Origin of the sequence: Robertkochia marina (assembly GCF_004799345.1) — a bacterium.
In the GTDB taxonomy this organism is placed as follows: Bacteria; Bacteroidota; Bacteroidia; order Flavobacteriales; family Flavobacteriaceae; genus Robertkochia; species Robertkochia marina.
The window spans coordinates 57,672-288,357 of record NZ_SSMC01000003.1 but is presented as its reverse complement, the minus strand read 5'-3'; the positions used below and the strand labels follow the sequence as shown (position 1 = coordinate 288,357).

The window sequence follows — 230,686 nt, the reverse complement described above, 5'->3', positions numbered from 1 at the left end:
CATCGGAGCTTGAAACATCAGAAGGCATCAACCATCTGGAGTTAAGGATCATCAATGATCAGCCGTATTACTGGGTAAACAAAAGCATGTTGTACAATGCTCATTCCGGGGTGGCCAAAGAGACTATAACAGAAGAAGAAGCCATGAGTATCGCCCGGGATCATATGCAGGACCATTTAGAGGTTGCCTCAGTGGAGGCCATTGAAAAGGCAGGCAAACACCATGAATACAGAGAGAAAATGCTTCCTGCCTATGTGATCTCCTACAAGGGAGACGAAGCCCTAAAGGCCTATATATCCATGCAAGATGGTAAATTCCAAACCGTAAGGCATCGTGACTGGCGCATTTTCGATTTTCTTTGGATGACACACACAATGGATTACGAAGGAAGAGATGATTTTAACACCACCGTATTAAGAGCTTTTTCCCTGCTTGGGCTCATTACTGTATTGAGTGGCTTTGTATTGTGGTATATCTCATCTCCTACCGTTAGAAAATTACAAAAACGCATAAAAGCTAAAACAGTATCATGAAAAAAACAGCGATCTATATCGGTACACTGGCCATCGGACTCTTCCTTGGCTGGTTGATCTTTGGCGGTAACAGTACGGCTGATCCTGAACACGATCACACCACTGAGACAGCTGCACAGATGTACACCTGCTCCATGCATCCACAGATCATGCAACCCGAACCTGGCGATTGCCCGATTTGCGGAATGGATCTGATCCCGGCCGACGCCGGAGCCGATGGTCTGGCAGTAAACCAGTTTCGAATGAGCGAACAGGCCGTTGCCCTTGCCAACATCAACACGACAGTAGTTGGCAATAATTCCGGTAGCACTGCAAGTCTGAGGCTTTCAGGAAAAATTGAAGCGAACGAAAAAAACACCCTGGTTCAGGCCGCGTATTTTGGAGGCCGTATTGAAAGCCTGAATATTAATACGACAGGTGAACAGGTTCGTAAGGGACAGCTTCTGGCAACTATGTATTCTCCTGAATTGGTAGCCGCACAACAAGAGCTTTTGACTGCATCAAACCTCAAGGAAAAACAACCCGGTTTGTACAAAGCTGTCAGAAACAAACTCAAACTTTGGAAACTCTCAGAGAAGCAGATCTCTGAGATCGAAACCCGTGGAGAAGTTCAGGAATTCTTTCCGGTCTATGCTACTATATCGGGTACGGTTACAGAAAAACTGATCAATGAAGGTGATTATGTAAAGCAAGGCCAGGCCCTTTACCGTATTGCCAATCTCAACAGTGTCTGGGCGGTCCTGGATGCCTACGAAAATCAGCTTTCCATGCTGGATGAAGGGCAAGCCCTTACCATCAAAGCTAACGCCTATCCCGGGCGTACCTTTGAGAGCACTATCGAATTTATTGATCCAACCCTAAACAATGCTAACAGAACTACCAGGGTACGGGCCGAGCTAAAGAACAACGAAGGTCTGTTAAAGCCAGGCATGTTCATCAAGGCGGATGCACAAATTGAACAACAAGAGGAGACCAATCGGCTCTTGATCCCCCAATCAGCCGTGATGTGGACAGGAACCCGTTCAGTGGTGTATGTTCAGCCTGATACCCAGGAGGCCGTTTTTGAGTTGAGAGAGGTAGAACTAGGCGGAGAGATGAACGATCAATACGAAGTATTGGCCGGCCTGCAGAATGGAGAGCGTATTGTTACTCAGGGCACCTTTACCATCGATGCAGCCGCTCAATTACAGGGAAAACCCTCTATGATGAACAGGGAAGAAAAAGAGGAAGACAACTCGAATGAAGAACTTTCTCTTCCTAAAAGCTTTCAGAAGAGTCTTTGGCCTCTGCTTTCGGCTTATATGACTATGAATGAATCTTTCGTAAAAACTGATCCTTCGGGAGCTAAACAACAAGCCCGGAAAATGCTTGATATATATGAAACTATGGACGTTTCTTCCCTGGGTGCTTCAGAAAAGGATTTATTCGAGAAGGCCGGACAAATGATCACGGCCATTGCTAATAATGAAGAGATCGAAGCCCAAAGATCGCACCTGGTAATACTATCAGATGCGCTTGTAGTTTTGGCAAAAAACATGGAGGAACTTCCCGAAACCCTGTATGTACAGAACTGCCCAATGGCCAATCAAAACAAAGGAGCCGACTGGTTGAGTACCAACGAGAAAATTCTCAATCCGTATTACGGTGATGCCATGCTTAGTTGCGGTAGCACCCTTGATACACTTAGGTAAGGAAATATTGAAAAAGGATAAATCAGAAAAAGATGGGCTTCATGCTCATCTTTTTTTATTTGTTCTTTCCCAGCTTATGATAAAGCCGGATCACAAAGATGAGCCAAAGGAGAAAAATACCTCCTACGATAAGTGAATAGATTAAGATCAGATCTGACATCAGTCTTTGCTTTTAAAGTAATTCATAAATCCGAGTATGGTAGGTGCCCATAAGCCGATAAAAATCCCGGAAAGCTTATGCCCCATTAAAAATACGGTCTCGGAGATCACAATGGTTATCAAAACAACCAGTATCATGATAACATTCCAGGGTCCGATACGCTTAATAAAATCTTTGATCATTAAATAGTAAAGGCTTGATTTAGCGGTGAGAAGTTAAGATTTTTTTAACAATCAGACCAATTCACTGAAAGAAATTCGAAGAAAAACAGGCCTGAAAATAAAAAAGCTTCCCGAAGGAAGCTTTTTGATCGTTCAATACTACTAACTCTAGATGATTCCAACGATATTGAAAACGGTCGAAATGAACGTCCAGGATAACATTGAAATCAAAACGAAGATGATAAACTTCAACGCGTAGATTAGTAAAGTCGATTGTTGTTTACGTAAAGATTGCCCCATAATGTTGATATTTAAGAAAAGAGTTGATACAATTTTTCCATGTGTATTCTTGATATTGATTTGGGGCCTTACAAAAATACGTTGTTAATATAAGGCAAAATGACGAATTATCCAAATTCGATAACAGGAAAAAATTACAAGATGAATGACCATTTACCTATAAATGCACGTATTTACTGTCATTTTGAACAGATTTTTTTATGGCTTCAACGATAACAATATCTTTTAATCCTTCTTCTCCGGGTACCATTTCGGGTAAATTTTGAAGAATTGCTTTTGTATCATCTTGCATCTGCAGCACCTGCTGTTTCTTATTTATAGGATGTAATATTTTTCCGTCGCTGGTTTTTCCTCCCACTCCCGAATAAGTTTGTATGGGTTGTAAGAAGTAATAATCGTTCTTGCAATCCTTGAGCAATGTGCATTACCCCCCCCTTTACGAGATTTCTGAAATTAAATTCCTTATGTAGAGGGATGTCGATGAACAATTTCAATGAAAAAGCTTTTCATGAATGAACTATTGTTCATTTTGCCTTGATGCAACGGCGAAGCCCTCATGAGCACCTCTAAAACAATAAATAGGCGAATAAAACGAACCGTAATACTTAACTTTATTTCCCGGCGCGCCTTCTGGCTCCCCTGGCTGCCGTCAGGCAGGTTCGCTAAAAACAGCCACAGGCTGTTTTCTTAACGCTCGGCCCTGCTGCATGCTCCGCACTTCCGCTTGGTTTACATCCAACCCACCATCTGGCCGCTCACTATGCAAGGCTTTTAACCTTGCATAACCGTTCGGTCCTGCTGCAAATATTCGCTCTCTCCAAACCAGCATCTCAAATTGGATTAACTGAGTTATATTCTTTCTAAGAATTTAAAAGCCGTCCTCAGGTTCTGGCAGGCCAGGATCCGCTTGATGAAGTTGATGTTAAAAGCCAGGTGCTGTCTGAGCTACGCTGAAGGCGTGGTGCGCCTGCCTGCGGTAGGCAGGTTCAGCTGGCTTAGGTAGGACTGCGCGTAAAAAAAAGGTCTTGCAGACCTTTTTAGCGATAGAGCCAGCCGGCGCATGGGCTTTCTATCTATTATTCTAATTTTATTACAATGTTACTTTTTTACTCACCCTCTATTTATTGTTTTAGAGGTGTCCGTGAGCCCTGCGGGGTTGGGCAATGCAAAAAAGTAAGGGCTAATCATTCATGAACAGTCAAGTATAAAATCCCACAGCGATAAACCTGAAACGGGCTGTGACAATCTCCAAATAAAGAAAAAGCCTGTCAGCCAATTGCAAATTATGGAATATGGGAATTTTAAACTGAAAATATAAACTTTTTAAATCGCACTTATAATATCATGCTTGGTGATGATCCTATAGGAGCCGTCTTCCAGGTCAACTAAAACTGCCTTATTTTCCCGGTTGATCATTCGAGACACCTCATCAAGAGAGGTCCCTTTTTTAACTATAGGAAAAGGAGACTGCATGATCTCTCTGACTGCAAGATGCGCCAGGTCTTTATTATCTATGTAGGCCTTGAAAAGGGTTGACTCATCCAGCGATCCCGCAAAGCCCTCGGTATCTACAACGGGAAGCTGTGAGATATCATATTGCTTCATACGTTCAATGGCATGGGCCACCAGTTCTTCGGTACGCACCGTAATAAGGTCCTTCTCTGCATGGGCAACCAGGTCGCTCGCCGTTTTGATATCCTGTTCGAGGAATCCCCTGTCGCGCATCCAGTCATCGTTAAACATCTTCCCGACATAACGTGTGCCGGAATCATGAAACAGGACCACAACCACCTCTCCCGGCTTAAAATGTTCTTTTAACTGCAGGAGCCCCTTCACAGCAGCCCCGGCAGAATTTCCGCAAAACACCCCTTCTTCCCGGGCAAGTTTACGGGTGTATATGGCCGCGTCTTTATCGGTTACCTTGGTAAATCCGTCAATGATCTTAAAATCAACATTTTCAGGAAGTATGTCCTCCCCTATACCTTCTGTTATATAAGGATAGATCTCATTTTCATCAAATTCGCCGGTTTCGTGATATTTTTTAAAAACTGATCCGTAGGTATCAATACCCCATATTTTTACATTCGGGTTCTTTTCTTTCAGAAATTTACCCACCCCTGAAATGGTACCACCGGTACCGACGCCCACCACAAAATGATCTACCTTGCCTTCGGTCTGCTCCCAGATCTCGGGTCCGGTCTGCTCATAATGTGCCAGGGTATTCGATAAATTATCGTATTGGTTCACATACCATGAATTGGGGATCTCTGTAGACAAACGTTTAGATACTGAATAATAAGAACGGGGATCATCAGGCTCAACATTGGTCGGACATACCACCACCTCTGCTCCTACTGCCCTCAGAATATCGATCTTTTCCTGAGACTGCTTGTCGCTGATCACACAGATCAATTTATAACCCTTCACAATGGCTGCCAATGCCAACCCCATACCGGTATTTCCACTGGTACCTTCTATAATGGTACCTCCCGGTTTAAGCCGGCCATCGGCCTCTGCATCTTCCACCATCTTAACTGCCATCCGGTCTTTTACAGAATTTCCCGGATTAAAGGTTTCTACCTTGGCAAGCACCAGCGCATCAATATCGCGGGTTATGGTATTAAGCTTCACCAGGGGCGTATTCCCAATGGTTTGCAAAATGTTTTCAGCGTAATTCATAAGGGCATTCTTTGTGTCTAAGTTAGGTATTTAAGCAGGCTTACACAACCCAAAAGAACCTACTCAAAACGGATCGAACGCGCAGGAGATATCCTGGTGATGATATAGGAAGGAATTAACAACATCAATAAACACAGGAGCAAAGTACCTGCATTCAGGGTAAGTATGTGCCAAATATTCAAATAAACAGGGGCTGTTGATACATAATAGGTTTCAGGATCAAGTGGAATGATTCCCAGGTATTTTTGGGCCAGTAAAATTCCGAGGCCTATTGTATTACCCCAGAAAAGCCCCACCCCGATAAGGTAGGCCGCGTTATACAAAAAGATCTTCCGGATACTCCAGTTTGAGCAGCCCTGGGCCTTGAGTATTCCGATCATGGGAGTGCGTTCAAGTATAAGTACTAAAAGAGCGGTGATCATATTAATACCCCCTACGATGATCATGATACCAATAATGATGGCAATATTGAAGTCGAATAAGGAAAGCCATTCAAAAATGGCGTAATACTTAGAAGCAATGGTCTGAGAATCGAGGGTAGACAGTGTACTGCCATAAATTTCCCGTCCTTTTTCTTCCAGCTGATCAAAATCTTCCAGGAACACCTCAAAGCCACCTACCTGATCGTCTTCCCACTTGTTCATACGCTGAATATGACGCAGATCGGCAAACATATAGTTGGTGTCGAATTCCATAAACCCACTATCATAAATACCTACCACTTTGAATTTTACCTGGTTTGGAATTTCACTGGTTTTATCCTTCAGGAAATAAGCCCAGAATTCATCCCCAACTTTAAAGTTCAGGCGGTTGGCCAGGTAGCGAGAGATAAGGGCTTCTTCATTTCTTTTTCCGCTGTAATCGGGTAATCGCCCCTCTACCAGGTAATCGGTAAAAGGCTGCCAATTGTAATCGTTTCCAACGCCTTTAGCAATGATCCCTTCAAAGGTTTCAGCAGTTCGAATGATACCTCCTTTGGCGGCTACTGCCTGCACATGGGCAATGCCATCAACGGTTTTAAACTCCGGATAGAATTCCTGGTTGGTTGACACGGGGTTTACAGAAACATCAGACTGGTTGTTATCGTAATTAAAGATCTGCACATGCCCATTGAAGGCTGCGACCTTTTCGCGGATCTTCCGCTGCAGTCCGATGCCGGTAGCCACAGCGATCATCATCATGACCAGGCCAATAGCAATAGCAGCTATGGCAATTTTTATAATTGGGGCCGATATGCTACTTTTATGCTCCTTACCCTTTACCAGGCGTTTGGCTATAAAATATTCTAAATTCAAACTATGATCCGCTTATTAAGCCTCAAAAATACATTTTTATTATTTCTTTTTTCATTAGGGGCATGCAGCCTTTTTAAAGGAGAATCTCAAACCGCAGAAATGGCGCTCAATATCCCTCAGGCATCAGCACCTGTGCCCGCCGCCCAGGATCTCGCGGCCTATTTGCCCCGTCTTAAAGGTAAAACCATTGCGGTAGTAGCCAATCAAACCTCTGTTCTGGGTAATGATAATGGAACCTATACCCACCTCGTAGATACCCTTCTTGATCACGGCATCAGCATTTCAAAAGTATTTGCACCCGAGCATGGATTTCGCGGACAGGCAGACGCCGGAGAGACCGTAAAAGACGGTGTTGACAAACAAACCGGACTATCTGTGATCTCTCTTTACGGCAAAAACAAAAAACCCTCTGCAGACCAACTGGAAGAGCTTGACCTGGTGGTATTCGATATTCAGGATGTGGGGGTGCGTTTTTATACCTATATATCCACCCTGCACTACGTGATGGAAGCCTGTGCTGAAAAAGGTATTCCGGTTATGGTACTCGACAGGCCGAACCCTAATGGTTCTTATATAGACGGCCCTACGCTGGAGTCAGAACATCAAAGTTTTCTGGGCATGCACCCCATACCTTTGGTTCACGGGATGACCATAGCCGAATACGCTCAGATGATCAACGGTGAGGGATGGCTTTCTGATAATCTTACCTGCGAATTAGAGATCGTTCAAATGAAGGGTTACCAAAGAGAAATGACTTATTCACTTCCTATTCGTCCTTCTCCTAATCTGCCTAATGATCAATCGATAGTCCTGTACCCCAGCCTGGGACTTTTTGAAGGTACCCATATCAATGCAGGACGAGGCACCGAATTCCAGTTTCAGCGATTTGGCGCTCCGTTTCTGGATCAGAACCACTTCGGATTCTCTTATACACCTCAGCCAAATTTTGGAGCTAAAGACCCTAAACACAACGGAGCTCTGTGTTACGGTAAAGACCTTTCGTCAGAACCCGCCCCCGGGAAGGTTGATCTTCAGTGGATCATCGAGGCTTATCAAAACACTGCCGATAAAACAAAATTCTTCAAAGACCGATCATTTACCCTGCATGCAGGCACCGAAAAGGTTCGTGAACAGATCGAAAAAGGCATGACCGCCAGTGAGATTCGTGCCACCTGGAAGGATGACCTGGAACGCTTTAAAGAGATGAGAAAGGCCTACCTGATCTATCCCTGAGATTCTTTAAGGCCGGTCCCTTCAAACTTAGCTCCTTCAGGTGCCCTGTAGCCCTCAAATGGCAGTTTCAACAGTTTGTTGATCTTGGCATTGGAGTCGACATCAGGATAGGTATCCACGCCATAGACCAGGTCTTCATTACGCATTTTAGCAAAGGTACCAAACAACCGATCCCAGACAGAAAAGATGTTCCCATAATTGGTATCCGTATAGGGTAACACATAATGGTGGTGCACCTTATGCATATCAGGGGAAACAATGATCCAGCTGATGATATCGTCCAGTTTTTTCGGCAACTCTATATTGGCGTGATTAAATTGAGAGAATACCACACTCAGGGATTGGTATAACATGATGATGGCAACGGGAGCACCAAGAATAAAGGTAGCCAGGGTGGTAAAAATAAAACGGATAACACTCTCTCCCGGATGGTGTCTGTTAGCGGTGGTGGTATCTACGTGGTTATCGGTATGATGGATGAGGTGAAACATCCAAAGTGGCCTGATCTTGTGTTGCACCCAATGTGCGAGCCAGGCTCCAATGAGATCCATCAATAATACTCCCAAAACCACAGTGACCCATAAAGGCGCATCAAGCCATTGCAACACCCCAAAACCATTGGCCACGGTCCAGTCGCTCGTTTTTAACAGGATAAAGGCCAGAACGAAATTGATAACGATGGTGGTGAGGGTAAAAAATAAATTGGGCCAGGCGTGCCTGAACTTCCTGTAATCGAATTTGAACAATGGGGTTGCATATTCAAGCAGCCAAAAAAAGGTGATCCCCGAAACCAGGATAAGGCTTCTGTGTGATGAGGGGATGGTTTCGAAGTAGTTGATAATGGTTTCCATGGCCGTAAGATATAAACTTCGGCCTATTTAGGCAATCGCTTTTTCATTTCCTCTACTATGCGAAAGGCGGCAGGACAGATGGCTGTATTTTTCAGGGTAAGGTTCGTGATCTGGTGAAAGTTTTTCCGATCGGTATGTGGGTACTCCCTGCAGGCTTTGGGCCGCACCTCATAGATCAGACAATAATTATCGCTATCGAGAAAAGTACAGGGAACCTGTTGGAGCACATGATCCTTATCCTCATCAACCCTCAGGTATTTTTCAACGAACTGTTGGGGTTTCATTTTCAAAAATTTAGCAATACGCTCAATATCGGCATTGGTAAACAGGGGGCCTGTGGTTTTACAGCAATTGGCACAGTCCAGGCAATCGGTGCGTTCAAACTCTTCGTCGTGCAATTCCTGCATCAGCCTGTCAAGGTGTTTTGGGGGCCTTTTCTTTAGGCGTGCAAAGAACTTTTTGTTCTCTTTATTCTTATCTTTGGCCAACTGCGGCAACGACTTCAACAATTCATCCATAGTGCAAAGGTAATCACAAATATCAGCTCAATGAAAGACCTGCTGGGAAAGGCCATCTACGACGAATTTATGGGAAACCGGGAGCATACCGTTTTTACCGAAACGAGCATTTCTGAACCCGAGGAATTCCCGGTAGATTATATGCTGAGAGGGTATGAAGCCATGCCTCCTTTAGAGCAAAAGGCGCTAGACCTGAGTAAGGGTCATGTATTGGATGTGGGGTGTGGAGCCGGAAGCCATGCCTTATACCTGCAGGAAAGAGGACTGGAAGTAACGGCCATCGATATATCGCCCTGGTCAGTTCGCACCGCCAAAATGCGCGGAGTAAAAACGGCCGAGGTTACCGACCTCTACCACTGGCAGGAAGAAAAATACGATACCATACTCTTGCTTATGAACGGTTCAGGAATCCTTGGCAAACTCTACAATGTTGCCGACGGACTCACCTACCTGAAAGACCTGCTTGCTGAGGGCGGGCAGATCCTGCTCGATTCATCAGACCTGATCTATATGTACGATGAAGACGATGATGGCGGCAAATGGGTGCCCGGTGATCGATATTATGGGGAACTTATGTTTACCGTACACTACGGCGATGAAAAAGAAAGTTTTCCGTGGCTATACCTTGACTACGACAGACTGGAAGAGATCGCCCATTCGGTAGGGTTGCACTGCGAAATGGTGCTGGAGGGCGAGCATTATGATTATCTGGCACGGATTACCCTAAGGTGAGTTTGCAGATAGCAGTTTGCAGTTTGCAGTTGTCATCGCGAGGCAGCCCTCGGCTGACGTGGCGATCTGTTAGTTTTTCAACAGATTTTTTGTCAGGCTTAGGACAGAATTGATAATAGCTAGAGTTTACAGGCTTTTACTTCGTAACCCCGTAACCTCGTAACTTCACAACTCCCGACTCCCGACTCTCTACTCTCTAAGGAATATTCAAATACTTATGCGTCTGCAGTGAGACCTTCCATTTCGGGTGTTTCATGACATAGTCAACGATCTCCGGGATCATTTTCTCCCGTTTACTCCACTCGGGCTGAAGGTAGAGAATACAATTTTCATTGACCTTGGCAGCCTGTTCTTCGGCAAAGGTAAAATCGTGACGGTTATAGATGATCACCTTGAGCTCATGGGCCTTTTGGTAGACCTCCTCTTTGGGCAATTTCATCTTTTTAGGCGACAGGCAGATCCAATCCCACGTACCGGTGAGCGGATAGGCGCCGGAGGTTTCGATATGGATCTTGAGGCCTTTGGCTTTTAGTTTTTGGGTAAGCGGGTTCATATCCCATGTAAGGGGTTCGCCCCCTGTGATCACAATGGTATCGGAGTAACGTGCGGCATTGTCAACGATGTGGTCTACGTGGGTGGGTGGGTGGGTCGCTGCATTCCAGCTTTCTTTCACATCACACCAGTGACAGCCCACATCACAGCCTCCTACCCGAATAAAATAGGCAGCGGTGCCCTTGTGATAGCCCTCTCCCTGAATGGTATAAAACTCCTCCATCAGGGGCAGCATCTCTCCCTTATCTACTAATGCCAGTACCTCGCTTTTTTCCATGGGGGCAAAGATACAACTTAGGAAGGAGTTTACAGTTTGCAGTTTGCAGTTTTCAGTTACGGGTTACGTGGGTACGAAGCGATCAGGGTCACCGCGTCTTCGCGAATTTCCTGAATTTTGATTTCTTGTGTAGTGGTATGACGAATCACACGGCTTTTATTGTAAAATACAACGACCCCATCCGGTTTTGCCCTGCAAAACCATCTTCCCCTCTCAGGGAGGGCCGAGCGTTAAGAAATGGTTCAGTGAACCATTTTAGTGAAGGAGCCGGATAGCGCAGTGGATTCGCTGTCGGAGGTACAGCCGGAAGGGGTGTGCCAATTCCTTATCGGCCGTTTCTAATAAGACATTCCTTCACCGGCAAACCACTAAAATCACCTCGTAACTCCGTACCTCCGTACCATCGTCAATTCTTAAAAAATCCTGTAATTTAGTAGAAACATCCATCTACATGCAAAACGCTGAGAATTTCAGAGCCGCTATAGAAACCGGCTACACCAGTAAAGGGGAAGCCCTCGAAATGGGCGCTGCCATGCTCAATGGAGAAACCTTGACGAACACCCTGGTCAAGATCCCCTTAAAAACCATGAATCGTCACGGACTGATCGCCGGGGCAACGGGAACAGGTAAAACTAAATCATTACAGGTCATGGCAGAGCAATTGTCTGCCAAAGGCATTCCCGTTTTACTTATGGACCTGAAAGGTGACCTCAGCGGCCTTGCAAAACCCGGAACACCACATCCGAAGATCGATGAACGCATGAATGCCATCGGACTTGGTTACGAGCCTAAGGGGTTTCCCATTGAAGTCATGACCTTGTCTCAACAGGGAGGTGTCAGGCTGAGGGCCACGGTCTCTGAATTCGGACCTGTCCTCCTCTCTCGTATTCTCGATCTTTCAGAAACCCAACAGGGTATCATGGCAGTGATCTTCAAATATTGTGACGACAATGAACTTCCATTGCTGGACCTGAAAGACCTGAAAAAGATCCTTCGATTTGCCACCGAGGAAGGGAAGGAAGAATTTCAAAATGCCTATGGTCGTATCTCCACCTCCTCAACCGGTGCCATCCTGAGAAAGATCGTAGAACTTGAGCAGCAGGGTGCCGATCTTTTCTTCGGAGAACGCTCTTTTGATACCGACGACCTGATGCGCCTTGACGACAACGGATATGGGTACATCAATGTGATCCGCCTGACCGATATTCAGGATAAACCTAAACTGTTCTCCACCTTCATGCTCAGCCTCCTGGCAGAGATCTACAGCCGTTTCCCTGAGATCGGCGACCAGGACCGTCCGGAGCTGGTGATCTTTATTGACGAGGCTCATTTGATATTCGATCAGGCCTCTGATGCCCTGTTAGAACAGATCAACAGCATCATCAAACTCATCCGCTCTAAAGGGGTAGGAATATTTTTTATCACCCAAACCCCCACCGATGTCCCGGAAGAAGTACTTTCCCAGTTAGGACTCAAGATACAGCATGCCCTGAGGGCATTTACTGCCAAAGACCGGAAAGCCATTAAAATGACCGCAGAGAATTATCCGTTAACCGACTATTACAATACTGCGGAAGTGCTAACCAGCCTTGGGATCGGAGAAGCCCTGGTAACCGCCCTTGACGAAAAAGGAAGACCCACTCCCCTGGCCGCCACCTTAATGAGGGCACCCATGAGCAGGATGGATATTCTCACTGAAGATGAATTACATAACCTCATCTCCTCCTCCACTCTTAAAAGTAAATACGAGGAAGTTATCGACCGGGAAAGTGCCTATGAACTTCTGAATGAAAAGATTAAAAAAGCTCAGGAAGAAGAACTCCGGGAGCAGGCCCGCACCGATAGACAGCGCACCACATCTCGCAGCAGCACCCGCATGAATCCGGTGATCAAAGTGTTAACCAGTGCCACCTTTATTAGAGGGGTTATGGGAATTTTAAATAAAGCTATGAGAAAACGATGAAAAAATACACTGTACAAACAGCCCCCTTCAGGGTACCCACCACCGACGGGAAACTGATCGAAGAACACCACGGGGTTGTCGCCACAAACAATGCACAACTCAGTCTTGCCCATATGGTTGCACCTCCCCATTGGAGTGAACCCCAACAGACCCCGGAATTTGATGAATACACCTATATCATCAGGGGTAAAAAACAATTTGTCATTGACGGAGAAAAGGTGATCCTCGAAGCCGGACAATCTATCCATATTCAAAGAGGCGTACGCGTTCAATATTCCAACCCTTTTCCTGAAGAATGCGAATACATTGCGGTTTGTACCCCTGCTTTTACCCTTGACAAAGCGAACCGGGAGGAAGGTTGAGATTTGAGTTTGAGGTTTGAGTTTCAGGGACGAGTTTGGGTTTTAGGGTGAAGATTGAGTCTAATCGTCTTTGCAAGTCTACCTGTCGGTAGACAGGACCGCTGAAATTTGATTTCTTGTGGAGGGGGATGACGAGGGTCACCTCGAGTGATCCTGCAGAGCAGGATCGTATCGAGAGGCTGGTGATCCTAAAATGTTCTCGATACACCACGCTTTTAGCGTGGCACCTGTCTGCCGATGTCAGGCCTGTTTGCCGACAGGCTTTATGAAATAAAGCAGGGCAATCTCCCGTAACAGGAACGAGTTGGAGAGACGAGTTTGAGAGCTTAGTGACTTAGGTGCCTAATAACCACCGCTCACGGCTAATTTCAAACCGAAAACCGCAACTACTTGATTTACAATTATTTTTACTATTTTTAATCTGCGTACAGAAATTTCTGTACCAAATATCATTGTTCCCTTCCCGCCATCTTCCAGCCTTCTATCCTTTGGATCTATTAATCCTTATTAAATACATACTACAATGAGAAAGTATATTGCAGAATTCATTGGCACTTTCTGGCTGGTTTTTGGAGGGTGCGGAAGCGCCATTCTGGCGGCAGGAATTCCTGAACTGGGCATCGGATTTGCCGGGGTTTCCCTGGCCTTCGGACTCACAGTACTCACCATGGTCTATGCCATTGGCCCTATTTCCGGATGTCATTTAAACCCGGCAGTTTCTATCGGACTTTGGATGGGAGGCCGCTTCAAGGCCAAAGAACTATTACCCTACATCATTGCCCAGGTTGCCGGCGGTATCTTTGCTGCGACACTATTATATGTGATCGCTTCCGGAAAGGCCGGATTCGAAACAGGCACCTTTGCCGCCAACGGTTACGGCGAACTGTCGCCTGACGGGTATGGCATGATGTCGGCCCTCGTCATTGAGATCGTTCTCACCTTTATGTTCCTTATGGTAATACTCGGGGCCACCCATAAAAAAGCCCCTCAGGGATTTGCCGGAATTGCCATCGGACTGGCTTTGACACTGATCCACCTTATCAGTATTCCGGTTACCAACACCTCGGTGAATCCTGCCAGAAGTACCAGTCAGGCCCTGTTTGCAGAAGGTGTGGCACTTGAGCAGCTGTGGCTGTTTTGGGTAGCCCCGATCGTAGGAGCTCTCATTGCAGGATTAGTGTTTAAATTCCTGGAACAATCAGAAAGCAACCTGGAGTTGGAACTGGTTAAGGATAATCTTACCGAGCCGGAAGTAAAATCAGCATAAATTCATATTTTTAAGAACTTAGACCTTAAAAAGTTATTGTACATGACCCCAAACGCTGAAGCTGTAAAAGCACTTGATGTGATCATTATCGGCGCCGGTCTCTCCGGAATCGGTGCCGCCTATCACTTACAGGATAAATGTCCCGATAAAAATTATGCCATTTTTGAAGCCCGTGAACAGATGGGTGGTACCTGGGATCTTTTTAAATACCCGGGAATCCGCTCCGATTCTGATATGTATACCCTGGGCTTCTCTTTTAACCCCTGGGAAGATCCTCAAGCCATAGCAGATGGCCCCTCTATCCTGAAATACATAAAAAGCACTGCTGCTAAGTTTGGGATCGATAAGCATATACGCTATGACCATAAGGTCATAAAAGCATATTGGCAGGAGGACTCAGCTACCTGGGAGATCACTGTACTTCACAACGATCAATCGCAAACCACCTACACCACACGATTTCTTTTTATTTGCAGCGGATATTACGACTACGATCAGGGCTACGACCCCTTAAAAGAAAAAGCGTCGGTATTCAACGGCCCTGTCATCCATCCCCAGCATTGGCCTGAAGGTCTTGATTATACAGACAAAAAGATCGTGGTGATCGGAAGCGGAGCCACAGCCGTTACCCTGGTACCGGAACTGGCAAAAAAAGCTTCCCATGTATATATGCTTCAGCGATCGCCCACCTACATTCTGAACCTTCCGCGAGAAGACAAGATCGCTAACCGCCTTAAAAAGATCTTTCCTAAAAGTTGGGCGCACTCCATGGCCCGGTGGAAAAACATACTTTTCAGCCTAGGCCTTTACCAGGCATCAAGGAAATGGCCGGGGAAGATTAAAAATTTCATAGCCTCCCAGGTTAAAGAACAATTAGGCGAAGGGGTCAATATGAAGCATTTCGCTCCAAGATACAACCCCTGGGACCAACGACTTTGTCTTGTACCCGATAACGATCTTTTCAAAGCCCTTAAAAAAGGAGAGGCCTCCATGGTAACAGATACTATTGCAGAGTTTCTGCCTCAGGGGATAAAACTCAATTCCGGAGAAGTCCTGGATGCCGATATCATTATTACCGCCACAGGACTGAAGATCAAATTAATGGGAGGCATGGAACTGCAAAAGAACGGAAACCCTGTTGACACTTCACAACTTCATGTTTACCGGGGAGTTATGTTTAGTGATATTCCGAATATGGCTATTGCCGTAGGGTACACCAATGCTTCCTGGACCCTGAAATGCGATCTCAACGGACAGTATGTTGCACGACTGCTGGGTTATATGGACTCCCATGGGTATACAACCTGCACCCCTCGTTTCGATCACCAAAAGTACGATTCAGAACCTTTACTGGATTTTGATGCCGGCTATATTAAACGGGCATTAGATGTTTTACCCAAACAAGGTTCAGAACACCCCTGGAAGATTTATCAGAATTATTTAAAAGACATGTGGACTCTGAAATACAGCAAGTTATCTGACAACAGTCTTGAATTCAAATAATAGGTCATATCGTTATTTTTTTAGAAAAAATACTATATTTGGCTAAACCTAAATCTTAAGATCATGCTTTATCGTGACCTTTTTCGCCTTATCCTGAAATTACTAGGGCTTTATGCCCTGATCATCAGCTTGTTCACTTTTCTTCCAAAAGCATTCAGCATTTCTGAACTGGAATTATCATCCTTTATATGGATCTTTGTCGTGTCGGTGATCATGTTAGGTTTTTTCATTTTTATTGTTTTTAAAAGTGATATGATCATTGACCTGTTGGAACTCGACCAGGGATTTGAAGAGAAGAAGGTGAGTTTTGGCAATGTAGATAAGATCACCCTCATCAAGCTGGGAATTATCCTGGCCGGTGGTTTTCTGATCATCGAAAAACTCCCTGAATTTATTTACCAGACATTTCATATCATGAAAGAGCAGCCAGAACCTTCTGCCTGGCAAAAATTCGTGGAACGCAATCAGCCCGCTATTAAGCCCGGAGTTACCCTGGCCATCTCAGGCTTACAGCTTATCACTGGTGCCCTGCTATTGATCTTCAGAAACAAACTGAGCCTGCTGCTTAACAGTTCCAGATTCTAACTTTTACTGCTGCACGATCCTCCACTGAAAATCATATATCCAAGCAATGCCGGCAGATATACCGGTAATGTACAGATCCTGGAATTTACTCATAAGGTGGTCTGATGCATTCGAGGTTTATTAGCTATTTCGTTTTGATTCTTCGGTTAAATCTTGACCTTGTACAATGGAATTCATACTTTCATTTCCTGATAGATCTTGAATCATTTAAATGAGTTCCAAAACCGAACATCCATCCAAAAAAGGAGAAATAGAAATTATCGCCCCCGCGCGAACCTGTTTATTCGGCGATCACCAGGATTACCTCGGGTTGCCAGTTATTGCTTGTGCTATAGATCGTCATATTCGGTTAACAGCCACACCTATTGAAGAAGAATTGCTTCGAATTTTTCTTCCCGATATTGGTGAAAGCACAGAAATACCTTTAAACGCGAATTTCAAAAATGGGGTTCAGGGCAACCACCTTCTTTCTGCATTCAAGGTGATCAAAGATGAGGGGGCTAATCCTGAGCAGGGTTATGAAATTACTATAAATGGCAACGTCGCCATCAATGCGGGTATTTCCAGTTCTTCAGCCGTGATGGTGGCCTGGATAGCCTTCCTGAGAACGGTTTATCTGCCACAGCTTCCCTTTAATAAAGAACATATTGCCCAACTGGCCTACAAGGCAGAGGTCATCGAACAAAACAGTCCGGGAGGTAAAATGGACCAATACAGTATTTCCCTCGGACAGATCATGTACCTGGAAACCGATGATAAGAATCATCACGAACTCTTTAACCGGGACATGCCGGGACTTATCGTATCTGAATCGGGTATACCGAAATCTACCCTGGGAGTTCTTGGGGATCTGAGAGGAAAGGCATGGCAGGCCATTAATGAGGTCACGCATCACCTACCTGGGTTTCAGATCGCGAAAACCATTGGAGAAGATCCGCAAAAATACCTGCCCTTTGTTTCTCCTGAGCTCAAGAACGTTTTTACAGCCGCTATGGAGAATTACAGGATCACAAAAGCCGCCTTGCGGGAGATGAAAACACCTGAACCGAACCTTTCCCGGATTGGTGAGCTAATGAATGAACATCACGAGGTACTCCGTGATCTCCTGAAGATCACCGTGCCAAAAATCGATCATATGATCAATGCGGCCCAGGCCCATGGTGCACTGGGGGCAAAGATCGTTGGTTCAGGAATGGGCGGCAGTATTGTTGTTCTGGCCAGGGAAGAAGACCGGGACCAAATCATCGATGCCCTGAAAAATTCGGGAGCCCGGGATGCCTACCCCGTTAAAGTAGATCCCGGAGTTCGTATCACACAAAACACCCTATCCTAATGAATACTACCAATACCCTGGTGATCCTTGCCGGAGGACTTTCTTCCCGAATGAAGAAAGCAATTCAGGAGAAAGATCACGGACTCAGTACGGAGGAGATCGAAGCGGCTAACAGCCGAAGTAAAGGATTAATCCCCCTGGGAAAGGGAAAACGACCCCTGCTGGATTACCTGCTCTACAATGCCAGAGAGGCCGGATTTAAAAGGGTGGTGATCATTACGGGAGAAAATAGTGAAGCCTTTAAAAGCCAATACGGCAATAAACAGGAAGAAAATAGCTTCCACGGGTTATCCATATCCTTTGCCACCCAACGCATTCCTGAAGGAAGGGAAAAACCTCTGGGAACGGCCGATGCCTTGTTGCAGGCTATGCAACAACAAGACTGGCTTCAGAAAACCTCATTTGTAGTGTGCAACAGCGACAACCTCTATTCGGTAAAAGCCTTATTACTATTGCGGGAATCGAAGGCTGCCAATGCCTTGATCAGCTATGACAGAGATCGCCTCCTGTTTTCAACAGAGCGTATTAACCGATTCGCTTTGATGAAATTCGATGAGCATGAACTTCTGCTCGACATCATTGAAAAACCTACCCCGGAAGAATCACTGGGGTATGCCGACAGTACAGGTAAACTTCGGGTAAGTATGAACATCTTTCTATTTTACGGCCCTATGATCTACCCGAATCTTCAAGTCTGTCCCCTTCATCCGGTGCGGCTCGAGAAAGAGATCCCGGCAGCCCTGTTGCTGATGATCAAAGCGAATCCGGGAACGGTAAAAGGAATTCCCCTGGCCGAACATGTACCTGATCTCACCTCTAAGGAGGACATCCGGATATTAAGATCATATCTCGACGATCACTTTCCATCAGCTTTGTGGGAATCGAGCGAACCATGAGAACCCTGAACTCCGTTTGTAGTTCACCATACCACCCTCAGCTACGCAACAATGTTGTACTGCAAAAAAATTTCTGATAAACCCTTAAAATTCTATTTTTGAGGATCGCGTGCTGAAATGTAACCTTCAAACACGGGATCAACCTAAAACCTTAACCATGATCGACCTCACTACCCTGGACTACCTGTTCATTTTTTCATTTTTTTCCCTGACCCTTGGTATCGGGTTCTATGTTTCCAGAAAATCCGGTAAAAGTTCTGCCGAATATTTTCTTTCAGGACGTACCATGCCCTGGTGGTTATTGGGAGTTTCTATGGTAGCAACCACCTTTTCTACCGACACCCCAAACCTGGTTACCGATATAGTTCGAACCGGTGGAGTTAGTGGTAACTGGGTCTGGTGGGCATTTCTCATTACAGGCCTGCTCACGGTATTTATCTACGCTAAATTATGGAGACGATCAGGGGTGAATACAGATATCGAATTCTATGAGCTTCGCTATAGTGGTAAACCTGCTAAGTTCTTAAGGGCTTTCAGGGCTGTATACCTGGGAGTTATATTCAATGTACTGGCCATGTCGGCCGTGAGTTTGGCTGCTATCAAGATCGGGCAGATCATGCTGGGCCTTACGGCGCTGGAAACTATTGGTATTGCCGGTCTGGTAACAGTGATCTTCAGTACTGTGGGTGGATTTAAGGGGGTGGTATACACTGACTTCATTCTGTTCTTCGTGGCCATGGCCGGAGGTATTGGTGCCGCCTGGTATTGTGTCAACCTTCCTGAAGTAGGTGGTATTCAGGCCTTGATGGTTCATGAAAATGTTGCTGATAAACTAAACATCCTCCCTGACCTTGACAATAAGGAAACCCTGATCACCCTGCTCATCATTCCACTTGCAGTACAATGGTGGAGCGCCTGGTATCCGGGTAGTGAACCCGGTGGTGGCGGGTATATTGCCCAACGTATGCTGGCGGCCAAAAATGAGAATCACGCTATAGGTGCTACTTTCTTTTTTAATATTCTGCATTATGCGCTGAGACCCTGGCCATGGATCCTGGTGGCCTTGGCATCCCTGGTGGTCTACCCAGATATCGCCAGTATAAAGGAGGCCTTCCCGGGGGTTACCCAGGATAAACTTGGGCATGACCTGGCCTATTCGGCCATGCTGACCAAATTACCTAACGGTTTGCTGGGCGTTGTATTAACCTCCCTGGTGGCCGCCTATATGTCTACCATCTCAACCCACCTCAACTGGGGTTCTTCCTATGTGGTAAATGATGTATACCTGCAACATATAAATCCGAAAGCCTCCCAGCGGGAGCTGGTCAATATTGGCAGAATTTCTACTGTTTTGCTAATGGTCATCTCAGCCGGTCTGGCGCTGGTACTCAATAATGCCTTGCAACTCTTTAATATCATCCTGATGTTCGGGGCGGGTACCGGGCTCATCTTTATCCTCCGCTGGTTCTGGTGGCGCATCAATGCGTGGAGTGAGATCTCTGCTATGTTCGCCTCCGGAATCATATCCATCCTTATCAATTTTACTCCTATAGGGGAAACCCTATTCGGCGGAGCCCAAACAGAAGGCCTCATGCCCGGGTGGATGACCTACCCCTTTATTGTAGGCATCACCATGGCCGTCTGGTTATTGGTAACCTACCTCACCAGACCTGAATCAAACACTACCCTGGAGAATTTTTACCGAAAGATCCAACCCGGAGGACCCGGATGGCATCAGGTCATCAAAAATTATAAGGGTACCGAAGGTCTTGTTTCAGAAAGCAATGAGGCCTGGAATGTTCCTGCTGGGATAGCTGCCACCCTTGTTGGGTGTGTCGTGATCTACAGTTCATTATTCGCCACAGGATACTGGATCTATGGAGAACACAACAAAGCCATTACCCTTACCCTAACTGCGGTTGTTGCCGGAATAGTTCTGAGTCGACTTTGGCGAAAGATCAAAGCCGTTATCTTTTAAAACCAAACCTACCAAAAATGAAAACCAGAAGATCGTTTATAAAAAAATCTGCCGCAGCAGGAACCGGACTATTATTCATGCCGGATCTTGCTTTTGGAGAAAACCTGAAAGAATCAAAATTAAAGGTGGGGCTTATCGGGGTAGGGCTCCGGGGTACCAACCACCTCAACAATCTATTGCTGAGAAAGGATGTAGAGATCACTGCCCTCTGCGATATTGACCCTGCCAGAATTGATCTGGGAGTTAAAGCGATAACAGAAGCCGGGTTTAAAGCTCCGAGTACCTTCGGGAAAGACCCTTATGATTACCGCAACCTCTTGGCCATGAAAGAGGTGGATGCCGTAATTATCAGTACCCCCTGGCTCTGGCATGTAAGAATGTCTGTAGATGCCATGAAAGCCGGAAAATTTACCGGGGTTGAAGTTTCTGCAGCCAACACCCTGGAAGAATGCTGGGACCTGGTAAACACCCATGAAGAAACAGGATCGCACTTGATGATCCTGGAAAATGTGAATTATCGAAGAGATGTTCTGGCGGTATTGAACATGGTGAAAAAGGGACTTTTTGGCGAAATGGTCCATTTTCGTTGTGGTTACCAACACGACCTACGACATGTGAAGTTTAACGATGGTAAACAGCCCTATGGTGGTGGGGTTGAATTTGGAGATAAAGGAACCTCTGAAGCGAAATGGAGAACACAACATTCTTTAAAAAGAAACGCCGATGTATATCCAACTCACGGACTCGGTCCGGTGGCTACCATGGCCGATATTAACCGAGGGAACCGATTCGTTTCGTTAACCTCTCACGCTACAAAAGCCATTGGTTTAAATAATTATATTGTTAATCATCCACAAGGAGGAAAAGAACACCCCAATGCCAAATTAAAATGGAAACAGGGCGATGTGATCACTACCACCATAGACACGGCAAAAGGAGAAACCATTATCATTACCCACGACTGTAACCTGCCCCGCCCCTACTCCCTCGGTTTCAGGGTGCAGGGATTAAACGGACTTACTGAATTTGACTACTACCAAAAACGCATCTATATAGAAGGATTAAGTCCTGAACATCAGTGGGAAGAGATGAATACCTATCTTGAAAAATATGACCATCCGCTCTGGCAGCGTTTCGGTGATTACGCCCAGGGCTCAGGCCATGGGGGAATGGATTTCTTTGTGTTAAATGCCTTTGTTGAATCTGCCAAAGCTAATATTGCCCCGCCGATGGATGCGTACGATGCAGCTGCCTGGAGTGCAGTTACTCCTCTTTCAGAAACATCTATCGCCAATAACGGAGAGCCTCAGAATTTCCCTGATTTTACCAGGGGAGATTGGATCAATCGCCAACCTTACAACTGGAATAAAGACACCTTTTAACAGCTGATCAATACTTGCTTAAACAACTGCTTACCAGGCTATTAATGCATGTTCAAATTCTTCAGGTTCTATTATTTAAGTAACTTTATCCTATAGAAACTTAAATAAAAAAGATCATGAAGAAGGTATTCAATGTGTGTATCGCCATAGGTATTTTAGTGCTAATAAGTTGTAATTCCTCAAGTGCTTACAAGGAAGAAATGACCTCCCTAAATGAGTCCTGGAAGGGCGCCACGGAAGAGGTTACCGCTTTTTCACAGGAAGCGGAAAAGGATCTGAATTCCTGGAAAGAGATGTATGATGGTATGTATGGAGATTCAGGCTCTGGCATGGAGGGGATATCAGAAGAAAAAAAGAAAACCCTTGACAGTCTTGATGCCGTATGTCGCAGACATGGTGACAAATACCGGCTTATTAACCAGGAGTTGTCTGAACTTAAAACTTCATGGGAACAAAACAGCCAGGTACTTTCGCAACTAAATGAAGCCCTTGAAAATAATGGTCTCACCGAAGAGCAGGCCAAAATCATCCCCCAACTAAACAGCCAGGTTACCACCGCAAAAGAGCAGGTGACTATCTGGAAATCACAGTTGGAAGCTGTTAAAGGTGAATGTGAGGCTACCTGCCAGGAATTTGCCAACAGGGTAAAAGAGGAATAAAGGTTATCTGCCAGCCATTAAAAAGGGCACCTGTTTCAAAGTGCCCCAAGATTAACTAACGCAATTAATTAACTAAAAAGATCGATATGTGATTGATTTCTGGCTATAATTATAGTAAATATTCTACAATAAATCAATAAATACTATAAATTTTAGTGCTGATCTATATGAAAAATCAATTAACACGCTTATTTTATGAAACTTAAGTTACAGACATCCGTCCCTATTACTCTTAACTTAGTTCACTAAAATCACCGAATCGAGAAAAATAAAAACGAAAAGAGAATTATGAAGATCAAGCAGTTTGAAGACAAGCCCCTGGCTCACTATTCCTATGCCATTGTTAGTGGCAATGACATTGCTCTTGTAGACCCGGCCAGGGATCCTATGCCTTACTATGCTTTTGCTGAAAAGAATAATGCCAGAATAACGGCTATTTTTGAAACCCACCCTCACGCAGATTTTGTGAGTAGTCATTTACAGATACACAAAGAAACCGGAGCCACTATTTATACCAGCTCGCTGGTTGGGGCCGATTACCCCCATAAGGCTTTCGACCACGGTGATAGCTTCACCATGGGAAATGTTGAATTCAAAGCCCTTCACACTCCAGGGCACTCACCAGACGGGATCACTATTGTAGCCCACGAGGGTGATGATTATGCCATGTTTACCGGTGATACTTTATTCATCGGAGATGTTGGCCGCCCTGACCTGAGGGAAAAGGCAGGTAATATGAAGGCAAAACGGGAGGAGCTGGCAAAAATGATGTTCAACACCATCCAGACCAAGTTCAACGACCTGCCGGATGAAACCGTGGTATATCCTGCCCATGGAGCAGGATCCTTGTGCGGTAAAAACCTCAGCGATGCAGCAAGCAGTACCCTGGGCAATGAGCGAAAGGGCAATTGGGCTTTCCGCACCAAAACCGAAGATGAGTTTGTGAGTGAGATCCTAAAAGATCAGCCTTTTATTCCGGCTTATTTTGGTTTCGATGTGGGTATTAATAAAGGAGGAGCAGATAATTTTGAAAGCAGTATTACCGGCATTCCTTTTTACTATAACCGGTTACCTGAAATGAACAATACCCTGATCGTGGATACCCGACCGGAGGAAGTATTTAAAAAGGGTCATTTTAAAGGCAGTATAAACATCCAGGCCACCAATGAGGATGATAAAATAGAAACCTGGTTAGGCTCCATAGTCCAACCAGAAGAGCCCTTTATCCTGGTAGCGCCCTCTGCAGAACAAAGGGATAAAGTACTTAGAAGAATTGCCAAGATCGGGTATGAGAAACAGATCAAAGCAGTGTTGGCTTTAACAGATGCGGAAGGCATGTACAGTACAGCGCCAATGCCTCTCGATAAATTCAAATCGTCTCCTGAAGCCTTTACCATTGTTGATATTCGTAATCCCGGGGAGGTTTCCTCCACTCCGATCTTTGAGAATTCACTGAACATCCCTCTTAATGAGCTTCGCGACAGATACCGGGAAATTCCCGAAGACAAGCCCCTGGTAGTGCACTGCGCCGGAGGGTATCGCAGCGCAGCCGGAAGCAGTATTCTGGAAGAGCTCAAAGATCAGACAGTATATGATCTTAGTGAGGCGGTTAAGGAGTTTAAATAAAGTTACGAGCCTGCCTGCCGCAGGCAGGGGTACGTGGGTACGAAAGGATTATAAATTATAGATGGTGAATGGTAAACACCTGGTATTGAGGCCTTAATCAGGCGTCCATTGATGTCGGAGTAAGGTAGGATTGATCTTGATCATGGCCCAGGCCCAGTAATTGTTATTATCATTGGTGGTTCCTCCCTTTATCAGACTCATACTGTCAGAGGCAAACATATGCGAATACCCGACATTCAGGGTAGCGAACTTAAAAAAGTTCAGCGTATACACTGCATCGATCTCAGTGCCCAGGTAAGCATCAGCACCTCCCGTGAGTTCAGCATTAGCCCCAAAATAATGGGCCTTAACAAGCAGGTTGGCCCGCTCCCCGGTAGGGATAACCACTCTTGCAAAAACGTCATTAAGCCCTACATTATTGGCGTGGTTACCAACATAGAAATAATCCATAAATCCGTTAAACTTATGGTTAGTACCGTATAGCGGGAAGAAAGATTTATTCTTTGATTCCCCCTCCTGGTCGGTACCGCTCAAGATCTCGAAACCTGCTCCGTAAAGAACTGATCCCGGTTTATAGGATCCCTGGAACCCAATGTCATAAGCACTTAGATCAACACCGGCCTCAGCCTCTCCAGACTGGTAATACGCAAATCCTTCCATGATCCAATTCCCGGGTTTACTGTTCACAAAGGCACCGGTGGTCTGCCTGTAGAACACCCCTTCCGCAATATCATTATCGGGACCGGTAAGGCTTTGAAATCCGTTGTTCAGGAAAAGAAAGCTTCCGGTGGTGTTTTCCCAGGTTTTGGTCATATGCAGAAACTGCATCGATTTATAGGAAAAGAACCCGATGATCGGGAAGTCGGTATCAAATACCCTTTCGCCCTGTTGGTTAAAGGTTACTGCCACATCAGCCTTAAAGCCATCTTTTTGATATCTTGCCAGAGCGGCATCGTGAAAACGCCCCTGCATGGCCCAGTCGAGTCCCCCGAGGATACGCTGATCATCATAAGAAATTACCTGTCGGCCCAGTTTCAGGCTCCAGTTCGGATTAAATTTTATCCGCGCCCAGGCCTGGAACAACATAAGGGAGTTATTCTCGTCCTGAGGCAGAATCTGTCGGGTATCTCCCCAGGTACTGATATCCTGGATGGCGAACTTAAGATCTACATGTTCAGAAATAAAATCAAGATTTAAACGGGCCCGTTGGCGCACGAATGCCGCAGGATCGGCACCATCTGGAAAAAGGTTGTTAAACCCATGACGAAACTCAAATCGATCCCTGAAATCAATGTCTGCTTTGAATTCCTGGGAAAAAAGTGAAGTTGAAAAACATACGAGCACAAGGCCCAGGACAAGGGTTATTGGGTATCTCATTTTAGTATAAGTATTGGATAGGTGGACTAAAATTATGAAAAATCTGAACAATCCCACCCTCCCCTCTCCTCAAAAATTTAAACTTTTCTTAACAAAAATTACCATTCAAAGTGTTCAAGAGGGTATAATTCATTAATTTTATCTAAACATTTTACACCCGTGGGATTTTTTAAGAACATCTTGCCCCCTAAAACCTCCAGATGGCGTACCACAGCCGTATTTCTGATTGCTGTGATGCTGGGCTTTTCCTTTTTCACAGCAAGGGAAGCTGAGGTGCTGTCTTATTTATCTGACGACCCTCAGGCCTGTGTGAACTGCCATGTAATGACCCCGGTTTACAATAGCTGGATGCACAGTTCTCACCGGGAATGGGCCAGTTGTAATGATTGTCACGTACCCCACAACAATGTGTTTAACCAATACTATTTTAAAGCTAAAGACGGCCTTTACCACGCCTCTATATTTACCCTGAGAAAAGAACCTGAGGTGATCTTTATGAGGGATGAATCGGCCGCTGTGGTACAGGATAATTGTTTGCGATGCCATGTTCAACAAGTCACCCAAACCAAATACACCGGCTGGCTGGATTCTCACGCCAGCAACCGAACCGACAGGACCTGCTGGAGCTGCCATAGGGAAGTACCCCACGGGCGTGTACACGGACAATCGACTATCAGAACCAATATAGCCCCCTTACCTACCGACCCGACCATGGAGGTGGTTCCTGCCTGGTTAAAAAATGAATTATCGAATACAAAAAGTGTAAGCCATGAAAAATAAGGTGCTTTTTCTCATAACAATAGTCGTGGTTTTTCTCCTGGGGCTGCTGGCCTCTAGCATCATCAATCGTAAAAACGAAGCCAAGTTCAAGTATGCTCCACAGGTGAACATCGACCAAAACGAACCCCGCAATGCCGTTTGGGGCAAAAACTTTCCTGCAGAATACCAGTCGTACCTGCAAACCTCAGATACGGGATTTGCCTCTTACCAGGGTGGCTCAAAAATGCGGGATATGCTGGAAGAAGATCCCAACCTGGTCATCTTATGGGCGGGTTACGGATTCGCCAAGGATTACAACCAGGGTCGTGGGCACTATTATTCGGTGGAAGACATACACAACACCCTGAGAACCGGAGGGCCAACCGGTCCCGGAGACGGTCCGATGCCGGCAACCTGCTGGACCTGTAAGAGTCCCGATGTCCCCAGATTGATGAATGAGATCGGAGTAGCCGAATTTTATTCGGGAAAATGGGCCGATAAAGGTGCTGAAGTAGTCAACCCTATAGGTTGTGCCGATTGTCACAATGCTGAAACCATGAAATTACAGATCTCCCGGCCCGCCCTGATCGAGGCTTTTGAAGCCATGGGTGAAGATATCAGTAAGGTCACCCACCAGGAAATGCGCTCCCTGGTTTGCGCACAGTGTCATGTAGAGTACTATTTCAATAAAAATTTACCCGGAAAAGAAGGTACTCCCTACCTGGTATTCCCCTGGAAAGACGGAATGAAGGTGGAGGATATGGAAAAGTATTATGACGAATTAGGGTTTTCAGATTGGACCCATGCCCTGAGCAAGGCTCCCATGCTGAAAGCACAGCATCCGGGTTATGAAACCTACCTCACCGGAATCCATGCCGACCGTGGAGTGAGCTGTGCAGATTGCCATATGCCTTATGCCAGTGAGGGCGGACAAAAATATACAGACCACCATATTCAATCGCCTTTAAACAATATCAATAACGCCTGCCAGGTGTGTCACCGTGTTAATGCTGAACAGCTGCGCGCCAATGTTTACGATCGTCAGCGCAAGGCAACCGAGAACCGTCTCAAACTGGAAGAACAATTGGTTAGAGCGCATCTAGAAGCCAAAAAATGCTGGGATCTCGGAGCCACCGAGGAGCAAATGCAACCCATATTAACCGACATTCGCCACGCCCAATGGCGATGGGATTATGCAGCTGCCGCACACGGAGCCTCCTTCCACTCTCCGGTAGAAACGGCCAGGGTAATTGGTGGCGGAATGGCCAAGGCCCAGGATGCCAGGGTAAAACTTGCCCGCCTGCTTTCACAGCTTGGCTTTAATGAGGAAGTTCCTTTCCCGGATATTGCTACGAAAGAAAAAGCCCAGGAATTCCTGGGGATGGATATGGATAAAATGAAAGCCGAAAAAGAGGCTTTTAAAGAAAACCTCCTGCCCAAATGGCTGGAAGAGGCTAAGGCCCGTGAAGCCAAAATGAGCTCAGATAAGGTGGCCGAGGCCTCCAATTGATATCCTTCCTGCTACCTGTAAAATTTAACTAAACAATTCATCTCTTGTATAGAGGTATACTTATGCGCACCCTTTTTAAAGTTTTTTCTTCACCTTCACTAGCCCTGTTATTACTTGTAATATTTGCGGTTGCCATGGCTACGGCAACTTTTATCGAAAATGATTTCGGCACCCCGGTAGCCTGGGAACTCATCTATGACAGCTGGTGGTTTGAGGTGGTCATGGCCGGTCTCGCTATAAGTTTTCTGGCCAATATTTTTAAGTACCGTTTGTATAAAAAGGAGAAATGGGCCATCCTGTTATTTCACCTGTCCTTTTTGGTCATCCTGCTAGGAGCGGCCATTACCCGATATACGGCTGAGGCCGGAGTAATGCGTATCAGGGAAGGACAACAATCCTCAACGGTCATTTCAAGTGACAACTACCTCAGATTGCATCTGACCAGGGGAAAAGAACATCACGATTTTGATCGTAAAACCAATCTCAGTGCCCTGACCGGCTTACCCACAACCATTCCCCTGGATCTTTCGGGAACAGAGATGGACCTTATCATCAAAGAATTTATTCCCGATGCAGAATTACGAGTAGAAGAGGGAGAGAACGAAGGGCAACCAATGATAGAACTGGTGGTGAGCCGCGGACAAGGTCGGGAAACCATCTTACTTAAAAAAGGAGAAATACAGGCCCTGACTCCCCAGCTCAAACTGGGGTACGAAGCCTCCGGGGATGACCTTGTTAATTTCAGGGTAATTAATGGTGAGGTAAGGATTCAGAGTCCGATAGCCCTTGACTATTTTAAAATGTCCGATCAGACAGCCGGAAAGATCTCTAAAGATTCTTTACAATCCATTGCGCTAAGAACCTTGTTGAGAAAAGGCGATCTGTCTTTTGTTCCGCTCCGGGTTTATGAAAACGCAACGATGAGCTTTGTCAGTACTTCAAAAAACGAGGGAGATAATGAAGATAATAAAGACGATATCGTTCGATGTGAGTTACAACTGAATGGGGAAACCCAGGAGATCAACCTCCTCTACCGAAGTGGCTTCCTCCCCATCTCCCACCGCATTGCCCTCGGTGGGTATTCGGGCACGATCAGCTTCGGAGCCAGGTCTATTGACCTTCCATTCGCTATTTTTCTTGAAGATTTCCAACTGGAACGCTATCCCGGTTCTACGAGTCCTTCATCCTATGCCAGTGAGGTGCAGGTCGTAGACGGAGATACACGTTCGCCTTATCGCATTCATATGAACCACGTGCTCGATCATAAGGGGTACCGCTTTTACCAGGCCAGTTATGATACCGATGAACTGGGCACGGTACTTTCGGTAAACCGGGATCGTCCGGGCACCTATATAAGTTACCTGGGCTACCTCCTCATGGGGCTGGGGATGTTTTTCACCCTCTTTGGCAAACAGTCCCATTTTAGAATTGTCAATCGAAAGTTAAAACGTATCAAACAACAGAAGCAACTTGCCTCCCTTACGCTGCTATTGGCAACGACCCTGGTAACGGCCCAACCTCCTGTAGAAATTACACCCGTACTACCTGACCATCAGGCAGCACAATTTGGAAGGATCCTGGTGCAGGATCTTGATGGAAGGATCAAACCCATCAATTCCCTCGCTTCCGAATTCCTGAGAAAGATCTCCAGGAAAACCTATTTGGAAATGCCTGCCGATCTAGGCATGGCCAAACTCACGCCGGAACAGGTTTTTCTTTCCATGTATATGGCCCCGGAGATCTGGCGTAACATCCCCCTCATTAAGATCGATACCGAAAAACTGCCTCCTGATCTCAGGCCCCAAACCCTGTCAGGATCAGAAAAATTCAGTTTTAATGCCTTCCTGGACCCTCAAGGAAATTACTTGTTGGCAGAGGCCGTTGAAGAAGCCAACCTTAAGAAACCCGCCGAACGCAATGAAACCGATAAGGAAGTGATCAAGGTAGATGAGCGCTTTAATATTGTATTTGGAATTTTTCAGGGCGATTACCTTCGGATCTTCCCTAAGGCCAACGACCCTGAAAATACCTGGTTTGCCCCCACCCACGATTTTAATGACTTTGCAGCAGAAGACGCACGGTTCGCCAAAAATATCCTTCCGCTGTATTTTGATGATGTCATGCGCAAGAACTGGGAAGAAGCTAATGGTAAACTGGAATATATAAGGACCTACCAGGAAGTGCTGGCAGCTGAGATCATTCCGGGAGAAAAAAAGATCAACGCAGAACTTCTATACAATGAATTGAACATTAATTTCTGGATGTTCCAATTACTATTTACCACCGGAGCCATTCTCTTGGTCATCGCCGTTGCCCGAATATTTACAGCTTCTAAATGGTTGGATTACCTTTGGAATATCACCCTGGTTGTCACCCTGATCGGATTTCTTGTTTTTACAGGTAACCTTATCCTCAGGTGGTATGTAGGAGGGCATGCCCCGTGGAGCAATGGTTATGAAATGCTGGTATTTGTTTCATGGGTACTCTTACTATGCGGTTTTCTGACTTTCAGAAAATCAGATTTTGCCCTTCCTCTGGCCTCCCTATTTTCAGGAGCTCTGTTATTTGTTAGTTATCTCGACTGGCTCAACCCGGAGATTACCAACCTCATGCCGGTCTTAAAATCGTATTGGTTAAAGGTACATGTAGCCACCATTGTGAGTAGCTATGCACCTTTGGCACTTTCTGCCATCCTTGGGCTCATGGTTATGATACTGATGATCATTCGCAATACAGCCATTGCCGGAAAGATCGACCTTCGGATCAAAGAACTTACCTATATCAACGAGATCTCCATGACTATTGGCGTTTTTGTGTTGGCTGTGGGCACCTTTCTTGGCGGGGTATGGGCCAATGAGTCCTGGGGACGTTACTGGGCATGGGACCCAAAAGAAACCTGGGCGCTTATTAGTATTATAGTATATGCGGTGGTGCTTCACCTCAGATTGATCCCTAAATTCAATAATCCATTTGTATTAAACGTAAGCAGTATGTTCGCTTTTTGGTCGATCATTATGACTTCCTTTGGAGTCAATTACTATCTCTCCGGTCTGCACAGCTATGCCGCCGGAGATCCGGTACCCATTCCTTTCTTTGTTTATGTGCTCTTTGCTACCATGGTAGTCTTGAGCTTCCTTGCCTGGTTTCGGTTTGGGCGTAAGGTAAAGGTGAGATTGTGAGCCTGCGTGCCGTAGACATGTTTCAGGTACGAGTTTCAGTTTGAGGTACGAGTTTCAGTTTGAGGGACGAGTTTCAGTTTCAGGGACGAGCCTGCCTGCCGCAGGCAGGTTTGAGTTCGAGGCAAGAGTTTGTTATCCTTAGCTCCTTAGCTCCTTAGCTCCTTAGCTCCTTAGCTCCTTAGCTCAATCTAAAAACTATAATTCAAGACCAAATTAAAATTCCACATATCCGCCTTGTTAAAAATATAGTTCGGGTTGTCGGGATAGTCCCCATTGGCCACCTTATAGGTCACCAGAAGTTCCGGTCGGAAGCCTTTTAGTCCTTTAATATTGAAGAACAGATCGGCGTTAAAATGGGCATAGCTCGGAAACGCATATTTGTTTAGTGCCAGGTCAAATGGGTCATCTTTCCAATGTTGGCCCACACTCCAAAATGATTGAATGCTTGTTCCAATAGATGGGATTTCAACCCTTGTATTATAATAGGCTACCAGGGCGTGATTTCCGGCCGTACCCTCGCTCCGCTCCCGTTTTTGGAAGCTAAACAGGAACTCCCGTCCCCATTCCCTGGGAAACAAGAACCGCCCTGCACGGGTAATTCGATTATACGCCAGGGAAACAGAAGAAGAGCCTTTGAGATTATAAATAACCCTTGCACCGAATACATCGGCAAATTTATCCCTGAAATAACTCAGAGAATCAATACCATTCCCCCCGTTATTAAGCCGGTTTTGATGCAGCCACTCTGCCTCTGCAGTCCATCGTTCACTAATTTGATACCTCGGCTTTACATAAAAACTATTAAAGACATTGTCTACGTAATAATCAGAAACCTGTAACCACAACCGTTCTGAAACCGGAATCGCTATGTCGGCGATCCCTATAAAATCAGAACGCACATTCTCTCCGTATTGAGAAGGCTGTCCGGCGATATCCCTGCCCACAGGGTAAAGTCCGATACTCTCCCCTATGTTAAAGAATTTACTGGTAGATCGGGGAGCAATACGGTCCAATACTCCCAATTGGTAAGTAGCACCTTTTTTGCCCCTGTAAGTATACCAGGCACCCTGGACCAGGGTAGGAATCATACGCCCATCCTGTGGATTGAGAAACGACGTCTTTAACTTCATACGCCCCACCTTAATTTCATGGGTATTCCATTGATAACCGAGGTAGAGTTCTCCCAGCAGGCCGGTCCATACCTCTTCAATATCTTCCAGGTTAAAGAGCCCTTCCTCGTATCTGCTTGCTCTTCCGGTTATAGCATCGGGGTCGGTAAGATCCTGAATCCCTGTATTCACTGTAGTGTAAAGGGCACCGCCCAGGTAAAACCCTGAATGCCATCGGTGTTCATACTTAATAAAACCTCCTGTGCCCAGGGCATTAAAATCTTTCAACTCCCCCTTATTCAGGGTCGCCATATAGAACGTCCGCCATTGTCCGCTTAGATCTCCTGCTGACCCTTTCTTAGGTGTTTCCTGAGACCAGGTGAGTACTGAAGTGAGGACAAGGCAGAAAACCAGGACTTTCTTCAACATCATTTTGTCTTCTTTATGCCGTATTCTTTCTGATAGTATTCAATAATGGGCTGAAAAGGACCGTATTTATGCTGTTCCGGACTAAAATCATCGGTCCAGGGTCCGTAAGGTGTAGATACCGGTTTGAGTTTCTTATCTGGGAAATCAGCCGCCAGTTCCGATTTTTCAGGTCTGGAAAAGCTATTGATATAACCAGCCACATGATAGGCTTCCTCATCGGTGAGTTTCGGATTGTCTTTGGTAGCCTCCAGGTAAGGCATGTTAGATCTAATAAATTCAGCTGCGGTGATCACCCGGTGCATTCCTGCACCATTGTTGTAGGTATCTGTACCCCACAGCGGCGGATAAACATAGCCCGGGCCATTGGGTTGAGGAGCACCCTGTCCGTCTTCTCCATGACAGATCACACAGTGTTGCGTATAAACAGCCTTTCCTTTTTCAAGGTCAACAGCCACCTCAGGGAGCTGTATCCCGGGGTATCCTTTAAATTCGGTGATCTTTTCTTCCGGCATCCCTTCTCCCAGCCAGGTCATATAGGCTACCATGGCCTTCATTTCCCGGGTGTCTTCTCCCAGTTTGCGGCCGTTCATACTTCGCTCCATACACCCGTTAATACGTTCTTCTATGGTGCCTACCTTATTTTCCCTTCCCCGAAACTGAGGGTAACGGTCGGTAACTCCAACCCACGATCCGGAACCGGCTTGGGTTCCAGCTTTTAAATGACAATTCGAGCACGCCAGGTTGTTTCCTGCATGTCGCATGGAGGGATCTTCTGCTGCCGGACCTATCCATTTGGAAGTCTCCGTTAAAATAAGGTAGCCATATTTTACCTCAGCATCCATAACGCCCGCTGCAAACTCCTCTTCAGGGATCTTCAGCTCCCAGGTAGTGGGTTGAGATCGGAGGAAATCAAGCAGGGTGGTATTGTAACTATAAATGAAAATGAATACCGACAGCGCCATGACCACACCCATCAGCAAGCTCAATTGCCTTCTCAGTTTTCGCAGATTTTCACCCAATTCATTCATAGTGGTCGCCTCAATCGGTTTATTTATAATTAGTAATAAGGCAAATTTAAATGTTACCTCTCACCGAGATTGTAATAAAAGTTACAAAGCCCCGGTACGAACCCGAGACCAATTGTCAATTTAGTAAATAATTGATTTGCATATACGTTGGAGTTTGGAAAGAGAAGTAACAGGTAACAGGTAACAGGTAACAGGTGACAAGTGACAAGAGACAAAGTATTTGTGATCAGTCAGTGACTCTTACAAAACCAATCTTTTATCTTGGTTCTTGGTTTTTGCTACCGGCAACTGCAAACTGCTAACTGCTAACTGTAGTATACGCCCCCGAAGAATAGGTCAGCTCATAACTATGGGTATAGATCTCAAAGACGATCCCGAAGGGGTCTTCCACATACACCATCTGATACGGTTTTTCACCCGGGTAGTAACTGCGAATAGGCATCCGCTGTTTCCCGCCTGCATCAACGATCTTTTTGGTGAGCCCTTCTATATCCGGGTCCTGCACGCAGAAATGAAAGAGTCCGTTGCGCATGGGTTGAAAATCAGGAGCTTCCTGCTTTTTCAAATGAAAGGAGAACAATTCGATCCCAATGCCGTCGGAGGTAGCCATATGTGCGATCATAAATTCCTGCCACCCTTCCCCAAACACATCGATACACATCTGCCCCACAGGGGTTTCCTTTTCTTCGGTAACCAGGGTGGGTGGCATGATCACATACCACCCCATGACCTCATGATAAAATTTTACGGCTTTTTCAATATCAGGAACATTAAGGCCTATATGCGAGAAACTTCTTGGGTATGACATAATTTCGAATTAAGTAATTTTATTTTCGAAATTACACTCTAAATAACTGATTAACAACGATTTAATCAGTTAATATTATCTTGGAGCAAAACCCTCCTCCATCAAGTTCCGGAGATAAACATAGAGGGTGAGTTACGAGGTACGCGGTACAGGTTACAAATGACTTCATCCCCCCTTGGTGAGATCGCTACGGTTTACTATGTAAACCTCGCGAAGACGAACCATTCATAATCCATTATCTATAATCGTCTTGCCTTCGTACCTACGTACCCTCGTACCTTCGTACCTTCTTTGGGGAGATCGCCACAACCTTCGGTTTAACCACCCCACTCCTTCGGAGTACCCCTCCTTAGAAAGGAGGGGATTAGTTCAAACACATGGTTAAACCTGTCGTGGAAGTCTTGTCGTATGTCTTCTAAAAGTATTACTCCTCCACTTCAAGGAGGAATCTTAATTTCCCCATATCCCTACTTCCCTACTTCCCTACTTCCCTATATCACCATTTCCCAAACCGATACTCCAGTGAAATATTCCAAACCAGGTTATCTTCAGGGTTGATCACGGTGTTCAGGGTTTGATTGAAAATGGCTCCGATAGCCAATGGAAAATCCTTTTTATAAAATCTTAAAAATGCTGCTGCATAGGTTCCATCTTCGTCATCCAGTCGCAGGTAATAGAACTGGGGAGAAACGTTTAAATAATAATCTCCAAATACATTGATATTCCTAAAGGAGCTATTGGCAGCAACATAATGGGTGTTTTTCTGGCTGTCATCTAAACCATAGGCATACAGGTAATACATGCCCATACTAACATTCTTCGTTATCGCATAGGATGGAGCTAATTCAGCTGCCAGAAACCTCCTGGTTTCTATAACCTCCTTTTGAATGCCGTTCGAGACCGCATCAATGGTCCTGAAATTCAGTGCAGGGTGCACGCCAACGCGAAGGGAAAACTTCTCGGTGGTAATAGCCCGGTACCGAAACCAGAAAAGAAAAGTCCAGGGTTTGCCCTCCAGGGTAAATCGCATATCCGGCTCAAAACTTAACTTCCCCTTTCCCATATAGAGGTATAAAATGGAGGCCGGTTTATTAACCGAAAATGTGGGCACAAGAGAAATACCGTTGTTGGTTACATGCAGCTCTCCCCGGAAATAATCCAGCATTTTAATTTTATCTTCCTGTGCCCGGGCCGTCAGGGTTATTGAAAGAAAAATTAAGAGCAGGCCAACAGCCTTTTTGCTATTAATTATTCTTTCTACTCTCGAAGTCTTTATCTTCATTTTATCTCCAATCGTTTTTAAACGAAGCGTACTCTCTTCAAGTTAATCATTATCTTACAAAGATACCGGATGATGAATTAACTCCCGGCAGTCAACCGGTCCTCTTTTCCAGGCTTTTTCTTAATGGAAAAACAACAGGTTGAATGACCATAATTTCGGATTCGACCCTTACACCCAAAACACTGATACTAATCATTTTACAACTCGTTATTATGGCGGAATTTTACGTATTCCTTACGCCGGACTTATGCATGTAATGGCTTATACAGAGAACCTAAAACCATAAGTCATGAAAACCAAAAATCACTGTACAAACACTCCGATGGGATACCCGTGGGTGTTGATTTTACTGTTGGCTGTATTTTTTTACCCAACGGGCTATGCACAAGTCGTTTCTCCCGTTCAGGGGGGGGCATTATGCTCCCGTAATGACGAATGTACGGGATATGGCCACCCCACCACCCGGACTATTTGTGTTATGGTACAATGCCTTTGCCTCCAGCAATAAATACATCGACCGAAACGGAAATGGTTTTAACCGTATTAACCTGGAAAACATAAATCCGCGGCTTCCTCCCATTGAAGTTTCCACCAATCTGGATGCCTTTGCGAGTATACCTACCGTATTCTGGGCCTCCAACTTCAAAGTATTAGGAGCCCGCTACATGGCAGGTATTTCTGCGAATTATATTTCGGCTGATGTTTCCGTGATAACCGAGCGAAATGGTGCCATCTTAGACACCACCTTCACCAGACGGGCCAACGAAAAGGTATCCGGAATAAGCGATCTGTTCGTAGCCCCCATCGGACTATCATGGGGATTGGACAATGCTGATGTTACCTTTTTGTATGGTTTCTACGCCCCCACCGGGAAATATGAAACCGGGGGCAATGATAATGTTGGGCTGGGGTTCTGGACCCACCAGTTCCAGGGCTATGGATATTTCTATCCGGTAGAAGACAAGTCAAGAGCCCTCATGCTGGGGCTTACCTATGAGACCAACAGCAAGATCGAAGATGCCGATGTACGTCCCGGAGACCGGTTTTCTCTCGAATACGGAATCAGTCAATACTTTACCGAAAGACTGGAAGTATCCATTCAGGGTGGACACAATTGGCAAATCGGAGACGATAATGGAGAGGATATTTACTGGGATGCCACCTTCCATGACCGTAAAAGCAGCCTGGGATTTGGCCTGAGCTACTGGATCTGGAAAGACCACCTGCAAATGAACTTTAAATATGCATTTGATTATGGTATAAGACAACGGTATAAAAACAACCTGTATTTTTTAAATCTGGTTTTTGTTCCCGATATCTTAACCGGAAATCAAGTACAAAATTAAAGATCTTTTTAAATAAGTCTCCTGAGGATTTCATTTGAATTCTAATCGATAACTTTATGATGAATTAATAGTACCATCATTATGAAGATCGTCAGCTGGAACGTGAACGGCATCCGCGCCGTGGTTAAAAAAGATTTTTTTGACACTGTAAAAGACCTCAACCCTGATGTGCTTTGCATTCAGGAAACCAAGGCCCAGGTAGATGAGACCGAACAAGCGCTGAGCGATATTTCAGATGACTTCAACATTGCAGCCAACGCGGCAGAACAAAAAGGGTATTCCGGGACGGCCATTTTAAGTAAAAATGATTTTTTGAGTACCTCTACCGGTGTTGGCAAGGAGGAGCATGATAGTGAGGGGCGGGTGATCTGCAGCGAATTTGAAGACTTCTACCTGGTGAATGTCTACGTACCTAATTCCGGACAAAAACTGGTCCGCCTGGATTACCGGGAGACTTGGGATAACGATTTTCTGAACTATCTAAAAAGCCTGGAAAAGAAAAAACCGGTGATCGTTTGTGGTGATATGAACGTGGCCCACAAGGCTATCGACCTGAAGAATGACAAATCGAATTACAACAAGACTGCAGGCTATACTCAAAAGGAGATCGATGGGATGACCCGATTCCTGGAAAACGGTTTTGTAGATACCTTTCGTCATTTTCACCCTGAGGAGGTGGCCTACACCTACTGGAGTTACCGCTTTAGCGCCCGCAAGAAGAATATTGGATGGCGACTCGATTACTTCCTGATCAGCGAATCCTTGGTCGACAAGGTGGAAAAGATAGAGATCCTGTCTGATATCATGGGGTCGGATCACTGTCCGGTGGCGTTGACCCTTACGGTATGAAAAATAATTTCTCAGAGAAAAAGTATAGCCAGCTCCTCCATATTGCTGAATTAGAGAATATTAAATATATTTAATAGTAAATAATCTATTCTCTATGTCCTTCTGCCTTTTTAAACTGCGGCCCTCCACCACATATCTCACCTTTTTTTTGGTAGCATCATTTTTTATTCCTGTTGAATCCCGAGGTCAGGAATTCGAATGGAATCAAAATTTTGACGCGAAAATTGACAGCGTTGTAGAACAAATCATGAAAGATTTTCATCACCCGGGTGTGGCTTTGGCTTTAATCCAAAATGGTGAGGTACTAAAGGAATCTTATTACGGCCTTGCGAGTATCGAATTTAAGGTGCCGGTAACCGATTCTACGGTATTTTGGCTGGGATCCATTTCAAAACACTACGACTGTGTGGCTATCTTAAAATTACAGGAGCAAGGAAAGCTCCACATCAAGGATAGCATTTATAAATACTTACCAGACATTCCTGTAGACTGGAGAGGCATTACTATTGAACATTTAATGACGCATACCTCAGGACTTCCTTTTGACGGTCAAGATTCATCAAGAGGATCTAATTCAGTGAAAGATAATATGGTTTATACCTCGGAGATCATGTACGAAGGGTTAAAAAAGGACTCCTTACGTTTTAAGCCGGGTACCAATTTTTTATATAGTGGCGCAGGCTATTCACTGCTTTCATTGATCATGGAGAAACAAAGTGGAATGCCATATGCTGAGTTTATGGAGAAGGAAATATTTCATTCACTCGGAATGGAAAACACCTATATCATGGATGTGACCGGTATACGACCTAACCAGGCAACAGGTTACCGTTGGCATCAGGGAAGACTTCAACTGGACAGAAACGACTTTCGGCTCATAGATAAAGAGCTGGGAGCTGGAGGAGGCGTATATACAACATTGAAGGATATGATTACATGGAACGCCATGCTGAACAGCGATCAATTCCTGAGTAGAGAAAGTATTGATTCTATGTTTACTACCTATGTATTAAATGATGGAACGCCCATTTTTTACGGTTATGGTTTCTTTATCTCGGCCAATTTAAATAACCGGATTGTATCCCATACCGGTATTGCTGGTACTGAATATTTAAAAAATTCAGGAACCCAAATTGATATGATCATACTGACCAATCTCGGGCAGCCTGTGGACACTCCTTTTCGTTATCAAATCTCGAAAGCATTAAATATACTTCCCTATCTATCGGTACATGAATTTGCTTCAGCATTCAAGATGGAAATCGGCAATCCTGATACGTATTCTTTAGAACAACTTTTAGGCCAATATGAAGGAGACCCGGAGTTGTATCCTATTCATGCAACCATCAGCAAAGCTGATAACCAATTTGTTATTTTATACAGTGAAAGTAAAACTCCTGATGGTGATGAAATCCCCATTTCCCTTTACCCCCTTAAAAACCATGGGGTACTTGAGTTTGAGCATTTCCACCATTATCCGGCCACCCATTTTGTGATGTATAAGCCCGTATTTTCCGGTGATGATCATAGCAAGGTAATGGCCCTGGAAGTGTATTACCAGGGTAAACTTGAAGGGGTACTTAAAAAACTAAATTAATCATACACTTCATAGGGTCCTGACCACTGTCCGGTAGCGTTGACGTTGGATTTTAATTAATTTGCTGTAGAGTAAATTAACCACTCTGCCTCATGGCATCGCCATCCCTCGCGCCGGCTGGCCCCTTCACTAAAAACAGCCACTGGCTGTTTTTTTTAAACGCTCGGTCCTCCCTCCCAGGGGAAGGGTAGTTTCTTTGTATTAGTGAATTCTCGTCGGAATACTTCTGTCTGAAATTCTGCCAATAGTAGAATCTTCGCCTTCTCCCCTTTGCTCCTTAGCTCTTTTGCCCCTTTGCAAAAAATCATCACCCTCCCGGCAGGTAAGACACTTAACTCCCTGAAAATTTGTAACTTCATGATAACCTTATCACTTCACTTGCCGCCGGATGCTATAAAACTAATTATAGATACAATAACCAACCAGCATCATGAAAGCTTCTTCTTCTAAGAAAGGACAGATCACTCGTAAAACATTTATTCAGCAGGCAGGACTCAGTATGGCGGGTCTTTTTTTTCTGGAACCCTTAAAAGCCGGTGAATTCATTACCACAAAATCCCAGGATCCAAAACGCGTTGTGATCATCGGGGCAGGTCTCGCCGGCTTGTCGGCTGCCATGGAACTCACCAAGGGTGGTCACCAGGTAACCATCCTGGAAGCCCGGGAGCGGCCGGGGGGAAGGGTTTCTACCGTACGCGATCCCTTTCCGGAAGGTATTTACGCCGAAGATGGAGCCGTGGCCTTTTCAGAGTCCTATACCCTGGCTAATTCCTATATCGAAAAATACGGATTGAAAAAGATACCCTGGACCTTCCCGGAAACTCCCATCACCTATGTCCTCAATGGAGAAACCCTGCAGGTGGCGCCTGGAGAAAAGGTAAAATGGCCTTTTGACCTCACCCCTGAAGAACAGGAACTGGGCCCCATGGGCATGGTGAATAAATACATCATACAAACCCTGCCTTCAGAGATCACAAACCCTGAAAACTGGAACGAAGAGCCCTTACTGGCCCTCGATCAAAAATCAATGACCGAATACTTAAAAGAGCAAGGGGCCAGTGATGGCGCCATCGAGTTGTTCAAAAACACCCAATGGTTTGCCGCCCTTCCCGGAGAAACCTCTTCCCTGACCATGGCCGTATCTGATTTCGGACTCTTTATGAGTGGCTCCTCCTTTTTTGTGCTGGCAGGAGGCAATGACACCCTGCCGAGAGCCATGGCTTCAGAACTGAAAGATGTCATCAATTATGGGTACGTGGTAAACAGTGTTGAAACCAGGTCAGAACAGGTCATTGTAACCTGTGAAAACGGCACCACCCATGCCGCCGATCATGTGATCTGCGCCCTGCCCCATAAGGTAGCGCGTACCATTAATTTTACACCCGACCTGCCGGTAGAAAAAACAGAAGCTATGGAACATGTACCGGCGCTAAGTTTAACCAGGGCCTACTTTGAGGTAGACAGTCCGTACTGGAATGAGCGTCAGGTCTCCGGCCTTGCCTATACCGACCTGATGACCGGGCAGGTGGTACCTCACCTGAATATGGAGGCTCCGGGTGGCTCAGCCATTCTTGAATGCTATGTGTTCGGTAAAAAAGCGAGAGACCTGGATGCTATGTCTGAAACTGAGGTTGCGGCGGTACTGGGGAGAGATATGGAAAAAGTACACCCCGGGTTTGCCGACCATTATAACAGTAATATCTATGTCAAATCCTGGAAAAACGATCCCTATGCCCTGGGTGGCCCCAGTTGGCCCGCAGCCGGCGATGTGACCAACTACCTCGAAAACCTGCAGGAACCTGCAGGCAAGATCCATTTTGCGGGAGAATATACCACCATACTCAGAAGTACCATGGAAGGAGCACTGCGATCGGGGGTCAGGGCAGCTAAAGAAATACACAATGCATAAACCTATGGAAGATCAGCACAAAACCACCTTTCAATTTATAAGCGAACCCACCGATGTGAATTTCGGCGGTAAGGTACATGGTGGAGTGGTCATGAAATGGATCGATCAAACCGCCTATACCTGTGCACGCACCTGGGCAGAGACCTATTGTGTTACCGTTTACGTGGGAGGTATTCGATTCTACAAACCCATAAATATAGGAGATGTTATCAAGATCGACGCCTATGTGATCTATACAGGAAAGACAAGTATTCACATTGCAGTGGATGTGTATTCAAAGAATTTTGAGAAGGAAGGTTTTGAAAAAAAGACCCACTGCGTGATCGTTTTTGTCTCTGTTGATGAACACGGGAAACCCGTGCCGGTAAAACCCTGGAAACCGGATACTGAAAAAGAAAAGCAACTGGCTGTTTATGCAGAAAAGCTCAAAGCTTTACGGCAGCAGATCAGTGAAGAAATGGAGCCCTTTTTTAAAACCTGAAGCTCGTTTTTTTGCAGTTATTAAAACGGGAAGGTAATTCCGCAGTGCTCCCTTATTTTATCCAGAAGCCTGATCAATTGAAGAGAATCCTGTTGCGACCACAATTCACTTTCCAAAACACCTCTGCGAATACCTTGGTGCACCTCCTCTATCTCGTGATAATAACCTTTCCCGGTTACCGGCAGGTCTGTCTTTTCCTCTTCTTCTTCTTTTACGATGGTAAATCCGGAAGCTTCATGCCATCTCGGGTGAATATAGATCTCTCCCTTCTCTCCGGAGATCCTGGCTTCCATTTTTGCTGTATTTGCCAGCGAGCTGTGCAATACGGCTTGTGCATTCGGATAGTTAAATAGCATGGAAGTCTGCACCTCTGCCCCGGTATGAAAGAATTTTGACCGGGCATCGATCTCATCGGGTGCCCCCAACAGCAGGTAAGCCAGAAAAACAGGATAAATTCCAATATCCAGCAATGACCCACCGCCCAGTTCAGGATTCAGAAGTCTCCCCTCTACGTCCCTGTCCAGGGCGTAAAAACAGAAGTCGGCATGAATATAACGAAGTCGACCAAGGGCTCCTTCATCAATGAGGTCCTTTATTTTTCTGATGGAAGGATTAAACCGTGACCATAGCGCCTCCATAAAAAACACCCTGTTCTCCCGGGAAGCCCTGATCATTTCCTGAACCTCCTGAGCATTCATGCCCGCGGGTTTTTCACATAAAACGTGCTTGCCGTGATCCATAGCCAAAATAGCAGTAGCAGCATGTTGGGTATGCACATTGGCTATGTAAATAACATCAACCTCATCACAGGCAAAAAGGGCTTCATAGGAATCAAAGACATGCCTTACCTGAAACTCATCTGAAAAATCCCTGCCTCGTTCTTCGGAATTAGAAGCCACCGCAACGAGTTCAGCATCATCATGCAGGGCCAGGTCTTCAGCAAACTTCCGGGCGATCTTGCCCAAGCCCACAATACCCCATCTGATCTTTTCTGAATACTTTTCCATATATAAATTTTTACCTGAAGGTAGCGTTATTAAAAAGGATACCCATTGCATTCATAACATTTCCCTCCTGTTATAACTACACCTTGCAGGGAACAAAGGGCTCTGTGATATATTTATTTCAGTACATCCGCAATGGAAGGATCTTTATCAAAAACACTTTTCGCATACGGACAAAGCGGTAAGATCTTGAAGGATTCCTTCCGGGCCTTCTCTACCATGGCATCTAACATCTTTCTTCCTACCCCGTTATTGCGGTAGTCATCTCCCACCTCCGTATGATCAATAATGATCATCCCGGGAAATGATTTCACAAAGGTCATACGTCCTGCTTCTAAATCACCATCCATAGCAATGGCGGCACCTTTTTTGTCGTTTTCTTCGATTACTATGTTCATAAAAAGACATAAAAAATCCCGGACTCTGAAAGCCGGGATATGTTATCATTAATTAAGGCTCATGGGCACTTCCATTAACAGGATCTCAGCATCTTCAGAGGCTTCGATCTGTAATGATTCCAGGTCCCATACTCCAAATCCGTCTCTCTTCTCAAGCTCCTGTCCGTTGATGCTCACTGCTCCTTCCAGCAGAAAGACATATACTCCATTAGCCTCCGGGTTCTTTAACCGGTATTCTACCGTATTCCCCTTATCTAAAGAAGACATATGGAACCATGCGTTCTGATGGATCCAAACACCTTCGTCATCAGCATTAGGCGATAGTACCTGCTGAAGTTTATTCTTACGGTCCTCCACATTCATGGTGATCTGGTCATACCTCGGAGTCACATCCTTTTTGTTAGGAAACACCCAGATCTGCAGGAATTTAACCTCTTTGTCCTTGTTCTTATTGTATTCTGAATGCTGTACCCCTGTACCGGCACTCATCACCTGGATATCTCCCTGGCGAATCACCTCGGTATTCCCCATACTGTCTTTATGTTCAAGATCGCCTTCTAAAGGAATGGAAATAATTTCCATGTTCTGATGCGGATGGGTACCAAAGCCCATTCCGGGGGCCACCTGGTCATCATTTAATACCCTTAATACCCCAAAGTTCATGCGTTGCGGATCGTGATAACCCGCAAAACTGAATGTATGCTTAGAATGCAGCCACCCATGGTTGGCATCTCCTCTGGTATCGGATTTATGAAGAACACTTCTCATAATAATCTTCCTTTTTTTGAATTAGTTGAATTGAATAATTTTCTATGATTTGAAAGATATAGTCGTAAAAATACCGAATTCCTTTCGATAACAACAGCAGCCTCTAAAAGAGTGGTTTCAAATAGAAATGGAGGATGTAGTATTAAGAATAAAACATTACCTTGAAGCGGTAATCGAATCTCCAAACTATGCCGGAAGAAAATAAAAAGATCGGCCTGGTCTTATCAGGTGGTGGTGTTAAGGGCATGGCCCATATCGGTGTCATCAAAGCCCTGAATGAACACGATATCTACCCACATTACATATCAGGAGTCAGTGCAGGAGCTCTGGTAGGTGCCCTGCTTGCAAATAATTACAAGCCGGATGATATGCTGGCCTTTTTCAAAGAGACCCCTCTTTTTAAATATAATTTTGTAACCATCAACAAGCCGGGACTGTTTGACACCGAAAAATACATGCTGGCCCTGGAGAAATTTTTCCCGGAAAACCGTTTTGAAGCCTTACATCTCCCATTGTATGTAACCGCAACGAATCTTCAGAAAGGAAAACCGGTGTATTTTCAAACCGGGGAGCTGCTTCACCCCTTACTGGCATCGGCCGCCCTGCCTCCTGTTTTCAGCCCGGTGGAGATCAAAGGCGAATTGTATTCTGACGGGGGCGTCATGAACAACTTCCCGTTGGAACCCCTTCAGGGACAAGCTGATTACATCATTGGCAGCTATACCTCTTCTATGCAGGAAGTATCAAAAAAAGAGATCGGTAATTCCCTGCAGATCTCTCAACGGGCCAACCTGCTGATGCTCCATGCCAGTGCCCTGAACAAACTCCATATTCCTGACCTCCTGTTCAGGCCCGAAGGCCTTGGTCTTATAGGCGTTCTCGACAAAAGGGGAATCGATAAGGCTTTTGAGCTGGGGTATGAGCATGCGAGTAAAGTTTTGGACCAGGTTGTCTTTGCGAGTCAGGCCTAAGGCCGGGCGAAGCAATCTTTTCAATAGAGGTACGAGGGTACGAAGGGGTTGATTATGGATTATAGATTGTAGATGGTAAATTATAGAATTTGGAATTTGATATTTGAATCCTTCGTCTTCACGAGGTTTTTGAAATACGGCTTTCTTGTGGATTAGGATGACGGATAACGTTTGGTTAATTTTCAAACACGACTTCAAGCACATAGTTTACCATATAAAGGAATTTACCCCCTTCTTTCTAAGGAGGGGTGGCCAAAGGCCGGGGTGGTTAGCAAGTTAATTAACGTCTGAATTTATAATCCGTCAGCGGTAGGCTTTTGAAATCCAGATTTCTTGTGGAGGGTGATGACTAACATCACCTCGAGTTTATCTGCCGAAGGCATGGTAATCCCGCAAAGCGGAAACGTACCGAGAAGTTTCTGATGCTTGACTCCGCCAGATATAGTTTACTTATCACCCACCTACCCACCTAACCGCCTACCTGCTTACCTGCTTACCTGCTTACCTGCTTACCCGTCACTTTAAATAATCAATATCCGATCATTATGTTGTTGATTTTGAATGATTTATGAAATAAAAAGAATATGAAACTGATTAATTTTGCAACTCTAACCAATAATTTATATTTCTAATGAAAACACTACAATTTATTTTGAGTGCCCTTACCTTGGTTTGCCTGCTTTCATGTACAAATGATCTATCTGAAAGTATTTTGGAAGAAAATACCATAAACATTGAATCCAAAAACTCGAGTATGGATTTACTGGGATCAAACCCCGGTATGGCTTACGAAATTTCTCGGTTACGAAAAAGCATGGGTGGCATCAACACCATTAGTGATGCCTTCAATGCCGGTTATCAAAACCTGGTAACTTCTGATTTTAATCCTAGTGGGTATTTTAATGGTATGGGGTATCACTTATTGAATCCCGCTTTTGTTGATGGCACATTTGATGCCGCCAACCCCGAAGCATTAATGATATTCTGTGACGGAAAGGGAAATTATGAAGTTGTTGGCGTGGAATACATTGTTGTGGGAATATCACCGCTTGATTGTCCTGATGGTGAGGATTGTGCGCCGGAAGGATTTCCCGGAGCATCTGATGTTTGGTCGTGGAACGAAGTTTTCAATGTTTGGACACTTCATGCATGGGTAAAATGGAATAATCCTGATGGATTTTTTAATGCCATGAACCCGGAAATTGGACCTGAAGAAAGTTGTGGTATCCCTCCACTTTTAGCTGAAATAAACTCTCTAAATAAATCTTTAGAAGGAATAATCACCAAAGAAGATGCTGAAGAGGCAGGATGGAATATCCCTTTAACCCCTTATATACCAGGCATGGGGTATCATTTAGGAAATGGTGCTTATTTAGGTGATGGCGAGTTTAACGTCAACGAACCTGAAGCTCTCTTACTGGCTTGTAACGAGGAGGGAGATTATGTTGTTGTTGGAGCCGAATATATTGTTGATATGGCCAATATGGAAAAACCGAACAAGCCACCTCAAGGGTATACAGGAGATGCAGACCATTGGGAAATCGTCGGTGGAAATCTTTGGACACTTCACGCTTGGATCAGAATACCAAACTCTGAAGGATTTTTTAATCCAACAAATTCTCAAATACCTAATACTGATCCATGTGGTGGGATATAATCCACCCAATTCGGATTATTAATAAAAATAAATAATCACTTATCGGAGTTAATAGCAAGGAGGCAGTTTGCCTCCTTGTCGTTACCTAAGCCCTCCACGTATATCACTTACTGGTCCCCTCACCGATTATGTACGAATTTTCCTCGATTATTTGACCCATAATATTCGTAATCAATCACTTGATGCTTTTTTTTACTACCTTTAAAACACTATACAACAACCTTAATACCAGCTACTTACGTACATACCAATTAAACATAAAAGGGTGAACATCAGGTATCGCGTATACGATTTCTTGCTGAGCGATCCGCGTAAGCAGCAATGCCATGAGGTATTGATGGCTCGCAATTCCTATTACCAGGCTTTAGATCGGGTGGAGCAGAAAGAATTTGTACTGCGCACACTGATCTTTTTACGTTCGGTGAACATTCATTCAGAACACGGGTTTTTTGTGAGCCGGGAAATGGAGATCCTGCTGGGCAGTGCCTTTGTTCAGATTACCCTGGGGCTGAAACGCGATGTGTTAACTTATTTTAAGCGAATATTCATATTCTCTAAACCCTATTCTTATAAAAACATGAATACCCTTTTTAATGGAGATGTCAACCCAATAACGGGAAGTATTAACCTAAGCTGGCCGGCTATAGAACAAGGGTTTATTGTACCTACGGAAGGGGTGAACCTGGCCATTCATGAATTTGGGCATTGCCTTATTCTTGAAAACAACTATTGCAATTTCTTAAGACACATCCTGCATCCGAAACAGCTTAAATCATGGGAGCGGCTTGCTCTGAAGCAGTTGGTAAGGATTCGACAAGGAAGATCTACGCTTTTCAGAAGGTATGCAGGTACCAATCTTATGGAATTATTTGCAGTTGCCCTGGAAAACTTTTTCGAAAAGCCCTATGCCTTGTACGCTGAGAACCCTGAGATGTATAAAAATATGTGCATGCTCTTAAAACAAGATCCCAGAGATCCGGCAAAACCCACTCAATTTCATCATTTTATGTAAACAAAAAAAGGGTGCAACCTGAAGTCACACCCCTTAACATATCCGAAGAATTGCTTAAGATAGCAGTAGTATTTTCTTTATCAGTACCACCACAGCTTCCCCGACAGATTTGGCACGAACATCTTCAGTGCTCTTTACCATGATCGTTTTACCTATCCAGGCATCTACTCCTGATGCTGCTGAAGGCCAGGCGTAGCTGTAAGCAGGGTAATAGTACATTCTTTTCAGGTATTTCAGGTCTTCTTTCATCTCCCTCACTGAAACCAATGATTCCGGATCGATCTGATGTTCTCTGCTCATACAGAGGTATGTAAGGGTCTCAGCCATTCTTCTTAATCGTTCTTCAGGCTTAAACTCGCCCCATTTACATAACAAATTTCCCTTTGTACTTTTGGGCATATTGTTAAAGTAGATACGATCTAATATACGTTGTCTGCGTTGAGAGGAAAGTCCGTTCTTCCCGGTATGATAGCCCATTTCTGCCAGAAGAGACATGGTGCATTTATCGGTGACTTCGGTAAGTCCGAAAGCATTAAGTTTCTTTAACCGAATCTTATAGCTGTCGATCTCCTTGCTTCGTTCTGTCTTTGCTCTTGAAAAGCCCGTTTTAAAAGTCATTGGTTTTACATTAACCCCAAGTTCTCCATAAAGGGTCTTGAACAAGGTTCGACTTTCGGACTGTAAGACTTCAGGGTTTAGGCGATCGCGGAGGGTAAGACTAAGCGGGGAAGGCGTTTGTAATCTTTCCATAATGATCCAGGTATTAATTTACAAGAGGATCTGTTCTTTAGAAAGAGTCGAGGCGAAGAATAATTACCTGATTTACAGGTCGATAAACATATTTATAAATGCCATAACAGCGGTGATAAATTCGTTATACATCAGATTTTTCTGATAAAACGAGTCAATCAGGCAGATGCATCCAAGAGGTAAGTCCTTAACTCACAATTATTTATACTTGACGTATGTCGTCTGAGTTCATCGCAAACCCCGAATAATATATACAAGCTAAGTTTCCCGGGCACTTGCCCCTTTGTTATGGCGCAGATACTTTACCCGGGGAGTTAGTTTCCATGCAGTAGTATTAATCGTTACGTTTTAGTGGAGGATTTACCCAGGTACCATTCAAGGCCTCTTCTTTAGGCCCGTATAAGCGTAACACACAATAGAATGGTCCGTCGGGCGCCGGCAGCCAATTAGGTTCCAATGCCTTCCCTGGTGGTTCCTTTTGGATGTAAAGCGTAAGAGAACCATCGTCTCCGTATACATATTGATCTTTATTGTTAGAATTCAACAAGTACCTGTCGAGATCGTTCTCGATGAACAATTGCGTTTTGCCATCATACATACTCAATGACCAGAAGGCGTTCACCGGAGGCATGGAGTCCTTATGAAAGGTGAGGGTATAGTTATGTTCTTTCGCATTAAAAGGAGTTCCGGGTACTTCCATCAGGTAGGTGGGATAAATGGCTTCTTTTCCGGAATTCCCGTACAACCCCAAATGGGCTGCGGTGGCCCTCAGCATATAATAATTCTTCATTCCAAATGATTCTGTTGCAGTTTCAGCCAAAAAATCGCGAGTCCCGAAAATTTTAGAACTCATTAATGGATCTGTGTTATTCTCGGTTATAAAAGTTTCCATTTCTTTAAAAGCCTCACTAACTCCCTTTTCTATGGCTGCTTGCACCTCAGGCTCAAAATTGTCCATGTTAAATTCCCCTTCTGTTCCTAAATCGAGTTTGGCCAACTTGTCACGCAGGGCCTGTTCTTCCGGAACAGGGTTGGTGAAGTTCAACATATAATCCAGGTAGCTAAAAGCTTTTGGGGTGAATTGAGCTCCCTCTTCCCAAGTGGGGAAATCAGTCAGAGATTTAACCGCAACGGGATCTTCTCCGAGAAAACTACTCAACGTTTGTAATTCGTATCCATCCATCAGGTTTTTGACGTTTGGCAAGTCATCGTTATTCATGAGCTGGGTGCGTATCACCGAGAAAAACATATCCGTTTCACATTTGATCACCTCATTGATCCCCTCCGGAGTCTCTCCGCTCCAATCTGATGGAGCTATCAGGTAATTTCCCCCTTCATTACCCGTGGTCAGGCTGCCCAGGTAGGCAAAGTTATGTGTGTAAAGGTCGATGAGCTGAAAATGAAAAAAACGGTCCGGTTCCATGGCAGGGATGGAGATCACCAGGGGCTCGCTGCGCATATCAGCCCACAACATACAGTAAGGGGTATCTGAGTTGGGGGTTACTATGGCCTTATCTTCCGGCCCCAGCAATCGGGCGTCACATTGCATCTCATTAAAGTTTCCCTTGTATTCGGGTGAATTCTCATTGAGCACATACATATTCATGGTCTTGTAATTCACCACCATGGGAAAGCCGTAGATATAGGCCTCTTTGGCAATGGCTTTGGCTTCTTCAGGGGTTAGTGTCTCTTGTTGCTTGCATCCGCTGAATACAATTGCTAAAAGTAAGAGAATAAAAAAGGGCTGTCTAAGGTTATGAATGGTTCTCATAAGGTTGTTGTTATGAAATGTCACAAATCGTCATTTCTGTTATTCATTTGTTGTGCTTAGTAATAGGAGTAATCAGGGAAGGGAAGGGAAGGGAAGGGAATCAAAACAGAAAATTATAAAAGAGACCCTGAATAAACAATGACCGACATCATCTAACTCAAGGCATAAAAACCTCAATTACAAATGTTTAAACAAAAAATCTATTTAGAACCGTTGGAATAGATGTTGTTTTTTCAGATCAAGAATCTGAAGACGTATTGATAAAGAGTTCATTCAGACCTGATAATGATACAGAACGATCATAACAGAAAGAAGAAAGAAACTAAAGGCCGGAAAGGAACGCATGACAGGGTCTCCTACCTTGAAATGCATGGTTATCGCGCCCAGCATAAGAAAAGCCATACCCAGGGCAGCGGGAATTGCGAGATCAGGCATCCATATAGAGACCAATAACAAAATGGCCAACAGTACTTTCAATGCTCCCACAATGACCATTGTGGTAACAGATAACCCATAGACCTCAAACTCATCTCTCATAGAGACAGCATCACCACCCCTCCAGGGAGTTTCCTTTCCAAAACGAAAGAACCAGACATTGATAATACTGATAAACAATAACACCTTAACTGCGATAATAAGATAATTCATGATCATACATTTTTGTTCAAACTAAGAACCATTATCAAAGTCAGGTACTTCATTCGTCCGGGCGTAGGGAAAGGTGGCCAGCTTTCTTAACTCATAATAGCTGTTTAAGCCCGAGATGCCGATCGATCGGGACTGCTCCAGGTCAATGTCACCATCAACACGGGCCTCCTCCGGTAAAACCAGCACTTTTACCTCCCCTATGATCAGTCGTGTTTTGTTTTGAGGTATCTCTATCTGCTGTAAAAACTGCATTCCCATTTTAAACGTACTTTCTTTTACAAAAGGTGCATCAAAATTTTCGAGAAACTCTGCCGTTAATCCACAGCGATCGAATTCTGAGATACTCTCATCGAACTTGGCCGACGTATAATGTGCGTTTTCTACAAAGGTTGGGTGAATATGATTAATGGTATAATACCCGGTTTCAAGAATGTTCTGATAGGTATGCCTGGGCACCTCTTCAACAGGTCGCATGATCATTCCCAGCAAGGCAGGATCACTCCCCAAATGTACCACCGAACTGAATACAGAGAGGTTGGTCTGCCCCTTGCTGTTCATGCTGCCAACAAGATTCCCGGGTTTGATTCCGGTTACAGCATTGATAAGTTTTAAACGTACTCTCCTGTCAAGATTTTTAATATCGCTATCTGTATAAAAAAAATTGCTCATAAAACGTATTGCAAGAGAATTACCTGGACACGAAATTAACAATGTTTAATATTTTAATAAAATTATTAAACAAAAATGTTTGTTAAGTTATTTTACCATGATACCCTTGGTTTGGCCTTTCCAATTCGATACGCTCCAAAATGATTAAAATTTGTGAACAACTATTAGGCTTCACCACTTTCTTGAAAATTTATAAGTCCTATTTTAGGCCTCCCAAAAAAACAAAAAGATATGAGCGTAACCTGGTTTGAATGCAAAGTAAAATATCGTAAAACCCATGAAACGGGCGAACAGAAAGTAGTATCAGAAACTTATCTATTAGATGCTGTTTCCTATACAGAGGCTGAACAGCGAATGAATGAAGAGATGACCACCCTGACCAGTGAAGAATTTCAGATCATGAATATTAAGGTGGCAAATTTCGCAGAAGTACACCCTTTTGAAAATTCTGATCGTTGGTTCAAATCGAAGGTAGCTCTTGTGGCCGTTGATGAAGAAAGCGGAAAGGAGCGAAAAACCAATGTATATATGTTGATCCAGGCCAATGACCTGAAAGAGGCTTACGACAACACGATCACGGCTATGAAAGGCACCATGGGCGATTATACCATTCCCGCCATATCAGAGTCGCCCATCCTCGATGTATTTCCCTATTTTTCCGGAGAAGAAGGTGAAGAAATCCCTGAGCGATTTAAGTCGATCGAAGTTGAAGAAGAAGAAGAAGTTGTAGAGGAAGAACCTGCAGCTTTAATGGAGGAGTAACAACGAGTCCAACCAAGGCCCCGAATGTCACTCCTTACTAGTAACCTGTTACTTGTTACCTGTTACCTGTTACTTACCATAAAATCTTCCCGTAAGATCTTATTGAGATAATACACAACCTCCCTGGCATTTTCTTTACTGAAGATCATGGGAGGTTTTATTTTGATCACATTATTATCGGCTCCATCGGTACTCATCAGAATCTTATGATCTTTCATACGGTTTACCAGGTAAGCTGCTTTTTCAGGCTCCGGATTTCGCTTGTCATCTGCCAGTTCTATCCCGAGAAAAAGACCCTGTCCTCTTACTTCTCCTATTACCGGAAAATCCTTCTGCAGTTTTTCTAATTCTGATTTTAAATAACCACCCATTTTCCTGGCGTGATCCTGAAGCTGGTCCCTTTTTACAATCTCCAGTATCTTGTTAGCGATGACGCATGATACCGGGTTACCGCCAAAGGTGTTAAAATACTCCATGCCATTCGCAAATCTTTCCGCGACTTCTTCGGTACAGGCTACCGCTGCCACAGGGTGTCCGTTCCCTAATGGTTTCCCTATCGTAACAATATCGGGTACAACCCCATGTAACTGGAACCCCCAGAAATGATCTCCTACCCTTCCGCACCCGGTTTGCACCTCATCAGAAATACATAATCCGCCTTTTTCTCTTACCAGGGTATAGACTTCCCCCAGAAAACCCTCGGGCAACTCCACCTGTCCGCCACAACTAATAATAGGCTCGAGGATAAGTCCGCCCAATTTTCTTCCTGCTTTTTCCAGGCGGTCCATGATTTTAGCCACCTCCTCAACATAGTTTGCTGCACTATGCTTACCCCGGTGTATTCCTCTATAGCTGTCAGGAAGGGGAAACACATGTGTATGAGCAGGGGCTCCCTTCCCTCCTTTTCCGTCAAACTTATATGATGATATTTCGATGCAGCGTGCAGTATGCCCGTGATATCCGATCTCGGACACCAACATATCTTTTGATCCGGTTACCGCTTCCACCATCCTAAGGGCCAGGTCATTCGCTTCGCTTCCTGAATTCACAAAATGCAATACAGATAACTCCGCCGGTAAGGTCTCCAGGATAGAGGCTGCCAGGTTATTGATATGTTCGTTTAGGTAACGTGTATTGGTGTTTAGAACGGCCATTTGGTCTTGGCCGGCCTGAACGACCTCGGGGTGTTCGTGCCCCAGATGGGCCACATTATTTACCGTATCGAGATATTGATTTCCTTCCTTATCCATGAGGTAAATGCCATTGCCCCGAACGATCTCCAGGGGCTCCCGGTATTGCAGACTCATACTTTTACCAAGATGGGTTTTTCTATAGGCCAGGGTTTGCTCCTTAACCCTGTCTTTATTTTTCTGCAAAGCCTTTTCCTTAAAGAGTAAGTTCGGATCCGGACATATACTGCCCCAAACCTTCTGTTGTTCAGGGTAGGTTACTCCGGGAAAATCGATCTCATAATCTAACATCGAAAGCATGATCTGAAAATGCAGGTGGGGCGCCCAATTCCCGTTTTCAGGGTAAGGCCCCAGGTACCCTATCAGCTCGCCTTTACTGATATATTGTCCCATTATTACCCGGTCAATACTCGCCATTGACAGATGCCCATAAAGGGTGTAGAACACAAGGTCATCTTCCTGATGCCTTAAAATGATTAGTCCGCCATATTCTTTATCCCCGGCATCGTTGTAAGCAGTTATCACTTCCCCATCAAAAAGAGCATGTACGGGTGTTTGCGCAGGTAACCAGAAATCAACCCCCAGGTGCACGGTTCGGTATTCCCTGCCTTTATTGCCCCACTTCACATATTCATCAGTAGTATACACAGGTCGGGGCTCCAGGTAACCTCCCGCAAGAATGGCCTCGGGATCTTTCTTTTGATCCTGCTGGATCTGGTAGTCAAAGTATTCCGGGTTGTTATAGTTCTTTTTCAACCCCAGCCAGGTTCCTGATATACTGAGATCGAGATGAGATATCCCGCTTTTGCCACTTAGAGGAAATATCTGCTGTACGGTAAATTCCTTATTTGCTGCCCACTCCTTAAAGGCTGTCTCATCAGGATGAGGGGTGTATCCACAGGTTGAACGGAAGGTGTAATGAGCAAGATCTGCAGACACATTTCTCCATTTTTTCAAGAGTGTCCAAAGTGGTTTTTCGCTAATGGTCAGGTAGGCATTATCAGGTTCAGCCACCTTGTTTAGTGCCGATTTGGTCAGGGATATGACCATTCGCATCCCGATAGCCATGTAAAGGTGCTTCAGCTCTTCTTGCTGAAGGGAAAAAGCTTCATGATATCCTTTAATAACCGGTATAGCCGCACTTAACGGATCATTACAATCCATGATGGCATATACACAGCAAACAGCCAGGTCGTTAATGACCTGGGTATAAATAGCATCGCCAAAGTCAATGATCGCAATAACATGAGGTTGCAGCAGATCCTGAGACACGATAATGTTATTATCGTTCACATCATTATGCACCACGGCTTTTCGCAGGGAAGTATATTGGGCTTCCTGCCCTTTGAACAACTCCTGGAAATAATTAAGAAGTTCTTTTTGTTCTGCATTAAATACTTCCCGGTGGTTCATGGTCCATCCGGCTTGAGCAATATCCCATTCAAAGGTTCTTTCCGCCATCGGATGCCTGAAGTCTTGTAAGCCAGCAGTGAGATCTCCCGCAACCCTGCCCAGGCTTAACCTGAGTTCATCAGTAACAGGGTTCACTTCGCTCCAAAGGCGCCCCGGGATCCAGGTCATCAACCGGAAGAGGCGCTCATTACCTTGAGCGTCGGTAAAGTATCCCGATTTATTATTTTCCAGGGTCGCAATGACCTCAGGTGTTTTAAGCTCTTTATTTGCCAGATGATCATGAAGGTCCAGCTGAAACTTATGGACATCAGGAGAGATCCCTGCCGGGGAGATCTTAAATATATAGGCAGGCTGTTGGCCGATGAGCACCATATAGTTATGATCTACCTCTCCGTCAAGAGGTTTAATGTTTCCATGAATGCCATAGTGTTGACTAAGAAGTTGAGTTACTAGTTGATCCTTGAGATGGTTTTTCATTGCGATGGCCGGGTGTGTTCACTTTTTTGACAGGTAAAGATCATACCTGTCCTATTTATTTTCTGAAGGTTTGAATTTAAGCAGTTCTTTGTAAACCTCATTATCAATTTGGCGGATAATGATCTTTCTTTTTCGAACATTAAGACCTATAAAGAACAGGAATATTGCATCATAGGTCCAGGTTACATGAATTTGCTCCAGTATGGGCACTGCAACCCCGAATCGCAGGATGAGCAAAAGCAGGGTAACCGCTATATTCCATCGGCTGGATCGCAACCTTATGGCATTGCTTTGTACCTCTACCGAATAGATATAATTATAAATGGTACTAACCAGGGTTCCGGCAAAAAAGAACAGGATATAGTAAAATGGGGTAGCATGCTGATACGAATTGTAGATCACTATGCCTCCCAAAACCAGGATAAGAAGCCTTGAGATCCTGTTAACACGTTTAAGTTTTTTGTCTTCAATAGATTTGAGGAACTGTTTCTTTTGGCCTTTTTTCATAACAGCTGTATTATCGAACTATAAAGATAGGGAACAGTCTGGTTTTCACGACCGCCTTATGAAGTGGAGTATTTTACTTTTTACCACCTACCTATTTACCTACCTACCTACCTGTTTACCTGCTTACCTGACTACCTGCCTCAGAACCACCCCGTCAGCGCCAAAGCGCTGCCACCCCTGCTTCCTAAGGAGGGGGTAAATTTGAATACGTGGCTGATCCTGAGGTAGAAGTCTTTTATAAAAACCTCCTAAAATTTGTTCCTCAAACCTATATCCCCATATCCCCAAATCCCTACATCCCTACATCGCCAAAATGCCAGCGCGCCATCTGGCCCCGTCGCTAAAAATGTCCACTTGCCATCGCACCGCCCGGCCCCTCACTATGAAAGGTTCACCGAACCTTTCATTTCCGTTCGGTCCTTTTAACGCTCGGTCCCCCCACATCCCTATATCCCTCACAAAAAAATCTTTTCACTACATTTAAAACCGAAATATTGATCAAACCCCAAAACCACACCACCTGCTATGCTAAAAAGAGCCCTTAACCGTTGGGATATACTAATTCTTGTTATCAACTGTATCATAGGCTCAGGTATCTTTGGCCTTCCTTCAAGGATCTACAGCCGCATTGGTATTTACAGTATCCCGGCTTTTTTGGCCTGTGCCGCCCTGATGCTGGTCATCATTCTGAATTTCTCTGAAGTAGGCAGTCGGTTTCGAAAAACCGGGGGGCCTTACCTTTATCTCAAGGAAGCTTATGGGGATTTTGTTGGATTTCTGGCGGGATGGATCCTGATCATTTCCAGGGTGGCTTCCTTTGCTGCCCTTGTAAATCTTATGGTAGATTATCTGGGCTACTTTTCTCCCGTTTTCAGCCAACATATGTATCGCCCCCTGACCCTTATCCTGATCACGCTATTGTTTTTCTGGGCGAATGCTGTGGGGGTTCGTAACAGTGCCAACCTCAATAACCTGTTGGGGGTATTAAAGATCTTACCCTTATTGTTCTTTGTGGGTATCGGACTTTTCTTTATCGACCCCCAGCTATTAACCTTACCTGAAGAAACTCCGGAACCGGAGGTTTTTAATTCGGTACTTATGATCCTGGTATTTGCGTTTACCGGTTTTGAAGGAGGGGTGATCAATACGGGGGAGATGAAAAATCCGCAAAAAGACATTCCATTTGCTTTAATAACAGCCACGATCACAGTAAGTGTGTTCTACATGCTCATCCAGTTCGTATCTATAGGTGCCTACCCGGGGTTAGCTTCCTCAGAAAGGCCTTTGTCTGATGCTGCACATTATATGTTAGGCGGTTGGGCCGGAATACTGATCACCATTGGGGCCCTGATCTCTATAGGAGGCACATTGAATGCTAATGTACTCAGTGGTTCACGGCTGCCCTTCGCCCTTAGCGAAAATGAACAGTTCCCTGAATTTTTCAGTCGTACCACACGAAGATCCAAGATCCCTATGTGGAGTCTTGTAATTTATACTATAGTGACCCTGTTAGTATCCCTGAGCGGCACCTTTATTTATGCCCTGGCCATAAATGTGATCAGCAAACTTCTCATATTTGCCCTGATCTCTGCAGCTGTGATAAGATTCAGGAAAAAAGACCAAAGTCCGGAAGCCATTTTTCAGATCAGGTATCCAAAACTTTCAGCCTTACTTGGTATCGTGCTCTGTATCATATTACTTATCGGAGCAGAACGCTCTAACCTTATCCATGTAGCCATTGCCATAGCCTCTGGTATATTGTTCTATCTGTTGTACAGAAGGTTCAGAAAACCAAAGAGCAAGTCTCCTGTAAAAGTTGAGTCCACCGCCGAAGATCAAGTGGAAGTATGATCAAGTCACGGCTTTCTCAGCAGTAATGCTTAGACTGTAATCTACATCCTTTTATCGGTTAACACGACAGAGACAATTCAGAGTTTAAAATTATTATCTAACTTTAGGTATACCTTATCTATCCCAATACTTTTCAACGCTTTGTATTCCCGTCCCTTTCTAACCATTTGAGAAGCTTACCTTCTTCTGAATGGCACAGGGGTTTTCTCTATGCCATCATTAGCGGGTTAAAACATCAAATAAATGAAAGGTTTCAAACCAATCGTAATTATCCTTTTTTTAATATCGGGGGTCACCTGTCAGAAGTTACAGGGCCAGGCTGCCATTGTAGCCATGCTTTTCGGTGATCAGGTAGCATCTGAAGAGTTCAATCTCGGTTTCGAACTGGGAATGAATTGGTCTGACTATTCCAATATTGAAGGGGTCAGAGGAAAACATGCCATTCGCATTGGCATGTCAGGGAATATTAAACTCTCTGAATCCTTTTATTTGAGTCCGGCCATATACTTTCTATCCCAGCGATCATTCCATTTTAAAAACCTGTCTTTAGACACCGGGAATCCACTTTTTGATAATGAATTTCAAAATACGGGAGGTCGCGGTCAACTGCGTTATGTCGACCTTCCTGTTATGACCTGGTTTGCTTTGGATAAATGGCGAATAGGACTGGGGCCTCAGGTTTCTTTTTTAACCAGTTCCAACTTAACCTTCGAAGGCCCAGAAGGTAATTTTGAAAGAGATATTGAAGAAAATACCAATGCTATTGACTACGGAATCATGACAGGGCTCTCTTATGAACTGGGAAAAGCCAGGAAGGGTAAGGGCATCTTTTTACAGTTGAGATATTACCAGGGATTTAGCGATATTTTTGAAGACAGTCTTCTTGCTCCTGAGAATAAGCAACACTTTTTTGCTGTACATGTTTCTTTACCATTTATCACCGAAGAACTGGCACAAAAGAACCTGGAGCAATAACCATAAAGCAGCTTAAATAATATTCGGTATACCATGGAGCATTCTAAAATAGTACTGATAACCGGAGGGAGTCGCGGACTCGGCAAAAACATGGCCCTTGGGGTTGCCGGCAAAGGTTTAAACGTGGTAATCACCTACCACAGCAATAAGGAGAAGGCAGCGGAGGTAGTAAAAGCTATAGAAAGTACCGGGCAAAAAGCCCTGGCACTGCAACTGGATGTGAGCAACCCTGACAATTTTCCGGCATTCTACGAATTACTCCGGGACGAAATGAAAACCACATTCGAAACGGACAAATTTGATTACCTCATCAACAATGCCGGTACGGGAGTCTTTAAAAATGTTGCTGAGACCACCGGTGAAGAGATCGACAGCATGTATAATATTCATTATAAAGGTCCTTTCCTACTCACCCATTACGGGTTGAAGCATATGAATGACGGAGGTGGCATTATCAATATTTCCAGTGGATTGACGCGTTTTTCCATTCCCGGGTACGGGGCCTATGCTGCCATGAAAGGGGCGCTTGAAACGCTAACCACCTACATGGCGAAGGAGCTCGGTGAGCGTCAAATCCGGGCCAACGTCATTGCTCCGGGCGCTGTAGAGACCGACTTTGGTGGGGGCGCTGTACGAGACAATAAAGAACTGAATGATTTTATTGCATCCACCACTCCCTTAGGGCGCGTAGGCCTGCCGGATGATATTGGTGGGGTGGCGGCCTTTTTATGTACTGATGAAGCCAAATGGATCAATGCCCAGCGTATCGAGGTTTCAGGAGGGATGATGATCTAGGATGATGAATGGTGAATGGTGAATGGTGAATGGTGAATGGTGAATGGTGAAACTCTAAATTGGTTAAGATGCTGAATACCTGAATATCCTGTTTCACTAACTTCTAAAATGTTCCGGCAATTCCAAATTGCTATTTGATTTGAATTGCTTGCCAGAGAATTTCCTTCTTTTTCTGCGCAATTAACTTTCAAAAATATATTATACTTTCCTTGTGCTAATGTTGACATACCATCAATAATAATACTGTCTTCATGAATTTGATTTTCATCAACTTTAAATTCTTTGGATACAGCTATTATATTCTTTTGGCCAAAAATAGAATCCGATGCAATTAAACACGTGCAGCGTGTTGCTATCATATTCCCCTCATTTTTAACAGAAAATTGAATTTTTATTGGTTCTTTAACTAAATAGTGGTCATATTCTGTTGTAAATTCTACAACTTTCAATGCTACCTGCTTTGGATTAAAGAAAGAAGAGTTTGTTATTAAGTATCCCGAAATTGCCACTATTACGCCTCCAAGGATAGTCAGCAGCCATTTTTTTGAATCTGAATTCATAAAAATTTTTGGAATTAAAAATATTCAACACTACAAGAGTTCTATTGGAATCCCCTTCTATTTATCCTTCTTTTCAACAATCTGATCGAAAGCCAATCCACTATAACCTTCTCCTCTTCCCACTTCCTTTTTATATCCTATCCAGTTAAATACTTTTCCATTCGTCCAACGGGTTCTTTGGAAAGACTTGATAATTCTAATTCCGGCCCTCGGCACTTCTTCCTCGTGAATAAAGTAGGCTTCTCTTGAATCACCATCCAGGCCATTTCTGAGCAAAGAGGTTCTAGGTTCTATTTTTTTAGGAGGGATAGAAGTATTCATTCCTTCAAGTATTCTTGGCATTGCCGCCCGTTGCAACTGAATCTCACGTTTATCATTATCCTTATGCACAGGTATAAAAGGTATCCATTGCTCTGGTACAGAATTCACTATCTGGTACCTGATCTTGGCTTCATTCTCCGATAGACCCGTATTGATATCAATAGAATCTTCGGATACAAATTGTTGTAACTTTGCGCGCAGTTCTAATGCTGCTTCTTTGCCTCGTTTACTTTTACCGGTGGCCAGAGGTATTTTTGTTTCTATTCCCCAAACCATATTAGAAACTTCATCTCTCATCAGAAACACCTCTTCCAGAGGTCTCCCTTCCAAAGATTTTGAGGCAGCAGGAAGTAAAACCAAACTGAGATCTGAAGGAACATTCATAGAACCTCTTGTATTCAAATGGAACATACTCCAACGCTGCCAATCCTCATCTCGACCACTACCCGCTGCATTGATCCAAACATTTTCACCAAAGACATTAGTTACCATTAGTCCAGCAACATTAGCGATGCTACCCACAGGTAGTGTATAAGGTAATAGAAACCAGTCATTGGCATAATTCAACGCAAAATCCAAAACCATTAATTGGTTTATGTCTGTTGTATTTGGCTTTATGGCTCCCAGATTAGTCCTCCAGTCTTCCATAGCCCAATACCTACTATTAGGCATTCCTGCAAAAGTTACGGGTGCTGGTATGAAGGAAAGAGTGAAACTATTTTCAGGTGATAGTACAGTTCTTTCTTCCTCTATATCCTGAAGCCTCGTTAGGCTCTCATGTACATCCAGGTTATACCAATCCAAATGTCCATGATAATATTCATCAGCCATTAACACTTTTTCACCATCCCCTTCAGGTGCAGAACATTCGAATTGATATTCCAAATAAGAGGGTCTCCAGGAAGAATTATTTTTATTGGTAGGCTGATAGAAAAGCTTTTGGAACCAATCTACAAATTTATCACCTAAAACATCCAATTCATCCTTTGTCTGATTATCAAGGACGGTAGTTTCTCCTTCAATTCCATCATAAGCATGGTGAAGAGAGTTTTCATATAAGTATTTATACAAACGGTATCCATCCATACAATTCCGCAATTTACCCTCAGCTCTGAACTCTGTGGATGGGTCTTCAAGGTTTGATTCCTTCTTAACATTACCAACAGCTGAGAGTGATTGCCAAACCTCAATATGTGCACATTTCCTCGCGTGCGACTCATTTTCTGGCTTTGGGATAACAAAACCATATTTTTTTAAGTATTCATTCTTGAGATTGAGGTTTTCTTTTTTAAGTAATTTGAGCCATTGTCTGCCCATAAGCAATCTCAAATCCAGAGATATTTCTTCTGATCCTTGTTCGAAAGGAATCTCTTGGGTTTCCACCTGAACTTCCAAGGGAACTTGCTTACTGTATGTCAGCGATTGATCACCTGACTTGAATTTATTGAGTTCTGTAGTCTTCATATGAACCTTTGCCAATATTACAGACCCCGCATCCTCTCCTTGAAATTCTCCTGTTTGCCATTGTTTGGAAAGAGCCCATAAAGCGTCTCGGAATTCACCTCTTAAAGCACGCTCAAAATTCTGAGTCCTGGGTCTTCCCTCCACCCGATTCCACATCGTAATGTTTGGCTGGAATTTTGAGGTTCTTTCAATTTTTGTCCCATCAGGCCGAAATAATTGTTTAGGCATCTTCTTCTGTTTTAAATATTAATCCATTATTCACTGCATAATTCATGGCAATAGTAACGAATGGTACAGATGTTACGGCTGCCACGGTTGCTGGTAGAAATTGTGAATAAGCAGTATTATCGATATGTTTAGGTTCTATTGCGCGCAGTTTTGCCAGATCCAACGTGTCGTGCAAGGCATCAACTACTTCAGACCATTCCCAAGCATCCTTGAAGGATGCAGGTGTAACTAATAACATACTTTGAGGAGCTTCTGTATTAGGCTGATCATATTGGAAACTCAATCCTGTAGTCTCCTTTTCTGATGGTATGACTTCGGTCCACTCATCGACAAAAATTCCACATTGTGATTTGGTTTCATTAAAATCAGATAACACAGCAGTGTAAAGCAACTTATCACTTTCAATTTCATAGGAATCCGGAAAGGAAAGACCTAACCAAATATCGTTTTCCCTAAAAGGCAATTGAATTGGACTAAGACCTACTGAGACATCTTTGAAACCTTCTGAGTAAACCATAAGGCTTTCTAAAGCACTAACCTTTTCTCGAACTCTTGCATTGCCATATAACCAATCGTCTAAAGGAAAATCAACATCTAATTCATCCCGTTGATAATCCAATATTTGCTCCCTGGCCTCAAAAGCTTTTTTAAGTTCTTTACCCTGTTGTGGTATTAATTTAAATTCAGGGAATATCTTAAATTCGTCACCCAATAATTCCTGCATAGCCTCACTTACAAGTTTAAGCTTCTTTTTAGAGTCCACCTGGGTAACGTAATCTGAGAGTAACCTTTCAGCTTTCTCTCCCCTCTTCTTCAGTAACTCATTTAATTGAAGAAATTGCGAAACCAGATCTTCTCCGAACACCACAATTTGTCTCTCATCCTCTTCAAAATCTGGGAGAATAAGATCAAACTGAGACAACGCTGCTCCGGTTACGCTATCTACTCCGGTTTTCATCTTGTTAACATTATCCATTAAAGTTTTTATTGATTGGAAATTTGAATCAAGCCACGAGTTGATTTCTACGAGTTTATCATCAAAAGCTTGCTTTTTAGGAATTAATTTAGACCGGAAAGATGAATGATTACTTGGAGGGTTTGGTGACGATAAAAGATAGGAAGTGGAAATCAGGCGTTCAGCTCTCTGCAAAATTTCCATCTTTTGTTCATCTGAAAATCCGGGTTTTAAATATTCTACGTTGACAAGATGATTATACTCTTCAGTTCTTCCAACCCATCGATCTCGATATTCTAGAATTTTCTGATATATATTCGAGTATATTGTAGCCTTTCGCTGATAAATGGTTCCAAACCCGGATTGTAAGAATCCAAATTCACTATAGGTAGATAAAAGCTGAAGCATTTCCGATATAAAATGGTCAATTTCATCTATTATTGCGACCTTCGAAGAAATGGTAATTTCAAAATCTTCAGGATCAAAATGGTTTAAAAAAGAGCTTTCTAAAAGTTTAAGCCCATCTGCTAAATTCGTAGCATCCTTAAACCCAACTTTAAACTTACCCAGAACACTTTCCAACCTCTCAACCCGCACTTTACAATTTAAATCAGTATCGCTTCCGGCTTCTCCAGACAACATCATATCGCTTGGTTTAAGCGGTCTCGACTCTAATATTAGAGTTCTGAGATTTTTTATGAGCGGCATAATCTCAAAAAAAGTAATCTTATCAGCTACCGGTGCGGTATAATTAATCTTTATTTCCGCATCGGGACGAAGATTATGATTTTCATGAATATATCTGATGATATATTCGTCTAAAACATCAAGGCTTTTGTTCTTACCCACGTTGATCATATACACCAAATCTATATGAGAAATTTTCAACTGATTAGCGTCTACAATTTCTTTTGTGAAGCTTATTTCAGCATCGTTGTAGGTCGGTAAACCAAAAAACACCTCGCAGCAAATATCCTCAAGGTCTGGCATAATCATTTCCAGCCATTCATTTAAGGCAGGTTCTCCAACCAACCTAGCGCGTTTAATTTCAGGGTCCGATATTATTAACCCAGATTTCAAATGAATTCCAATTCTATTGGTTAAACCAATGCCGCTTCGAGGGGTTTGTATTACCTCCGGATCTGGAGGGAAACCACCTTTACTAAATGCATCCATTGTACCTGCCGCTCTGTCATAATTTGACTGTACCACCTGATGGACTCCTTCGGCAATGGCAAGATCTGCCACAGCATCATTGATATTGCGTAATCGATTCACTTCTTCATTTACAATCTTTCTGTGACTCTCAAATTCGGGGGCGGTAGCATATTGCATTGTGAGTCCAAACGGATAAGTAGTATTCCCTGTTTCGTTAACATGTTTCAAAAGCTTATACCCATCCACCACATTTCTTGCCTCTACTTGAGTAATTGAATCCAAGTCTTCCTCAGACTCCGAGGTTTCTGCAATATGATTAGCACTTAATGAAAAATGCTTACGCAATTCATAGATAAAAATATCAACATCAGCTTCCTGATATCTGTCATGCAGCCCTCTCTCGAGTTGATAACCTAATAAAGCTCCCAGGCTTTGACCTTGTTGAATACCTTGAATCAGAGATAAGGCCATTCGGACCCTCTCCGAGGAAAGATTCACTTTGTAAATTTCGGGGTCCTCTGGTGTAGCTTCTGATATATATGCATTTCTTAAGACTGCGGCTGTTATTGCCTGATTTACGGATGGTGCATGTACATAACCTGCGTTACTACTATCTGAAACTATTTGTAATTTATCTTCAGGATTAAAAACTGATGCTAATTCTGATTCCAATTGTAAGGGTTTAAGATCTTCCTTATCAGGCTTGAGATCTTCAACCCAACCATAAGCCCCTAAAAACAATCCCTGTTTAGGTTCAGAAACATCAGAATCAGAGTTTTTCCTCATCAGTTCCAATTGTAAGTTTACAAAACCAAGAATCCAGGCATCCAAGCGATACGTGCAGCTGTCCAGATGTTCTACGAACGCTCTTTCCAATCTTGCAGTAGGTATATCTTTTAAGGTCTTAAGAGAATTGAGCATGGCGTCAAAATTCCCCAAGGGATTACCTGATTTAAGCTGTTCGATGATATGGTCCGCAACCGAAACTCCGGCATTCGTTATACCGAGATCAGTTTGCTCCAAAAACTCAAGTTTACTTTCAAATCCTTTCTCCCCTTCTTTTATTCCAATAAAATCCTCGTCAATCTTGGCTTTTCTCAATGCCGATGGCTCGATGATTCCTGAATTTTGGAAATGATTAAGAGAGGTATTAGAATACTCAATCATAAGGGAGTGTTTCAGCATTTGAAAAAGCAATGCTTTAGGACGCTCCTTTAACCCCAAATCCCTCTTTAGTGCATTGAAATCTTCGGAGGCATTTTCAATCAACCACTCAATGTAATTCATTCCCTCCGGATTAGTACTATCGGCATCGGTATATGATCGGATTTTGCGCTCCTCCGACAATGGAAGATCATCTATCATATCACCTTTTAAAAGATTACTGCTGGTCAAAAAGAATTTCTCCAAAATTGGTACCGGATCATCCTTTTCAGTAGCCTGGTACCCTAGATCATCTAAGAGGTCAGTACCTCGTTTCTTGTAACCAGCAATAATTAAAGCGCTGATCAACTGACCCAAGCCACTCATATTGAGCTGATTAAACACCTTAGAAAAACTTTCAGCATAGCGCTGATGAAATTCCACCGAAGTAGCATGTAGTCCAAGGACATCAAGTAATATTTGATGTGGGTCTCCTTTTTTGCCCACATAAGCTACATCAGCAAGAAGAGGTTTGAAATCATCGTATATCTCTGTGGTGAGTTTATATAAATCTTTTAGTATAGCCGTGGAATTCCCAAATCTACTTAAGAAAAGTTTATTTTTCTCTCCTTCACTAAATAACCATTGAGCATCAGTTACTTTGGAGGTGGGTAGAATACCATAAGGTTGATCTGCGATCCGAATGGCAGGAATCCTTCCTCTTCCACTCACAAAGTTTGTAAAAAAAGACCTTGTAGTTCGCTGTTGTTCATTTGTAAAAACTGGCGTTAAAAGACTCTCCATAAAATAACCCATGGTAGCATTCCAGAGTGCCGTATTCATAGCTTTCGCTTCTATCTGGTCTGTTAAATAAAAATTTTTTGTCAGAGAAAGCGCCGAATTGGATGGGTCAATACCAAGAAATTGGGCTAAGTATTGACCGTCTTCTTTGCCTTCTGATAAAGAAGTCCCTTCTGGAATATCACTCGAAAAATACCTTTCAAAACTTGCATCATGTTCCTCTTGTTCTGAATATTCTGAACCCTCCTCTTCTGTGTTATTCGTAGGTGCTCCCTGAGGAACTATTGAAAACCCGCTGGCTCCAAAATGGTGATGCTTAAAGAGTTCTTCAACGGCTTCCTTCGAGGTGATTTCATCATTGGCTACTTTTGCTCCTAACACTAATAACCTGTCAAATCCTTGATCATATTCCTCATGAGATAAGTTTACTTTGAAGCCCATCCCAATTCTTACGGCCTCCTCAAAATCGAACAACCATTTTGTTTCGGACCTTTCACTTAAATAAGTAACATACCGGGCTGCTTTGACTTCATCCCTCAGATCATCAAACATCCGGTTGAGCGCGAGAGTTGCTTCATCACCCGATAAACGCAAAAAATCATCAATGTATTCTTCCTGAGTTAATTCCGATTTTCTTTCTTCACTTAGCTCATCGTAATAAGCTCTAAGTTTAGCTTCCTTTTGTTCTTCGTTACCTTGTGAATTATATTCCTCAATAAAATCAGATTTAAGTAAAGTCTGAATATCAGCAGATGGGTTTGGCCCCATAATTAAGGGATCCGGAATAGTATTACCTAATTCCTTGAATACCTCTATGGGTCGACCATCCTTCTCCCCTTTAAATCCAAGTAGTACCAACTTCTCAGGTAGGGTGGTGATCTTTGCAGCTTGAGACCATGAAGAAATTCTTGAGCTTGTCCCCGCTGATTCAGAAAAACGCACAAAATGAACCTCCACATGAGGAGTATTTTCACTCAGTACTGCTGTGTTTTCTAAATTAAATGGTTTGAATTTTTCGATAAGATCTAACCCTCTCTCTTCGTCACCAATTACGCTGAGGAATTCATTTAATGCTGCCCGATGATTTTCTTCATCTTTTCCGGCTAACCACACCGCATGCCAATAATTTTTGAGAGGAATAACATCAGGTTCTAAAGGCATTTCTTCAACACCTATACAAAGGAAAATATCGCTCCTTTTAATACGTACCGGTAAATCTGTTAAGTTTTCAGGAACGTATTTTTCTGTAATCCAGTAGGCTCTTCCGGGTTGAAAATTTCCCGCCAGGATACGCCATGCTGCTTTTCGTTTTTCTACTATCAATTCCTCCAATTCTGGTGAATTTGAAGCACCAGTACTCCAATAACTTAACCAGTAGTCTTTTGCTTTTCTTATTTCAGATTCTGTGAGCGTATCTTCAAATGTATCGATAGAACATTCATCAGGAAAAACCCGAACCCATAACTGATGATTTATGCCGGAATTTGAGGTAAGTTTTTTATAACGAGTTTCTAACCTTAGAGGTAAGAGTAATATAGGATATTCGTCTGATAATCTCGAAATTTGGGTCGTAGGATCCGTAAACTGTTCGAAATTGGTGAGCAGTCTATTTTCATCAACTATTAAATCTGTGAGTGCCGATTCATACCTATCTATCTGAGTTCGTAAGGCTCTTTCTTGTTTGATGATTTTATGCAGCCTTTCACTATCACTTTCAGTTCTATGAAGATTCTTTTTTTGCCGGTCTAGTTTTTTTAAATTTTCTCTAGCCAAAAAGGCGTTATTCTCAATCTCTTTACGCCCATCCTTGATGGCCTTGAGTTTTTTTCTTAATTCATTAAAATTTGCCATATCTAGAGATTTAGCTGATGTTTGGGGTATCGGGTAACATTTCGCAGCCATGCACGCCTACAAGGACAGGTACTTGATAAAGTATGTATGCTAATTCTGCAGCATTTATTTCATGAGACCAGACTATCGTCTTATCTTCATTTTGTTGATCCTGCTTTTCAATAGCTGCAACACCTAAATCCTTATTTGCTGTGATCCGGATTGGATCTTCCGAGATCCGTATATGTTCCCCGGGTGATACAGTTGGCTGCAGATCATTCCAACTCATATCATTCCATATATCAATTTTATTTTCCTCAACATTTCCTCCTGCGCCAATATCAAGACCAAAACGAGGTTCGCCGGGACGCTCCTTGATGATAAAAAACCAACCCGGATCATCCCAGTTAATCGTTGCAGCGCAATTTGAATTTACGGCCACACTTTCCTTCCCGGTCCCCCCTTTTGCTTCACATACAGTAAGATCGAATCCGAAGAAGTAAATATCGGGATCTACTTTCGCTTCGTAAAGAGGTGATTTTATAAGGTTTTTAGGTGGATTATCCTCCATACCTTCTGGTATCGGGGCCAACATACGTTCCTTCGTGGGATCAATAATCTGATCATCATTTAATACAGGGTTACCTTCTTCATCTCTCCAAACTGCCTTATGAGCATAAATAACCGCCGTTGGATACTTTTTGAGCAATTCTCCCCTAATCACTAAAACCACCTCCTCTTCTGTATCACCAGGTAATTCCCTGTTATCATGATCTCCGAGATTTGAGTATTTAGACCAGTAATGCAAAGGTTTTATGTCTTTGAGCTCCTCTTTTAAAATATGCTGATGTGCTACCGTTAATAATTTCTTGTCATTTGGAACTTCGTTATCTAGTAAAAGGTCATAGTACTCTTGTAATTCCGGCATCTTACGCTCTCCAAGTATTTTCTCATATCTGGCCTTTAACGAAGCCTCAGTTATTGTTTGGTCATCAAGAAATCCGCTCACTTCCCAAAACTGTCTGAAGTAACTGCCACGCTGATCAGTGGGATACTCTCTCCATAAAAGTTCTCTAGCGAATTCATGATTTAGGCCAACCATGTATGCTTCAATAAATTTTTGATTTGTTTCAAGAATTGAAATACTGTTTTGTTCTATAAAATTAATATTGGGTAGAAATAATTCTGCAGAATGATCAATAAGCGGTTTATACATTGGAAGATCGAATTTGGGGTAAGCCATCGCTTCAACGAACTCTTCTTTTTGTTGATTTTTTATAAAAGGTGGAATTATTACCCCGTTAAACAGCCATCTTGAAACACTTACATTTGGATCTAATTTTTCAAAAACCGCATTGTTCACGCTCTTAATATTCAGAGGTTTTCTTTTATCTACCTTTCCCAGTTGTTTACTTTCCTGAATTGTCGTGTTATTAACGCTTAAAGCATTTTTAAATCGGATTGCTTCCTCACTATCCGAGTCACCTACAGATGGTTCAAAGTTTTCATCAGGTCTGGAAATTCGGAAATCCGGACTTTTAGGTAATTCATCAATTACTTCAGAAGTTTTACTTTCTTCGGAAAGCAACTCCAGGTATTTAACCCGATTTGCCCATTGATCGAGTAACCTATAGGCATATAATATGCCGGCAACAACCAATCCTCCGATTGCAGTAATTACAGTTGAAAAGGAAAGAAATATTAAAAGTACGACCAGAACCAGGGCTACAAGCAATAACATCCATTTTATCCAAGAGTGATTTTTAAGTAGATCAAGTAGAAAATCCGGAGCATTCTTCGGTTTTAATTCCTCAACCAATTTTTCTGTTGTCTGAATACCTCTGGGAACTTCTTTCGGTGGTGCTGCACTAACTTTACCAGAGTTTATCCTTTCAATGAGGTTGTCCCGGTTTTGAGATTGGGTAAAACCAATTCTTTTGGAGAATTTACCTCTTGGCCTCAAATACTGTCTCATTTGGATTGAGGTAGCTGCTGATGTGAGAGGACTTATGCGTTTTTGGTGATAAACAGTGAATCCCTCCGAAATTACCCGATGGTGGACTGGAGAGGAAAAGTTCAACCATTTTCCAGGTCTTTTTTCCTGTATTGGTTTTAAATGGAGGTTATACCAAATTTGTGCAGTTGACGCAGCAAATTGACTTTCTCTAATTTTTTTATTAGCCTTAACCACGTCTCCAATTTGTTCCCAGGCACCCTTCATATATTCTTCCTGATTCTCCTGCACGACTTTTGTTCCAAAACCTGCAGCCACCCTCCATCGCGGGTCAAGATTCAATTCATGCACCCAATTATTATTTGGGGCTTTATCAGTATTATCACGTTCTTTTAATAATCTCCGGTTTAAGGCGTGCCATCTCCCATACAAAGGGGCAGTTATTAAGGGGTCAGGATTATTCTTAATGTCATATTCCTGGTCAAGATCAATAGCTTCTACCTCTTGATCTATCTCAGCATTTTCATGGACAGTTTTTACTACATTTTCCTCGTAATTATCAGACAGGTTTATAAAATTCGCTATGTTCTTTTGGAAGCTATGGGGGTAAATCGAAGGATCTTTGGGGTCGGCCCAGTTTTCATATTTGTTTACTTCACTTAGTTCCTCTCTTGTGTAGTACGTGTCGGGCACTTTAAGAGCCCCGCCCAACTTTAAAATACCGTGTAATTTTTGCTCTTCTAATGCATCGGATTCATCTCTGATCCCCTTTAAATTTGCACCTGGACGCTGTACATCCATATCACGCAGACCTACTCTGCTGTCTACAGGTTTAGGTTCTAAAAGGCGTACCAAATACTCAAAATCTCCTACGGTTCCAGTTCTAAAATACCAACGATGATAATAGGGTAATTGAAGTTCAGACAAACTTTCTGTATCCCAAGCCAAAGTATCATGGGCAATCACGTCGGGATTTTCTCCTAAACCTGCAAGGCGCCCACTCTCAAAAACAGGAACAAGAAAGGCATGATAAGCCTCTTTATCTTCTAATCTTCTAGGACAGACAATTCTGGAATAGGCCAGATCAGGATCTTCTTTTAATAGGTTCTCTAACCTTGAAGAAATAACCTCATCCTCATTCGAGGTGAATTTATCATCTATAAGATTCCTGTTTACATGCACATGAGCCCATGCCCAAGACTGTTGGGAATTTGGCAATACGGCATCTTCATTTAATACTATGTAAGGTGAAGGCCTGTCCTTATTATTCTTTCCATCGCTAAACTCGCCTTCCTTAAGTACTACCAATGCCAACCAGGGAAGCAATCGATGATTACCTGGGTTCGACATGGGAGAATAACGCCAGGGCAGGTCTTCCTCGTAAAAATCAATATAGGGTAGATAATTAGGTTCAAAATTTGTTATTCCGTTTCTTGGCTCTACCTTGATAATTGCCTTGCTGTCTATGCCAGTTATGTCTCCGGGTCCATAAATTTGAATTTCTTTAGAAATGGTTCGGGTTATATTTCCACTACCATTGATTTGTTCGCCATGTATTTCAAGATTCACAGGGATAGTCGCTCTACTGCCTGATTGACCAGTGATTTGATTGGCTATGCCATCCCGTAACCAGGGAAGAAAAGTATATGTTGCTATTTCACTCATGCGGCATCATTTATTTCTGTGTTGGGAACTACATGTATTTCCGAAGCAAGGTTTGGATTGTGCTTGGTTTGTCTGTTTAGATAATCCCTTGCACTGGCCCAACTGCTAAAATTTGTCATAGGCAATCCGGCCTCATCTTTTATAGGTTTATTGTCCGCTATATTGGCCACACTAAAGCCTTGTGGCTGTACTTTAATCCCAACTGGGCTTGGATTAATATTGGTTTTATAACTTTTGGAGAGGGTGGATTTACTCACAGAATTATTTTTAAGAAAATGTCCGAAAAGGGCATTTTCAAGGATTGCGTAAATTCCAAGAATATTATCGAAGAATGGTATACTATAACGCTTGTAGTTGTTATCTAAGATAACTGTCTCATACCGAATGACCCGCTTCACCGCCATACTTGTCTTCTGCTGACTCCCTTTGGTTTGGAGCGTTTTTCCACCGTCATACCATTCAAAGCCCGGGCTCGATAATCGTTCTGCTTTATCTATTTCCAAGAATTCTCCAGGAGCGAATTGCTCCTTGAAATTCTCGGTCGTTAAATTGCCGCCTCCATTTACTGAAGCAGTAATAAAGATCCTGTTGACATCCCCAGGCTTTTGATTTCCCAGCTTGTCCAAGTCCATATTAAGTGGCAACTTGCGTTGACTGATCTTTAATTTACCCATAGGGTGGAGTACTAGTGGGCTTAGCTCTGTCTCTGCAGTTTCTTCTGATGGTGGCTGTTCTTCGCCTAGCTTCCTTAGAGCAACTAGCATACTTCGACCTTCAGGCATTAACGCCTCCCAGTTTGTAATGGCTTCGTACTCTTTTTCAATCAGAGGCAAAATCTCAATGGGCGGAAGTTCTGTCTGCCGCTCCTCGCCCCAGGTCTCATCGATATTAATTTTGATAGTTGGACCAAGCCACGTAATTTTCCATTTGGCCTGTCCCTGAATGTGCCACTTGGAAGGTCCTTCCAGCATACCACTAATTGAGATGCTGAACAGACCAAACCCAAATACCTTTACAGATAAGCCGACAGAAAACTCGAATATGAAATAAAAAGGATCAAATTGGAATAGCGCATCAAAACTTAGGTGTCCTTCCACATTCACCGCACTAAAGCCAAAAAACAATTCAGCCCTGGCTCCGAATTGAGCCGTATTCGAAGTAACTGCGAAGTACCCCTCGATACGTACCCGAGCCATGGATTCATTTAATATATTCACAGCTACTCTGGGTGGACTCGGAAATGGTAAAGGCGGTGGAGTGTATCTCGGATGGAAGCCACCTATACTTACAACAAAATTTGACTCCTCACCCCAGTTCACCAATAGCCCCATACCCCCTTCAATGGTGATAAAAAGTATTCTTGAATCGAATAGTTCTGCGTAGAACCACAATAACTTATTCGATGGCTCGATCCTTCCGATGAAGTTCACCTGGAGTCTTAAAACATCGGCTTCTTCATCTGGCAACACCACCTTCAGTACTCCAAGTATGGTAATATATACATCCGGAAATTCGATAATCACTCCAAGAGAAAGACTTAGCAGAGTGGGTGTACCATACCCGATCCTGGCCATTGGGCCAACTAAAAAGGCATCAGCAGTGGTAGGGAAAAATGTTCTTAAATCACTGATGATTCTTGGGGCATTAGCCACAACATCTTCAGGAAACATTATGCGGTCGGCAGCTCCGGTTCGAATCCCTTCTTTTAATGGATCTATATTTACCGAACGATTTAAACCTAAAATTCCACCTACACCTAATAAGGTAAAACCAAATCCTAATTGAATCCCTGTCCCGAATTCTACCGTGATGATGATGATCATTGAGAATCCCTTGGAACCATCAGGCATTTTGGTAGTAATTAACCCAATAGCTTTCAGAGCTATCCATTCACTAAATACCAATTCAAGCGCACCGCCATATTCCTCACGATCGTAATCAAAGAAAAGATATCCTCCTCCTTTTACAGCTCCGGCATCGATTGAAAGTCCAACGCCATTTGGAGGTTTGAATCCTATATCTAAATTTAGTGGTCCCAAGTTACCACCACCCAATTCTGGAAATGAGAAAGTAGCAAGAATTCCTATATTTTCAACAATTACCCGAATAGGGCCAATATTGGCATTAATATTTGCGCCTATGTTTATCGGAAGTCTCCCATCTTTTGGTAAAACTCCAATAACCAGGCTCTGAATCACTAATGGACCAAATTCAATATGTGATGGTATAATAATCTCTAGTCCCCCACTCCCTCTAAAATAAACTCCGCGTTTAGTAGAATAACCCAATGATAAATCTAGACTAGCTGAAATTCCGTCTTCTGGCAGTATTTTTTGTAAAAATCCATCCCCATCATCACCTGATATGATCAATTCTAAATCATCTAGGTTTAGTTCAGTGTAAAGATCAAGTTCATCCGATGCGTCTACAATTATACCTCCTTTCCCAGATAGACTCTTCATTTGCAATCTTGATCCCTCATCCTCTCCCAAAAGTATAATTGGTTGAGCACTATCTTTGGCAATTTTAAGGGATAGCTCTATAGAGCCTTTAGCCGTTTGAGCTACATCCACATCATTAAACCCCTTTATGAGTTCAAGACCTGTATCTGGCCTTAATTTAAGACCTATTCCACCTGTTATTATTAGATCAGTTGTGAAATCAAAAATTATATAATCGTTCACCCTAAAATCTCTTTCTAGCTCACCATTTACATAAGGTATTAGGATAAAACCAGGCAGCTTACCTCCAGAATTAGGTAATTCCATTATAACGACACCAGCATTTGCCAAACCATTTGAAGAACTAGAATCAAAGAATGGGATATTAATTCCATATAGAACAATCCCTTCTTGATCATCTCCGATCAATGACATTGCAGTGAAATCATCAATTTCTTCAAGAAAAGCACTTATTCCAATTGCTCTAAAGTAGGATAATAGCGTCTCTAGAATCTCAAGTGATTTTAAATCATTTTGCCCCCAGTTGTAAACATTTTTAAAAACTACCAGAGGGTCTTCAATAACCTTCTCAATATTTCCCCATTTGAATGAAATTCGTTTATGTGCTGGATGTAGCTCAGATGCATTAACGAATTCTGTATTCAAAATCCCAAGAGCCTTTAATGCAAAACCGATTGATGGACGAACAGTAATTAAATAATTGGCGAGAAGGTAATCGATAAGCTGTTTTGGAAAAATTTCTGCAAAATTCGCTGCCGTAAGATTTGCATCATAAGTACTTGATTCAAGTCCTTGAATAGATTCATTTAATCTTTTAATTGCTTTAAGACCCTCTTGATAATCATTCTCGGTAGCTATCTTTTCATGAACCTTATCTATTATCGAGATCAATGTAGATATGGATCCCCCTAAATTTGCTATAGGCTCAGGAACATTGTCCACTTGCCACCCCAACTGACGCATAAAACTTTTAAAATCATCCAAAGACCTTAGTGCTTCATTCAAAGGGAGGAAAGTGCTTCCTAATTCCCTTATTAAAATGTTTAAAGTTCCATTTTCAGACATGGTTACATAGGATAATATAAGTTAATAAGCGGTAATTTCTCTGGGTTTACACTATTCACTATCACGTACTTGTCAACAAATGAAAACTCAATATCCTTTTGTAGAGGAATAAATATTGGCACATAATGTAAAACAGGGAGGGTGCCAATAAGCGTTATTAAAGATCCCATCGTCCTCATCCTTCCTGTACCGCTAGGCCGATAAACCCTACAATTATAAGTACCTCCTCCTTCGTAAAGTCCAATCGTTTCAGTTCTAAATCTTGGATAATTGAAGTTACTTATCCCAGAATCTGGAACACCATTGGCTCTATCACATCTCGCACAATTTTTTTTCCTTGCGAAAGGAAGACCTGTACTGTTGAGATGTGTGATAATTGCAGGATCAATAACGCTAAGTATATTACCCGTTAAATCCTTTAATGGAATAAATAATTGACTCTTGGCTGGTAATTGTGAAACATTTGATGGTTGACCTCCCTTTAAAATCACATCTTCACCTGAAACACTATCAATGGTTAACGGACCTAACTGGAAGTAGGTAGAGGAATTATTATGTTGATTAATATCTTTGTGCCTTAAAAATACTTCTGTGCCAGCAGGCAGCACTCCCCAAGAATTAGCAGTTGAAGAATCTCTTAATTTAACTTTTACTCCATCAACACCAATTTTTTGAATTTGGTTTTTAATTACAGAAAGCTTTTCAATTCGAGGCCAATTCCATGGAATTTTGGTTCCTACAATTTTAATTCCCGTGCTATCCTGAACTTTGCCAAAATGTGTTAAATTTATAAATCGGTCAATCTTTTTTGTCTGTGAAATGTTTGCGATATCAATTCCATGATGACTTGGATCGTCATATCCTTCATATTCATCCCCTAAATCAAATGAATGTGCGAACTCATGAGCGATGGTTGAAGAAATCGCACCAATAAATGTTTGTTTATCATTAATGGATGGTACATGATCGATTAAATTTCCATTAAAATTTATAATATAACGTTTGGATTTTCCTATAGAGGTTGCAATTCTTCCATAATTAGTCCCCCCTCTAATATCATCATTTACTAAAATACAGACCAAACTTTCATCATTTCCACCAGAAAGCCAAGTAGAATGAATATCAAAATTTGGATCTCCAGCAGCTAATCCTGGGACTCGTAGCGATTTAATATATTCGTTAAGTGGCCTAAAATAGTTCCAATCACTAAATAATCTACGTCGATCTGGTGATGTCCTTCGAACAGGCCCGGGTATGTACCAATTTTTAACTGAAAGACTTGTGTCTCTGCTATGATTTCTTTCTCCCCATCTAACTCCCATTTTGAATCCCAACAAAGAATCCTTTGCTTGCATATATCCAATTATACGCTGTGAGTTCCACTGTCTGAAAACGTTGTTAGTCAATAAGTCTTCATCAAAACCTGGAATAGACTTCCATGCCAATTTAGCTTCATTAATTGAATTTGGACTTGCTGAATCAGGTAGCCCAACAAATTGTACAAGCTGTTGAAAATTATAGTTTGGATTAGGTGTGCAAGAACCAGTAAAGGATGGCACAGGAAATCCTTTTGATTGAACTGGCATTGATGGTGTAACTCCAGATTCAGAAGATGATTCAAATGCCACCCATACATTAAAATCATCTCTCAATACATTGTATGGCACCTGATTTGGAGAATTAAAAAGATTATCTACTACACCAGTTACAACATGATCAAAAAGACTCCTATCCGCAATTGTTGAAAATCCTTCTCCCAAAAAGAGAATGTTCATTTTATCTTTAAAATCCCCTGATCCATATACCCTATCCAAAATTGGCCTTTCCTTTTGAAATGCGTCACTTACACGAGCTATTATAGTACTACTTGCCGCTCCAAAAGACACAGTAATATTTGCAGAATCACCGGTTGAACCCTCTCCTTTTATTCTTCCTTCTCCATCAACAGAAATTTTTGTACTATCATTTGAACTCCAATTTAAAAAAGGGTGCGATGAGATATCTCCGAAGGAATTGTCAGTAAATTTGGCATAAACAGTTAACACATAATTATCCGCTCCTGAACGTATTGTTGCCTGATTATTTCCTATCCAAATTTCATTAATATTTTCTTTAACCATTACCCGAACCAAACCATCGGTAATATTTACCCCATCTGTATGTCGAACTCTTCCAATGGTCTCCCCTACTGCAATAGCCGTAACCTTTCCATTAACAATAGTAGCAATAGAGCTATTAAAATCATGATATTCAGTACCATCTGCTGAAGTGTTTAAAATTGTACTAGGATTATTATAATCCCGGACACTCAACTGCATTGTTTGACCTACAAGTAAAAAAATACTTGAAGTAGGGTATATCTGAATCCATGATGCCATATCGTCCTAAGAAATTTCAATCCATTTAAAGAATACTTATTAAAAGCATTCTTAAAAATGTAAATACATATACTTTTAGAAATTGATTTAAGACGTAATTTTTCGATCTCAGGCCTTATGAGCCGCGGCACTCCATTTAAAATCCACTGAAAATCAATTAGTTGTTTCACCTTAATTTACAAACAAATTAGAAACAAATTATATGTTATAGGAATTTCTCGATAAACGACGAGTTTCCATTTAACCATTGAGACATTGCTTTGTAGTATGAAATTCTAATGCCTAGCCGTAATCACATTTACTTTTCAATTAGTGCAAAGGTTTACATAGCTTATTAAAATCTTTCGTAAATAATTCGTAAAGAAATCAAACTTATTGGAACTCCTCTACATCAAAAATCATGTTAATGCCGCATTGTAAACGTAATAACATGAGTCCTAACACTGGGCTGCAATCCTAATAAATAACCTTTTTTACCGCTTAATATTCCGCTTCATTTTTTAATAAGAATTTCATGTTTTGATCGCAATTACATCTGAAAAAATTATTTTTACCAAAATCGACAATCTTACCAACCTTAAAAAAATTATCCCATGGAATTCAGTCAAGAAGAATTTGAACAATATGTTAAAAATAATTATCCAGTATTATTTGAAGGAGACCTGAGTGGTGTAGAAAACCTACCGGGAAATTGCAATTTTTGTAATCGAGAGGTTTTTTTAAAACTTTATGGAAAAAGGTATCATAATCCTTATAGTTCAGCCTTCCCTTTGTTTGAAATTTTTCATTTGGAGTGTCCCTCTTGCAGAAGGAAATCCTTCATCCATGCGATTGCAATTTATACCACTATTGAAGACGAAAATGAGGATGAACGTGATATAGTGCAACATTACCGGCTATTTAATCTGCCCGAAAAAGAATATCAAAATGAACTAAAAGACATTCCTGAAGAGTATGAATTACTCAGAAATTGTGCAAGGGAAGCTATGTTTTGTATGGCCCACTCAAAATATACTAGTGCAACTATCATGTTTAGAAGAGCGATTCAAATAATGGCCGCTAATATTCTTGGTGCACCTAAGGGCACCTTAGCCCGGCAATTGAATTGGCTTAAGAGTAACGAAAATCGATTAAAAATTGATTTAACGGAGGTGTTTCATGAGAACTCCCACATCATTAAGGAAATCGGAAATCAAGGAGCGCATCCAGAGGATGAAATAAGTCTACAAGATTTCACTAAGGAAGAAATGGATTTACTACATGATTTATTCCAATCAACTATATCAGAAGTCTTCATAAAGCCTGCCCTATTAAAATCAATTCAAGACGAATTAAAGCAACGAAGAAGAATAAAATAGTATTCAATTAATAATTTTTAGCGACCAACATAATTTACAAATTCAAATAAATGATCACAGGAGAATTAAAATCACAAGTTGACAAAATATGGGAATCCTTCTGGACGGGAGGGATTTCCAATCCGCTTACCGTTATTGAGCAGTTTACCTACCTGCTCTTTATCCGCCGGCTGGATGAGATCCAGACCCTGGAGGAGAAGAAAGCGGCCATGATCAAAAAACCTGTAGACCGTGTCATTTATGCCGAAGATCAACAGGATCTGCGTTGGAGCTCCTTTAAAAACAAAGACCCGGAGGTGATGTTCGAATTGTTTACCAAATCTTCTGAGGGCAGGCTCACCGCATTTGAGCACATGAAACAAGTAGGAGCCGAAAATGGCATCTTTGCCAAATACATGAGCGGGGCCACCTTTATGATCCCTACTCCCCGACTCCTGGACCAGGTGGTACAGCTTATCGACAAGATCAAAATGGACGACCGCGATACCAAGGGAGATACCTATGAGTACTTGCTGTCTAAGATCGCGACATCGGGTACCAACGGACAGTTCCGTACGCCCCGACATATTATCAAGATGATGGTAGAGATGGTACAGCCCAAAAAGGAAGACACCATCTGTGATCCATCAGCCGGTTCTGCCGGATTTCTTGTAGCCTCCGGAGAATATGTACATGAACATCATAAAGAATGGTTCAACGATAAAACCTTCCGGGAGCATTACAACAGTGATATGTTCACCGGGATCGAATTTGACAGCACCATGCTGCGTATCGGGGCCATGAACCTGCAACTGCACGGGATAGAAAATCCGACCCTGATCGGGAAGGATGCCCTGAGTGAGGGAAATGCCGATCTACGGGATCAGTTCTCTTTGATCCTGGCGAATCCGCCCTTTAAGGGAAGCCTAGACTACGATGGAGTGGAAAGCTCCATTCTGAAGACTGTGAAGTCTAAAAAGACCGAGCTTTTGTTTTTAGGATTGATGTTGCGGATGCTGAAAACCGGGGGACGTTGTGCTGTAATTGTACCCGACGGGGTATTATTTGGTAGTTCTAAGGCCCATAAGCAGATTCGCAGTGAGATCATCGAAAATCATAAACTTGATGCGGTAATTTCCATGCCTAGCGGGGTGTTTAAACCCTACGCCGGGGTAAGTACGGCCGCGCTATTCTTTACCAAAACCGGAACGGGAGGCACGGACAAGGTATGGTTCTATGATATGGAAGCCGATGGCTTTAGTCTGGACGACAAGCGGGCGCCGGTAAAGGAAAGTGATATTCCCGATATCATCTCCCGTTTCCACAACCTAGAAGGAGAAGCCGAGCGCAAGCGCACGAAAAAAAGCTTTATGGTGCCTTTAAAGGAGATTGAGGCCAACGACTGGGACCTGTCGATTAACCGGTATAAAGAAATTGTGTATAAAGAAGTGGAGTATGAATCTCCAGAGGAGATTATTAAAGCCATTGAAAAGCTGGATCAAGAAAGAAACGAGGCATTACTTAATCTTAAAAATCTAATTGTATGACATGGGATAAAGTAATCTCTAGCGAAGTATTGGATATCAGAGATGGAACACACGACAGTCCTAAATATAAAGCCGATGGATATCCTCTAATTACCTCAAAGAATTTAAAATTTGGAAAGATTGATTTAAATGATATTAATCTAATTTCTGAAGAAGATTACAAATCTATAAACAGAAGGTCTAAGGTAGATAAAGGAGATATACTTTATTCAATGATTGGTTCCATAGGAAATTATGCTTTGATAGAAGATTCTCCTAATTTCGCTATCAAAAATGTAGCTCTTTTTAAATTTAAAGATGATCGGTTATTCAATAGATATTTTCTTCATTTATTAAATTCTCCTATAATAAACAGGCAAATAGAAAAATCTATGCTTGGGGGAACACAAAAATTTGTGTCTCTAAAAATTCTGAGAAACTTAACAATTCCTCTCCCCCCGATCGAGCAGCAAAAAAAGATCGCGGCGATTTTAGATGCGGCCGATGCCTACCGCCAAAAAACCAAAGGACTGATCGAAAAATATGACGCCCTCGCCCAAAGCCTGTTTCTGGAGCTATTTGGGGACCCGGCAACAAATCCGAAAGGGTGGGATAAAATTAAACTAGGACAACTTCATAAAATAAGTTCAGGCGGAACACCAAGTAGAAAAAAGCCTGAGTTTTATCAAAACGGTAAAATAGCCTGGGTTAAAACAGGAGAACTGAAAGCAATGTATGCCTTAAATCCTTCGGAATACATTACACAAGAGGCACTGGATAATTCAAGTGCTAAATTATTCCCTATTAACACTCTATTGATTGCCATGTATGGTGCTACAATCGGTGCATGTAGTATTCTTAAATTTGAAGCTGCTACTAATCAAGCTTGTGCTGCATTACTTCCAACTGAAAAAATAAATGTAGTATTTGAATATTTCTATTTCAAACTATATAAACAGGAATTAATAAAGATGGGAGTTGGAGGAGCCCAACCGAACATATCAGCTGGGATTTTGAAAAATATACTAATCTACTATCCACCAATTGACCTACAAAATCAGTTTGCGGAATATATTAAGGCAATAGAAAATCAAAAAAACATAGCTAAGAAAGAATATGAAAAATCTGAAGACCTCTTCAACAGCCTCCTTCAAAAGGCGTTTAAGGGAGAGCTAGTCTAAATCTTCACCCATGGAAAGATCAGGCCCTGAAATATCCAAATCTGACCTGCAACGCATCGCAGATGCCAGGAGCTCCCTGGAGAACCCTGGGTGGATGATCAAAGCTGTGAATTCCATCGGGATACCCATAGAATCCCTTGGGAAAAGAGTGCCTACGTTCATGCAAACCAAAATACAGGTGGCTATCGAAAAAACGCTTCAGGGTATTATCAAAGCTAATTTGCTCACCATTCAGAAAGGCAAGGTGTTCTCCAAACCTAAGAACAGTTTCTATAAGGGGGTCGTGGGGGTTTCCGGAGCAGCCAGTGGCTTCCTGGGCTCCACCACCGGTATCGGTACCGCCGCCTTTATAACCGAACTGGGATTGTCGACCCAATTAATGATGCGATCCATCATGGATATCGCCCGAAGTCATGGCGAAGACCTTTACGATCACAAAACCCAACTCGCCTGTATGGAGGTCTTTGCCCTTGGAGGCACCTCCAAAGACGATGACGGAGCGGAAACCAGCTACTACGCCACGCGCTATGCCCTGACCGCCGCTTTAGGCCAGATCAACAAAACTACCCTGAACAAAACCCTTGGCCTTGCTATGGGGTATGCCAACACCATAGGGATCGAAGCCCTTAGCAGGTTTGTGGCCATGATCGCCGGCCGGTTCAGTACCGTGGCCTCCGAAAAGTTTATTGCCCAATCGATTCCCATTTTGGGCGCTGCCGGCGGTAGCGGACTCAATGTGCTGTTTATTCATCATTTTCAAAAAATGGGCGATGCCCATTTTACCCTCCGGAATATGGAACGCAAATACGGAGAGGAGGCCGTGAAAGCCGCGTATTACAAATCCTGACTAAAACCACCCCAATCAACAGAACACCAACCACCAAATGAACATCAAACTCACCAATACCGAATTCAACTTTTCATATTTCAATAACGTCCTCACTACCGAACCTGCTGGTGCTCTGGATTTGAATCAGCTTATCGAAATCATCCAACACGGCTACCTGAAGGACGAGATCACCGAACTCCGACAGGCCACCGACAAGGAGGTTCGCGGCAACATCAAAAGATCGCGGATCCCTGCTGTGACCCTTTCCGGAATTTTTACTGAACGGAACAGCAGGGGGCTTCAGCAGCACAGCGGATTGATGCAGATCGACATCGACTCCTTAACTGACTACCAGAAGGTATTCGATCAGCTTAAGCAGGACCCATACACCTATGTTTGCTTTCGCAGTCCGTCAGGATCAGGGATCAAGGTAATCGTGAAGACCCTTAAGTCGGAAGACACCCATGTTGCCCAATTCAATGCCTTAGAGCAGTATTACCTCAACACCTATAACATCATTATAGATAAGGCTTGTAAAGACGTTTCACGGCTTATGCTGCTTTCCTGGGATCCAGACATGTATTGCCATCCGAAGGCTGAGGTTTTCAAGAAGGAGCACACGCCTCAAAAACCTAAACCGGTTCACAAAAAAATTCTCAACAAACAGATCATTCCTGTTGCTCATGGAGATGCCACAGAGATCATCGAACACATTACCGCTGCCGTGGAAGAACATCAAATCGACATCACACAGTTTTATGGCGATTGGATTCGTATGGGTTATGCGCTTGCCACGGAATTGGGAGAAGAAGGCCGTTCCCATTTCCACAGGATTTCATCTTTCCACCCGGAATATAAGGCGGATGTATGCGACCGGAAATTCGACTACTTCATCAGCAATAATAATGGCAGTGCCCGAATAGGCTCTTTGATTTATCAGGCCAAAGAATATGGATTAGACCTGCAACTTCCCGGAAGGATTCATCTTCCAAAGGAAAAGGAAACGGTGATGGCAGAACCGGACCCGGTATATGTTGAGAAACCCATCCTCGAGCAACTCCACGAGAAACGCGCCAAAATAGCTAAATCAAAAAAGTGCCCACCACACCTCATAGTCAACAACGAAACCCTGATCGAAATGGCAGATAAGCTCCCCACCACCCAGGAGGAGTTTATCGCTATCAAGGGCATAGGTTTACAGAAAACTGAGCAATATGCGCCCGATTTCCTGCCAGTGATAAGAAAACACAAAGGAATAAAAGGGCGTTTGGAATTAAAGTTTACCCAGAAATTCAAAGAGCAACAGTCGGATGCCCATAAACTGAACACCCGGGAGAAGGAATGTTATGAAGCCTTAAGGGCGCTTCGCCGGGAGTTAAGCAAGGAAGCCAAACTGTCACCCGGCTATGTGTTCAGTAACAATACCCTGATGGAGCTCATTCAGCGCAAACCAAAAACAAAAGAAGAGCTTCTCGTCATCAAGGGAATCGGTAAGCGCAAAGTAGATTGGTTTGGTCAGGATATTATTAATATTTTAGATGAAGAATACGTTGAGTAATTTCCTACTATGACAAGCAATTTTGAATTCCTTAAGGCAGAATGGCCTTCGCTGTACGATAAACTGAAGAAGGCGGAGTCTCGCGTAAACAGCGAACCCGATTCTACAGCCCGCTATTGCCGTATTACCCTTGAGGAATGTATTTATCTGCTTTACGAGGAACATTATCTTGAACTGCCTTACAACACCGAGCTGTTCAATCTGGTGAATCAGGAGGAGATCAAAAGAATCATTCCGCATCAGCAACAGGAAGGACTTTACTACATCCGTAAAATCGGAAATAAGGCCTCTCATTACGGAAAACCCGTAAGCAGTGAAGATGCCCTTATCGGTTTGCGTTATACTTACGACTTTGTAAAATGGATCGCGAGGGATTACAGCGAAAGTTTACCTGATTTACCGGGGAAATTCCAGGAACAATGGATACCCAAAGTTGGCGCCGAAAAACGGCAGCTGGCCGTTATTCAACAAGAGAAGGAGGCCGTAGAGAAGGCTTTAAATGTAAAAATTGAGGCCCTGATCAAAGAACGGGAAGCGGCGCTCGAAAAAGCCCAGGCGAGTGAAGCAGCCCTGCAGGCACAGGAAGCAGCTACCCTAGAAGCCCTTACCCAACTTCAGGAACAGAAAGCAGCACGCCTGAAGCCATTAACCCGTGAATTTACCGAGGCCGAAACCCGGGAGCATCTTATTGACATTTCTCTGAAAGAAGCCGGATGGCATACGCTAGCCAAAGGCCGGGAGATCGAATACCCTGTTAAAGGATGTATGCCGGTTACGGGTGACAACCCTAACGGGAACGGATTTGTGGACTATGTGCTCTGGGACGACAACGGCAAGCCTCTTGCCCTGGTCGAAGCCAAACGAACTGCTAAGGATGTGGAAGCCGGAAGGCATCAGGCTTTTCTTTATGCCAATTGCCTGGAACAACTACACGGACAGCGTCCTGTGATCTTTTACAGCAATGGCTATGAGACCCGCATCTGGGACGACGCCTTTTACAGTGCTCCCAGACGGGTACACGGATTCTACACCAAAGACGAGCTCCAGTGGTTGATCCAGAAAAGAACCACCATCCAAGACCTGCGGCAGGCCACTCCCAATCCTAATATCATTAACCGCCCCTATCAGATCGAAGCCATCAGCCGGGTGGCAGAGGCCTTCGTTACCGATGGCGAAAAAGGGATTCGCGGCAATAAAAGACGTGCCCTGTTGGTCATGGCCACCGGAAGTGGTAAAACCCGAACTGCAGCCGCGCTTATCGAGGTCTTGTTTAAATACAACTGGGTAAAACGGGTATTATTCCTGGCCGACCGGAATGCCCTGGTTACTCAGGCCAAGAACAGTTTTAATGAGTACCTCCCCCACCTTTCGGCTGTAGACCTGACCAAAGAAAAGGAAAACGACACCACTCGTCTGGTGTTCAGCACCTATCCGAGCATGATGAACAGGATAGACAGTGCCCAGAATGAAGACGAGCGCTTTTACGGGGTGGGGCATTTTGACCTGATTATTATTGATGAGGCGCACCGCTCGGTGTACAACCGCTACCGGGCCATTTTCGAGTATTTTGATGCCGCCCTGGTGGGCTTGACCGCAACTCCAAAGGACGGGATCGACCACAACACCTTCGAACTCTTCGGCTGCGCCAATGAAGATCCTACCTTTCTGTACGAACTGCATCAGGCCGTACCCAAGTACCTCAAACCTTATAAAAACATCAATGTATCTACCAATTTCCTGAGAAGCGGGATCAGATACAGTGATCTTTCCGAAAAAGAAAAGGAAAAATACGAAGAGACCTTCCTGGATACTACCACCGGGGAGTTACCCGAAGAAATCGGCGCCCAGGCCATGAACAAATGGCTTTTTAACAAAGATACCGTAAACAAGGTCCTGGATGCCCTCATGCAAAATGGACTCAAGATCGAAGGAGGCGATAAAATCGGACGTACCATCATTTTTGCGGCTAATCAAAAACATGCCCAGTTCATCGTAGACTGTTTTCTAGAGCGCTATCCCGAAAAACCGGCAAATTTCATAGCCACTGTACACAATGCCGTTTCGCATTCCCAGAGTCTGATCGATGCTTTTTGCGATAAGTACAAGGAGAATAATCCGCAGATCGCCGTTTCGGTCGACATGATGGATACCGGGATCGATGCCATCCGTGTCCTGAATCTGGTATTCTTTAAGGTGGTGCGCTCCTATGCTAAGTTCTGGCAGATGATAGGCCGGGGAACGCGTTTGTGTGAGGATGTATTTGGTCCCGGACAACCCAAGGAGCATTTTTTGATTTTTGATGTCTGTGGCAATTTCGACTTTTTTGAGGCAGAGCAACAGGGAAGAGATACCACCCAGTCGAAACCCGTGAGTCAGCAGATCTTTGAAACCCGTCTGCATTTGAGCAGACTCCTGGCCAATACCGGAGAGGCAGAAGATCTGCAGTTGGCCGGTAAGTTTCTGGACCGCCTGCATCAGGAAATAGCATCACTTGACAAAACCCGTTTCCAGGTGAGCATGAAACTGCAGCATGTGGATGAATTTTCCAGCCGGGATCGCTGGAATAACCTGAGCAATCATGATATTCATCTTATTGAGGAACACCTGTCGGACCTGCCGGCACCTGAGACTGCCAGTGAAACGGCCCGAAGGTTCGACCTTATGATGCTCAAACTGCAGGAAGCCACTCTGCTGCTATCGGGTGCACAACCGCGGTTACAGCGATCGCTGATGGATATCGCCGAAGGTTTAAGCACCAAATACACCATTCCCGATGTTTTACGGGCCAGGCCCCTGATCGAAAACATACACAGGGCGGAATTCTTCGAGGGAATAACACAGAAAAAGCTGGAACAGGTACGGGAAGAACTGAGAGAACTGGTGCAGTATCTGGAGGGCAGTAGCAGGCAAACGGTGTACTCTAACTTCATCGATTCTGAGGTGGAAGTCTCTGAAGCCAATGAACCCGACCTAAACTCGAATTACGGCATGCCTTACAGGCAACGGGTAGAAAGTTACATACGAGACCACAAGGAGCAGCTTACCATTACCAAACTCCATTCTAATCAGCCCATCACGGCCAAAGAACTTGACAGACTGGAGGAGATCCTCTTTGACGGGGAGGACCGGGGAACGCGGGGAGATTTTGAAAAGGAATACGGGCAGCAACCTTTAGGGGTATTCATCCGCAGCATCCTTGGCCTGGAGGAAAAAGCCGCTCAGGAGGCCTTTGCAGAGTTCCTGCAGGCCGGAAACCTCAGCGCCGACCAAATGACCTTTATTCAGAATATTATCTCCTTCCTTACAAAGAATGGCACTATAGAGCCATCTATGCTATTCGAGCCGCCCTTTACCGATATGAACGACCAAGGCTTATTGGGTGTTTTTGAAGATGGGGATGCTCATAAAGTGATCAGTATTATTGAAGGCATTAACGAGAATGCGGAGATTGCTTAAGATATCCGGATATTCAACTCAAAAAAAAAACGGGCCGCGGTTAATTGGAAGCTTGCTTCCCCTCTAGCCCTAATTTAGTAAAGAACCATACCCCCCTATAAAAAATACCACTCAGTATAATTTGTGCTAGGAGGCGATGTAGAATGAAAGCTTGCTTTCATGATTTTACCCCATATCCCCTTTCTTTCTTTAAAAAAAAACGCTGCGCGCGTATATATTCCCCTATATTATTAAATTATTTTATTTCTAATATTATATGTATAACCTCTAACGGGAAAGCCTTCCCGATAAAAGCGGTAGGGTATCACCATTTTTGGTGAGGGGGTATCACCATTTTTGGTGAGGGTATCAACATTTTTGGTGAGACTTAACAAACCCCATTTGTTATTCTTTTGAAAATACCTACGGCCTAATTAATATAGGCCCTTAGCATGATTAATTAACTTAATCTAAACTTCCCTCCATTAACCTTTTACATTTTAATAATCTACCATTATTTCCTGGCTGGGTATATTCGACGAATAAATATCCCTTTTCTTTAAGATCGGATATATTGGCTGATACCTGCTTATTAGTTATATTCAACAGTTTTGCGAAATATGAGTTACCAGCAAAACAACCTTTACTGTTTCTCTCCAATACTTCAATTATTGCCAATATCAAAACTTGGGTCTTATTTATATCCTCAAGCTTCAAAAACTTCAAGTCTACCCAAATCCCATCTAGGGGTCGATTTATTTTGTATCCTTCAATCATTCTATAAATTTTGGTTTGCAATCTATTCAGAAAGCGCATATTTGTTTCAAGGCATAATCCCGAACCTTCTCGGGATACCTGTCTTTATAAGCAGTATCAATATCTCCCCGCTCATGCCCCATAAGCTCTCTAATAATATCAACCTCTATGTGTTTGAACTTGGCAATGGTGGCAAAGCTGTGTCGGATCACCTTGGTGGTTAAAACGCCACCGGTCGGAAGGATCTTTATATTATTGTTTTTTTGAATCCGCTTCAATTTGGCATTATGGGTGGAACGAAATGTTTGGTAGCGTGTTCTGATCTTTGACCAAGGGAACACATATTCCGAATCCGGATCTACATCCTGATACTTCTCAATAATTCTTTTGGCCTCCGGTAGCAATACCAAATCAAACTCATAAGCCTTCGCCCCTAACTTTGACCTTTTTAGATAGACCCTTTTCTTCGAAATCTGCTTTCGCTTTAGATAATAGATGTCCATCAAATCCGCACCACCCAGATAAAATTGCAATAGGGAAAGGTCTACAGATAGTTGTTGTTGGTCAGAAAGTCCGGATAGGTATTTTAAGGCTCCCATTCCGGTAGTATCGAGGTACTCATTTCTTTGTCTGCGTATCCTGGTCGGAACATCATTAAATATCCCTTTAAAAGGCTGTTTATCCTCTACGACAGCCATCTTTACAGCTCGATTGTATATGGCACGTAGTTCCAGAAGATATGTGCGCACAGAGGTATTCTTAAGCCCCTGCTCCCTTTTGTATTGTTTGAAGTCTTCAAGGATGGGCCCGGAAAGATCATCTAATAGCAACTTTGGTCTAAATTGGTCCAGCTGATCAGCCGCGCAACGGTAGGCCGATGCGTTACCGTACCTATTCAGTCGTTCCATCCGATCTACCTCCGCCATTGCAAATTCGTAAAAAGAATATCGTTTCTTCTCTTTCTTATCTTCAAAGAAGGTCATAGCCAGTTCCAAATCCTCAACCTCCTTAAACACCTGGCTCATTGCAATATTGCGAAACGCCATTATTTTGGCATAAAGATTTTCGAAATCCGGATATCTAGGTGTTGGTAGTTGGTAGTAATCATCCCATTCCTTTTCGGAGGCATGCGCAATAGTCCTCCTCTTGATTTTCATTTGATGGGTAACGATAAGTTTTATGGGGTAACGCCCGTCGGTGGCTCCGTCTGAAGTATAACGTTTTACTGTAGCTTTCATAGTGCAATGATTTGAACGGATATTTACGGGGCGTCGTAAATATTTCGTAAATATTGTACTTGAAAGATAGTCAAAAAGTTCTGATTACGGATTTTTTTCTACACGAAAATTTTTTGTGCATATACGAAAAATCCCCGAAAACACTGGGTTTCCGGGGATTTTCTTCTGGTGACCTCGACAGGATTCAAACCTGTAACCTTCTGAGCCGTAATCAGATGCGCTATTCAGTTGCGCCACGAGGCCGTTAATATCACGTCTGACTTGTTGCAAACGCGGGTGCAAATATAATGTTTTTCTTCTCTCAAATCCAAAGAGAAAATTGATTTTTTTGCTGCATTTTATTTTTTCTTCAGCACCATCCTGAATGACAGTCGGTTTGCGCCTCACAGCGCCGGGGTCATATCCTGACAACAGGTAATTGGTTACATTTGTATAAACTTAATAACTCACCATTATGGATTTCATTTTAGAACCCTGGCCCTGGTATGTGTCAGGTCCACTGATAGCACTGACCATGTTTCTGCTATTGTATTTCGGAAAAGAATTCGGAATGTCTGCCAACCTTCGTACCATGTGTTCTATGGCCGGGGCAGGAAAAAATGTAAAATTCTTTGACTTTAACTGGAAAGCCCAACGATGGAACCTTACCGTGGTTCTCGGAGCCGTTATTGGCGGTTTTATCGCGGTTCATTTTCTCAGTAAACCCATCGATATAGACCTGAACCCTGATACCGTGGCTGCCCTGGAGGCTTTTGGCTGGGATAACATCGGTAAAAGCCTGGTTCCCGGAGAGGTTTACGGACAAGAAGCTGTGTTCAGTCTTAAAGGCATCGCTATCCTTGTGATCGGGGGTTTCCTGGTAGGGTTCGGCACACGCTATGCCGGAGGATGCACCTCAGGTCATGCTATTTCAGGAATCAGTAACCTGCAGGTTCCCTCCATGGTGGCCGTGGTAGGCTTCTTTATTGGCGGACTCATTATGACTCATTTTCTATTACCTCTAATTTTCGGATAACATGAAGTATTTAAAATATTTACTAGTCGGTATATTCTTTGGTATCGTAATGGTCAAATCTGAGGCTGTTTCCTGGTACCGCATCTTTGAAATGTTTCGTTTTGAATCGTTCCATATGTATGGAATTATAGGTTCTGCAGTAACCCTGGGTATTATCATCGTTGCCCTGATCAAGAAAAATCATATGAAGTCTTCAGAAGGCATAGAGATCACCTTTAATCCAAAAGAAAAGACATGGCTCCGATACATTCTTGGAGGTACTATTTTCGGTTTTGGGTGGGCCCTCGCAGGTGCTTGCCCCGGACCTATGTATGTACTTTTCGGAACCGGTGCCTATTCCATCCTCCTGGTAATTGGTGGCGCCCTCCTGGGAACCTATGTATATGGAGCCCTGAGAGATAAACTTCCGCATTAATGGGATATGAAGAATTACTGGGGTACACCGGTGCCCTCCTGATCGGAATGATCATTGGCCTTCTTGGCGGAGGTGGCTCTATTCTCACCGTACCCCTGCTGGTTTATCTGCTGCACTACAACCCTATAACCGCTACGGCCTATTCGCTGTTTGTGGTTGGGGTTTCGTCCTTATTCGGAACGGTACAAAAGTACCGGAAAGGCCTTGTAGATTTCAAAACGGGACTGGCCTTTTGTTTTCCCTCTTTTATGGCGGTTTACCTTTCGCGAAGATACCTGGTGCCTTTTCTCCCGGAAACCATTATTGAATTTCAGGGATACACGGTCTCTAAAGATATGTTGATCATGGTGTTCTTTGCTACGGTTATGTTCCTGGCTTCCATCTCCATGATCCGCGACCAAAAAGGAAACCCCGACACCTATGCTAATAAAAAGCAACCCTATTACAAGACCTTTCTACAGGGGATCATTATTGGTTTGGTTACCGGTTTCATAGGAGCCGGCGGCGGATTCTTATACGTCCCTGCCCTGGCACTTTGGGCACGCTTACCTATGAAAACAGCTGTAGGAACTTCATTGGTCATTGTAACCATCAACTCCCTGGTAGGCTTTTCAGGAGATGTTCAGACCCTGGATATAGAATGGAGTTTTCTTTTAAGCTTTTCTGCCTTTACCATTGCTGGGACACTGATTGGAGGAAAACTTTCACAGTTTGCAAGCGGCCGACACCTTAAAAAGGGCTTTGGAATTCTTATCCTCCTGATGAGTATTTTCATTATCAGTAAGGAGGTGATCAGGAAGGAGACCAATGAGGTTACAACCCCTGAAAACACGAAATTATTATCTTTGAAAAAATCGAAGTCTATGAATATTGAACAGATCTACACGGGCTGTCTTGCACAGGGAGCCTATTATATTGAATCTGATGGAGAAGTGGCTATTATTGATCCACTTAGAGAAACGCAACCCTATATTGACAGAGCTGAAAGAGAAGGCGCCACTATCAAATACGTTTTTGAAACTCACTTTCACGCCGATTTTGTATCAGGACATATTGATCTTGCAGAAAAGACCGGTGCCACTATCGTCTACGGACCGAATGCCAGGACCGCTTATGACATCTATTCTGCAAAGGATGGGGAAGAATTTAAGATCGGAAAAGTTACCATTAAGGTATTGCACACACCGGGACACACCCTGGAGTCTACCACCTATTTGTTGATCGATGAGAACGGGAAACACCATGCCATCTTTACAGGAGACACCCTGTTTCTTGGCGATGTAGGTCGACCCGACCTGGCGATTAAGCAAGATATTACCAAAGAGGACCTGGCAGGGATGCTTTATGACTCGCTTCGGGAAAAGATCATGCCTCTTGCTGATGATGTGATCGTTTACCCGGCCCACGGTGCAGGGTCAGCGTGCGGAAAAAACCTCAGCAAGGAAACTGTTGACCTTCTTGGAAATCAAAAGAAAACCAATTACGCCCTCAGAGCAGACATGAGCAAAGAGGAGTTTGTAAAAGAGGTACTCGAAGGGATCATGCCGGCTCCTCAGTATTTTGCCAAGAACGCCATGATGAACAAAGAAGGTTATCAGTCTTTTGACAGCATCCTGCAAAAAGGGAACATCCCTTTGAATCCGGAAGATTTCGAAGCCATGGCCAACCATGAAAGTGCCCTGGTACTCGATGTGAGAAACCAGGAAGATTTTGTAAAGGAACATATTCCCAATGCCATTTTCATAGGATTGAACGGATCTTTTGCACCATGGGTAGGTGCCCTGATCAAAGACCTGGATCAGCCTATTATCCTGGTGGCTCCTGAAGGTAAATCAGAAGAAGCTGTAACCCGCCTTTCCCGCGTTGGGTACGACAATACCCTTGGGTACCTGGAAGGAGGCATGGAAGCCTGGAAAAAGGCCGGTAAGGAAACCGACAGTATCCGATCTATAAGTGCAGACGCTTTGGAAAAAGAATACAACGGGGAGATCACCATTCTTGATGTAAGAAAACCCGGAGAGTACAGCGCTGAACACCTGGAAAATGCTGTTAGCTTCCCTCTTGATTTTATCAATGAAGAGATGTCGGCCATAAATAAAGATCAGTCTTATTATGTGCACTGTGCAGGAGGATATCGTTCGGTGATCGCTACCTCCATCCTCAAAGCCCGAGGTTTTGACAAGCTGACTGATATTGCCGGTGGCTATAAAGACATTAAGGAAACAGGCATGAAACGAACTGATTACGTTTGTCCGAGTACCCTCAAATAAGTGCTTATGCGATTGAAGAAAAATATGAGTCAGAAAGACAAGCTCATCCGGGTAGTGGTCTCATTCCTCATAGCTATGTTATACTATTACAATATTATTTCCGGCTATTTCGGAATCGCGATGATGTTACTGGCCATTGTACTTTTACTGACCAGCTTTTTCAGATTTTGCCCATTTTACAAGGTTATCGGAAAAGATACCAATATAGAGAAAGAATGATCGACACTATCAAATGTCGGGTCTCAGATTAGAGGAACTATGAGCTTTAACAGCAGTTCCTCTAATCCTTATAAAAAAAGGAGTGCACAAAGCACTCCTTTTTTTTATGGTTGTTTTATGGTATGCTGAAACTAAACGATTTCTGCGCTCAAGCCTTCTTCCAGAAGTTTCTCACACCGTGGTCTGAGATCGTCATATGCTCCTGTCTTTACAGTACACTTCCCTTTGTAGTGCACAATAAGAGAGCATTGTTCTGCCTGAAGCGGGGTGTGATCGCAAGCAATGATAAGGGTTTCGATGACATGATCAAAAGTATTCACATCATCATTGTAAAGTACGATCTCATTTTCCTTTAAGACATCTTCCTCGATAACTAACTTCTCGAGAACTTTTTCTTTCGTACTCATAATCAATGAATTTGCCGCAAATTTAAAAATTTTAGAGCAACCCACAGATTCTTTTCCAGCTTTTGAGTAAAGTTTAACTTCAAGGATGAACACTTCTCTTTCAGTATTGGAATATCATCTTCATAAAATCCACTCAGTAGTAACACACCTCCTTTTCTTAAAACAGCTGCATATTTTTCAAGATCCTGCAACAGGATGTTCCTGTTAATATTGGCAATAACCACATCGTATTCTTTACCCTCCAGTAAATTCGCATCTCCTTCGTATACATCTATGTTACGGCAGGAATTCCGCTCCACATTTTCAAGAGAATTTTCATAGCACCACCTATCAATATCTATGGCGTCTGCATGACGTGCACCCAACTTTTCAGCCAGAATGGCCAGGACCCCGGTACCACAACCCATATCTAAAACATCCTTCTCTTTCAGATCAGTGTCCAGTAACAACTGTATCATCATATGAGTGGTTTCATGATGGCCGGTGCCAAAACTCATTTTGGGTTCTATAATAACCTCGTACTCGGTGGTTGCCTTCTCGTGAAAAGGCGCTCTTACCGTGCATCTCCCGTCAACAACAATAGGGTCAAAATTTTTCTCCCATTCCTCATTCCAGTTCACCTGCTCCACCTCCCGCTGTTCGTAGCTGATCTCCACCAGAGGGTTCTCAAAACTGTAAAGGTCCTGCAAGGCATTTTCATTCCAGAACTCCTTTTGAATATAGCCCATGAGACCTTCCTCTGTTTCCTCAAAACTTTCAAATCCGACCGAACCCAATTCAGCCATCAGAATGTCTGTGAAAGGAGTTTTAGGCGAGACTTTAAAATCAAATTCCAGATATATTGCTGACATGTTCCGGGGATAAAATTAAAAGGCCGATGCGATGGCCCCAAAGTCGGCTGCTTTCAAGGAAGCCCCACCTATTAGTCCACCATCAACATCCGGCTTTGAAAAGATCTCAGCGGCATTGTTCGGTTTCACACTACCTCCGTATAGAATAGAAACACCCTGCGCAAGGTCGTCATTGTAGACCTCTGCAATGGTTTTCCTGATAAATTCATGCATTTCCTGCGCCTGCTCCGGACTAGCTGTTTCTCCTGTTCCGATAGCCCATACCGGCTCATAAGCCAGAATGATATTCTTCCATTGGTCTGCCGGCAAATGGAACAGGGCATTTTTTAACTGAGAGGCTACTACCTTAAAATGATTCCCGGACTTTCTGTCTTCCAGTTCTTCCCCAAAACAAAAGATGATCTCCATCTCTTGTTCTAATGCTGTATTAACCTTCTTTGCCAGAATTTCATCCGTCTCTCCAAAATAGGCACGACGTTCTGAATGTCCAAGAATGACCGTGTTTACACCAATACTTTTAAGCATGCCTGCAGAGATCTCTCCGGTATAGGCCCCGCTCTCTTCAAAGTGCATGTTTTGAGCAACTACCTCGATCTTATGAGTTCTCAGTAATTGAAAGGCCCTGTAAAGGCTTGTAAAGGTTGGTGCGATCATGACCTCTGCCTTGGTTTCGGGCAGGGTTCTTATCAATTCATCTATCAGTGACTCGGTCTGAGCCAGATCCATATTCATTTTCCAGTTTCCGGCGACAATTTCTCTCCTCATGAGACTATATTTTTAGATTTCTCTGTGGTTGGTAAAGTTTTTACATATCGGGAAGGTCATATTTCCCGAAATCCATACAAAAATATTAATAAAGAAAGACATACGACCTCCCCTGCCAAAGTATATGACAGGCAACCAAAATAATCCTACACTTCGCTACGGCTTTCTTTTTAAAACCTCAGCTCCCCGATATCGTTGAAATGCAACTTTTCAGTAATGGTGCCTTTTTCAAGGATAAGAATACCCGGATTTGAACGTACAATGGTCTTCAGCGTAGTCAGATCACAGAAATAAAGGTCGAGATCAAGTCCGTATTGACTCGTGAGCTGTTTTGACACCTCTTCGGAAGATGCCGATAAGCCAATTACTTCATACCCCTTATTTTTTGCTGCGGTTATTTGCTCTTTCAAGGCTGCCAGCGCATGCTTATTTGACTTTTCGAGATCCCGGGCAACGATAATGAATAATTTATCTTTAGACATCAATTCGGCAGTATGATCCACCCCGTCCTTCTCCATGGTAAAGTCATGAATGGGCGGCTCGTATCCCGCTTGCACCTCTTCGGTTTCCACATCTATGAATTCACCCTCCACCTGGGGGTAATCTCCATTGGTCACGATCACTTTCTCTTCTCCATTCACCTTGAACTTCCAGGAGTATTCAAATACAGGTTCGGGAGCACCATCCGGAATACTCATACCTTGCGGAATATTAGCACCCACCTCATAGGGTCGGAAATCAACCAGCGGAAGATGCTCTATAACGTGATAACTCAGAAAGGAGCAGCCTAAAAGCACTATTCCCATAACCACGCCGGAAACTTTTGTATTAAAAAGCGGTTGAATAAAACGCTGCCCTGCCATCAGGATCAGGATCAGCAACAGAAGAACCACATCTTTGGTAAACGACTCCCATGGGGTTAATTTAATGGCATCGCCGAAACATCCACAATCGGTCACCTTATTGAAATAGGCCGAATAAAAGGTTAAAAATGTAAAAAAGACGATCATGGCCAGTAAACTCCACAACGTCCATCTTTTTTTATAGCCCAGCAACAAGGCAACACCCAAAAGTACTTCCAGAATTACGAGGATGATCGCGAAAGTTAGGGCCAGGGGTTGCAGAAACTCTAAATTCAGGACATCAGCCCCAAAATATTCATCCAGTTTAAACGAAAAACCAACCGGGTCATTCATTTTAATGAGTCCGCTCAGGATGAAAATACATCCTACCAGTATTCGTGATATTTGTGTAATTAGATTCATAGCCGTAAAGTATGATGGTTAATAATGGGGAAGAAAAATAGTTTAAGCAGGGTCAAAAGCTTCTAAAAGTATCAAAGCAAAAATGGCATAATTGATCATGTCCTGGTAGTTGGCATCGATGCCTTCGCTGACCAGGGTCTCTCCTTTATTATCTTCGATCTGCTTTACCCTGAGCAGCTTTTGAAGGATAAGATCTGTAAGCGAACTCACCCTCATATCTCTCCAGGCCTCGCCATAATCATGATTCTTATTTTCCATCAGGGTTTTGGTAAGGGCTATCTTTTCATCGTACAGTTTCACTGCCTCTTCAACATCAAGATCGGGCTCCTTGGCAATACCTTTGTCTATCTGAATCAGGGCCATCACCGAATAATTTATGATACCAATGAATTCAGCCACCTCATCTTCATCAACCCGACGTTCAGCGTTTTCCTGCAGCGACCGGATACGTTGTGCCTTTATAAAGATCTGATCCGTCAGCGATGGGAGACGCAGTATTCTCCAGGCACTACCGTAATCTTTCATCTTTTTAGAAAAAAGTTCCCGGCAGTGGTTCACTACAGCGTCGTATTGTTTCGAGGTATCATGCATGAGGTTGCTCTAATTTTGTTTAAATTTCGCGTAAAATAATCATTTGTTCAAAAATAGGAGTTTTCCCGTAAGACACAGCCCCGTGCTGCTCAAGGAAATCATTTTTTTACTAACAACTTATGACAATTAATTGTAAAGGTACCCTTGTGAATCTCTCCTCTCCGAAGGTGATGGGAATTTTAAATGTCACCCCTGATTCTTTTTATGACGGCGGCCGATACAATGATGAAACAGCTTTGTTGCAGCAAGCAGAGCAGATGCTTGAAGATGGTGCTGATTTTATAGATGTAGGCGGGTATAGCTCCAGGCCGGGGGCTGATGATATTGCAGAGGAGGAAGAACTTCGCAGAACGGTCGAGGCCACTACCCTTATCCTTAAAAATTTCCCGGATGCCTTGATCTCTATAGATACTTTCAGGGCAAAAGTTGCAAAAGAGAATATTGGAGCCGGAGCGGCAATCATCAATGATATTTCGGGGGGCACTCTTGATGAGAACATGATACCCCTGGCCGGCCAACTGGCGGTACCTTATATCATGATGCATATGAAGGGGACTCCTCAAAATATGAAACAAATGGCCACCTATGATGATCTGCTGAAAGAGATCACTTTTTTCTTCTCCCAACAAATTGCAAAGGCCCGCGATCATAAGGTCAATGATGTAATTATTGATCCGGGGTTTGGTTTCGCCAAGAACATTGAACAAAACTTTACTTTGTTGCAGCACCTTGATCACCTGAGCATACTCGACAAGCCTATACTGGCAGGAGTAAGCCGAAAGTCTATGATCTATAAAACCCTGGGGATCTCTCCTGATGAAGCCCTGAATGGCACCACCGTACTAAATACCCTATGCCTGCAAAAGGGAGCCAACATCCTCAGAGTTCATGATGTGAAAGAAGCGGTGCAGTGTGTAAACCTGTTTGGAAGGATGACAGGTGAAAAGTGACAGGTGATAAGTAACAGGTCAGAGCGTTAGTTTAAAGTAGAGAGTAGGGAGTAGGGATGATGGATTATGGATTATGGATTATGGATTATGGATGATGAATGATGAATGATGAATTTCCAGAATACCTGCATAACTGCATAACTACATAACTAATTTTTTATTTATTCATTCATAACTGTATTTTTACATAAAACCTGCCTACTTTGGAGTTATTTGATTTTCTCGAATTTAAGATCATCGATATCATCGATATTGTATTGGTGGCCTTTCTTATGTATTCCCTTTATAAATTATTAAAGGGTACCGTTGCCATTAATATTTTCCTGGGCATTGTGATCATTTACTTCATATACCTCATTACTGAAGCCCTGAACATGAGGGTACTCAGCAATATTTTCGGAAAATTCATCGGGGTCGGATTTTTTGCCCTCATCGTGGTATTTCAGCAGGAAATACGAAAGTTCCTGCTTATGGTGGGGTCTACCAATATTGGAGGAAAAAGCGGAGTTTTAAAACGCTTAAAGATCCTGAAGCCTAAGACCATACAACTGGAGACCGATGTAGAGGCCATTGTACGTGCCTGCGAAAAAATGAGTAAGACCTATACCGGAGCCATCATCGTTCTGGAAAGAAACAGTCCGCTTGATTTTGTAAAGAATACGGGAGATTCGATGAATATTGAAGTTACCCAGCCCATCATTGAGAGCATTTTCTTTAAGAACAGTCCGCTTCACGATGGGGCTGTTATCATTGAAGACAACCAGATCACCGCGACCCGGGTAATTCTTCCGGTATCTAATGAAAGAAGCATTCCCCTTCGCTTCGGATTACGCCACAGGGCTGCAGTGGGCATTTCAGAGAAAACAGATGCGGTGGCTTTAGTGGTAAGCGAAGAAACCGGACAGCTTTCTTATATTAAGAATGGTGAGTTTGTGCTTTTTGAAGACAACGAAGAACTCATCGAAATGCTTAAAAAGGATCTGGCTTAAACTAAACAGCCTCTTCCTCCGCCATAAACTGCACCTCGTAAAGTTTACGGTAATGCCCATCTTCCTTCTTAAGCAGATCATCATGCGTGCCTTCTTCAATGATCTTCCCGGCTTCCATTACCAGGATCTTATCGGCTTTTTTCACGGTAGCAAGGCGGTGGGCAATCACCATGGACGTTCTCCCCTTAGTTACCCTCTCAGTTGCCTTTTGAATAAGTTTTTCAGAATGTCCGTCTACAGACGAGGTTGCTTCATCCAACACCAGAATAGAAGGATCACTCACATAGGCTCTCAGGAAAGCGATCAGCTGTCGCTGTCCGCTGGATAGCATACTCCCTCTTTCCTTCACATTGTAATGATAACCTCCCGGAAGGCTCTTGATGAATTTATGAATCCCGATCTCCTTGGCGGCGGCGATTACCTCCTCTTCAGATATATCAGGATTTTTCAGAGTAATATTATTCAGAATGGTATCGGCGAATAAGAACACATCCTGCAATACGATAGCGATCTCGTTTCTGAGTGATTCTACGGTAAAATCATTGATATTCTGATCATCTACACGAATCTCTCCGGCCTTGATATCATAAAACCTGTTAAGCAGGTTAATAATGGTTGACTTTCCTGCTCCTGTAGCCCCTACTATTGCCACAGTCTCACCCGGTTGTGCAGTGAAACTGATTCCTTTTAACACTTCTTCATCGGCCACATATTCAAAGCGTACCTTATCGAATTCGATCTTACCTTTAAAGTGACCAGCTTTTACCGTTCCGGTCTCTTCTACCCTGCTTTGAGTATCCAGAACATCAAAAACCCGGTTGGCAGCTACCATACCCATTTGAAGGGTATTGAACTTATCGGCGATCTGTCTAAGCGGACGGAAGATCATGGTAGACAACATGATGAACATAAAGACATCTCCAAGTTTTGCCATATCATTATTCATCACAGCCTGCAATCCTCCATACCAAACTAAAAGTCCGGTGGTGACCGCTGCCATCATCTCAACAACGGCTATAAAAATAGAATTATACCACACCGTATTGATCCAGGCTGTTTTATGCTTTTCATTGATCGCAACAAAATCATCGTACTCCTTCTTTTCCCGAACAAACAACTGTACGATCTTCATTCCTGTTAATCGCTCCTGGACAAAGGAATTTAAATTAGCCACCTCTTTACGCACCTCTATAAAGGCTTTTTTCATGGCTTTTTGAAAAAGGCGGGTAGCGTATAACATTAAAGGAAGTACGGCAAAAATGATCACAGAAAGTTTCCAGTTAAAATAGATCATTACCCCGGCTACCACTGTCATTTTAAGAAGATCACTGACGATCATAAAAAGTCCGTCGCTGAAAATGGCAGCAATACGCTCTATATCATTCACGGCTCTTGTTACGAGAATCCCGACCGATGAACTATCAAAATACTTCATCCGGAAACGTATCATATGATTAAAGAGTTTAAGCCGGATATCTCTGATCACTGATTGTCCGAGCCAATTGGCAAAATAAATGAACGACAGTTGGCTGATCACCTCCAAGACCAGGGCTGCGGTCATTAATAACACAAAATACAGCAGGGATTCGGCATCTTTACCAATGATATAATCATTAACAGTATACCTTAGAATTATGGGCCGTACAGAAGAAAAGAAAGACAGCATTAAAGCCGCAAAAGCAACCCCAAAAAAAGTCACCTTATACGGTTGGGTATATCTCATCAATCTTTTAAAAAGATTCAGATCAAACGATTTCCCTGTAGTATCCTTACTCATTCGTTTTTAATATTGTTTTTGGGTATGAAACATCCGTCAGGTATAAGCCATGAGCAGGAACAGAGGCTCCGGCCTCACTGCGATTTTTACTCATGATAATACGTCTCAGGCCTTCCTCATCAAGCTTTCCTTCGCCGATTTGCAAAAGGGTGCCCACTACAGCTCGTACCATGTTTCGCAAAAAGCGGTCGGCCGTAATATGAAAGATCAGTTTTGAAGGAGATACCTCCTCCCATTCTGCTCTTGATATTTTGCAAAAATACGTCTTTACATCCGTCTTTGACCGTGAAAAACATTCAAAATCCTCGTATTCCATCAAGAGGGCAGCAGCACTATTCATCTTCGATACATCAAGCGGTGCCCTGTATTCATAAGCAAGGTCTTTAAGAAATGGAGATTTCTCCTGAACGAGATGGTATTCATAGCTTCTTGAGGTAGCATCAAACCTTGCATGAGCATCAGGCTGCACCCGGTAGATACGATGCACGGCAATATCGCCCGGCAGAAATCGGTTCAAGCGATACGTCAGATCCTCCATATCCACTGGATGATCCGTGTCAAAATGCGCCACCATCATGCTGGCATGCACCCCGGCATCTGTTCTACCGGCTCCGGTTACGGCAAGGGGCTGCCTTAACAAGAGGCTAAATGCTCTTTCGAGGATCTCCTGTACCGAGGTGGCATTGGGCTGACGCTGCCAACCGTGATAGGCCTTGCCGTGGTATGAAAACTCAACAAAATATCTCAAAGCAAAATGCTACTTTTGTGTAGGCCTGCAAAGATATCTAATATATAACATACGCTTCTGATAGGGGGCGTATTTAATTATTTTTTAAGTTTTATGACCCGAATCCTTCTCCTGTCTGATACCCACAGCCATCTCGATGATAAGATCCTGAAATACGCTCATGAAGCCGATGAAATATGGCATGCCGGTGATGTAGGCGACCTTGCTGTTACCGATACCCTGAAGAAGGTAAAACCTCTGAAGGGGGTTTGGGGCAATATTGATGATCATGAAGTTCGCACCGAATTCCCGGAAAACAACCGATTCATGTGTGAAGGAGTAGATGTGTGGATCACCCACATAGGAGGGTATCCCGGAAGGTACGATAAACGAATCAGGGAGGCGATAAAAAAAGATCCGCCGAAGCTCTTTATTTGCGGTCACAGTCATATTCTTAAGGTGATGTGGGACAAACAGCTGGGGCTCCTCCACATGAATCCCGGGGCTGCCGGAAAACACGGATTTCATAAGGTACGCACCATGCTGCGGTTCGTCATTGACGGAGAGGAGATCAAAAACCTGGAGATCGTTGAGATAGAAAAGTAGGTTATAACGTTATGCAGGTAAGTTATTTGTCTTCGCGAGGTTTACAAAGTAAACCGTGGCGATCTCAGCAATCTTCCTCAAGGGCCAATAAATGAATATATACCTCCTCAAATTCCAATGCTTTATGCAGTGTGATAACGAGCATCACCTCGAGCTTCCCAACCGAAGGTATGGTGCCCCCCTCCAAGGGATCGTATCGGGAGGCTGATCAATATACCCAAGGATCTAAAACTTCCTGGCATCAACCTTACTTAAACTTTAAAAATCAAAATCCCTATATTAGCTCCTGAAAATGAAGCTGTTTCAGAATGAACTGAAACAACCCTGAAGAAGAAACCTGCTATGAAGAAACTGACACCCCTATTATTATGGTCAGGCTTACTGGCTGTTCTGGTCAGAAATATTTTAGTCTATTATATTGGCTGGATCTCTCCCGGTTATTCCCCCGTAAGTAATTTTATCAGCGAGTTATCAGCAGATGGCATGCCCTATGCCGGCCTGGTCAATCTAGGCAGCCTGATCGTTTTGGGTATTGTCCTGATCATGACCGCCCTCGCTTTAAAAGGACGTTTACCCGGACCAGGCCGCGGACTTTCAATGTCATACCTTGCCATATCCGGAGTTGCATTTATCGGGATCGGGTTGTTCCCCTGTCCTCCGGGATGTCGCCCTGAATTAAACTCGATGCAGATGACCATACACACCCTGGCAGGTTTTATTGCCTCTGTTGCCATCTGTCTCTCAGCTATTGTATACGGCCTGAAATATTTCAAAGGGTATAAAAGTCCGCTTCGGTCAGGCTCATTCGTACTTGGCACTATCGGAATCCTGGCTTTTGTAACGCTTTGGGTAACCATCGTCACTTCAGAGTTCGGTATCGACATCGGACTTTACCAGGTAAAAGGAGCTCTGCAGCGCCTCAATGTTTTGGCCGGAGACCTGTGGGTTGTATTGGCATGCGTGAGTTGTTTGCGAACAGGAGTTGTTAGCAAAACACCTGCCAGCATCAAGGACACCTCTTCTACCCTGGTTTCATAGCAGATACCTTTTTGAAGAAAAACATGCAGTAATATACTGCGAAGTTGGAGTACCGAAGTAGCCCGAGGTCTGTGATTGTGAAACCTGTCTAATCCGTACAGGCCAAACAACTTCAATTCTCCGGAAAAAACTTGTCTTTGCTCTTAATTCTTGATTCTTGGATCCTGAGTCTCACCCCTGCCTGCGACAGGCAGGCTCAAATCGTCCTTCTACGCTTCCCCGGTCGGGCCGAAGTTTAATGGTATGGGAGGCTGCTCATAATCTTTGATCTCCCCGTGGGCCTGTTCAAATCGATTCACATTATCGGCCAGGGCCTTCAGGAAACGTTTGGCGTGCTGTGGAGTCAGGATGATACGGCTTTTCACCTTTGCCTTGGGTCTGCCCGGCATAATGTTCACAAAATCGACTACGAATTCGGAAACCGAATGATTTATGATCGCCAGGTTGGAATACGTTCCTTCGGATACCTGTTCATCGAGTTCTATATTGATCTGTCCTTTTTTCTGGTCTTTCTGATCGCTCATGGAATATATATTTAGTTAGAATAAAGGTAAGCATATTCAAAAAAAATACCCCGGGGTTTCCCGGGGTATTCACATATTATAAAAGAGTTACTTTAGAAATTCACCTGCTGTCTTTTGCTGGCCATGATCTCTTCGTATTCTTCTTTTGATCCTACAATGATGTTGTCGTAGTCTCTCATACCGGTACCGGCAGGGATCTTATGTCCAACGATCACGTTCTCTTTAAGTCCCTCAAGACCATCAACCTTACCGCTTACTGCTGCCTCATTCAACACTTTGGTGGTTTCCTGGAAGGAAGCTGCCGAGATGAATGATTTGGTTTGAAGCGATGCTCTGGTAATACCCTGAAGTATTGGAGTCGCAACCGCAGGAATAGCTTCTCTGGCAGTAACCAGCGCTTTATCTGCACGACGAAGGATGGAGTTCTCATCTCTCAACTCACGTGGAGTGATGATCTGACCCGGCTTCATTCTTTCAGAATCACCGGCATCTTCAACAACCTTCATTCCGAAGATTCTGTCGTTCTCTTCGATAAAGTCGTCTTTGTGAACCAGCTGCTGCTCCAGGAAGGTAGTATCTCCGGAATCGGTAATCCTTACCTTACGCATCATCTGACGTACAACTACCTCAAAGTGCTTATCGTTGATCTTCACCCCTTGTAAACGATATACTTCCTGTACTTCGTTCACCAGGTACTGCTGTACTGCAGAAGGCCCTTTAATTCTAAGGATATCTTCAGGTGTTACCGAACCATCAGAAAGCGGCATACCTGCACGTACATAGTCATTTTCCTGAACAAGGATCTGATTAGAAAGCTTCACAAGATACTTCTTGATCTCACCAAGTTTAGACTCTACGATGATCTCACGGTTACCACGCTTGATCTTACCGAAGGAAACAACACCATCAATCTCTGATACTACAGCAGGGTTAGATGGGTTACGCGCTTCGAACAGCTCGGTTACCCTTGGAAGACCTCCGGTAATATCACCCGCTTTAGAGGATTTACGTGGAATCTTAACAAGGATCTTACCTTCTTTGATCTTCTCTCCGTCTTCTACCATCAGGTGGGCTCCAACAGGAAGGTTGTACGAACGCATTACCTCTCCTTTAGAATCCTTGATGTGAAGGGTTGGAATAAGTTTCTTATTTCTCGATTCTGAGATCACTTTCTCCTGGAATCCGGTCTGCTCATCGATCTCTACCTGGAAGGTAACCCCTTGTTCGATGTTCTCGTAACCTACATTACCTGAGAATTCTGAGATAATAACAGCATTATATGGATCCCACTGACAAACCACATCTCCTTTTTCCAGAGACTGTCCGTCTTTTACAAAGATCTGCGAACCATAAGGTACGTTGTTGGTACCTAAGGTAATTCCGGTCTTCTTATCGATGAACTTAACTTCAGCTGTACGTGAGATCACGATATCAACCTTGTTTCCTTCTCCATCTTCTCCTTTAACCGTTTTCAGATCTTCGATCTCGATCTTAGAATTGAATCTTGCAATGATCTTGTTCTCTTCAGAGATGTTACCTGCAATACCCCCTACGTGGAAGGTTCTCAGGGTAAGCTGAGTACCGGGCTCCCCGATCGACTGGGCAGCAACCACCCCAACAGCTTCACCTCTTTGTACCATTTTATTGGTAGCAAGGTTACGTCCGTAACACTTGGTACAGATACCTTGCTTAGCCTCACAGGTAAGTGGCGAACGTACCTCGACACGCTCTAACGGTGATTCTTCGATCTTTCTAACCGCGTCTTCTCCGATCTCTTCTCCTGCACTAACCAGCAATTCTTCTGTCAGCGGATCATATACATCGTGAAGTGATACACGCCCAAGGATTCTTTCCCCAAGGCTTTCCACCACTTCTTCGTTTTTCTTTAATGGCTCTACTTCTACCCCTCTCAGCGTTCCACAATCTTCACTGTTAACAATAACATCCTGTGAAACGTCTACAAGACGACGGGTCAGATAACCTGCATCCGCCGTTTTAAGAGCGGTATCCGCAAGACCTTTACGGGCACCGTGAGTAGAGATAAAGTACTCAAGGATCGAAAGACCTTCTTTAAAGTTCGAAAGGATCGGGTTTTCGATGATCTCACCACCACCGGCAGTAGATTTCTTAGGCTTAGCCATCAGACCACGCATACCGGTAAGCTGACGGATCTGCTCTTTAGATCCCCTCGCACCCGAGTCAAGCATCATGAATACCGAGTTAAACCCTTGGTTATCCTCACGGATACGCTTCATGGCTAATTCAGTAAGCATGGCATTGGTAGAGGTCCATACGTCGATCACCTGGTTATAACGCTCGTTATTGGTGATCAGACCCATGTTATAGTTCATCATAATACCGTCTACCTGTTCGTTGGCCTCCTCGATCATACCCAGCTTTTCTTTTGGAATGATGATATCACCAAGAGAGAAGGATAATCCACCTTTAAAGGCGAAGTTATACCCCATATTCTTGATCTTGTCAAGGAAGTCTGCGGTGGTAGGAACATCTGTAGCCTTCAGGATCTTACCAATAATATCACGAAGAGATTTCTTGGTAAGGAGTTCATTTACGAACCCGGCCTGCTCAGGTACTACGGTATTGAACAGGATACGTCCTACAGTGGTATCGATGATCTTATAAACAAGCTCTCCATTCTCGTTGAAATCCTTGGCACGAACTTTTACCATGGCATTCAGGTCAACTCGCTGCTCGTTAAAGGCAATATTTACCTCTTCTGCAGAATAGAATGTTAAGCCTTCCCCTTTAATAGGTTGCTCAGGGGTCGACTTACGACCCTTGGTCATATAGTACAACCCAAGTACCATATCCTGAGAAGGTACGGTAATAGGAGAACCGTTAGCAGGGTTTAGAATATTGTGAGAGGCAAGCATAAGCATTTGTGCTTCCAGAATAGCCTCAGGCCCTAACGGAAGGTGTACCGCCATCTGGTCACCGTCAAAGTCGGCGTTAAATGCCGTACACACCAACGGGTGTAACTGGATCGCCTTACCTTCTATCAGTTTTGGCTGGAAGGCCTGGATACCCAGACGGTGAAGTGTGGGGGCACGGTTAAGCAGTACAGGGTGTCCTTTCAATACGTTTTCAAGGATATCCCAAACTACAGGCTCGCGCTTGTCAATGATCTTCTTAGCCGACTTCACAGTTTTTACAATACCTCTTTCGATCAGTTTTCTGATCACGAAAGGCTTGTAAAGTTCTGCAGCCATGTTCTTAGGAAGACCACACTCGTATAATTTAAGCTCAGGACCTACAACGATTACCGAACGTGCCGAATAGTCAACACGCTTACCGAGCAGGTTCTGACGGAAACGACCTTGCTTTCCTTTCAGGGAGTCTGAAAGTGATTTAAGAGGTCTGTTTGATTCTGTTTTTACTGCTGAAGACTTACGGGTGTTATCGAATAGCGAGTCTACAGATTCCTGCAGCATACGCTTTTCGTTTCTAAGGATCACTTCAGGAGCCTTGATCTCCATAAGTCGCTTCAGACGATTGTTTCTGATGATCACCCTTCTGTAAAGGTCATTCAGATCTGAAGTCGCAAATCGACCTCCGTCTAGAGGTACCAGCGGACGTAATTCCGGTGGAATTACGGGTACCACCTTCATGATCATCCATTCCGGATTGTTCTCGCGGTTCTGCTGAGCATCACGGAAGGCCTCAACCACCTGAAGTCGCTTAAGCGCTTCTGTCTTACGCTGCTTAGAGGTTTCGTTATGCGCCTTGTGTCTCAATTCATAAGAAAGCCCGTCAAGATCGATACGCTGAAGCAGTTCGATCAAACACTCAGCTCCCATCTTAGCGATGAACTTATTCGGATCTGAATCATCAAGATATTGATTCTCTGCCGGGATAGAGTCAAGAATGTTCAGGTATTCTTCCTCGGTAAGGAAGTCCATTTTCTGAACGGGTTCCCCATCGGCATTCTTTGCCTCTCCGGGCTGAATTACTACGTAGCGTTCGTAGTAAATGATCATATCAAGTTTCTTGGATGGTAATCCAAGAAGGTAACCAATCTTATTAGGTAAGGAACGGAAATACCAGATATGGGCTACAGGTACTACCAGGTTAATATGACCTACTCTGTCTCTACGTACCTTTTTCTCGGTCACTTCAACTCCACATCGGTCACAAACAATACCCTTGTAACGAATTCTTTTATACTTACCACAAGCACACTCATAATCCTTTACAGGACCAAAGATACGCTCACAAAAAAGTCCGTCACGCTCGGGCTTATGAGTACGGTAGTTAATGGTTTCCGGCTTTAACACCTCTCCTCTGGACTCTGCGAGGATAGCCTCGGGAGATGCTAATCCGATCGAGATCTTGTTAAATCTCTGTACTGTATTCTTATCTTTATTTCTAGCCATAATAAATGGTGATAATGAATTAAGTGTAATTTAAATTACGTTTTGAAGAGCCGCCCCTTTCGGGACGGCCATCCAAAATTTATTCTTCTAATCTGATATCGAGTCCGAGTCCTTTCAGTTCATGCATTAATACATTGAACGACTCTGGTAATCCGGGCTCTGGCATGGTTTCTCCTTTTACGATCGACTCGTAAGTTTTGGCTCTACCAATTACATCATCAGATTTAACGGTCAAGATCTCTCTCAGCGTGCTCGATGCACCATAGGCTTCCAGGGCCCATACCTCCATCTCACCAAATCGCTGACCCCCGAACTGTGCTTTACCTCCAAGAGGTTGCTGGGTAATAAGCGAGTATGGTCCGATAGAACGTGCGTGCATCTTATCATCTACCATGTGACCTAGTTTAAGCATGTAAATCACACCCACTGTAGCAGCCTGGTCAAAACGCTGTCCGGTACCCCCATCATAAAGGTGGGTATGTCCGAATCTTGGTATACCGGCCTCATCGGTATAAGCATTGATCTCATCAAGAGATGCACCATCGAAGATCGGTGTAGCAAACTTCTTCTGAAGCTTCTTACCGGCCCATCCAAGTACGGTCTCATAGATCTGACCAATATTCATACGTGAAGGTACCCCAAGAGGGTTAAGCACGATATCAACAGGAGTACCATCCTCCAGGAACGGCATATCCTCTTCTCTCACGATTCGCGCAACAATACCCTTGTTACCGTGGCGTCCTGCCATCTTATCACCTACCTTAAGCTTACGCTTTTTGGCGATATATACTTTTGCAAGCTTCATGATTCCCGCAGGAAGTTCGTCTCCGACAGAGATGGTAAACTTATCTCTTCTCAACGCCCCTTGCAGGTCATTCAGTTTGATCTTATAGTTGTGCAGAAGATCGTTGATCAACGCATTGGTCTCATCATCAGTAGTCCAGGTTCCACTCACCAGGTGAGCAAAATCGTCTACCGAATTCAGCATCTTAAGGGTGTATTTCTTCCCTTTCGGCAATACTTCTTCTCCAAGGTCGTTGAATACCCCCTGAGAGGTCTTCCCGTTTACGATAGAGAATAGCTTTTCTACCAATACATCTTTCAGCTGGCTGAACTTGGTTTCGTATTCCAGTTCCAGCTTCGCGATATCTTCCTTATCCTTAGCTCTCTTGCGCTTGTCTTTGATAGCTCTTGAGAACAATTTCTTATCAATTACAACACCACTTAATGAAGGAGAAGCTTTCAAAGAAGCATCCTTTACATCACCGGCCTTATCCCCGAAGATCGCTCTAAGAAGCTTCTCTTCCGGAGTCGGATCTGATTCTCCCTTCGGTGTGATCTTACCGATCAGAATATCACCGGGCTTCACCTCGGCACCGATCCTGATCATACCGTTCTCATCAAGTTCTTTGGTGGCTTCCTCAGAAACGTTAGGAATATCATTGGTCAATTCCTCAGCACCAAGCTTGGTATCTCTTACTTCCAGTGAATACTCATCGATGTGGATAGAGGTAAAGATATCCTCACGCACCACTTTCTCAGAGATCACGATCGCATCCTCAAAGTTGTAACCCTTCCATGGCATGAAGGCCACCTGCAGGTTTCTACCAAGAGCAAGCTCTCCTTTTTGAGTTGCATAACCCTCACAAAGTACCTGTCCTTTTTTCACCCGGTCACCTTTTCTTACGATAGGCTTCAGGTTGATCGAAGTACCCTGGTTGGTCTTTCTGAATTTCACCAGGTCGTAGGTCTTGTAATCATCGTCAAAACTCACCAATCTGTCCGTATCGGTTCGGTCGTACTTGATCACAATTTTCTTTGCATCTACATAATCTACTTCTCCATCACCTTCAGAGTTTACCAAAACTCTGGAGTCTGAAGCTACCTGGCGCTCAAGTCCGGTACCTACGATCGGTGATTGCGGACGCAATAAAGGAACTGCCTGGCGCATCATGTTAGATCCCATCAGGGCACGGTTCGCATCATCATGCTCAAGGAAAGGAATCAACGATGCTGAAATAGAGGCGATCTGGTTTGGTGCCACGTCAGTATAGTGCACTTCTGATGGATCTACCACCGGGAAGTCACCCTCTTCACGGGCAATTACCTTATCATTTTCTATGGTTCCGTCGTCTTTTAACGGAATGTTAGCCTGGGCTATTTTCTTACCTTCTTCTTCTTCAGCACTCAGGTAAAGTACTTCTCCAAGATTCACCTTACCTTCCTTAACCGTGCGGTAAGGAGTTTCGATGAATCCCATATTATTCACCTTTGCAAACACAGAAAGAGACGAGATCAGACCAATGTTTGGTCCTTCAGGAGTCTCGATCGGACAAAGACGACCATAGTGGGTATAGTGAACGTCACGCACCTCAAATCCGGCACGCTCACGTGAAAGTCCACCCGGTCCAAGAGCAGAAAGACGACGCTTGTGCGTGATCTCTGCCAATGGGTTGGTCTGGTCCATGAACTGCGAAAGCTGGTTGGTACCAAAGAAAGAGTTAATGACCGATGAAAGTGTTTTGGCGTTGATCAGGTCAATAGGAGTAAACACCTCGTTATCACGTACGTTCATACGCTCACGAATGGTTCTTGCCATACGGGCAAGACCTACACCAAATTGGGTAGACAACTGCTCCCCAACGGTACGTACACGACGGTTGGAAAGGTGGTCAATATCATCGATCTCTGCCTTAGAGTTGATCAGCTCGATCAGGTATTTGATAATGGTAATGATATCCTCTTTGGTAAGCACCTGCTTATCCATTTCAATATCAAGTCCCAGTTTCTTATTCATTCTGTAACGTCCAACCTCTCCAAGGTTATAACGTTGATCAGAGAAGAACAACTTATCAATGATACCACGAGCGGTTTCCTCATCCGGCGGCTCAGCATTACGAAGCTGACGGTATATATGTTCTACAGCCTCTTTTTCAGAGTTTGTAGGGTCTTTTTGAAGGGTATTGTAAATAATGGCATAGTCACCGGTCTGACTTTCTTCTTTATGAAGAAGAATGGTCTTAACATCGGTATCTAGAATCTCTTCCAGGTGTTCTTTTTCCAGAATGGTATCCCTGTCGAGGATGATCTCATTACGCTCAATGGATACTACTTCTCCTGTATCCTCATCAACAAAATCCTCGTGCCATGTTTTAAGCACACGGGCGGCTAGTTTTCGCCCAAGTACTTTTTTAAGTCCGGTCTTGGTCACCTTCACCTCTTCTGCGAGGTCAAATATTTCAAGGATGTCCTTATCGCGCTCAAAGCCGATAGCTCTGAACAGGGTAGTAACCGGTAATTTCTTTTTACGATCGATATAGGCATACATTACGCTGTTGATATCGGTCGCAAATTCGATCCAGGAACCTTTAAAAGGAATTACCCTTGCAGAGTAAAGCTTGGTTCCGTTAGCGTGGAAAGATTGTCCGAAGAATACTCCGGGTGAACGGTGTAACTGCGATACAACAACCCTTTCCGCTCCATTGATCACAAAGGTACCACTGGGAGTCATATAAGGGATCGTTCCCAGGTATACGTCTTGCACGATCGTTTCGAAGTCTTCATGCTCCGGGTCTGTACAGTACAATTTCAAGCGGGCTTTCAACGGCACGCTGTAAGTAAGCCCTCGCTCAATACACTCCTGGATGGAGTAGCGTGGAGGGTCAATAAAGTAATCTAGGAATTCAAGTACAAATTGATTGCGCGTATCAGTAATGGGGAAGTTCTCCATGAAGGTATTGTAAAGACCTTCGTTACCCCTCTCTTCAGATTTCGTTTCCAGCTGGAAGAAGTCCTGGAAAGATTTGATCTGAATGTCCAAAAAATCCGGATAATCCGGGGTACTTTTTGCAGAGGCGAAATTAATTCTTTCAGTCTGATTTGTGAACATCAATGGACAGTATTATGATTAAAATAAATATGAAATCACGTACACAATTATATACGCAAAAGGGTTTAGGCCTTATCCCCGCTATTGGGGACAGACCTAAACCGTGTTTTTACAGCCTTGCGCTGTAGGGCAAAATTACTTCAATTCTACCTCAGCACCAGCCTCCTCTAAAGACTTCTTAAGACCTTCGGCCTCGTCTTTAGAAACGCCTTCTTTGATAGCTTTAGGGGCGCTATCAACCATTTCTTTAGCATCTTTCAGTCCGAGACCTGTAAGTTCTTTTACAAGCTTAACAACTGCAAGCTTAGAAGAACCAGCTGACTTAAGGATAACGTCAAATTCAGTTTTCTCCTCAGCGGCTTCACCACCACCGGCGGCAGCACCACCAGCTACAGCAACTGCAGCAGCAGCAGGCTCGATACCATATTCTTCTTTAAGGATATCAGCTAACTCGTTTACTTCTTTTACGGTAAGGTTAACCAATTGTTCTGCAAAATCTTTTAAATCTGCCATTTTCTATCGTTTTTAAATATAAAATTTTAATGTATAATAATTAAAGTGCGTTCTATGATTCTTTTTCTGAAAGGGTTTTCAGGATACCGGCCAGTTTACCGCCACCACTCTTAAGACCGCTGATAACGTTCTTAGCAGGCGACTGCAGTAATCCGATGATATCTCCGATAACTTCCTCCTTAGACTTGATAGCCACAAGAGTTTCCAGTTGCTCATCTCCGATAAAGATCGCCTCTTCAATAAAGGCTCCTTTAAGTAAAGGCTTATTAGATTTTTTTCTAAAATCCTTGATGAGTTTAGCCGGAGCGTTACCGGTTTCTGAAAGCATCAGAGAGGTGTTTCCTTTCAAGGTAGAAGGAAGGTCTCCGAAATCCTTATCAGAAGCTTCCATTGCTTTTGCAAGCAAGGTATTCTTAACAACTGCAAGCTTAATGTTTGCCTTAAAACAAGCTCTTCTTAAATTAGAGGTTGTTTGGGCGTCTAATCCTGAAATGTCGGCAAGGTAAATGATGCCACTTTCAGCTAACTGTGCAGTCAAATCTTCTATTACCGTTAACTTTTCTTCTCTAGTCATGATGTCAAAAATTTACAACTGCCAATTAAACTGCTTTAGGATCGACAGGCACCCCTGGACTCATAGTACTCGACATAGAGATACTTTTGATGTAGGTACCCTTAGCCGCAGTTGGCTTAAGTTTAATTAAAGTTTGAATTAATTCGTTCGCATTTCCGGCGATCTTCTCTGCAGAGAAAGATGCTTTTCCGATAGAAGCGTGTACGATACCTGTCTTATCAACTTTAAAGTCGATCTTACCGGCCTTCACCTCTCCTACCGCTTTGGCAACATCCATAGTTACCGTACCGGTCTTTGGGTTTGGCATTAAACCTCTTGGCCCAAGGATACGTCCTAATGGTCCAAGTTTACCCATTACGCTTGGCATGGTGATGATCACATCAACATCAGTCCAACCGTCTTTGATCTTTTGCAGATACTCATCTAACCCTACGTAGTCTGCACCGGCCTCTTTAGCTTCAGCCTCCTTATCAGGAGTTACCAGAGCAAGAACCTTTACGTCTTTCCCGGTTCCGTGAGGAAGGGTAACCACGCCACGAACCATTTGATTCGCCTTACGAGGATCTACTCCCAAACGCACTGCCAGGTCAACAGATGCATCAAAGTTTACGTTAGTGATATCTTTTACTAATTGAGAAGCTTCAGAAACAGAGTATAGTTTACTTCTGTCTAATTTAGCTGCAGCTTCTTTTTGCTTTTTCGTTAATCGTGCCATTTCCAGATTCGTTTAAGAGTTAAAAAGGCTTTTCACCTGAAACCGTTAGACCCATTGATCTTGCAGTACCAGCAACCATGCTCATGGCCGATTCTACGGTAAATGCATTCAGATCCTGCATTTTGTCTTCTGCGATCGTTTTTACCTGATCCCAGGTTACGCTCGCTACTTTCTTACGGTTTGGCTCTCCTGAACCCTTTTTAACCTTTGCCGCTTCCATAAGCTGAACTGCCGCTGGCGGTGTCTTTACTACGAAGTCGAACGACTTATCTGAGTATACGGTGATAACAACAGGTAATACTTTACCCGGTTTGTCCTGTGTACGAGCATTAAACTGCTTACAGAACTCCATGATGTTAACGCCGGCAGCACCTAGAGCGGGTCCAACCGGTGGCGACGGATTCGCAGCACCTCCCCTAACTTGTAGTTTAACTACTTTACTAACTTCTTTTGCCATTGTTTAATAGTTCAATTTAATTTTGATACGCCCTAATGGAAGCAAGGCGAATCTAGTATATAATGTAACAATTATACTTTCTCTACCTGCATATAGCTCAATTCAAGCGGAGTCTTACGACCGAAGATCTTCACCATTACCTCGAGCTTACGCTTTTCTTCATTGATCTTTTCTACCGTACCGTTAAATCCATTAAACGGTCCGTCGATCACTTTTACAGTTTCTCCAATGGTATAAGGTATCGCCACATTGTCTGTCTTAACAGTCAGCTCATCTACCTTACCTAACATTCTGTTCACTTCAGATTTTCTCAACGGCACAGGATCTCCTCCTTTTACCTCTCCGAGAAAACCGATCACCCCTGTAATCGATTTGATCACGTGAACAACCTCTCCGCCAAGATTAGCCTTCACCATTACGTAGCCCGGAAAATACACCCGTTCCTTACTGATCTTTTTCCCGTTACGTATCTGGATCACTTTTTCAGTAGGCACCAATACCTCGTCTACATAGTCAGCATAACCAAGTCGGGCGATCTCTTGCTCGATATACCCCTTAACCTTGTTCTCCTGACCACTAACGGCTCTTACAACGTACCACTGTTTTGCTAATGCTTCTGCCATTGCAATAAAAATGCTTTAAAATTCTTAGCTGATTAAACTGAAATAGAAACTGATCACTTTACTGAACACTGTATCTATTCCCCAGATCGTCAAAGAAAAGAGAATGGAAAACACTGCCACTACCACCATCAGATTCTGTCCTTCTGCCCAGCTTGGCCAGGTCACATTCGTTCTCAACTCTTCGAACGACTCTTTGATATAATTTACCATAGTATCTTCGTATTACTATTTTGCACGGGTGGAGAGATTCGAACTCCCATCAACGGTTTTGGAGACCGCTATTCTACCCTTGAACTACACCCGTCTATTCAAGTTTAAAGGCATCCCGCCTGACGACAGGATACCCTTAACTTGAAAATTATTTATCTAGAACTTAGTCTAAAATCTCAGTAACCTGACCAGCTCCTACAGTTCTACCACCTTCACGGATCGCGAAACGCAGACCTTTGTTAAGTGCGATAGGCTGAATAAGATCTACAGTAATAGTAAGGTTATCACCTGGCATTACCATTTCAACTCCGTCAGGAAGACTGATAGTTCCGGTTACGTCAGTTGTACGTACGTAGAACTGAGGACGGTAGTTGTTGTGGAATGGAGTGTGACGCCCACCTTCTTCTTTCTTAAGGATATACACCTCAGCTTTGAATTTAGCGTGTGGCTTCACAGATCCTGGCTTACAGATAACCATACCTCTCTTGATATCAGACTTCTCGATACCTCTTAGAAGGATACCTACGTTATCTCCAGCTTCACCTCTGTCAAGGATCTTACGGAACATCTCTACCCCGGTGATAGTTGAAGTAAGCTTCTCAGCTCCCATACCGATGATCTCTACAGGGTCACCAGTGTGAGCTACACCAGACTCGATACGTCCTGTTGCTACAGTACCACGACCAGTAATAGTGAATACGTCCTCAACCGGCATAAGGAAATCCTTATCTACATCACGCTGAGGAAGTTCGATCCACTCGTCAACAGCGTCCATAAGCTTCATTACAGAGTCAACCCACTCCTGCTCTCCGTTAAGAGCACCAAGTGCAGATCCTGGAATTACAGGTCCGTTATCTCCGTCATACTCGTAGAAAGAAAGAAGCTCTCTTACTTCCATCTCAACCAGCTCAAGAAGCTCCTCATCGTCAACCATATCCACTTTGTTAAGGAATACAACGATTCTTGGAACACCTACCTGACGTCCAAGAAGGATGTGCTCACGAGTTTGTGGCATAGGACCATCAGTAGCAGCTACTACCAAAATAGCACCGTCCATCTGAGCAGCACCAGTTACCATGTTCTTAACGTAGTCAGCGTGACCAGGACAGTCAACGTGTGCGTAGTGACGGTTAGCAGTTTGGTATTCTACGTGTGAAGTATTAATAGTAATACCTCTTTCTTTTTCTTCTGGTGCGTTGTCGATAGAATCGAATGAACGAGACTCAGAAAGACCAGCGTCTGCTAACACCTTAGTAATAGCAGCAGTCAAAGTAGTTTTACCGTGATCAACGTGTCCAATAGTACCTATATTTAAGTGCGGTTTGGAACGATCAAAAGTTTCCTTTGCCATGATTTAATAATTTTAATCTTAGTTATATATTAGTGTTCAAATTTAAACGCAACAAGAGCCAACGACGAGAATTGAACTCGTGACCTCTTCCTTACCAAGGAAGCGCTCTACCCCTGAGCTACGTCGGCTTATTAAGACATCACCAAAAATGCCCGCCTACCGGCCGGCTTAGTGACTCTTAAAGAACTCTTCAGAAAAAGGCCTTGTATTACTTTAGGAAAGTGCAACAAAGATAAAACTCTTCAGAGACTTTAAAAAACCGAACCAGGTTAAAGTTCGGTAAGATTTTAGAGCGGGAGACGAGATTCGAACTCGCGACATTCAGCTTGGAAGGCTGACGCTCTACCAACTGAGCTACTCCCGCCTTTTAAACAAGATAATCATCTTGTTTCCGAATTCGTAGTGGGGAGAGCAGGATTCGAACCTGCGAAGGTAAAAACCAACAGATTTACAGTCTGTCCTCGTTGGCCGCTTGAGTATCTCCCCGAAGCCGTATTTAAGTATACAACCTTACTTGTTTGAGCGGGCAAATATAGTAGGAAACCCAACTCTGTACAAGTTTTTTTATGTCTTTTTCGCGTTTTTTTTACCGCTGCTTCACAAAGCACTAAGCTTCAGTAAAAAGCATTGTAAAACGCGTTGCCATTTCAAAATTTCAAGGAACCTGAAAAAGGGCATAAAACCCTACAGATCCGAAGACCCATGATCTTCCCGGAATCTACTGACCGAAACATATTCCGATCTTAATTTCATCCTTTCAAAGAGAGCCGATAGAGGGACTCCCCTCGACCATGCTCGGGACAGGCTTCTCGCCCCTCCCCTTCTTAATCAACCTGAGTAAACAGGTGTCAAATTCAGTATTTCAAGAGAGCCGATAGAGGGACTCCCCTCGACCATGCTCGGGACAGGCTTCTCGCCCCTCCCCTTCTTAATCAACCTGAGTAAACAGGTGTCAAATTCAGTATTTCAAGAGAGCCGATAGAGGGACTCGAACCCACGACCTGCTGATTACAAATCAGCTGCTCTAGCCAGCTGAGCTACATCGGCATTTTCATAAAAAAAGTCCGCTATTTCTAACGGACTGCAAATGTATAGAAATTATTCATTTTACAAAATAAATTCCAGATAATTTTCTGATCAGGTGTGAGGCCTGAGTTTTTGCTTTCTTTTGGTCAGAACACGCTCTAAAGAACTGGCCGCTGAATCAACCGCCTCCTCAAAGGTTTTGCATTGTTTTTTCACCATGAACTCATCGCCGGGAACATGCACCTTGATCTCAGCAAGTTTGTTCTCCTTGTCGCTGGTCTTTTGAACTTTTAAATAAATGTCGGAGTGAATGACACGGTCATAAAAATGATCAAGCTTATCCATACGCTTTTGAATAAAATTGATCAACTCCGGTTCCACATTGAAGTTCACAGATTGCGTGTTTACTTCCATCTCAAATGTTTTTAGGGTTAGACATCGCTTTCGGTCAGGATTTCTTTTCATTCCTTGGATGCCTTAAGAACTGCTTCTTGAGTTCAGACAGGTTATTATGGGTGTAGACCTGTGTAGATGCCAGGCTGGAATGGCCTAATAACTCCTTGACCGAGTTAAGGTCTGCCCCATTATTCAATAAATGGGTAGCAAAACTATGCCGTAAAATATGCGGACTCGTTTTTGCCTTGGCAGACACCTTACTAAAATAGGTATTTATCAACCTATAAACAAACGAATCATAGAGTTTCGATCCATTACTTCTAAGAAGAAGATATCCCTGAGAGGCAGCTGTTTCAACCTCCTCCCTCAACACAAGATATTGACTGATGCGCTGTACTAATGAGGGCATCAAAGGAACAACACGCTCTTTATTCCTTTTCCCCAACACCCTGAGCAATCCTTGCGGCACATCTACACTTTCTACCTTTAACTCTATAAGTTCACTGCGCCTGATACCTGTTGCATAGAACAACTCTATGATCAACCGGTCACGCAGCCCTTCAAATCCGGGCGCAAATCCAACCTCGTCCAGCACGAGATTAACCTCCTTTTCAGAAAAAGGAAGCTGCGCCTTTTTAGCAGTCTTCAGCGATCGATGCCCATCCAAAGGGTTCACCTCAATAACCCCAATACGAAGGAGGTATTTATAATACGCCTTTAAAGAAGCTACTTTTCGGTTTACACTACGGGTACTCAACCCGGAATTAACCAGGGCAACGATCCAGGTCCTTATCTCCTGGTAAGCTGCCTTGTCAGGATCGGCACCATGCGAATACGATTGGTAAAAATCAAAGAAGGCATTCAGATCTGCACAGTACGCTGTTACCGTATGTGCTGCATAGTGTTTTTCAAGAGTTAGGTAGTCTGTAAATTTTTGGAGCTCCATAGTTTAAAAATAGCCAAAAAAAATCCCGCAACGAATAAATCGTTGCGGGATGTATATAATCTTTAAATGAGCTTGCGCTATTAGATCTCCTCCTGATCTCTCAAATGCTGAATATAAGCAGCCTTTTGAACCTGAGCTCTTCGCTCTACAGAAGGTTTATTGAACTGCTGACGACTTCTTAGCTGACGCATAGTTCCTGTCTTATCGAATTTACGCTTATAACGCTTTAGCGCTCTATCTATATTTTCTCCTTCTTTTACTGGTATAATTAACATAAGCTTATCACCTCCTTTCTTTTGACGGGGGCAAATATATACCAAAATTTAAATATCAAACAAGATTATTTTAAAATATTCCTGGAGATCACTAACTTCTGAATTTCAGTGGTTCCCTCCCCGATAGTACACAGCTTGGAGTCGCGATAAAACTTCTCTACAGGGAACTCTTTTGTATACCCGTACCCCCCGTGAATTTGCACCGCCTCATTGGCAATTCTAACACAGGCTTCCGAGGCAAACATTTTACACATCGCACTCAGGGTGGTCATCTTTCGCCCGGCATTCTTTTCGAAGGCCGCTTTATGCAATAAAAGCTCAGAGGCTTCTATTTCTGTAGCCATATCTGCAAGCTTGAATGAGATTCCCTGAAAACTGGAAATGGGCTTCCCGAATTGAACCCGCTCTTTTGAATACTTCAAAGCAGCCTTGTAAGCACCTTTGGCAATACCTAAGGATAAGGCACCGATTGAGATTCGACCTCCATCAAGTATCTTCATAGACTGGATAAATCCATCACCCACAGGACCAAGCCGATTCGCATCGGGAATACGGCAGTCTGAAAAAACCAGCTCTGCAGTTTCACTGGCCCGCATACCTAATTTATCTTCTTTCTTCCCACTGCTAAAACCGGGCGTGCCTTTTTCTATAACGAAAGCGGTCATTCCATGAGAATCTCCCTTTTCTCCCGTTCTTACGATCACAACAGCAACGTCACCACTCTTACCGTGGGTTATAAAGTTCTTAGCTCCATTGATCACCCACTCGTCTCCGTCCTTGACCGCCGTGGTATTCATACCACCTGCATCAGACCCTGTATTGTGCTCCGTAAGTCCCCAGGCACCGATCCACTCTCCGGTAGCCAGCTTGGGGATCCATCGCTTCTTCTGCTCTTCAGTACCGAAACTTAAGATATGATTTGTACACAGAGAATTGTGCGCAGCCACAGACAACCCTATTGAAGGATCTACCTGAGAGATCTCATCAACGATAGCAATATATTCATGATACCCTAATCCGGAACCTCCGTATTCCTCCGGAACGAGAACACCCATAAAACCAAGCTCTCCCGCCTTTTTGAATACCTCCACAGGAAACTCCTGAGACTCATCCCATTTCATTACATTCGGACGAATATATTGTTCCGCGAAATCTCTGGCAGAAGCCGCCACGAGTTGCTGTGTCTCTGATGCATCAAAGTTCATCTGAGTAGCAAGATCTAATTCCATACAAGCAATTTTTATTCAACTCTCAAATATAATTTAATTCTGGCTAAATCTTTTTCTGATAAATTGTGAAATTTTGTTAATTCTTCAAGACTATCCAGTCGCTGATGAACAGACCTGTAGGCTACAATTTTAGAAGCCAGGGAGCGACTCACATAGGGTACTTCAGCCAACTCATTTAAACCTGCTGTATTAATATCGAGCTTTATGAAAGGCTCCGGGTCATCCAGTTTAAAATGCCTCCATAATTCCGAAAGAACATCTTCATTGACCCCGTAAACTTCCTCTAGCTGATCGGCTACCTGGAAACCGCCAAGCCTGTTTCTGTAAGCCACAATACGCTCTGCCAAAACAGGACCAATACCATATACCCTGACCAGTGAAGAGGCGGTGGCAAAATTCAGGTCTTCCTTTACAATACCCGATGTTTCTCTAACAGATCTCCCCGGGAATCTCGGGAAATTAAAAAAGGGACTCATCTTATTCAGAACTGAATCATGAACACCGGTTACCCTTTGAAACTCTCCTGCATCAGTAACAAACCTACCCTTTGCCCGAAATGCAAATAAACGGTCGATCTCTTCAGGGGTCATCCCGAAGCGGTACCCCTTATGATCACTCATATAGTTAGGATTAAAAGGGAGTGGGGCATATACCTTATTATTTTCAACGCTCTTCAAAGAATCTACATAAGCATTCACCCTCTCAGCAATTGGGTCCGATGACGGATCCTCAGCTTCAGGGCGATCCAGAAGACCACTCCACAAGACCCCTTGCAAAACCACTATACATACTACCAAAAAAAATATCCCACTTCGCTGAGATCTTGAGAACCGGAAGTGGGATATTCTATTCATATGATGTTTTACTTAGGAGACCTTCTTAACCTGAGGCTTTTTAAAAAGTTTATTGTCCTTCAGATCTCTAAGGTAATTAGAAAGATCTTTTCTCACCTCTCCGCTCATGATGTATAACCCGATAATGTTAGGGAACGACATGGCCAGGATCATCATGTCTGAAAAATCCAGTACCGCTCCAAGACTTACCGAAGCTCCTACGATCACGAAGAACAGAAAGAGAACCTTGTAAATTAATTCTGTTTTTTTACTTTTTCCAAAGAGATAGGTCCACGCACGCATACCGTAATACGACCATGAGATCATAGTAGAAAACGCAAACAGGAATACGGCCGCTGCAAGCACATAAGGGAACCAGCTGATAACACTTCCAAAAGCATTAGAAGTAAGCTCTGCTCCGGCAACACCAGAAACCTCATGCATTCCTGTAAAGATAAGCACAAGAGCAGTCAGGGTACACACGACTACCGTATCAATAAAAGGCTCCAACAGAGCAACAAATCCTTCAGATGGCGGATGGTTGGTCTTGGCCGTACTGTGAGCAATAGCAGCAGAACCAACCCCTGCCTCATTAGAGAAGGCGGCACGCTGGAATCCTACCACAAGCACTCCGATCACCCCTCCTTTTAAGGCACTCGGGCTGAATGCTCCGTCGATAATAGCTCCGAAAGCAGGGCCGATATTATCAATATTCACAAAGATCACCGCCAGGGCACCAAGTACATAAACAGCTGCCATGAATGGTACCACCTTTCCGGTTACCTTAGCAATACTGTCAATACCCCCAATAATAACCACCCCTACAAGGATAGACACCATTACCCCGAACATAAAGCCGTTACCCTGTAACACAGGAAACTGCCCGGAGAGGATCTCAAAACTCTGGTTAGCCTGGAACATATTTCCTCCTCCAAAAGAAGCACCTACACCTAGAATGGCAAAGAAGGCTGCGAGGAATTTTCCGAACCCGGTCATATTTCTCTTCCCAAGTCCGTATCTCAAATAGTTCATCGGACCACCAAAAACACGACCGTCAGGCAGAATATCACGATATTTTACCCCCAGGGTACACTCCACGAATTTGGAGGACATCCCCAGTAAACCGGCAACAATCATCCAGAAAGTAGCTCCGGCACCTCCTAGAGAAATAGCCACGGCTACCCCGGCAATATTTCCTAATCCTACGGTTGCAGATACCGCCGTAGCAAGGGCCTGGAAGTGGGTGATCTTTCCTGGCGCATTCGGATCGTCATATTTACCTTTGGCAAGGTCAAGAGAGTGCTTGAACCCTCTGATATTGATGAACCCCATTCTCAGGGTAAAGAAAGCTGCTCCGAAGATCAGCCAGATAACAATAAAAGGAATGCTTAAAGTTCTGGCATCACCGTTAGGGTGTAACAAAGGTTCTTTTTCGTCATATACGATATCAGCAAATACATCAGCATTGGTTTCGATCTTATCGCTGGTACTGGTACCATCATAGATAACCTTACCTGCTGCCAGTCGCTGTTCAAGTGTACCATTGGTAGTTGCCGTAGCAATGATCTCTTCTCCCGTTTCTGTCTCTATTACGGCAATCTCATCGCCTTTATTTACATGTGTTCCTTCTTCAACCAACCAGGACTTCAGGGTATATACTTTTTCAGTAGTGGTTGACCAACCCGGGATGGAAACCATTTTCTTGTCTGCATACATTACGGGGTCGTACAAACCAAGAGCAGCAAACGGGTCCCAGAATAATACTGACCCTAAACCGGCAACGGCAGGAGTCATAGTACTGTTAAAAACCTCAACGATAGATTCTGCCTCAATCTCATACTCACCGCTAAAAGTAGCTCCGGCGGCGTCAGTAACCGTAACCGTGTAAGGAACACCCTCGGTAAGTCCGGTTGCCTTGCTCGATTTCAGGCGGGTATTCTGATCACTCCACTTAAAGGTGTAAGGCTCAGTACCCCCTTCAACTTTTAACTCGATAGCCGCATCATTGATCTTACTGGAAGGGTTGATCAGCGTTTCTTGCACACTCAGCTGCTGTGCATAAAGCGCCACACCGCATAGCATAAGGAATATGGAGAGAAAACTTTTTCTCATATACATTTTTTGTTTAGGTTAATTTTATGTTAGGATTTTGAAAATCGACACGCAATATGGAAAAAATAAAGCGCTTATTCAAATATTCTGAGTTAAATAAAGCGTTCAGCTTTTGAAGATGATTTTGTTTAATTTATTGATTTGCTCAGGTCTGCCCAAGACCACTATTTTGGTATGCGGCATCAGTTTGGTATCGGCTTCAGGGTTGATTATATACTCCCCGGAGGGCGATTTGTAACCGATGACCGTACACCCGGATTTCTGCCTGATATCAAGGTCTCGAATAGAGCAGTTGGCAAACTGATCTGAAAGATCATCAATAGCTATTTCCTCCAGGTTAATGGAGTTTTCTCCATCTATGGATAATTGATCCAGGAACTCTACCAGATCAGGAAGTACCACCAGAGATGCCATATGATCTCCTCCTATCTTATCAGGCATAATGGTTTTATCAGCTCCGGCCAGTCGCAGCTTAGCCACTGTTGACTCATTGGCTGCCCTGCTTATGATACTAAGATCTTTATTCAATTGTCGGGATGACAATACCACAAAAAGGTTATCTGAATCATTGGGTAAAGCCGTTATCAGAGACTTAGCCCGTTCAATTCCTGCCTCGAGCAACACCTCGTCCTCATTGGCATCTCCATGTACAAAAATGATGTCCTCTGCATGGCGATCAATAAGCTCCTCATCCTGCTCAATAACCACAAAAGGCCTTCTGTAAGCCTTTAGTTTGGCTGCAGCCTGCTGGCCGTTACGTCCGAACCCACAAATGATAATGTGGCCCTGCATTTGTTCGAGTTGCTTTTTCATTTTCCTGAATTTAATGTTTTGAAAAGTACTTCTGGAAAGAATATACTCTGTGATCACCGAAATAGAATATGCAAAAATGAAAACACTTAGGATGATCAGTACTATGGTGAATAGTTTTGTTACGGTATCTGTGGGATGTACCTCCCTGAAACCTACCGTGGTTACTGTTATTACCGTCATATAGAGGGCATCGATCCAGTCATAACCGGAGATCAATCGATACCCTAACGTTCCACCCGTAAGCACCACCAGCAATAATGCCAGGGCCGTGTAGAATTTAGAACGAAAGAGTTGGAACATATATTACAGATCAAATACCGAACTTCTTTTTGTGTATATCAGGTCTTTCATTTTCAGCCAAAAAGCCAGCACCAAATATACCAGGAACCAGATCCCGAAGGTGGCAAAGGTGGCATAAATAAAAAACAACCTGACATTCTTAGCCTTCATCCCTAACCGATCGGCAAGACGAGAAGTCACAGCGAAGCCGTGTTTTTCAAAAAAGTAGCGCAGATCGGTAAACCATTTCATACTACAAATATAAAATTATCCCCCAATAATAAATGATCCTATTTTACAATGTAAACACCTGTTTTGCGAACAATAATTACCGTAGAGCTCCAACAAGGCCTGACTGTCATGAGCATTTCTGAGGGGAACACCTTCGGTCTTCAACCGGTTTAAAACACTATTTTGCTCCGGAGAAATTTCAGCAGCCATGCCGGCTAACTGATCAAGCATGTCCACCCCCCTGTTCCTGTGATAGGCATATAGCACGGGAAATACCGCATTGAGCAACAAAAGATCGATACGGGCTTTACTAATTGCCTTGACCTGCCTTGAGAAGCCGGTATCTCCGGCCCTATGACCACCTGTTCGCTCTTGCTTCACTGAAAACAAAGACCGAAACTCCCTGCTGCTTTTACAGGCAAGCATCCCGGAAAAAAATGAGACTCGACCACTATATAAAGCAGCCAGTTGCGAAAGCCGTATTTCAGGAAAACTTTGTGGCCTTAGACGAAAATACTGAGGTCGGATTATCCCCTGCTCTTCCAGATGATATTTTTTTTTAAGATAGCTGTATTCTTTGAGGCGCATACTGTCATTCCCAACAACCTCCTTTCGCTGAAGCAATCCTGCCATACCGTTTAGCACCGTTTCAAGATCCTCTCCTGCTCCTATTATTTTTCTCACTCTTTCAACACCCAGAGCGGCCGCGACACTATAAAAGGAATCTGCATTAACCTTGGCCCCCATATACCGGAATACTGCGCGAAAAAGTAATTCTTCCCAATGTGTTCTCAACTCGGGAGCCATGGCAACCATAGCCCTGAAACGGGTTCGCAGACGTTTTTGATATAGCTCCGAATACCATTCGTTCCACAGGGATATTGAAGCCCTTTGATGCTGTTCTGCACAATTGAGAGTTTGAGAAGTGACTGCCGAGAGTTGCAGGTAGCTCTGAAGAAAAGCTTCAGGCAGGCGTCCCTCTAAAGCAATCACAGGCAAAATACTATCCTTTTGAAGAGCTACCTCTTTGTCGTGCCGCCAAACCACATGAAGGATGACATTTTTATAATTAGGATCCTCCTGATGGCCGTGTTCATACCAAAGTGAAGAATGCAAATGCATCTCTATATGACCTGCCCATAACTGGTCTCCTATCTTTATAACAGCGTTGAGAAAATCCGGCCCTGCATTGGTATTCAAACTCCCCCTTTTAACCACAATAACCGGCTTGCCTGCGGTGGTATAAAGAACCGATGGAGGTATTTTGGAGTGGTCCCACAGGTAATGGAGAAAATCTTCTTTTATTTTCATAGATTATTTTCTATAAAAATAAAAAATCCCGGCGCAAACCGGGATAGAATTCTCTAAATAATTCTTTAATAAAGTATCGCGAGGTCAGGTTACTTTACAACAACCTCACCTTCCCATTCCAACATTCCTCCCATGAGGTTATAAGCATTGGCGATTCCCAGTTGGTTCATAATACTGCAAGCCTGGCCGCTTCTGTTGCCTGACCGGCAGTACACATAATAATTCTTATCCTTATCGAGTTTTTCAAGCTCATCTATAAACTCCTGCCCTTTGTAAATATCCAGGTGAAGAGCATCAGGAATCATACCTTGAGATACTTCCTTCTCAGTTCTTACATCAAGTACCACCGCATTTGCATCATTCTTTAGTTGAGAAACCCATTGCTCTTGAGTCAAATCTGCCATCCTATAATTAATTTTTTTATTAAAAAGATCGATCCGGCCATAAATCCGGATCGCAAATTTAAACAATTCTTTACTTCCGTTAAATCTTTATAGAACACCCTATTGCCTTGGTGTTTTTTACATCGATCTCTTTCCCGGCCAACATGGCTTCAATAGCATTTGCAACATAGGTGGTTTCAACACTGGCCGCATCCTGGTAATTATCATCAATAGCACCAATATACCTGACAATGTTACCTTCTTCGGTTTTTTCTAATAAGAAGCAATGCGGGGTACGCTTAGCTCCATACTGAGGAAAGATCTTCTGACCTTCATCTAACAGGTAGGGATAGGTGAAACCTTTCTCTGCAGCTCTTTGTTTCATCTCCTCAAAGCTGTCCTTTGGCTGTACCTGCGGATTATTCGGGTTTATTGCAATTACCGGAACACCCAACTCCTTATATTTTTTATCCAAAGCGATAATACGGTCTTCATAGGCTACCGCGTAGGGGCAACTATTACAGGTGAAAATGACCAGGTATCCCTTTGCATCCTTATAATCTGAAAGGGAAACCATCTTCCCGTCAATATTTTTTAATTTAAAATCGGCAGCCTTATCTCCTATAGCATAACCGTCATTATAGAAGCGGCTAACGATAAAAGAGCTCAACACCGCAAAAAGGCCAAAAAACAGAAGCGTTTTAAAAGTTTTCATCGTTGATATTGAAGTTTAGTTTATGAAGCCCAAAAGTTCCTTTTCAAGTTCGTTAAAAGTAAATGATTTCTCATAGAAACCGCGCTTATCCCGATTAAAGATCACCGTTGCCGGTATAGCGCCCGACCATTCCTTATCTACCTTAGGGATCCAGGTATTCATTTTTGGATCATCAAGTAAAAGTACATGACTTTTCAGATTACGATTCTCTACAAAGGGTATAAGTAATTCTTCTGCCCTTGACGGAAAGTCCAGACTCACCAGTACCACCGTTACATTTTCCTGATTGTATTTCGCATTCAGCTTTTCAAAAGATGGTAACTCCTCTATACAGGGCTTACACCAGGTAGCCCAGAAATTCACCACATAGGTCTTATCATCCTCCCGATTCAACAAGCCTTCCAATCCATTAAAATCATACACCCTTATGGTAACCCGCTCTCCTTTAAGAACCTTTTTTGGTTGAGATGCCATCAAGATACTTATGTCCTCCTTTTCCGTTGGTTTCTCGGGTGCTGCATTGCATCCTGCCAACAACAACAGCATTAAAATGATATTGAAGGATAATCGAACCATAACTGCGATAATTTTCTACCCGAATTTAAGCAACCCTGTATCGTCAGGAGATGGTTTAACTTTTTTTTATCAAAAACCTCCTTGTCGATCGCCTAAAATCCATTACATTTGTACATACAAATATTGTCGTTACAATTATGAAGATCGAAGAAATCATTAAATCCGCTTCCATGCCGCTTGCGAGAAAGACCGTGATCAATATAATTTACACGGCCAACGTACTGAGCGAGCAAAGTTCGGATACTCTGAAGCAATTCGGTCTGACCCTCCCTCAATTCAATGTGTTACGCATTTTGAGGGGTCAAAAGGGAAAACCCGCCAACCTCTCTACCATACAGGACCGAATGGTCAATAAGATGAGTAACACAACCCGTTTAGTCGACAAACTCATTGATAAGGGACTTGCAGTAAGGGTGATATGCCAGGAGAACCGAAGAAAGGTAGAGATCTCGATCACAGATAAAGGACTCCAATTATTGTCACAGATAGACGCTCCTATGGACCGTTTAAATGATCAGGCCGTTGCTCAACTCTCAGAGGAGGAACTCAACCTGTTTAACGATATGTTGGAAAAAATAAGAGAATAATTTTTTTGAAACAACATTTGTATATACAACAATAAAAACTTTTAGATCATGAATACATATATAGAAAAACTTCAATGGCGGTATGCCACCAAAAAATTCGACCCGAATAAAAAATTAGAAAAAGAAAAACTGGAAACACTTAAAAAGGCCATACAGCTGTCGGCCTCTTCCTATGGTCTTCAGCCATATAAGGTGTTTGTAATAGAAGATCCTGAATTAAGGGCAAAATTACGACCTGCCGCATGGAATCAACCACAGATCACCGATGCCTCTCAGCTGATCGTTTTTGCACATGACACCAATTTTGGAGATGACCAGATCGATGCCTACATAGATAATGTAGTACAAACCCGTGGACTGAAGGCTGAAGATCTGAAGGGCTACGCAGATTTTATGAAAAGTAAAATAACTCCATTACCAGACGATGTAAAATCAGCCTGGACGGCTCGTCAGGCCTATATTGCTCTTGGTAATCTTCTCTCTGCAGCTGCTCACCTGGAGATCGACGCCTGTCCTATGGAAGGCTTTGAAGTTGAAGCCTTCAACGACATACTTGGTCTTAAAGAAAAAGGACTCAGCACTGCCGTTATAGCAACAGTTGGGTACAGGTCTGACGAAGACGACACCCAGCACTATGCAAAGGTTAGAAAACCTGAAACTGAATTATTTGAAACCCTTTAATAAATTAACATTAAGTAAGATGAAAAAGTTCTTTAAATCTGTATTGGTATTGACCATCGCCACCGGACTGGTTGCTTTTACCACCCCCGTTGAAGAGAAATCAGTGAAACCGGAAGAAAGTACTGTAACCTGGAAGGGTTATAAGGTAACCGGTTCTCACGAAGGTACCGTTCAATTGCAAAGCGGTAATCTTGAATTTGACGGAGATCAATTAACCGGAGGAGAATTCGTGGTAGACATGTCTACACTTATCTCAACCGATTTGACAGGAGAGTATAAAGGAAAACTGGAAGTCCACCTGAAATCAGATGATTTTTTTGGTGTTGAAAAATTCCCTACTGCTTCCTTAAAGATTACCGATGTAAAATCGAATGGTAAAAATTCATACGAGGTAACCGGTGATCTTACTGTTAAAGGAAAGACCAACCCTGTAACTTTTGACATGTCTGTTTACGGTAATAAAGCCACTGCCAACGTAAAAATAGATCGTACCAAATACGACATTCGTTACGGCTCAGGCTCATTCTTTGACGACCTGGGAGACAAAACTATATATGACGAGTTCGATCTTGTTGTAGACCTGCAGTTCTAAACTCAAACGCAATGATGAAAGCCCCGGCGATCACCCCGGGGTTCTTATTTTAAGAGGATTCATAATTTTTTTTAAAAACCTATGAAAATTCACATCTCCTCTCTATATTTGAACTGATGTTTAAAAACAGAACACATAACTGGTGGTGGATTCCCTTACGTCGATTGTCGTGAGCACACCGCTGTATGAAAATATTTTTCAAAAAGCCTGTCGATCACGACGGGCTTTTTTTTTGCCAACACCTGATTAAAACGAATTACAATGAATTCATACCGACTAAAAACATCTTACCGTAAGATCCTTGCCGACACGATTACCCCGGTGAGCATCTACCTTAAAATAAGAGACCGGTTCCCGAACAGTATCCTCCTGGAGTCGAGCGATTATCACGCCAATGACAACAGTTTCTCCTACATCTGTTTCAATCCGATTGCCCATATCAAAGCCGAGAATAATACGTTTTACGCCAGCTACCCTGACGGCACACAACATGAGGCTGCATTAAACCGGAAAGATGTACAATTACCACAACTCATTGAAGACTTTGCCGGGAAATTTGAAACCGACGGGAACGAATTCAAGTTCATCAACAACGGTCTGTTCGGCTATATTGCATATGATGCGGTGAGGTATTTTGAAGATATTGAGATCCGGAAAAAAGATGATCGCATTGATATACCGGACCTTTATTATGCAGTATACCGAAACATCATAGCTATCAACCACTTTAAAAATGAAGCCTACCTTTTCTCTCATGATTATAAGGATCAAAACAACCTGGAGGAAATACAACAGCTCATCCGCTCGAGAAATTATGCTTCGTACAGTTTTCAGCCGGAAGGCAGTCCTGCCTCGGCCCTGACTGATGACGACTACAAAGAGCTTGTGAAAAAAGCCAAACACCATTGCTCACGGGGAGATGTATTTCAATTGGTGCTTTCCCGAAGATTCAGCCAGAAGTTTAAGGGCGACGAGTTTAATGTTTACAGGGCATTGCGATCGGTAAACCCCTCTCCTTACCTTTTCTTTTTTGATTACGGCAACTTCAGAATTTTCGGAAGCTCTCCGGAATCACAACTTGTTATTAAAAATGATCGTGCTGAGATACACCCTATAGCAGGTACCTTTAAGAGAACAGGGAATGATGAACAAGATGCCCGTCTTGCAAGAGCCCTATCAAATGATGAAAAGGAAAACAGCGAGCACGTTATGCTTGTTGATCTTGCCAGGAATGATCTTAGCAGGAACGGCAATACGGTAGAAGTAGAAACCAATCGCGAAGTACAATTCTTTTCCCATGTCATCCACCTTGTTTCCAAGGTGGTCGCTAAAAAAAATCCGGAGATCCCTACCATGCAGGTAGTGGCCGACACCTTTCCTGCAGGAACCCTCAGCGGAGCGCCAAAACACATGGCTATGCAGCTCATCGACCGTTATGAACCCGGAAATCGCAATTATTACGGCGGAGCTATTGGATTTATGGATTTCTCAGGCAATTTCAACCACGCTATCATGATCAGGACCTTTTTAAGCAAAGACCATGAATTATATTACCAGGCCGGAGCCGGACTGGTAGCGGCATCTGACCCGGAAGCAGAATTACAGGAAACCTATAATAAACTTGGCGCCCTGACCTCAGCGTTAGAATTAGCCAAAGAAATTTAAACGTATGAAGGTATTAGTTATTGACAATTACGACAGCTTCACCTACAACCTGGTACATTATCTTATCGACCTGGGGTGTGAGGTTACGGTGAAAAGAAACGATAGGTTGACCCTGGAGGAAGTGGCCCCTTTCGATAAAATACTGTTATCTCCGGGTCCGGGCATCCCTGATGAGGCCGGCCTGTTAAAGGCTATTATAAAAAAATACGCACCAACCCACAGTATTCTGGGAGTATGTCTCGGGCAGCAGGCTATAGCCGAGGTCTTCGGCGGGAGTATTTTGAACCTGGATAAGGTATATCACGGGGTATCAACAACCATCGAGGTCACAGAATACGACCCGATCTATGCCGGCCTGCCAACAACCCTTGAAGTGGGCCGGTACCACAGTTGGGTGGTTGCTAAAGAACTCCCCCCTGCTTTGATAGCCACTTCAATAGATGAGAACGGACAGATCATGTCATTAAAGCACCGTGAATTTGATGTTCGTGGGGTGCAGTATCACCCGGAGTCGGTCCTGACTCCTGAAGGCAAAAAGATCTTAGAAAATTGGGTTAACATTTAAAATTGCTATGAAAAAGATATTAAACAGACTTATTAATCATGAAAGCATATCCCGGGAGGAAGCCAGGAACGTTCTGGTGAACATTTCAGGAGGTAACTACAATCAAAGCCAGATCGCAGCCTTTCTGACGGTATATATGATGCGAAGCATTACCCTCGAAGAGCTGGAGGGGTTCCGAGATGCACTGTTAGATCTGTGTATCGCTGTAGATCTGAATGGCGTGGAAGCGATTGACCTTTGCGGCACCGGGGGCGATGGCAAAGACACCTTTAATATCTCTACCCTCGCCTCTTTTGTCACTGCCGGAGCAGGTATCCCCGTGAGCAAACACGGCAATTACGGCGTTTCTTCCTCCTGTGGTTCCAGCAATGTGCTGGAGTCATTAGGGATAAAATTCTCTAATGACAGGGATTTTCTCAACAAAACTCTTGAGAAGGCCGGTATCTGTATTTTACACGCTCCGCTTTTTCACCCGGCTATGAAAGAGGTGGCACCCATTCGCCGTGAATTGGGAGTAAAAACCTTTTTTAACATGCTCGGGCCCATGGTAAATCCCGCCTTTCCTAAAAATCAGATGGTTGGCGTATTCAATCTTGAACTGGCACGACTGTATGGCTATCTTTACCAGAATACAGATAAAAATTACACCATTCTTCACGCCATGGACGGGTATGACGAAGTATCCCTGACCGGGCCTGCAAAACTTATCGCCAATAACAGTGAAAAGGTTTTACAAGCCGAAGACCTGGGCATGCGCACCCTTAAGGCCGAGGAGATCGCAGGAGGAAAAACCATTGAACAAAATGCAGCCATCTTTATGAATATCCTGGAAGGTAAAGGAAGCGAGGCCCAGAATTCAGTGGTATGCGCCAATGCCACCCTTGCCATTGCTACCGCCACAGGAAAAGACCTTGCATCTTCAAAAGAAATGGCAATGGATTCACTTTTTGCCGGGAATGCCCTGAAATGTTTCAAAACCTTACAAAACCTTAGTAATTAATATGAAGTCTGCGAATACGCCCAGTATATTATCAAAGATCATTTATGATAAGCAAGTGGAAGTGGCTCTTAAAAAACAACTCATTTCAGAAAGTGAGTTGCGTGCTGCTGCCATGTTCAAAAGAAGTGGTATTTCCTTAAGCGCCAGGTTACGAAATAGCGATACGGGTATTATTGCCGAACATAAACGTCGCTCTCCCTCTAAGGCAGTGATCAACCAGTCACTGAGTCTTTCAGAGGTAGCCAAAGGATACGAGAAAGCAGGAGCCTGTGGTATGTCGGTACTTACCGAAGGAAAATATTTCGGAGGGTCTCTGGAAGATCTGCAATTGGCAAGAGCTTCGGTAAATTTGCCCCTGCTCAGAAAGGATTTTATCTCTGATCCGTATCAATTGCTCGAAGCCAAGGCGCATGGAGCCGACGTCATTTTACTCATTGCCGCGGCCCTGAGTCCGGGACATACAAAAGAACTTGCCCTTCAGGCCAATGACCTCGGGCTGGAAGTGCTTCTTGAAGTTCACACCGCAGCTGAACTGGATTCTCACCTTAATGACTATTGCCATATGGTGGGGGTGAACAACAGAAACCTGAAGACCTTTGAGGTATCTGTTGAAACCAGTAAAAGCCTGGCAGAGGTTATCCCCGACAGTTTTGTAAAAGTATCTGAGAGTGGAATCTCTGACGAAAAAACCATCACAGCCCTACGCCCCTATGGTTTTCGAGGATTCCTGGTTGGCGAACATTTTATGCGAACTGAAGATCCCGGACAGACAGCCCGGCAGTTCATAAATTCCTTAAAACAAACTGCCCTATGATCATTAAGGTTTGCGGAATGAAGCACCCGGAAAACATGAAGGCTGTTGCTAGTGCAGGACCGGATGTGATGGGACTTATCTTTTACGGGAAATCGCCCCGTTATTTCGAGGGCATGCTACCGGAGCTACCCGAATCACTAAAGATGGCAGGAGTATTTGTAAATGCCGAAGTGGAAACCGTGCTTGAGAAAGCAACGAAGTATGGCCTCAGCTACCTGCAGTTACACGGCGATGAAACTCCTGAGTATTGCACTGCGTTGAGATCTGCCCTTAAGGCTTCCGGAAACAGGGCTGAACTCATTAAGGTCTTTTCAGTTGCCGGAGAAGATGACCTCTCTGGCAGTGATAAGTATGAGAACTGCGCCGATTACTTCCTTTTTGACACCAAAGGAAAAAACAGGGGTGGTAACGGGCTTCAATTTAACTGGCAGGTGCTGCAAGCTTATAAGCTCCAAATACCGTTCTTGCTGAGCGGAGGTATCGGTCCTGAAGATCTCAAGGCCCTTGAAGGGTTTCTGCTATCTCCGGAGGGAAGAAATTGCGTCGGAATCGATGTAAACAGTGGCTTCGAACTGGAACCCGGTCTTAAGGACGACAAACGATTAAAAAATTTTATTTCCCGGATCAGGGAAACCGAAAACATAAAAAATTAGATTATGAATTATCATGTAGACCAAAGGGGGTATTACGGCAACTTCGGAGGTGCCTACATCCCCGAGATGCTTTATCCAAATGTGGAAGAGCTGCGAACGAACTACCTGCAGATCATGGGAGAGGAATCATTTCAAAAGGAGTTCAACAAGCTTTTGAAAGATTATGTGGGGCGCCCCACACCGCTGTATTTCGCAAACCGTTTGTCACAGAAATACCAATGCAGGATCTACCTGAAAAGAGAAGACCTGAACCATACAGGCGCACACAAGGTCAACAACACCATTGGGCAGATCCTTATGGCCAAGAGACTTGGCAAGAACAGGATCATCGCAGAAACCGGTGCAGGACAGCATGGGGTTGCCACCGCTACTGTTTGTGCCCTGATGGGTATAGACTGTGTGGTCTATATGGGCGAGATCGATATCGCACGGCAGGCGCCGAATGTAGCCCGAATGAAAATGCTTGGGGCAGAAGTACGCCCGGCAACCTCGGGGAGCCGAACCCTTAAAGATGCTACGAATGAAGCCATACGCGATTGGATCAACAACCCCGTGGATACTCATTATATTATCGGTTCAGCCATCGGCCCCCACCCCTACCCGGATATGGTTACAAGGTTTCAAAGTGTGATCTCTGAAGAGATCAAAACGCAGCTCCAGGAACAGGAAGGCCGTGAATATCCCGATCATGTGGTAGCATGTATTGGCGGCGGAAGTAATGCTGCCGGAACCTACTACCATTTTCTTGATAACAAACACGTAAACATTATTGCCGTTGAGGCTGCCGGTAAGGGCATTGAAAGCGGTGAAAGTGCAGCTACCTCTGTATTAGGAAAACAAGGTATCATTCACGGTTGCAAAACCCTGCTTATGCAAACAGCAGACGGACAGATCACTGAACCCTACAGCATCTCTGCAGGGCTTGATTACCCGGGGGTAGGCCCCATGCATGCCCATCTCTATGAAACCGGAAGAGGCGAATTCATCTCCGTTACTGATGATGATGCCATGAAGGCCGGATTGGAGCTCTCTAAAATGGAAGGTATCATCCCCGCCATTGAAACCGCCCATGCTTTTAACGTTTTTAATCAGCGTCCATTCGAGAAAGATGAGGTAGTGGTAGTTAACCTATCCGGAAGAGGCGACAAAGACCTGAATACTTATATCGATTACTTTAAGCTTTAAATCACATGAACAGGATCAACAAAAAACTGGAAGAATCAAAAAAACTGCTTTCCATATATTTCACCTCCGGCTACCCGTCAAAAGACGACACCAAACCTATCATCAAATCGCTTCAGGAGAACGGAGTAGACATGATCGAGATCGGATTGCCCTTCAGCGACCCCCTGGCCGATGGGCCGACCATACAGGAAAGCTCAGTAAAGGCTTTGAAGCTAGGAATGTCTACGAAGGTATTGTTCGAGCAGCTGAAAGACATCAGGTCTGAGGTCGATATCCCACTAATTATTATGGGGTACTTTAACCCCATGCTGCAATTCGGAGTTGAAGCCTTTTGTCTAAAATGTAAAGAAGTAGGAATCGACGGATTGATCATTCCCGATCTTCCACCGGAAATCTACAACGAATCCTATCGTGAGATCTTTGAAAAATACGGACTGGTCAATATTTTCCTGATCACCCCTCAAACCCCGGAAGAGCGTATCCGGTTTATTGACAATATTTCTAATGCCTTTATTTATATGGTAAGTTCTGCATCGGTTACCGGTGCCAAGAATTCCTTTGGAGACCAACAGGAAGCCTATTTTAAGAGAATTGCGGCCATGAACCTCAAATCTCCCTGTATCGTAGGATTTGGGATCAGCAATGCAGCCACCTTTCAGGCCGCTACATCCCATGCTAAAGGTGCCATCATCGGGTCGGCATTTATCAAGCATTTAACCAACAAAGGAGTGGAGGGAATTGGAGAATTTATTCAAAGTATTCGATAATCGGGGTATTTTCAGTATTTTTTACTCAAAATTTTCCTAATGAAAAATCTACTGCTATTATCCGTCGTCGTGGCGTCTTTATTTTCTGCCGAATTAAAGGCTCAAAAGGTCCATCCGGGCATTGTGAATACGATAAGTGAGATCCGTGAGTTCGTTTCAATACCTAACGATGCCAACGACATGGATGACATGAAAGACAATTTGATCTGGTTAAAAAAGGCATTTGCCAAACGGGGTTTCAGTATTATGGAATTACCGACCAGTAATGTGCCGTTGTTCTTTGCCAATGGGAAGATCAAAGAAGACCGGCCTACCGTTCTCTTTTACATGCATTTTGACGGGCAGGCGGTTGACCCGTCAAAATGGGAGCAGGCGAACCCGTATAAGGTGGTGATCAAGGAAGCATCGGATGAAGGCTGGACCCCCATCGAAGAACAAGAACTCAACGAAAATATCGATTTAAATTGGCGCTTGTTCGGGCGATCGGTCTCTGATGACAAAGGACCTATTGTCATGTTCCTGAATGCCTGGGATGAACTAAAAGCTAAGGGGATTACTCCATCCTTCAATGTTAAGGTTATTCTTGATGGGGAGGAGGAAAAATCAAGTAAGCCACTCCCTGAAGCGGTAAATAAATACCGTGAATTATTTGAAGCCGACCTGTTGGTTATCAATGACGGTCCGGTTCACGCCTCCGGAAAACCGACCCTGGTGTACGGATGCAGAGGAATAACCACCCTCAGTTTAACCTCTTATGGCCCCATTAAACCTCAACACAGTGGTCATTTCGGAAATTACGCTCCTAACCCCGGACTAACCCTTGCCCATGCACTGAGTTCGTTAAAAGATCAGGAAGGAAAGGTTGTCGTGCCCGGGTTTTACGATGGCATAGAAATGACTTCCGAAATTCAGGCTGTTCTTGACGCCGTGCCGGAAAATGAACAGGCCCTTAAAGACAGATTGCAGATTGCAGCAACCGACAAAGTAGCTTCATCCTACCAGGGTTCCCTGCAATACCCCTCTTTGAATATCAGAGGACTCAGTAGTGGATGGACCGGAGAAAAAGCAAGAACCATCATACCTGAAAAGGCAACAGCCGAGATCGATATTCGATTGGTGCCGGAGACTCCCGGTCAGCGACAGAAAGACCTGATCAAAGACTACCTGAGATCAAAAGGATATTATATTACTACGGAGGAACCCGACCGGGAAATGCGTATGACCCATAAAAATATCATTAAGGTGGAAGAGGGTTCAGTAACTGATGCCTTCAGAACCTCAATGAATAGTGAGGAAGCTGAATGGGCCAGGGAAACCCTGAAAACAGCTTTTAATGAAGCCCCTGTAGAGATCAGGATCATGGGCGGTACTGTTCCGATAGCGCCTTTTATCAATACCCTGGAGGTACCCGCCATCATTATCCCTATGGTAAACCCTGATAATAATCAACACAGCCCAAATGAAAATATAAGTCTCGAGCGTGTCAATTACGGACTCCAGGTATTCGAAGCCCTGTTATCAAGTTCATTAACAGGAATTTAAATTAAATTTAAGAAGATTCTACTGTAGTAGTATTATATTAAATAGAACATTAAAAATAATTGACACTATGGCGAATATTGAAAGAAAATGGAAAAGAAGTAAAGTTCAAAGTAACCCTACAAACCCTACAGCGAAAACCAATGCTGATACTAATGATTTTGATATAGACGAAAAAACTATTAAAAGACAACAAAATAAAAGTTAATACCGAAATCTACACGGTATTGACCTGAAACGAAACCTTCGCATTTTATGCGGAGGTTTTGTTTTTACAGATCATCGTAGAACTTCTCTCTGAAAAAGGGAGCATATTGCTGTACCCTGAAATCCATTGTGGTATAATCCGGATCCTGCGCCTTTCGCATTTTATAGGCATCCATGCCTCCTATAGCCCTGTTGGCCGAGCCGGAGGGTGCCGTAAGAGATACTGTGTAATAAGTTTTGTTGATTAGGGTAAATCTATGAATCCTGGGAACTTCATCAGAAACCACTTCAATAGCAATTCCCTTTTCCCTGGCATGTTTCCTGAACAAATATTCCGGGCCATTCTTTGAGTTTCCTCCCGTAAATAACAGCACTCTTACGTTGGGCATTTCCGGTAGTTTTCCGGTTATATCTCTTAAAACAGGGGTCTTCATCCCAAGGTCTGACGCATCTATTCGTTCTCTTCGGGCAGATTCCACCATGTCAAAAACACCAATACCATGATTGATTAAAAAAGTTTTGCGTTGTTCGGCTGCTTCTGAGCTGTTCTCATAGCGAAGCTGGGTAGAAAATATTCTTTCTAATACAGGCCACAGGAGCCCGTCTCTGCTACCGTAACAAAAATCAACATCTCCCGGCAGAAGCTCTCCGGTGGTAAACCGGGGCGGCGGCAATGTTCCCACGATCAGCCGATCGGCTTTCTCAGGAATAAAGGGTTCATACGGATGGGTATGGAGGAACATAACTTGATTTAAACATTGAAAATAAGTAACTTTAAGTGTAAACCAAAACAATGAGAATTATGGGAAAAGGAGATGTAAAAACTAAACGCGGCAAGATCAACAGAGGAACCTATGGTGTAAGACGCAGACGAAAAATTCGCAAGCGACGTCCGGTTGAAGAGCAGGTAAGCGTGGATACAAAAAAATAACCGTCATACTTTTCGCGAACCCTTCTCAACATAACCAACTAACAAATAAGCACTTTCGGGTTTTCGAAATTATCTGAGACCGGACAACTCCGAACACAGCATATACTATCCAAAAGTTTACTGCTTGAGTTTAATGATCAATACCCCATTAGCTCCCTGGCTGCCATAAATAGAGGTGGCGGCATCCTTTAGAAATTCAATAGATTTAACCTCAGAGGGCACCACCCAATCAACAGAGGTGACGATTTGATCATTAACTACGATCAAGGGTGTTGCCGGACCCCGGAAATTAGACACCCCCCTCACAATGATCTCGTTATTTGTGGTAACACGAACCCCGGGTACCCGGGTACTGATCAGGTCATAGATAGTAAAAGCGGCATCGCCCACCGGGCCCACTTGTTTGGTATCGATCATGGAGGTTGCATAGACCGCATCATTTTTATCTACTGTCGCATACCCTATTGCCATTTCATTAGAGGCATTTTCTTCCTGTGGTGATTTACCCTCCAGAAAAACAAAATTAAGACGGGGTTGATTGTCGTAAACACCGCTCATGAGTCCGTACGCCTCTGCATAAACAGAAATTACCTGAGTTTCTGAATCTACCTCAACTTCAAAATACCCCCTGGCATTGGTTTTTTGATAGGTATTCACCCCATCTACATAAACATTGGCACCGGCAACAGGGGCTCCTTCTGCATTTTTTACAGACCCTAACAATTTTTTAGACTCTTGCGCAGATCCTGTCAGGTAAAAGCAGGATAGTATTGCAATACAGAACCACCTCAATACATTCATAACAAAACATTTAAGTTCTTATAAGGTAGTAAAAATATCCCGGCTGGAAGACAGATCAGGTTTCGCTCCATAGCGATTACCGAATAAACACCGGTTCGTTCTCCATTTTGGTGTTATCGATACTAAACTGGTACCCTTCCCAATTAAACCCTTTCAGGTCTTCCAACGATTCTGCTCCTGAATCAATAATATATCTGACCATGGCACCTCTGGCCTTTTTAGCAAAAAAGCTGACCACTTTCAACTTCCCGTTCTTCCAGTCCTTAAAGGAAGGAGTGATCACCGGTACTTTGAGTGCCTTTTTATCAATAGCTTTAAAGTATTCGTTGCTGGCCAGATTCACGAATAACTCTCCTTCCTGCAGCTCATCATTAAGCTGGGCGGTAATTTTTTCTTTCCAAAAATCATAAAGATTACTGCTGCCATTCACACCAAACGAGGTCCCCATTTCCAGGCGGTAAGGTTGAATGAGGTCAAGAGGCTTTAGCAACCCATACAACCCGCTCAAGATTCGCAATCTGTTCTGTAATACCTCCACCTTACTTTCCGGGATGCTATAAGCATCCAATCCGGTGTACACATCTCCGTTAAATGCATACACGGCAGGCCTTGCATTCTCCGGGGTAAAGGGCAGTTGAAACTCCTGATTTCTTTTCCAGTTTAATTGGGCCAGGTTATCAGATATACTCATGAGCTTTGAAAGTTGAGCCGGTGATTGCTCTTTCAAGGCCTTATTGATCTTCTCTGCCTCGGCACTAAATACAGGTTGAGTAGATTGCGATACAGGTATTGCTGTTTCATAATCCAACGACTTTGCCGGAGAAATAACGATTTTCATATATGAAGATTTTTTTGCTTTATTTTCTGGTTTTTATATTCGAAATTATAATCGCCCCTCACCATGAGATGCGCATTTTTTATCTTATCTCCTGCAGGAAACCACTCTTTGTGTTTTGGGTTTGCTAAAATAAAAAGACCTTCCGGATCACCCGCCGCCCCGAAGCGTTTAAAATCTCCTGAGTATCGCGGTAACGGTTTTATGGCATTCAGTCTGTTATAAAGGGCTTCCAGATCATCTGCAGGCAGGCCCACTTCTCCGATCTGAAGGATAGCCTTTGGAGAAAAAGACGAGGGAGCGGAACCTTCTACATCCCTTCGCGCTATAAATTCAACGATATTGAGATCGGCATCATAAAAGTATTGTGACTTGGCGTTCCAATTCGGAAAATCTATGATCTCGTCTCCTTCAAAGGGCAAAAGAGACACCCTTTTCTTAAGCCAGTTATTTGCCGGCAAATAACTGTCTCCGGGAATTATCAGTGCAAAATGTACAGGGTCTGAATGCTCAGATCTGATAAATTTCAACCGGGACCTTCCGGTTTTAAAACACACATAATCATCCTCTTCATCGCAAGGCTCAAAGTTCATGACACGCTCATAAAAATCCTTTTGCCTTTCAATGTTTTTGGTAAACAGGATGAGCTCTTTAATTTCCACTATGTGAAATTACAACAAAGCATTGGCCTCCCGAAATGGAGTAACATGCAATTTTCTATATAAGGATAAATCTTACCTATTGCCCATCGCGATGTTTTGCATAATTGCGCCATTTTTCAATGGCATTTTGCATGTCTTCGGGCATTTCAGAATCAAAACGAAGAAACTCGCCGGTAACCGGGTGTTCAAACCCAAGAGTTTTGGCATGAAGCGCCTGCCTTGGCAAGATCTTAAAACAATTTTCCACAAACTGTTTATACTTGGTAAAAGTTGTGCCTTTCAGGATCTTTTCGCCTCCGTATCGCTCATCATTAAACAGGGTATGACCTGCATATTTCATATGCACTCTGATCTGATGTGTTCTCCCGGTTTCCAATCTGCAGGCCACCAGGGTAACATATCCAAAACGTTCAATGACCCTGTAATGGGTAACGGCTTCCTTTCCGTGATCACCTTCAGGAAATACAGCCATCTGCAAACGATTCTTAGGATGTCTGCCAATATGGCCTTCAACGGTACCCTCTTCATCGGCAACATTGCCCCAAACTAATGCCAGGTACTCTCTTTCACTGGTTTTATCAAAAAACTGCTTAGAAAGATGGTTCAACGCGTGCTCGGTTTTTGCTATGACCAATAGTCCACTGGTATCCTTATCGATGCGATGCACCAAACCGGGACGTTCATTACTGTTTAAGGGGAGGTTGTTAAAATGATAGATCAGGGCATTGATCAGGGTTCCTGAATAATTACCGTGCCCCGGATGCACGACCATTCCCGCAGGTTTATTGATCACCAGCAGGCTGTCATCTTCATAAACGATATCCAAAGGGATATCTTCAGGAGTGAGCAGGTATTCATGAGGCGGGTGTTCAAAGAGCACCTTCACCACATCAAAGGCTTTCACCTTATAATTTGACTTTACCTGCTGTCCGTTCACATAGATATTCCCGCTCTTTGCTGCCTGTTGGATCTTATTTCTGGTGGCGTTTTCAATGAAGTTCATCAAAAACTTATCTACACGAAGAGGCTCTTGCCCTTTTCCGGCCGTAAAACTGTAATGCTCATAGAGCTCATCGTCCTGATTCAGATCGTCATTCCCTTCAATTTGCGCCATACTTTGATTCTTTTACTTACCTGTTACCCTCTTCATTACCATTACCACATACAAGAACTACCTTTGTGGTTTTCGGTAATTGCGTTCCCGGGTTGATGCGGCTTCCTTCATACTTTACGTAATACACCATATCCTTTCCCAGTTCGTCAATGTATTCGACCTCCTGAACATCAAGACCTACTGCTTTCAGCATGGACTCAGCATTTCTACGGGTTTTTTGAATAACGTTCGGCATACTCACCTTTCGATAACCTGAAGGGTTAAGGGTCAGGTAGATCTTACGCCCCTCTTTTACCTGCTTATTGGCCACAGGATTCTGTTCGATCACCGAAAATCGCGGAAACTCAGGATTAAAGTTCGTCGAATCCTGAACCACGGCTCTCAGCCCGGCATCGCCAAGGATCTGATTGACCTCTCCAAGAGTCTTTTTAGACAGGTCGGGCACCAAAACAAATTCCCCGTGATTGGTGGTTTGTTTCAGGTACTGCATAACACCCAGCGTTAAGGCTATTAATATCAGAACAGCAATAGCAATCTGCCTTAAGAAGGTCTTACTAAAGAGAAATTTAAATAGGTTCATGGTTAAGATTTATTTGGCAAAGATATAAAAACCATACCCATCTGCATCAGGGTATTTTTTTACCGATTCTGCTGCTTTTCGATGAGCAAATATTGTACAATTAATGATACATTTGAAGAACGAAAAAAACACCTAATACGTATATGACCAAAAAGAATATCGGGGTAATTATGGGAGGCTATACCTCTGAGTCGGGTATTTCTCTGAAAAGCGGACAAGTTGTCTGTGACACCCTCGACAGGGCACGTTTTGAAGTTTTTCCTATTCACATCTCTAAAGAAAAGTGGGTGGCTGTCAAAGCAGATGGCACCGAGCAGGAGATCGATCGCTCAGACTTTTCATTACCCACCGATAATGGCAAGATCACTTTTGATTGCGTGTTCAATGCCATTCACGGCAACCCCGGGGAGAATGGTTATATACAGGCCTACCTGGAACTACTGAATATACCTCAGACCGCTTGCGATATGTACCAGGCTGCCCTGACGTATAACAAAAGAGATTGTCTTGCCGTATTGCGATCTTACGGTATAAAAACTGCCAGGTTTCATTACCTCAATCAAGGCGATGCCATAGACCCTGACCAGATCGTTGAAAAGGTCGGACTTCCTTGTTTCGTCAAGGCCAATAAGGCAGGATCCAGCTTTGGAGTTTCAAAGGTTTATAAAAAAGAAGATCTGATGTCTGCCATAGAAAATTCATTCCGTGAAGATGACGAAATTCTTATAGAATCATTCCTTGACGGAACTGAGGTTTCAGTAGGGGTTATTACCTATAAGGGAGAAACAACCGTGCTTCCGGTAACAGAAATTGTTACAGAGAATGATTTCTTCGATTACGAAGCAAAGTATCAGGGTAAATCTCAGGAGATCACCCCGGCCAGAATAACCAAGGAAGAGCTTGAAAAAGTAAGCGATACGGCCAAACGCATCTACAACATCCTTCGCATGAAAGGGTTTAGCCGTAGTGAATTTATTTTTGTGGAAGGCGAGCCTCATTTCCTGGAGATCAACACCGTACCCGGGCTCACAAAAGAAAGCATCCTGCCGCAACAGGCGGGGGTTGCAGGAATCTCTCTTTCAGAACTGTTTACCACAGCCATTGACGAAGCCCTGGGAGCATCTTAAATTTTGTACCTTTAAGTAAAATATTACTCAAGCTATGCGCAGAGCTATCTTTCCGGGGTCGTTTGATCCTATTACCCTGGGACATTACGATATTATTACCAGAGGAGTCACCCTATTTGACGAACTCATCATTGCTATTGGTATCAATGCAGAGAAAAAATATATGTTTTCTCTGGAAGACCGGAAACGCTTTGTTGAAGAAGCCTTTAAGCACGAAAAAAAGATACGGGTAATGACCTATGAAGGGCTCACGGTTGATTTTTGTCGGCAAGTAAACGCTGAGTTCATTCTCAGAGGGCTGCGTAATCCGGCAGACTTTGAATTTGAAAAAGCCATCGCACATACCAATAGAAAGCTCAGTGAGATCGAAACGGTTTTTCTGCTTACCTCCTCAGGAAAAAGCTATATCTCTTCTTCCATAGTAAGAGACGTGATAAGAAACGGAGGAGACTACACCGGCCTGGTGCCTGAAACGGTTCAGGTGAAACAGGGGTGAGTTATGGATGGTGAATGGTGAATGGTGAATGGTGAATGGTGAATGGTGAATTTCGGGATTTGAGATTTCTCACCATGTCAGATCCGACTCGCGGATCATTATTACAAATCAAACTTAACTTTAAGACATCATGATAAAAAAACGGCTGCCCTCAGGCAGCCGTTTTTTTTATTATTTCATCACATCAGCCATCACATGATAGCGAGGGTCATCAACATCTTCTTCGATCACCTGGGCTAATTTAGGTGAGGCCTTGATCATCAGGCGCTGACACTCTTCACTCAGGTGTTTTATTCGTACCTTTTTCCCGGCAGCTTCGTATTTCTCCACCAGGTTAAAAAGCGCCTCAAGGGCAGAATGATCTGCCACCTTTGATTCTATAAAATCGATCTCTACATTTTCCGGATCGTTCTTAACATCAAACTTACTGTTAAAGGCCTGGATACTTCCAAAGAAGAGGATACCCCAGATCTGATATACCTTAGTGCCATCTTCCCTGACAAACTTCCTGGCTCGGATTCTTTTAGCATTCTCCCAGGCAAAAACCAGGGCAGAAATGATCACTCCAGCGATCACGGCAATTGCGAGATCGAAAAATACAGTAAGCGAAGATACTGCGATCAATACGATAGCATCGCTTTTTGGGATCTTATTAAGGATCCTGAAACTACTCCAGGCAAAGGTTCCTATAACTACCATGAACATAACTCCAACCAGGGCGGCAATGGGCACCTGCTCGATGAGTCCGCTGGCAAAAAGGATAAAGAATAAAAGAGTTACCGCTGCAACGATCCCGGAAAGGCGCGTACGTCCCCCTCCTTTGATGTTAATGATCGATTGTCCGATCATGGCACAACCTCCCATACCTCCAAAAAATCCGGTAATAATGTTAGCACCTCCCTGGGCCATACACTCCCTGTTCGAGTTACCTCTTGTTTCTGTTAATTCATCTACCAGGTTGAGGGTCATAAGTGATTCTATCAAACCTATGGCAGCCAGAATAACTGCATAAGGCCCAATAAACCGCAATGTTTCCATATTCATGGGCACCTTATCGAAAATATCGGCCTGGAAAGTAGGCAACCCTCCTTTAAGACCTTCCCCTCCACCATCACGGATAAAAGAGCCCACAGTTGCCACATCGAGGCCGCCAAGGATCACAATGGCAGAAACAACGACAATAGCCAATAAGGCTTCAGGAAGTTTTTTGTTCAGTTTAGGAAGTCCCCACATGATGAACATGGTGAGCCCAACAAAACCAAGCATCAGCCACAGGTCTGCTCCCGTCATCCACACGCGTTCTCCATCAACCACGTGTTTGAACATACCTAATTGAGAAAGGAAGATCACAATGGCAAGTCCGTTTACAAACCCCATCATCACCGGGTGTGGTATCAGTCTGACAAATTTACCCAGCTTAAAAACACCGGCCAGCATCTGAATAATACCCATCAGGATCACCGTAGCAAAAAGATAATACAGCCCAAGGTTTTCGCCCTCAGCCCCCATGGCATTTCCCTGGGCCACCAGGGTTACCATAACTACCGCCAGGGCTCCTGTAGCTCCCGAGATCATACCCGGACGCCCTCCAAATATAGAGGTGATCAGACCGATCATAAATGCCGCATATAAACCTACAAGCGGAGGCACGCCTGCCACAAAAGCAAATGCCACGGCTTCCGGAATAAGTGCCAGGGCAACCGTTAATCCGCTAAATATATCGTCTTTGGCGTTTGCCGCCCTTTTCCTGATGAACTCTGTCATGAACCTGTAATTTTTGAAGGTGCAAAACTACTTCAATTTTTTGGATGTACAAGGAATACAACCCGGATACAGCTTCCTGTTAATCAGACACCTACAAAATACCGGAACAACATTCCTTGTTTTGAGCTTGCTGTTACGCCCTTCGTTGTGCACAAATTATCTATTTTTGAGACCCTAACTAAAGTTTATAGCTATTTTGAGATCAGCCATTATTTTCCTTCTGCTCTTTTCAGTTGTTTTTACACAGGCACAGAAGCAAGACACTTCGTTTACGACCCTTTTTGAATCGTCTAAAGGAACTGAAACTCCGGAATACCGGCAGGTAATCGACTATTACCATAAATTAGCCGGAGCCTTCGAGGAGATCTCTATTACAGAGGAAGGAAACACCGACAGCGGTAATCCGCTGCATCTGGTTACCTACACCCCCAGCACACTCAGGGTTGAAGCCCCCCTGGTACTTCTTATAAATAACGGTATTCATCCCGGAGAACCTGATGGTATTGATGCCACCATGATGCTGTTCAGAGACCTGGCAACGGGAAAGATCAACGCCCCAAAGAATACGATCGTAGCGGCGATTCCTGTGTACAATATCGGGGGAGCCCTGAACAGAAACAGCACCAGCCGAACCAACCAAAACGGGCCTGAAGCCTACGGTTTCAGAGGAAATGCAAGAAACTTTGATCTCAACCGGGATTTTATAAAATCAGACACCAGAAATGCCAAGACCTTCGCTCAGATCTTTCAAAAACTGAACCCTGACGTATTTATTGACAACCATGTAAGTAATGGCGCCGACTATCAATACACCCTGACCCACCTGTTTACCCAGCATAACAAATTAGGTGGTGTTGCAGGAAATTATTTACATGAGGTATTACGTCCTGAATTGGAAAAGGAACTGGAAAATGAGCATTGGGATATTACGCCCTACGTGAACGTATTCAACAATGTACCGGAAAAAGGGTTTTCTCAATTTTTTGATTCGCCCAGGTACTCCACAGGATACACCACCCTATGGAACACCCTTGGCATGATGGTAGAAACCCATATGCTTAAGCCTTATAAACCCAGGGTTGAAGGCACCTATGCACTTATGTCGGCCATGCTTGCCATTATCGATGAGCGACATGAAGAAATTAAAGCGGTTCGAACAAAACGCCTGGAAGAACTTTACAATGCAGAAACCTACCCCCTTACATGGGAGAATGACACTACCCAACACCGTATCCTGAACTTCAAAGGGTACGAAGGTAAAATGATCAAAAGCGAGGTAACGGGGCTGCAACGCCTCAAATATGATCGAAATCAACCCTTTGTAAAACCGGTGGAATACCGTGATGTATTTAAGCCTGTCAAAGAGGTTCGCATTCCGGAGGCCTACCTCCTGCCCGTTGGATGGCATAATGTAACGGAGCGCCTTCAGGCAAACGGGATCCAAATGGAGCGGTTGAACCGAGACACTACCCTGATGGTTGAAACGTATATCATAGACAATTACGACACCAGGCGCTCGGCCTATGAAGGTCACTACCTGCACACAAATACTTCTGTCAAGGTAAACACCCTGACCAAAAACATATCCGCAGGAAGTTATTATCTGATCCCGGTAAAACAACCCGGCATTCGCTACCTGCTGGAGACCCTCGAACCGGAAGCTGCAGATTCCTTTTTTAACTGGAATTTCTTTGATACCATCTTGCAACAGAAAGAAGGATTTTCTCCCTATGTCTGGGAAGATAAGGCAAGGGAACTCCTGGAAACTGATCCCGATCTCGCTAAGACTTTCAGGGAGAAGAAGGCAAAGGAGCCTGAATTTGCAAATAGCTGGTATGCCCAGTTAGACTGGCTGCATAAAAATTCTGAGAACTATGAAAAGGCACACCTTAGATACCCCGTATTGCGAATAGTTAAACCGTAGTCATTTCTTCTTTAAAGAATCCCTGAATATTGGCGTAAGAATTCTCTAAAGCCTTTGGAATCTCTTTGTCACTAAGCCATGTGGCCACCTCTATACCTTCATTGCATTGAGGCTTAAGCTTGCCTGTATACTTGGTACGCATTTGATACCAATGTGTTTCTTTTAGCTTATAAACCCCGTTGCGCTTGAAAATATGATAGGTCTTATGGAGAAAGTGATCGATCTTAAGTTTTTTCACCCCGGTCTCTTCCTCTACCTCTCTTATGGCAGCATCAGGAATGGTTTCACCCTTATCTACCTTTCCCTTCGGAAGGTCCCATTTCTTGTTTCGAAATATGAACAAGGTATCGCCATCTGCGTTGACAGCTCTGCCGCCAGCAGCCACCACAAGGGGAACTTTTTTAATGAAATTCTTTAATAAGGCCTCCGGATCAGGATGATAGATCCTGGCCTCCTTGATCTTACCTTTTTCAAGTTGCTCCACCACCTCCTCAATATCAAAAGTATCCATAAGAAACAGCTTAAAATCGGTTTCCTTCGTCAGCTCAGAGGTCAAAAAAATGCGGCGCGCATTTACAAAAACTTCATACATTTGCATCATGATTTTAAACAAAGATACCGCCAGGAAAACAGCAGAACTTTTGTTGCAAATAAAGGCAATAAAGTTGAATCCAAAAAATCCTTTCACCTGGGCATCAGGCTGGAAATCTCCAATTTACTGTGACAACCGTATCGTTTTATCCTATCCTCCAATAAGAAACTACTTACGCGAGGCAATGGGAAAACAGATCGAAGAGCTTTACGGCAAGCCTGATGTAATTGCAGGGGTAGCCACCGGGGCTATCGGGATCGGCATGTTGGTAGCTGAATACCTGAACCTGCCCTTTGTATATGTGCGACCTGAACCTAAAAAACACGGTAGAGGCAATCAGATTGAAGGGGCGCTGGACAAAGGGGCTAAAGTTGTGGTGGTTGAAGACCTGATCAGTACCGGTAAAAGCAGTCTCAATGCGGTAACTGCCCTTGAGAATGCGGGCGCAAATGTAAAAGGGATGATCGCTATTTTCAGCTACGGATTTGAAATCTCGGAGACCAATTTTAAAGATCGCAATCTGCAGCTTCACACGCTAAGCAATTACGAACACTTGCTGGAGCAGGCTGTAGATACCCAATATATTAGTGAGAAAGAATTAAGTACCTTACAAGACTGGAGGAAAGCTCCTGACACTTGGAAATAAACTGAAAAAATGACCATAGATACTCCAAAAACCCAGGTAAACCTTACTGCTGAAGAATTGTATAATTTTTTAGCAGATGTGAAGAATTTTGAAAAATTAATGCCTGAGAATACCAGTAAGTTTGAAATACTCGGCGATGAAAAATTCTTGTTCGCCTTGTCCGGCATGCCGGAGATCGTACTTGTGATCAAGGAAAAACAACCTAACGACAAGATCGTTCTGGGAGCTGCATCAGACAAACTTCCCTTCACCCTGACCGCCGACATTTCTGAAACAGGAGAAAACAGCAGTGAAGCCTCCCTTACTTTTCACGGAGAATTCAACGCTATGATGGGCATGATGATCAAAGGACCCATTACCACCTTTATCAATACCCTTACTGCCAACATGGCCAAGCTGTAAAGAGTTTTGAGTTTGAGGGACGAGTTTCAGGGACAAAGTTTAGAATTTGGGTATTTACTATCAACCTCCATCGCCCCTTTGCGACTTCACCTCTTCGTCTCTGCCGTCAGGCAAAACGGCATAACCGCGTAACCGCATAACCGCATAACCGCATAACCGCATAACCAAGCTATGACCTTCTACGATTTCGAAGCCAAAACGATCAGCGGAGAGCCCCTCAATATGGAACAATTCAAGGGTAAGACCGTTATCGTAGTGAACACGGCCAGTAAATGCGGCTTTACCCCTCAATATGCCGGGCTGGAAAAGCTTTATCAGAAGTACAAGGATGAAGGCCTGGTGGTGCTTGGATTCCCCTGTAATCAATTCGGCAAACAGGAATCCGGCTCATCTGAAGAGATCAAAGAATTCTGTGAGCTGAATTACGGAGTAAGCTTCCCAATGTTTGACAAGGTGAGAGTAAACGGGGTAAATGCCCACCCACTTTTCAAATACCTGAAATCTCACCTATCCGGAGGGTTATTCGGAAGCCGGATCAAATGGAATTTCACCAAGTTCATCATCGATAAAAAGGGAAAACCCATAAAACGATTTTCTCCGACCACCAAACCTGAAAAAATGGAAGCCTACATTCAACGCGTAATGAATAGGTAAGTTTTAGTTTGAGGAACGAGTTTCAGTTTTGAGGAAAGGGTTTCATTTTCAAAGACGAGTTTAAAGTTTGGAATTTGCTTTTCACCCCTTCGCTCCTTAGCTCCTTAGCTCCTTAGCTCTTTAATAAAGCAATGTCAACTCCTTCAACTCGAACGACTGCATTACTTCATCTTCCAGCAGTACCCTGAGCTTACCGTCCTGGTCAACCCCTTTAATAAACCCCATAATGAGTTTGCCGTCGCGGTCTTTAAAGGTTGAAGGCTTATCCTTTCTAAAGAGACGTGATTCATATAGTGCCCTCAACTTATCAAATTCTTTCCCGGCCACCCAGGGTACGTAGAACCGAAATCGATCTATGATCTTGTAGAGCACCTCTTCTCTCACATAATGCACCCCGGTGATCTTTTTCAGGGAAGAAGCATTGATAAGACCCGGAAATTCCAACTGGTTGAGATTGAGTCCCACCCCGATTATGGCAGCCGACATGCGGCCTTCCCGCAGTATATTTTCTATCAAAATACCTCCAACCTTCTTGTTTGCTGACAAAATGTCGTTAGGCCATTTGATCTTTACATTGGGGATATTAAAACTCTCCAGGACATCAAAAACCGCAAGAGAGATCACCATACTGATATAAAATTGCTGTTCGGGCTCGAGGTGATTGATCTGCTTATACAAGCTAAACGTTAGGTTCCTGGAGGGTTCTGAGATCCATTTGGTACCCATCTGCCCCCTGCCGCCGGTTTGTTCGCGAGTCATTACCACCGTATAATCCTTGGGAGCAGTTTGCGTGACCAACTGTTTTAAATAGGTGTTGGTCGAATCAATGGCATCAAGTTTGATTAAATTCATGACGAGTACTACATTTAATCTGTAATCTTATGTTAACGGAGGTAGTCCTAAAAACAAAAAAATAATAACTTTGTGAAAATAACTTTTTTTAATGGCAAAAACGAGCAGTAGTGCAGATCAGTTGATCACATATATCTTAAAAGGGATTGAGGAAGTAAAAGGGAAGGATGTTAATATTTTAGATTTAAGAGAATTAGACAACACGGTTTGCGATTACTTCGTCATCTGCAATGGAACTTCCAACACACAGGTAAATGCCATTGTAAATTCTATCCAAAAAACAGTCAGCCGAGAAATTAAAGACAAACCATGGCATGTAGAAGGCACTGACAACGCCGAGTGGGTGCTTATTGATTATGTGAACGTTGTTGTTCATGTATTTCAGAAAAGCATTCGCGAATACTATGATATCGAAGGGCTTTGGGGCGATGCCAAGATGACGGCTGTTCCCATGAGCTAAAAACCTATTAACCTTAGAATTTTTAAATGGCAAAAGAGACTAATAACAATACAAATCCGAAAAAACCAAGATTCAGTTCTTATTGGATCTATGGCATCATTTTGCTTTTCATTATTGGAATGCAGTTATTTTCCGGCGGCAGTGGCTGGTCTACACCTCCGGAGATCACTCCTTCCAGAATGGAGCAGTTTTTAGAGGATGGCGATGTTGAGAAGATACTTATCATTAACAATACAAAAAGCGCTAAAATTTTCCTTACGGAAGAAGCCCTGAAAAAAGATGTTCACAAGAACGCCCAAGGGCAAACCTTTTTACCAAGCGCTTCACAGGTACCTCAGTATTTAGTGAAATTCGGAGATGCTCAAAATTTTGAGAATGGCATTTCCGAGACCATCGACGAGAATAACCTCAGCGATGTAGAGGTGAAATTTGATATCGAATCAAATCTTTTCACCGATCTGCTTATCACGCTCCTGCCCTTTGTGCTGATCATCGGTATCTGGATTTTCCTGATGAGACGTATGTCAGGAGGAGCTGCCGGAGGTGCTGGTGGACAGATCTTTAATATCGGAAAATCAAAAGCAAAGCTCTTTGATGAGAAAACAGACATGAAGGTAACATTTAAGGATGTTGCCGGGCTGGAAGGCGCTAAAGAAGAGGTACAGGAGATCGTTGACTTTCTTAAAAACCCTGAAAAATACACCTCTCTGGGTGGTAAAATTCCAAAAGGAGCCCTCCTTGTAGGACCTCCGGGTACCGGTAAAACCCTATTGGCCAAAGCCGTTGCAGGTGAGGCTAAGGTACCTTTCTTCTCCTTATCAGGATCTGACTTTGTAGAGATGTTTGTAGGGGTGGGAGCCTCCAGGGTACGTGACCTCTTCAAGCAGGCCAAGGACAAGTCACCTGCCATAATTTTCATTGACGAGATCGATGCTATCGGTCGCGCAAGAGGCAAAAATAATTTCACGGGAAGTAATGACGAGCGGGAAAACACCCTGAACCAGTTACTAACCGAAATGGACGGCTTTGGCACAAACACCAATGTGATTGTTCTTGCCGCCACCAACAGGGCTGATATTCTTGACAAAGCCTTGATGCGTGCCGGACGTTTTGACCGGCAGATTTATGTGGACCTCCCTGACGTAAGAGAGCGTAAAGAGATCTTTGAGGTTCATCTTCGCCCTATAAAAAATTCAGAATCACTCGATATGGAATTCCTGGCTAAACAAACACCGGGATTCTCTGGAGCTGATATCGCTAATGTATGTAACGAGGCCGCATTGATCGCTGCCAGAAAGGGTAAAAAGGCTGTTGACAAACAGGATTTCCTGGATGCTGTTGACCGTATTGTGGGAGGACTTGAAAAGAAAAACAAGATTATTACTCCTGAAGAAAAGAAAACCATTGCCTTTCATGAAGCGGGTCACGCTACGGTTAGCTGGCTGCTGGAGCATGCTGCACCCCTGGTAAAGGTTACTATTGTTCCCAGAGGCCAAAGTCTTGGTGCCGCCTGGTATTTACCGGAAGAGCGCCTTATTGTACGTCCGGAGCAGATGGCAGATGAAATGTGTGCCACCATGGGAGGTAGAGCCGCAGAGAAAGTGATCTTTGACAAGATCTCTACCGGTGCCCTGAGCGACCTGGAGAAGGTAACCAAACAGGCACGAGCCATGGTTACCATTTACGGTCTTAATGATGAGATCGGGAACCTCACCTATTATGATTCAAGCGGACAGACCGATTATAATTTCTCTAAACCATATAGTGAAGAAACGGCTAAGGTGATCGACAAGGAGATCTCGCGAATTATTGAAGAACAATACCAACGCGCGATCAAACTTCTTGAAGATAATAAAGATAAACTCACCACCCTGGCAGAACGCCTGCTGGAAAAAGAGGTGATCTTTAAAGATGATCTGGAAAGGATCTTCGGAAAACGTCCTTTTGAGAAAAAAAGCGGAATGACTGAGATCAAAGAGAGTGATTCTGCAACAAAGGAAGAAGAACTCCAGGAGAAAGAATAAAATTGAAAAGAGCGTAAATACAAAATTTACGCTCTTTTTACACGTTATCGTTATAGAATTTTTAATTTTATAGCTAACAACACTAAAAATAGTATTCCCCTAATTATTTAAATGAACTTTCTTAAGCGACTTTTTGGATCTAAGGACAATAAGAATAAAAAACCGTCTGTCGCCGACGAACGGGGCCAATTCATGCCTGAAGTTCCATTACCCACCGATGAGAAATTCACTATAAACTTCAAGAAGAACGGCGGTAAATTCCTGTACTGCGAATCCATGGAAGAGGTTCTGGAGTGCTTTCAGAAAATCCTTGCGGAAAACTCCTGGAGCACCAAAGAGGTATGTTGTCTCGACGCTTCACTGATCAATCACTTCAAAACCTTTCAACTGGAAGGGAGAAAAAATTGTTTTGGAACCAATCTTTTGCTTACCCGCTGCGAAAATTTAGTTGCCGACAACGGGTCACTAATGTTCAGTTCAAACCAGATCAAAGAAAGTAAATTACACGACCTTCCTGACAACTTTATTGTCTTTGCCACTACCAGTCAGTTGATTGACAATTTAGGAGAGGGATTACACGGAATAAAATCTAAAAACAAAGCCCAGATTCCGACCAATATTACTACCATAAAGCATTTCAACCGGCAGGAAGAAAAAGATTTTCTCTCATACGGGAGTACTTCAAAAAACTTATATTTGCTCTTATTGGAAGATTTATAAGATGCGAGAACTCCTCAAACGCGCGATTACCGGCGTGTTGTACATCCTGCTCCTTCTGGCTGCAGTTTTTTTAAGTAATAATGCCTTTGATTTTCTCTTCATGATCTTCGGCATTATCTGTCTTTACGAATTTAAAAAGATCATCAGGCTTCAGGGCTATTACATTTTTATAGCATTTCTTATTCTCTGGTGGTTTCACATCTATGTTCTCGGAGGGTTGGAGCAAAAGTTATTGGTAAGTTGCATTCTTTTAACAGCCACCCTGGCTACCGATCTGGTCATGATCAAAAAATTATACTCCACCACCCCTGCCAGGTATAATCAGGCACAAAAATTTCTTATCTCCCTGTTCTACATTGGAGGCGGATGTATTTTCCTGGCTTTGTTACCTTACAGCAATGGTGGGTTTGCCAAGGCCATTATCATTGGTATCTTCATCCTTATTTGGGTAAACGACTCCTTCGCCTACCTGGTGGGGAGAACCTTTGGCAAACACAAACTCTTTGAGCGAGTATCGCCAAAGAAAACCATAGAAGGCTTTCTCGGCGGCTTCGTATTTGCATTAATTGCCTCCTATTTTTTATTCCTATACAGTAATGAATTAACTTTGTTTAAATGGTTAATTCTGGCCATAGTGGTGGTCATTTCAGGAACCCTTGGCGACCTTGTTGAATCAAAATTCAAAAGAATGGCACGGGTTAAAGACAGTGGAGCCATTTTACCGGGGCACGGCGGTCTGCTAGACCGTTTAGACAGTCTTGTATTTGCAGCACCCTTCGCCTATTTAACCCTACAAATTTTCAACTATGTTTCATAAAGAAGGATATAAGATCATACTTACCACTTTATTCGTGGTCATTGCCGGAATACTCCTGGCACAGTTCTATATTGACACCCCATGGATCCAAAAGACCGTGCAGGCTGCGTTTCTGATATTGCTGATCATGATCCTGCAATTCTTCAGAAATCCGAGGCGTATTGCCTCCCTCAACGACGAACAGGTACTTGCCCCTGTTGACGGAAAAGTAGTGGTGATCGAGGAAGTGTTTGAAAAAGAATATTTCAAAGACCAGCGCATTCAGGTCTCTATATTCATGTCACCTGTAAATGTTCACGTTACACGGTATGCCCTGGGAGGAGAGGTCAAATTCAGTAAATACCATCCGGGAAAATACCTGGTAGCATGGCATCCTAAGGCCTCTGAAGAAAATGAACGTACCACTATCGTTGTGGAGAATCAAAGTTTTGGCGCAGTATTATATCGTCAAATTGCCGGGGCCCTGGCCAAACGTATTGTAAATTACGCCAAAGAAGGCATGCAGGTAATTCAGGGAGAAGATGCGGGATTCATCAAATTCGGATCACGTGTAGACCTCTTTTTGCCACTGGATGCGAAGATCCATGTAAATCTTCACGATAAAGTGAAGGGCGGCATAGATGTGATTGCAAGTAAATAGCAAAATGAGTAGTAAGAAGCTTGACCGGGAATTTGAAAAGGCCGTGGAATTCATGAACAGTTACCATGATCCGCTACCGGCCGACCTCCTGCTACGCCTATATGCATATTACAAAAAAGCCACTCGAAGTGAAGCACCTCCGGGCAGCCGGAGGGCGATTATAAATGCCTTTAAAACGAATGCACTATTCCAGGCAGGACAGATCAGCGAAAAGCAAGCCAAAAAGAAATATACTAAACTGGTAAGTACGTATTTTAATGAAGACTTCAAGGCTGAGAACGACGCATAAAAAAACCCGCTAAACAGCGGGTTTTCTTTTACTTTATAGTTTACGCTACTTACTGAAGCGAAGCCAGACTTTCCCGAATCGTCTCGATCTTAGCTTTGGCATCAGCCTCCTTTTTCCGCTCCATAGCCACCACCTGTTCAGGCGCATTATTTACAAATCGCTCGTTGGATAGCTTTTTCTGAACACTTTTAAGGAAGCCTTCAGTATACTTCAATTCTTCCTGAAGCTTCTCTACCTCCTCTTCAACATTGACTGCTCCGGAAACCGGAATAAAGTATTCGTTAGACTTCACCCTGAAAGAAAGCGCCCCCTCAGGCTTCTCCTCTACATAGCTCAGTCCTTCTACGTTACCTAATTTGGCGATCACCGTATCAAGTTCTTTGCCCGCCTTCTCATTATTAAGCACTTTCAGCTCAATACTGTTTTTGAACGGAATGTTTTTCTCCTTTCTGATCGTTCGTATTCCGGAAATGACCTCAGCGGCAAGATCAAATTCAGCGATCAGCTGCTCATTTACATCTCCGGTGATCGGCCATTTTGAAATGATCATGGCCTCTTCGGGAGTACGCACCTTCATCAGTTGCCAGATCTCTTCAGTAAGGAAAGGCATAAACGGATGAAGTATCTTCAGATTATTCTCAAATAAAGTTACAACCTCATCAAAGGTTTTCTTATCAATAGGTTGCTGATAAGCCGGCTTTACCATCTCAAGCAGCCAGGAACAGAAATCATCCCAAATGAGCTTATAAGTAGCCATAAGGGCATCAGAGATCCTGTATTTATCAAACTGGTCTTCTATGGTTTTCAGCGTGGTGTTAAACCTGCTCTTATACCAGTCTATTGCAATAGCTGCACTTTCCGGCTGAGCAATAGCTGCATCCACCTGCCAGCTTTTAACCAACCTGAAGGCATTCCAAATCTTATTGGCAAACCCTTTCCCCTGCTGGCACAATGCCTCATCAAATAACAGGTCATTTCCTGCTGCAGAACTCAACAAGAGACCAACCCGAACTCCATCGGCCCCGTATTCCTTGATCAGTCCAAGAGCATCGGGAGAGTTCCCGAGCGATTTAGACATCTTTCTTCGCTGCTTATCGCGAACAAGACCGGTAAGGTAGATATTGCTAAATGGTTTTTCTCCTCTGAACTCATATCCAGCAATGATCATTCGGGCCACCCAGAAAAACAGAATGTCGGGACCTGTAACAAGATCATTGGTAGGATAATAATATTTCACCTCCTCATTTTCCGGTTCCAGAATACCTCCAAAAACACTGATAGGCCAAAGCCAGGAAGAGAACCAGGTATCAAGAGAATCTTCTTCCTGTCTGAGATCAGAAAGCCGAAGCCCTTCATTACCGGTTACTTTGCGTGCTTTCTCCAGTGCCTTGTCGGCATTTTCAGCAACCACAAAGTCTTCTTTGCCTTCACCGTAATACCAGGCCGGGATCTGATGTCCCCACCAAAGCTGTCGCGATATATTCCAGTCACGGATATTCTCCATCCAATGACGGTAGGTGTTTTCAAATTTTTTAGGGAAAAGCTTGATATCTTCATCTTCTAAAACCGCCTTGATAGCAGGTTTTACCAACTCCTCCATTTTCAGAAACCACTGGTCTGATAGACGTGGCTCAATAACAGCTTTGGTACGCTCAGAAGTACCCACCTTATTCAGGTGATTCTCCGTTTTAACCAGGAACCCCTTTTCTTCAAGCTCTCTGGAAATTGCCTTTCTGACCACAAAACGATCCATCCCTTCATAATGCAGCCCGTTACTGTTCAGCGTGGCATCATCGTTAAAAATATCTATCACTTCCAGCTGGTGCTTATCACCCAGCATTTTATCGTTCTCATCATGCGCAGGGGTCACCTTCAGGCAACCTGTTCCGAACTCAACATCCACATACTCGTCTTCAATGATCGGAATTACCCGGTTGGCTAAGGGAACAATAGCCTTTTTGCCTTTCAGGTGAGCATAACGCTCATCGTTGGGATTAATACAAATAGCAGTATCTCCGAGAATGGTTTCCGGGCGCGTAGTGGCTATGGTTACCTTCTCGTCACTCCCCTCCACCTGATATTCGAGGTAGTAAAGCGATCCCTGACGCTCTTCATAGATCACCTCCTCATCAGATAGGGTTGTTTTTGCCTCAGGATCCCAGTTTACCATTCGGTGCCCGCGGTATATAAGTCCCTTTTCATAAAGATCTGCAAATACCTTAATCACCGAAGCCGACATATCCTCATCCATGGTGAATTTCGTACGATCCCAGTCGCAGGAGCATCCTAATTTTTTAAGCTGTTCCAGGATCACACCCCCATATTCTTCTGTCCATTCCCAGGCATGCTCAAGAAATTGCTCTCTTGTCAGGTCTTTCTTTTCAATACCCTGTTCTTTTAACTTCGCCACTACTTTGGCTTCGGTAGCGATAGAGGCATGGTCGGTACCCGGAACCCAGCAGGCATTGAATCCTTTTAAACGGGCCCGTCGTATCAAAACGTCCTGAATGGTATTGTTCAGCATATGCCCCATATGCAGCACCCCGGTTACATTTGGGGGTGGTATCACAATGGTATAGGGGTCTCTTCCATCAGGAACTGAACGAAAATAATTATGTTTCATCCAGTAGTCATACCATTTACCTTCAACGGTAGTGGACTCGTATTTAGAAGGAATATTCATCTTAGGAAACTCTTTTTGGCATTAAAGTTGCAAAAGTAGCCATAAGCACAGGATTTTAAAAGAAAACATTAAATTTTGAAGACTGTTTAAAATCGTTTACATTTACTTTTCACTTAAATCTTTTACTGATGAAAAAATTACTAATGCTTTTAATTGTCGGACTCACGTATTTCAGTGTGTCTGCCCAAGAAAAAGTAGCCAAGATTGAATTCAAGAGCGATGTCATCGATTATGGTGAGATCGCACGTAACAGCGACGGAATCCGTGTTTTTGAATTCACAAATACGGGTAATGCACCTTTGATCATTTCCAAAGTAACTTCTTCCTGCGGATGTACCATCCCTAAGAAACCGGAAGAACCGATTATGCCCGGAGAGAGCGGACAGATCGAGGTGAAGTATGACACAGACAGAGTAGGACATATCAGAAAAACCATCATGGTAACTTCGAATGCCGATACTCCTAAAGTACCACTAAAAATCAAAGGAAAGGTTTTACCTGATCCGGGTAAATAAACTTTCAATAACCTACAAAAAAACGCCCGGAGATCCCGGGCGTTTTTTTTTGCTTCTTTTAGAATTCTTCAACTGCCTCTGAACAGTCGATCTGGCCAGAAATAATACATACCAGAGCTGCCGTCGACGCCCTCGTCGGTTGCTATTACCAATAAAATCCTTCTCGAAGATTCAACCGCCATTTTTAGGTAAGACCTGTTTCCAAAAACCACGGACGAAGACGTCCGCGGTAGCACATTCGAAATAACGCGAACCACTTACTTAACACTGTTTTTACATTCAGACCCTTACTTCATTATTTTGAGGAAGACTAGATGGAAGCCTCTATAAACGCTGCCACCGACGCCCTCGTCGGCGGCGATTACCAATAAAATCCTTCTCGAAGGTTCAACCGCCATTTTTAGGTAAGACCCATTTCCAAAAACCACGGACGAAGACGTACGCGGTAGCGCATTTGTGCAAACAACCGAACATTAAAATATAGAATATTTACTATATTTAGTGCATGAGTCGAAACTATAAATTTCATAATCCTGCAGCTCTTTATTTTATCTCCTTTGCTACCGTCAATTGGATCGAACTATTTTCTCGAATGATATACTTTTACCTCATAATTGATTGCTTAAGCTACTGTAGAAAACATAAAGCCATGGAACTTTATGCCTATTGTATTATGCCAAATCATATTCACTTACTATTTCGTTCAGCCTTGGACCAGCCATCAGATTTAATCCGGGATTTTAAAGGATTCACCTCTAAACAACTTATCAAAGAGATTAAGTCAAACCCTCAGGAGAGCCGAAGGGAATGGCTTTTACGAGAATTTGAACTTAAAGTTAATACTAAAAGAAAGGATAGAAAATATCAATTATGGCAACCACATAATTACCCTATCGAAATATGGAGCACTGGTGCCTTAAGACAGAAAATCAATTACATACACGATAACCCGGTTCAAGCCGGCTTAGTCATGAGACCATGGGAATACAAATACAGTAGTGCCAGGAATTTTGCAGAGTTGGATGCGGTGATGGAGATAGATGATATTGGGTTTCTGGGATGACCTGAGTCATGCTCTTATTCTTTTCAGCAACCAATTAACCCATATTTCAAAAGCTGTCGCCGACGTCCCGGGCTGCTGCTAGCAGACTGGTCAATAGCCCCAAGAAATAATACATACCAGAGCTGCCGCCGACGTCCTCGTCGGTGGCTATTACCAATAAAATCCTTCTCGAAGATTCAACCGCCATTTTTAGGTAAGACCTGTTTCCAAAAACCACGGACGAAGACGTCCGCGGTAGCACATTCGAAATAACGCGAACTACTTACTTAACACTGTTTTTACATTCAGACCCTTACTTCATTATTTTGAGGAAGACTAGATGGAAGCCTTTATAAACGCTGCCGCCGACGTCCTCGTCAGTGGCGATTACCAATAAAATCCTTCTCGAAGGTTCAACCGCCATTTTTAGGTAATACCCATTTCCAAAAACCACGGACGAAGACGTACGCGGTAGCACATAGGCATAACATTCTGTAATTATTAAAGCTTTGGATACTTAAAAGGGTAACGTTCTTTTTGTGAGGCTCGTTCACGATTATAGATCAGCAAGTGATATTGATCTTCTTCGATCTCACGGTACCCGAGTAAGTGAAATAAGGGTTTTGCCAAAAAACGTACGGTTTTCAAATTTACCCGCAATCCGTTCTTTTCAGGATCTATCCAGGAAATACCGGGCAATAAAGCCAGTAAGGCATCCAGCCTTAACAACCGCAGCCCTGCAGAAACACCCAATATCCAGGAAGGAATTCTGCGAACAAAGAAAAAGCCGTCTTCTCCCTGTTTCTGGTACAAGGGCATAAAAATGGTGGTCTCTTCTTCAGCTTTTAACTCTTTTCCGTTATAATATGCTAAAAGCGCACCTTCCCCTACTTTTTGAAAATTCTCGTATCCCCGGCACATCTTAAAGTCATCACCGGGTCCCAGGGCAAACCTGTAAATTACCTCATAAAAACTGTGATCCTTCCCGGAATTACGCTCCAATCGCTCCCGATGTGTTTTGATCAAGTCCTGATTCGGTTTCATCACTCCCGCAACACACAAGGCCATATAAAGAAAACTCTCGGCATTCCTTACGGAGCATTCATCGTGATGTTCCCCTGCTTCAAAACCAAGACTCACAAAGCCTTGTTGATTGATATAACTCAACAGGGCTCCCTGAAGGTATTCTTCTATACCCAAAACAACGGGTACCGGAAAAACTGAAGTGAAACGACGATTGATCAAAGAGTCGTCTATAGTAATAAAGGGAATGGAAGCCGCAGAGGTGGTATGTACATCGATAAAATACAGCGGACCGGTAATGGTACTGCTTATATCATTGATGATCCTGAGAAGTTCTTTCCGGTCTTTATTTTCAGAGATCTTATTTTCAGATAAAAAACCGTCTTCAAGGCTTTTGCGTTTCCACAGGCGGTTAAGATCTTCATCAATAAATCGCTGCCCCCTTGCCAAGGCAGGGATATTACCACTCAATACATACAACGATCCTGAAAGTTTTTCTTCCTCCAACAACGGTAACAACAGGTGAAAGGCCTCTAACCCGGCCTTTTCATTTCCGTGGATACCGCAAAAAACCACTAAGCAGGGAGCTTCGGGATTGGCATTATGCTCAAAAAGCACCCTATTTACATGGCTTGCAGGTTTTTTCACGATCAGTTTGGTTTCAGACATCATTCTTCGTAATTATTCCCACGAGATAGTTCTCATGGACCACGGGCAAACTCCCGATCTTCATTTTAGACAACAATTCCCGGGCTTCCAACACACTTTGATCCGGGGTAATGGTAACCACATTGGGGTTCATTACCTCTTCTACACAGACACCCTTCAGTGATTCCCGGTGTCGGTCAAGATCTGTAGAGGTCAGGATTCCTTTTAAGATCCCTTGATTGTCAATAACGGGCATATGATGAATCTTTCTCCACTCCATGAGCTGATCAATAAAGCCGGCATTATCATCGATCCTGGCTGTGACCACGTTGCGATTCATAAATTGCTTGACACATTTTTGAGATTCAAGCTTAATATCTACATCCTCTCTGAGGATCTTCCATGCGGAAACGGGGACCCCTCTTCGCTGATAGGTGTATATAGCCGCAGTTATGGCCCTGCAGGCATCCGTTTTTTTCATTTGGGTACGCAGATTCCGGAAACTCTTACGTATCCACCTGCTGGCATCCTGGTGGTCTATGCGGTTCTCGATCACCTTTAGATAATGGTTTGCATCGTCGGCACTGACCCCGCTATCCAAAAGACCTCGCCAGGCGATCGGCAGGAGTACTTCCTTTAACAAACGATCTGCTGACACCAGTTTGTCTCCCCAATAAAATCGGGATGACATCCCGTACCGGGCCGCTAAGAGAAAGTTATTCTTGACATCCTTAAAATCAAACTTCAAATGAAGATCGTCATAGGTTGCCGGCCGCCCCCTCATTAACCCGACCCAAAACGCCATATTAGCCACCTGGTCTAGAACGGTAGGGCCTGAAGGAATATAACGATTCTCTATTCTCAGGTGAGGTTTTCCGTCTGTCACCCCATAGCAGGCCCTGTTCCACCGATAGATGGTTCCATTATGCAATCCCAATGCCTTTAGTTTTGGGATCTGCCCTTCCAGAAGCATGTCATCACTGTAAAGTTCAAAATCTGAAGTGAGCAAACTTCTGAAACGAAGCACTTCCTGCCGAAACAGGTCGGCTGCATTACCAAGAGCCCAACTGTCTCCAAAACTTACCCTTGCTTCTCTCTCGTTAAGAAGAAAAGAACTTGCACGTGTATCAATACTCTGGGTAAAAAGAGCGATCCTGGTCTCATCCCATAACTCTTTCCCTAAAAGCAATGGAGAGTTTGTACATATACTCAGTACGGGGCCCGCTATCATTTGAGCCCAGTTATAACTATTCACAAAATCTTTGGCACCTACCTGCAAATGCGCCTGAAAACTCGTATTACACCCTTCAAATAGCACAGAATCGTGTTTCAGAGTTACCTCATCAATACCTTTCATATGCAGATCAAACTCCCTCCCTCGCAATTCTCTCATCAGATTGTTCAGGGCGTAATATCGTTCAACAGGAGCCATAAATTCTTCCCGCAAATGCTGTTGCTCTATGGTTGGCAAAATTCCGGTAAGTACGATCTTCACATCCTGCTCCCGGCCCAGCTCTTCCAGGTAATGCAGGTCTGTACGCAATTGTTTAAACAAGGTTTTAAAACAATCTCCTCCCAGTAATAAAGGATCGAGGTTGATCTCGAGATTATATCGTGTGATTTCGGTGGTAAATCGTTCATTATTCGCGGCCTGCAAAAGTTCCATAGCCTTGGGAGCCGGATACCAGTTGCGATCAACCAGGCATAATTCCTGCTCAGCTCCGATACGAATATTATCTTCTTCTATGAGCCCCTGAAGGCACATCTGCTCCAAGGCCCTGATATCGGCCAATAGATGTTCATTGTAGCGCTTACGCTCCTCAATGGAATCAATTTTCCTAACGATCTTAACCCCCATAATACGATTATATTGCTGGAAATTAAGTCATTTATCACGGTAATTTCATGATAATTATCACCCCTGAAAAAGTGAAAGAATTAAAGTACCTGCCGTAGTTTAAAAGAGAATTTTAACTGGGTACCATTCCGGTCAACGACCAGTCGAAGTGTTTTTCCGGGTTTCTGGTTCAACATTTCCTTAACCTCCTGAATATTGTAATTATGAGCTTCCTTCCCGTTAACACTCACCACAATATCACCCTTTTGCAACCCGACCTCCATAGCCGGGCTGTCTTTTCTGATCTCTGCGATCTCCAGTGCGGGTTTCAACGCAATGGACAAGAGCCTGCTGGAGCTGAAAGTAATTCCCCCGGAAGGATCCTCTGAATTTTCTTTAAATACCGTACCAATAGCTGTAGCTGTTGACTCTGTAACCACCCGTAATCCGTTTTGCTCAAGTTCAATACCACTCATGTTATAGTGAAACGGCTCTTTAAAATTACCGTTCTTCGAAAGGGTGATCCGTTCATACGGATAATCGATGATCAGGTTAAATCGCTTAAGTATTTCAGACCCAAGGCTGCCGTTCCTACCGCCCTTAAAGGTAATATGGCGCACCGAAACTGAATCTGGAAAGGCTACCTTGGCATCTTCCATTTCAAAATTCCCGATGGTAAAACTTTTCAATTTTGACCTTTTTCCGTAAACATCTCCGTTAAGCCCTCTGCCCATATAGTCGTCAAAATGTCTCTCAGGCACCTCGATCCCTCTGCTTTCGTCTTCAAAAAGCCAAATAGCATCGGTACTGCCACTGTCAACCAACAGGTAAACAGGCTTTGAATCCCGCTCTCCGAAAGCCACGTTGGCATTCATAAAGGGTTTGTTGCCAATAATGTCCAAACGGTACGTTTCACACCTGTTGCAATTCTTGTACTTGTAAGACTCAGGTTCATGAAATTTTAGCCGCTTCCTGTTGTATTTTACTTCAACAATAAAATTCTTCAATAGATCATACCCTATGATCCCATGCACCGGAATACCCAGTCTGGGAGAAAAATTAATATTACTGTCAGTTAACAGGTAGAGTTCCTGGTTGGTATTGATAAGGTTTTTTAAACGAAACGTATTGCCGCTTGACTGAATAGCCTCTACAGGGGTGCCATCTCCAAGCCCCTTAAGTTCGATCTTGCGGTTATTAAAAAGCTGCAGGTCTTCACGACCCGAGGTATTAAACAAAATAGGCTTATTGACCCCGGTATCAAGAATAAAGGAGAGCTCAACTCCATTCACCTCGATAGGCACTATAATCAGATTATTGATAAATTTAAAATGAATGGTCTCTGAGTCCTCTCCGGCTTTTAGGAAGTACCCGTTCTGGGCATTGGCGAATAGGACAAATAAGAAGAAAAGACACCCTATGAAAGTACCATATTTCAAAATTAGGAATGATTAGATTGATGAACTACCCTGAATTTAAGGAAATTAACACAAACAACCATCTGATTTAACACTCTTTAACTGGCTTATTTTTCATTCGCCGGAGTGGACTATTTTAAAATTTATTTCGCAATTTTGCTGGCATTAAACAGAGAGGATATGCCAAAGATTTCATCTAAAGGGCAGGCAATGCCCGAATCGCCCATAAGAAAACTGGTTCCCTATGCCGAAGCCGCAAAAAAAAGAGGAACCCATGTATACCATCTAAACATTGGACAACCCGACATTAAAACTCCGGAGGTAGCCCTTGAAGCTATCAAAAATAACGACATCGAAATTTTGTCATACAGCCACAGTGAGGGCTCTGAATCTTACAGGACTAAACTGGCCGGTTATTATGCTACCCGGGGAATACATGTAGACCCATCAGAAATAATTATTACCACAGGAGGTTCTGAGGCCCTCTTGTTTACCATGGGGAGTATTTGTGACAGTGGCGATGAGGTGATCATTCCCGAGCCTTTTTATGCCAATTACAATGGTTTTGCCACCGCATCAGGCGTTCAGGTAGTTCCGGTGATCTCTAAGATCGAGAATAACTTTGCGCTGCCTCCTATTGAAGAATTCGAGAAACTGATTACTCCCAAAACCAAGGCCATCCTGATCTGTAATCCCGGGAATCCTACAGGGTACCTGTACTCAGAAGAAGAAATTGCCAAGTTAGCCGAGATCGTAAAAAAACACGACCTGTTCTTAATTGCCGATGAAGTATACAGAGAATTTACCTATGACGGAAAGTCTCATACTTCCATCCTTGAGCGCAATGATCTGAATGACCATGCCATCGTAGTAGATTCTGTTTCGAAAAGATACAGCATGTGCGGCGCACGTATTGGCTGCATGATCTCCCGAAATAAGGAGGTAATGTCTACTGCCATGAAGTTTGCTCAAGCCCGGTTATCTCCTCCAACCTTTGCGCAGTTAGCCAGTGAAGCGGCCTTAGATACTCCTCAGGAATACTTTGACGAGGTGATTGCAGAGTATGTAGAACGTCGCGATCTGCTGATCAAGGAACTGTCAACCATAGAAGGTGTTAAAGCGGCTAAGCCACAGGGCGCATTTTATTGTATCGCTGAATTACCTGTTGCAGATGCCGAACATTTTGCGCAATGGCTTTTAGAATCTTTCAACATTGATGGAGAAACTGTGATGGTAGCGCCGGCTGCAGGCTTCTATTCCACCCCGGGAATGGGCATGAACCAGGTTCGTATAGCCTATGTGCTTAAAAAAGAGAACCTGCTGAAAGCTGTGAACATCCTCAAGGAAGCCCTGAAGGTTTACAATGGAGCTTAGTATTCAGACCAACATATCGTTAAAGCCCTACAATACTTTCGGACTTGATGTAAAGGCCGCTCACTTTTGCTCAGTTACCACCGAGGATGAGTTGAGAGCAGCCTTGCTTTCTGATCATCCCCGGAAATTCATTCTGGGAGGAGGCAGCAATATGCTGCTCACCAAAGACCTTGATGCCCTGGTTATTCATATCGGGCTTAGGGGTATAGAGATCTTGGAGAACAACAAGGAAAATGCCCTTGTCAGGGTAGCCGCAGGAGAAAATTGGCACGATTTCGTATTATGGGCCATCGGCCATGATCTTGGAGGGGTGGAAAATCTCTCCCTCATCCCGGGAAATACCGGTACCGCACCGGTACAGAATATTGGAGCCTACGGGGTTGAATTGAAAGACGTTTTTCACAGTTGCGACGTCATGCACCGGGAAACCGGCAAAAAAGAAACGTTTAGCCTTGAGCAATGTAAATTTGGCTATCGGGATTCTGTATTCAAAACCACCCTTAAAGATCAATACGTGATCACTTCAGTGGTACTGAAACTTTCCAGACCGGGCTACCATAAACTAAACACCGGCTACGGGGCCATTAAAGGTGAGCTGCAGGCCCGAAATATTCAGAGCCCGGGGATCGCAGATATTTCCAGGGCAGTCATTGCCATCAGACAAAGTAAACTTCCAGATCCTGCAAAATTAGGTAACAGCGGCAGCTTTTTTAAAAATCCGGTTGTCGGGGAAATGTTATTTAAAGAACTGCAGGAGAGCTATCCCGAAATACCCCATTATCCCGCAGGGCAAGGCCAGGTTAAAATTCCGGCCGGGTGGCTCATAGAGCAAAGCGGCTTAAAAGGTTTTCGCAAGAAGGATGCAGGAATTCATAAAAATCAGGCCCTGGTTCTGGTAAACCACGGCAAGGCCACGGGCAAGGAACTTCTGGAATTGGCAGAAATGGTGCAGGAAAAAGTGTTCAATAAATTCGGAATTTCTATCAGGCCAGAGGTAAATATTTTTTAAACCGCATACTTTCCTGTTAAACTTACGTTATTAGAATTAATTGGTAACTTTGCTGATATTCAAAAGTGTATATTACTGCTTAGTAAGTATTGAATAAACAGAACCCACTTATACCTAAACACGTTCCTGATGAGCAAATTGCTTGAAAAAAATATCATAAGCCTCCTTAGAGAGAAAGATGAGAAAGGGATGGAACTGCTCTTCGAACACTATGGAGACACCTTATTTGGGGTAGCGAACAAGATCACTAAGGATGAAGACCTGGCCAAAGATGTGGTTCAGTTAAGCCTTATGAAGATCTGGGATAAGATCGACACCTACAACGATAAAAAATCAAAGCTTTTCACCTGGATTTTTCGCATTACACGGAATACAGCCATCGATAAATTAAGAAGCGTCAATTTAAAAAGCGATCAGGAGATCCAAATCGAAGTTTCTGACGTATATAATTTAGGCGCTGAAACGGTAAAGCCCGAACATCTGGATATCCGAAAGCATTTAGCATCGCTGGATGAGAAATACCAGGTAGTAATGGAGGCGTTATTTTTTCAGGGCATGACCCAACAAGAGGCTAGTGAAGCATTAGATATGCCTCTTGGTACCATCAAGTCGCGGTTGAAGATAGGACTGAGAGAGCTCAGAAAGATCTACGACATTGCTATGGTTGTGATTATTTTTAGTTTGATGATGAATTAATTACCATGAAAGACGCTGTTAAATTATTTTTGGAGGGAGATCTACTGGAAAGATACCTTACAGGTGAGACAGATGTTGAAGAGAACCTACAGTCTGAATACTTTATCGAAACCTACCCCGAGGTTAGAGAAGAATATGAAAAACTTCAGCTGAACCTGGAGCAATATGCTCGTTCTTTTGCCCAGCCTTTACCGGAAAACGTAAAGCAAGCTGTAAGAGACAGCATTAAAACTCCTGTTATCGCTCTGAACACCGAAGAAACCAATTCTTCCCGCAAGCCAATGCGGTGGTATATCGCCGCAGCAGTAGCAAGTACTGTTTTATTGGGAAGCACTTCCGTTTCGCTTTGGAATCAAAACAAAATGTTGTCTACCCAGAAAAATGCAGTGGTAGATCAACTGGAAGGTTTGAAATCAAATATTGTAGAAACCAACTCCAAGCTTGAGTTACTGAAAAGTAAAAACGCAGTACTCAGTGATCCGGATACCCGTCAATATGTTTTCAAAGGAAACGAGCGCGCAAAGAACCTGCGCTCTGTAGCTTATATCAACCCGAAGGAAGGTATGAGTGCCATTAATATTGTTTCCTTACCTGATCTTCCTGAAGATAAAGAATTCCAAATGTGGGCAGAGGTAGACGGTAAAATGGTAAGTCTCGGAGTGCTGGAGAAGGCAGATCTAAAACTGATGTCACTTCCTCACTCAGACAAAGCATCAGGTTATAAGATCACCATACAAAATAAAGGCAATAAGGATTTCGCCGCCATTGACAGCGAGGTTGCCAGAATCGAATTCAATAAAGAAGAATAAATTATATATTTTGCATTCTGTACTAAAGGCAGCATCTCCCAAAGGAAATGTCTGCCTTTTGTCTTTTTAACATCTCTTTAAATCAGGGCCCGACCCCGGAGATATTGAAAGGAGTTCCTGCTGGAATATCCTTGATTTTTTTGTAAATTTGCGCCAAATTTCAGTGTATGAAACTCGTATTGATCACAGTTGTTTTATTAGGCCTGGCCTTTGCCGGTATTGCCATAAAAATATGGGCTAAAAAGGACGGTAAATTTGCAGGTACCTGTGCCAGCCAATCACCCTTTCTAAATAAGGAAGGTGAAGCGTGCAGCTTTTGCGGTAAAATGCCTGATGAGCAGGATTGTCGCAAGGCAGACCCTCAACACAACTGATCCATTCTCCCGAATTACATTTTGAGATCTCTGTATTTGGCACAATCATAGGAATGACTCTGCCCCTGACTCTCCTACTTTTGCTATATTTAAACTTTAAAGAACATTGTATTGGAGTTCAAAGCAGAACAGATCAAAGAACACATAAGAAATGCCAAAGAAGGTGACCAGAAATCCTTCAGCTTCCTGTTAAACACCTTCTGGAATAATGTTTACAGTTTTCAACTGCTTCGAACCAAAGACGAAAACGAAGCAGAAGATATTACCATAAGGACCTTCACCAAAGCCTTTGATAAGATCGAGTCGTACAATGAGTCGTATGAATTCAAGACCTGGCTTATTACCATTTCCAAGAACATTCACATTGACCTGCTGCGAAAGCAAAAGAGCCGTGCCTTACACAAGGCCCGAAAGGAAGAGGAAAATGAGATCTATGAACTGGCAGATGACAGCCCTACTGCAGAGGACAAACTCATCAAAGAGCAAAACCTCGCTTCCTTACTGGCTGATATAAAAAAATTAAAACCCCACTACCAAAAGGTCATAAACCTAAGGTATTTTCACGAACTGTCTTACGAAGAGATCTCGAAAGAACTCAATGAACCCCTGAATAGTATTAAGGTAAAACTTCTAAGGGCCCGAAAACTTCTCGCCGAAGTAATTTCTCAGAAAAAATAGCCTGTACGATTATCTGTACAAATTCTTAAAAAATCTTATTTTTCGGCAAACGAATCTAACCTATGCAACTATTGAAAAGAATAGGTCCGGGGCTTTTGTTTGCCGGGGCCGCTATCGGGGTATCTCATTTGGTACAATCTACCCGGGCAGGAGCCGATTTTGGCTTCGGTCTGTTATGGGCGCTCCTGCTTATCCATCTCTTTAAATATCCTTTTTTTCAATACGGACCGAGGTATGCCATGGCTACCGGAGAGAGCCTGTTGCAGGGTTACCTGAAACTGGGAAAGGCTTTTCTTTTAGCCTATTTCATCCTTACGATGGCTACCATGTTCACCATTCAGACAGCAGTAACCATTGTAACTGCCGGCCTGGCAGCAAATCTTTTCGGCCTGACCGCAGACCCCGTTATCTGGAGTATCATTATTACGGTGATATGCACAGCTATCTTACTGTTCGGCCATTACAAATTATTGGACCGGCTTATGAAATACATCGTTCTGATTCTAACCCTTTGCACCTTATCTGCAGTGATCATTGCCCTGACCAACAGCAATCCTCCGGAACTTGACCAGGTATTCCCCACAGAGGGTGCTGCCCTGGCATTTTTGATCGCCTTTATGGGGTGGATGCCGGCCCCTATGGATATCTCGGTATGGCATTCATTATGGTCTATTGAAAAACAGCAGATAGCTCCCGAATACGATGCCGATAAAGCCTTAAACGATTTTAATCTCGGCTATGCCAGCACCATTATCCTTGGGGTGTTTTTTATAAGCCTGGGAGCTTTGGTCATGTATGACAGCGGAAATTCATTCAGTGCGGGGGCCGGAGCTTTTGCCTCTGAATTCATAAACCTTTACACCAGCAGCCTGGGAGAAAACACCTTTCTTATCATTGCTCTTGCCGGCTTTACCGCCATGGTCAGTACTACATTGACCACCCTTGACGCTTCACCCCGAACCATGGCCCAGGCTACCCAACTGATAACCGGTAAAAAAACGATATTCAATTTCACGTTCTGGATCGTTATTCTTGCTCTCGGAACCATAGGGATATTATTGTTCTTCCTTTCAGAGATGAAAACCCTGATCGATGTGGCTACCATTCTCTCTTTTCTTACCGCCCCTTTCTATGCGGCTCTTAACTTTCGACTCATCACCTCCAAACATACGCCAGAAGCTCAACGACCGGGAAAATTTATGGTTGTATTAAGCTGGAGCGGTATTGTATTTCTATGCGCCTTCAGTCTTTGGTATATAACAACACTTTAAGGAGATTATATCAGGAACTTTGTATCTTTGCCAAGATAAAATTTTGCTATGAGTACAATCACCGAACCTAAAGTTGCGGAACCCAGAAAGGGAAAACCAAAATGGTTACGTGTAAAATTACCTACGGGTAAAAAGTATACAGAATTACGCGGATTGGTTGACAAATACAATCTGCACACCATCTGTACCTCAGGAAGCTGCCCCAATATGGGAGAGTGCTGGGGAGAAGGTACTGCAACTTTTATGATCCTTGGAAATACCTGCACCCGGTCTTGCGGGTTTTGCGGGGTTAAAACGGGGCGTCCTGAAACCGTTGACTGGGAAGAGCCTGAGAAGGTAGCCCGGTCCATAAAGATCATGAACATCAAACATGCCGTAATTACTTCGGTTGATCGTGATGATCTTAAAGACATGGGATCTATTATCTGGGCAGAAACCGTTAAAGCCATCAGGCGCATGAATCCAACTACGACGCTGGAGACTTTAATTCCCGATTTCCAGGGCGTAGAGCGCAATATAGATCGTATCGTAGAGGTTTCACCCGAGGTGGTATCTCACAACATGGAAACCGTAAAACGACTAACCCGTGAGGTACGAATTCAGGCAAAATACGAGCGCAGCCTGGGGGTTTTAAAATACCTGAAAGACCAGGGTATCAGACGCACCAAGTCGGGTATTATGCTCGGATTGGGAGAAGAGGAAAAAGAAGTCATTCAAACCCTGCATGACCTGAGAGAGGCCAACGTAGACATCGTTACTATCGGGCAGTACCTACAGCCTTCTAAAAAGCATTTACCGGTACACTCATTCATTACCCCCGATCAGTTTGACAAATACCGGGAGATAGGACTGGATCTTGGTTTCCGTCATGTGGAAAGCGGGGCGCTGGTGCGGTCTTCCTATAAAGCTCATAAACATATCGAGTAATTCCATTTTATGGTATAATAAACCCCGCCATGGCGGGGTTTGTCATCTTTAACAACAACGAATTGAAAACGATCAACATTGGTATTAACGGATTCGGACGTATTGGCAGAACCCTGTTCCGGCAGTTAATCAACCACCCTTTTATTCGCGTGGTCGCCATCAATGACCTGGCCGACGCAAGAACCCTAAGCCACTTATTGAAGTACGATAGCATACACGGGGTACTAAAAGAAGAAATCGGATATGAGGAAGGCAGGATCCTTGTAAATGGTCGGGCTATTTCCTTAACCTCTTTTAAAACTCCCGAAGCCATCACCTGGCCGGAACCTGTTCACTATGTGGTGGAGGCCACGGGTAAATTTAAAACGCGGGAGGCTCTTCAGGGCCACCTGAAAGGAACCGTAGAAAAGGTCATTTTAAGTGTACCTCCTGAAGATGAAGACATTAAAATGATCGTAATGGGGGTCAACGAACACCAGCTTGACGGGACTGAGGATATCATCTCAAACGCCTCCTGTACCACCAACAACGCTGCCCCTATGATCAAGATCATTGATGAGTTATGCGGGATAGAACAGGCCTACATTACCACCATCCACTCCTACACGACGGATCAGAGCCTGCACGACCAGCCTCACCGGGATCTGCGCAGAGCAAGAGCTGCCTCCCAATCTATTGTACCTACTACTACGGGAGCTGCCAAAGCCCTGACTCATATATTTCCGAACCTGAGTCATGTTATTGGAGGATGCGGCATCAGAGTTCCCGTGCCCGATGGCTCTCTGACCGATATCACCTTCAACGTTAAAAAGGAGGTTACCATCAAAGAGGTGAATGCAGCCTTTAAAGAAGCTGCTGAAAATTCATTAAAAAATATTCTTGTTTACACTGAAGATCCTATTGTATCGGTAGATATTATTAACGCCACCGCCTCCTGCACGTTTGATGCCCAGATGACCTCGGTTATCGGAAAACGCATGGTGAAGATCATAGGATGGTATGACAATGAATCAGGGTACAGTAGTCGATTGATAGATTTGATAGAGTACTTAAATCAGAATTAACTATATTTAAGCTCTTAACTTACTCCTATGCGGTACATTATACTCGTCATAGCGTTTTTATTATTGCCTTGCAACCTCGTTGCCCAGGATGATGTGATCATTAAGGACAGCCTGCAGGGTATTGTAAAAAAGTTCTACAAAGAAAAGAACCTGGGAGACTACGAGGGTGCCCTCGATGAACTCAACAGGGCATTTCAGCTGGCCACCATTCTCGATGACGACCGCATCAATATTGACCTCTATAACCTCAATACGATTTTAAACCTGGAGTTTAACCAGCAAAACAGTCCGAAACTCAGTTTAAGACTTGCTCAATCTGACTTTTTTGACAGTGATTCCTATCCCGAAGGCAAAGCCAGTTCTACAATCTTACAGGCCTATGTAAATGCCCGAAAAAGAATGACCGAAGAAGCTCTTGAGGACATTCGAAGAGCCGATGCCATTTTAGAAGATATAGACCCGGAGCTGTTAAGTGAGAATACAAAACAATTGATCAATTTTTACAAGGCTCTTACCTACAAGGAGCTGGATGATTATAACAATGCTAAGGTCTATTTCAACGAGGTCATGCAGAATGATCACCGTTTTGAAAACGAATACCTGCGTGCCAAGGCCTACCTGAACATGGCCGACATCTTTTTGGATGAGTATAATTTCGCCAGTGCCGAATATCAACTGAAAAATGCACTTTTGGTGGCAGGTCAATACGAATATCCTAAGATCCTGAAAGATGCTCATTATCTCTATTCGCAGCTTCAGGAAAAACAAGGAGACTGGAGAGAGGCTTTCTACCACTCCAAGAGTGCCGACAGTATTAATACCCTGTACTTTAATCCGGAGACCTTATTGGCACAGGGGAAGGCCTCCCGTGAAAATGTAACAGACATCTACATTAAAACCATTGATTATTTAACCAAGGATAATGAAGAAAAGGATGAGGTTACCAACCGGTCAAAGTTAACTTCCGTGCTGAGTTCGGCCCTTCTGATCATCATATCACTACTCACCATTTCTCTATACCGCAATAACCAGATCAAGATCAAAACCAATGAACTCCTGGTAAAGAAAAACAAGGAATTGCGTATTGCTAAAGAAAATGCAGAACAGGCGATGAAGACAAAGAGTCAGTTTTTATCGACTGTGAGCCATGAGCTGCGAACTCCGCTCTATGCGGTAACCGGACTAACCCATTTATTGCTGGAAGAAGACCCAAAAGAGAATCAGAAACCTCATTTAGAGTCACTGAAATTTTCAGGGGAATACCTTCTTGACTTTATTAACGACATCCTGCAGATCAATAAGATCGATGCTAACAAGGTTGCCGTAGAGCATCAGCAATTTGACCTGAGAAAAACGCTTCATGATGTATGCCATTCTCTTGACCAAACGGCTAAAGAGAATAACAACAATATTTTGGTGGAAATAGCACCCGACATTCCAAATAAACTCCTGGGTGATCCCCTTAAACTTTCTCAGATCTTTATCAACCTGGTGGGTAATGCACTTAAGTTTACCCAGAGCGGAAATGTTACCATCATAGCCCGCCCTATCGAAAAAGATCAGGGCAATATGAGAATTCATTTTGAAGTGGTTGATGAAGGGATAGGCATCTCCAAGGAAATGCAGGAGAATATTTTTGACAGTTTCTCACAGGGCTCGGTACAGATCAACCGTAAATATGGAGGAACAGGATTGGGACTTACTATTGTAAAAAGTCTGCTCGGCCTGTTTAACAGTAATATACAGCTGGAGAGTGAACTTGGTAAAGGAAGTCGTTTCTTCTTTGATATTGTTTTTGATATACCAGAAACAGAACCCGTTACCATAGAAGGTGAGCAGGAAATTCTGCCTACAGAAAAAGATCTGGAAAGCATCCTGGCCAACCTTCATATTCTGATCGTGGAAGATAATAAGATCAACCAGGTGATCACCAAAAAAATGCTCGACAAAAAAGAGATCACCTCCGATATAGCTAATGATGGTTACGAAGCTATTGACAAGGTTAAGGCCAATGAATACGACCTGGTTTTAATGGATATTCACATGCCCGGAATCAGCGGGCTTGCAGCTACAGAACAGATCAGGACCTTTAACACAACCCTGCCCATCGTTGCCCTGACAGCCATCACACTTGATGAAAACACAGATGATTTTTTCAAAGCAGGTTGTACCGACATTATTACCAAACCATTTAAACCTGAAACCTTCTACGGAACCATAGCCAAGGTGATCAGAAATTCAAAAGAAAGCGTCAAAGACTCATAAGGAGTAGTTGCCTATAACAGACAGAAGCTTAGCGGTAAGCACAGCCTTTCCTTCACCCAGCATTTTGATCTTAATGGGCAGGTAATACACCTTTTCAAGTTGAGATTCAAGACGTACAAAGTCCTTTTCGGTGGTTAGTACGAATTTCTTTTGCTGCAAATTTTTGATTTCACCTTCTGAGAAGTTATGATGATCTGGAAATGACAAATGATCATAATGAAGTCCTAAACCATCCAGGTGTTGCAATAAAGGTTCAGGCGTAGCGATCCCGGTAACCAGGCTCGCATGATCAGGAATACCTGATAGCGGCATACGTTCGCCTTGCCGGTTGTATATAAATTCATCGTAGTCTATCGTGGCAAAACACAGCTGCTGATGAGGCTTTGGCTGCAGCCTGTTCTCTATGAGTTTCATTTCTGAAGTACTCATGGCTGCCGGGCATTTGGTTACTACGATAATATCTGCCCTGGCAGCCTGATTTTTGGTATCCCTGAGATTACCCGCCGGCAATATAACATCATCTGTATACAGATCGCCATAGGCCGTCAATAGAACATACATCCCTGCCCTGACCTTTCTATGCTGAAAGGCATCATCTAAAAGAATCACCTCCGGGTTGATTTGTTTTCGAAGTCTTTTGATACCCTCTGTTCTGTTTGCATCTACGGCCACAGCAACATCGGGAAATTTCCGGTAAAATTGAAAGGGCTCATCTCCGAGTTCACCCACTCGGGCATCAGGGCCGGCAAGCACATACCCCTTTGAGCTTCTTTTGTATCCTCTGCTTAATAATGCAACACGATACTTATCTTTTAAAAGTCGGGCGATATACTCGGTCATAGGTGTCTTGCCGGTACCCCCAACCCTGAGATTACCAATGCAGATCACCGGCATATCAAAGGAGGTGGAAGAAAACCACCCCCTGTCATACCCATAATTTCGCAACCAAATAATCCCACCGTAAAGCCAGGAAACAGGAAGTAGTATTTTTCGCAACAAGCGCATGGAAGCGAAATTAGAATATTTATCTTTGAAAAAAAACCTGCCTATGACAATTAAAGAGATCACCGCCCTGGTAGAAGAAATTGCACCCTTATCCTATGCGGAAGATTTTGACAATACAGGGCTCTTAGTAGGTCATGCAGACCGGGAATGCACCGGGGTTTTGGTAACCCTCGACACCCTCGAAGAGGTGGTTGACGAAGCTATTGAGAAGGGGTGCAACCTGATCTTTAGTTTTCATCCCATCATTTTCGGAGGACTTAAAAAGATCACAGGTCGTTCCTATGTGGAGCGGGTTGTGCTCAAGGCAATTAAGAACGACATTGCAATTTATGCCATTCACACGGCCCTTGATAACAGTTTTCAGGGAGTCAATGCCAGGATGTGTGAGGTACTCGGCCTGAAAAACCAAAAAATCCTGATACCCAAAACAGGAACCATCAAGAAACTAATCACCTTCATTCCCTCTGAACATGCCGATACCCTGAGAACAGCCTTGTTCCAGGCCGGAGCCGGAAATATTGGCAACTACAGTCACTGCAGCTTCAACCTGGAAGGTACCGGAACCTTTAAGGGAGAGGAAGGTTCACAGCCTCAATACGGAAAAAAAGGTGAACTGCACCGGGAAACAGAAACCCAGGTAGGCGTTACCTTTGAAAAGCATTTAGAAAAGGTCATCCTCAAAACCTTATTCGAAAACCATCCTTACGAAGAGGTAGCCTACGAAGTACACACCCTCGACAACACCCACCAGCATATTGGGATAGGAATGACAGGAGAATTTCAGGAACCTATGAAGGAAGCCGATTTTCTAAGACTGGTGAAAGAGGTTTTTAATACCGGTTGTGTTCGTCATTCGGCTCAGACAGGAAAACCTGTTAAAAAAGTTGCGGTACTGGGAGGCAGCGGCGCGTTTGGTATCAACCACGCAATAGCCTCTGGTGCAGACGCCTATGTTACAGGAGATCTTAAATACCATGACTTCTACAAGGCTGAGGGTAAGATCCTTCTGGCAGACCCCGGGCATTACGAGACTGAGCAGTTTACAAAAAATCTTTTAGTTGAGTATCTTAGAAAAAAAATCGCTAATTTTGCAATCGTTTTATCAGTTTGCAATACAAATCCCGTCAAGTATTTATAATTCATATGGCAAAGAAAACAGAAGTAACCGTCGAAGAAAAGCTAAGGACACTTTACGACCTTCAATTAATCGACTCACGTATTGACGAGATCAGAAACGTCAGAGGAGAACTTCCTCTGGAGGTTGAAGATCTGGAAGATGAAGTAGAAGGTCTTAAAACAAGACTGGAAAAGCTAAACGGGAGCCTTGAGGATATCAATACCGATATCGCCAACAAGAAAAATCTTATCGAGGAGGCTAAAGCCCTTATCAAAAAATACAGCGAGCAGCAAAAAAACGTTCGTAACAACAGAGAATTTAACTCTCTTTCAAAGGAGATCGAATACCAGGAACTTGAAATTCAATTAGCTGAGAAGCACATCAAAGAGTTCAAGGTACAGATCGAGCAGAAGAAGGAAGTGATCGCTCAAACCAAGGAGAAGCTTGGAGAAAGAGAAACACACCTTAAACACAAAAAGAACGAGCTAAACGATATTCTTGCTGAAACTGAAAAAGAAGAGCAAGCCCTTATCGGTAAAAGCTCAGAGTATGAAGGACTTATTGAAGACCGTCTGCTGAAAGCATATAAGCGAATTCGCGGTAGTGTAAAGAACGGACTTGCAGTAGTACCTATCGAAAGAGGTGCTTCAGGAGGTTCATTTTTCACCATCCCTCCACAGGTACAGATGGAGATCGCTTCCAGAAAAAAGATCATCATTGATGAGCACAGTGGACGAATCCTGGTTGATCCTGCCCTGGCCGATGAAGAGAAAGAAAAAATGCAGGAGCTATTTGATTCCTTCTAAAACAAAATACACTTTGCAATAAGACCGCTTTTGAGCGGTCTTTTTTTTGCTTTAGCACACCCCCTTACACAGATAATCTGATATTTCGTAACTTCCCCTAAGGCGATTAACAGGGTGTTATGGTAATTTCTTTATGGATTCTTTTGTTTAGTTTAGGATCGATCCCTCAGATCGAGCCCAAGGATTTTACCTGGAAGAACCGCTTACTTATCATTGCAGACCCCAAGGCAGAAACCCCTGAAAATTCTGCCGTTCACACTGAATTCATGAAACGATCTTCAGAGAATCAGGAACGCGATCTTCTCATCATTTTCATCTCAGATAACAGTATATGGCTGCAAAACAACTTTCAAAATGCAAAGGTCTCTCTATGGCGAGAACACTTTCAACTTTCCCTGGATTTTACCGGAGTTGTTCTGGTGGGCAAGGATGGTGGAAAAAAACTTACTACTGAAGGTCTGATCACCCCGAGGGAAGTCTACGATCTCATTGACAGTATGCCTATGCGCCAAATGGAAATGAAACAAAAAAACTAACCTGACCACCATGCCCCGAAGTCGTTTAAAATCCATCAAAGACGTACACACCAAAAAGCCCTCTTTAAAGGATTCCTTTTCGGCCTTCCGCTATATACCTCGTTTCTTTCGGGAGATCGGTAAACACCACCCGAAAATGTTCCTGCTCAACCTCCTGGCCCGCCTGGTGAACGCTTTCTCGCCGGTGGCCATTCTCTGGACCGGGAAACTGATCATTGATGCCATTGTTTTACAGATCAAAACTCCTGAGACTGAGCCGACCTTATTATGGAAATATGTGGCCCTGGAATTTTTTATTGTTCTGGTATCTGACCTGATCAACCGCGCCATCACGCTTACAGACGGACTTCTGGGAGACCTTTATTCCAATACTTCCTCGATCAAGATCATCAGAAAAACCAGGGAGATCGGGATCGAAGAACTCGAAGACCCTGATTTCTATGATAAATTAGAACGGGCCCGAACACAAACCAGTAGTCGCGTTAACCTCATGTCGAATGTACTGACCCAACTACAAAGCCTGGTAAGTATCATAACGCTTATTACCGGACTTATATTCTTTGAACCCTGGTTGATCGGGTTGCTGATCATCAGCATCATTCCTTCGTTTATCAATGAGATCTACTTCAGTTCTTCATCTTACTCTCTTGCAAGAAGCTGGACCACAGAACGACGCGAACTGGATTACCTGCGCTATATAGGAGCCAACGACAAAACCGCACGGGAAGTAAAGCTATTTGGCCTCACTGATTTCATTGCAGGTCGTTTCAAAAAATTATCCGATCAATATTACCAACTCAACAAAGATATCGCCGTTAAACGCACCTGGTACACGGCCATTTTCAATCTCCTTGGCACCCTCACCTATTACGGGGCGTATATTCTGATCATCTACAGGGTGATCACAGGAATCCTTACCCTGGGAGAACTGACCTTTTTAAGCGGATCGTTCAACCGTTTGCGAAACAGTTTACAAGCTTTTTTCTACCGGCTCACCAGAATTGCCGAGAGCGCCCTCTACCTGAAAGATTACTTTGATTTTATAGATCTCAAGCCTGCCCCAACAACAAACAAGACTTTTAAAATACCAACCTCTATTCAGGAAGGGTTTTGTTTTGAACGGGTTTCCTTTTCTTATCCCGGGAGCACTCAAAAAGTACTTGACAACATCAGTTTCGAGTTGAGATCGGGAGAGAAAATGGCTTTTGTAGGCGAAAATGGTGCAGGTAAAACCACCCTGATCAAATTACTGCTTCGATTCTATGAACCCACCGGAGGGAGGATCCTGCTGGATGGCACCGATATACGTGAGTTTAACAGGGAGGCCTATCAAAAGATCTTCGGAGTGATCTTCCAGGATTTCTTCAGGTATGAATTCACCTTGAGAGAAAACATCGCTGTGGGTAAGATCGAAGACCTGGACGACCTGGACAAGATCGCAGCGGCCGCACGTTTGAGCCTCGCCAATGAAGTGGTAAAAGAAATGGAATCAGGTTATGAACAGCAACTTGGAAAACGTTTTAAAAAAGGCATCGAATTATCAGGCGGACAGTGGCAGAAAATTGCTCTTGCCCGAGCTTATATGAAAGACGCCGATGTACTTATTTTAGATGAACCCACCTCTGCCCTGGATGCTAAGGCCGAGTACGAGGTTTTTGAGCGCTTTATGGAACTCACCCATGGCAAAACCAGCATTATTATCTCACACCGCTTCAGTACAGTGCGCATGGCAGACCGTATCCTGGTATTGCAAAACGGCAAAGTTCTTGAATCCGGAAATCATGAAGAGCTGATGTCCAATAATTCACTTTATGCTGAATTATTCTCGCTTCAGGCGGCAGGATACCAATAAGCCCCCGGCTACCAGCGTCCTCCGTTGTAAACCCCAACATTAATATTGGGCTGCACCCTTGGTCCTCCGGGCCCCCAGACCACATCGACACCCGCACTGGTACCCCAGCGGGCATTGGCACAGGAACTCACTGCAAGTACCAATAAAAGCACAATAAAAAATGAAGCTATAACAGATGAAATACGTTTCATACTTCTAATTAATTTTTGTTCTGTACACATAAAAGTGCTCCCTGCGGGTCCTGGAAAACTCCAACCTTCCCGTTTCGAACCTCGGGAGAAGGCTGTAACACAACGAAGGCTCCGGCATCTTCAGCCTTTTCTACGGTTCCCGTCGGATCGCTGGATTGCACATAGGGCACCCATTGGGTTCCTTGATTGGTAATGGGATTCTGTATCATTCCCGCCAGAGGCTTACCTCCCGACATAAACACCCAATAAGGTCTGCCTCCATTACTCTTGTCATCAATGGTTACACCAAATACCCCTTTATAAAATACCCCTGATTCTTCCGGGTTATCTGACCAAAGTTCAGACCAGAGCCATCGGTTTTCGCCTTCTGCTTCGATGGCACTCATCTCTGATTCTCCTTTGATCACAATAAATGAAAACTCCTCCCCGGAAGAACTCTCCAAAACGGTTTGCACACCCCTCCCCATGATCTCTGCCTGGGGCAAAAGCACTTTACCACCCTGACGCTTCGCCTGGGCAACCCTTTCATCCATCTGCGATATCACTATAGCCTTGACCCATACAGCCGTATTTGCCTTAGGCACTTCCAATACCCCAGCCACGGGCTTACCTCCTGAATAGAAGGTCCCCATTCGAAGTCCATTGCCCTCTATTACACGAAGTTCCCACCCAAAAACGGCTTCATAAAATGCCTTCGACTGATAAATATCCGGGGTCACCAGGTCATGCCAAATAATATTTTCAGCAAAGACCGGATCATCAGCATCCTCAGAAAGTGTAGTTATAGAGGTGAGTCCGAAAAGAAGAAAGAAGATGAGGCCAGTTTGCAGTTGATTAAATAGATACATTGCTATTACCGGATTATAATTTCACTATTAACTATTTGATTTTCAAAAAGTTAAAGCTAAATATAAAACAACTGTACCACAAATACCAATAAGTTCATTAATATCACCTCCTACCCGGTTGAAGAATGAAAATCGAAGGGAGATCTCAGATGATCCTTCTTTATGAAGAAGCCAGCAGTTCAAGGATACGAGCTTCTACCCTCTCAGTTTGCCACTCGCCTTTTATATTTTCCATTTTCATCACTTCATCCATAATACGCTGCTGACGTTCATCTTCATGCAGGGCCTCGGCATAGGGTTTGGTACTAAAGGTAACACGGGTGTAAAGCGGAATCCATTTATCAGGATGCTTCTCTGAAAACCAATTTTCGATCTTTTTTCTGAGAAGAAAATCCGGATCGGCAGTCTTAGAGCTCATTTCACGAAAATTCCGAAGACTTAGCTCAGCAATAGCATCAGCATTTGGTTTGCGCTGTTGTTCATATTGCTTGAAGATGGTTTCCCAGTCATCACCATGAACATTCATCAGATCATTCAAAAGCGCAATATCTTCAAATCCTGCGTTCATGCCCTGACCGTAAAAAGGAACGATCGCATGAGCAGAATCACCAACCAGGGCCACCTTATCCCAATACGTCCACGGAAAGCACTTTATAGTGACCAACGTACTGGTAGGGTTCTGAAAAAAATACTTCTTCAAATTATCGATCTCCCCCCGGACGTCTTCAAAATAATGACCGAAAAAATTCTCTACTGTTTTTTCATCGTGAAGAGCCTCAAAAGAGTTGTCGCCCTGGAGGGGCATAAACAACGTACAGGTAAAACTTCCGTCAAGATTAGGCAGTGCAATGAGCATAAAGTTACCCCTGGGCCAAATATGTAAAGAATTCTTATCAAGCTTATGCGTACCATCAGGGTTGGCTGGAATGGTAAGTTCTTTATAACCGGCCTCCAGAAACTCCTGACTGTAATTGAACAAACTTCTTCGCTGCATTTTATGCCTCACCCGCGAAAATGCACCATCTGCTCCAAACACATGATCGTATGCCACCGGAGACCAGGGCTCATTTTCACTCTCTCCCAAAAAAATGGTAGCTTCCGGTAAGGCCACATCCCACACCTTCGACTCAAAAATGAATTTTGCTCCCGCCTCCTCTGCCAGGTCGATCATCTTTTTATTCAAAACACCACGGGAAATAGAATAAATAGCCTCCCCTTCTTTTCCGTAATACTGAAAGTACACATCACCCTCCATGGGGTGAATGGCCCTTTTATCCATGGGAATCCCTAAACTTTTTATCTCCTCATCAATTCCAACACTTCGAAGACTCTTCCATCCGCGATCAGACATGGCCAGGTTAATAGAGCGGCCTGAAAACTCGGTCTGCCTGATATCCGGTCTTCGGTCATAGACATCAACCTGGTGACCTCGTTTTTCCAGATAAATAGCTAATAAACTTCCTACGAGTCCGCTGCCGATAATGGCAATTCTTTTGGGATGTTGCATAATGAATAAAAAAATTCCCGCAATAGCGGGCACTGTTCAAAGTTAACAAATAATAACCGGTTTATAGCACAACACAAAAGCAAAGGGGTTTTGACATCATAAATCAACAAGACTTCCATGTACGCCATCAACAGACCCTAAAAGGCTTTAAAATAAGTCTTTAGATGATTTTTTGTATCTTATTGCGAATCCAAAAACACAAAAATTATGGACGAAGCTAAATTGGCACACATGAGAAAGCTACTTTCTAAACTGGAAGATATTAAAAACACCCAGGAAAGCAGTATTGATAAAATTAATCATGTGATCACCGATCTCTTCCAACACCCTGACCCAAAACTTGAAAAGGTGATGGAAGAGGCCCACCAAAGAGCATCAGACAATGTAGACATGGTTCGTGAAGCTATGAACGCCTATGAAGAACGGGTGAAAAAATTAACTCCCGAATAATTTTGTTTAAGATTAACATAAATAAATTAAACAATTATTACATTAGTCAGGCCGGAATTTCCGGCCTGACCTATGAAACACCGAAAGAAAAGTGACCTCCCCGTGAAGATCTGTGCGAACTGTCAAAGGCCTTTTACCTGGCGTAAAAAATGGGCAAAGCATTGGGACGAGGTAAAATATTGCAGTGAACGATGCAGAACAACAAAGAAAAAGTCGGTTTAATTTGGTTTAAGAATAACCTGCGTGTATTTGATAATCGTGCCCTGACCAAAGCCTGTGAAGATAATGAAGTCGTGATCGCAGCCTATTTTTTTAACCCCGACGATTACCGAAAAACACATTGGGGATTTCCAAAAACCGGAAAGTATCGACTTAAATTTTTATTAGAGTCCCTCGACGTACTACAGACCGACTTGCAACAACTGAAAATACCTCTTCTTATAGCCGTTGAAAAACCGGAAATAGGTATAAAGCAAATGGTCAAAGACCTGGGCATTTCAAACATATACACCCAGAATGAATGGACCGCAGAAGAACACCTTATTATTAAAAAGGTTAAAAAGCAGACAGGAATTCCCGTAAACTTGTTTTACGACCAATTTCTGATTCATCCTGATGATCTTCCCTTTACCGATCCGGGTGACGTTCCGGATGTATTTACAAGATTTCGAAAGATCTGTGAAAAGAGCTGGCAAGTGCTGCCTCCTATTCCGGCCCCTCCCCCAATGAAAAGATCTGTGGTATTGGAGAACTTTAGATCCTCCATACCTTCTCCCAAAGAGCTGGGTCTTGATCCCGCAGTACCCGACCCCAGATCGGCCTTCCCTTTTACAGGGGGCAGTACCGCGGCATTGGAGCGTATTGATCATTATTTCTGGCGCAGCAAAAAGCTGGGGTTCTACAAAAGAACACGGAACGGTTTAGTTGGGGCTGACTACAGTTCAAAATTATCTCCCTGGCTTGCCAATGGTAGTATATCAGCCCGGTATATTTATGAAGAGGTCAAAAAGTTTGAAAAACAGGAGATCAAGAACCAGGATACTTATTGGCTTATTTTTGAATTGTTATGGAGAGATTACTTCAAATATATCTCTATGAAATACGGCAATGAAATCTTCTCTTTAGGTGGCATTTTAAACCGGGATTATGAATGGGAAAACAACGAAGATCGTTTTGAGGAATGGTCGGCCGGAAAAACAGGAAACGATTTTGTAGATGCCAATATGCTTGAACTTCTTCATACGGGGTGGATGAGCAACAGAGGCAGGCAAAATGTTGCCTCCTATTGGGCCAAAGAGCTTAGGCAGGATTGGCGTAAAGGTGCCGCCTGGTTCGAAGCCATGCTCATTGACTATAATGTTCACAGCAATTGGGGAAACTGGATGTATGCCAGTGGTGTCGGCAACGACCCCAGAGATCGCAAATTCAACACCAAAACCCAGGCCGAACGGTACGATAAGAACGGAGCTTTCAGAAAACGGTGGCTGCAGCACTCTTTATTTTAGGCTAAGACATGAAAACAATACGACTTATTTTGGGGGACCAGTTAAACACAAACCATTCCTGGTTTACTCAAACAGATAATGACGTGGTATACCTGATGGCTGAGATGAAACAGGAGGCCGAATATGTTACTCATCACATTCAAAAACTGCTGGCCTTCTTTTCTGCCATGCGCAGGTTTTCCAAACACCTGGAAGAACTCGGTCATTGTGTACATTACCTGCACATTAGTGACCCAAATAACCCTCACGACCTGGAAGTTATCGTAAAAGACACCATTTCTACTTATAAGGCAGAGCGCTTTGAATACCAGCTGCCTGACGAGTATCGGCTTGACCGTCAACTTAACGACATTGCCGGCAAACTTAAGATCGAGACCAGGGTCGCAGATACTGAACACTTTTACACTGAACGCAACGAGTTAGAGACATTTTTTAAGGGAAAGAAACAACTGTTAATGGAGAGCTTTTACCGAATGATGCGCAAAAAGCATGAAATTCTTCTTACTGCAAACGGATCTCCTGAAGGCGGAAAATGGAATTACGACAAGAGCAATCGTAAAACTTGGGATGGCGAGCCTCCCCTTTTTCCCATGCCTGATTTTAAACACGATATGAAAGGACTGGTAAAAGAAATTGAAGATAGCGGGATCAAAAGTTTAGGAAGTTTTGATCCGGATAGATTCAATTGGCCATTAGACCGAAAGCAAGCCCTGCAACAACTGGAGTATTTTATCAATAAGGTCCTTCCTTATTTCGGAGACTACCAGGATGCCATGCATACGCAATCATCCTTTTTATTTCATTCCTGTCTTTCCTTCCCCTTAAATGCTAAGATCATTTCTCCGAAAGAAGTGGTCAATACAGTAGTACAGGCCTATTACAACGCTCCCGATGTTATACACATAAGCCAGGCAGAAGGGTTTATTCGTCAAATATTGGGATGGAGAGAATACATGAGAGGCATTTATTGGCTTGAAATGCCTGCCTATGGGAAGAAGAACTTTTTTAAAAACAAAAATGCCCTGCCTGAATTTTTCTGGACAGGGAAAACAAAAATGAACTGTTTAAGACATTGTATTGATGGAAGCCTGAAAAATGCCTATGCCCATCATATACAAAGACTGATGGTAACCGGGAATTTTGCATTACTCAACCAGACCGACCCCGGTGAAGTTGATAACTGGTACCTGGGTATTTACATTGATGCCGTAGAATGGGTAGAGATTACCAATACCCGGGGAATGAGTCAATACGCCGATGGTGGACTTCTGGCTACCAAACCCTATATCTCTTCTGCGAATTACATCAATAAGATGAGTAACTATTGTAAGTCGTGCTCTTATGACCCCAAGAAGAGAACCGGTAAAAACGCTTGTCCGTTCAATGCGCTTTACTGGAATTTCCTTGATGACAAACGGGAGCAACTTAAAAACAATCGTCGCATGGGTATGATGTACCATCTTTTAGATAAAATAGATCGGAAAGAATTGATTGAAATGAAAGAACGGAGCAAAGAAATTATGGAGGCTCCTGATCAGTTTTAAGAAATGAAAGTGCGAAGAATAACATAAAAATTAGGTTTAATATACATTTACGTACATCATTTTTAAGTAGTTTCATGGAATTGTAAAAAAACAGCATTTTTTTTCTTTTTTTTCAAGATATCAACATCCAAAATGGTTTTGTACCCGTATATAAAGTAATCATTACATAGTAGTAGGTATTAGTTTAGGGAAGAAAGCCCCTTGATCGATCTCAGATCAAGGGGCTTTTTGTTGATCCTCGGTAATTGCAGGCAGGGCAAGGTTTTCTAAGAATCCACCCTGGCTAAGAAATTCACCTCCATGCTTTTTTAAATTCAACTACTAAGCATTTAATAATCAAATGGTTATAATCTCCATCTCTAACAGGTATGAAAGATGGCGATTTGTAAAAAACAATTATTTTTTTTCAAATTTTAAGACTTATTAACATCCAAAATGGTTTCCTGCCCGTATATAAAGTAATCATTACATAGTAGTAGGTATTAGTTTAGGGAAGAAAGCCCCTTGGTCGATCTCAGATCAAGGGGCTTTTTGTATCGCCTTGTTTTCACTTTCGAATGCCTTTCAATATTCCTATATTAGTATATAAGCAAAATAACATGTGGCATTTAAAAGATAAGAAAGCATTAGTAACCGGAGGATCCAAAGGAATTGGGAGATCGTGTGTGGAAGAATTGGCTGCATTGGGGGCAGAAGTCATTTTTACCGGCAGAGATACCAAGGATCTTAAAAAACTGGAAGAAGAGCTTACTGCGAAAGGGCATCGTGTTAAGGGTATCGCCAGTGATGTAACCTCTTCACACGACAGAACAAAACTCTGGGCGTTGGTAAAAGATCATTTTCCGCATTTGGATATCCTTGTAAACAACGCAGGAATGAACATTCGTAAACCTGCCGTTTCCTACAGTGATCAGGAATTTCGGGAGGTCATGGAGGTAAATTTAATGGCCCCGTTTGAGTTATGCCGTTTGTTTTTTGCAATGCTAAAGTCCTCTCCTGCTGCTTCTGTCATCAATGTGGCTTCTGTAGCTGCCACCCTGGACGATCATACAGGAGCCCCATACGGAATGGCTAAATCAGGGCTTCTTCAAATGACACGAAGCCTGGCCGTTGAGTGGGCCTCTTACGGCATTCGTGTAAATGCGGTCTCCCCATGGTTCACCCTGACCCCATTAACCAGAGGGTTATTACAACAACCGGAAAAGATAGGACCGGTACTTCAACGAACCCCGTTGAGAAGGGTTGCCGAACCTCATGAGATTTCTTCTGTGATAGCATTCCTGGCCATGGACAAAGCCTCATATATTACCGGCCAGAATATTGTAGCCGATGGAGGAATGAGTATTAATGCCCTGTTATAGTGCTAGCCTTCAAAACCTGCCTTTCGGTGAGCTCCATCGCAAAATGGTTTATTAGCAGAATGTCCGCACCGACAAAACGCAGTGGTTTGCTCTTTTTCTTCAACCTTGCCATCAGGGTAGTTCAAATGCAATTTTCCGTGCACTAAAAGAGGGCCACCCTTCATGATCTCAACCAAGGTCTCCTTATCATGTCCGGCTGTAGTTGCCTGGGCTTCGTCATCGTTCATAAAATAACTCAGTGCCCCGGAAGGGCATTTCTGCACCTGGTCTACGATGGCCTGTGTACCTGCAGCATCCGTTTTGATCCAGGGTTTTTCATCAGGCCTGAACACATCGGGTAACCCCTTTACACATACTGCAGAATGGATGCACAATCCCGGTTTCCAGACCACTGTAACTTCTCCGTTGGTATATTCTTTTTTAGACATGGTTTTCTATTTCTTTTAAAGATACTAAAAATAGGAAGAGACCATCGGTGTGCCTGCGAGGTTTACTGCTTAAAAATATAAAATCCCAATCATTACCTGAAAGCTTCATAATTAGGCAGATAAAGGATAATTCTTTACATTTATCGAAAATCATTAGCCATGAGATACCTCACTTCTATTGTACTGATACTCATCCTGACTACCTTTAGCTGCAAGAATGAATCATCTCAAAAATTAACGTACACAGAAAAGATCGCCCAGGCCAATGGCATAGATTCATGGGATAAGATCAATGAACTCAGTTTTACCTTTAACGTAGATCGCGACACCCTTCATTTTGAACGGCACTGGATCTGGCGTCCGAAAACGGGGGAAGTCACCATGATCATGAATAATGATACCGTATCTTACAACAGGGAAGCTGTAGATGAGGCATCACTGAAAGCCGACAAGGCTTTTATAAACGACACCTATTGGCTTCTAGCTCCTTTTAAACTGGTATGGGATGAAGGCTTTACACAAGACTCCATCATAAGAGCTGAAGCCCCTATAAGCAAAGACAGCCTGAACAAGCTCACCATTCTTTACGATAATAAAGTAGGTTACACCCCCGGAGATGCCTATGATTTTTACGTAAATGACGAGTATATGATACAGGAATGGGTGTACCGCCAGGGGAACTCACAGACCGACTGTATGATGACCACCTGGGAAGACTACAAAAAACAGGGAGGTATAAATTTCGCTACCATGCACAGTGATGAAACCGGGAAATTCAAGCTTTACTTTACTAACCTAAACGTGCAAAGAGGTAATTAATGGGAAGGTGATTTTTTACCTGTTTACCCGTTTACCTGCTTACCCGTTTACCCGTTCACCTGTTTCCCTGTTTACGACTATACCAGGCGATGACCAAGGCAAATAAGGCTGCCCCGAGCAGCAAGATATAACTGGTCTTTAAAGAAGACCATTGCGCGAGGAAGCCAAGAACGACCGGCCCGGTTAAAAAACCGGCATATCCTGTTCCTGCTATAAAAGATATGCCACGGGCAGCACTCATTTCTGATACGTTACCCCCCAGACGGAATAATTCGGGGATGATCACAGAAAAGCCTAATCCTAATATGCCAAAACCGATGATAGCCGCCATGGTATTCCCGGTTAATATCACGAGATAGGCTGTGGCACCCAGAATGAGTCCCGTAATTATGATGGGGTAAGACCCTAATCGATGACTTATCTGATCTCCCAAAAATCGCCCCAGGGTCATTGTTACAGAAAACACGGTATACCCCATACCTATAAGAAGGGCAGATCCTGCCATGGTAACCTTTTCAAGGTAGAGGCCACTCCAGTCTACCACTGCACCCTCACTGGCCATCATAATAAAGGAAATGAGTCCTAAGGCAAATAAGGGTCTCATTGACCGAAAACTGAAGGAGGTTTTCTCTTTTGTTGCAGATCGCCAGTTGATGTAGTATCGCGCTAACAGCAGGTTAACTACCAGGGTCACCCCTGCTACCATGGCCATATGTATCCAGGGAGATGCAATGGCGGCAATGAGAAGGCTGCCGATACCGGCTCCAATAACGCCTCCAAGACTGAAAAACCCATGGGCAGCCGACATGATCTTGACCTTTTTAACACTTTCTATCTCAGAAACCAGGGTATTCATAGCGATATCTGTTACCCCCGAGGTGGCCCCCACCATAAACAATGCAAGGGAGAGCAGGAAATGAGAAGAAGCCAGCAACGGAAAAACGGCAGCTACACAAAAGAAGACCACGCTGACAATGGTTACCCGGCCAACTCCCAGTTGCTTTATGATCAACGGGGCCATCGGAATACTTATAAGAGTTCCCAGGGCAAAGAAAAATAATGATACCCCAAGGGCGCCTTCACCTAATCCAAGCTTCTCAGCCACGGTAGGAATATAAATAGCCCAGGTACCGATCAGGATATTCAAAGAGGCAAATACCCAGGAAGCCCCAAAATAAAGCCTGTTAGTAAGTATAAGTGTTAACGATCTCATGCCGATGAATGATCTAAATTAAGCCTCCCCCTGAATATTCGTTCACATACGAACGGAAAAACAGACAAAATATCATAAAACCGGCTGGATCAGATATCCTCAGGAATCTCCCGAAGTTTTTCACTTTGAATGCTCCATTGAACAGCTCTGCCATCATTAAACCTTGCCGGGTCTTAAAATAAAACCCCGGAGATCACCGGGGTTTTCCTTATTATTTAAGAATTCCTTTCTTAAGAATCTCGCCAAACCTGAACATATCTTCAAAAGAATTGTAGAAAGGTACAGGAGCCAGTCTGATCACATTTGGCTCTCTCCAGTCCGGCACCACTCCTTGACTCATCAGGTAGTCGAAGAGGGTTTTCCCTTCTCCGTGCAACAGCACCGAAAGCTGACACCCTCTGGCATTTTTTGGAGTAATGATCTCAAAATTACCTCCTACCTCCCGTTCTACCTCCTTCAGAATAAATTCGAGGTACCCGGTTAACTTTTCACTTTTTGCGCGAAGTGCCTTCATACTCACCTCTTCAAACATGGTTAAAGATGCCAGGTAGGGCGCCATAGAAATCACCGGGGCATTACTTAATTGCCAGGCTTCAGCATTGGGCATAGGCTCAAATTCGGGCTTCATTAAAAACCTCGTTTCCTTTTTCGTACCCCACCATCCTTCAAACCTGGGAATATCAGTACGATTGTGGTAACGTTCGTGAACAAAAACTCCGGACAGGTTACCGGGTCCGCTATTCATATATTTATAACTGCACCAGGCCGCAAAGTCAACATCCCAGTCGTGCAGCTGTAAATCAATATTACCGGCGGCATGAGCAAGGTCCCACCCGACAGTAATACCGTGTTCCCGGGCCTTTCGGGTTATTGCAGCCATATCCATCACCTGGCCGTTATAATAGTTCACCCCGCCGATAAGAACCAGGGCTAATTCATCTTTATGCTCCTCGATGGCATCAAGAAAATCTTCCGTCTGCCACTGATGTTCTCCCTCTCGTTTCTTAACCTCCACCAAGGCCTCTTCCGGATCGAAACCATGAAAGCGTACCTGGCTCTTCAACATATATTGATCAGAAGGAAAGGCCTTCTCTTCACACAGTATCTTGAACTTTCCTTTTTCAGGACGGTAAAAGGAGACCATGAGCAGGTGTAAGTTTACCGTTAAGGTATTCATTACCGTCACCTCCCCGGTCTTTGCTCCCACGATCTTTGCCAGGGGTGCTGCCAGCCTTTCATGATAGTCCCACCAGGGTTTATCTGCCTTGAAATGACCTTCTACCCCCAGACTGGCCCAATCGCTCATGATCTCGTTAACGAAATTGGAGGTACGCCTGGGCTGCAATCCCAATGAATTTCCTGTAAAGTAGATCACAGGTTTGCCATTCATTTCGGGTATTATAAATTCTGACCTGTACTTACCAAGGGGGTCCGCCTTATCCATTTCTTTGGCAAAAGCCAATGTATTTTTCAACTGCATAGAATTTTATTAGGCCCTAAAAATACAAATTTGTACAGGTTTCAAGCCTACAATCCACCAACGAATACTCCCTGACAATAAGACTATGACTTATGGCCAAGAGGTCTTAACTTTGCAGAAAATAATCATTGATGCATTTTATTCCCAAAGCACTGGAAGAATACGTCGAGAAGCACTCTCAACAGGAGCCTGCCATTCTGCAAAAGCTTACCAGGGAAACCCACCTGAAGGTTTTACAACCCCGTATGATAAGCGGTCATTTTCAAGGCAGGGTTCTCAGCATGCTTTCTAAGCTCATCAATCCGAAGTATGTCCTGGAGATAGGTACCTACACCGGATATTCGGCTATCTGTCTTGCAGAAGGGTTACACCCCGAGGGCACCATTCATACCATTGATATTAACGAAGAGTTACACGAACTTCAGCGCAAATATTTTGATCTGAGCGGTTGGGGCGAACGAATCGTGCAGCATACCGGGGATGCTCTTGAGATCATTCCTGACCTGGACGATGGATTTGACCTTGTTTTTATCGATGCCGACAAAGTAAATTACCCGACCTATTTTAACCTCATCATTGATAAAATGGCTAAAGGAGGGGTAATTCTGACCGACAATGTTTTATGGAGTGGGAAGGTTCTGGAAGAGGTCAAGGCGAACGATAAGCAGACAAATGCTTTACTGGAATACAACAAACTGATCAATGAAGACCCACGTGTAGAAACGGTACTTCTGCCTATTCGTGATGGACTAACCCTCACAAGAGTACTCTAGGCGGGCAATGCCGGTTCTCTCTTTTTACGCACCATATTATGTATCCTGTAGCCTGCCATACCGATCAGTAAGCCTACAAGGGTACCTACCAGGATATCGGAAGGATAATGCACCCCCACATAAATACGGCTAAAACTAAAAGCCAGCGGCCAGATAAAAAACAGTACGGCCCATGGAAAACGTTGCTGTACAAGCAGCACCACGACGGTGGTGAGTGCAAATGAGTTGGCTGCATGGCCTGAGAAAAAGCTGTAGGTTTCAGATTCTGCCAGCACCCTCAACAGCTTACTGAATTCAGCTTCTCCGCTGGGGCGTATTCTGGATACCCAAAGTTTCACCAACACGGTAAGCAGCATAGTGAACCCAAGGGTTGCCACTGCAGTTAACTGCCCTATCCACGGAGCCTTGTTTTTCCAGGCCTCCCTTATGAGGTAAATAAAAGTTATATAAAGGGGAATCCAAAATGCGGTTTTGGTAATAGTTTGCCACATCACATCGTAGCGCTCAATGCCCAGATTATTCAGATATACCAGCAGGTCTCTGTCGTATTCCAAAAATTGTTCGAACATTAAAGCTTGCGTTTAACAGAGCCCGTGAATTGTTCAAGGTCATCTTTAACCTCATCTACAGATTCTTTGATGTCTTTTGTAAAGTCTGTATCCACACCATGCTCTTCGGCACTTCGCTGTATCTCTCTTTTTACTTCATTGGTTGCATCCTTTAACTGGCGCATGCCCTTACCAAGGCCTCTGGCAATTTCAGGCAACTTATCAGCTCCAAATACCATGACCACGATAAACAGTATAAATACGATCTCTCCTCCGCTAATAAATAAAAACATAGATGCAACAATTAAGTCGTTATACCGGGTTGACTCCCGGGGCATTTCAGACTACAAATATACACAAGAAAAGTTCGGCATTACGAGGATTTTGAAATCGGGATTTGAGTTGGAGAGAGATAACTGTAGTCACCTCAAGTGATCCTGCTCTACGAGATCGTATCGAGAGGTTTTTGATCCTGAATTGTTCTCGATACACCACGCTTTCAGCGTGGCACTCGAACTGACCCTTCAAGATGATCCCAGTTAAAATAAAATCCGTCAGCGGCTGCTACCAATCATAGGCATGCTTGTACTCCTGCCCGCTTAGGATCTTATACATATCCTCCTCCATGGATTCCATCGGGAATTCCACGATCCGATTCAACTCCTTTCCATTTCTTTTGAAGATCATGGTAGGAGAATTATTGATCTCAAGTCCTTCTTCCAGGTGGTCAGGGGTCTCTTTATCCCGATCAAGAAAGATCAGCGCCACCTTTTCTTCAGGAAAATCAAGGGCATCTAAAAGCTTATACAAAGCAGGCACCTCCCTTTTACTGTCGTGACACCAGGCGCCCATAAATATAGCGACCTCAACGTCTCCGATTAGTGGCTTTAGCTTCCCTACCATTTCAGGATCGGGCTTATACTCCTTGTAATTCCTCTTATACCATGAAGAATATGGAGCTTGCTCAAGTACCTTCCTTTTCTGTAAGCCTAAAAGCATCGTATCCTGTGGCGCACTGACCATTTCAGTCACCTCAATAGTTATTTCAGCCTTTGAGGTTTCTCTTTTTTTTCGATCTCCGTGTCCTGCAAGAAACAGGGCGGCAAGTAAAATAACCAAATTGTTCATAGGCCTGTTAGATTAGCGATTTACATGTCATATCCTCAGGCTGCTCGAGCCCCATCAGATCGAGAATGGTAGGTGCTATATCTCCTAAAATTCCGTCTTTAACCTGCTTCACATCATTGTCAACCAGTATGAAAGGAACAGGGTTGGTGGTATGAGCTGTATTGGGAGAACCATCGGGGTTCACCATGGTATCACAATTTCCGTGATCGGCAATGATCAGGGTGGCAAAACCATTTTTTAAAGCAGCATTTACCACCTCTTCGGCACAGGTATCAACCGTTTCACAAGCCTTGACTGCGGCCTCCATCACCCCGGTATGACCCACCATATCAGGATTAGCGAAATTCAAACAGATAAAATCAACATCACCTTTTTTGATCTCGGGAATGATCTTATCTCTGATCTCGAAAGCGCTCATTTCGGGTTGAAGATCATAAGTAGCCACCTTGGGTGAAGGGCACAATATTCTCTCCTCACCTTCGTAAGGTTCTTCCCTGCCCCCGTTGAAGAAGAAGGTAACGTGAGGATATTTTTCGGTCTCGGCTATTCTAATCTGTTTCTTACCTGCATTCGCCAGTGTTTCGCCCAGCGTGTTAGCAATGTTATCTTTATCGTATACGACCCTGATGTTCTTAAAGGTATCATCATAATTGGTCATGGTCACGTAATACAGATCCATCTTATGCATATTCTGCTCGTGGTAATCCTGTTGGGTGAGGGCCATGGTAATTTGTCGGCCGCGGTCGGTTCTGAAATTAAAGCAGAACACCACATCTCCATCCTCGATCCGGGCTATGGGTTGGTCGTTGTTATCGTGAATTACTATAGGCTTGATAAATTCATCGGTTACCCCGTTGTCGTAACTTTCCTGAATGGCCTCCAGAGCATTCTTGTGCGGAGCACCCTTGCCATAAACCATCAGATCATAGGCCAGTTTTACCCGCTCCCAGCGCTTATCCCGGTCCATAGCATAGTATCTTCCGATCACAGATGCCACACGGCAGTGGGTTTCAGCACAATGCCCAAGCAGATCGTCTATAAACCCTTTACCACTTTGCGGATCAACATCTCGACCATCGGTAAAAGCATGAATGTACACCTGGTCTTCTAAACCGGCCGCATAGGCTGCATCCATAAGACCTTTTAAATGATCTATATGAGAGTGTACCCCTCCATTGCTCACCAGTCCGATCAAATGAACCTTTTTCTTATTATCCAAAGCATAGGCAAATGCTTCTCTGATCTCCTTCTCCTGAGCAAGGCTCTCATTTTTAACAGCAAGATTGATCTTCGCCAGATCCTGGTACACCACTCTTCCGGCTCCAAGATTCATGTGACCTACCTCACTGTTTCCCATTTGTCCTTCCGGCAACCCTACATTGAGTCCGTCGGTACGCAGGGTAGCATTGGGATATTTATCATAAAGACTATCAATAAAAGGTGTATTGGCTTTCTCAATGGCAGAAACAGATTTATCCGGAGAGATGCCCCATCCATCAAGGATCATCAGTAAAGTTTTCTTATTCATAAGTACGTATTCTGTAGAATCCAAAGATACTACTCTCCCCGCAGTTCTGAAAACCTCAGCATGCCTTTACTAAAGGGCTGAACGATCAAAAAAGGTGAAGTCATGTCAAATCTTAAAACTTTGATAACAAGTTGATTGACAACGTTAAATCTACGTTAATATGATTTTTTACTGAAACAATAGAATTCTCGGGGCGTCTTTTAGATATAATCAATAAATATTCATCAATCATGAAAACGTTAACAGTAATCGCTGCTTTATTATTAGCAGTCACCACCACCCAGGCAATGAACACTACGCCTGAAACCAATGAAATTCCAACAGCTATCACCGAATCAGGTTCTTACAACCTTTCTCCTTTTTGCTTTGCCATTGCCAAGGGAGATATAGAAATGGTTAAAAAGCTTATCGATCTCGGAGCCGATGTCAATGCCCGTTCAAGAGGTATGACTCCTTTAATGTATGCGGCCAAGTACAACAGGGTAGAAATCATCAACCTGCTTCTAAAAAATGGTGCCGATAAGGATCTTAAAGACTCCAGGTTAAAAATTACTGCTATTAAGTATGCAGAACTCTCAAACGCCAAAGAAGCCAAAAAAGTTTTAGCGAAGGCGTGATCAACTTTGAATTAAGAATTGAATTAGCAAAAAAACCCGGGCACTGCCCGGGTTTTTTTTATGAATCCATAATTAATGATTAAAACGGAAAGCCTGTGGCTAACCTGTAAATGAATGCGTAAAGAACAATAAAAAGTCCTATAAAACTTACTACACTCATAAACTTAAAGAAGATGGCCGCAAAGCGGTTATTCAATTCTTCAAATGCTGTCTGGTAAAGATCTTTTAATAGTAAAAATGTTGTCATAAATGCGCTTTTAAAACTTAGTTAAACAATGGTACCTTAAGCTTTAAAGGTCATTATGGCTAGATTTCAGGGCTGAAATCCCAAGCATGCAGATAAATTCATGTGCTGTTAAAACGGTGTAAGAATGTAGGGGCACTCTTTTTTTCTCGTTAAATCAAAAGTAAACGAAAGCCAAAAAATTCCTACAGAAAACCGATGAAATGTAAGATTTAAAGATGAAGAGATTTTAGTATTTAGAAGTGTATTTATCGATGGCTTCCCTGATACGGGCTATGCGGTTATCAGGGTCAGGATGGGTACTTTGAAATTCAGGCACTCTATTGGGGCCTGCTGCTTCCTTAAGAATTTCCTGCACCCCAATCATTTCGTAAGGATCGTAACCTGATCTGATCATAAACCGCACACCCAGGTCATCACTTTCCAGTTCATCATCTCTGCCATATTTCATATTCAGTGTCCGTGCAACCATTGCCGCGATGGCCGTGGTGGTCATACTTTCTGAACCCACAGCAATACCGCCAAGGATACCCTGGGTAAGGCCTTGCTTTGACATCTGGTCGGCACTATGCCTGCCCACCACATGACCGATCTCATGACCGAGCACCCCGGCAAGCTGCCCTTCTGATTCCAATTTGGAGAACAGCCCATAGGTAATAAAGATCTGGCCTCCCGGAAGGGCAAAAGCATTAATGGTGTTAGGATCTGCCAAAAGATGAAAATCAAATTGGTAAGGAGTTTCGCGGGCAACAGAATTATTAACCAGGCGCTGCCCTGTGGCATCAACAAGTGCCTGGGCCTTGGTATCAGGATAAAGCCCCCCGAACTGTTCTGCCATGGCCGGAGCACTTTCAAGTCCGAGTGCCACCTCCTGATCAGGGGTCATGGTAATATGCTGTTTTTTTCCTGTGTAAGGATTGGTATCAGAGGAAGCGCAGTATTGCACCACCGCAAAAAGAACGATTACCACTCCAATCATGAATCTAAAGCCTACCCTGGTTCTCATACCTTAACGAATTTTATGGTGCGTTCGGGAAAATAGATAGGGTAAATTACTAAAAATCAATCAATAAGATCCGGATTAATATCCAAAATCTGTTCTTTGGTATACTGCTCCATAAACGACGCGGTCAGGATCTGCCCCCCCAATAAGCGGGAAGTCCTCAGGGTTTTGACAAGGTTAAGCTCTCGATAGGCTTTCAACATGTTTTTGGAAATGGGCGCATAGCTGTAATGCCAGGGCTCATAATGAAAACCTTTTCGATCTGAATTATCTGTGTAAACCAGCAAAAATCCATAGTCGGCGGCATGATCATCCATCCACAGTTTCATCTTATGAAAAGGGCCGCCTTCCATGAACTTTTGAGGGTCCAGCACCTTTTCCTTTATGCCCGGTTCTTCATCAATGATATCCAGGTCGGTACCCCAATGATGTCGCGAAGTGCCCGGTATGGTCGAATATTCTATGATCTTACGAACGGCCTCGGGAGGCATTAATCCATCTTTACGGTATTCCTTATATTTATTGTTCCAAATTTCAGACTGCTTCTCATAGCTTCTAAAACCCGAAACGATCTTAAGTTTTATACCTTCTTCGGCAGCAGCGGCAGCCATTTTATGAAAAGCCTCGACCACTTCCGGTTGTAAACCTGAGAATTCATCTTGCATGGTTTTCTGTACTTTACCGGTTAGCACCTCGGGGGTATACTCCTGAGCCCGGATCGGAAATAAGGCGGTGATGATCAACACGCCCAACACGATACTGTTTTTCATATAAAAGCTATTTATTTTTTTTGAAGTGATTTTTCCATAAAATAGTGTGGACCCACATTCCTGATCTCAAAAAGGTTACCGGTAATGCGGTACCCTAAAGTTTCATAAAAGTGGGCCGCTGCTTCTCTTGCGTTCATCCAAATACCCTTTCCTCCTTTTTCCGATACCATATCTTCAGCTTCAGTTACCAGGGCTTTCCCTATGCCCGATCTTCTGAATCCATCCAGAACCGCCATCCCTCTCAACTGATAATCTGTTTCCATTAAAGACGGGCGGGCGGGTGGGCGCTTCATGAGTGTTACTACTCCGGTCAGTGCATCCTTAAAGAACATTCCAAGGTGAAAGGTATCAGGGTCGTCATCACCCTCAAAAACAGCATCCGCCTCAGGTCTCCCGGCCCTTAGTACCGGGTGTCTTACCTGCAGAACACTACCCGAAGAAATGGGTTTCAGCGCATAATCCGGATTGTGTAACACGAACAATGTTGCCGGCAAACCATCATAATCAAAATCCTTTACTGGTTGCATCCCCAGTTTTTCAAGCACCCTTATGGAAGCTTTATTATTCCGATGCGCATGGGCGTGTATTTGCACGAACTTTTTATCTGTAAATCCAAACCGGACAGCTGCAGCTGCGGCCTCAGTGGCGTAGCCTTCACCCCAATATTCCTGATAAAACCGAAAACCGACCTCGGTAATACTTTCTTCAGGATGGAATTTCAAACCACACCAACCTAAAAATGCTTCATCTTCTTTACGAATCACTGCCCAACGCCCTATTCCGTACTTATCGTATTCTTTATAACCACTCAAAAAATGTAAAGCCTCCTCCTCGTCTTTAAAGGGAAGATCTCCGGTATAACGTACTACTGCTTCATCTGCATTCATTTTAAAGAAATGCTCACTGTCGTCAAGTATAAACGCCCTCAGATAAAGCCGGTCTGTTTCTGTAATTACCTTCATGTCTTGAAAAACTCTGTCTAATATACTTTTTTTTCATCAGCCCGGCTCAACGACCCTTCTCCCGGAGGAATTGAAAATCAGGGAAAATGAAAGAGACTTCTATACTTTATAATTTTCGTTGTGATTTTTCTCTGTTTTTTATTTGGTAATACCGATATGTAATATTTATATTTGCCCCCGGATAAGCGGGAGTAGCTCAGTTGGTAGAGCGTCAGCCTTCCAAGCTGAATGTCGCGAGTTCGAATCTCGTCTCCCGCTCAAAACCCAACCGATTCGGTTGGGTTTTTTTATGCCCTGAAATCAATCTTTCAAAACCGGCTTATTACGTAACTTTGTCACCATGAAGGAAGATCAGCTTACCCGTATCAACAAATACCTCAGTGAGGTTGGATACTGCTCCAGAAGAGAGGCAGACAAACTCATAACCCAGGGGCGTATTACCGTTAATGGCGAGGTTCCTGAAATGGGACTGAAGGTCAGCGCCAAAGATGAGATCAGGGTCAACGGCAAATTGATCTCAGACACAGAAGAAGCTCCGGTATACCTGGCTTTCAACAAACCGGTCGGCATTGTCTGCACTACCGACACCAGGGTTGAAAAGGATAATATTATCGATTTTATCAAGTACCCTAAACGTATCTTTCCTATCGGCAGACTTGACAAACCCAGTGAAGGACTGATTTTCCTGACCAATGATGGCGATATTGTCAATAAGATCCTCCGTGCCAGAAATAATCACGAGAAAGAATACATCGTTAGGGTTAATAAACCGGTGACCCCGGACTTTGTAAAACGCATGTCAAGCGGTATCCCTATTCTTGACACGATTACCCGTAAATGTTTGGTTGAGCAAACCGGCAGAAACGAATTCAGGATCATTCTCACCCAGGGACTCAACCGGCAGATCAGAAGAATGTGTGAATACCTGGGGTATCGGGTAACCAAATTAAAAAGGGTTCGCATCATGAATGTCAACCTGGATGTACCTACAGGAAAATGGCGCCATTTGACTAAAAAGGAGATCGACGAGATCAACCAACTGGTGGCCGATTCAGCAAAGACCCATCAGGATTCAAAATAGATCTTTTTTCCGGGTTCTGTCTCAAAAGGGGCAACATCCTTCTCAAAGATCCTTGCGGTAAGATCACCTCTGAGATAAACATCATCACCTTTCACCTCCAGCCAGCTTCCTTCCCGGAGGCCCACCACCGGTATATGATTGATCGTGTGAAATTCCTTTATACGGGTTTCTCTGGTTTCTCCCATATGAGTACTACCTTTTACGGGGTCGAGATAGTGCGGATTTAAATTAAATGGCAAGGCTCCGAGGGTTTTAAAACTCGGCGGATAGATGATAGGCATGTCGTTGGTGGTTTGCATGCTAAGTCCTGTTATATTAGAACCTGCACTGGTTCCTAAATAAGGTAGGCCCCGGTAAATAGCCTTTCGCAAAACCTCCATAACCCCATTCCTGTAGAGCTCATGCACCAGTAAGAACGTGTTGCCCCCACCCGTAAAGAGTGCTTCAGCCCGCAGCACACCTTCTTCAGCAGTTTGATAAGTATGTAATCCTCTTACCTTTTTACCTATTGCAGCCAGCCCCTTGGCTGCGATCGCAGTATACGCATCATGATCTATACCCCCGGGCCTTGCATAGGGTATAAAGGTTACGGTATCCACATTTTCAAACAGCTTTTCCAGTGCGGGCAGAAGGTATTCCAGGTACCCTGAACCGTGAACCGTAGAAGTACTGGCAACAACCATGTTTTTCATAAAGAAGAATTTTTACTGAGGAACCCAAAGGTCGGGAATTTCATTAAATTACTTTCGATGCCTCATTTCTAAAAACATATTAAGAAGAAAGTCCGGGGCCGGTTTAATGAAGAGTATAATTCAAAGTTAAATATTTTGATTAGCCGTAATTAATGGTTATTTTGAATAAAAATCCCTGCCTGTTGAGAACCTTTTTTCTAATATCCATTCTTTGCTTTCCCCTGCTGATGAATTCTCAGGATGACAGAACCCCCATTCGTGGTAAGGTAATGTATATTAATACTAATGTGGCTAATGAGAACGTGATCAATATCACTGCCGAGACGGCCACAGCCACAGATGATAACGGAGAGTTTATGATCGAGGTTAAAGAGGGAGACATACTCGCTTTCACCTCCCTCAATTACCAGTTTAAAACTGTTACCATTACCCGGGAGATCATTGAAAAGAACCGAATGGTGGTTAGCGTAGATGAAAAGATAACAGAGCTTGACGAAGTGATCATTACCCCCGAGAACAGAGAACGATACCTCGAGCTCAAAGGTGAAGAATTCAAAAAGGTTGATTATAGCACTGACCAGGCAACCCGTGTAGACAACGTGGCTTTACCCTTGCAGGACAGAGGCATGCAATACGGGATCAACTTTGTAAATATTTTCAAAGCCCTGGTGAATTCCAATTCAGGAAAAGAAGACCCCTTGTCAGGGGTTAAAGTTTCTGAGGTTTTACGACAGGTGTATGACGATGAGTTTTTTGTGCGAGACCTGAATATTCCCCAGGATAAGATCGACGCCTTTCTTTTTTACATCGATGAGAACACCCCGCCCAGAGAGTTATTGAAAAAAGACCAGGAATTCCACCTGATCGATTATCTGATCAACGAAAGCAAGGAGTTCAATGAAATCATCGCTGAGCAGAATTAACCACCCCGGCCTTCGGCCACCCCTCCTTAGAAAGGAGGGGATATAACTCGATTCTAGAACCATCTACAGTACCAGAAGGTATTGAATATGATTTAGAAGATTATCCTGACATACTTTGCTAAAATACCACTGACGCATTTTAAGAATAGTAAAATAAAAAATGGCTCCCCACCCTGGATAGAGGGCCGAACGTAAAGAAAACAGCCTGAGGCTGTTTTTAGTGAAGGAGCCCGTTTTTGTTTTGATTGTCAATCCATCATCCCCTTCAAAAGAAATCAAAGTTCAACATCCTGGCCTGAACGAAGGTTTCATATTTCTAATCCGGTTTAATATTGGGCCGATTGCCACGTTGCTCCGTGGGGCAACTACCGCTGAAGGATCTAAAATTTGACTTCTCATGGATAATTAGCCCTTACTTTTTTGTATTGCCCAACCCCGCTAGGGCTCACGAACACCTCTATAACAATAGAAAGGGTGTGAGTAAAAAAGTAACATCACAGTGAAACCGAAACCATTGATCTAATGTCCACGCGCAGGCTGGCTCTATCGCTAAAAAGGTCTGCAAGACCTTTTCTTTACGCTCAGTCCTGCCTAAGCCAGCTGAACCTGCCTACCGCAGGCAGGCTCACCACACCTTCAGCGTGGCTCAGACAACACCTGGCTTTTCACAGCAACTTCATCAAGCGGATCCTGGCCTGCCAGAACCTGAGGACGGTTTTTAATTCATAGAAAGAATTATAACTCAGTTAATCTAAATTGGGATGTTGGTTTGGAAGGAACGAATATTTGCAGCAGGACCGAACGGTCATGAAAGGTTTATTAAAGCTTTCATAGTGAGGGGCCAGGTGATGCGAAGGATGTAAGCCAAGCGGAAGCGCGGAGCATGCAGCAGGGCCGAGCGTTAAGAAAACAGCCTGTGGCTGTTTTTAGCGAACCTGCCTGACGGCAGCCAGGGGAGCCAGAAGGCGTGCCGGGAAATAAAGTTAAGTATTACGGTTCGTTTTATTCGCCTATTTATTATTGTTCTAGAGGTGCTCATGAGGGCTTCGCCGTTGCATCAAGGCAAAATGAACAATAGCTCATTCAAGAAAAGCTTTTTAATTGAAGTAGTTTATCGTCATCCTCCTCCACAAGAAATCAAATTTCAGCGGTCTCGCCTTAACCAAGATTTTATATTTCTAATCCGGTTTAATATTGGGCAGATTGCCACGTTGCCCCGTGGGGCAACTCGCAAAGACGAATAATCCATCCCTACATCCCCAAAAACAACCTTACCATCTCTTTAACACTTTAAGTCATAAAAAAAGAATATTTTCCGCCTGTTTTTGAAAATAAACATGAAGAGATTATTCCCCCTACTCATTTGCTGTCTATTTATGACGGTCGGATTCGTAGCTCACAAATACTATGTAAGTGTTACCGATATCAACTACTCTGAAGAGTCAGGATCAATTCAGATCATATCCAGATATTTTACCGATGACCTCGATCGCCTGATCAGTGAACGCTACGGGGTAAAGGCGGCTCTGATGTCTGACAACGAGCACGCCTCTTCCAATGATCTCATCTCCAAATACCTCAATGATAAGTTTCGGATTTACCTTAATGGAGAACAGCTCTCTTTTGTTTTCCTGGGAAAGGAATACGACACTGATCTCACCAAATGCTACCTGGAAATTCAGGGAGTTGAAAAAGAATCCATCCGTTCCATTCGGGTAGAGAGCGAGGTTTTATACGATCTTTTCGAAGAACAGCAGAACATTATCCACCTCGATTTTCCCGGCAAGAGGAAGAGTTTTCTTCTTCATCGTGAAAATTATAAAGCTATGTTAAACTTCTAAACGCAATAAAGGCAAGATCAAAAAAATGTTATTTTTCGCGCCGAAAATCTCTAAAAACATCATGAAGAAAACTAAATTTCTTGTTGCGGCCTTAACGATGGCCTCCTTTGGGATCCTGCAGGCACAAGAGCAGGAACAGCCAACAACTCCTGAAGGCCACCTTAACAACAACAGATTCAAGCAGCTCTATGAGGAGTTTGCCACCCCAAACCAGTACAGAACTGCTGCCGGAGCTCCCGGTCACGCTTACTACCAGCAACAGGCAGATTACAAAATGAATATTGAGCTGGATGACGAAACACAAAAGCTCTATGGTACAGAAGTAATTACCTATACAAATAACTCACCTGACGTACTGGAGTACCTTTGGGTTCAGCTTGATCAGAACATCCGTAAGAAAGATGCTCCTGCCCTGCTTAAAAATCCACAGCAACTTCGTACAACTGTCAAGGCTTCAAGTTTTGCAGATTTTCTGAATGAACCTTTTGACGGAGGTTTCAATATTGAGCATGTTAAAGATGCACAAGGAAACGCTATCAGCCATACCATTAACAACACCATGATGCGTGTTGACATGAAGCAGCCGCTGCAACCGGGAGAAACCTTCTCTTTCGAGATCAAGTGGTGGTACAATGTAAACAACCACGTGGTAAACAGAGCCAGAAGTGGTTTTGAGCATTTTGAAGAGAATGGTAATAACGCCTACGTAATTGCTCAATTCTTTCCAAGAATGGCCGTTTACAATGACGTTGAAGGATGGCAAAACTATCAGTTCTGGGGGAATGGAGAGTTTGCCCTTCCATTCGGAAACTATGAAGTAAACATCACCGTTCCTGCCGACCACATCATGGAGGCTACAGGAACCCTTCAGAATGCAAAAGACGTTCTGAATAAAGAGCAGTATCAAAGATTTGAAGCCTCTAAGACCTCTTTTGACAAGCCTGTGTTCATTGTAACTGAAGAGGAAGCTATTGAGAACGAAAAAGGATTTTCAAAAAAGAAGAACACCTGGACCTTCAAGGCTGAGAATGTACGAGACTTTGCATTCTCTACTTCACGAAAGTTCATCTGGGAACGTCAGGCTGTAAAAATGAACAACGGTTCTACGGTAATGGCCGTATCTCTTTACCCTAAAGAAGGAAACCCCCTTTGGGAAGAATACTCTACAAAGGCTGTGATACAAACCCTGAAGACCTATTCAAAACACACCTTTGACTACCCTTACCCAAAAGCTGTATCAGTACACGCCAAAAACCAGGGAATGGAGTACCCGATGATCTGCTGGAACTACGGACGTCCTAACGCAGAAGGTGAATACAGTGACCGTACAAAATTCGGAATGATCTCTGTGATCATTCACGAGGTAGGACACAACTTCTTCCCAATGATCGTAAACTCAGATGAGCGTCAGTGGGGATGGATGGACGAAGGTCTCGATACTTTTATGCAATACCTTGCTGAACAGGAATTCGGTAAAAGTCACCCTGAAGCCATCAAAGGTTACGACAACTATCCTTCAAGAAGAGGAGAACCCAAGAAGATCGTTCCTTACATGAAAGGGAATCAGGATTTCATTTCTCCGATCATGTCAAATCCTGAAAATGTTTACCAACTGGGGCCAAACGCTTACAGCAAGCCTGCAACAGCACTGAACATTCTTCGCGAAACCGTGATGGGGAAAGAGCTTTTTGACCACGCATTCAAAACCTATGCGCAAAGATGGATGTTTAAGCACCCTACTCCCGAAGATTTCTTCCGCACCATGGAAGATGCTTCTGCAGTAGACCTGGATTGGTTCTGGAGAGGTTGGTTCTATTCTACCGAAGTGGTTGATATGGGAGTAAAAGACATCACCAAAGCTGTGGTTACCTCTACCGCTCCGAAGAAGATCAAAGACCTGTACAGCCAGAAAGGTTACAGCGATGCTGACCTTGAAGGAATGGTTTACCTGATCGACGCCAACAGCGAAGAGTATACCAAAGAAGTTGCAAAACAGAGTGAGTCTGAGCGTTTCAAAGCATTGAACGAGTACATGATGGACAACTTTGATGCAGCAACAAGAAACAGTATGGAGATCCCTAAATTCTTCTACGAGATCACTTTCAACAAGCCGGGTGGAATTCCAATGCCGCTTATCGTTGAATACACTTTCGAAGATGGAAGCAAAGAATTGGTTAATTACCCGGTTCAGATCTGGAGAAAGAACGACAAAGAAGTGAAGATCGTTCTTCCTTCCAACAAAGAGATCCAAAGCGTAGTGGTTGACCCAAAACAGGAAACTGCCGATATCAACCTGGAAAACAATCAATGGCCTCAGAAAAAAGCCGACTCTGAATTTGATAAATTCAAGGAAAGAGTGATGAAAAAATAATTTGTTCTGAGCTCCTAAAAAACTGCCGCCTAAGAATTTAGGCGGCTTTTTTATGTTAAAAATCTACTAATTGATTTAAAATTAATAGTAATACTATTATATTCGCGAGTGAAATTAGTAGTAAATGAGACCAATACTCACAAACTTCAAGATCCAGATCAACGAGAACATATATCTTAAAGATCCGGAATCTTCTAAGCTCGGTAAAAAGATCATCGATCACAGTATCTTAATGATCGACGACATCGGGTTTGAACACTTCACCTTTAAGAAGCTGGCGCAACAGATCTCTTCTACTGAAAGCTCTGTATATCGTTATTTCGAGAACAAACACCAGCTTTTGGTTTATCTCACCAATTGGTATTGGTCATGGATGGAGTACAAACTGGTATTTAGCACTCACAATATTGAGAACCCAAAAAGAAAACTGGAACTGGCTATAGAGATCGTTACCAGCACGCCCAAGGAGGATGATCAGTTTTCGCACGTCAACGAGGTGAAGCTGGGAAAGATCGTAGTGGCAGAGTTCTCAAAATCATACTTAACCAAAGAAGTTGACCAGGAAAATAAGGAGGGATATTTCTCCACCTTTAAAAGGCTGGTTGGGAGATTGGCCGATATGATCCTGGAGCTCGATAAGGATTACGAACACCCGAGGAGTTTGATATCCACCATCATTCAGGGCGCCCTGCACCAGCAATACAGCAGGGAGCATTTACCCAGCCTGACTGATTGCGGCAGTGATGAGGAGATCATTGCTTTTTACAAAAACCTATTATTAACACAGATCAACGCATAACTTCCATGGCAGAATACAAGAAGACCATTACTTCGTGGCAGCGCTTTTTAAGCATGCTGAGCCTTGATAAAAAGGATATATACCAAATTGCCTATTACGCTATTTTTGCAGGTTTGGTCAGCCTCACCCTGCCGCTGGGGATACAGGCCATCATTAACCTGCTGCAGGCGGCCCAGACTACCACAAGCTGGGTAGTACTGGTGGTATTGGTCACCCTTGGGGTTGCCTTTACCGGGGTATTGCAATTAATGCAATTAAGGATCATTGAGAACATACAGCAAAAGATATTTACCCGCTCTGCGTTTGAATTTTCATATCGTTTTCCGAAGATAAAAATGAGCGAGCTGGAGGATTATTACCCCCCTGAGCTTGCCAACAGGTTTTTTGATACCCTTACCATTCAGAAAACCTTATCAAAGTTATTGATCGATGTTCCGGCCGCATTTTTACAGATCTTATTCGGCCTGATACTTCTGTCATTTTATCATCCGTTCTTTATTGTTTACGGGTTGATGTTGATCGTGCTGATCTACGTGGTATTCAAGTTTACCTACCAGAGAGGATTGTCAACCAGTCTTGAAGAATCTAAATACAAGTACAAGATCGCTCACTGGATACAGGAGGTAGCACGTTCTATTGTAAGCTTTAAACTATCAGGAAGAACCAATCTCGCCATGTCCAAATCAGACTACCTGACCAATGAATATCTCGACGCAAGAGAGGGGCACTTCCGCATCCTGATCCTTCAGTTCATCCAAATGATCGGGTTTAAGGTATTGGTAACGGCTGGTTTACTGGTTGTGGGAGGATTATTGGTATTGAATCAGCAAATGAACATCGGACAGTTCGTAGCTGCCGAGATCATTATTTTATTGGTGATCAATTCGGTGGAGAAACTGATCCTGAGCCTGGAGCCCTTTTACGACATGCTTACCTCCCTGGAAAAGCTGGGACAGGCAGTTGACAAGAACCTGGAACTTCAGGAGGGTGAACTTGATATTGCTGATGACGAGGGATTACATATATCCTTAGAGGATGTTGGCTACCACAGACCTTCCGCAGATCGGGAGATCATCAAGAACATCAACCTGGAAATAGAACCTAAAGAACTCATAGCCGTTCAGGGAGTCAGCAGCTCAGGGAAATCAACCTTGTTAAAGCTTATTGCAGGCCTTATCGAGCCCACCAGAGGAAACATGTATATCAATAACGCTAACAGCAAGATCATACGACCGAACGCTTACAGGTCCTTACTGGGGCAATCACTCATAGAAGAATCGCCTTTTGAAGGAACCATTTTGGAAAACCTGACCTTTGGCGATACCTCCATTCCTAAAAAAGACATTGAATGGGCTATTGATCTCATCGGACTCAGGGAATTTGTAAAAGCCCAACCTAAAGGGCTGAACACCGAATTGAAACCTGAGGGAATGCAGATATCTTCTACTATCTCTAAGAAGATCGTTCTGGCAAGGAGTATTATAAGAAAACCCAAACTCCTTATTCTCTCAGACCCTTTAGACAAATTCGAGCCGAAGGAAAAAGAGCATATTATCAATGCGCTTACCGGACCGGATCGTCCGTGGGGAATCGTGGTAGAAAGCAGGGAGCCTCTTTGGACCCGCACCTGTGGCAGGGTATTGACCATGCAAAACGGAGAAATCATTAACATAAAAGATAATAATAATGCTTAATATATCCAGTAATCCATTAAGCAATAAGGTAGACATTTCAGCATATCGCTGCAGTAAGAAGGTATTTCACAAAGACCACCACAAGACCTTCAGCCGATTGCTGGGAGCCTTCTTCCTGATCCTGTTCGCCATCCTTTTTCTTCCATGGACACAGAACGTACGTGGGGAAGGCTTTATTACTACACTTACTCCGGGACAAAGACCTCAAACCATTCACTCGGTCATTCCCGGAAGAATTGAAGAATGGTATGTAAGGGAAGGTGATCATGTAGAAAAGGGAGATACCATTGTTTACCTTTCTGAGGTGAAGGACACGTATTTTGACCCCACCCTTCTGGAGCGAACCCAGGCCCAGCTCGATGCTAAAAAGTCAAGTATACGCTCTTATGAAGAAAAGATAAAGGCTCAAGACATTCAGATCTCCAACCTGAAACAGGAGCGTAAACTAAAAATGGAGCAATTGAGAAACAAACTTATCCAGGCCAACCTGAAGGTTGAGAGCGACAGTATTGATCTTGAGGCTTCCAAAACCAATATGCTTATTGCCCAGCGACAGTTTGACCGGGCCGATCAGTTAAACAAGGAAGGCTTAAAGCCCCTGCAGGAAGTAGAAGACAAACGCATGAAGCTTCAGGAGGCAACGGCCAAACTGATCTCCCAGGAAAACAAATTACTTACCAGCAGAAATGAGGTGATCAATACAGAGATCGAACAGGGCAGATTACAGGCTGAATATGGTGAAAAGATATCTAAGGCCGAAAGTGATAAGTTTACGGCCTTAAGCATGCAATTTGATGGCGAAGGAGACTTGAATAAACTAGAGAACCAATACACCAACTATGCGGTAAGGCGTAACTTTAATTACGTACTGGCACCGCAGGCAGGATTTGTGAACAAGGCATTACAATCAGGAATTGGGGAAACCATCAAAGAAGGTGACCCATTGGTCTCCATCATGCCTTCCGGCTTTGACATTGCCGTAGAGACCTTTGTGGAGCCCATTGACCTGCCTTTGATGCACCTGGGAGAAAAGGTACGACTCCAGTTTGACGGATGGCCTGCCATTATCTTTTCCGGGTGGCCCAATGTTTCTTACGGAACTTACGGAGGTACCGTGGTAGCTATTGAAAATTACATCAGTGAAAACGGAAAATACCGAATTCTCATAGCTCCCGATCCTGAGGATCATCCATGGCCGGAGGAGCTTCGGGTAGGCACAGGTTCTAATACCTTTGCCATGCTCCAGGATGTACCTATTTGGTTTGAACTATGGAGACAGCTTAACGGTTTCCCTCCTAACTTCTACCAGCCAAACAAGAATAAGGGAAGTGAAATGACCAAAAAATAAGTATGCGCAATACCATTATTCTCATTATTTGTATCATTTGGAGCTGCTTTTTGCATGCCCAGGAAAGACAAGAGATCCTCACCTTTGAGGAGTTCCTGGCCTTTGTGAAAAAGAATCATCCGGTTGCTGCTCAAGCCGACCTTAAACTCAGTGAGGCAGAAGCAAGGGTATTGGAAGCCAGAGGTGGGTTTGATCCAAAGATCGATATTGATTATTCCACCAAAGAATTCAAGGGGACTGACTATTACGACATACTTTACGGTAGCTTTAAAATACCCACCTGGTTCGGTATAGAGCTTCAGGCGGGCTATGAACTAAATGACGGAGAGTTTTTGAACCCTCAGAACTTTGTTCCGGAAGACGGCTTGTATAGTGCCGGTATTTCCGTTCCCGTAGGCCAGGGACTGTTCATTAACAAACGTATGGCCAGCCTTAGCCAGGCAAAGATCTTCAGGGATCTCAATACAGCCGAGCGGGAACTGCAGATCAACCAATTGTTATTTGAGGCTGTATTGTCATACCTTGACTGGTACAGGGCATGGCGCGAATACGAACTTTACGGGTCATTTCTAGAGAATGCCGAGCTGCGTTTCAGAAACCTGAAAAGAGAGATCGAAGTGGGTGCCACAGCCCCCATTGACAGTGTTGAACTGGGAATTACTGTTCAAAACCGTCGCCTGAACCTCCAGAACTCAGCCCTGACCCTGTTGAAGGCCAGGCTCAATCTCTCCAATTTTTTATGGGAAGAGAACCTGGTACCCCTGGAAATAGCAGGGTTCGTAAGACCGCAGGAGGAAGTAACCGAAGCTCTGAACAGCTTTCTTTTAAGCAACGAGAACCTTATTGATGATTTCGATATTACGACCCACCCAAAAATAAGATCGTTGCGATCAAAGATCGAAACTTTGGAGGTAGAGCGGAGGTTGAAGGCAGAAATGCTGAAACCGGAATTGAACCTGAATTATAATTTCATTACCAGCGATGCAGAACAACTGAACACTATCAACAGCGGTGATTATAAGTTCGGGTTACAATTCAGCATGCCCATATTTCTTAGAAAAGAAAGAGGGGCTTTAGAGTTGAGCAAGTTCAAAATACAGGATGCTGAGTTCGAGACCGAGCAGGAAGCTCTGATACTCAGAAACAAATCTGAAGCTGCCTTACAGCAGGTTACTAACTACGAAAGTCAGCGAGACCTGGTTGATCGGGTAGCCGAAGATTACGAACGTCTGCTGCAGGCTGAGGAACGCAAATTCAGTTTTGGTGAAAGTTCGGTATTTCTACTGAACTCGCGGGAGGCAAAATTGCTGGAGGCACGACTCAAGCAGATCGAACTTGAATACAAACTCGGGGAAGCACAGGCAGAATTGATACGTACCCTGGCCCTGCCCTTCTGATGGGCAATAATCTGAAAAATAAAACTTACTTTTGCACCTCTGTGAATAAGTAACAAAAGTATTGAAGTACAGTCTATCAAACATATTCAGAATGATCAAGATCAAAACACCTGAGGAAATTGAATTAATGAGACAAAGCGCCCTTGTGGTATCTAAGACCCTGGGGATGCTTGCCGGTGAATTAAAGCCGGGTGTAACGACAAATCATCTGGATAAACTGGCTGAGGCTTTTATCAGAGACCAGGGTGCAGAGCCCGGATTTCTTGGATTGTACGACTGTCCGTCCACCCTGCTTACCAGTGTAAACGAAGCCGTGGTACACGGACTGCCTACCGACAAACCTTTGGAAGAGGGAGACGTTGTTTCAATAGATTGCGGTGCCCTGATGAACGGATACTACGGAGACCACGCCTATACTTTTGAGATCGGAGAGGTAGATCCCGAAACCAAAAAACTGCTGCAGGTAACCAAAGAATCGCTGTATATCGGTATCCGTGAATTTAAAAATGGGAATCGTGTAGGTGACGTTGGTTTTGCTATACAAAATTATTGCGAAGGTTTTGGTTATGGTGTTGTTCGGGAGCTCGTTGGTCATGGAATCGGTAAAAAAATGCACGAAGACCCTGAGATGCCTAATTACGGACGAAGAGGGCGCGGAAAGAAGTTCCAGGAAGGAATGGTAGTCGCTATAGAACCCATGATCAATATGGGTACGCAGCGCATCAAGCAGCTTAAAGATGGATGGACCATCGTAACGGCCGACGGCAAACCGAGTGCACACTTTGAACATGATGTAGCCCTGGTGAACGGAAAGCCGGAGATACTTTCTACCTTTAAATACATTTACGAAGTTTTGGGTATTGAAAGCAACGAGGAAGATGAGTTCAAACAAGCGCTGAACGTATAATTATCGCTGATTGAAAAAGCTTTTTAAATACGTACTGAATACGGTACCACGCCCCTTACTTATCAGATTAAGCTACCTGGCCAGACCCCTGGTGGCTGCCTATTACAAAGGCGACCGGTATACCGACCCTATTGAAGGTAAAAGCTACCGCAGTTTTCTTCCATATGGCTACGAAAATCAACGGGAAAATGTTCTGGCACCCGGAACTTTATCACTGGAGAGACACAGACTCCTCTGGCTCTACCTTAAGCGGAAAACTAATTTTTTCAGCGCCCCCTTAAAGGTTCTGCATTTTGCACCGGAGCAGGCATTTTACCAACGATTCAGAGCCCTGAAGAATATTGATTACACCACGACCGATCTGAACTCCCCCCTGGCCGATGTAAAGGCTGATATTTGCAACCTTCCTTTTGAGGATAACAGTTTCGATGTTATTCTATGCAACCATGTCCTTGAGCATATCCCGGACGATGCCAAGGCCATGCAGGAGCTTTACAGGATCATGAAGCCCGGTGGTTGGGGTGTCTTCCAGATACCACAAGACCTCAACAGGGAAACAACTTTCGAAGACGACAGTATTACCGACCCAAAGGAACGGGCACGTATATTTGGCCAGTATGATCATGTGAGGGTCTACGGCCGCGATTATTTTGAAAAGCTACGTGAGGTTGGCTTCAAGGTCATCAAAGAAGATCTTGCTGCCCGTATGCCAAAAGAAAAGGTCGACACCTATCGCATCGACCCTTCTGAAATCATTCCTGTAGTATACAAGTAAAATTTTCAGTCTTTTATAACCAGGCGTTCAAAACCGGCAGTTCTGAATTCCTGTATCCCATCATCATTAACACTGATAATGTATACATCAATTCCGGAAGTCTTTTCCAGGGTTGCCTTGATCTCTTCGAGATTCATACCCATAAAAGCCGTGGCATAGGCATCTGCTTCCATACATGTAGATGCCAGTACAGAGGCACTTAACACCTTACTCCTAAAAGGATAGCCCGCCCGCGGGTCTATAGTATGCACATACCGCTCTCCGGTAATCTCATCGACCCTGTATTTTCTGTAATTCCCACTGGTGGCCATAGCCCGGTTTTCCAGGGTAAGTTTCGAGATGAGCTTTCTGTCTCCTTCCTCTTGCAGAGGGTCATCTACCGCTACCACCCAGCTCTTATCCTTAACAGTATTGCGCCCTTTAGCCAGGATTTCCCCTCCAATTTCTACCAGGTAATTCTCAACTCCACGACTGTCGAGCATACGCCCTACCATGTCTACACAAAACCCTTTGGCTAGGGCGTTAAAATCAAGATAAAGTGCAGGGTGTTCTTTTACCACCTGTCGGTTATCGTTCAAGGCTACCTTCTCCATGCCGGTAAACTCAAGTATACTGTCAACAGAAACACTATCCAGGTCAGAAATGGCCTTCTCAGGACCAAAACCCCATGCATTGACCAGGGCACCAACCGTAGGATCAAAAACCCCATCGGTGGTCTCCCAAACCTCCCGGGCTTTGTCAAAAACTTCCACGAAATTATCATCTACCTTCACAAGGGTATCACCCTTGTTTATTCGGCTGATATCACTATCCGGAAGGTAGGTTGACATCGAGGCATTGATCTGTTCAAAAACCGCTTCAATATCCTCAAGATAACTTACCGTATCTGACGGCACCTCATATATAACGGTGTAAGTAGTACCTAAAGCCTTTCCTTTTTCGGTTCGATGCGTTATGCTTGCCTCAGGTTGGGTACAATGGCTCGTTAAAACCAGGGTACATATTATCAAAAAAAGTTTACTCGCTGATCTCAATAATCCCATTATAATTCACGATATAGTTTTCTTCTTTACTCACCGGTTTGTTGTAATCGCTCGCATTGGCCAGCCCTACCCCGGCATAGTACGTCCTGGCTTTAAACTTCAGGGCATGAGCCCGTATAGTCTCCATAAAGATCACATCGTAATTCTTAGGGTCTTCAGGATAGACCACAGCCTTTACGATCACAAAATGCAGCTTGCGGTCTTTCAGACAAACAAATTGCGGATCCTTTTTTAATTCACTGTTCACTGCCATGAATTCAAATCCATTCTTTTCAAGGTCCTTACCCACAATATTCATGGCCAGGTTATGTAATTCCTGTTCTGTCAACACACTCATACGCATCAAGATAAAACAAAAAACCGACACTGGTAGCGTCGGTTTTTTCGTTATATACAATATTAATTATCCTCCGAAATCGTCGAATCGTACATTCTCCGGCGGTACTCCAAAGTCATCACACATTTTCTCCACTGCCTTGTTCATCAACGGTGGTCCACAGAAGTAGAATTCAATGTCTTCCGGTGCATCATGGTGCGACAGGTAGTTATCAATTACCACCTGGTGTACAAAACCTACGAAACCATCTCCTTCACCATCAAGTCCGTCCTTTTCTTTCCAGTTATCCTCCTCCAGAGGCTCAGAAAGTGCAATATAGAACTTGAAGTTAGGGAAATCACGTTCCAATTCACGGAAGTGCTCTATATAGAACAGCTCACGTTTAGAACGTCCACCGTACCAATAGGTAACTTTTCTTCCTGTTTTCAGCGTTTTGAACAGGTGATATAAGTGAGAACGCATTGGCGCCATTCCTGCTCCACCACCAACGTAAAGCATTTCCGCATCACTGTGGTTAATAAAGAATTCACCATAAGGTCCTGAGATGGTTACCTTATCTCCCGGTTTTTTAGAGAAGATATATGAAGAAGCCACACCAGGATTTACATCCATCCATCCATTCTTACTGCGATCCCATGGTGGGGTAGCAATACGCACATTCAACATGATATCACGTCCTTCTGCAGGATATGAAGCCATCGAATAAGCTCTTTCAACCGTATCGGTATTTTTCATTACCAATGGCCAAAGGTTAAACTTATCCCATTCCATCTGGAATTTTTTAGGATCGTCATGTTCTTCAGGGTGGGCAGTGATATCAATATCGCTGTATTTGACCTCACATGGAGGAATCTCGATCTGGATATATCCTCCTGCCTCATAATCCATATCCTCAGGAATACGAACTACGAATTCTTTAATAAAGGAAGCCACGTTCCAGTTACGAACAACTTCTGCCTGCCATTTCTTGATACCGAACACCTCTTCAGGTACTTCGATCACCATATCTTGTTTCACCTTCACCTGGCAACCAAGACGCCATCCTTCGGCAATCTCTTTTCTGGTAAAGTGCGGAGCTTCGGTTGGCAGGATCTCTCCACCTCCCTCAGTCACCTTACACTTACACTGTATACAGGTACCTCCACCTCCACAGGCTGAAGGCAGGAAAATCTTATTATCTCCAAGCGTTGAAAGCAGTGTTCCTCCTGAAGAAACTTCCACATCTTTCTCTCCATTGATCTTCAGGTTCACAGGGCCTGAGGGTACCAATTTTGCTTTGGCTCCCAAAAGAATAGCCACTAGGGCGAAGATAAGGACCAGGAATACTATTAAACTCGCTACGATTACTGAATAATCCATTCTTTCGTCTTAAATAATGATTTATAATTTGATTCCCATAAAACTCATAAACCCAAGGGCCATAAGTCCGGTTATGATAAATGTAATTCCAAGACCTCTTAATGGTGCTGGTACATTAGAATAGGCGATCTTTTCACGAATAGCAGCGATCGCAAGGATAGCCAGGAACCATCCGATCCCTGAACCTAAACCATAGGTAGCCGCCTCGCCGATTCCGGCAAAGTCTTTTTGCTGCATAAACAGTGATCCTCCAAGGATGGCACAGTTTACCGCAATAAGAGGCAGGAAGATACCAAGCGCACCATAAAGGGCGGGAGCAAACTTCTCAACGATCATCTCAACAAGCTGTACCATAGAGGCAATAACCGCAATAAACATGATAAAGCTCAAAAAGCTAAGGTCGATCGAAGCATATTCTTCACCCATCCAGGCCAAAGCACCCGGACGCAACAGGTAATTATCAAGTAAAAAGTTAATTGGAACTGTGATCGACAATACAAAGATCACTGCCGCTCCAAGTCCAACAGCCGTTTTCACGGTCTTCGATACGGCCAGGTAAGAACACATACCCAGGAAGTATGCGAAAACCATGTTTTCGATAAAAATACTTCGTACAAAAAGATTTACGTAATCCATTAGTTCTTTCTATTTATTAAGCCTGGAGCTTAGTTCTTTTCAATTAGTTTTCTGTTTCTGGCACGTTGGATCCAGATAAGCACTCCAACCACTAACAGCGCTGCAGGTGAGAGAAGCATCAATCCGTTATTCTCATATCCTAATGCGTACAGACCGGAAGATTCGGCAAGGGTTGCACCTTTGTGACCCAATACCTCGAATCCGAATAGTTTTCCAGATCCCAAAAGCTCTCTGAAGAAAGCCACGATCACCAGAATCAGCCCGTATCCGGCAGCATTACCAACACCGTCAAGGAAAGATTTCCAAACCCCGTTACCCAGGGCAAAGGCTTCCAATCGTCCCATTACGATACAGTTGGTAATAATTAGTCCTACGAATACCGATAGTTCTTTACTCACATCATAGGCAAAGGCCTTCAAAACCTGGTCTACTAAAATTACCAGGGCAGCAACCACTACCAGCTGCACAATGATACGGATCCTGTTAGGTATCAGGTTACGGATCATCGAAATGATCATATTGGCAAATGCCATAACCGCAAGTACTGCGATCGCCATAACTATGGCCGGCTTAAGCTGCACCGTGATCGCAAGAGCAGAACAAATACCCAGTACCTGTACGGTGATCGGGTTATTGTCGTCCAGCGGGTCGCTCAATAACTTTCTGTTCTTTTTAGAGAATAAAGGCTCCTTTTCTTCAGCTACAAAAAGTACCAAAGGAGATTTCTCTTTGTTATCTTTCTTATTGGCCATAATTAGTTATTTAATGCTACTTTAACGTTCTGTTGTTTCAGGTAAGGCATATAATACTGCAAACGATTGTAGATCATATCGGTAACCCCATCACCGGTGATGGTAGCTCCTGAGATCGCATCGATCGCATTATCATCCTTATTATTTCCTCCGGAGTATCCTTTCATTACGGTCACCCCAACAAATTCTCCTGATTCCGGATCAAAGATCTTTTCTTCTTCAAAGCGCTTTTCAAACCAGCTTTGAGTGATCTCGGCACCAAGACCGGGAGTCTCCCCTTTGTGATCGAATACAGCTCCTTTAATGGTATTGATATCATCCTCCAGGGAAATATAACCCCAGATCGCATCCCAAAGTCCGGCGCCGCGAAGCGGAATGATAAAATATTGCTTCCCTTCGATCTCGGCTTTGTAAAGCGGAAAACGCTGCTCTTCTACAGGTTTCTTCAACTCTTTTGCCAGGTCGATATTAAACGCATTCACGCTTTCATCGATCGATCCATCGGCGGTAAGGGAGATCTGTTCTTTGATATACTTATTGAATTCTTCTCCTGCCTGCTCTCTTTCCACCTCTACTCCGATAGTAGAAAGAATGTTCTGCATCTTCTCTTTACGCACGTTCTCATTTTGCATCGGCTTTAAAGAGGTGGCGGCAATAGCAAGTGATGCTGCAACCACAATTACCATAACAGTGGCAAAAATAAAGGTATAAGCGTTACTGTCTCTGTTCATAATTATGCGGATTTAGCGGTTACAGTTGCTAATCTTTTCTTTCTTCTCTTAATATTGGCCTCGATCACATAGTGGTCGATGGTTGGTGCAAACACATTCATAAGCAGAATGGCAAGCATTACTCCTTCAGGATACGCCGGGTTAAATACACGGATCATAATACTGAAAACACCGATCAGAATACCGTAGATCCATTTTCCTTTAAAGGTCTGAGCTGCAGAAACAGGATCTGTAGCCATGAATACGATTCCAAAGGCAAGTCCACCCACTACTAGGTGCTGGTACCACGGAAAGCTCATAAGTGCATTAGCTCCCCAAAGATTGAACAGGAAGCCCATAAATGCAGCTCCGATAACTCCCCCGGCCATGATACGCCAGCTTCCTACCCCGGTAAGGATCAGGAAAAGGGCACCGGCTGCGATCCAAAGCGTAGAAGTCTCACCGATAGATCCGGGAATAGCTCCAGAGAACATGCTCCACATATTATAGGTCACTTCTTTTCCGGCAGCAAGAGAACCAAGAATGGTCTCCCCGGAAACAGCATCAATATTAGAGGCTTCTGAAACCCATACTTTGTTACCCGACATATAGGTTGGGTAGGCAAAGAATGCGAAAGCACGTGCCATAAGGGCCGGATTCAGAATATTCATCCCTGTTCCTCCGAAGGCTTCCTTACCGATCAATACGGCAAAAGCCACAGAAACAGCCACCATCCAAAGTGGTATATCCACCGGCATGATCATAGGAACAAGCATCCCGGTAACCAGGAACCCTTCGTTCACTTCGTGGCCGCGGTAAATCGCAAAAATAAATTCAATACCAAGACCTACCGCATAAGACACAACGATCATCGGTACGATCTTCCAGGCACCGTGAATAAAGGCATCTAAAAAGGTAAATGCCTCCCCGGTTTGCGAAAGATACTGATACCCGGTATTGTAGATTCCGTAGAATAAAGCAGGTAACAAAGCAATGATCACGGTGATCATGGTACGCTTCAGGTCAACGGCATCACGGATATGTGCACCCTTTCTGGTCGTATGATCAGGTACGAACAGAAAAGTATCAAAGGCGTTGAATGCAGGAGCAAACTTCTCCCACTTCTGACCCTTGTTAAAGGGTCGCTTTAATTCGTCTAACTTTTTTCTCAAAAAACTCATAGCTTCTTTTTTTAACCCACTTCTTTGATCATGAGGTCTAATGCCTCTCTGATAATTGCCTGGGCTTCAATTTTAGAGGTGTTCGTATAATCAATCAAGGCGAAATCTTCAGGAGCCACCTCGTAAATACCAAGGTTTTCCATCTTTTCGATGTTCGCCGCCATACATTCCTTAAGAAGTTGCATCGGATAAATATCCATAGGAAGCACCTGCTCCATCTCACCGGTTACTACCAGCGCACGCTCTTCTCCATTAAGGTTGGTATTCACCTTGTACCTCTTATTTGGAAAGAGGAAAGAAAGAGAGGTTCTTGACATACTTGGAATATGATTATCTAAGAATGGCACCCACCCGAACATTCTGTGCTCTTTTCCTTCCGGAATAAGCGTAATGGTGTTGTGATAGAACCCTACAAATCCTGAGTTAGCGATCTGATCTCCTGTAAGGACATCTCCACTGATGATCCTCACTGAAGAAGGCACCTTATTGATCAGCTCAAAAACATTGGTTCCCACACGCATACTGAAATACTGTGCCTTGGGCGCTTCAGAGCCGGAAACGGCAACCAAACGGTCAGCCTTGAATTTTCCGGTGTTCAAAAAGTTACCAATGATAGCTACATCTTCCGGCCCAACAACCCATACACGTTCTCCTGCATTAACAGGGTCGATATGATGGATCTGTACTCCGACATTACCGGCAGGGTGCGGCCCCTTTACCTTGTGGATCTCAACACCATTCAGGCCGTCAGCCAAACTGCTTCCCGCTGCTACAGAAACATGGGTTTTTCCTGAAGTAAGTTTTGAAATAGCCTCCAGACCGGTTTTGAAATCTTCCATTCGGTCTTTTAACAGGAATTCCACATCGGCAGCAAGAGGAGCTGTACTCATAGCCGAAACGAAGATCGCCTTAGGGGCGTCATCCGGATTGGCTATCACGTCGTACGGACGCTGCTTGATGAATGGCCAACAACCACCTTCAAGCAAAAGCTCTTTTACCTCTTCTCCCGACATACCGGAAACATTCTTGGAACCGTGCTCCAGGAAAGTATCTTCGGCGTCTGCTTCAATTATTACTTCTAAAATTCTTCGCTTTGCGCCCCTGCGGATCTCTGCAATGGTACCACTAACAGGCGAAGCGAACTTAACGCGGTCGCTGTACTTTGAAAAGAAAATGATCTCTCCCGCTTTCACGGAAGCACCTTCTTTAACCACCATTTTAGGGGTTACACCATGGAAATCAGTAGGCTTTATAGCGAATTTTTTAGACCTCGGAGCGGCAGCGATCGTTTTGTCTGCCAGACCCATAAGCTTAAGATCTAAGCCTTTTCTAATCTTAATGTCGTTTGACATGCTATCTGTGCTAATGAAATTAGTTAACTCAAAAATTCGTGCAAATTTAATAATTATAAGATTGTTGCCATAATAAAACCCTATATTTTTGGAGGTGGAAAAGCCCCCCAAATTCCACGTTTTTATTTTATTATCTTTAGCAAAAATTTTCCTTACCATATGCGTACTCTTATAGGTTTTGTCATTGTATTCCTTCAATGTAACCTCACGCTCCTTGCGCAAGTGCAAAAAGAGATCCCTCCCCCGGAAAACATCCGATCTATTGTTTTTACCGGCAACAACAATGCTGCACAATTCCCGGTAATTCAACCCGGACAGACCATGGTGCTTACTTTTGACGACCTCTATGCCGATGAGGCCGACTACTACTATCGCATTGAGCATTGTAATTACGACTGGACCCCCTCTAACCTGGTAAAGAATCAATACCTGGACGGCCTGGATAATCAGCGTATCCTGCAGTACGACAATTCACTCGCCTCCATACAACCTTACACCGCCTACAGGCTGGAGCTCCCGAATCGCTTTACGCGAATGCGGATAAGCGGGAATTATATTCTGAAGATCTTTGACAACACCGATCAAATAGTATTTTCCCGAAGATTTATCCTTTTTAATAATGCTGTAAATGTGGGAGGCATTGTCAAGAGGCCACGAGATCCGAAGTTCTTAAATACCGGGCAACGTATAGAGTTCACGGTAAGCGCCGGCGATTTTGAACTGGTGAACCCCCTCCAGGAGGTCAAGGTAAGCATCCTTCAGAACAGTAATTTCAATACGGCTGTTCACAACATAAAACCTCAGTTCGTGTCGGGCAGCCAGCTGATTTATAAGTATGAAAAAGAAACCAGTTTTGAAGGAGGCAATGAATACCTGAACCTGGACACCAAAGACATAAGAACGGCCACCAATACGGTCGCCAGGGTAGATTTGAAAAATCGCTACAATCATTATCTGTATACCAACCCCGTAAGGCGCGATATGATCTATACCTATTTTCCTGACATTAATGGCGACTTCCGGGTTCGCCTGGGTGAGGGCGTTCAAAACGATGACAACAGTGAAGCCGATTACTCTTTTGTGCATTTTAGTCTTGAATACCAGCCATGGCTTGGCCTTAAAGACGTTTACGTATATGGTAAGTTCAATAACTACGAACTGACAAAAGAGAACAAGCTTACCTTCAACGCCGACAACAACACCCTGGAAACGACCTTATTTCTCAAGCAGGGGTTTTACAATTTCAAATATGTGATCAAGAACAGTGACGGGAGTATTGATCTGAATGCCATTGGAGGCAATCACTGGGAAACCGAGAACGAATACCTGGTTTTAGTATATTACAGAAACTTTGGAGCACTTTATGACAGTGTCATTGGGGTAGCCAACATTAGTTCAGTAGACATTTCCAACTAACCATGAGCGATAAACCAGTAAAAAAAGGCGGATATCTTCCCGAACGGCGTAAGTTTAAATACCGCGGAAACTGCTGCCTCAATTGTGATCATCCGCTGGATCTGAGCGATAAGTATTGTGCCAATTGCGGACAGATCAATTCGATGAAGAAGTTCAGCGTGCAGGATCTTTTTGACGAATTGTTCGGCACCCTGTTCAATTATGACTCCAAGCTCAGACAAACCCTCTCTGCCCTGCTTTTAAAACCCGGAAAGATCACCCGGGAATATATCAACGGCAAGCGCGCCTCTTATACGAACCCCTTTCAGACGCTGCTGAGCCTTTGCATTATCTATTTCCTCTTACTGGGTTATTCTTCAGATTTTGAATCATTAAACCAAAAAAAGGCGGATGCAGACACCAAAGGGTTGGTGAACATAGAGGAGTATACAAAAATTGCCGATTCGCTGAAAGCAGAACAATTGATCATCCCAAAGGGCGACGTTTCTCAAGAAGCCTTGCAAGACTCCCTGAAAGCAACCATAGATACTTTAAAATTTGGGATAGGCGTCCTGGAAGCCCTGGATAAACGTAAGGATTCTCTGGCCACCTATGCCCCACAGACCTTTTATAATGAGGTTAAAAATGACACCTCAGGTAGTGTGGGTCGTTTTATATCCATGACCGAGTTCTTTTACAGGACTATCAAACACAATCATTATAATACCCCGGAAGAGGCGCGTTCAAAGCTGAACATCCCCTTAAAAGGGTCAGAGCTTTGGGCTTTCAGAACCGGAAAAAGTATCAACAGAGTAACAAAGGAACCCGGCACCTTTTTAAATACCGTGATCTCCAGGCTTCCCTTTTTCATTTTCTTCTTTTTACCCGTTTTCACGGTATTTATATGGCTATTGTACCTGAGAAGAGAATTCAATTATATGGATCACCTTATTTTCAGCTTTCATTCACAATCTCTGTTCATCATACTGCTCATTATTGCCTATATCATATATGCGATCACCGATTGGAACGTACTTTGGGTAGCCGTGCTTTTATTCTCCTTTTATCTCTACAGAGCCATGCGGGTATTCTATCAACAAGGGCGTCTTAAAACTATTTTAAAATTCTCCATCCTGAACACAATTTTCGTATTTTTAGCTAGTATCAGTATGATACTGTTTCTTTCGGGAAGCGCTTTAACGTATTAGCAAAATGTTCACCCAGGTAACCAAAGGCATAAAGATCTCTGTAAAAACAAGTTTTGAAGGCACCTTCTTCAAAAATTACAGAAAGCACTATGCTTTCGGGTACCATATCACCATAGAGAATCAAAGCAAAGACCCGGTGCAATTACTTGCACGACACTGGCAGATCTTTGATGCCCTCAATGAGACCGAGGTGGTTGACGGAGAAGGGGTTATTGGAAAAAAGCCGGTGTTGCATCCCGGAGAGACCCATAAGTATAGTTCCGGATGCTTATTAACTTCTCCTATCGGGGCCATGAGAGGTAATTACCTCATGTTGAATTATGCCTCCGCGGGGCATTTTAAAGTATTTATCCCCACCTTTCGACTAAGCGCACCCTTCACCCTTAATTAACAGCGTGTTTAACTCCTGATTCATTTTTTTAAGCACAAGCCATTTATTACATTTGTTTGCGTAAAAAACGTATAAAAACACTATAAATGGGAAAAGGATTTTTTCAAGTACCCGTAGCGGTAAATGAACCGGTTAGGTCGTACGCTCCGGGATCTCCCGAAAGAGAGTCTGTTTTAAAACAGTACAAGGAATATTACAATGGCAAGGTAGATGTGCCTTTATATATTAATGGAGAAGAGATCAGAACAGGGAATACACGCACCATGTCGCCTCCACACGATCACCAACACGTGGTGGGAACCTATCATTTGGCTGAAAAAACTCATGTAGAGAGTGCAGTTTCTACCGCACTGGAAGCAAGAGAAAAATGGGCTAACCTTTCATGGGAACAGCGCGCAGCAGTATTCTTGAAGGCTGCAGACCTTATTGCCGGACCTTACCGCGATAAGATGAATGCCTCTACGATGATCGCACAATCTAAAAACATTCACCAGGCAGAGATCGATGCAGCATGTGAGATCATTGACTTTCTGAAGTTCAATGTAGAATTCATGTCTCGCATTTACGAAGATCAGCCTATTTCTGATGAAGGTATCTGGAACCGTGTGGAATACCGTCCGTTAGAAGGATTCGTATATGCCATTACCCCGTTTAACTTTACCGCTATTGCAGGGAACCTTCCAACGAGTGCAGCCATGATGGGGAACGTGGTGGTATGGAAACCCAGCGACCACCAGATCTTTTCGGCCAAAGTGATCGTAGATGTATTGAAAGAGGCCGGGCTTCCTGATGGAGTGATCAACGTGGTTTACGGAGATCCGGTAATGATCACAGACACCCTTCTTGACAGTCCTGATTTTGCCGGAATCCACTTTACCGGATCTACAGAGGTCTTTAAAGGACTTTGGAAAAAGATCGGAAACAATATTGACAAGTATAAGACCTACCCAAGAATTGTTGGGGAGACCGGAGGTAAAGATTTTATCATTGCCCACCCCACCAGCAATGCCAAGCAGGTAGCTACCGCCATTAGCCGTGGAGCTTTTGAGTTCCAGGGACAAAAATGTAGTGCCGCATCAAGGGTATACCTTCCGAAATCTCTGGCCGACGAGGTATTGAACTTTGTAAAAGAAGATATCGCTTCCTTCAAGATGGGATCTCCTGAAGATATGGAGAACTTCATTACAGCCGTGATCCACGAAGGCTCTTTCGATAAACTGGCCGGCTTTATTGATCGCGCCAAAGAAGATAAGGAAGCTGAGATCTTTGCCGGAGGATCATATGACAAGTCTAAAGGATATTTCGTTCAGCCTACCGTGATCGTTACCACCGACCCGCAATACGTGACCATGACCACCGAGCTGTTCGGACCTGTAGTAACCGTATATGTTTACGAGGATGACCAGTGGAGCGAAACCCTGAAACTGGTTGATACCACTTCTGAGTACGGACTTACAGGTGCCGTATTCTCAGGAGACCGTTACACTATTGAAGAGGCTACCAAAGCGCTTCAGAACAGTGCCGGAAACTTCTACATTAACGATAAGCCAACCGGTGCCGTTGTAGGGCAGCAGCCGTTTGGTGGTGCCAGAGCATCAGGAACCAACGACAAGGCCGGTTCTATGCAGAACCTCCTGCGTTGGGTATCACCAAGATTGATCAAGGAGACCTTCGTGACTCCAACAGATTACCGTTATCCGTTCTTAGGATAATTTCAATCGAATATATAGTTTTAAAAAGCCGGTCTTGCGAAAGCAAGCCGGCTTTTTTGATCTCAGCTTGAGGGACGAGTTTCAGTGTCAGGGACGAGTTTCAAAAAAACCGCCTACCTACCTACCTACCTACCTACCTACCTACCTACCTACCTACCTACCGACCGACCGACATGCATAACCGCATAACCGCATAACCGAAATAACATATAACTTCGTAACTTCATAACCTTGCAACAGGTAACACGTAACACGTAACACGTAACACGTAACTCTTAACTCTTAACTCTTAACTCTTAACTCTTAACTCTTAACTCAATGGACATAGAACTTAAAGACGTTCCCACCAAAGAACTTATTCCGGGATTTCACGGAAAAATGATTCATACCCCAAAATCGACCATCGCCTACTGGGAGGTGGAAGCAGGATCTGAAATTCCCGAGCACAGTCACTACCACGAGCAGATCATGCAGGTTACTGAAGGCGAATTTGAACTGACCGTTGACGGGGTTAGCAGGGTATACGGTCCGGGCACGGTTGTATATCTTGAGCCCCACATCAAACACGGCGGTAAGGCCCTTACCCCCTGTAAGATCACTGACATTTTTTGTCCACCCCGGGAAGAATATCAATAATCATGGAAATAAGTTTAATTGGAAAGCACGCCCTGGTGGGCGGAAGCAGCAAAGGCATAGGCGAGGGTATCGCCAGAGAACTTGCCCGCTGTGGTGCCAGTGTCACCGTGATGGGTCGCAGTGAGGGTAAACTGCAAATCCTGGTGAACGAACTGGACAGCAGTAACGGGCAGGAACATCATTACCTGACCACCGACATGATGCACCTGGAGCGATATAAAAACGACATCCTTGAACATCTTAAGAAATATCCGGTCGATATCCTGGTGAATAATACCCCCGGGCCACCCCCTGGCTTTGTTGGTGAACTCCGGGATGAAGATTATGCCAAAGCTTTTGACCTTTTATTCAGGACCATTAATTTTACCACCCAGGCTGTTACTGAGCATATGAAGTCTACAGGTTTTGGACGGATTATTAATGTAACCTCGGTAACCATTAAAGAGCCCAAGCCGGAGCTGGTGCTTTCAAACACCATCAGGGCTTCGATCATTACCTGGGCCAAATCGCTTTCGCAGGAACTTGGCCCCTTTGGTATCACGGTGAATTCTATTCTTACCGGGTATTTCGACACCGAACGTCTGGAAGAAGTGAACCGTAAAAAAGCGGAACGCAGCGGTAAAAGCATGGACGAACTTCAGGCCGAAATGGCCGCTCAGAATTCACTCAATCGTATCGGGCAACCCGAAGAATACGGTTACCTGGTGTGTTTCCTGGCCTCAGACAAGGCTGCCTATCTTACAGGAACGGCCATCCCGTTGGATGGAGGGTATTTGAGGTCAGTTTGAGGGAGGAGTTTCAGTTATAGGGAGGAGTTTGCAGTTTGATTTTGAAAGTTACGGAAGTACGAGGGTACGCAGAGATATTTTATTGAATGATGAATAATGAATGATGAATGATGAATGATGAATGATGAATGATGAATTTAATAAATCTAGATTTTCCAGACATTCTGAAGTTTTAATTCTGATACAAACCCCATCTATAATCTATAATTCATAATCTATAATCTACTCTGCATAACCGCATAACTGCATAACCGCATAACTGCATCACTGTATAACTATATAACCGTTGTATGAAACCCGAAATTCATATCATCAGAACCAACTCAGAGCACGAAGATTTTATCCCCCTGGTTAAGGAGCTTGACGCCTTTTTAGCCATTACCGATGGCGATGAACATGCCTTTTACGATCAGTTCAATAAACTGGATGCTATTCAGCATGTGGTGCTGCTTTACCTGAATAAGGAGGCAGTGGCATGCGGAGCCCTTAAGGAATATGATAAGGAAAGTGCTGAGATCAAACGAATGTTCACCAAACCATCGCTCCGGGGCTTGCGTTTGGCAGAAACCATTCTTGAAGCCCTGGAAAACTGGGCTGCTGAACTGGGGTATTCAAGATGCATCCTGGAAACCGGCACCCGGCAAACATCGGCTATCGCCCTGTATCAACGCTGTGGCTATACCCTGATGCCTTGCTATGGTCAATACAGGAATATGGACAACAGCAGGTGTTTTGAGAAGGGTTTGATCCCGCAAAGGCGGGATCAATGATGAATTATAAATTGTAAATGGTGAATTAGTAATGAGGTTTACTTAAGATGACTCCGGCTGAAGCTTCAAAAGATCGCTTCAGTCGCTTCGCTCCCACCACCGACGGATTTATATATTCTGCTGAAAAAGTATATAAAGTGTGGCTCCCCACCCTGGACAGGGAGGGGTGGCAGCGATAAAATCGCTGACGGGGCGGGTTGATTCAGGTTAACCTAACATGCAACCCCTCGCGACTTCGCCTGCGATAAGCGGGCGTCACGCTGAATGCGTGGTATATCGAGGATACTTCAAGATATTAAGCCTTCCAATACGATCCCGCGGAATAGGATCTCTCAAGGTGACTACCGTTAAAGTTTCAAAAGATCGCTTCAGTCACTTCGCTCCTTCGCGAAGACATCTCTGCATAACCGCATAACTGTATAACAAAAAAAAGAGACCTCCCGGTCTCTTTTTTGTTATCCTATTTGCTTCTGCATACGCTTACGTTCGTTCTCATCGAGATAGACCTTACGCAATCTCATATGATTCGGAGTTACCTCAACATATTCATCTTTCTGAATGTATTCAAGGGCTTCCTCTAAAGAGAATTTGATCGGTGGAGCAAGTTTTACCTTATCATCAGCTCCTGCAGAACGGATGTTGGTCAACTTCTTGGTCTTAGTAACATTCACCGTCATATCATCTCCCCTGGAATTCTCTCCGATCACCTGTCCGGTATAGATCTCTTCTCCGGGGTGGATAAAGAAACGTCCTCTTTCCTGAAGTTTATCCATCGAATAAGGAATTGAAGTTCCCTTTTCCATAGAGATCAGCGACCCGTTAATACGACCCGGGATCTCTCCTTTATATGGCTGGTATTCCAGGAAGCGGTGATTCATAATGGCTTCTCCGGCAGTAGCGGTAAGCAGCTGGTTTCTCAACCCGATAATACCTCTGGAAGGAATATTGAATCGGATAATCATACGCTCTCCTTTGGGTTCCATGCTCAGCATTTCACCTTTTCGCTGGGTTACCATTTCTACAGCTCTACCTGAAACATCCTCCGGAAGATCAATGGTCAGCTCTTCAACAGGCTCACACTTCACTCCGTCAATCTCCTTAATAATTACCTGAGGCTGTCCGATCTGAAGCTCATACCCTTCTCTTCTCATGGTTTCAATAAGTACAGAAAGGTGAAGTACGCCTCGTCCGAATACCATGAATTTATCAGCACTGTCTGTAGGCTCTACTCTCAGCGCCAGGTTCTTTTCCAGTTCACGCTCCAGACGCTCCTTAATATGTCTTGAAGTCACGAACTTCCCATCCTTCCCAAAGAAAGGAGAATCATTGATGGTAAAGAGCATACTCATGGTAGGCTCATCGATCGCGATGGTAGGCAGGGCTTCCGGAGCCTCGAAATCGGCTATGGTATCTCCAATATCGAAACCGTCTAATCCTGCAATAGCACAAATATCACCGGCTACTACCTCATCAACTTTCTTACGTCCAAGTCCGTCAAAAACATGTAACTCCTTGATCCTTGATTTTACCACTGAACCGTCGCGCTTTACCAGCGAAATATTCATCCCTGCTTTCAGGCTGCCTCGCTGAAGTCGTCCGATGGCGATTCGCCCGGTAAAAGACGAGTAGTCAAGAGAGGTGATCAGCATTTGGGTGCTCCCTTCCTCGATCTTTGGCGATGGAATATGCTCCACAACCATATCAAGAAGAGGCTCTATATTTTTTGTTTCATTTCTCCAGTCGTCAGACATCCAGTTATTTTTGGCCGAACCATAAACTGTTGGAAAATCAAGCTGCCATTCTTCAGCACCCAGTTCGAACATCAGGTCAAAAACAGATTCGTGCACCTCATCAGGAGTACAGTTCTCTTTGTCAACCTTGTTCACCACCACGATGGGCTTCAATTTCATTTCGATGGCTTTTTGCAGTACGAAACGGGTTTGCGGCATAGGCCCTTCAAAGGCATCCACCAACAGCAAAACCCCATCTGCCATGTTGAGAACACGTTCAACCTCTCCCCCGAAGTCGGCGTGGCCGGGAGTGTCAATAATATTGATCTTGGTTCCTTTATAATTAACCGAAACGTTCTTAGAAAGAATGGTAATACCCCTTTCTCTTTCCAGATCGTTGTTGTCTAAGATAAGTTCTCCGGTTTCCTGGTTATCTCTGAACAATTCACAATGATGCAGAATCTTATCAACCAGGGTCGTCTTA

General features: G+C 43.7%; 206 protein-coding genes, 7 tRNA genes and 1 pseudogene (2 of these 214 only partly in view). 112 read left to right on the top strand and 102 right to left on the bottom strand.

The window, feature by feature from the left end:
- Together E7Z59_RS11880 and E7Z59_RS11875 are read left to right on the top strand one after the other, a co-directional pair.
- Positions 1-533, top strand: partial view of a PepSY domain-containing protein gene (locus tag E7Z59_RS11880; RefSeq protein WP_136336566.1) — the 3' portion only. It extends 190 nt beyond the left edge of the window; the window shows 533 of its 723 coding nt (coding positions 191-723); its start codon lies beyond the left edge, outside the window; the stop codon is at positions 531-533.
- On the top strand, positions 530-2,224 hold the full coding sequence (locus tag E7Z59_RS11875; protein ID WP_136336565.1) for an efflux RND transporter periplasmic adaptor subunit: 1,695 nt from the start codon (positions 530-532) through the stop codon (positions 2,222-2,224). The genes E7Z59_RS11880 and E7Z59_RS11875 overlap by 4 nt, the downstream gene beginning before the upstream one ends.
- A 159-nt stretch (positions 2,225-2,383) precedes the next feature.
- Here E7Z59_RS11875 and E7Z59_RS11870 read toward each other — a convergent pair whose 3' ends face one another.
- The 4 genes from E7Z59_RS11870 to E7Z59_RS11855 form a co-directional block, all read right to left on the bottom strand.
- Entirely contained in the window at positions 2,384-2,566 is a 183-nt protein-coding gene (locus E7Z59_RS11870; protein ID WP_136336564.1) for a hypothetical protein, read from the bottom strand.
- 436 nt (positions 2,567-3,002) lie between these two features.
- Entirely contained in the window at positions 3,003-3,203 is a 201-nt protein-coding gene (locus tag E7Z59_RS11865; RefSeq protein ID WP_136336563.1) for a hypothetical protein, read from the bottom strand.
- Between the two features lie 965 nt (positions 3,204-4,168).
- On the bottom strand, positions 4,169-5,524 hold the full coding sequence (locus E7Z59_RS11860) for a pyridoxal-phosphate dependent enzyme (protein ID WP_136336562.1): 1,356 nt from the start codon (positions 5,522-5,524) through the stop codon (positions 4,169-4,171).
- A gap of 59 nt (positions 5,525-5,583) precedes the next feature.
- Positions 5,584-6,819: an ABC transporter permease gene (locus tag E7Z59_RS11855; RefSeq protein ID WP_136336561.1), complete on the bottom strand. Its 1,236-nt coding sequence runs from the start codon at positions 6,817-6,819 to the stop codon at positions 5,584-5,586.
- A 3-nt stretch (positions 6,820-6,822) separates the two neighbouring features.
- On the opposite strand from E7Z59_RS11855, the gene E7Z59_RS11850 reads away from it, so the two are divergent.
- The gene (locus E7Z59_RS11850; RefSeq protein ID WP_136336560.1) at positions 6,823-8,052 is read left to right on the top strand and encodes an exo-beta-N-acetylmuramidase NamZ family protein; all 1,230 of its coding nucleotides are present in this window, start codon (positions 6,823-6,825) and stop codon (positions 8,050-8,052) included.
- Here E7Z59_RS11850 and E7Z59_RS11845 read toward each other — a convergent pair.
- Complete coding sequence (locus E7Z59_RS11845) at positions 8,043-8,903, bottom strand: sterol desaturase family protein (RefSeq protein WP_136336559.1); 861 nt, start codon at positions 8,901-8,903, stop codon at positions 8,043-8,045. The two genes, E7Z59_RS11850 and E7Z59_RS11845, sit on opposite strands and share 10 nt — an antisense overlap.
- Before the next feature lie 23 nt (positions 8,904-8,926).
- Positions 8,927-9,421 carry a YkgJ family cysteine cluster protein gene (locus E7Z59_RS11840; protein WP_136336558.1) on the bottom strand — a complete coding sequence of 165 codons (495 nt, stop codon included), beginning with the start codon at positions 9,419-9,421 and terminating at the stop codon, positions 8,927-8,929.
- Positions 9,422-9,451: 30 nt separating this feature from the next.
- On the opposite strand from E7Z59_RS11840, the gene E7Z59_RS11835 reads away from it, so the two are divergent.
- A complete protein-coding gene (locus E7Z59_RS11835; protein WP_136336557.1) occupies positions 9,452-10,153 on the top strand; it encodes a class I SAM-dependent methyltransferase in 702 nt (233 codons plus the stop codon).
- A 196-nt stretch (positions 10,154-10,349) separates the two neighbouring features.
- Here E7Z59_RS11835 and E7Z59_RS11830 read toward each other — a convergent pair whose 3' ends face one another.
- Positions 10,350-10,982: a 7-carboxy-7-deazaguanine synthase QueE gene (locus E7Z59_RS11830; protein WP_136336556.1), complete on the bottom strand. Its 633-nt coding sequence runs from the start codon at positions 10,980-10,982 to the stop codon at positions 10,350-10,352.
- 451 nt (positions 10,983-11,433) lie between these two features.
- Here E7Z59_RS11830 and E7Z59_RS11825 point away from each other — a divergent pair, with 451 nt between their 5' ends.
- The 11 genes from E7Z59_RS11825 (at position 11,434) to E7Z59_RS11775 (ending at position 24,536) form a co-directional block, all read left to right on the top strand.
- Positions 11,434-12,945: a helicase HerA-like domain-containing protein gene (locus tag E7Z59_RS11825; protein ID WP_136336555.1), complete on the top strand. Its 1,512-nt coding sequence runs from the start codon at positions 11,434-11,436 to the stop codon at positions 12,943-12,945.
- Positions 12,942-13,307, top strand: coding sequence for a cupin domain-containing protein (locus E7Z59_RS11820; protein ID WP_136336554.1), 366 nt, complete (start codon positions 12,942-12,944; stop codon positions 13,305-13,307). The genes E7Z59_RS11825 and E7Z59_RS11820 overlap by 4 nt, the downstream gene beginning before the upstream one ends.
- Before the next feature lie 523 nt (positions 13,308-13,830).
- Positions 13,831-14,574 carry an aquaporin Z gene (gene aqpZ / locus E7Z59_RS11815; RefSeq protein ID WP_136336553.1) on the top strand — a complete coding sequence of 248 codons (744 nt, stop codon included), beginning with the start codon at positions 13,831-13,833 and terminating at the stop codon, positions 14,572-14,574.
- 42 nt (positions 14,575-14,616) lie between these two features.
- Complete coding sequence (locus tag E7Z59_RS11810) at positions 14,617-16,077, top strand: flavin-containing monooxygenase (protein WP_136336552.1); 1,461 nt, start codon at positions 14,617-14,619, stop codon at positions 16,075-16,077.
- Positions 16,078-16,140: 63 nt separating this feature from the next.
- Positions 16,141-16,662, top strand: a complete 522-nt coding sequence (locus E7Z59_RS11805; protein ID WP_136336551.1) for a hypothetical protein — start codon at positions 16,141-16,143, stop codon at positions 16,660-16,662.
- Between the two features lie 211 nt (positions 16,663-16,873).
- Positions 16,874-17,995 carry a mevalonate kinase family protein gene (locus tag E7Z59_RS11800; RefSeq protein ID WP_136336550.1) on the top strand — a complete coding sequence of 374 codons (1,122 nt, stop codon included), beginning with the start codon at positions 16,874-16,876 and terminating at the stop codon, positions 17,993-17,995.
- Positions 17,995-18,891, top strand: a complete 897-nt coding sequence (locus E7Z59_RS11795; RefSeq protein WP_136336549.1) for a sugar phosphate nucleotidyltransferase — start codon at positions 17,995-17,997, stop codon at positions 18,889-18,891. Before E7Z59_RS11800 ends, E7Z59_RS11795 begins: the two co-directional genes overlap by 1 nt.
- A gap of 157 nt (positions 18,892-19,048) precedes the next feature.
- A complete protein-coding gene (locus E7Z59_RS11790) occupies positions 19,049-20,869 on the top strand; it encodes a sodium:solute symporter family protein (RefSeq protein WP_136336548.1) in 1,821 nt (606 codons plus the stop codon).
- Positions 20,870-20,886: 17 nt separating this feature from the next.
- The gene (locus E7Z59_RS11785; protein WP_136336547.1) at positions 20,887-22,251 is read left to right on the top strand and encodes a Gfo/Idh/MocA family protein; all 1,365 of its coding nucleotides are present in this window, start codon (positions 20,887-20,889) and stop codon (positions 22,249-22,251) included.
- A 116-nt stretch (positions 22,252-22,367) separates the two neighbouring features.
- The gene (locus tag E7Z59_RS11780) at positions 22,368-22,910 is read left to right on the top strand and encodes a hypothetical protein (protein WP_136336546.1); all 543 of its coding nucleotides are present in this window, start codon (positions 22,368-22,370) and stop codon (positions 22,908-22,910) included.
- Positions 22,911-23,198: 288 nt separating this feature from the next.
- Complete coding sequence (locus E7Z59_RS11775) at positions 23,199-24,536, top strand: MBL fold metallo-hydrolase (RefSeq protein ID WP_136336545.1); 1,338 nt, start codon at positions 23,199-23,201, stop codon at positions 24,534-24,536.
- Between the two features lie 93 nt (positions 24,537-24,629).
- Here E7Z59_RS11775 and E7Z59_RS11770 read toward each other — a convergent pair whose 3' ends face one another.
- Positions 24,630-25,913, bottom strand: a complete 1,284-nt coding sequence (locus tag E7Z59_RS11770; RefSeq protein WP_136336544.1) for an alginate export family protein — start codon at positions 25,911-25,913, stop codon at positions 24,630-24,632.
- A gap of 159 nt (positions 25,914-26,072) precedes the next feature.
- On the opposite strand from E7Z59_RS11770, the gene nrfH reads away from it, so the two are divergent.
- From nrfH to ccsA, 3 genes are all read left to right on the top strand, one after another.
- Positions 26,073-26,693: a cytochrome c nitrite reductase small subunit gene (gene nrfH / locus E7Z59_RS11765; RefSeq protein WP_242015650.1), complete on the top strand. Its 621-nt coding sequence runs from the start codon at positions 26,073-26,075 to the stop codon at positions 26,691-26,693.
- Positions 26,683-28,182, top strand: a complete 1,500-nt coding sequence (nrfA, locus tag E7Z59_RS11760) for an ammonia-forming cytochrome c nitrite reductase (RefSeq protein WP_136336543.1) — start codon at positions 26,683-26,685, stop codon at positions 28,180-28,182. Before nrfH ends, nrfA begins: the two co-directional genes overlap by 11 nt.
- A 134-nt stretch (positions 28,183-28,316) precedes the next feature.
- On the top strand, positions 28,317-31,361 hold the full coding sequence (gene ccsA / locus E7Z59_RS11755) for a cytochrome c biogenesis protein (RefSeq protein WP_242015649.1): 3,045 nt from the start codon (positions 28,317-28,319) through the stop codon (positions 31,359-31,361).
- A 188-nt stretch (positions 31,362-31,549) separates the two neighbouring features.
- Here the strand turns inward: ccsA and E7Z59_RS11750 are convergent, their stop codons facing one another.
- From E7Z59_RS11750 to E7Z59_RS11735, 4 genes are all read right to left on the bottom strand, one after another.
- A complete protein-coding gene (locus E7Z59_RS11750) occupies positions 31,550-32,902 on the bottom strand; it encodes a hypothetical protein (RefSeq protein ID WP_199287183.1) in 1,353 nt (450 codons plus the stop codon).
- On the bottom strand, positions 32,899-33,927 hold the full coding sequence (locus E7Z59_RS11745) for a c-type cytochrome (protein WP_199287182.1): 1,029 nt from the start codon (positions 33,925-33,927) through the stop codon (positions 32,899-32,901). The genes E7Z59_RS11750 and E7Z59_RS11745 overlap by 4 nt, the downstream gene beginning before the upstream one ends.
- 298 nt (positions 33,928-34,225) lie before the next feature.
- On the bottom strand, positions 34,226-34,735 hold the full coding sequence (locus tag E7Z59_RS11740) for a lactoylglutathione lyase family protein (protein ID WP_136336541.1): 510 nt from the start codon (positions 34,733-34,735) through the stop codon (positions 34,226-34,228).
- 496 nt (positions 34,736-35,231) lie between these two features.
- Entirely contained in the window at positions 35,232-36,017 is a 786-nt protein-coding gene (locus tag E7Z59_RS11735) for a hypothetical protein (RefSeq protein ID WP_242015648.1), read from the bottom strand.
- A gap of 380 nt (positions 36,018-36,397) precedes the next feature.
- Here E7Z59_RS11735 and E7Z59_RS11730 point away from each other — a divergent pair, with 380 nt between their 5' ends.
- From E7Z59_RS11730 to E7Z59_RS11710, 5 genes are all read left to right on the top strand, one after another.
- Positions 36,398-37,363 (top strand): SphA family protein, encoded by a 966-nt coding sequence (locus tag E7Z59_RS11730; RefSeq protein ID WP_136336540.1) that lies wholly within the window; start codon positions 36,398-36,400, stop codon positions 37,361-37,363.
- Positions 37,364-37,444: 81 nt separating this feature from the next.
- Positions 37,445-38,212: an exodeoxyribonuclease III gene (locus E7Z59_RS11725; protein ID WP_136336539.1), complete on the top strand. Its 768-nt coding sequence runs from the start codon at positions 37,445-37,447 to the stop codon at positions 38,210-38,212.
- A 94-nt stretch (positions 38,213-38,306) separates the two neighbouring features.
- Positions 38,307-39,809: a serine hydrolase domain-containing protein gene (locus tag E7Z59_RS11720; RefSeq protein WP_136336538.1), complete on the top strand. Its 1,503-nt coding sequence runs from the start codon at positions 38,307-38,309 to the stop codon at positions 39,807-39,809.
- A gap of 430 nt (positions 39,810-40,239) precedes the next feature.
- Positions 40,240-41,718, top strand: a complete 1,479-nt coding sequence (locus E7Z59_RS11715) for a flavin monoamine oxidase family protein (RefSeq protein WP_136336537.1) — start codon at positions 40,240-40,242, stop codon at positions 41,716-41,718.
- Positions 41,711-42,199 carry an acyl-CoA thioesterase gene (locus E7Z59_RS11710; protein WP_242015647.1) on the top strand — a complete coding sequence of 163 codons (489 nt, stop codon included), beginning with the start codon at positions 41,711-41,713 and terminating at the stop codon, positions 42,197-42,199. Before E7Z59_RS11715 ends, E7Z59_RS11710 begins: the two co-directional genes overlap by 8 nt.
- A gap of 20 nt (positions 42,200-42,219) precedes the next feature.
- Here the strand turns inward: E7Z59_RS11710 and E7Z59_RS11705 are convergent, their stop codons facing one another.
- From E7Z59_RS11705 to E7Z59_RS11695, 3 genes are all read right to left on the bottom strand, one after another.
- Positions 42,220-43,206, bottom strand: a complete 987-nt coding sequence (locus E7Z59_RS11705; RefSeq protein WP_136336536.1) for a Gfo/Idh/MocA family protein — start codon at positions 43,204-43,206, stop codon at positions 42,220-42,222.
- A gap of 113 nt (positions 43,207-43,319) precedes the next feature.
- Positions 43,320-43,601, bottom strand: coding sequence for a GNAT family N-acetyltransferase (locus E7Z59_RS11700; protein ID WP_136336535.1), 282 nt, complete (start codon positions 43,599-43,601; stop codon positions 43,320-43,322).
- Positions 43,602-43,649: 48 nt separating this feature from the next.
- Positions 43,650-44,369, bottom strand: a complete 720-nt coding sequence (locus E7Z59_RS11695) for a pirin family protein (RefSeq protein WP_136336534.1) — start codon at positions 44,367-44,369, stop codon at positions 43,650-43,652.
- 188 nt (positions 44,370-44,557) lie between these two features.
- On the opposite strand from E7Z59_RS11695, the gene E7Z59_RS11690 reads away from it, so the two are divergent.
- From E7Z59_RS11690 to E7Z59_RS11680, 3 genes are all read left to right on the top strand, one after another.
- The gene (locus E7Z59_RS11690) at positions 44,558-45,340 is read left to right on the top strand and encodes a patatin-like phospholipase family protein (RefSeq protein WP_136336533.1); all 783 of its coding nucleotides are present in this window, start codon (positions 44,558-44,560) and stop codon (positions 45,338-45,340) included.
- Positions 45,341-45,971: 631 nt separating this feature from the next.
- Complete coding sequence (locus E7Z59_RS11685; RefSeq protein ID WP_136336532.1) at positions 45,972-46,997, top strand: hypothetical protein; 1,026 nt, start codon at positions 45,972-45,974, stop codon at positions 46,995-46,997.
- Between the two features lie 265 nt (positions 46,998-47,262).
- Entirely contained in the window at positions 47,263-48,009 is a 747-nt protein-coding gene (locus E7Z59_RS11680) for a zinc-dependent peptidase (protein WP_136336531.1), read from the top strand.
- A 54-nt stretch (positions 48,010-48,063) separates the two neighbouring features.
- Here E7Z59_RS11680 and E7Z59_RS11675 read toward each other — a convergent pair whose 3' ends face one another.
- The 4 genes from E7Z59_RS11675 to E7Z59_RS11660 all read right to left on the bottom strand — a co-directional run bounded on the left by E7Z59_RS11675 (position 48,064) and on the right by E7Z59_RS11660 (position 51,847).
- Positions 48,064-48,759, bottom strand: coding sequence for a hypothetical protein (locus E7Z59_RS11675; RefSeq protein WP_136336530.1), 696 nt, complete (start codon positions 48,757-48,759; stop codon positions 48,064-48,066).
- A gap of 334 nt (positions 48,760-49,093) precedes the next feature.
- Entirely contained in the window at positions 49,094-50,530 is a 1,437-nt protein-coding gene (locus E7Z59_RS11670) for a DUF1254 domain-containing protein (protein ID WP_136336529.1), read from the bottom strand.
- Positions 50,531-50,803: 273 nt separating this feature from the next.
- A complete protein-coding gene (locus tag E7Z59_RS11665; protein ID WP_168731294.1) occupies positions 50,804-51,178 on the bottom strand; it encodes a DoxX family protein in 375 nt (124 codons plus the stop codon).
- A gap of 21 nt (positions 51,179-51,199) precedes the next feature.
- Positions 51,200-51,847 (bottom strand): flavin reductase family protein, encoded by a 648-nt coding sequence (locus tag E7Z59_RS11660; protein WP_136336527.1) that lies wholly within the window; start codon positions 51,845-51,847, stop codon positions 51,200-51,202.
- Between the two features lie 231 nt (positions 51,848-52,078).
- Between E7Z59_RS11660 and E7Z59_RS11655 the strand changes: the two genes are divergently transcribed.
- Entirely contained in the window at positions 52,079-52,609 is a 531-nt protein-coding gene (locus E7Z59_RS11655) for a DUF4494 domain-containing protein (RefSeq protein ID WP_136336526.1), read from the top strand.
- A 62-nt stretch (positions 52,610-52,671) separates the two neighbouring features.
- On the opposite strand, the gene E7Z59_RS11650 is transcribed toward E7Z59_RS11655, so the two are convergent.
- Together E7Z59_RS11650 and E7Z59_RS11645 are read right to left on the bottom strand one after the other, a co-directional pair.
- Entirely contained in the window at positions 52,672-55,689 is a 3,018-nt protein-coding gene (locus E7Z59_RS11650; RefSeq protein ID WP_136336525.1) for an aminotransferase class III-fold pyridoxal phosphate-dependent enzyme, read from the bottom strand.
- 51 nt (positions 55,690-55,740) lie between these two features.
- A complete protein-coding gene (locus E7Z59_RS11645; protein ID WP_136336524.1) occupies positions 55,741-56,196 on the bottom strand; it encodes a hypothetical protein in 456 nt (151 codons plus the stop codon).
- Positions 56,197-56,721: 525 nt separating this feature from the next.
- On the opposite strand from E7Z59_RS11645, the gene E7Z59_RS11640 reads away from it, so the two are divergent.
- From E7Z59_RS11640 to E7Z59_RS11630, 3 genes are all read left to right on the top strand, one after another.
- Positions 56,722-58,047, top strand: a complete 1,326-nt coding sequence (locus E7Z59_RS11640) for an APC family permease (protein ID WP_136336523.1) — start codon at positions 56,722-56,724, stop codon at positions 58,045-58,047.
- Between the two features lie 243 nt (positions 58,048-58,290).
- The gene (locus E7Z59_RS11635; protein WP_136336522.1) at positions 58,291-59,022 is read left to right on the top strand and encodes a porin family protein; all 732 of its coding nucleotides are present in this window, start codon (positions 58,291-58,293) and stop codon (positions 59,020-59,022) included.
- 33 nt (positions 59,023-59,055) lie between these two features.
- Positions 59,056-59,817 carry an SDR family oxidoreductase gene (locus E7Z59_RS11630; protein ID WP_136336521.1) on the top strand — a complete coding sequence of 254 codons (762 nt, stop codon included), beginning with the start codon at positions 59,056-59,058 and terminating at the stop codon, positions 59,815-59,817.
- Here E7Z59_RS11630 and E7Z59_RS11625 read toward each other — a convergent pair.
- From E7Z59_RS11625 to E7Z59_RS11600, 6 genes are read right to left on the bottom strand one after another with little or no spacing between them, the layout of a single operon-like run.
- Positions 59,814-60,377, bottom strand: a complete 564-nt coding sequence (locus tag E7Z59_RS11625) for a hypothetical protein (protein ID WP_136336520.1) — start codon at positions 60,375-60,377, stop codon at positions 59,814-59,816. The two genes, E7Z59_RS11630 and E7Z59_RS11625, sit on opposite strands and share 4 nt — an antisense overlap.
- Positions 60,378-60,434: 57 nt before the next feature.
- Entirely contained in the window at positions 60,435-62,390 is a 1,956-nt protein-coding gene (locus tag E7Z59_RS11620; RefSeq protein ID WP_136336519.1) for a hypothetical protein, read from the bottom strand.
- Positions 62,383-68,298 (bottom strand): hypothetical protein, encoded by a 5,916-nt coding sequence (locus E7Z59_RS11615; protein ID WP_136336518.1) that lies wholly within the window; start codon positions 68,296-68,298, stop codon positions 62,383-62,385. The genes E7Z59_RS11620 and E7Z59_RS11615 overlap by 8 nt, the downstream gene beginning before the upstream one ends.
- 10 nt (positions 68,299-68,308) lie before the next feature.
- Positions 68,309-71,896: a hypothetical protein gene (locus E7Z59_RS11610; protein WP_136336517.1), complete on the bottom strand. Its 3,588-nt coding sequence runs from the start codon at positions 71,894-71,896 to the stop codon at positions 68,309-68,311.
- Positions 71,893-75,423 carry a DUF6603 domain-containing protein gene (locus E7Z59_RS11605; RefSeq protein ID WP_136336516.1) on the bottom strand — a complete coding sequence of 1,177 codons (3,531 nt, stop codon included), beginning with the start codon at positions 75,421-75,423 and terminating at the stop codon, positions 71,893-71,895. The genes E7Z59_RS11610 and E7Z59_RS11605 overlap by 4 nt, the downstream gene beginning before the upstream one ends.
- A gap of 2 nt (positions 75,424-75,425) precedes the next feature.
- Positions 75,426-77,801 (bottom strand): M64 family metallopeptidase, encoded by a 2,376-nt coding sequence (locus tag E7Z59_RS11600; RefSeq protein WP_136336515.1) that lies wholly within the window; start codon positions 77,799-77,801, stop codon positions 75,426-75,428.
- Between the two features lie 593 nt (positions 77,802-78,394).
- On the opposite strand from E7Z59_RS11600, the gene E7Z59_RS11595 reads away from it, so the two are divergent.
- The 6 genes from E7Z59_RS11595 to E7Z59_RS11570 are packed head-to-tail and all read left to right on the top strand — an operon-like array spanning position 78,395 to position 87,688.
- A complete protein-coding gene (locus E7Z59_RS11595) occupies positions 78,395-79,159 on the top strand; it encodes a DUF4145 domain-containing protein (RefSeq protein WP_136336514.1) in 765 nt (254 codons plus the stop codon).
- Between the two features lie 50 nt (positions 79,160-79,209).
- Positions 79,210-80,685, top strand: a complete 1,476-nt coding sequence (locus E7Z59_RS11590; protein ID WP_136336513.1) for a type I restriction-modification system subunit M — start codon at positions 79,210-79,212, stop codon at positions 80,683-80,685.
- On the top strand, positions 80,682-81,845 hold the full coding sequence (locus E7Z59_RS11585; protein WP_136336512.1) for a restriction endonuclease subunit S: 1,164 nt from the start codon (positions 80,682-80,684) through the stop codon (positions 81,843-81,845). The genes E7Z59_RS11590 and E7Z59_RS11585 overlap by 4 nt, the downstream gene beginning before the upstream one ends.
- Before the next feature lie 10 nt (positions 81,846-81,855).
- Positions 81,856-82,692 carry an EcsC family protein gene (locus tag E7Z59_RS11580; protein ID WP_136336511.1) on the top strand — a complete coding sequence of 279 codons (837 nt, stop codon included), beginning with the start codon at positions 81,856-81,858 and terminating at the stop codon, positions 82,690-82,692.
- A 37-nt stretch (positions 82,693-82,729) separates the two neighbouring features.
- The gene (locus tag E7Z59_RS11575; protein WP_136336510.1) at positions 82,730-84,232 is read left to right on the top strand and encodes an HRDC domain-containing protein; all 1,503 of its coding nucleotides are present in this window, start codon (positions 82,730-82,732) and stop codon (positions 84,230-84,232) included.
- Between the two features lie 9 nt (positions 84,233-84,241).
- A complete protein-coding gene (locus E7Z59_RS11570; RefSeq protein ID WP_136336509.1) occupies positions 84,242-87,688 on the top strand; it encodes a DEAD/DEAH box helicase family protein in 3,447 nt (1,148 codons plus the stop codon).
- Between the two features lie 444 nt (positions 87,689-88,132).
- Here E7Z59_RS11570 and E7Z59_RS11565 read toward each other — a convergent pair whose 3' ends face one another.
- The 3 genes from E7Z59_RS11565 to E7Z59_RS11555 form a co-directional block, all read right to left on the bottom strand.
- Positions 88,133-88,444 carry a helix-turn-helix domain-containing protein gene (locus E7Z59_RS11565; protein WP_168731293.1) on the bottom strand — a complete coding sequence of 104 codons (312 nt, stop codon included), beginning with the start codon at positions 88,442-88,444 and terminating at the stop codon, positions 88,133-88,135.
- A 26-nt stretch (positions 88,445-88,470) separates the two neighbouring features.
- Complete coding sequence (locus E7Z59_RS11560) at positions 88,471-89,661, bottom strand: tyrosine-type recombinase/integrase (RefSeq protein WP_136336507.1); 1,191 nt, start codon at positions 89,659-89,661, stop codon at positions 88,471-88,473.
- 166 nt (positions 89,662-89,827) lie between these two features.
- Positions 89,828-89,904 (bottom strand) — tRNA-Arg (locus E7Z59_RS11555).
- Positions 89,905-90,115: 211 nt separating this feature from the next.
- Between E7Z59_RS11555 and E7Z59_RS11550 the strand changes: the two genes are divergently transcribed.
- From E7Z59_RS11550 to E7Z59_RS11535, 5 genes and pseudogenes are all read left to right on the top strand, one after another.
- Positions 90,116-90,676 (top strand): YeeE/YedE family protein, encoded by a 561-nt coding sequence (locus E7Z59_RS11550; protein ID WP_136336506.1) that lies wholly within the window; start codon positions 90,116-90,118, stop codon positions 90,674-90,676.
- 1 nt (position 90,677) lies between these two features.
- Positions 90,678-91,091, top strand: a complete 414-nt coding sequence (locus E7Z59_RS11545; protein WP_136336505.1) for a DUF6691 family protein — start codon at positions 90,678-90,680, stop codon at positions 91,089-91,091.
- Positions 91,091-91,852 (top strand): annotated as a pseudogene (locus E7Z59_RS15445) (sulfite exporter TauE/SafE family protein); the annotation flags it as partial. The gene E7Z59_RS11545 and the pseudogene E7Z59_RS15445, both read left to right, overlap by 1 nt.
- Positions 91,853-91,954: 102 nt before the next feature.
- Positions 91,955-93,361 carry an MBL fold metallo-hydrolase gene (locus E7Z59_RS15440; RefSeq protein WP_168731310.1) on the top strand — a complete coding sequence of 469 codons (1,407 nt, stop codon included), beginning with the start codon at positions 91,955-91,957 and terminating at the stop codon, positions 93,359-93,361.
- A gap of 6 nt (positions 93,362-93,367) precedes the next feature.
- Positions 93,368-93,580: a YgaP family membrane protein gene (locus E7Z59_RS11535; RefSeq protein ID WP_242015646.1), complete on the top strand. Its 213-nt coding sequence runs from the start codon at positions 93,368-93,370 to the stop codon at positions 93,578-93,580.
- A gap of 131 nt (positions 93,581-93,711) precedes the next feature.
- Here E7Z59_RS11535 and E7Z59_RS11530 read toward each other — a convergent pair whose 3' ends face one another.
- From E7Z59_RS11530 to E7Z59_RS11510, 5 genes are all read right to left on the bottom strand, one after another.
- Positions 93,712-93,987: an ATP-dependent Clp protease adaptor ClpS gene (locus tag E7Z59_RS11530; RefSeq protein ID WP_136336503.1), complete on the bottom strand. Its 276-nt coding sequence runs from the start codon at positions 93,985-93,987 to the stop codon at positions 93,712-93,714.
- Between the two features lie 2 nt (positions 93,988-93,989).
- Positions 93,990-94,838 carry a 50S ribosomal protein L11 methyltransferase gene (prmA, locus tag E7Z59_RS11525; protein ID WP_136336502.1) on the bottom strand — a complete coding sequence of 283 codons (849 nt, stop codon included), beginning with the start codon at positions 94,836-94,838 and terminating at the stop codon, positions 93,990-93,992.
- A 15-nt stretch (positions 94,839-94,853) separates the two neighbouring features.
- A complete protein-coding gene (gene tpiA / locus E7Z59_RS11520; RefSeq protein WP_136336501.1) occupies positions 94,854-95,603 on the bottom strand; it encodes a triose-phosphate isomerase in 750 nt (249 codons plus the stop codon).
- Between the two features lie 170 nt (positions 95,604-95,773).
- Positions 95,774-96,868 (bottom strand): BT_3928 family protein, encoded by a 1,095-nt coding sequence (locus E7Z59_RS11515; RefSeq protein WP_136336500.1) that lies wholly within the window; start codon positions 96,866-96,868, stop codon positions 95,774-95,776.
- Between the two features lie 42 nt (positions 96,869-96,910).
- On the bottom strand, positions 96,911-97,459 hold the full coding sequence (locus tag E7Z59_RS11510; RefSeq protein ID WP_136336499.1) for a DUF1599 domain-containing protein: 549 nt from the start codon (positions 97,457-97,459) through the stop codon (positions 96,911-96,913).
- A gap of 119 nt (positions 97,460-97,578) precedes the next feature.
- On the opposite strand from E7Z59_RS11510, the gene folP reads away from it, so the two are divergent.
- Entirely contained in the window at positions 97,579-98,409 is an 831-nt protein-coding gene (folP, locus tag E7Z59_RS11505; RefSeq protein WP_136336498.1) for a dihydropteroate synthase, read from the top strand.
- Positions 98,410-98,612: 203 nt separating this feature from the next.
- Complete coding sequence (gene cdaA / locus E7Z59_RS11500) at positions 98,613-99,398, top strand: diadenylate cyclase CdaA (RefSeq protein WP_136336497.1); 786 nt, start codon at positions 98,613-98,615, stop codon at positions 99,396-99,398.
- Position 99,399: 1 nt separating this feature from the next.
- Here cdaA and E7Z59_RS11495 read toward each other — a convergent pair whose 3' ends face one another.
- Both E7Z59_RS11495 and truA read right to left on the bottom strand, forming a co-directional pair.
- Complete coding sequence (locus E7Z59_RS11495; protein WP_136336496.1) at positions 99,400-101,175, bottom strand: ABC transporter ATP-binding protein; 1,776 nt, start codon at positions 101,173-101,175, stop codon at positions 99,400-99,402.
- The gene (gene truA, locus E7Z59_RS11490) at positions 101,168-101,923 is read right to left on the bottom strand and encodes a tRNA pseudouridine(38-40) synthase TruA (RefSeq protein WP_136336495.1); all 756 of its coding nucleotides are present in this window, start codon (positions 101,921-101,923) and stop codon (positions 101,168-101,170) included. The genes E7Z59_RS11495 and truA overlap by 8 nt, the downstream gene beginning before the upstream one ends.
- 93 nt (positions 101,924-102,016) lie before the next feature.
- On the opposite strand from truA, the gene E7Z59_RS11485 reads away from it, so the two are divergent.
- On the top strand, positions 102,017-102,508 hold the full coding sequence (locus tag E7Z59_RS11485; protein WP_136336494.1) for a metallophosphoesterase family protein: 492 nt from the start codon (positions 102,017-102,019) through the stop codon (positions 102,506-102,508).
- A 342-nt stretch (positions 102,509-102,850) separates the two neighbouring features.
- On the top strand, positions 102,851-103,546 hold the full coding sequence (locus E7Z59_RS11480) for a DUF998 domain-containing protein (RefSeq protein ID WP_136336493.1): 696 nt from the start codon (positions 102,851-102,853) through the stop codon (positions 103,544-103,546).
- 209 nt (positions 103,547-103,755) lie between these two features.
- On the opposite strand, the gene E7Z59_RS11475 is transcribed toward E7Z59_RS11480, so the two are convergent.
- From E7Z59_RS11475 to E7Z59_RS11345, 27 genes are all read right to left on the bottom strand, one after another.
- Positions 103,756-104,070, bottom strand: coding sequence for a DUF3467 domain-containing protein (locus E7Z59_RS11475; RefSeq protein WP_136336492.1), 315 nt, complete (start codon positions 104,068-104,070; stop codon positions 103,756-103,758).
- Positions 104,071-104,162: 92 nt separating this feature from the next.
- A complete protein-coding gene (gene rpoC / locus E7Z59_RS11470) occupies positions 104,163-108,464 on the bottom strand; it encodes a DNA-directed RNA polymerase subunit beta' (protein WP_136336491.1) in 4,302 nt (1,433 codons plus the stop codon).
- 79 nt (positions 108,465-108,543) lie between these two features.
- Complete coding sequence (rpoB, locus tag E7Z59_RS11465) at positions 108,544-112,353, bottom strand: DNA-directed RNA polymerase subunit beta (RefSeq protein ID WP_136336490.1); 3,810 nt, start codon at positions 112,351-112,353, stop codon at positions 108,544-108,546.
- Between the two features lie 135 nt (positions 112,354-112,488).
- Positions 112,489-112,866: a 50S ribosomal protein L7/L12 gene (gene rplL, locus E7Z59_RS11460; protein ID WP_136336489.1), complete on the bottom strand. Its 378-nt coding sequence runs from the start codon at positions 112,864-112,866 to the stop codon at positions 112,489-112,491.
- Between the two features lie 52 nt (positions 112,867-112,918).
- A complete protein-coding gene (rplJ, locus tag E7Z59_RS11455; protein ID WP_136336488.1) occupies positions 112,919-113,440 on the bottom strand; it encodes a 50S ribosomal protein L10 in 522 nt (173 codons plus the stop codon).
- 25 nt (positions 113,441-113,465) lie between these two features.
- On the bottom strand, positions 113,466-114,155 hold the full coding sequence (gene rplA / locus E7Z59_RS11450; protein WP_136336487.1) for a 50S ribosomal protein L1: 690 nt from the start codon (positions 114,153-114,155) through the stop codon (positions 113,466-113,468).
- A gap of 19 nt (positions 114,156-114,174) precedes the next feature.
- A complete protein-coding gene (gene rplK, locus E7Z59_RS11445; protein ID WP_136336486.1) occupies positions 114,175-114,612 on the bottom strand; it encodes a 50S ribosomal protein L11 in 438 nt (145 codons plus the stop codon).
- A gap of 71 nt (positions 114,613-114,683) precedes the next feature.
- Complete coding sequence (gene nusG / locus E7Z59_RS11440; RefSeq protein ID WP_136336485.1) at positions 114,684-115,235, bottom strand: transcription termination/antitermination protein NusG; 552 nt, start codon at positions 115,233-115,235, stop codon at positions 114,684-114,686.
- 24 nt (positions 115,236-115,259) lie between these two features.
- Complete coding sequence (gene secE, locus E7Z59_RS11435) at positions 115,260-115,445, bottom strand: preprotein translocase subunit SecE (protein ID WP_136336484.1); 186 nt, start codon at positions 115,443-115,445, stop codon at positions 115,260-115,262.
- A gap of 23 nt (positions 115,446-115,468) precedes the next feature.
- Positions 115,469-115,539: transfer RNA gene (locus tag E7Z59_RS11430), tRNA-Trp, on the bottom strand.
- Between the two features lie 69 nt (positions 115,540-115,608).
- On the bottom strand, positions 115,609-116,796 hold the full coding sequence (tuf, locus tag E7Z59_RS11425) for an elongation factor Tu (protein WP_136336483.1): 1,188 nt from the start codon (positions 116,794-116,796) through the stop codon (positions 115,609-115,611).
- 56 nt (positions 116,797-116,852) lie between these two features.
- Positions 116,853-116,924, bottom strand: a tRNA-Thr gene (locus E7Z59_RS11420).
- A gap of 163 nt (positions 116,925-117,087) precedes the next feature.
- Positions 117,088-117,160 (bottom strand) — tRNA-Gly (locus tag E7Z59_RS11415).
- A gap of 39 nt (positions 117,161-117,199) precedes the next feature.
- A tRNA-Tyr gene (locus E7Z59_RS11410) sits at positions 117,200-117,282 on the bottom strand.
- Positions 117,283-117,769: 487 nt separating this feature from the next.
- Positions 117,770-117,843, bottom strand: a tRNA-Thr gene (locus tag E7Z59_RS11405).
- Positions 117,844-117,933: 90 nt separating this feature from the next.
- Positions 117,934-118,236, bottom strand: a complete 303-nt coding sequence (gene hpf, locus E7Z59_RS11400; protein WP_136336482.1) for a ribosome hibernation-promoting factor, HPF/YfiA family — start codon at positions 118,234-118,236, stop codon at positions 117,934-117,936.
- A 34-nt stretch (positions 118,237-118,270) separates the two neighbouring features.
- Complete coding sequence (locus tag E7Z59_RS11395) at positions 118,271-119,164, bottom strand: tyrosine-type recombinase/integrase (RefSeq protein ID WP_136336481.1); 894 nt, start codon at positions 119,162-119,164, stop codon at positions 118,271-118,273.
- 80 nt (positions 119,165-119,244) lie between these two features.
- The gene (rpsU, locus tag E7Z59_RS11390) at positions 119,245-119,439 is read right to left on the bottom strand and encodes a 30S ribosomal protein S21 (protein ID WP_136336480.1); all 195 of its coding nucleotides are present in this window, start codon (positions 119,437-119,439) and stop codon (positions 119,245-119,247) included.
- 65 nt (positions 119,440-119,504) lie between these two features.
- Positions 119,505-120,644, bottom strand: coding sequence for an acyl-CoA dehydrogenase family protein (locus tag E7Z59_RS11385; RefSeq protein WP_136336905.1), 1,140 nt, complete (start codon positions 120,642-120,644; stop codon positions 119,505-119,507).
- Positions 120,645-120,679: 35 nt separating this feature from the next.
- Positions 120,680-121,522, bottom strand: coding sequence for a ComEA family DNA-binding protein (locus E7Z59_RS11380; protein WP_136336479.1), 843 nt, complete (start codon positions 121,520-121,522; stop codon positions 120,680-120,682).
- Between the two features lie 12 nt (positions 121,523-121,534).
- Complete coding sequence (locus E7Z59_RS11375; protein ID WP_136336478.1) at positions 121,535-123,613, bottom strand: amino acid carrier protein; 2,079 nt, start codon at positions 123,611-123,613, stop codon at positions 121,535-121,537.
- Between the two features lie 105 nt (positions 123,614-123,718).
- Positions 123,719-124,726, bottom strand: a complete 1,008-nt coding sequence (locus E7Z59_RS11370) for a potassium channel family protein (RefSeq protein ID WP_136336477.1) — start codon at positions 124,724-124,726, stop codon at positions 123,719-123,721.
- A 3-nt stretch (positions 124,727-124,729) separates the two neighbouring features.
- On the bottom strand, positions 124,730-124,957 hold the full coding sequence (locus E7Z59_RS11365; RefSeq protein WP_136336476.1) for a PspC domain-containing protein: 228 nt from the start codon (positions 124,955-124,957) through the stop codon (positions 124,730-124,732).
- 15 nt (positions 124,958-124,972) lie between these two features.
- Positions 124,973-126,247 (bottom strand): DUF2851 family protein, encoded by a 1,275-nt coding sequence (locus E7Z59_RS11360; protein WP_136336475.1) that lies wholly within the window; start codon positions 126,245-126,247, stop codon positions 124,973-124,975.
- Between the two features lie 89 nt (positions 126,248-126,336).
- Entirely contained in the window at positions 126,337-126,651 is a 315-nt protein-coding gene (locus E7Z59_RS11355; protein ID WP_136336474.1) for a rhodanese-like domain-containing protein, read from the bottom strand.
- Between the two features lie 79 nt (positions 126,652-126,730).
- Positions 126,731-127,345 (bottom strand): thioredoxin family protein, encoded by a 615-nt coding sequence (locus tag E7Z59_RS11350; RefSeq protein WP_136336473.1) that lies wholly within the window; start codon positions 127,343-127,345, stop codon positions 126,731-126,733.
- A gap of 15 nt (positions 127,346-127,360) precedes the next feature.
- Complete coding sequence (locus E7Z59_RS11345) at positions 127,361-127,921, bottom strand: TlpA disulfide reductase family protein (protein ID WP_136336472.1); 561 nt, start codon at positions 127,919-127,921, stop codon at positions 127,361-127,363.
- Positions 127,922-128,058: 137 nt separating this feature from the next.
- Here E7Z59_RS11345 and E7Z59_RS11340 point away from each other — a divergent pair, with 137 nt between their 5' ends.
- The 12 genes from E7Z59_RS11340 (at position 128,059) to E7Z59_RS15310 (ending at position 138,177) form a co-directional block, all read left to right on the top strand.
- Positions 128,059-128,508: a MarR family winged helix-turn-helix transcriptional regulator gene (locus E7Z59_RS11340; protein WP_136336471.1), complete on the top strand. Its 450-nt coding sequence runs from the start codon at positions 128,059-128,061 to the stop codon at positions 128,506-128,508.
- A 48-nt stretch (positions 128,509-128,556) separates the two neighbouring features.
- Positions 128,557-129,189: an NAD(P)H-dependent oxidoreductase gene (locus E7Z59_RS11335; protein WP_136336470.1), complete on the top strand. Its 633-nt coding sequence runs from the start codon at positions 128,557-128,559 to the stop codon at positions 129,187-129,189.
- A gap of 19 nt (positions 129,190-129,208) precedes the next feature.
- A complete protein-coding gene (locus tag E7Z59_RS11330) occupies positions 129,209-129,781 on the top strand; it encodes a YceI family protein (RefSeq protein WP_136336469.1) in 573 nt (190 codons plus the stop codon).
- 261 nt (positions 129,782-130,042) lie between these two features.
- Complete coding sequence (locus tag E7Z59_RS11325; RefSeq protein WP_136336468.1) at positions 130,043-131,446, top strand: anthranilate synthase component I family protein; 1,404 nt, start codon at positions 130,043-130,045, stop codon at positions 131,444-131,446.
- Positions 131,447-131,450: 4 nt separating this feature from the next.
- Complete coding sequence (locus E7Z59_RS11320; protein ID WP_136336467.1) at positions 131,451-132,011, top strand: anthranilate synthase component II; 561 nt, start codon at positions 131,451-131,453, stop codon at positions 132,009-132,011.
- 7 nt (positions 132,012-132,018) lie between these two features.
- The gene (gene trpD / locus E7Z59_RS11315; protein WP_136336466.1) at positions 132,019-133,011 is read left to right on the top strand and encodes an anthranilate phosphoribosyltransferase; all 993 of its coding nucleotides are present in this window, start codon (positions 132,019-132,021) and stop codon (positions 133,009-133,011) included.
- 1 nt (position 133,012) lies between these two features.
- The gene (gene trpC, locus E7Z59_RS11310) at positions 133,013-133,825 is read left to right on the top strand and encodes an indole-3-glycerol phosphate synthase TrpC (RefSeq protein ID WP_136336465.1); all 813 of its coding nucleotides are present in this window, start codon (positions 133,013-133,015) and stop codon (positions 133,823-133,825) included.
- On the top strand, positions 133,822-134,478 hold the full coding sequence (locus tag E7Z59_RS11305; RefSeq protein ID WP_242015645.1) for a phosphoribosylanthranilate isomerase: 657 nt from the start codon (positions 133,822-133,824) through the stop codon (positions 134,476-134,478). The genes trpC and E7Z59_RS11305 overlap by 4 nt, the downstream gene beginning before the upstream one ends.
- A gap of 3 nt (positions 134,479-134,481) precedes the next feature.
- Positions 134,482-135,663, top strand: coding sequence for a tryptophan synthase subunit beta (trpB, locus tag E7Z59_RS11300; RefSeq protein ID WP_136336464.1), 1,182 nt, complete (start codon positions 134,482-134,484; stop codon positions 135,661-135,663).
- A gap of 5 nt (positions 135,664-135,668) precedes the next feature.
- Complete coding sequence (gene trpA, locus E7Z59_RS11295; RefSeq protein ID WP_136336463.1) at positions 135,669-136,430, top strand: tryptophan synthase subunit alpha; 762 nt, start codon at positions 135,669-135,671, stop codon at positions 136,428-136,430.
- Between the two features lie 39 nt (positions 136,431-136,469).
- The gene (locus E7Z59_RS11290) at positions 136,470-137,972 is read left to right on the top strand and encodes a M20/M25/M40 family metallo-hydrolase (RefSeq protein ID WP_136336462.1); all 1,503 of its coding nucleotides are present in this window, start codon (positions 136,470-136,472) and stop codon (positions 137,970-137,972) included.
- Positions 137,973-138,039: 67 nt separating this feature from the next.
- Positions 138,040-138,177: a hypothetical protein gene (locus E7Z59_RS15310; RefSeq protein ID WP_168731292.1), complete on the top strand. Its 138-nt coding sequence runs from the start codon at positions 138,040-138,042 to the stop codon at positions 138,175-138,177.
- Between the two features lie 64 nt (positions 138,178-138,241).
- Here E7Z59_RS15310 and E7Z59_RS11285 read toward each other — a convergent pair whose 3' ends face one another.
- On the bottom strand, positions 138,242-138,919 hold the full coding sequence (locus tag E7Z59_RS11285) for a uracil-DNA glycosylase family protein (protein ID WP_136336461.1): 678 nt from the start codon (positions 138,917-138,919) through the stop codon (positions 138,242-138,244).
- A gap of 59 nt (positions 138,920-138,978) precedes the next feature.
- Here E7Z59_RS11285 and E7Z59_RS11280 point away from each other — a divergent pair, with 59 nt between their 5' ends.
- Entirely contained in the window at positions 138,979-139,107 is a 129-nt protein-coding gene (locus E7Z59_RS11280; protein ID WP_136336903.1) for a 30S ribosomal protein THX, read from the top strand.
- Between the two features lie 117 nt (positions 139,108-139,224).
- Here E7Z59_RS11280 and E7Z59_RS11275 read toward each other — a convergent pair whose 3' ends face one another.
- The 5 genes from E7Z59_RS11275 to E7Z59_RS11255 form a co-directional block, all read right to left on the bottom strand.
- Positions 139,225-139,908 carry a TonB-dependent receptor plug domain-containing protein gene (locus tag E7Z59_RS11275; RefSeq protein ID WP_136336460.1) on the bottom strand — a complete coding sequence of 228 codons (684 nt, stop codon included), beginning with the start codon at positions 139,906-139,908 and terminating at the stop codon, positions 139,225-139,227.
- Positions 139,909-139,984: 76 nt separating this feature from the next.
- On the bottom strand, positions 139,985-140,746 hold the full coding sequence (gene yaaA, locus E7Z59_RS11270; protein WP_136336459.1) for a peroxide stress protein YaaA: 762 nt from the start codon (positions 140,744-140,746) through the stop codon (positions 139,985-139,987).
- Entirely contained in the window at positions 140,743-141,405 is a 663-nt protein-coding gene (locus tag E7Z59_RS11265) for a VOC family protein (protein ID WP_136336458.1), read from the bottom strand. Before E7Z59_RS11265 ends, yaaA begins: the two co-directional genes overlap by 4 nt.
- Positions 141,406-141,481: 76 nt before the next feature.
- A complete protein-coding gene (locus tag E7Z59_RS11260; RefSeq protein ID WP_136336457.1) occupies positions 141,482-142,519 on the bottom strand; it encodes an RluA family pseudouridine synthase in 1,038 nt (345 codons plus the stop codon).
- A gap of 16 nt (positions 142,520-142,535) precedes the next feature.
- Positions 142,536-143,099, bottom strand: a complete 564-nt coding sequence (locus tag E7Z59_RS11255) for a PASTA domain-containing protein (RefSeq protein WP_136336456.1) — start codon at positions 143,097-143,099, stop codon at positions 142,536-142,538.
- A 143-nt stretch (positions 143,100-143,242) separates the two neighbouring features.
- On the opposite strand from E7Z59_RS11255, the gene E7Z59_RS11250 reads away from it, so the two are divergent.
- Both E7Z59_RS11250 and coaD read left to right on the top strand, forming a co-directional pair.
- Positions 143,243-144,226, top strand: a complete 984-nt coding sequence (locus E7Z59_RS11250) for a D-alanine--D-alanine ligase (protein ID WP_136336455.1) — start codon at positions 143,243-143,245, stop codon at positions 144,224-144,226.
- Between the two features lie 34 nt (positions 144,227-144,260).
- The gene (gene coaD / locus E7Z59_RS11245) at positions 144,261-144,722 is read left to right on the top strand and encodes a pantetheine-phosphate adenylyltransferase (protein WP_136336454.1); all 462 of its coding nucleotides are present in this window, start codon (positions 144,261-144,263) and stop codon (positions 144,720-144,722) included.
- 171 nt (positions 144,723-144,893) lie between these two features.
- Here the strand turns inward: coaD and E7Z59_RS11240 are convergent, their stop codons facing one another.
- Entirely contained in the window at positions 144,894-146,486 is a 1,593-nt protein-coding gene (locus E7Z59_RS11240; RefSeq protein ID WP_136336453.1) for a SulP family inorganic anion transporter, read from the bottom strand.
- A gap of 196 nt (positions 146,487-146,682) precedes the next feature.
- On the opposite strand from E7Z59_RS11240, the gene E7Z59_RS11235 reads away from it, so the two are divergent.
- On the top strand, positions 146,683-148,410 hold the full coding sequence (locus E7Z59_RS11235) for a M14 family metallopeptidase (protein WP_242015644.1): 1,728 nt from the start codon (positions 146,683-146,685) through the stop codon (positions 148,408-148,410).
- Here E7Z59_RS11235 and E7Z59_RS11230 read toward each other — a convergent pair.
- Positions 148,400-149,002 (bottom strand): NUDIX hydrolase, encoded by a 603-nt coding sequence (locus E7Z59_RS11230; protein WP_136336451.1) that lies wholly within the window; start codon positions 149,000-149,002, stop codon positions 148,400-148,402. The two genes, E7Z59_RS11235 and E7Z59_RS11230, sit on opposite strands and share 11 nt — an antisense overlap.
- A gap of 7 nt (positions 149,003-149,009) precedes the next feature.
- Here E7Z59_RS11230 and pyrE point away from each other — a divergent pair, with 7 nt between their 5' ends.
- The 3 genes from pyrE to E7Z59_RS11215 all read left to right on the top strand — a co-directional run bounded on the left by pyrE (position 149,010) and on the right by E7Z59_RS11215 (position 150,704).
- On the top strand, positions 149,010-149,648 hold the full coding sequence (gene pyrE, locus E7Z59_RS11225) for an orotate phosphoribosyltransferase (RefSeq protein ID WP_136336450.1): 639 nt from the start codon (positions 149,010-149,012) through the stop codon (positions 149,646-149,648).
- Positions 149,649-149,657: 9 nt separating this feature from the next.
- Complete coding sequence (locus E7Z59_RS11220; protein WP_136336449.1) at positions 149,658-150,050, top strand: SRPBCC family protein; 393 nt, start codon at positions 149,658-149,660, stop codon at positions 150,048-150,050.
- A 171-nt stretch (positions 150,051-150,221) separates the two neighbouring features.
- The gene (locus E7Z59_RS11215) at positions 150,222-150,704 is read left to right on the top strand and encodes a glutathione peroxidase (RefSeq protein ID WP_136336448.1); all 483 of its coding nucleotides are present in this window, start codon (positions 150,222-150,224) and stop codon (positions 150,702-150,704) included.
- A 120-nt stretch (positions 150,705-150,824) separates the two neighbouring features.
- Here the strand turns inward: E7Z59_RS11215 and E7Z59_RS11210 are convergent, their stop codons facing one another.
- Complete coding sequence (locus E7Z59_RS11210) at positions 150,825-151,556, bottom strand: biotin--[acetyl-CoA-carboxylase] ligase (RefSeq protein WP_136336447.1); 732 nt, start codon at positions 151,554-151,556, stop codon at positions 150,825-150,827.
- A 91-nt stretch (positions 151,557-151,647) separates the two neighbouring features.
- On the opposite strand from E7Z59_RS11210, the gene rsfS reads away from it, so the two are divergent.
- The 6 genes from rsfS (at position 151,648) to E7Z59_RS11180 (ending at position 156,506) form a co-directional block, all read left to right on the top strand.
- Positions 151,648-152,016, top strand: a complete 369-nt coding sequence (rsfS, locus tag E7Z59_RS11205; protein WP_136336446.1) for a ribosome silencing factor — start codon at positions 151,648-151,650, stop codon at positions 152,014-152,016.
- A gap of 26 nt (positions 152,017-152,042) precedes the next feature.
- A complete protein-coding gene (gene ftsH, locus E7Z59_RS11200; RefSeq protein WP_136336445.1) occupies positions 152,043-154,040 on the top strand; it encodes an ATP-dependent zinc metalloprotease FtsH in 1,998 nt (665 codons plus the stop codon).
- Between the two features lie 111 nt (positions 154,041-154,151).
- On the top strand, positions 154,152-154,760 hold the full coding sequence (locus tag E7Z59_RS11195; protein ID WP_136336444.1) for an LUD domain-containing protein: 609 nt from the start codon (positions 154,152-154,154) through the stop codon (positions 154,758-154,760).
- 1 nt (position 154,761) lies between these two features.
- Complete coding sequence (locus E7Z59_RS11190) at positions 154,762-155,577, top strand: phosphatidate cytidylyltransferase (protein ID WP_136336443.1); 816 nt, start codon at positions 154,762-154,764, stop codon at positions 155,575-155,577.
- Positions 155,567-156,217: a phosphatidylserine decarboxylase family protein gene (locus E7Z59_RS11185; protein WP_136336442.1), complete on the top strand. Its 651-nt coding sequence runs from the start codon at positions 155,567-155,569 to the stop codon at positions 156,215-156,217. Before E7Z59_RS11190 ends, E7Z59_RS11185 begins: the two co-directional genes overlap by 11 nt.
- A 4-nt stretch (positions 156,218-156,221) precedes the next feature.
- Positions 156,222-156,506, top strand: a complete 285-nt coding sequence (locus E7Z59_RS11180) for an acyl-CoA-binding protein (protein WP_136336441.1) — start codon at positions 156,222-156,224, stop codon at positions 156,504-156,506.
- A gap of 49 nt (positions 156,507-156,555) precedes the next feature.
- Here the strand turns inward: E7Z59_RS11180 and E7Z59_RS11175 are convergent, their stop codons facing one another.
- Positions 156,556-159,189, bottom strand: coding sequence for a valine--tRNA ligase (locus E7Z59_RS11175; RefSeq protein WP_136336440.1), 2,634 nt, complete (start codon positions 159,187-159,189; stop codon positions 156,556-156,558).
- A gap of 128 nt (positions 159,190-159,317) precedes the next feature.
- Here E7Z59_RS11175 and E7Z59_RS11170 point away from each other — a divergent pair, with 128 nt between their 5' ends.
- Positions 159,318-159,704 carry a DUF1573 domain-containing protein gene (locus tag E7Z59_RS11170; protein WP_136336439.1) on the top strand — a complete coding sequence of 129 codons (387 nt, stop codon included), beginning with the start codon at positions 159,318-159,320 and terminating at the stop codon, positions 159,702-159,704.
- Positions 159,705-160,209: 505 nt separating this feature from the next.
- Positions 160,210-160,767 (top strand): REP-associated tyrosine transposase, encoded by a 558-nt coding sequence (locus E7Z59_RS11165; protein ID WP_136336438.1) that lies wholly within the window; start codon positions 160,210-160,212, stop codon positions 160,765-160,767.
- A 480-nt stretch (positions 160,768-161,247) separates the two neighbouring features.
- Here the strand turns inward: E7Z59_RS11165 and E7Z59_RS11160 are convergent, their stop codons facing one another.
- The 3 genes from E7Z59_RS11160 to E7Z59_RS11150 all read right to left on the bottom strand — a co-directional run bounded on the left by E7Z59_RS11160 (position 161,248) and on the right by E7Z59_RS11150 (position 165,693).
- On the bottom strand, positions 161,248-162,441 hold the full coding sequence (locus tag E7Z59_RS11160) for a M14 family metallopeptidase (RefSeq protein ID WP_136336437.1): 1,194 nt from the start codon (positions 162,439-162,441) through the stop codon (positions 161,248-161,250).
- Positions 162,431-164,275, bottom strand: a complete 1,845-nt coding sequence (locus tag E7Z59_RS11155) for a CBS domain-containing protein (RefSeq protein ID WP_136336436.1) — start codon at positions 164,273-164,275, stop codon at positions 162,431-162,433. Before E7Z59_RS11155 ends, E7Z59_RS11160 begins: the two co-directional genes overlap by 11 nt.
- Positions 164,276-164,355: 80 nt before the next feature.
- Positions 164,356-165,693: an aspartyl protease family protein gene (locus E7Z59_RS11150; protein WP_242015643.1), complete on the bottom strand. Its 1,338-nt coding sequence runs from the start codon at positions 165,691-165,693 to the stop codon at positions 164,356-164,358.
- A gap of 159 nt (positions 165,694-165,852) precedes the next feature.
- On the opposite strand from E7Z59_RS11150, the gene E7Z59_RS11145 reads away from it, so the two are divergent.
- The 10 genes from E7Z59_RS11145 to E7Z59_RS11100 all read left to right on the top strand — a co-directional run bounded on the left by E7Z59_RS11145 (position 165,853) and on the right by E7Z59_RS11100 (position 176,139).
- The gene (locus tag E7Z59_RS11145; RefSeq protein WP_136336434.1) at positions 165,853-167,046 is read left to right on the top strand and encodes a pyridoxal phosphate-dependent aminotransferase; all 1,194 of its coding nucleotides are present in this window, start codon (positions 165,853-165,855) and stop codon (positions 167,044-167,046) included.
- The gene (gene murB / locus E7Z59_RS11140) at positions 167,036-168,055 is read left to right on the top strand and encodes a UDP-N-acetylmuramate dehydrogenase (protein ID WP_136336433.1); all 1,020 of its coding nucleotides are present in this window, start codon (positions 167,036-167,038) and stop codon (positions 168,053-168,055) included. The genes E7Z59_RS11145 and murB overlap by 11 nt, the downstream gene beginning before the upstream one ends.
- Before the next feature lie 129 nt (positions 168,056-168,184).
- Entirely contained in the window at positions 168,185-168,751 is a 567-nt protein-coding gene (locus E7Z59_RS11135; RefSeq protein ID WP_136336432.1) for an RNA polymerase sigma factor, read from the top strand.
- A gap of 5 nt (positions 168,752-168,756) precedes the next feature.
- Positions 168,757-169,560 carry an anti-sigma factor gene (locus E7Z59_RS11130; protein ID WP_136336431.1) on the top strand — a complete coding sequence of 268 codons (804 nt, stop codon included), beginning with the start codon at positions 168,757-168,759 and terminating at the stop codon, positions 169,558-169,560.
- 167 nt (positions 169,561-169,727) lie between these two features.
- Complete coding sequence (locus E7Z59_RS11125) at positions 169,728-169,934, top strand: membrane or secreted protein (RefSeq protein WP_136336430.1); 207 nt, start codon at positions 169,728-169,730, stop codon at positions 169,932-169,934.
- Positions 169,935-170,045: 111 nt separating this feature from the next.
- Positions 170,046-170,612, top strand: a complete 567-nt coding sequence (locus E7Z59_RS11120; RefSeq protein WP_136336429.1) for an RNA polymerase sigma factor — start codon at positions 170,046-170,048, stop codon at positions 170,610-170,612.
- A 62-nt stretch (positions 170,613-170,674) separates the two neighbouring features.
- Entirely contained in the window at positions 170,675-171,883 is a 1,209-nt protein-coding gene (locus E7Z59_RS11115; RefSeq protein ID WP_136336428.1) for an Nramp family divalent metal transporter, read from the top strand.
- Positions 171,884-171,931: 48 nt separating this feature from the next.
- Entirely contained in the window at positions 171,932-172,810 is an 879-nt protein-coding gene (lipA, locus tag E7Z59_RS11110; RefSeq protein WP_136336427.1) for a lipoyl synthase, read from the top strand.
- A 62-nt stretch (positions 172,811-172,872) separates the two neighbouring features.
- Positions 172,873-173,874 carry a type I glyceraldehyde-3-phosphate dehydrogenase gene (gap, locus tag E7Z59_RS11105; protein ID WP_136336902.1) on the top strand — a complete coding sequence of 334 codons (1,002 nt, stop codon included), beginning with the start codon at positions 172,873-172,875 and terminating at the stop codon, positions 173,872-173,874.
- 27 nt (positions 173,875-173,901) lie between these two features.
- Positions 173,902-176,139: a response regulator gene (locus tag E7Z59_RS11100; RefSeq protein WP_136336426.1), complete on the top strand. Its 2,238-nt coding sequence runs from the start codon at positions 173,902-173,904 to the stop codon at positions 176,137-176,139.
- Here E7Z59_RS11100 and lpxK read toward each other — a convergent pair.
- A complete protein-coding gene (lpxK, locus tag E7Z59_RS11095) occupies positions 176,134-177,144 on the bottom strand; it encodes a tetraacyldisaccharide 4'-kinase (protein ID WP_136336425.1) in 1,011 nt (336 codons plus the stop codon). The two genes, E7Z59_RS11100 and lpxK, sit on opposite strands and share 6 nt — an antisense overlap.
- Before the next feature lie 43 nt (positions 177,145-177,187).
- On the opposite strand from lpxK, the gene E7Z59_RS11090 reads away from it, so the two are divergent.
- The 4 genes from E7Z59_RS11090 (at position 177,188) to E7Z59_RS11075 (ending at position 181,455) form a co-directional block, all read left to right on the top strand.
- Complete coding sequence (locus E7Z59_RS11090; protein WP_136336424.1) at positions 177,188-178,282, top strand: Nif3-like dinuclear metal center hexameric protein; 1,095 nt, start codon at positions 177,188-177,190, stop codon at positions 178,280-178,282.
- A 5-nt stretch (positions 178,283-178,287) separates the two neighbouring features.
- Positions 178,288-179,067 (top strand): zinc ribbon domain-containing protein, encoded by a 780-nt coding sequence (locus E7Z59_RS11085; protein ID WP_136336423.1) that lies wholly within the window; start codon positions 178,288-178,290, stop codon positions 179,065-179,067.
- A 119-nt stretch (positions 179,068-179,186) separates the two neighbouring features.
- Positions 179,187-179,603, top strand: coding sequence for a DUF4174 domain-containing protein (locus E7Z59_RS11080; protein WP_136336422.1), 417 nt, complete (start codon positions 179,187-179,189; stop codon positions 179,601-179,603).
- Positions 179,604-179,613: 10 nt separating this feature from the next.
- Positions 179,614-181,455: an ABC transporter ATP-binding protein gene (locus tag E7Z59_RS11075; RefSeq protein ID WP_136336421.1), complete on the top strand. Its 1,842-nt coding sequence runs from the start codon at positions 179,614-179,616 to the stop codon at positions 181,453-181,455.
- Positions 181,456-181,463: 8 nt separating this feature from the next.
- Here the strand turns inward: E7Z59_RS11075 and E7Z59_RS11070 are convergent, their stop codons facing one another.
- From E7Z59_RS11070 to E7Z59_RS11060, 3 genes are all read right to left on the bottom strand, one after another.
- Positions 181,464-181,646 carry a hypothetical protein gene (locus E7Z59_RS11070; RefSeq protein WP_136336420.1) on the bottom strand — a complete coding sequence of 61 codons (183 nt, stop codon included), beginning with the start codon at positions 181,644-181,646 and terminating at the stop codon, positions 181,464-181,466.
- Between the two features lie 8 nt (positions 181,647-181,654).
- Complete coding sequence (locus tag E7Z59_RS11065) at positions 181,655-182,494, bottom strand: VOC family protein (RefSeq protein WP_136336419.1); 840 nt, start codon at positions 182,492-182,494, stop codon at positions 181,655-181,657.
- A gap of 160 nt (positions 182,495-182,654) precedes the next feature.
- On the bottom strand, positions 182,655-184,001 hold the full coding sequence (locus E7Z59_RS11060) for an FAD-dependent oxidoreductase (RefSeq protein ID WP_136336418.1): 1,347 nt from the start codon (positions 183,999-184,001) through the stop codon (positions 182,655-182,657).
- 207 nt (positions 184,002-184,208) lie between these two features.
- On the opposite strand from E7Z59_RS11060, the gene E7Z59_RS11055 reads away from it, so the two are divergent.
- The 5 genes from E7Z59_RS11055 to E7Z59_RS11035 all read left to right on the top strand — a co-directional run bounded on the left by E7Z59_RS11055 (position 184,209) and on the right by E7Z59_RS11035 (position 188,861).
- Complete coding sequence (locus E7Z59_RS11055; RefSeq protein ID WP_136336417.1) at positions 184,209-184,451, top strand: magnesium transporter CorA family protein; 243 nt, start codon at positions 184,209-184,211, stop codon at positions 184,449-184,451.
- A 72-nt stretch (positions 184,452-184,523) separates the two neighbouring features.
- Complete coding sequence (locus tag E7Z59_RS11050; protein WP_136336416.1) at positions 184,524-184,673, top strand: DUF2256 domain-containing protein; 150 nt, start codon at positions 184,524-184,526, stop codon at positions 184,671-184,673.
- The gene (locus tag E7Z59_RS11045) at positions 184,643-185,956 is read left to right on the top strand and encodes a DASH family cryptochrome (RefSeq protein WP_136336415.1); all 1,314 of its coding nucleotides are present in this window, start codon (positions 184,643-184,645) and stop codon (positions 185,954-185,956) included. The genes E7Z59_RS11050 and E7Z59_RS11045 overlap by 31 nt, the downstream gene beginning before the upstream one ends.
- 8 nt (positions 185,957-185,964) lie before the next feature.
- On the top strand, positions 185,965-187,500 hold the full coding sequence (locus E7Z59_RS11040) for a cryptochrome/photolyase family protein (RefSeq protein WP_136336414.1): 1,536 nt from the start codon (positions 185,965-185,967) through the stop codon (positions 187,498-187,500).
- Between the two features lie 599 nt (positions 187,501-188,099).
- Complete coding sequence (locus E7Z59_RS11035) at positions 188,100-188,861, top strand: SDR family oxidoreductase (protein ID WP_136336413.1); 762 nt, start codon at positions 188,100-188,102, stop codon at positions 188,859-188,861.
- Between the two features lie 2 nt (positions 188,862-188,863).
- Here the strand turns inward: E7Z59_RS11035 and E7Z59_RS11030 are convergent, their stop codons facing one another.
- Positions 188,864-189,289, bottom strand: coding sequence for a (4Fe-4S)-binding protein (locus E7Z59_RS11030; protein ID WP_136336412.1), 426 nt, complete (start codon positions 189,287-189,289; stop codon positions 188,864-188,866).
- A 159-nt stretch (positions 189,290-189,448) separates the two neighbouring features.
- Here E7Z59_RS11030 and E7Z59_RS11025 point away from each other — a divergent pair, with 159 nt between their 5' ends.
- A complete protein-coding gene (locus E7Z59_RS11025) occupies positions 189,449-190,108 on the top strand; it encodes a hypothetical protein (protein ID WP_136336411.1) in 660 nt (219 codons plus the stop codon).
- Positions 190,109-190,163: 55 nt separating this feature from the next.
- Here E7Z59_RS11025 and E7Z59_RS11020 read toward each other — a convergent pair whose 3' ends face one another.
- Positions 190,164-191,321, bottom strand: a complete 1,158-nt coding sequence (locus E7Z59_RS11020; RefSeq protein WP_136336410.1) for an MFS transporter — start codon at positions 191,319-191,321, stop codon at positions 190,164-190,166.
- A gap of 211 nt (positions 191,322-191,532) precedes the next feature.
- Positions 191,533-192,801 (bottom strand): kynureninase, encoded by a 1,269-nt coding sequence (gene kynU, locus E7Z59_RS11015; protein WP_136336409.1) that lies wholly within the window; start codon positions 192,799-192,801, stop codon positions 191,533-191,535.
- 131 nt (positions 192,802-192,932) lie between these two features.
- On the opposite strand from kynU, the gene E7Z59_RS11010 reads away from it, so the two are divergent.
- The gene (locus E7Z59_RS11010; protein ID WP_136336408.1) at positions 192,933-193,574 is read left to right on the top strand and encodes an O-methyltransferase; all 642 of its coding nucleotides are present in this window, start codon (positions 192,933-192,935) and stop codon (positions 193,572-193,574) included.
- Here the strand turns inward: E7Z59_RS11010 and E7Z59_RS11005 are convergent.
- The 4 genes from E7Z59_RS11005 to gpmI all read right to left on the bottom strand — a co-directional run bounded on the left by E7Z59_RS11005 (position 193,571) and on the right by gpmI (position 196,778).
- The gene (locus E7Z59_RS11005) at positions 193,571-194,143 is read right to left on the bottom strand and encodes a phosphatase PAP2 family protein (RefSeq protein WP_136336407.1); all 573 of its coding nucleotides are present in this window, start codon (positions 194,141-194,143) and stop codon (positions 193,571-193,573) included. The genes E7Z59_RS11010 and E7Z59_RS11005 overlap by 4 nt on opposite strands.
- Positions 194,143-194,415, bottom strand: coding sequence for a Sec-independent protein translocase subunit TatA/TatB (locus E7Z59_RS11000; RefSeq protein WP_136336406.1), 273 nt, complete (start codon positions 194,413-194,415; stop codon positions 194,143-194,145). Before E7Z59_RS11000 ends, E7Z59_RS11005 begins: the two co-directional genes overlap by 1 nt.
- A gap of 271 nt (positions 194,416-194,686) precedes the next feature.
- Positions 194,687-195,250 carry a thioredoxin family protein gene (locus E7Z59_RS10995; RefSeq protein ID WP_136336405.1) on the bottom strand — a complete coding sequence of 188 codons (564 nt, stop codon included), beginning with the start codon at positions 195,248-195,250 and terminating at the stop codon, positions 194,687-194,689.
- 7 nt (positions 195,251-195,257) lie between these two features.
- Positions 195,258-196,778, bottom strand: a complete 1,521-nt coding sequence (gpmI, locus tag E7Z59_RS10990) for a 2,3-bisphosphoglycerate-independent phosphoglycerate mutase (RefSeq protein ID WP_136336404.1) — start codon at positions 196,776-196,778, stop codon at positions 195,258-195,260.
- Between the two features lie 230 nt (positions 196,779-197,008).
- Here gpmI and E7Z59_RS10985 point away from each other — a divergent pair, with 230 nt between their 5' ends.
- Entirely contained in the window at positions 197,009-197,395 is a 387-nt protein-coding gene (locus E7Z59_RS10985; protein WP_136336403.1) for an ankyrin repeat domain-containing protein, read from the top strand.
- Positions 197,396-197,474: 79 nt separating this feature from the next.
- Here E7Z59_RS10985 and E7Z59_RS15305 read toward each other — a convergent pair whose 3' ends face one another.
- From E7Z59_RS15305 to E7Z59_RS10970, 4 genes are all read right to left on the bottom strand, one after another.
- Positions 197,475-197,642, bottom strand: a complete 168-nt coding sequence (locus tag E7Z59_RS15305; RefSeq protein ID WP_168731291.1) for a DUF6747 family protein — start codon at positions 197,640-197,642, stop codon at positions 197,475-197,477.
- Between the two features lie 226 nt (positions 197,643-197,868).
- On the bottom strand, positions 197,869-198,645 hold the full coding sequence (locus E7Z59_RS10980) for a M48 family metalloprotease (protein ID WP_136336402.1): 777 nt from the start codon (positions 198,643-198,645) through the stop codon (positions 197,869-197,871).
- Between the two features lie 56 nt (positions 198,646-198,701).
- Positions 198,702-199,412 carry a M15 family metallopeptidase gene (locus E7Z59_RS10975; protein WP_136336401.1) on the bottom strand — a complete coding sequence of 237 codons (711 nt, stop codon included), beginning with the start codon at positions 199,410-199,412 and terminating at the stop codon, positions 198,702-198,704.
- Between the two features lie 11 nt (positions 199,413-199,423).
- Positions 199,424-200,374: a GNAT family N-acetyltransferase gene (locus E7Z59_RS10970; RefSeq protein WP_136336400.1), complete on the bottom strand. Its 951-nt coding sequence runs from the start codon at positions 200,372-200,374 to the stop codon at positions 199,424-199,426.
- 185 nt (positions 200,375-200,559) lie between these two features.
- Here E7Z59_RS10970 and E7Z59_RS10965 point away from each other — a divergent pair.
- A tRNA-Gly gene (locus tag E7Z59_RS10965) sits at positions 200,560-200,632 on the top strand.
- 82 nt (positions 200,633-200,714) lie between these two features.
- Positions 200,715-201,455, top strand: coding sequence for a 23S rRNA pseudouridine(2604) synthase RluF (gene rluF, locus E7Z59_RS10960; RefSeq protein ID WP_136336399.1), 741 nt, complete (start codon positions 200,715-200,717; stop codon positions 201,453-201,455).
- Here rluF and pepE read toward each other — a convergent pair.
- Positions 201,440-202,147: a dipeptidase PepE gene (gene pepE / locus E7Z59_RS10955; RefSeq protein ID WP_136336398.1), complete on the bottom strand. Its 708-nt coding sequence runs from the start codon at positions 202,145-202,147 to the stop codon at positions 201,440-201,442. The two genes, rluF and pepE, sit on opposite strands and share 16 nt — an antisense overlap.
- A 182-nt stretch (positions 202,148-202,329) precedes the next feature.
- Here pepE and E7Z59_RS10950 point away from each other — a divergent pair, with 182 nt between their 5' ends.
- The 9 genes from E7Z59_RS10950 to E7Z59_RS10910 all read left to right on the top strand — a co-directional run bounded on the left by E7Z59_RS10950 (position 202,330) and on the right by E7Z59_RS10910 (position 214,202).
- Positions 202,330-203,070 carry a carboxypeptidase-like regulatory domain-containing protein gene (locus E7Z59_RS10950; protein ID WP_242015690.1) on the top strand — a complete coding sequence of 247 codons (741 nt, stop codon included), beginning with the start codon at positions 202,330-202,332 and terminating at the stop codon, positions 203,068-203,070.
- Between the two features lie 1,376 nt (positions 203,071-204,446).
- Entirely contained in the window at positions 204,447-204,911 is a 465-nt protein-coding gene (locus E7Z59_RS10945; protein WP_143969438.1) for a DUF6702 family protein, read from the top strand.
- Positions 204,912-204,972: 61 nt separating this feature from the next.
- On the top strand, positions 204,973-207,282 hold the full coding sequence (locus tag E7Z59_RS10940) for a M1 family metallopeptidase (protein ID WP_136336395.1): 2,310 nt from the start codon (positions 204,973-204,975) through the stop codon (positions 207,280-207,282).
- A gap of 124 nt (positions 207,283-207,406) precedes the next feature.
- Positions 207,407-208,081: a TetR/AcrR family transcriptional regulator gene (locus E7Z59_RS10935; RefSeq protein WP_136336394.1), complete on the top strand. Its 675-nt coding sequence runs from the start codon at positions 207,407-207,409 to the stop codon at positions 208,079-208,081.
- A 5-nt stretch (positions 208,082-208,086) separates the two neighbouring features.
- Positions 208,087-209,775: a peptidase domain-containing ABC transporter gene (locus tag E7Z59_RS10930; RefSeq protein ID WP_136336393.1), complete on the top strand. Its 1,689-nt coding sequence runs from the start codon at positions 208,087-208,089 to the stop codon at positions 209,773-209,775.
- Positions 209,768-211,123: an HlyD family secretion protein gene (locus tag E7Z59_RS10925; RefSeq protein WP_136336392.1), complete on the top strand. Its 1,356-nt coding sequence runs from the start codon at positions 209,768-209,770 to the stop codon at positions 211,121-211,123. Before E7Z59_RS10930 ends, E7Z59_RS10925 begins: the two co-directional genes overlap by 8 nt.
- Positions 211,124-211,125: 2 nt before the next feature.
- Entirely contained in the window at positions 211,126-212,520 is a 1,395-nt protein-coding gene (locus E7Z59_RS10920) for a TolC family protein (RefSeq protein WP_136336391.1), read from the top strand.
- 91 nt (positions 212,521-212,611) lie between these two features.
- Entirely contained in the window at positions 212,612-213,427 is an 816-nt protein-coding gene (map, locus tag E7Z59_RS10915) for a type I methionyl aminopeptidase (protein WP_136336390.1), read from the top strand.
- A 10-nt stretch (positions 213,428-213,437) separates the two neighbouring features.
- Positions 213,438-214,202, top strand: a complete 765-nt coding sequence (locus E7Z59_RS10910; protein ID WP_136336389.1) for a class I SAM-dependent methyltransferase — start codon at positions 213,438-213,440, stop codon at positions 214,200-214,202.
- A 5-nt stretch (positions 214,203-214,207) separates the two neighbouring features.
- Here the strand turns inward: E7Z59_RS10910 and E7Z59_RS10905 are convergent, their stop codons facing one another.
- From E7Z59_RS10905 to E7Z59_RS10870, 8 genes are all read right to left on the bottom strand, one after another.
- Entirely contained in the window at positions 214,208-215,212 is a 1,005-nt protein-coding gene (locus tag E7Z59_RS10905; protein WP_242015689.1) for an FAD:protein FMN transferase, read from the bottom strand.
- A gap of 7 nt (positions 215,213-215,219) precedes the next feature.
- Positions 215,220-215,582 (bottom strand): Na(+)-translocating NADH-quinone reductase subunit F, encoded by a 363-nt coding sequence (locus tag E7Z59_RS10900; RefSeq protein ID WP_136336387.1) that lies wholly within the window; start codon positions 215,580-215,582, stop codon positions 215,220-215,222.
- A 66-nt stretch (positions 215,583-215,648) separates the two neighbouring features.
- Positions 215,649-216,941 carry an NADH:ubiquinone reductase (Na(+)-transporting) subunit F gene (gene nqrF / locus E7Z59_RS10895; protein ID WP_136336386.1) on the bottom strand — a complete coding sequence of 431 codons (1,293 nt, stop codon included), beginning with the start codon at positions 216,939-216,941 and terminating at the stop codon, positions 215,649-215,651.
- 21 nt (positions 216,942-216,962) lie between these two features.
- Positions 216,963-217,577 carry an NADH:ubiquinone reductase (Na(+)-transporting) subunit E gene (gene nqrE, locus E7Z59_RS10890; RefSeq protein WP_136336385.1) on the bottom strand — a complete coding sequence of 205 codons (615 nt, stop codon included), beginning with the start codon at positions 217,575-217,577 and terminating at the stop codon, positions 216,963-216,965.
- Between the two features lie 29 nt (positions 217,578-217,606).
- Complete coding sequence (locus E7Z59_RS10885) at positions 217,607-218,329, bottom strand: NADH:ubiquinone reductase (Na(+)-transporting) subunit D (protein WP_136336384.1); 723 nt, start codon at positions 218,327-218,329, stop codon at positions 217,607-217,609.
- 2 nt (positions 218,330-218,331) lie between these two features.
- Positions 218,332-219,060: an NADH:ubiquinone reductase (Na(+)-transporting) subunit C gene (gene nqrC, locus E7Z59_RS10880; RefSeq protein ID WP_136336383.1), complete on the bottom strand. Its 729-nt coding sequence runs from the start codon at positions 219,058-219,060 to the stop codon at positions 218,332-218,334.
- 2 nt (positions 219,061-219,062) lie between these two features.
- Positions 219,063-220,220, bottom strand: a complete 1,158-nt coding sequence (locus E7Z59_RS10875) for an NADH:ubiquinone reductase (Na(+)-transporting) subunit B (protein WP_136336382.1) — start codon at positions 220,218-220,220, stop codon at positions 219,063-219,065.
- 11 nt (positions 220,221-220,231) lie between these two features.
- The gene (locus E7Z59_RS10870) at positions 220,232-221,572 is read right to left on the bottom strand and encodes a Na(+)-translocating NADH-quinone reductase subunit A (protein WP_136336381.1); all 1,341 of its coding nucleotides are present in this window, start codon (positions 221,570-221,572) and stop codon (positions 220,232-220,234) included.
- A 159-nt stretch (positions 221,573-221,731) separates the two neighbouring features.
- On the opposite strand from E7Z59_RS10870, the gene E7Z59_RS10865 reads away from it, so the two are divergent.
- The 7 genes from E7Z59_RS10865 to E7Z59_RS10835 all read left to right on the top strand — a co-directional run bounded on the left by E7Z59_RS10865 (position 221,732) and on the right by E7Z59_RS10835 (position 228,472).
- Positions 221,732-222,988 carry a type IX secretion system plug protein gene (locus tag E7Z59_RS10865; RefSeq protein ID WP_136336380.1) on the top strand — a complete coding sequence of 419 codons (1,257 nt, stop codon included), beginning with the start codon at positions 221,732-221,734 and terminating at the stop codon, positions 222,986-222,988.
- A 2-nt stretch (positions 222,989-222,990) separates the two neighbouring features.
- On the top strand, positions 222,991-224,175 hold the full coding sequence (locus tag E7Z59_RS10860) for a DUF3667 domain-containing protein (protein WP_136336379.1): 1,185 nt from the start codon (positions 222,991-222,993) through the stop codon (positions 224,173-224,175).
- A gap of 4 nt (positions 224,176-224,179) precedes the next feature.
- Positions 224,180-224,566 (top strand): Co2+/Mg2+ efflux protein ApaG, encoded by a 387-nt coding sequence (gene apaG / locus E7Z59_RS10855; protein ID WP_136336378.1) that lies wholly within the window; start codon positions 224,180-224,182, stop codon positions 224,564-224,566.
- A gap of 86 nt (positions 224,567-224,652) precedes the next feature.
- A complete protein-coding gene (gene pruA, locus E7Z59_RS10850) occupies positions 224,653-226,278 on the top strand; it encodes an L-glutamate gamma-semialdehyde dehydrogenase (RefSeq protein ID WP_136336377.1) in 1,626 nt (541 codons plus the stop codon).
- Between the two features lie 318 nt (positions 226,279-226,596).
- Positions 226,597-226,914 (top strand): cupin domain-containing protein, encoded by a 318-nt coding sequence (locus tag E7Z59_RS10845; RefSeq protein WP_136336376.1) that lies wholly within the window; start codon positions 226,597-226,599, stop codon positions 226,912-226,914.
- Positions 226,915-226,916: 2 nt separating this feature from the next.
- Positions 226,917-227,702: an SDR family oxidoreductase gene (locus tag E7Z59_RS10840; protein ID WP_136336375.1), complete on the top strand. Its 786-nt coding sequence runs from the start codon at positions 226,917-226,919 to the stop codon at positions 227,700-227,702.
- Positions 227,703-227,992: 290 nt separating this feature from the next.
- Positions 227,993-228,472 (top strand): GNAT family N-acetyltransferase, encoded by a 480-nt coding sequence (locus tag E7Z59_RS10835; RefSeq protein WP_136336374.1) that lies wholly within the window; start codon positions 227,993-227,995, stop codon positions 228,470-228,472.
- A 455-nt stretch (positions 228,473-228,927) separates the two neighbouring features.
- On the opposite strand, the gene typA is transcribed toward E7Z59_RS10835, so the two are convergent.
- On the bottom strand, positions 228,928-230,686 hold the 3' portion of the coding sequence (typA, locus tag E7Z59_RS10830; RefSeq protein WP_136336373.1) for a translational GTPase TypA. The gene runs 47 nt beyond the window's last position; 1,759 of the gene's 1,806 nt are visible here — the last part of the coding sequence; the start codon falls outside the window, past its right edge — the gene reads right to left on this strand; its stop codon occupies positions 228,928-228,930.

Bases quoted from the DNA above. Each gene is read 5' to 3' on its own strand.
- E7Z59_RS10945 (WP_143969438.1), top strand. From the start codon at position 204,447: ATGACGGTCGGATTCGTAGCTCACAAATACTATGTAAGTGTTACCGAT.
- E7Z59_RS11175 (WP_136336440.1), bottom strand. From the start codon at position 159,189: ATGAATATTCCTTCTAAATACGAGTCCACTACCGTTGAAGGTAAATGG.
- E7Z59_RS10835 (WP_136336374.1), top strand. From the start codon at position 227,993: ATGAAACCCGAAATTCATATCATCAGAACCAACTCAGAGCACGAAGAT.
- E7Z59_RS11580 (WP_136336511.1), top strand. From the start codon at position 81,856: ATGGAAAGATCAGGCCCTGAAATATCCAAATCTGACCTGCAACGCATC.
- E7Z59_RS11190 (WP_136336443.1), top strand. From the start codon at position 154,762: ATGCGAGAACTCCTCAAACGCGCGATTACCGGCGTGTTGTACATCCTG.
- E7Z59_RS11800 (WP_136336550.1), top strand. From the start codon at position 16,874: ATGAGTTCCAAAACCGAACATCCATCCAAAAAAGGAGAAATAGAAATT.
- E7Z59_RS10970 (WP_136336400.1), bottom strand. From the start codon at position 200,374: ATGAAGGTAATTACAGAAACAGACCGGCTTTATCTGAGGGCGTTTATA.
- E7Z59_RS11635 (WP_136336522.1), top strand. From the start codon at position 58,291: ATGAAAGGTTTCAAACCAATCGTAATTATCCTTTTTTTAATATCGGGG.
- E7Z59_RS11770 (WP_136336544.1), bottom strand. From the start codon at position 25,913: ATGAGATACCCAATAACCCTTGTCCTGGGCCTTGTGCTCGTATGTTTT.
- E7Z59_RS11130 (WP_136336431.1), top strand. From the start codon at position 168,757: ATGAAAGACGCTGTTAAATTATTTTTGGAGGGAGATCTACTGGAAAGA.
- E7Z59_RS10920 (WP_136336391.1), top strand. From the start codon at position 211,126: ATGCGCAATACCATTATTCTCATTATTTGTATCATTTGGAGCTGCTTT.
- E7Z59_RS11805 (WP_136336551.1), top strand. From the start codon at position 16,141: ATGCTTTATCGTGACCTTTTTCGCCTTATCCTGAAATTACTAGGGCTT.
- E7Z59_RS10870 (WP_136336381.1), bottom strand. From the start codon at position 221,572: ATGTCAAACGACATTAAGATTAGAAAAGGCTTAGATCTTAAGCTTATG.
- E7Z59_RS11560 (WP_136336507.1), bottom strand. From the start codon at position 89,661: ATGAAAGCTACAGTAAAACGTTATACTTCAGACGGAGCCACCGACGGG.
- E7Z59_RS11065 (WP_136336419.1), bottom strand. From the start codon at position 182,494: ATGTATCTATTTAATCAACTGCAAACTGGCCTCATCTTCTTTCTTCTT.
- E7Z59_RS15305 (WP_168731291.1), bottom strand. From the start codon at position 197,642: ATGACAACATTTTTACTATTAAAAGATCTTTACCAGACAGCATTTGAA.
- E7Z59_RS11355 (WP_136336474.1), bottom strand. From the start codon at position 126,651: ATGGCAGATTTGACTCAAGAGCAATGGGTTTCTCAACTAAAGAATGAT.
- E7Z59_RS11790 (WP_136336548.1), top strand. From the start codon at position 19,049: ATGATCGACCTCACTACCCTGGACTACCTGTTCATTTTTTCATTTTTT.
- E7Z59_RS11590 (WP_136336513.1), top strand. From the start codon at position 79,210: ATGATCACAGGAGAATTAAAATCACAAGTTGACAAAATATGGGAATCC.
- coaD (WP_136336454.1), top strand. From the start codon at position 144,261: ATGCGCAGAGCTATCTTTCCGGGGTCGTTTGATCCTATTACCCTGGGA.
- E7Z59_RS11545 (WP_136336505.1), top strand. From the start codon at position 90,678: ATGAAGTATTTAAAATATTTACTAGTCGGTATATTCTTTGGTATCGTA.
- E7Z59_RS11125 (WP_136336430.1), top strand. From the start codon at position 169,728: ATGAAACTCGTATTGATCACAGTTGTTTTATTAGGCCTGGCCTTTGCC.
- E7Z59_RS11285 (WP_136336461.1), bottom strand. From the start codon at position 138,919: ATGTTCCTCCATACCCATCCGTATGAACCCTTTATTCCTGAGAAAGCC.
- E7Z59_RS11730 (WP_136336540.1), top strand. From the start codon at position 36,398: ATGCACAAGTCGTTTCTCCCGTTCAGGGGGGGGCATTATGCTCCCGTA.
- E7Z59_RS11385 (WP_136336905.1), bottom strand. From the start codon at position 120,644: ATGAACTTTGATGCATCAGAGACACAGCAACTCGTGGCGGCTTCTGCC.
- lipA (WP_136336427.1), top strand. From the start codon at position 171,932: ATGAGTACAATCACCGAACCTAAAGTTGCGGAACCCAGAAAGGGAAAA.
- E7Z59_RS11100 (WP_136336426.1), top strand. From the start codon at position 173,902: ATGCGGTACATTATACTCGTCATAGCGTTTTTATTATTGCCTTGCAAC.
- rplK (WP_136336486.1), bottom strand. From the start codon at position 114,612: ATGGCAAAAGAAGTTAGTAAAGTAGTTAAACTACAAGTTAGGGGAGGT.
- E7Z59_RS11280 (WP_136336903.1), top strand. From the start codon at position 138,979: ATGGGAAAAGGAGATGTAAAAACTAAACGCGGCAAGATCAACAGAGGA.
- E7Z59_RS11785 (WP_136336547.1), top strand. From the start codon at position 20,887: ATGAAAACCAGAAGATCGTTTATAAAAAAATCTGCCGCAGCAGGAACC.
- E7Z59_RS11070 (WP_136336420.1), bottom strand. From the start codon at position 181,646: ATGAAACGTATTTCATCTGTTATAGCTTCATTTTTTATTGTGCTTTTA.
- E7Z59_RS11320 (WP_136336467.1), top strand. From the start codon at position 131,451: ATGAAGGTATTAGTTATTGACAATTACGACAGCTTCACCTACAACCTG.
- apaG (WP_136336378.1), top strand. From the start codon at position 224,180: ATGTTCACCCAGGTAACCAAAGGCATAAAGATCTCTGTAAAAACAAGT.
- folP (WP_136336498.1), top strand. From the start codon at position 97,579: ATGACAATTAATTGTAAAGGTACCCTTGTGAATCTCTCCTCTCCGAAG.
- E7Z59_RS11345 (WP_136336472.1), bottom strand. From the start codon at position 127,921: ATGGTTCGATTATCCTTCAATATCATTTTAATGCTGTTGTTGTTGGCA.
- E7Z59_RS11340 (WP_136336471.1), top strand. From the start codon at position 128,059: ATGAAGATCGAAGAAATCATTAAATCCGCTTCCATGCCGCTTGCGAGA.
- E7Z59_RS11360 (WP_136336475.1), bottom strand. From the start codon at position 126,247: ATGAAAATAAAAGAAGATTTTCTCCATTACCTGTGGGACCACTCCAAA.
- E7Z59_RS11335 (WP_136336470.1), top strand. From the start codon at position 128,557: ATGAATACATATATAGAAAAACTTCAATGGCGGTATGCCACCAAAAAA.
- E7Z59_RS15310 (WP_168731292.1), top strand. From the start codon at position 138,040: ATGGCGAATATTGAAAGAAAATGGAAAAGAAGTAAAGTTCAAAGTAAC.
- E7Z59_RS11745 (WP_199287182.1), bottom strand. From the start codon at position 33,927: ATGAATGAATTGGGTGAAAATCTGCGAAAACTGAGAAGGCAATTGAGC.
- nusG (WP_136336485.1), bottom strand. From the start codon at position 115,235: ATGGCAGAAGCATTAGCAAAACAGTGGTACGTTGTAAGAGCCGTTAGT.
- trpC (WP_136336465.1), top strand. From the start codon at position 133,013: ATGAAGTCTGCGAATACGCCCAGTATATTATCAAAGATCATTTATGAT.
- pepE (WP_136336398.1), bottom strand. From the start codon at position 202,147: ATGAAAAACATGGTTGTTGCCAGTACTTCTACGGTTCACGGTTCAGGG.
- tpiA (WP_136336501.1), bottom strand. From the start codon at position 95,603: ATGAGGAGAGAAATTGTCGCCGGAAACTGGAAAATGAATATGGATCTG.
- E7Z59_RS11050 (WP_136336416.1), top strand. From the start codon at position 184,524: ATGAAACACCGAAAGAAAAGTGACCTCCCCGTGAAGATCTGTGCGAAC.
- E7Z59_RS11750 (WP_199287183.1), bottom strand. From the start codon at position 32,902: ATGATGTTGAAGAAAGTCCTGGTTTTCTGCCTTGTCCTCACTTCAGTA.
- E7Z59_RS11480 (WP_136336493.1), top strand. From the start codon at position 102,851: ATGAAGAAACTGACACCCCTATTATTATGGTCAGGCTTACTGGCTGTT.
- E7Z59_RS11620 (WP_136336519.1), bottom strand. From the start codon at position 62,390: ATGCCTAAACAATTATTTCGGCCTGATGGGACAAAAATTGAAAGAACC.
- E7Z59_RS11835 (WP_136336557.1), top strand. From the start codon at position 9,452: ATGAAAGACCTGCTGGGAAAGGCCATCTACGACGAATTTATGGGAAAC.
- rluF (WP_136336399.1), top strand. From the start codon at position 200,715: ATGAAGGAAGATCAGCTTACCCGTATCAACAAATACCTCAGTGAGGTT.
- E7Z59_RS11255 (WP_136336456.1), bottom strand. From the start codon at position 143,099: ATGAACCTATTTAAATTTCTCTTTAGTAAGACCTTCTTAAGGCAGATT.
- E7Z59_RS11170 (WP_136336439.1), top strand. From the start codon at position 159,318: ATGAAAAAATTACTAATGCTTTTAATTGTCGGACTCACGTATTTCAGT.
- E7Z59_RS11840 (WP_136336558.1), bottom strand. From the start codon at position 9,421: ATGGATGAATTGTTGAAGTCGTTGCCGCAGTTGGCCAAAGATAAGAAT.
- E7Z59_RS11080 (WP_136336422.1), top strand. From the start codon at position 179,187: ATGGTAATTTCTTTATGGATTCTTTTGTTTAGTTTAGGATCGATCCCT.
- E7Z59_RS11495 (WP_136336496.1), bottom strand. From the start codon at position 101,175: ATGAGTAAGGATACTACAGGGAAATCGTTTGATCTGAATCTTTTTAAA.
- E7Z59_RS11305 (WP_242015645.1), top strand. From the start codon at position 133,822: ATGATCATTAAGGTTTGCGGAATGAAGCACCCGGAAAACATGAAGGCT.
- rpoC (WP_136336491.1), bottom strand. From the start codon at position 108,464: ATGGCTAGAAATAAAGATAAGAATACAGTACAGAGATTTAACAAGATC.
- E7Z59_RS11230 (WP_136336451.1), bottom strand. From the start codon at position 149,002: ATGTATGAAGTTTTTGTAAATGCGCGCCGCATTTTTTTGACCTCTGAG.
- E7Z59_RS11220 (WP_136336449.1), top strand. From the start codon at position 149,658: ATGACCATAGATACTCCAAAAACCCAGGTAAACCTTACTGCTGAAGAA.
- trpB (WP_136336464.1), top strand. From the start codon at position 134,482: ATGAATTATCATGTAGACCAAAGGGGGTATTACGGCAACTTCGGAGGT.
- E7Z59_RS11715 (WP_136336537.1), top strand. From the start codon at position 40,240: ATGAAAGCTTCTTCTTCTAAGAAAGGACAGATCACTCGTAAAACATTT.
- E7Z59_RS11725 (WP_136336539.1), top strand. From the start codon at position 37,445: ATGAAGATCGTCAGCTGGAACGTGAACGGCATCCGCGCCGTGGTTAAA.
- aqpZ (WP_136336553.1), top strand. From the start codon at position 13,831: ATGAGAAAGTATATTGCAGAATTCATTGGCACTTTCTGGCTGGTTTTT.
- E7Z59_RS11595 (WP_136336514.1), top strand. From the start codon at position 78,395: ATGGAATTCAGTCAAGAAGAATTTGAACAATATGTTAAAAATAATTAT.
- yaaA (WP_136336459.1), bottom strand. From the start codon at position 140,746: ATGAAAATCGTTATTTCTCCGGCAAAGTCGTTGGATTATGAAACAGCA.
- hpf (WP_136336482.1), bottom strand. From the start codon at position 118,236: ATGGAAGTAAACACGCAATCTGTGAACTTCAATGTGGAACCGGAGTTG.
- kynU (WP_136336409.1), bottom strand. From the start codon at position 192,801: ATGCAGTTGAAAAATACATTGGCTTTTGCCAAAGAAATGGATAAGGCG.
- E7Z59_RS11685 (WP_136336532.1), top strand. From the start codon at position 45,972: ATGAAAACACTACAATTTATTTTGAGTGCCCTTACCTTGGTTTGCCTG.
- map (WP_136336390.1), top strand. From the start codon at position 212,612: ATGATCAAGATCAAAACACCTGAGGAAATTGAATTAATGAGACAAAGC.
- E7Z59_RS11380 (WP_136336479.1), bottom strand. From the start codon at position 121,522: ATGAATAGAATATCCCACTTCCGGTTCTCAAGATCTCAGCGAAGTGGG.
- E7Z59_RS10935 (WP_136336394.1), top strand. From the start codon at position 207,407: ATGAGACCAATACTCACAAACTTCAAGATCCAGATCAACGAGAACATA.
- E7Z59_RS11165 (WP_136336438.1), top strand. From the start codon at position 160,210: ATGAGTCGAAACTATAAATTTCATAATCCTGCAGCTCTTTATTTTATC.
- E7Z59_RS11795 (WP_136336549.1), top strand. From the start codon at position 17,995: ATGAATACTACCAATACCCTGGTGATCCTTGCCGGAGGACTTTCTTCC.
- nqrF (WP_136336386.1), bottom strand. From the start codon at position 216,941: ATGGATTATTCAGTAATCGTAGCGAGTTTAATAGTATTCCTGGTCCTT.
- E7Z59_RS11010 (WP_136336408.1), top strand. From the start codon at position 192,933: ATGCATTTTATTCCCAAAGCACTGGAAGAATACGTCGAGAAGCACTCT.
- E7Z59_RS11040 (WP_136336414.1), top strand. From the start codon at position 185,965: ATGAAAACAATACGACTTATTTTGGGGGACCAGTTAAACACAAACCAT.
- trpD (WP_136336466.1), top strand. From the start codon at position 132,019: ATGAAAAAGATATTAAACAGACTTATTAATCATGAAAGCATATCCCGG.
- E7Z59_RS11630 (WP_136336521.1), top strand. From the start codon at position 59,056: ATGGAGCATTCTAAAATAGTACTGATAACCGGAGGGAGTCGCGGACTC.
- E7Z59_RS11860 (WP_136336562.1), bottom strand. From the start codon at position 5,524: ATGAATTACGCTGAAAACATTTTGCAAACCATTGGGAATACGCCCCTG.
- E7Z59_RS11850 (WP_136336560.1), top strand. From the start codon at position 6,823: ATGATCCGCTTATTAAGCCTCAAAAATACATTTTTATTATTTCTTTTT.
- E7Z59_RS11585 (WP_136336512.1), top strand. From the start codon at position 80,682: ATGACATGGGATAAAGTAATCTCTAGCGAAGTATTGGATATCAGAGAT.
- E7Z59_RS10845 (WP_136336376.1), top strand. From the start codon at position 226,597: ATGGACATAGAACTTAAAGACGTTCCCACCAAAGAACTTATTCCGGGA.
- pyrE (WP_136336450.1), top strand. From the start codon at position 149,010: ATGATTTTAAACAAAGATACCGCCAGGAAAACAGCAGAACTTTTGTTG.
- ftsH (WP_136336445.1), top strand. From the start codon at position 152,043: ATGGCAAAAGAGACTAATAACAATACAAATCCGAAAAAACCAAGATTC.
- E7Z59_RS11005 (WP_136336407.1), bottom strand. From the start codon at position 194,143: ATGTTCGAACAATTTTTGGAATACGACAGAGACCTGCTGGTATATCTG.
- E7Z59_RS11820 (WP_136336554.1), top strand. From the start codon at position 12,942: ATGAAAAAATACACTGTACAAACAGCCCCCTTCAGGGTACCCACCACC.
- E7Z59_RS11825 (WP_136336555.1), top strand. From the start codon at position 11,434: ATGCAAAACGCTGAGAATTTCAGAGCCGCTATAGAAACCGGCTACACC.
- E7Z59_RS11145 (WP_136336434.1), top strand. From the start codon at position 165,853: ATGCCAAAGATTTCATCTAAAGGGCAGGCAATGCCCGAATCGCCCATA.
- E7Z59_RS11700 (WP_136336535.1), bottom strand. From the start codon at position 43,601: ATGAACATAGTAATCGAAGAAAACGACAAAAAAGGTGCCGCCATTGCT.
- E7Z59_RS15440 (WP_168731310.1), top strand. From the start codon at position 91,955: ATGAATATTGAACAGATCTACACGGGCTGTCTTGCACAGGGAGCCTAT.
- E7Z59_RS11845 (WP_136336559.1), bottom strand. From the start codon at position 8,903: ATGGAAACCATTATCAACTACTTCGAAACCATCCCCTCATCACACAGA.
- nqrE (WP_136336385.1), bottom strand. From the start codon at position 217,577: ATGGATTACGTAAATCTTTTTGTACGAAGTATTTTTATCGAAAACATG.
- E7Z59_RS11275 (WP_136336460.1), bottom strand. From the start codon at position 139,908: ATGAATGTATTGAGGTGGTTCTGTATTGCAATACTATCCTGCTTTTAC.
- E7Z59_RS11475 (WP_136336492.1), bottom strand. From the start codon at position 104,070: ATGAGCGATCAGAAAGACCAGAAAAAAGGACAGATCAATATAGAACTC.
- E7Z59_RS11045 (WP_136336415.1), top strand. From the start codon at position 184,643: ATGCAGAACAACAAAGAAAAAGTCGGTTTAATTTGGTTTAAGAATAAC.
- E7Z59_RS10995 (WP_136336405.1), bottom strand. From the start codon at position 195,250: ATGAACAATTTGGTTATTTTACTTGCCGCCCTGTTTCTTGCAGGACAC.
- E7Z59_RS11290 (WP_136336462.1), top strand. From the start codon at position 136,470: ATGAAAAATCTACTGCTATTATCCGTCGTCGTGGCGTCTTTATTTTCT.
- E7Z59_RS10925 (WP_136336392.1), top strand. From the start codon at position 209,768: ATGCTTAATATATCCAGTAATCCATTAAGCAATAAGGTAGACATTTCA.
- rplA (WP_136336487.1), bottom strand. From the start codon at position 114,155: ATGGCACGATTAACGAAAAAGCAAAAAGAAGCTGCAGCTAAATTAGAC.
- rpsU (WP_136336480.1), bottom strand. From the start codon at position 119,439: ATGTTAATTATACCAGTAAAAGAAGGAGAAAATATAGATAGAGCGCTA.
- E7Z59_RS11260 (WP_136336457.1), bottom strand. From the start codon at position 142,519: ATGGCGCAAATTGAAGGGAATGACGATCTGAATCAGGACGATGAGCTC.
- E7Z59_RS11485 (WP_136336494.1), top strand. From the start codon at position 102,017: ATGACCCGAATCCTTCTCCTGTCTGATACCCACAGCCATCTCGATGAT.
- E7Z59_RS10860 (WP_136336379.1), top strand. From the start codon at position 222,991: ATGAGCGATAAACCAGTAAAAAAAGGCGGATATCTTCCCGAACGGCGT.
- E7Z59_RS10875 (WP_136336382.1), bottom strand. From the start codon at position 220,220: ATGAGTTTTTTGAGAAAAAAGTTAGACGAATTAAAGCGACCCTTTAAC.
- E7Z59_RS11025 (WP_136336411.1), top strand. From the start codon at position 189,449: ATGAGATACCTCACTTCTATTGTACTGATACTCATCCTGACTACCTTT.
- E7Z59_RS11575 (WP_136336510.1), top strand. From the start codon at position 82,730: ATGAACATCAAACTCACCAATACCGAATTCAACTTTTCATATTTCAAT.
- E7Z59_RS11055 (WP_136336417.1), top strand. From the start codon at position 184,209: ATGGACGAAGCTAAATTGGCACACATGAGAAAGCTACTTTCTAAACTG.
- E7Z59_RS11640 (WP_136336523.1), top strand. From the start codon at position 56,722: ATGCTAAAAAGAGCCCTTAACCGTTGGGATATACTAATTCTTGTTATC.
- E7Z59_RS11000 (WP_136336406.1), bottom strand. From the start codon at position 194,415: ATGTTTTTATTTATTAGCGGAGGAGAGATCGTATTTATACTGTTTATC.
- E7Z59_RS11350 (WP_136336473.1), bottom strand. From the start codon at position 127,345: ATGAAAACTTTTAAAACGCTTCTGTTTTTTGGCCTTTTTGCGGTGTTG.
- E7Z59_RS11615 (WP_136336518.1), bottom strand. From the start codon at position 68,298: ATGGCAAATTTTAATGAATTAAGAAAAAAACTCAAGGCCATCAAGGAT.
- E7Z59_RS11660 (WP_136336527.1), bottom strand. From the start codon at position 51,847: ATGAGCAATTTTTTTTATACAGATAGCGATATTAAAAATCTTGACAGG.
- rplJ (WP_136336488.1), bottom strand. From the start codon at position 113,440: ATGACTAGAGAAGAAAAGTTAACGGTAATAGAAGATTTGACTGCACAG.
- E7Z59_RS11530 (WP_136336503.1), bottom strand. From the start codon at position 93,987: ATGAGTACGAAAGAAAAAGTTCTCGAGAAGTTAGTTATCGAGGAAGAT.
- gpmI (WP_136336404.1), bottom strand. From the start codon at position 196,778: ATGAATAAGAAAACTTTACTGATGATCCTTGATGGATGGGGCATCTCT.
- E7Z59_RS11810 (WP_136336552.1), top strand. From the start codon at position 14,617: ATGACCCCAAACGCTGAAGCTGTAAAAGCACTTGATGTGATCATTATC.
- E7Z59_RS11035 (WP_136336413.1), top strand. From the start codon at position 188,100: ATGTGGCATTTAAAAGATAAGAAAGCATTAGTAACCGGAGGATCCAAA.
- E7Z59_RS11570 (WP_136336509.1), top strand. From the start codon at position 84,242: ATGACAAGCAATTTTGAATTCCTTAAGGCAGAATGGCCTTCGCTGTAC.
- E7Z59_RS10940 (WP_136336395.1), top strand. From the start codon at position 204,973: ATGAAGAAAACTAAATTTCTTGTTGCGGCCTTAACGATGGCCTCCTTT.
- E7Z59_RS11030 (WP_136336412.1), bottom strand. From the start codon at position 189,289: ATGTCTAAAAAAGAATATACCAACGGAGAAGTTACAGTGGTCTGGAAA.
- E7Z59_RS10985 (WP_136336403.1), top strand. From the start codon at position 197,009: ATGAAAACGTTAACAGTAATCGCTGCTTTATTATTAGCAGTCACCACC.
- rplL (WP_136336489.1), bottom strand. From the start codon at position 112,866: ATGGCAGATTTAAAAGATTTTGCAGAACAATTGGTTAACCTTACCGTA.
- E7Z59_RS11195 (WP_136336444.1), top strand. From the start codon at position 154,152: ATGAACTTTCTTAAGCGACTTTTTGGATCTAAGGACAATAAGAATAAA.
- E7Z59_RS11180 (WP_136336441.1), top strand. From the start codon at position 156,222: ATGAGTAGTAAGAAGCTTGACCGGGAATTTGAAAAGGCCGTGGAATTC.
- rsfS (WP_136336446.1), top strand. From the start codon at position 151,648: ATGGCAAAAACGAGCAGTAGTGCAGATCAGTTGATCACATATATCTTA.
- E7Z59_RS11830 (WP_136336556.1), bottom strand. From the start codon at position 10,982: ATGGAAAAAAGCGAGGTACTGGCATTAGTAGATAAGGGAGAGATGCTG.
- E7Z59_RS11605 (WP_136336516.1), bottom strand. From the start codon at position 75,423: ATGTCTGAAAATGGAACTTTAAACATTTTAATAAGGGAATTAGGAAGC.
- trpA (WP_136336463.1), top strand. From the start codon at position 135,669: ATGAACAGGATCAACAAAAAACTGGAAGAATCAAAAAAACTGCTTTCC.
- tuf (WP_136336483.1), bottom strand. From the start codon at position 116,796: ATGGCAAAGGAAACTTTTGATCGTTCCAAACCGCACTTAAATATAGGT.
- E7Z59_RS11695 (WP_136336534.1), bottom strand. From the start codon at position 44,369: ATGAGAAGTGTTCTTCATAAATCCGATACCAGAGGAGATGCCAACCAT.
- E7Z59_RS11740 (WP_136336541.1), bottom strand. From the start codon at position 34,735: ATGTCATACCCAAGAAGTTTCTCGCATATAGGCCTTAATGTTCCTGAT.
- E7Z59_RS11780 (WP_136336546.1), top strand. From the start codon at position 22,368: ATGAAGAAGGTATTCAATGTGTGTATCGCCATAGGTATTTTAGTGCTA.
- E7Z59_RS11020 (WP_136336410.1), bottom strand. From the start codon at position 191,321: ATGAGATCGTTAACACTTATACTTACTAACAGGCTTTATTTTGGGGCT.
- E7Z59_RS11625 (WP_136336520.1), bottom strand. From the start codon at position 60,377: ATGAATTCAGATTCAAAAAAATGGCTGCTGACTATCCTTGGAGGCGTA.
- E7Z59_RS11705 (WP_136336536.1), bottom strand. From the start codon at position 43,206: ATGGAAAAGTATTCAGAAAAGATCAGATGGGGTATTGTGGGCTTGGGC.
- E7Z59_RS11720 (WP_136336538.1), top strand. From the start codon at position 38,307: ATGTCCTTCTGCCTTTTTAAACTGCGGCCCTCCACCACATATCTCACC.
- E7Z59_RS11135 (WP_136336432.1), top strand. From the start codon at position 168,185: ATGAGCAAATTGCTTGAAAAAAATATCATAAGCCTCCTTAGAGAGAAA.
- E7Z59_RS11185 (WP_136336442.1), top strand. From the start codon at position 155,567: ATGTTTCATAAAGAAGGATATAAGATCATACTTACCACTTTATTCGTG.
- E7Z59_RS11610 (WP_136336517.1), bottom strand. From the start codon at position 71,896: ATGAGTGAAATAGCAACATATACTTTTCTTCCCTGGTTACGGGATGGC.
- E7Z59_RS11665 (WP_168731294.1), bottom strand. From the start codon at position 51,178: ATGAATTATCTTATTATCGCAGTTAAGGTGTTATTGTTTATCAGTATT.
- E7Z59_RS11775 (WP_136336545.1), top strand. From the start codon at position 23,199: ATGAAGATCAAGCAGTTTGAAGACAAGCCCCTGGCTCACTATTCCTAT.
- E7Z59_RS11210 (WP_136336447.1), bottom strand. From the start codon at position 151,556: ATGAATTTAATCAAACTTGATGCCATTGATTCGACCAACACCTATTTA.
- nqrC (WP_136336383.1), bottom strand. From the start codon at position 219,060: ATGAACAGAGACAGTAACGCTTATACCTTTATTTTTGCCACTGTTATG.
- E7Z59_RS11370 (WP_136336477.1), bottom strand. From the start codon at position 124,726: ATGTTCCAACTCTTTCGTTCTAAATTCTACACGGCCCTGGCATTATTG.
- prmA (WP_136336502.1), bottom strand. From the start codon at position 94,838: ATGTCAGCAATATATCTGGAATTTGATTTTAAAGTCTCGCCTAAAACT.
- E7Z59_RS11365 (WP_136336476.1), bottom strand. From the start codon at position 124,957: ATGAAATGGTTTACCGATCTGCGCTACTTTTTTGAAAAACACGGCTTC.
- E7Z59_RS11085 (WP_136336423.1), top strand. From the start codon at position 178,288: ATGGCAAAGAAAACAGAAGTAACCGTCGAAGAAAAGCTAAGGACACTT.
- pruA (WP_136336377.1), top strand. From the start codon at position 224,653: ATGGGAAAAGGATTTTTTCAAGTACCCGTAGCGGTAAATGAACCGGTT.
- E7Z59_RS11535 (WP_242015646.1), top strand. From the start codon at position 93,368: ATGCGATTGAAGAAAAATATGAGTCAGAAAGACAAGCTCATCCGGGTA.
- murB (WP_136336433.1), top strand. From the start codon at position 167,036: ATGGAGCTTAGTATTCAGACCAACATATCGTTAAAGCCCTACAATACT.
- E7Z59_RS11670 (WP_136336529.1), bottom strand. From the start codon at position 50,530: ATGAGAACCATTCATAACCTTAGACAGCCCTTTTTTATTCTCTTACTT.
- E7Z59_RS11330 (WP_136336469.1), top strand. From the start codon at position 129,209: ATGAAAAAGTTCTTTAAATCTGTATTGGTATTGACCATCGCCACCGGA.
- E7Z59_RS11600 (WP_136336515.1), bottom strand. From the start codon at position 77,801: ATGGCATCATGGATTCAGATATACCCTACTTCAAGTATTTTTTTACTT.
- rpoB (WP_136336490.1), bottom strand. From the start codon at position 112,353: ATGTTCACAAATCAGACTGAAAGAATTAATTTCGCCTCTGCAAAAAGT.
- E7Z59_RS11735 (WP_242015648.1), bottom strand. From the start codon at position 36,017: ATGAAGATAAAGACTTCGAGAGTAGAAAGAATAATTAATAGCAAAAAG.
- E7Z59_RS11645 (WP_136336524.1), bottom strand. From the start codon at position 56,196: ATGAAAAAAGGCCAAAAGAAACAGTTCCTCAAATCTATTGAAGACAAA.
- E7Z59_RS11690 (WP_136336533.1), top strand. From the start codon at position 44,558: ATGCCGGAAGAAAATAAAAAGATCGGCCTGGTCTTATCAGGTGGTGGT.
- E7Z59_RS10930 (WP_136336393.1), top strand. From the start codon at position 208,087: ATGGCAGAATACAAGAAGACCATTACTTCGTGGCAGCGCTTTTTAAGC.
- E7Z59_RS11240 (WP_136336453.1), bottom strand. From the start codon at position 146,486: ATGACAGAGTTCATCAGGAAAAGGGCGGCAAACGCCAAAGACGATATA.
- E7Z59_RS10975 (WP_136336401.1), bottom strand. From the start codon at position 199,412: ATGAAAAACAGTATCGTGTTGGGCGTGTTGATCATCACCGCCTTATTT.
- E7Z59_RS11090 (WP_136336424.1), top strand. From the start codon at position 177,188: ATGACAATTAAAGAGATCACCGCCCTGGTAGAAGAAATTGCACCCTTA.
- E7Z59_RS11155 (WP_136336436.1), bottom strand. From the start codon at position 164,275: ATGGGGGTTAAGATCGTTAGGAAAATTGATTCCATTGAGGAGCGTAAG.
- E7Z59_RS10885 (WP_136336384.1), bottom strand. From the start codon at position 218,329: ATGGCCAATAAGAAAGATAACAAAGAGAAATCTCCTTTGGTACTTTTT.
- nrfA (WP_136336543.1), top strand. From the start codon at position 26,683: ATGAAAAATAAGGTGCTTTTTCTCATAACAATAGTCGTGGTTTTTCTC.
- E7Z59_RS11655 (WP_136336526.1), top strand. From the start codon at position 52,079: ATGAGCGTAACCTGGTTTGAATGCAAAGTAAAATATCGTAAAACCCAT.
- E7Z59_RS11395 (WP_136336481.1), bottom strand. From the start codon at position 119,164: ATGGAGCTCCAAAAATTTACAGACTACCTAACTCTTGAAAAACACTAT.
- E7Z59_RS10865 (WP_136336380.1), top strand. From the start codon at position 221,732: ATGCGTACTCTTATAGGTTTTGTCATTGTATTCCTTCAATGTAACCTC.
- E7Z59_RS10980 (WP_136336402.1), bottom strand. From the start codon at position 198,645: ATGAGAACCAGGGTAGGCTTTAGATTCATGATTGGAGTGGTAATCGTT.
- E7Z59_RS11060 (WP_136336418.1), bottom strand. From the start codon at position 184,001: ATGCAACATCCCAAAAGAATTGCCATTATCGGCAGCGGACTCGTAGGA.
- E7Z59_RS11510 (WP_136336499.1), bottom strand. From the start codon at position 97,459: ATGCATGATACCTCGAAACAATACGACGCTGTAGTGAACCACTGCCGG.
- E7Z59_RS11115 (WP_136336428.1), top strand. From the start codon at position 170,675: ATGCAACTATTGAAAAGAATAGGTCCGGGGCTTTTGTTTGCCGGGGCC.
- E7Z59_RS11710 (WP_242015647.1), top strand. From the start codon at position 41,711: ATGCATAAACCTATGGAAGATCAGCACAAAACCACCTTTCAATTTATA.
- ccsA (WP_242015649.1), top strand. From the start codon at position 28,317: ATGGCTACGGCAACTTTTATCGAAAATGATTTCGGCACCCCGGTAGCC.
- E7Z59_RS11215 (WP_136336448.1), top strand. From the start codon at position 150,222: ATGACCTTCTACGATTTCGAAGCCAAAACGATCAGCGGAGAGCCCCTC.
- E7Z59_RS11515 (WP_136336500.1), bottom strand. From the start codon at position 96,868: ATGAATCTAATTACACAAATATCACGAATACTGGTAGGATGTATTTTC.
- secE (WP_136336484.1), bottom strand. From the start codon at position 115,445: ATGGTAAATTATATCAAAGAGTCGTTCGAAGAGTTGAGAACGAATGTG.
- E7Z59_RS11250 (WP_136336455.1), top strand. From the start codon at position 143,243: ATGACCAAAAAGAATATCGGGGTAATTATGGGAGGCTATACCTCTGAG.
- E7Z59_RS10900 (WP_136336387.1), bottom strand. From the start codon at position 215,582: ATGAGTGTGTTGACAGAACAGGAATTACATAACCTGGCCATGAATATT.
- E7Z59_RS11875 (WP_136336565.1), top strand. From the start codon at position 530: ATGAAAAAAACAGCGATCTATATCGGTACACTGGCCATCGGACTCTTC.
- E7Z59_RS11650 (WP_136336525.1), bottom strand. From the start codon at position 55,689: ATGAAAAACCATCTCAAGGATCAACTAGTAACTCAACTTCTTAGTCAA.
- E7Z59_RS11565 (WP_168731293.1), bottom strand. From the start codon at position 88,444: ATGATTGAAGGATACAAAATAAATCGACCCCTAGATGGGATTTGGGTA.
- E7Z59_RS11675 (WP_136336530.1), bottom strand. From the start codon at position 48,759: ATGGAAAGATTACAAACGCCTTCCCCGCTTAGTCTTACCCTCCGCGAT.
- E7Z59_RS11075 (WP_136336421.1), top strand. From the start codon at position 179,614: ATGCCCCGAAGTCGTTTAAAATCCATCAAAGACGTACACACCAAAAAG.
- E7Z59_RS11160 (WP_136336437.1), bottom strand. From the start codon at position 162,441: ATGATGTCTGAAACCAAACTGATCGTGAAAAAACCTGCAAGCCATGTA.
- E7Z59_RS11325 (WP_136336468.1), top strand. From the start codon at position 130,043: ATGAATTCATACCGACTAAAAACATCTTACCGTAAGATCCTTGCCGAC.
- E7Z59_RS10840 (WP_136336375.1), top strand. From the start codon at position 226,917: ATGGAAATAAGTTTAATTGGAAAGCACGCCCTGGTGGGCGGAAGCAGC.
- E7Z59_RS11870 (WP_136336564.1), bottom strand. From the start codon at position 2,566: ATGATCAAAGATTTTATTAAGCGTATCGGACCCTGGAATGTTATCATG.
- E7Z59_RS11375 (WP_136336478.1), bottom strand. From the start codon at position 123,613: ATGAGAAAAAGTTTTCTCTCCATATTCCTTATGCTATGCGGTGTGGCG.
- E7Z59_RS11550 (WP_136336506.1), top strand. From the start codon at position 90,116: ATGGATTTCATTTTAGAACCCTGGCCCTGGTATGTGTCAGGTCCACTG.
- lpxK (WP_136336425.1), bottom strand. From the start codon at position 177,144: ATGCGCTTGTTGCGAAAAATACTACTTCCTGTTTCCTGGCTTTACGGT.